The following is a 230686-nucleotide window of genomic DNA, read 5'->3' on the forward strand; positions in this document are numbered from 1 at the left end:
CAGCGATGTATGGAGCGGACCAATACTAATCGGTCGAGGACTTAACCAAATAAATGGTGGAACACATGAATCAAAAAGTAAATTGCGCTTACAATATCCAGTTTTGAGAGAACGAAGTTGTCTCAACTAAATAAGAAGTGTGGTGGCGACAGCGAGAAGGATACACCTGTTCCCATGCCGAACACAGAAGTTAAGCTTCTCAGCGCCGATAGTAGTTAGGGGTTTCCCCTTGTGAGGGTAGGACGTTGCCACGCTTTTTTTATAATTATTCCGCAATAGCTCAGTTGGTAGTAGCGCATGACTGTTAATCATGATGTCGTAGGTTCGAGTCCTACTTGCGGAGTATTTTTTTTTATCCAAATTTTAGGTCGCCGCTTTAGCTCAGTCGGTAGAGCACTTCCATGGTAAGGAAGGGGTCGCCGGTTCAAATCCGGCAAGTGGCTTAATAATTCTATGTTTCTTATAAAAAGGAGCCTATAAGGCTCTTTTTTTGTGCATTATTGGTCAAATTGTATAAATAGTGGTAAACTAATTGTAACAAATAGTAAAGGATGTGTTTACATGGAGTTTGAGAAATCAGAAAATCGCTTTTATAAGAACGACGAGACAGGTAAAATGATTGCAGAAGTTACCTATGTACCAACAGGTGAAAATAAGGTTATTTTAGATCATACTTTTGTAGATCCTTCATTAAGAGGACAGGGAATAGCAAGTCAACTTGTAAAACGCGTAGTTGATGAAATGCGTTCTGAAGGTAAGAAAATTGTTCCTTTGTGTCCGTATGCTAAAGCTGAATTTGAACGTAAGCCTGAATATAAAGACATTGAAGCTTAATTTTTGATAAGCGTCTAAATCAAAAAAGAAGCCATTACTCGTAACTCTAGTAATGGCTTCTTTTTGATTATTCTTTTAAGTGGTAACTATAAATTGAAACGATGATATTTTCTTTTGACATCAGTGCTGCTCGTAAGCGTAAACTAGTTTGATTATGAAGAATGTGTTGCCAAGGTTTTTTAGGAACAAATTGAGGAATTAAGACAGTCGTAGTGTAACCTTGTTTACTAGATTTTTTCTGAACTAATTTTACAAATCTCAAGACTGGAGCAATGATGGTTCTGTATGAAGAATGCAAATTTACTAGACGAACATCGGGGTATTTTTCTCGAAATTCAGTAGCAAATTCTTCTTCCTTTTCAGGGTTTTCATCAAAAGAAACATGCATCGCAATTATGTTGTCACCGATACTTTTGGCATAATTTAGTGCTTCATTGGTTACTTGCGTAACGTTACTGATTAAAACAACAACGGTATTCCCTTTATAAGTGACGGGTACAGACTGTTCAATGCGAAGTTGTAACGCAATTTTTTTGTAATGATCATGAATTTTATAGAAGATATAAAGCATAATAGGCATGATAACGAAAAATGGCCAAATTTCTGATAAACGGTAAAATAATAAAATTGAAAAAATTGAGAAGGAGATTAAAGCTCCAACAATATTTGAAATAGATTTGACCATCCATCCTTTAGGGCGCTCACGATTCCATTTAATGATCATACCAGTTTGTGATAAGGTAAATGGTACAAATACCCCTACTGCATATAAAGGGATTAGACGGGATGTTTCCCCATTAAAAATGGATATCAAGATGATGGAACCAAGTGATAAGGTAATGATTCCATTTGAATAGCCAAGACGATCGCCTTTGGCTAAGTACATATGAGGCATGAATTTATCTTTTGCTAAATTAAAAGCCAGCACTGGAAAAGCAGAAAAACCAGTATTTGCAGCTAAGGCTAAAATAAATGCTGTAGAAAATTGTAATAAATAGAAGAAAATTCCTTGTCCAAAAATTGCCGTTCCAATTTGAGAAAGAACAGTAACTTTTTCTGTTGGAACAATTCCATACCAATAGTTTAAAAATGTAATACCAGCAAAGAAGAATCCTAAGATTCCACCCATTAAAGCTAACGTACCAGCAGCATTTTTTGCTTGAGGAGCTTTAAAAAAAGGAACGGCATTGCTAATGGCTTCAACTCCGGTTAAAGAAGACGAACCCGAAGAAAATGCCCTAAGTAATAGACCTAATGTAACTCCAGGAACAACTGCACCAATCGTTGCAGTTGCATGGAAAGGAGCTAATCCAAGAATAATTTTACCAATACCAACAACAATCAATATTGTAATAACTGCTACGAATAAATAAACAGGAAACATTAGGAAGGAAGCTGATTCTCGCAAACCTCTTAAGTTCATTGCGGTGATTAAAAAGACAATAATAATAGCAATTGGTACTTTGTAATGATAGAGCATTGGCAGAGCGGACGTAATTGCCTCTGTCCCAGCAGATACACTAACAGCAACAGTCAGCATGTAATCTACTAATAAAGAGCCTCCAGCGATTAAGCCAGCGGTTTGTCCTAGATTTTCACTAGAAACCATATAGGCCCCACCACCATGAGGATAAGCATGGATAATTTGTCGATATGAAAGAACAAGTGCTAATAATAAAATTAAAACAAATCCAGCTATTGGAATGGAATACCATATAGCAGCTGTCGAAAGAGCCGCTAAAACCAAAACGATTTGTTCGGTTCCATATGCAATAGAAGACAGTGCATCAGAAGAAAGAAGAGCAAGAGCTTTAAATTTCCCTAACTTTTGATCTCCTTCTTCAGAAGATTTTAAAGGTTTTCCAATTAAATAACGTTTAATCACACTCCACATTTTAGTTAACTCCTTATTGTTTTATTAGATATAAATTTACCCTCACAAACAAGTGATTATATACCTGTTTTTAGCTATTATCAAGTACTAATTTCTAATGAAGAAAAAGAAAATTTTAATAAAAATAAAAATCAGGTTTATTAAGCTAAAATTTCAATAAAAATAGCACATTATATATAAGAATAAGTATCTAAAAGCTAACAAAAATTAATGAAGAAGTCAAAGGATTCAATTAAAATGGAAATAATGAAAAAAGTACTTTACAAATGTGTCATTTCTTTATATAATAAATCTTGTGCTTATGGCCCGTTGGTCAAGCGGTTAAGACACCGCCCTTTCACGGCGGTATCACGGGTTCGATTCCCGTACGGGTCATAAAAAGAGTCAAGTTTATTCTTGACTCTTTTTTTGTTTATTACATGAGGAACCTGACGATCCTATCATATATTTTTTTGGAAAGATTTCTATCTAATAGAGAGAAATCAAGTGAATTAATTTTATGGCCAGTAGTTTATGTATAAATTATCACTTTTTGATGATTAAATTAATTTTAATTCATAAAAACTGCCTAAAAGGTATTGCCAATTTTTCAAATCTATATTATAATAATGAAGTTGTTACGAAATGTGTCAACAAAGAAATCAATCCATTTATCTATTTTGAAAATTGGTGTTGACATGAGATTGTTAATCCTGTTATAATAACTTTCGTTGAGTTAATTGATTAACAAGACTTCTCTAAATGGAGGGGTAGCGAAGTGGCTAAACGCGGCGGACTGTAAATCCGCTCCTTTGGGTTCGGCAGTTCGAATCTGCCCCCCTCCACCATTATTGGGCTATCGCCAAGCGGTAAGGCAACAGACTTTGACTCTGTTATGCGTTGGTTCGAATCCAGCTAGCCCAGTCTCTACAATGTTTATATTTTATGTAATAGATATGTAGAATGAATTAAATAATTTGTGTGGTATCGATAGCAAGAAGGATACACCTGTTCCCATGCCGAACACAGTAGTTAAGTTTCTTTGCGCCGATAGTAGTTAGGGGTTTCCCCTTGTGAGGGTAGGACGTTGCCATGCAGTTATATTGAGTCATTAGCTCAGTTGGTAGAGCATCTGACTTTTAATCAGAGGGTCGTAGGTTCGAATCCTACATGACTCATTAAGCATTTATAACAAATTGTTATAAATGCTTTTTTTTGTATTTTTATACATAGTCAACTACTATTAAGGATTTCTTTAGTAATCCTTAATAAGAACATGGTATAATTAAAATTCCGTTAGTAAAATAATTTTAAAGTTAAGAAACTAAAGAATGGAGTTTTGAAATGTTAATGAAGAAAATGCAACAATTAAATAAAAAACAACTTGTTAGCTTTTTAATGCCGTTGTTCATTTTGGTACCGATTTTTATTAGTAAAGGAATTGTCCCTTTTGGAGATGCCAATTTATTAGTAAGTGACCTTGGGACACAATACGTGCCATTTTTTGCGCAATTAAAAGCAATATTTTTTGGAGAGGGTAGTCTGCTTTATTCTTTTTCTAGTGGTATGGGAGATTCATTTCTACCGTTGGCAGCCTATTATTTAATGAGTCCATTTAATCTTATTTTTTTATTTGTCTCACAAACGTATCTTTCAACAGCAGTTACATATGTTCTTTTCTTGAAAATTGCTTGTATGTCTGGCAGTATGTACTATTATTTACGAAAAACATATCATAGAAATGACTTTTCTCAACTTTTTTTTGCAATGATTTATGCACTCTCTGGTTATGTTGGAATTTATATGTACAATATTATGTGGATGGATGCGCTAATTTTTCTTCCGTTGCTTGCACTGGGAATTCAATGGTTAGTTGATGAAGGAAGAACTGTATTTTATTGTTTAATTCTATTTAGTACGATTTTTACAAATTATTATTTAGGCTATATGACCTGTATTTTTGCATTAATGTATTTTATTTATTGGACAGTCGTTCGAACAAACTATCAATCTTGGAAAGAATATATTTCGATTAATAAATCCAATTGGTTAAAATTTATGGGGTATTCGTTGATTGGAGCAGGGTTAAATGGAGTGATATTAGCTCCAGCCGTTTTTGGTATGTTAAAGACGGGGAAATCTGTGATTGATTGGCATATTTTTCTGCCTACTCCATTATTTGGTTTAGAAATATTTACTCAATTAGGAATTGATCATACAAATTTCCAAACTAGATTAGAACATCTTCCTAGTTTTTTTGTGGGGAGTTTTGTTTTGATCTTAGCAATCGCTTTTTTCTTTTTGAAAAAGGTATCTAAAAAAGATAAATGGGGTAATTTTGCTTTAATAGGCTTTATTTTCTTGAGTTTTTGGTTACAGCTATTTAATACGATTTGGCATATGTTTCAAGAAACAGCAGGTTTTCCTTATCGTAATTCTTATATGTTGAGTTTTTTATTGATTAAACTGGCTTACGAAACGTGGCTTAAACGTGATGAGGTTTCTGCCAGTTTGATTGGGAAAATTTGTTTTTCTTTAATTGTCTTATTGGGAATTGGGTATTTTTATAGCAACTATTTTTCAACTGTTGGAGAAAAGCTGGATAGTAGATTATTTTGGATATCCATTTTATTTATAAGTATCAATGGCTGCTTAATTGGATGGTCAAAATTAAGTGAACGAAAGCAAATTCTACTTTTTTTAATTGTGGCAGTGGAAATAGGTGTTAATTTTGAACAAATGCTAAGAGCAACACCATTTGAAAGTGAGTCTCGTTTTAGGTCAGATATGATAGAATTGACGAATTTAATTGATCCCATAAATGAGAAAGATTCTGACTTATACCGAATGGATAATAGTATACAAGGAATTGATAATGGATATAATAGTAGTTTTTTATACAATTATCATAGTACACCTTACTATAGTTCAACATTAAATGATTCCCTAAGGAAAACACTTGAAAATTTAGGTTTGAATAGTAAAAATGAACGCCGAATTAGCAGTGTTGGGCAAACAGAATTGCTTGATTATCTATTTAATGTTCGATACAAGATTAGCGAAGAGGAATCAGGTAACGCAGTGATTCATAGAATTCATGAAGCTTTCCCGACGAGTTTAGGCTATGTAGTTCCTGAAGAAATTAAATCTGTTCATTTTATGACTAAATCACCCTTTGAAAATCAAAATAAAATTACGGCTAATTTGACAAAAAATGGGGAAGAAATTTTTAAGCCTGCTGTTGTTAAAAAAGAAACTAAAAATGAATATCGTTTTACTGCTGAGAACGATGGTACAGCGTATTTGTATTTGCCAAATAACAAAATGGAAACCATCGAAGTTTATATGAATAATCGATTAATTGCCCCTAAAGTAGAGATTCGTAATCAAGCACTGCTTAATTTAGGAGAACTTAAAAAGGGTGAGTCAGCAAATTTAGTCTTCAAAACAAAGGATGAAATAAGTATTGATTCAACAAATATTCAAATTTTAGATGAAACAGTATTAAATCAGGTTAAAGATCAATTAACAAAGAAACGATTGATGATTACAGATTGGAAGGACAATCATATTAGAGCGACTGTCGACATTAAAGACAATGACAATTTATTGTATATGTCTATTCCGTATGATAAAAATTGGGTAGTTAAAGTTGATGGTAAGAAAATTAAAGCGGATCGCGTATTAGATGACTTTATGGGGATTTCTTTGTCAAAAGGCTCCCATCAAATTGAATTAAGCTTTATTCCAAAAGGCTTCTTATTTGGTAGCGTGATTAGTTTAATGTCTCTCATAAGTTTACTTTCTTTAGAGTTGTTTAAAAAAAGAGAGGGGATAAAAAATTAGGTTTTTTAAGTTGCATCTTCCCTATAAAAATTGTGTTATAATTAAAATTGTTAATAGTAAAGTTAGAAAGTTGGAGGTGTATAGATGACATTTGATTGGTCACAACTCATTACGTGGCGTCATTTATTAAACGTCATTGATATATTAGTTGTTTGGTTTTTTATCTATAAACTGATTTCATTGTTAAAAGGTACAAAAGCTGTCCAACTATTAAAAGGAATGGCTGTAATCGTAGTAATTAAGATGGTTAGCTTCTTCCTTAAATTAGAAACGATTGATTGGATCATGGATTTAATTATTTCATGGGGTGTGTTAGCAACTATCATTGTTTTTCAACCAGAGATTCGCAGAGGTTTAGAACATTTAGGTCGTGGTTCGCTCTTTGGAAGAACCAAAAGACAAGTTAATCCTGGTGAGCAGTTAATCAAAGCACTGGATAAATCCGTTCAATATATGGCTAAAAGAAGAATTGGAGCACTGATTTCTATTCAAATGGAAACAGGCTTAGATGAATATATTGAAACCGGTATACCGCTAGATGCAGATATATCTGGTGAGCTACTGATTAATATTTTTATTCCAAATACGCCATTACATGATGGTGCAGTGATTATTAAGGATTATAAAATTGCAGCAGCAGCAGGGTACTTACCTTTGTCAGAAAGTTCTCTTATTCCTAAAGAGCTTGGTACAAGACACAGAGCGGCAATCGGTTTAAGCGAAGTGACAGATGCGTTAACAATTGTTGTATCTGAAGAAACTGGTGGTGTGAGTGTGACTCGTAATAGTGAGCTTTTACGAGACTTAACACAAGAAGACTTTATTAGATATTTAGAAAAAGAATTAATTGTTGAAGAAGAAACAATTAAAAAAAATCCGGTTCAAGAGTTTATTGAAGGCTTGAGAAAGGATGGTTCTAAATGATTGAGAAGATTTATAATAATCCTTGGTTTTTAAGAATTGTCGCTTTAGTCTTTGCGTTGTTGCTGTTTAGCTATGTGAATTTTGAAAATAATGGTCGTATTAGTACGAGTAATCCCATTGATGGACTCAGTGTAAATAGTTCACAAGTGATTTCAAATGTTCCAATTACGGTTGATGTGGATCAAGATAAGTATTTCGTTTCTGGATTACCTGAAACGGTTTCTGTTAAAATTGAAGGGTCCAAGAATATTATCCAACAAACCATCACTGCACAAAACTTTAAAGTTGTTGCAAAAAACCTGAATAAATTAGGAGTGGGAACTCATAAAATTAATTTAACTCCAGAAGGTTTTAGTGATGAGCTTGCGGTAACTCTTACGCCAAGTGATGCGACTATCATAATTGAAAATAAAAAAATAAAAACATTTAATGTCGATGTTGAATTTAATAAAGCTTTGCTTGCAAGAGGTTATGAAGCGGGAACTCCGACATTAGACTATAACACGGTGCAAATTTCGGGAGCAGAGTCAACAATTGATAAAATCAGTAAAGTCTATGCTACAGTATCCCCTGAAAATGGAGTAACAAAAGATATCAATCAAAAAGTTCCCGTTCAGGTCTTAGATGAAAGTGGCAATAAGCTAGATGTTAATATCAATCCTAAGGAAGTTCAAGTATCAATCCCAGTTAAGTCAGCTAGCAAAGATGTGCCTATTATGCTGAATCAAACGGGAACACCCGTTGCAGGGAAAACCTATAAACTTGGAATTAAAGGAGATCAAACAAAAGTTAATGTTACTGGAGATAAAAACTTTTTAGAAAGTCTAAGTAGTTTCCCTGTTAGTGTTGATGTGACGGGAATTACTGAAACAACGACAAAAGAGATTGCCTTATCACTGCCTGATGGCATTACTTCAGTTAGTCCAATCACTATAAAAGTTGTGATTACCGTTAGCGACACAGTATCTACAAATTCTGGTGGGGAAGTCATTAGTCCTCCAACAAGTGAGAGTATTATTTCGGAATCTACTCCTTCAAGTAGTTCATCAAGCAGTTCCAGTAGTTCCAGTAAAGAAAGTTCAAGTAGCTCAAGTGAAAGTTCAGAATCAAAAGAAGATTCCAGCAATTAATCAAGTTGACTGAGATAGCAGAATGAAATGAATTCATAAAGGAGAAATTTTATCATGGGAAAATATTTTGGTACAGATGGCGTTAGAGGAGTGGCAAATTCAGAATTAACTCCAGAATTAGCGTTTAAATTAGGCCGTTTTGGGGGGCATGTTTTGAATCAACATGCAGAAGGTATTGAGCATCCACGTGTTTTAGTAGGTCGCGATACAAGAATATCAGGACAATTATTAGAAACAGCGTTAATTTCTGGATTGTTATCAGTAGGGATAGAAGTAATGCAATTAGGTGTGATTTCAACACCTGGAGTTTCTTATTTAACAAGAGTACAAGGTGCAGTTGCTGGTGTGATGATTTCGGCTTCTCACAACCCAGCTCAAGATAATGGAATAAAATTCTTTGGAGCAGATGGATTTAAACTTTCAGATGATCAAGAACTGGAAATCGAAGCTTTATTAGATTTAGAAGTAGATAATTTACCTCGTCCAAGTGCAGCTGGTTTAGGAACTGTAGATGAATATTTAGAAGGTGCATTGAAATATACACAATTCTTACAGCAGACAATCCCTGCAGACCTTTCAGGCTTACATGTGTGTCTTGATGGAGCAAATGGAGCAACTGCGCCATTGTTAAATCGCTTGTTTGCTGATTTAGAAACTGATTTTGATGTTATGGGAGATACTCCTAATGGCATTAATATTAATGATAATGTTGGTTCGACTCATCCTGAAAAACTAGCTGAGCTAGTCTTAGAAAAAGGTGCAGATGCAGGTTTAGCATTTGATGGAGATGGCGATCGAATCATTGCAGTTGACGAATTGGGTCAAATTGTTGATGGTGATAAAATTATGTATATTTGTGGAAAATACATGATGGAAAAAGGTCGTTTGAAAAAAGATACAATTGTTGCAACTGTTATGAGTAACTTAGGTTTTCACAAAGCCGTTGAAGCAGCAGGAATGACTGCTCTACAAACACAAGTTGGAGATCGTTATGTTGTGGAAGAAATGCGCAAAAATGGCTATAACTTTGGTGGAGAACAGTCAGGACATATGGTCTTTTTAGATTTCAACACAACGGGTGATGGGATGCTTTCTGGAATTCAATTATTGAATGTGATGAAGCAAACAGGTAAAAAATTATCTGAGTTAGCAGCAGAAGTTTCAACATATCCACAAAAATTAGTGAATATTCGCGTAGCTGATAAAAATGGTGCGATGGAAGTCCCAGCTATTAAAGCGGTAATTGAGGAAGTTGAAACTGAAATGAACGGTGACGGACGTATTTTAGTTCGAGCAAGTGGGACAGAGGCGTTATTACGTGTGATGGGAGAAGCTCCAACAGAAGAAAAAGTGAATCAATATGTTGATCGAATTGCAGATGTTGTTCGTCAAGAAATAGGATTGGCTGAGTAAGCTAATCTCAAAACGTTATCTAAAAAATTCTTCTTTAAGAATCTTTCAGATAACGTTTTTTAATATATACCAATTCTTTTGTTAATATAGATAAATTTGACTATTACATGTATATGTTATAAAATTAGTTGTGTTTCTAGATGTTAAAATGAAATCCAGTGGTATACCAATGGAAGCGCCAGGCCATTTTATCAAAAAAATGGTGACGAGGAGAGAGCTTATCGAAAGATTCGGCGGATGGCTCTAGGCAGTGCAGTCTACAGGCAATTCTAAAAATACAAAGTGATTTGTTAACAAAGAAATTGCCAAGTACCTAGAAACGACAACTATATCAAACAGAAGGTAGGATTTTATTTATGTGTGGAATTGTCGGAGTAGTAGGAAATCAAAATGCAAAAGAAGTGTTATTACAGGGGTTAGAAAAATTAGAATATCGTGGGTACGATTCTGCTGGAATTTATCTTATTAATGATACGAAGCAAGACCATCTATTTAAAGAAAAAGGTCGTATTTTAGCGTTACGTAACATTGTTCGTCAAGATGTTGAAGCAAGCATTGGAATTGGCCATACTAGATGGGCAACACATGGTGTTCCGAGTGTGATAAATGCTCACCCTCATCAATCTCAAAGCGGTCGTTTTACGCTTGTCCATAATGGCGTGATTGAAAATTTTACTAAACTAAAATCAATGTATTTATCAGATGTTGATTTTGTTAGTGACACAGATACAGAAGTGATTGTGCAATTGATTGAAAAATTTTCATTAGAAGGATTAACAACACTTGCCTCTTTTAAAAAAGTAGTAAGTCTTTTGAAGGGATCATATGCCCTTGCATTGATGGATAAAAATGTGTTTGATACAATTTATGTTGCGAAAAATAAAAGTCCATTACTAGTTGGTTTAGGAGAAGGGTTTAATGTAGTTTGTAGTGATGCTATGGCAATGATCCAAGTAACCAATCAATTTGTTGAGTTAATGGATGGTGAGGTAGTAACGGTTACAGCAACAGCTATCAAAATTGAAAATGCAGAAAATAAAGAAATCAATCGATTACCGTATACAGCTGAAATTGATTTAAATGACTTAGAAAAAGGAACTTATCCGTATTATATGTTAAAAGAAATTGATGAACAACCAGCTGTTATGCGTAAAATTTTGCAACACTATCAAGGGGAACAGCAGCAATTAGAAATTGATTCAGCTATTACGGAGACGATGCTAGCAAGTGATCGTATTTATATAGTTGCTTGTGGCACAAGTTACCATGCTGGATGGGTCGGAAAGCAATTATTAGAATCATTGACACATATTCCAACTGAAGTTCATCTATCAAGTGAGTTTGGCTATAATACGCCATTGTTAACTGAAAAGCCGTTCTTTATTTTCTTAACTCAAAGTGGTGAAACAGCAGATAGTCGACAAGTGCTTGTGAAAGTTAATGAATTGAATCATCCAACATTAACCATTACCAATGTTGCCGGCTCTACACTTTCTAGAGAAGCTCAATTTACCTTGTTGCTTCATGCAGGACCAGAAATAGCAGTCGCTTCAACGAAAGCCTATACAGCCCAAATAGCAGTGTTAGCAGTTCTTGCAGATGTTGTTGGAAAAGCTAAAGGGCTGGCTCAAAACTTCGATTTAGTCCACGAGTTGGCGCTTGTTGCAACAGGAATGGAAACGATCATTGATGAAAAAGAGCGATTAGAACAACTAGCTACCGAATATTTAAGCGTCAGCAGAAATGCTTTTTATATTGGTCGTGGAATGGATTATTATGTTGCTATGGAAGCAGCGCTGAAATTAAAAGAAATTTCATATGTTCAAACAGAAGGATTTGCAGCAGGAGAATTAAAACATGGAACAATTGCCTTGATTGAAGAGGGGACTCCAGTTATGGCGATTATTACTGAAGAATCTATTGCTGGACATACACGAGGAAATGTTCAAGAAGTTAAATCTCGTGGCGCTCATAGCATGATTATTGCGATGGAAGACGTAGCAGAAGAGGAAGATCAATTCATTTTACCTCAAGTACATTCGTTGTTAACACCGCTAATTAGTGTGATTCCCACTCAACTTCTTTCTTACTATACAAGTTTGCATCGTGGAAATGATGTGGATAAACCAAGAAATTTAGCAAAAAGTGTAACCGTTGAATAATGAAAAGAAACCAACTTGGAAAATTCCAAGTTGGTTTCTTTTTTTGAAATTAGGTAGAATCACACTGATTTTTTAGTAGATTTTAAATGTTTAATTGTGTTATTTTTTTATTAAGATGTTATACTTTAAATTGATTAAAATAAGCGCTGTTCTTAGTTGCTAAATTTTTGTTCCATTATTGATTACAAGGAGGTAATTATGGATGCTTTTTTATTAGTTGAACCCTACATTACTGGGATCATCTCTATCTTAGGAATCTTTTTTATCGAAGCATTTATTGTTGCTTCATTTAAGTTATATATTAAGCAATTTTTAAGTCAAAGAACGTATCGCATTGTGATTACTCTTATTTCTGGATTGATTATGACACTTTTTTCTATCTATTTTATGATGATGTCCCAAAAAGAAGACTATTACCTGATTTTTGGGAATTTAAGAATGATTATTATTTTAATTCCTATTATTTTTTTAAATCGGAATATTTCACTAGTATCTGTTATTTTGTGTAGTGTTTTTAGACTTTTTTATTATGGTATGACCCTTGTTTCCTTAGGATACATTGCCATTTTTACTTCTTTTTTTCTATTAGTGGTAGTGATTCAGTTGATTGTAAAGCAAAATCAATTGTTGACGTTTATTTATAGTCTGATTTCTGCTTCTATTTTTTGGATTTGGATTTATTTGACTAATTTTGACGGGTATCATTCCTATTACTTTTTTGCAGTTTTTTCTGATTATTTAAATTTTGTTATTTTGAGTATCATTGCCTATGTGAGTGCTTCCTATTTATACCATTTGAACAATTTACTATTTCAAACGATGGAAGAAAGTTTAACGGATGAATTAACTAAATTAAGAAATTTAAAAGACTTTAATGCTAAAATGAATGAAGGTTTTTTTAAAGCTCGGGAAAAGAAAGAAGCCTTCTCGTTAATTATTTTTGATATTGATTATTTTAAAGCTATTAATGATACTTATGGTCACTTAGCTGGCGATATTGTGTTAAAAAATTTAGCTAAAACGATTCAAGAAATTGATGAATTAAAAAAAGTAGATGTGTTTCGTGTAGGTGGAGAAGAATTTACGATTATTCTAAGTAAAAAAAATGGTACAGAAACTGTAGGAATCGCTGAAAAACTGCGTAAAAAGGTAGAATCAACGAATTTTTATTATGAAAATCAGTTGATTCATGTGACGGTATCTGTTGGTGTGACATCATTAGTTAAAGGGCTAAGAAGTGAAATCACACTAAATGGTTTTATGGAACTGGCAGATGAAGCACTGTACCATTCAAAGCATAATGGGAGAAATAAAGTATTTTCAAGTGATGTGCTTACAGGTGAATTCAAGTAAGAATTTAGTTTTTAATAAGATTGGAGAAATAAGATTACTATTTTATGTAAAACATAGTAAACTATATTTGAAGTATTAATTTTAATAAAATAAGATAAATTAAAGGAGATTAGGGATGACTATTTTAGTTTTAGGTGGGGCAGGTTATATCGGATCTCACGGGGTAGATCAATTAATTGAGAAAGGGTATCAGGTAGTAGTCGTAGATAATTTGCAAACAGGCCATAAAGAGGCAATTCATAAGGAGGCTCGTTTTTATCAAGGTGATATTCGGGATAAAGCATTTTTACAAGATATTTTTAAAAAGGAAGACATTGACGGAGTGTTGCATTTTGCAGCCAATAGCTTAGTTGGCGAATCAATGGAACAACCTTTAACCTATTTTAACAATAATGTGTACGGAACTCAGGTTGTTTTAGAAGTGATGGAAGAGTTTGATGTGAAAAAAATTGTCTTTTCTTCTTCAGCAGCTACTTATGGAGAAGCAAAGGTGATGCCGATTGCAGAGTCAGCTCCAACAAATCCAACAAATCCATATGGAGAAACAAAGCTAATGATGGAAAAAATGTTGAAGTGGTGTGATGAAGCGTATCAAATGAACTATGTTGCATTACGTTATTTTAATGTTGCAGGAGCGAAAATTAATGGGCAAATTGGCGAAGATCATACACCAGAAACGCACTTGATTCCTTTGGTACTACAAACGGCTTTAGGACAAAGGGCTGAGCTTTCAATTTTCGGTAATGATTACGACACTCCAGATGGAACGTGTATTCGTGATTATGTTCATGTACAGGATTTAATTGCTGCTCATATTTTAGCTTTGGAGTACTTAGAAGCAGGAAATTCAAGTAATATCTTTAATTTAGGTAGCTCTACCGGATTTTCAGTTCAAGAAATCGTGGAAGCTGCAAGAAAAATTACAGGGAAAGAAATTCCAACAAAAGTGGAGGCAAGACGTGCTGGAGATCCAAGCACATTAGTTGCTGCAAGTCAGAAAGCTCAAGATACGTTAGGATGGAAACCTGAATACACAACAATGGATACGATTATTGAGTCAGCGTGGAACTGGCATGTTAATCATCCAAAAGGTTATACAAAATAAAAGAAAGAGCAAATGCAAAAGCATTTGCTCTTTCTTTTATTTTACTTTATTTTTTTACGTCGCCTAATTTATCTTCAACGGCACCTTTAGCTTTTTGTGCTTTTCCTTCAGCTTCTTTTTTTACGTCATTTGTTACTTTTCCGTAAGTTTCTTTTGCTTCACCCACTACTTTATCTTTTAAACCTTTAGCTTTGTCTTTGAAATCTGTCATTTTAAATTCCTCCTAATAGATTATTAATTAATTGTTTTTATTGAACTCTTCCAGTAGAATCTACTGGTTTTTTTGGTCCATCACTTGGTGCATTTTTTGGTTGTGAATCACTCTTATTGTTTTGTTCATCGAATTCTTTACGAGTCATTACGTCATCCACATGCATGTTGACTTCGATTACGGTTAAACCAGTCATATCTTTAATTTGTCTGCTGACTTTATCAATGGTTGTTTGGAAAATTTCAGGAATATTTTTGCCATACTCTGCAATGACTTTTAAGTCTAAAGCCACTTGTTTTTCGCCAACTTCTGCATCAATGCCTTTTGTGATATCTCCTGAACTACGGAATTTATCAGCAATATCGCTAATGAAGCCGCCACTCATTGACAAAATTCCTGGAATTTCATTTGTTGCAATGCCAGCAATTTTTTTGATGACTTGATCTTCGTAAGTTAATGAATTTTTGTGCTCAGGTGTTGGTGCTACTGGTGGAGTATTTCCATTATTTTGTTTGTTATCATTAAATTCTGCCATTTCTAAATCCCATCCTTTTATTAGTTATTTGTTTATTTATCATTATAAAGTTAGATAAATAGACTATTTCATAAAAAATTGTAACCAAGAAGTGATATCAATCTTACCATCGCGCCAAGCGCCAATAATAAAACCAATGCTTGCCAGTAAAACAATTAATAAGGTATAACCAAATCCAATTGTAATCAATAATAAGGCGATGATTAGCCCAATCAAAAGGCCAATAATACGTCCCCGATATGGATACCATGATTCTGGTGGTTGCATCTTTGTTGACCTCCTTTTAGACTACTCTTGGGGAATGGCTCGATTTTGCTGTACCATTCGTTGCGTGGGCTTCACTAATCTTCACATTAACAGATTTGACTGGAACCTCTAATGCTCTTTGAATGCTTTCTTCAACACGTTGTTGTATCTCTTTTCCTAGAGTAGGTAATTTTTCTGCGTCAACTACTGTTGCTTTAACTGTAATTGTGGCAGTTTTTGCTTTTCTCTTCAATTTTGCATGAACTTCAGGATTTTTCGCATCTGTCAGATCGCTAAAAGATTGTCTAGCGGTGGATTCGATTGTTTTTTTAGAAATATCGATATCGCCCATCCCAGTTTTGATTGTTAAAAATTTATCTGAAGTTGGAACAAAAATTGCGGTTAACAACAAAATTAAAAAGAAAAGTCCTAGTATAATTGAAACAACCACAACAGTATATGAAAACCATAATCCGTTTTGCCATAAATGACTTGCAAAATTAGAGAGATAAGGAACTGGATAAGCCATTGAAGCAAAAGTGGTCATCGAAAGCAATCCAATGATTGAAATGAAAATTAATATAAATCGATTAAATTTATTCATCAAAATCCTCCTTTCCTTTAAGTTGTGTCTGAAATGTGAACCACGTCTATAAGAAAAGCTTAACGGTTTTTTTATTTAAAATCAACTAATTGCACTTATAGAAAAAAGATTAAGTATAAAATAAAAAGCGTTGTATATTGTTAAATAAAAAGTATATAAGGTGAAAAATCACCTAGAAACTTAAGAGTTAACTTAATCTTTAAAACAAACTATGATAAAATAGAAGAACGATTAAAGTAAAATGGAGAGGGGCTAGAAAATGAATATATTAGCAATTGATAGTTCCAATCAAGTGATGAGCGTTGCTGTATTAAATGACAGCAAGATAGTTGGAGAAATCACAACAAATGTGAAACGAAACCATAGTGAGAGCTTAATGCCAGCAATTGATGAAGTTATCAAAATGGCGCATTTAAAGCCAAATGAATTAGATCGAATAGCAGTAGCAATGGGTCCAGGTTCATATACCGGTTTGCGAATTGGTGTAACGATTGCAAAAACACTCGCTTGGACATTAAATAAAGATTTAGTGGGAATCTCTAGCTTAAAAGTATTAGCAGCAAATTGTGAAAACTCTTCTCGCTATCTCGTTCCTATAATGGATGCTAGAAGAGGCAATATTTATACAGGATTGTATCAATGGGTTAATGGTGAATTAGAAGCTGTGGAACCAGAAACACACTGTTCGGCAGAAAAATGGGCAGAGCATTTGGCAACACTACAGGGAGAGTTCGAAATTGTAGGGGAAGATTGGGAGTTGTATCAACAAATCTTTGAAGAAAAATTAGGACATCGAGTAATGGCTGCGCCTTTAAAAGATCGAATACCAAAAGCAAGTGTTCTTGGCCTATTAAGCAGATCTGCTGAAACTAGCGATCCACATACATTCGTTCCTAATTATTTAAAATATGCTGAAGCAGAAGAGAATTGGCGAAAGGCTCATCCAGATCAGCTGGAGGAAAGCTATGTTGAAAAAATTTAAAAATTGGCTATTACAAAATGAACCGCCAATCCAGTTGAATCAACAACGAAAATTAAGTGAACGCGTCACATTAGTTCAAACTGAATTTCGTTTAACATCAACTTCAGATTGCTATACTCTAAAAATAGGAACAAGACAAGACATTTCAGATTTGATAAAAATTGAAAAACTAAGTTATGACGGAAAAGCACCGTGGAGTAAAATTGCTTTCGAACATGAAATGTCGGTTAATCAAAATTCGATTTATTTAATTATAAAAAATGCAGCTCAAGAAGCCGTTGGATTTATTGGCGCCTGGTTTGTGGAAGGGGAAGCTCATATTACAAATGTAGCGGTTCAACCAATCTATCAAAGAAGAGGCATTGGAAGATTGCTAATCACTGAATTGAAAAAAATAGCTATCAGCGAAAAACAAACTAAAATGAGTTTAGAAGTTCGAAAATCAAATAAAAATGCCCAGAGTCTTTATCATCAATTAGGATTTAGCGATGGAAAAATAAAACAATCCTATTACTCAGATGACCACGAAGATGCCTTAGAAATGGCACTTTCTTTAAATGAGTAGAAGTGGAAGGACGTTTCATGAAAAAAATCACTAAAAATGAACTTACATTAAATTCTATTAAAGCAACCCAATTTAATGAATTTGATTTGTACCAATTGGCAGATATCAGTTATGAACACGGTTCACCGTGGCAAATCCATGTGTTTAAAAATGATTTAGTATTAGCCTATGTCGATTATTTAGTCCTACATGACGAACATCAATTAATTGGATTTATCGGATATCGTCAAATTTTTGAAGAAATTGAAGTTACCAATATTGTGATCCATCCTACATTTAAAAAACAAGGCTTAGCACAATTATTGTTAACTTCATTAGTTGAAACCGTTGAAAATGCTGAAATGATTCATCTAGAAGTGCGTATTTCAAATCGTCAAGGGATTCAACTATATGAAAAAAATGGCTTTAAAGAAATTGGAATAAGGCCAAACTATTATCAAAATCCTTATGAAGACGCTAAATTGATGCAATTAGAAATCAATCAAGAAAAGAGTGAAATAAATGTCTAAAGAGAGCAATTTGATCTTAGCAATTGAAACGAGTTGTGATGAAACAAGTGCAGCCGTGATTAAAGATGGAAAAGAGATTTGTTCAAATATAGTCGCTTCTCAAATTAAAAGTCACATGCGTTTTGGCGGAGTTGTTCCTGAAATTGCAAGTAGACATCACGTTGAACAAATTACGCAATGTATTGAAGAAGCCATGAAGGAAGCCAATGTAACCTATGAAGACTTAAGCGGGGTAGCAGTCACAGAAGGTCCTGGTTTAGTAGGTGCCTTGCTTATTGGAGTAAATGCTGCAAAAGCCATCGCCTTTGCGCATCAATTGCCTTTGATACCTGTAAATCATATGGCAGGTCATATCTATGCCAACCGTTTAATTGAACCACTGACTTTTCCACTACTAGCTTTAGTTGTTAGTGGAGGACATACCGAACTTGTGTATATGGAAAAAGATGGAGACTATCAGATAATTGGTGAAACAAGAGATGATGCAAGTGGTGAGGCATATGATAAAGTCGGACGAGTTCTTGGCTTAACCTATCCTGGTGGAAAACGAATTGATGAAATGGCAAAAATGGGATCAGATACCTTCCATTTTCCTCGTGGGATGATTAAAGAAAATAACTATGATTTTAGTTTTAGCGGTCTAAAAAGTGCCTTTATCAATACGGTGCACAATGCCGAACAAAAAGGTGAGACGTTAAATCAGTTTGACTTGGCTGCAAGTTTTCAAGCAAGTGTAATCGATGTATTGGTTAGTAAGACACTTAAAGCAATTCGTGAATATCCAGTGAAACAATTAGTTTTAGCAGGTGGCGTGGCAGCAAACCATGGTCTTAGAGCAGAGCTAACAAATAGAATGAATCAAGAATTCCCATCCATTCGTTTATCGATTCCGCCACTTTCTTTATGTGGCGATAATGCAGCTATGATTGGTGCAGCTGCATATGTAGAATTCAATTCAGGAAATTTTTCAGGATACGATTTAAATGCCAAACCGGGACTTTCTTTTGAAATGATGAAATGAGAATAGAAAAAAGCATGAAAGCCATTTTTTAAATGGCAATTTCATGCTTTTTTTATGGGATTCTGCTTAGTTTCCTAAATCTTCAAGAGCCAGACTTTGTTCTTCCCATTCATTAATAATGGTTTCGTGTTGTTCTTTTAATTGTCCCAATTGTTGATTGATTTCTTGCACTTTTAAATGGTCGCCATAGACTTCAGGTAAAGTTAACTGTGTTTCCAAAGTTTCGATGGTTGCTTCTAAAGTAGCCATCTCATTTTCTAATGTTTCAATACGGCGCGTGAGTTGGCGAATTAGTTTTTGCTCTTCTTTGCCTATTTGATAATGTTCTTTTGTTCCTGAATCAGTCACTTGCTCTTGAATTGGCTGTTTTTTTAAAGCTTCTTCTTCCGCGAGCAAACGCAATTCTTCTTCTTCCGCTTTTTTTTCTAAATAATAATCATAATCCCCTAAATAAAGCTTACTTCCAGTAGTAGAAAGCTCAACAACGGTGGTTGCAATCCGATTAATAAAGTAACGGTCATGGGAAACAAAAAGAATCGTGCCGGGGAAATCTATTAAAGCATTTTCCAAGACTTCTTTGCTATCAATGTCTAAATGGTTGGTTGGTTCATCTAAAACCAAGAAGTTGTCTTGTTCCATAGAAAGTTTAGCTAAAGCTAATCGAGCTTTTTCGCCACCACTTAATGTAGAAACAACTTTTTCGACATCTTCACCTGTAAATAAAAAGCTTCCTAAAATACTGCGGATATCTTTTTCTGGAGTTGTAGGATGTTCATCCCAAAGTTCAGCTAAGACGGTTTTTCCTGAACTAAGGTTCGCTTGTTCTTGGTCATAATACCCAAGAGTCACATTTGCACCAAGATGTTTTGTACCTTGAATTAAAGGCAGTTCATCGACCAATGATTTTAAAAGGGTAGATTTGCCAATTCCATTTGGTCCAACTAAAGCGATAGCGTCTGTTTTTCGAATGTCTAATTGGATTGGACTAGAAATAATGGTTTCTTGATACCCAATTGCTCCATTCTCTAATGATAAGACCACATTGCCACTTTCTTTTTCAGGTTGAAATCTAAAACGAGCTGACTTTTCATCCCCAAGTGGTCGGTCCATCCGTTCCATTTTATTTAATTGTTTGCGTCTACTCTGAGCACGTTTTGTCGTAGAGGCGCGGGCTAAATTCCGACTGACAAAATCTTCTAGTTTTGAGATTTCAACTTGTTGCTTTTCAAACTCTTTCCACTCACGTTCTAAATTTGCTGCCTTTTGAGTGAGGTAATTTGTATAGTTGCCTTTATAGTGGGTCATTTTTTGGCGACTTATTTCATAAACTTCACGAGAAACTTTGTCTAAAAAGTAACGGTCATGAGAAACAATCAAAAGTGCACCTTGATAGGTTTGTAGATAGTTTTCCAACCAACTTAAGGTAGCGATGTCTAAATGGTTGGTGGGTTCATCCAAAATCAGCAAATCTCTTTTTTCTAATAATAATTTAGCTAAAGCTAATCGCGTTTTTTGTCCGCCAGAAAGTTGCGTGATTTTTTTTGAATAGTCCGCTTCAAAAAAATTGAATCCATGTAACACAGAACGAATTTCAGCTTCATAACCAAAGCCGTTTGCTTCATTAAAATCATGCTGCAACTGGTCATAGGAATCTAAAACTTTTTGGTAAGCATCGGCATTTTCTAGTAAGGATGGTTCTCCTAATTGTTCTTCTAAGTGACGCATTTTGGCTTCCATTTGAATGATGGGTTCAAAAACAGTCAACATCTCATCCCAGATACTTTTATCCGAATCTAAGCCTGAGTGTTGAGCCAAATAACCAATTGTAACCGTCTTTCCTTTAGATAAGCGACCAGCATCAGGTTCTTCAATTCCTGCAATTATTTTTAATAAAGTTGATTTTCCAGCACCATTACGACCTACTAAAGCAATTCTGGCATTGTCTTGTATTTCTAATTGAATATTTTCAAAAAGCACATCTGCACCAAAATAACGTGCAACGGATTGTGTTTGTAATAAAATCATTTTCATTCCCTCACTTCATCTTCTACCTTCCTAGTGTAGCACAATTTAGCAGTGTGTTGAAATTGAAATCACAAGAAAAATTAAGTGAATCTAACTAGCGAAATCATTCACAATATAACGCTTGTGAATTCATTTGAATTATCAATCAATAATCCTAACAAATTAAGAAATTATTTGAGCAAAAAAGTAGTATAATATAGAAAAAATGCTATAATGATAATGCTTGGTGATTACTTAATGATTGTGAAGTAAATTCTTTTAAAATAGTTTTGTGAAAAAAAACAATAACTTTTTAAAATCAAGATACTATAAAATGTTGGGGGAAAGAAAGATGCCAAATCAAAAGATACCTAAGGCAACGGCAAAACGTTTGCCTATATATTACCGTTACTTACGTTTCTTACATGACGCTGGAAAAGATCGTGTTTCTTCTACTGAACTGAGCGATGCAGTCAAAGTTGACAGCGCAACAATCAGAAGAGACTTTTCTTATTTTGGTGCATTAGGAAAAAGAGGCTATGGATATGATGTTGAAGATCTATTGAACTTCTTTAGTAAAACATTGAATCAAGATCGTTTGACCAATGTCGCTTTAATTGGAGTAGGGAACTTAGGCCATGCCTTATTAAATTATAATTTCCATCAAAGCAATAACACTAGAATTAGTGCAGCCTTTGATGTAAATGAAGAGATTGTTGGAACGATTGCAAGTGGAGTACCAGTTTATCCAATGAGTGAGATGATTGAGCAATTGAAACTACAACAGATTGAAGTTGTCATTTTAACTGTCCCAGCACCTGTAGCTCAAGAAACTGTGAATGAATTAGTAGATGCTGGTGTAAAAGGCATTATGAACTTCACCCCACTGAGAATCTCAGTTCCAGATCATATTCGCGTTCAAAATGTGGATTTAACAAATGAATTGCAAACATTGATTTATTTCTTAGATCATTATACAGGTAATAATGACATCCTTGATTTAGAAGATTAAAAAAACGTTGAGAAAGAATTCTTTCTCAACGTTTTTTTAGTCTTTATTATGGTTTGTTATTTTCAAAAATAACTGTAACATTTTAGTTCCTCGAACAAAATCATTTGTTGCAATCACTACACAAAGAATTGAAAAGAATCCCCAGCCTGTACTTTTAACAAAATCAATCGTGAACCAAATAAAAACAGCAGCCATTACATAGTTGAAAATGATTTGAGTTAGAAAACTATTTTTACTCATTATTGATTTCCTTTCTATGCTCCTTTGTTAACTAACAACAAAGCAACTTATTTTAGTAGCACCATCTGAGAAATAAATACTAATGTATTCATTAACATATGTGCAATTATCGAAGTAGCAATATTTTTTGTTTTTACATATAGGAAGCAAAAAACAAATCCCATTGCTGAATAAAGCAAGATGTGTCCATCCATATGAATAAAGGCAAAGAGTAATGAGCTAATAACTGCAGCACCAACAACACCGGTTAAATCATAGAAAAAGCCGAAAATAACTTTCCTAAATACAAATTCTTCAAGAATCGGAGCAAAGATAGCGCCAGTAATTAAGAATAAAGGATACTTGTTTATGATTTCAATAATGTATTGTGTATTAGCAGAACCGGGGGGAATTTTTAAAACGGCTTGTTCGATTAAATTTGCAGTTATTTGAACAAAAATAGCTAAAAACATTCCTATAAAGCCCCACGATAAAACTTGTCCCTTTGAAACAGAAGGTTGAATAGTCAAACTATTTTTGATAGGAAACTTCTTATTTAAAAGTATCATAACTAAACTTCCTAGTATAAAGCAAGCGATAGTTGAGTAGATGATGACCGATGTTTTGGCATTACTTGGAACCAAACTCCCTAAAAGAGCGGGCAACGTTTGAGCGATAACATAGGTGACCAAAAGTGTAATTGCTGAGTTTTTCATTTTAAACCTCATTTCTAAAATTCATCTTGTCATAACTATAGGTACCTTGTCATATTAATGTCTGTTGTAACAAAGCCCATTTTTTTGTATAGCGAAAGAGCAACTTCATTATGACCAAATACATGTAAACTAATTTTATCAAAATGTATTGTTTTTATTTCTTTTATAAGTGTCTCTATTGCTTTTGTGCCATAGCCTTTTCCTCTAAAAGGTTCAAAAATAACGAAATCATAAATAAATGCTGATTTTCCAGTTTTATCGTGATGAGCGTGAAACCATAAATAACCAACCTTACTTGAAAGTGAAGGTTCAATTATTGAAAATAAAAACTCGTTTTCAGTATGAATGCCTTTAGGTAGAAGCTCGTTGAAAGTTGTCGTTGCAAGCGCAATAGCCTCATCACCAGACCAGGTTCCAGCTGCTACTTTATCTTTTGCGTAATCCAAAATTGATAAAGAGAGAAAATCATCAAAGTCAGATTGAGTCATTTTTTTTAGGTGCATAATCAAGACTCCTTTATGACGAGAAATAGTGGTTTTATCCGCTGAAAAAACAAATTCAGTATACAGTATACCACACTTGCCATAGTGTATGTTTTGGAAATAAAAAAAACAAAATCAAAATAAAAGAAATCCCAATGATTTGCAAATAGTAAGGAGTGAAAGGAGAAAAAAAGTTAACAAAATACTTGCATTCTATCCAAATTTTGATTAAGATAAAGAAGTGAGTTAGCACTCTTTGTATATGAGTGCTAATAGAAACAAAAAGATAAATAAATGGAGGGATTTACGTGTTAAAACCATTAGGAGATCGTGTCATGATAGAAGTTGCTAAAGAGGAAGAAAAAACTGTTAGTGGGATCGTTTTACCAGGTTCAGCGCAGGAAAAACCTCAAACAGGGACGATTATCGCAGTTGGTGAAGGTCGTATTTTAGAAAATGGTACTAAGGTCGAGATGGCTGTTAAAGTTGGAGACGTTGTACTATTTGAAAAATATGCAGGAACTGAAGTTAAATATGATGGAAAAGAATATTTAGTCTTAAAAGAACACGATTTAGTAGCAATCGTTGGGTAACAATAAAAATAAAAAATTATGAGGTGAAAAATAATGGCTAAAGATATTAAATTTGCAGAAGACGCACGTGGCGCAATGCTTCGTGGAGTAGACATTTTGGCAGACACAGTTAAAGTAACATTAGGACCTAAAGGACGTAACGTTGTTTTAGAAAAATCATTCGGATCACCTTTGATTACAAATGATGGTGTGACGATTGCAAAAGAAATCGAATTAGAAAATCATTTCGAAAATATGGGAGCAAAACTTGTTTCAGAAGTTGCTTCAAAAACAAATGATATTGCTGGTGACGGAACAACAACAGCGACTGTTTTAACACAAGCAATTGTTCGAGAAGGATTAAAAAATGTTACTGCAGGAGCTAACCCAGTCGGTATTCGTCGTGGAATTGAATTGGCAACCAAAGCAGCAGTTGAAGAATTACATGCGATTTCAAAAGTAGTCGATTCAAAAGAAGCGATTGCACAAGTAGCAGCCATTTCTTCTGGTGATGACGAAATCGGTTCGTTAATTGCAGAAGCCATGGAAAAAGTTGGCAATGACGGCGTGATTACAATTGAAGAATCAAAAGGAATCGAGACCGAATTGGACGTTGTTGAAGGAATGCAATTTGACCGTGGGTATTTATCTCAATATATGGTAACAGACAATGATAAAATGGAAGCTGTTTTAGAAAATCCATATGTTTTGATTACAGATAAAAAAATCTCAAATATTCAAGATGTCTTGCCTTTGTTGGAACAAATTCTACAACAAGGTCGTCCATTGTTAATTATTGCGGATGATGTGGATGGTGAAGCCTTACCAACACTTGTTTTAAATAAATTACGCGGTACGTTTAATGTTGTTGCAGTTAAAGCTCCTGGATTTGGTGATCGTCGCAAAGCGATGTTAGAAGACATTGCAATTTTAACTGGTGGTACTGTTATTACAGAAGATCTAGGATTAGAATTGAAAGATACAACAATTGATCAATTAGGTCATGCAGGAAAAGCTGTAGTAACAAAAGATGCGACTACAATTGTTGAAGGAGCCGGAGCAAAAGAAGCCATCCAACAACGTGTAGCTATCATCAAATCACAAGCAGCTGAAACGACTTCAGAATTTGATAAAGAAAAATTACAAGAACGTTTAGCAAAACTTTCAGGAGGGGTAGCTGTTGTTAAAGTTGGAGCAGCTACTGAAACTGAATTAAAAGAACGTAAATTACGCATTGAAGATGCCTTGAATGCAACACGTGCTGCTGTTGAAGAAGGAATCGTAGCAGGTGGTGGAACGGCTTTAGTGAATGTACAAGCTAAAGTGGCTGAAATTGAAGCAGAAGGCGACGTAGCAACAGGAATTAAAATTGTCCTACGTTCGTTAGAAGAACCATTACGTCAAATCGTAACCAATGCTGGACTTGAAGGTTCGGTAATTGTGGATAAATTAAAACATGCTGATTTAGGTATTGGTTTTAATGCAGCGAATGGTGAATGGGTAAACATGGTTGAAGCTGGAATCGTAGATCCAACTAAAGTGACTCGCTCTGCTTTGCAAAATGCAGCAAGTGTAGCAGCATTGTTATTGACAACAGAAGCAGTTGTTGCTGACCAACCAACTCCAGACATGCCACCAATGGCCCCTGGAATGGACCCAAGTATGATGGGCGGCATGATGTAAAAAACTAAAGAAGAAACCTTTAATTAAAGGTTTCTTCTTTTTTATTTCTGAGGGTTTATGATTGCAAACGCATGTTATTAAGTCTATGATTAAATTATTAAAAGAAAGAAGGAATGCTCTATGGAAAAATCAAAAAAAATTCAAATATTAAAAGATATTATTGATATAGAATCAGTTAATGGTAACGAAAAGGCTGTAGCTGATTATTTAGCTGATTTATTCAAAGAATATAAAATTTCAACAAAACAAGTAGCATATGATACAGATAGAAATAATTTAGTAGCTGAGATTGGAAACGGCACATCAAAAGTATTGGCATTTTCAGGACATATGGATGTTGTAGCGCCAGGTAATCTAGCAGACTGGACGACAGATCCTTTTAAAGCAGATGAGCGAGATGGAAAAATTTATGGTCGAGGTTCTTGCGATATGAAGAGTGGGCTAGCTGCAATGATCATCGCAATGATTGAACTGGTGGAAGAAAAAACCGAATTGAATGGTAAAATAAAATTATTAGCTACCGTCGGAGAAGAAGTTGGAGAGCTTGGAGCAGCTCAATTAACAAAAGAAGGTTATGCAGATGATGTAACATCAATGATTATTGGTGAACCATCTGGATACCGTATCATTTACACACATCAAGGTTCAATTAATTTTAGCGTAGCGTCTAAAGGTAAAAGCTCTCATAGTTCAATGCCAAAATTGGGTATTAATGCAATCGATTATTTAGTTGAATTTTACACTAAAGCGAATCATGAATTTAGAAAAACAGTTTATACAAATGATGTACTAGGTGATTTTATTTACAATGTTACGATGATATCTGGCGGAGAACAAATCAATAGTATTCCAGAAAAAGCAACGTTAGAAGGTAATATTCGTACAATTCCTGAATACGATAATCAAAAGACAATAGAAAAATTAAATGAAATAATTGAGGATTTGAATAAGGAAAAAGAATGCAATCTCACTCTAACGATTGAAGCCAACAAATTAGTTGTTAAAAGTGAACGAGATTCAGATATTGCCCACATTGCTCAAAAAATTGCTGAAACAAAGACAGGGCAAAAAGTACCATTACTTGGTATGTCTGGAACGACAGATGCAGCTGAATTTATTAAAGCAAAAAATACTTTCCCAATTATTGTTTTTGGACCAGGAAATGAAACGCCCCATCAAGTGAATGAATATGTGGGTGTAGATAATTACTTGGATATGATTGAGGTTTATAAAGAAGTTAGTATGGTATATTTAAAAAAATAGATTTATTCTTTTCTGGATATAAAAATAAGCCCCCATTCAATATTTTGAACTGGGGCTTATTTTATTGAATAAATTAATCGTCTGAAAGTTTTATAAAGATTGTTTTATCAACTATTTTTATACTATTTTTTGATGGGAAATTAGAGAGTTCTTCTCTTATTGTTGAACCTAAAATAGCATCATTTTCATTAGGCAACTTAAATGGATACCCTAGAGTGTTCATAAAACCAACAGTTCGGATACTGGTTCCATAAGTTGTTCCAATATCCCATGCAAAGAATGAATGACTAAGTGATTCTCCAGGAATAAGTGCGGACGATTTTGGTGTATGTGCACCCAAAATAAGTAATGAATAGTCAGAAGGATTATTTATTCCTAGAGAGTCTAGTTGAGTATTGATACGGTTAGCAAAAGTAACATCTTCATTAAATTTTACATGTTCTGAGTAAAGTAAATTAGCAGTTGTAGTACTTTGTTGGAATGCTATTATGATACTAACGATAAACAGAATTTTTTGAAGAATGTTATTTTTAAAATGCAATAACACATAGTAAAAATTAAAAGCTATCACAAATTGAACAGTCGGCATTTGTGCACGAATAGCTTCCGCATTTCCTATAAATATTGTTAATAAGAATGGAGATAAATATAAAAGAGCTAAACAAAATATTTCAAGGTAAATAAAATGAACCTTTTTGATAATCTTAGAAATTAAAATGGGAACTGTTAATAAAATTGTAAGTAAAAAACTATAATTATAAAAAAGTCCCTTACCTAAGACAGCAATTTTTATTTGAGTAGTAATTCGATCTAAAATATCATCTAGAGGTAATTTCCCCCAAAGTATTTGTTGGCTAAGGTAAGCAGATCCAGCGGTAGTTATCAATTTACTATTTAAATAAATTAAAGCTTTAGCTAAAATTAACGAACCTACAAAGACAATTAAATATTTTAAAATAATAAAACAGTAGTCCATTAATTTAAAATCACTAGTTTCATTTTGCTGGACATGCAAAATAAGTAGTACGCTAGCTATTGCACCTGCAATATAGAATAAAAGTAGAGATTGGTAGGTTAAAAATGCCCATGAAACTAAAATAATAGCAGGTAAAGCGAAGAGTATTTTTTTTGTTTCTATAGAAAAATAAGTTAATAATAAAGCAAGGACAATAAAAAACATTGCAAGTGATACCTCAAAACTTTGAAGTATAAAGTTAAACTGTTCTGCAAAGATTGGATGTGTTAAAAAAATAATTGTTAAACTTAAAAGACCAATTTTATTTGTATATTTTCCTAAAATACGGTAAATAAGGTAACAGAGTAAAAAACAGGTTAAAAATAAAAAGAAATAGGTTAAAAAATTTGCAACAAAAGGATTAAAGAAGTTTTGTGAAAATATTTTTTTTGAAAAAACTAATCCAATACGATCAATTGTACGCCAGGCAGCCATTTGTCCACCAAAATTAGTAATAATTGCTTCCGTATCAATTGAGTAGTCAAGGTAAGCTAATTTTATTCCATAAGTTAAAATGATAAAAAAAAGTGTAACAATGATTAATAGTTTTGACTCTCTTGCAAATCTAAGTAAATGCTGCTTTTCATTCTTAAAAAATTGATTCATAATTCATACCTCTTAATTTATTTATTTCTATACTATTATAATTAGAGCATTTAGAAGCAATAATGTCAATTATTGCGAGTTATTTTACTTGATTTTTCATTGAAATTTCGCTTTATTAATAGTTGTTTTATTGATATACTATTGCTTGATATATATTAGGGGAAATTACTATAGGGGTGTAGTTTTGAAAAATAAAATAAAAATAGTATATGTAGTAGTTTGCACAATGATGGTATTAGTACTTCCGTTTTTTTATCTACTGTTATTACAAGCTTCTCAAAGCGGTTTTGATTTTAAGGAAGCAGGTCAATTTTTTTTAGAGAATATAAATATCTTTTTTATGAGTTACGTCTTAATTCTGACACTGACACTATTCGTTCTAAGTGTAACAGGAAGCTTTATTGTAACTGAGTTTTTTAGTATGATTTTGTTTGCAGGTCTTTCTTTTGCCAATAATCAAAAAATGATAGCTCGAAATGCATCGATATATCCAGAAGATTTATCAATGATTAAAGAATTGAAACTTTTAGTTACGATGATTGATGGAGATGCAGCATTTAAGATTATTGCGTTAATCTTATTTTTAGTTCTACTTTGTGTTGGAAGTTTGATTTTTGTGAAAAAAAGTATTAAATTAAAATTCAATAAAAAAGTGTATTATTTCTCTAGGTTAGGCTTATTGATTTGTAGTTTAACAGTGTTATATTTGATGAGTAATATAAACGAGTCAGACAGCATTGCGAACAATTTGCAAAACAAGCTAGAAATTGAGTTTGTTGAATGGAGTCAACCTGAAAATTACAAGACCAATGGTTTCGTTCTAGCATTCTTAAATAATTCTAAAGTAAAAGCAATGGAAGAGCCAGAAAATTATTCAAAAAAAGAAGTGAATAAAATTGTAGCGAAGTATAAAAATTTGGCTACTAGTATGAACCAAGAGCGGGAAAATCTTTCGGATGTAAATATCATTTATGTCATGAGTGAGTCTTTCATAGATCCAAGCGACACAGACGATTTTTATAGTAAAAGTGAAGATGCTATTCCATTCACACATTCAATAATGGAACAAAATACATCTGGTAGGGCTCTAGTTTCTGATTATGGTGGTGGAACAGCAAATATGGAATTTGAAGCATTGACTAGTTTTTCAAATTACTTTCTTCAAGTAATTGCGTATCAGTCGATTGTGTCAAAATTTGATAAATTCCCTTCTATTGTTTCTTATTTAAAAGATTCAGGCTATGAAACAACTGCGATTCATCCTTATGATGGAAATATGTACAAGCGCGTAGAAGTTTATAAATCGTTAGGATTTGATCAGTTTATTGATGAGGCAACGATTAAATACGATAAGCGTTTATTTCCAGAAGCAGCAATTTCAGATGAAGCAGCATTTGAGGAAGTTCTTGATGTTTTAAACACAGATAGTAAAGCTAAGTTCATTCACTTAGTAACTATGCAAAATCATCAACCTTACGGGACTTTGTATGACGAACAAAAAATTGAAGTTTATCCAGATGATGATTTAACTGAAGACATAAGAGTTAGGATGGAAATTTATTTACAAGGATTACGTTATTCAGATGAAGCGTTGGAAAAATTCATTGATAGTTTAGAAAAAAGTAACAAGAAAACAATGGTTGTCTTCTGGGGGGATCATTATCCGGGACAAGGATTATTTTCTAACATCGACGATGAGTATTTTCAATTAACACATTCAACACCGACGTTTATTTATAGTAACTTTGAAAAAGAAGAAGAGAGTCTTGGAACGCAAAGTTTAAACTATTTAGGTGCAAATGTATTAAATCAAGTAAATGCAAAAGTTACTCCATTTTACGCAATGCTATTGAAATTGAATTCAGAAATTAAAGGGTTAACTAAAGGGGTACAGCTAGATAAAGACAGTGCTGAAATTTCTAATTTTAATGAGGAAAATTATCCCACATTGAAGGAGTATGAAATGATTCAGTATGATCTTATTTCAGGAAATAAGTATAGTATGAAAGAAAAATTTTATAGTCTAGAAAATTAAGAAATGAAGAGGAGTAAAAATGAAAAACAAGAAAATTACACTAAGTATTGTATTTGTTATATTAATGTCAGTTCTGTTTCCAAGTTTAAGCACAGTTGTTTATGCAACAGAAACTAAAGTCAATGATTTAACCACAGAGCAGTCAGCTGGAATAGACAATAATAACTCATCTAAAAAAATAGATAACGAGTTATCAGAAAAAGAGAGTTTAGAGCCAAATACCGAGGAAGTTCAAACAAATCAATCTACAGAAATTAACAAGGAAGCTCTTAAATCACAAGATGACTTGAGAAATGAGACAATGAGCGATGTTATGAAAAAAGCAGCCTCTATTCCAAGTTTTATTGAAGAAATCTCTGGAGCTGCATCAAATTTAGCGAATAGTAATGATTTGTACAGTTCTGTAATGATTGCTCAAGCAATTTTAGAATCAAAGTATGGAACGAGTGAGTTAGGAAGTTCTCCAGTTCATAACCTATTCGGTATTAAGGGAACTTATAATGGTCAATATGTGATGAAAGATACTTTAGAAGTAATTAATGGAGAGACAGTAACAGTTAATGCTCAATTCAGAAAGTATCCAAGCTATACAGAATCATTGCAAGATTATGTAAATAAATTAAAACTAGGTCCTGGTAGTGAAAATGGTTCAAGTTGGAGCCCTAATTATTATTCAGGAGCTTGGAAAAGCAACACACAAAGTTATAAAGATGCAACTAAGTTTTTAACAGGTAAGTATGCGTCAGATTTAAATTATAATACAAAGCTAGATAGTTTAATTCAAACTTATCAATTAACGAGATTTGATAATCCAGGAACCGCAAAAATTATTAGTAATTTGGAGACACCTGAGCCAGATACAATAATTAATGAAGATAAAATATTTGTAAAAGGCTGGGCATTATCAACGGATTCTGTTAAGGATGTATCTGTTAGTCTAAATGGGAAATCTATCGGGACAGCAGAGTATGGAAAAAATCGTCCGGATGTTTACAATGCTTACCCACAATATAATAATCAATCTGCTGGATATGAGTATAATATTAATAGTGAAAATATGGTTGCTGGAACTAATAAGCTTAAAGTAACTGTGTCGACAGATTCAGGACAAACTTCTGAAACGACTTCAACTATCTCAGTTCCCAATGATCTTGTAGTTGTAGATCCTAATCTGCCTAATATATTAACGGTAGATACCTTGACAAATGGGATTATATTAAAAGATAACATGATTATTAAAGGTTGGGGATTGTCTGCAAGTCAAGTGAAAAAAGTTGAGATGTTAGTAGATGGAAAAGCAATCGGTGAAGCACAATTAGGAATCGAGCGCTTAGATGTAGAACATTTTAATCCACAATATAAAAATAAAAATTCAGGCTATAGTTACCAACTAGACTTAAGTCAAGTAAGCGAAGGAAAACACGTTTTCACAGTGAAGATGACGACTGGTAATGGACAAGTAGTTGAGAATAAATACAACGTTGAAAAACCTAAAGTAGATATATTAAGTTCGATTGATAGTCCACAAAGAAATGAATCTATTTCTGGAATCTATAAAATTAGAGGTTGGGCAATCGCAAGTGAAAAAATCTCAACAGTTAAAGTCGCTGTAGATGGAAAAGAAATGGGAGTAGCTACGTATGGACTCCAAAGAGATGACGTATATCACGCCTATCCGTCATTTAATCAAAAAAATGGAGGGTATGAGTACCAATTAGATACCTCAACACTTACTGGTGGTAACCATGAACTAGAGTTGATTACAACAACCATAAGTGGGAAAACATCTACCTACAAGATAACCATTAAAATTCCTGTTTTAAGTAATATTTTAACGGTGGATACCTTAGTAAATGGAACTATTTTAAAAGATGGTTACATTATTAAAGGTTGGGGATTATCTCAAAACGGTGTGAAAAAAGTCGAAATGCTAGTAGATGGGAAAGCAATCGGCGAAGCTCAATTAGGAATTGAGCGTTTAGATGTAGAACATTTTTATCCACAATATAAAAATAAGAATTCAGGTTACAGTTACCAATTAGATTTAGGTAAAGTAAGCGAAGGCAAACATGTCTTTACAGTGAAAATGACAACTGGAGACGGAAAAATAATCGAAAATAAATACAATGTAGAAAAGCCCAAAGTAGATATTTTAAGTTCAATTGATACTCCACAAAGAAATGAAACGATTTCTGGGACATATAAAATCACTGGCTGGGCAATTGCAAGCGAAAAAGTCTCAACGGTTAAGGTAGCAATAGATGGAAAAGAAATGGGAGTAGCTACGTATGGACTTCAAAGAGAAGATGTATACCACGCTTATCCATCGCTGAACCAAAAAAATGGAGGATACGAGTACCTTCTAGATACCTCAAAACTTACTGTTGGCGATCATAAGCTAGAAGTGATTACAACAACAGCTAGTGGGAAAATATCTACCTACCAGATATCTATTAAAATACCTGGATTAACTAATATATTAACGGTAGATACCTTGACAAATGGGACCATATTAAAAGATAACATGATTATTAAAGGTTGGGGACTGTCTGCAAGTCAAGTGAAAAAAGTTGAGATGTTAGTAGATGGAAAAGCAATCGGTGAAGCACAATTAGGAATCGAGCGCTTAGATGTAGAACATTTTTATCCACAATATAAAAATAAAAATTCAGGTTATAGTTATCAATTAGATATAGGTAAAGTAAGCGAAGGAAAACACGTTTTCACAGTGAAGATGACGACTGGTAACGGACAAGTGGTTGAGAATAAATACAACGTTGAAAAACCTAAAGTAGATATATTAAGTTCGATTGATAGTCCACAAAGAAATGAATCTATTTCTGGAATCTATAAAATTAGAGGTTGGGCAATTGCAAATGAAAAAATCTCAACAGTTAAAGTAGCTATAGATGGAAAAGAAATGGGAGTAGCTACGTATGGACTCCAAAGAGATGACGTATATCACGCCTATCCGTCATTTAATCAAAAAAATGGAGGGTATGAGTATCAATTAGATACCTCAAGACTTACTGGTGGCGACCATAAGCTAGAAGTGATTACAACAACCGTAAGTGGAAAAACAGCTACTTATCGCATTGATATGAAGATTTCTATTTTAGATTACAGAAGTCAATTAGATACACCAAAAAGTGGCGGATATATTTCAAAAAATCAATTAATAAAAGGTTGGGTTTTGAATAAAAGTGAAGTGAAATCAATTTCTGCTTCGATAAATGATAATTTTGTAGGAAATGCAACTGTTAAGTTAAGTCGTCCAGATGTAGGAAATGCTTATCCAGAATACAATAATGCAAATAGTGGTTTTGAATTAAAACTTACAAATGCCAACTTAAAAGCTGGACTGAATACGTTAAAACTGAAAATCATGTTTATGGACGGTAGTGAGAAAATAATTTCAACTACAGCAACCTATTCAGAAAATTTGCTTCCTATCACAGGGTCAATTGATGAACCTGGTGCTAATCAAGCGAATAATAGTAATGATATGTTAGTTCGAGGTTGGTTCTTAGCTGAAGAAGGAATTGATCAAGTAGATGTATATGTGGACAATGTCTATCAAGGCAAAGCAAATTATGGTCAACTTAGAACCGATGTATCTAATGCTTATCCGCAATATAAAAATGCAAACTCAGGTTATAATTTATCTGTTTCAACAAAAGGTCTATCAGCTGGTAAACACACTGTAAAAGTCATTGCGACATCAAATGTAAGTGGTACTAAGACTTATGAGCAATCTTTTCTTCGTGGAGGTCTTGCAGGAAGAAAAGTGTTCGTTGATCCAGGACATGGCGGTACTGATCCAGGAGCTATTTCAGGCGGTGTTCAAGAAAAAGATTTAAATTTAAGTGTCTCTCTTAAACTCCAAGCATTATTAGAGTCAAAAGGTGCTGAAGTAATTATGTCGAGAACAGGAGATCAGTTTATTCCATTATCTACGATTTCATCAAAAGCAAATGCATCAAATGCAGATATTTTTGTCAGTGTTCATACAAATTCAGCAGTTGCGAGTGCAAGTGGTATTGAAACCTACTCATATAGCGGAACTTCAAGATCAGTTGGAATGTTTAGTCTTGATTTAGATAAACAAAATGAATCGTTGAGCGAAGGTGGTTTTTCAACTTTTGGTATTGATCGACTAACTAAGAGTGTAAAATTATCTGAATTTGTACAAAAATCGATGATTAATTCAACTGGTGCTGTAGACCGTGGAGCTAAAAAACAAGATTTCCATGTTATTCGTGAAACGAATATGCCTGCAATTTTAACTGAGATTGGATTTGTCACAAATCCAAGCGAACGAGCTAAACTTGTTTCAGATTGGTATCAAAATCAATTAGCGACAGGTATTTTTAATGGCGTAGATAATTATTTTAAAACAAATTAAAAAACAACGAACATTCTAGCTAACTAGAATGTTCGTTGTTTTTTGATTAAATAAGATTATTAATTTCTTGAAAGTACTTTTCCAACTAGTGTATAAAATAATTTGTTTTTAGTAACAAGTAAGAGTGCAAAGTACACGATTCCGCCAATAACAATTTGTAAAATTAATCCCATTGTTCGTGGCCAACCGAACAATGCCGGTAAATAATTAATAGAAAGAAACATAATGAAACCAAAAAACGCGTAGGTGAACATGTTTTTTAAAAAAGAACTAAAATCAATAACTTTATAAACAAAATAGATTTGGATAATTAATCCAATCAATTCAGCAGCAAGTTCGGCATATGATGTAGCAATACTGCCATAACGACCTACAAAAATATAATTGATAATTAGGCTAATGATTGCACCTAAAGTTACTGAAAAAGTGTATTTTTTTGGTTGATTTGTTGCTAATAATAGTTGAACTCCAAAAACATTAGCTAAGCCAACAAGCAATATGGAGGGAGCTAGTATTTTTAATACCGGAATGGAAGGTAAAAATTCAGGACCAAGAAATAGAGCGATAAAGTCATTTCCAATAGCGAATAAACCAAATATAATAGGAAACGATATCAGGCAAACAAAACTTGCGGATACATCCATATATCTTCTTACTTGCACATGGTTTTTATTGTCAAATTCATTTGCAATTCTAGGTAAAAAGACAGCACTTAAAGGCGTGATAAACCCAATAACCATTCGGACAATTTTACTTGCTTGGCTGTAGTAACCAACTTCTGTGGGTCCAGCAAACGTATTTAAAATGATTCTGTTTACATTTAAATAAATTTGAGAAGCTATTAGAGGTAAAAAATACTGAATCATTGGCCAAAAATTATTTTTAAGTTCACTTTTTTGTGGTTTCATAAAAATGATATCTTTTAATGCAAATTTCCATAAAACAATTTGTCCAATAAAGGCAGATAAACTATTGATTAATATATATTTCCATAAATCATCAGGACTTTTAATAAATAAGAAGATACAAATTAAGGTTACCACACGAACCATAATGTTTCTTGTGGTAGTTTTTTTCAATTCCTCTTTTCCATAAAAGTACCAAGAAATATCTAGTAAGGAAGATCCTAGCGTAAATAAATGGATTAAGTAATAAACATGATTCTGTTTGACAGTACTAATAAAAACTAAGTAACAAAGTATCACTGCCACAGATGCTAAAAATTGAATTGTATAAATATTCCAAAAGACTTGAGATGTTTGTTCTTTTGATTTTGTTGTAGCAATTGCTCGGCTTCCATAATTGGCAACATTTAAAATACAAAAAATGGCGAATATTTGAACATAAGCCATAACAGAAGCATCAATTCCAATCATTTTATCGCCCAAAACTCTAGAAGTATAGGGTAAGGTAATAATGGGGATTACTGTAATCAATAGTTGGTAGATCAATGAATACAAATAATTAGAAATCATTTTATTTTTCATAGCGTAGTGTAGCCTCCAGTCCTATAAAGTGAAATATTTTTTTAGTGTATACATAAAAATTTTCTTGTTTTTAATTACAATAGATTGTTTTAACCCTTGTATTAATAAATGCTTTTTATAGGGTTTTAGCAAATTGGGCTTGTAATTTTTATAGAAGGATGATTCAGAGTCTAAGATACTACGGTATCGATTGATATTGATTTGCTCAAAATTTAAGATTGAAAGTTCATGTTGTAATTTTGAATGTGCAACCATAACGGCTTTCTTTTTTTCGTAAATTTTATGGAATAACCAATGATCTAAATAGTCTAATGGAAATTCATCTGTAAAACCTTTAATGTCATTTAAAAAACTGATACGTAAGAAACTTCCTGAATTAATAGCGGTAATTGGATCATTGTGAAGTCCTTCCGCAGGTCGAGATTCGTTTAATGGATACATTGTATTTGTTGCAACTGGTGAGACAATAACATCATTAGAAATTACTTGAGGAACCATTGCTACAACGTTCTCAGAAAAATTTTTGGATGCATTTAAAAATTCATCAATATAGGTTTCTGACAACTCAGTATCATGGTCAAATAACAGTAACCAATCAAACTTATGATCAACTGAATAATGATAAGTATAATTATAAGCCGTTGATAAGCCTAAATTTCGTTCATCATGGATATAGTTAACATTTTCTAAATCAATCAAATCAGCTGATTGATTAGTAGGGCCGTTGTCATAAACTGTTAACATATATTGGTCGAATTTTTCATCAAATTTTGGAAAAAGGTTTAAGATAGATTGAATTGCAATTGAATCAATAGGTTTCAATTGATAAAGAACAATAATAATATTTAATTTCATAAATGTGGATTCCTTTCTAAATAAAGAGATAAAAGTATTAAATCAACTTTCTAAGTATAGCATTTTATTGTTAAGAATATCTAAAAAAAACAACAAATAAAAAACTTTTTTTGCTTAATGTGCTATTATGGAGGTAATTGTTTTTTAAATAAGTCTTGGAGGGAATAATTTGAAAAAAGTACAAATCTTGTTATCTACGTATAATGGTGAAAAATTTGTTGAAGAACAAATTGAGAGCTTACTGAATCAAGATTATCAAAACATTAACATTTTAATACGTGATGATGGATCAAAAGATCAAACTAAATCAATCATTAAACGATATAAAACGAACTATCCAGAAAAAATATCTGTTATGGATGATAGCAATATTGGTGTGAAAAAAAGCTTTATGAAATTGATTGAACAGGCCTCTGAATCGGCTGATTATATTGTTTTTTGTGATCAAGATGATTATTGGGAGCCTAAAAAAATCAGTAGACTAGTTGAAGTAATGGAAAAGGAAGACCAAGAAATTCCATTGATGTATTTCTCAAAGTTAAATATTGTAGATAGCCAATTAAACTATTTGCGACAAAGTCCTGATCCTGAGATGGGAATTGGATTTGAGAATGCTTTGATTCAAAATATTGCAACAGGTTGTACAATGGGAATTAATCAAAGTTTATTGACGCTAGTTAAAAGTAGCATGCCAGATCCGGACTTAATTGTGATGCATGATGCCTGGTTGTATTTGATAGCTTCAGCATTTGGGAAAAACTTATACGACAAAGAGTCATACATTTCTTACCGTCAGCATGAATCAAATGCTGTTGGAATGTCAACGAGTAAATTTAAAAGTATTCAAAAAAGATATCAATACTTTAAAAAAGAAAGAAAAACCAAACCCTACACAGCACAAGCAAATGAATTGTATAAATGTTTTTACAATCAATTAGATTCAGATAAGCAAAAGTTACTATATGCTTTTTTATTCTCAAGAAAGAATATGATGCAGAGAATGAACTTTATCAAGAAAACAAACTTGTATCGTCAAACTGAAATGGATACAAAAATTTATAAAATATGTTACATTAATAATTGGTATTAGTAAGGTTGTGAAAAAATGAAAAAACAAGTAGTTATCAGTATTGTTACTTATAACAGTAGACACATTTTTGAGGTTTTAGATTCATTAAAAAAAGAATTAGCTAATAAACCCAATTATCGAGTGGTCATTTTTGATAATCACTCGGATTCGGATTTTCAAAGCAAATTAAAAAAATACGAAGATAGTGCAACAATCCATTTTAATGATGAAAATAAAGGTTTTGGCTATGGTCACAATGTTAACTTAATGAATGCACCAGAAGATTACTATTTAGTGTTTAATCCAGATATTCTTTTTAAAGAAGAAGAAATTGTAAAATTGGTTCAATTAATGGAAGAAATGCCTCAAGCAGGCATCTGCGTCCCAAAGGTTTTAAATGACGATGGGACGACGCAATATATTGTTCGACAACGCTTTACTTTGTTTGATTATTTGCTTAGATTTGTCCCATTTAATTTTATTAAAAAGTTATTTGATAAACGTTTAAGGTCATATGAATGTAGAGATTTATCAGAAACAGAGATTACAAAAGTAAAAAGTGGCTCGGGATGCTTTATGCTGATTCGTGGAAGTCTTTACAATAAAATTGGCGGTTTTGATGAGCGTTACTTTATGTATTTCGAAGACAACGATATTTGTTTAGAGACTTGGAAAAATGGCTATGAAGTGATTTATACTCCATTTGCGGAAGTGACTCATTTTTATGAAAAGGGTGCACATAAAAGCAAAAAATTGTTTTCAATTTTCATGAAATCGATGAGGCAGTTCTTCAATAAATGGGGATGGAAATTTTTTTAAAAAAAGTATTTGAAAAAGTGAATTTAACAAATTTTAAAAATATGTTATACTAACGTGACGTAAAAAAAAATTAAGGGGTTGTAATAGTGAAGGGAATTATTCTTGCTGGAGGAAGCGGAACACGCTTGTATCCATTAACTAAAGCAGTGTCAAAACAATTAATGCCGATTTACGATAAACCAATGATTTATTATCCAATGTCTACTTTAATGTTAGCGGGGATCAAAGATATTCTAATTATCTCTACACCAACAGATACACCAAGATTTGAACAATTGTTTGGAAATGGAAATGAATTAGGTCTAAACATTGAATATAAAGTACAAGAAAGTCCAGATGGACTAGCACAAGCCTTTATTTTAGGTGAAGAGTTCATCGGAGATGATTCAGTTTGTCTTATTTTAGGTGACAACATCTATTACGGTGGCGGTATGTCTAAAATGTTGCAAAGAGCTGCTGAAAAAGAAAACGGCGCAACTGTTTTTGGGTACCATGTAAATGATCCAGAACGTTTTGGAGTAGTTGAATTTGATGAAAACATGCGTGCAATGTCAATTGAAGAAAAACCAGAAGCTCCAAAAAGCAATTATGCAGTAACAGGATTGTATTTCTATGACAATAAAGTAGTTGAAATTGCGAAAAATATCAAACCATCTGAACGTGGCGAGTTAGAAATTACTGACGTCAATAAAGCCTATTTAGAAGCTGGTGAACTTGAAGTTGAATTAATGGGACGTGGTTTTGCTTGGTTAGATACAGGTACTCATGAATCATTATTGGAAGCATCAACTTTCATTGAAACGATTGAAAAAAGACAAAACTTAAAAGTTGCTTGTCTAGAAGAAATTTCTTACCGTATGGGATACATTAATCGTGAACAATTATTAGAATTAGCGCAACCATTGAAAAAAAATGGTTACGGACAATATCTATTACGTTTGGCAGAAACAAAAATTTAGAAAGCGTGGTTGGATAAAATGAAAGTAATCGATACTAAATTACAAGACGTTAAAATTATTGAAACACCTGTACATGGCGATCACCGTGGTTTCTTTACAGAAAGTTATACTGAAGATAAATTTATTGCAGCCGGTATTCCAAATAAATTTATTCAAGATAACCATTCCTTATCAATGGAACCTGGCGTTATCCGTGGCATGCATTACCAAACAAATCCAAAAGCACAAACAAAATTAGTCCGTGTGACAACTGGAGCAATTTATGATGTATTAGTAGATATGCGTAAAGGTTCACCAACCTACGGACAATGGGAAGGGTATATTCTAAGCGAATACAACCACCGTCAGTTATTAGTTCCTAAAGGTTTTGCGCATGGTTTTTGTACAATTACAGGGAATGTAAATGTTCAATACAAAGTAGATGAATTGTATTCACCTGAAAATGACCGTGGAATCGCATTTGATGATCCAGATATCGGTATTGTTTGGCCAATGAATAATCCAATTATGTCAGAAAAAGATACTAAGCATCCACAATTAAAAGATGCAGATAACAACTTCGTTTGGGAGGAAAAATAATGATGAACGTATTAGTAACAGGTGGAGCAGGTTTTATCGGAAGTAATTTCGTACATTACATGTTAGAAAATCACCCGGATTATAAAATTATCAACTTAGATTTATTAACTTACGCAGGAAATATTCACAACTTAGATGACGTGATGGATAATCCAAATCATGTATTTGTACAAGGAAACATTACAAATCGTGAATTAGTTCGTAACTTAGTGAAAACATATAACATTGATCACTTTGTAAACTTTGCTGCTGAGTCACACGTTGACCGTAGTATTTTAAATCCAGAAATTTTTGTTGAAACAAACATTCAAGGAACATTGGCTTTATTAGATGTTGCTAAAGAAATGAATATTGAAAAATATTTACAAGTTTCAACAGATGAAGTTTATGGTTCTCTTGGAGCAGAAGGCTACTTTACAGAAGAAACTCCGTTAGCACCAAACAGCCCATATTCAGCAAGTAAAACAGGAGCTGATTTATTAGTTCGTGCTTATTACGAAACTTATGGCATGAATGTCAATATTACTCGTTGCTCAAATAACTATGGACCTTACCATTTCCCAGAAAAATTAATTCCATTAATGATTACAAACGGCATGGATGGCGAACAATTGCCAATCTATGGTGACGGCTTAAATATCCGTGACTGGTTACACGTACAAGATCACTGTCAAGCAATCGACTTAGTTTTACACAAAGGTGTTAAAGGCGAAGTCTACAACGTTGGTGGACATAATGAACGTACAAATAACCAAATTGTTGACATTATTATTGAAAAATTAGGTTTGTCTCGTGACTTAATCAAGTATGTTGAAGATCGTTTAGGACACGATAAACGTTACGCAATTGACCCAACTAAATTAGAAACTGAACTAGGTTGGAAACCAAAATATACTTTTGATACTGGAATCGTAGAAACGATTGAATGGTACCAAAACAATGAAGCTTGGTGGAGACCTCTTCAAGAACGTGCAAATTTAAATAAATAAACGATACCTTAGAAGAGTTGTTTTATTTATAAAACAACTCTTCTTTTAATCAAGCTGGAGGCGATGTAAATGTCAGTTTTAATTACTGGAGCAAATGGTCAATTAGGAACAGAATTAAAAAAATTGTTAGATGAACAAGGAGTTTCTTATATTGCAGCAGATTCAAAAGAAATGGATATTACAAATGAAGCCATTGTAAATGAAACGATTTCTAAAATCAAACCAGAAGTCGTTTATCATTGTGCTGCTTATACAGCTGTTGACAAGGCAGAGGATGAAGGCAAAGCCTTAAATCAACTTATTAACGTTGATGGAACTAGAAATGTCGCTAAAGCAGCAGAAGCAAATGGAGCAACTTTGGTTTATATTAGTACAGATTATGTATTTGACGGAACGAGCACAGATGAATATAAAGTGGATGCAACACCAAATCCTAAAAATGAATATGGGCGTACAAAATATGAAGGCGAATTAGAGATTGAAAAGTATATGTCTAAGTATTATATTATTCGTACCTCTTGGGTTTACGGCGAGTTTGGTGGGAATTTTGTGTTTACAATGCAAAAATTAGCAAAAACACATCCAACTTTAACCGTTGTGAACGATCAATTTGGCCGTCCAACATGGACACGTAATTTAGCAGAATTTATGACGTATGTTGTAAAAGAACATGCTGATTATGGTGTGTATCATTTTTCAAATGATGATAGCTGTTCATGGTATGAATTTGCTAAAGAAATTTTAAAAAATACCGATGTTGAAGTAACGCCAGTTGATTCATCAGCATTTCCTCAAAAAGCGATTCGACCAAAACATTCAATTATGGATTTAAGTAAAACGAAAGCACTAGGTTATTCAATTCCGACTTGGCAAGATGCTTTAAAATCAATGTTGAACAATGTAGAGAAATAATAAAAAGCAAAAAGTAAAAGATGAAAATTCTTTTACTTTTTGCTTTTTTTGTGGTTGTTTTTTTCAAATTAAGGTATGATAGTATAAAATGTTTCAAGTTAGGAGAACCAGTCAAAGTGAATAAAACTTATTTAGATGACAGTTGGGCATTACACACTGATCTTTATCAAATAAACATGATGAAAACGTATTGGGAATTAGGTAAAGCAGATAACCATGCTGTTTTTGAATGCTATTTTAGAAACAATCCTTTTGAGAATGGCTATGCAATTTTTGCAGGACTTGAAAGAATTGTAGATTATATCGAAAAATTGAAGTTTACAGATTCAGATATTGATTATTTAAGAGAAGTAGAAGAATATCCTGAAGCTTTCTTGAAATATTTAAAAGAGTTTGAATTTAAAGCAACTATACGCTCTGTAGAAGAAGGCGAACTCGTATTTAGTAATGAACCCTTAGTTCAAGTTGAAGGCTCTCTAGCAGACTGTCAGTTGATTGAAACGGCATTGCTGAATATTGTCAACTATCAAACTTTAATAGCTACTAAAGCAGCTAGAATCAAATCAGTTGTTGAAACAGACCCATTACTTGAATTTGGTACAAGACGTGCACAAGAAATGGATGCGGCAATCTGGGGAACCAGAGCAGCTTATATCGGTGGATGTGATGCAACGAGTAATGTTCGTGCAGGGAAAATTTTTGGTATTCCAGCAAGCGGAACACATGCACACTCTTTAGTACAAGCATATCGTAATGATTATGATGCATTTAAAGCATACGCACTAACACATACGGATTGTGTATTTTTAGTTGACACATATGATACGCTAAAATCAGGTGTACCAAATGCGATTCGGGTAGCAAAAGAATTTGGAGATAAAATTAATTTTTTAGGTGTTCGTTTAGATAGTGGAGATATGGCTTATATTTCAAAGCGTGTGCGCCAACAGTTAGATGCAGCGGGTTTTGAAGATGTCAAAATTTATGCTTCCAATGATTTAGATGAAAAAACGATTCTGAATTTGAAAATGCAAGGAGCTAAAATCGATGTTTGGGGTGTCGGAACCAAGCTAATAACTGCTTATGATCAACCCGCATTGGGAGCTGTATATAAGTTAGTATCGATTGAAGATGAATCTGGAAAAATGGTTGACACTATTAAATTATCTGGAAACGCGGAAAAAGTTTCTACGCCAGGGAAAAAACAAGTGTGGCGAATTACAGCTAACGAAGATGGAAAATCTGAAGGTGACTATATTACATTATGGAATGAACGCCCAGATCAAGCTGAGGAACTGTATATGTTTCACCCTGTTCATACGTACATTAATAAAACAGTTGTGAATTTCGCAGCTCGTCCGTTACTAAAAGACATATTCATTGATGGTCGTTTAATCTATCCATTACCGAATTTATCTGAAGTGAAGGCTTATGCAACTTCTAACTTGGAATCACTGTGGGATGAGTACAAGCGCAATTTAAATCCAGAACCGTACCCTGTTGATTTATCCAAAGTTTGTTGGGATCATAAGATGGCGAATATTGAGTTGGCTAGAGAGCAAGTGAAAATCCAAGAAAAATATTTCGCAAAATAATCATAAAAATGAGAAACTCATGGAAATTTGTTTCTCATTTTTCATTACAATTTATGTTTAGTAGAACTATGATATAATTGTATAGAATTCAATTAGGAGTTGAGATAAGATGTCTAATTTACAAAATCAAATTATAACTGAAATGAAAGTGAAATCAGTAATCGACCCTCAAGAAGAAATACGTATGAGTATTGATTTTTTGAAAAATTATTTAAGGAAATATCCTTTTTTAAAAACGTTCGTGCTTGGTATCAGTGGTGGTCAGGATTCTACTTTGACGGGAAAGCTTGCTCAAATGGCGATTACGGAATTGAGAGAAGAAACTAGAAATTCAGAATATCAGTTTATTGCAGTTCGTTTACCTTATGGTCAACAAGCAGATGAACAAGATGCAATGGATGCTATTGAATTTATGGAGGCAGATAAAATAATACGAGTTGATATTAAGCCTGCTGTAGATGCAAATATGTCTGTTTTAATGGGGGTTGATGTCCCAGTTAGTGATTTTGATAAGGGAAATATTAAAGCCAGAGAACGTATGATTGCCCAATATGCTATTGCTGGAGCTTATCATGGAGCTGTCGTTGGCACGGATCACTCAGCAGAATCAATTACAGGATTTTATACTAAATTTGGCGATGGTGGAACAGATATTAATCCGATTTTTAGATTAAATAAGCGTCAAGGTCGTCAATTGTTAAAAGAGTTGGGAGCTCCTGAGCATTTGTATGCTAAGACTCCAACAGCTGATTTAGAAGACAATAAGCCGGGATTAGCTGATGAAGTTGCTTTAGGTGTTACGTATGATGACATTGACGACTATTTAGAAGGAAAAAAATTAGCTTCAGATGTTTCTGAGAAAATAGAAGGTTGGTATTTGAAAACACAACACAAACGTCACTTGCCTATTACCGTATTTGATGATTTCTGGAAATAACTAATGAAAAAGTAAATAATAGCGAACGACACTCTATCTTAGATAGTAAAAATGATTTGAGATAGAGTTGTTTCTATGCCCGCAGAAAGGAAAAATTAATGAAGCATCTTTTATCAAAATATCAAGAACCAATCAATTACTTAGTTTTTGGCATACTGACAACACTTGTAAATATTGGCGTTTTTTATATTTTTAATTCTATTTTTGGAATAAACTACTTAATTAGTAATGGAATATCGTGGATTGCATCAGTTGTTTTTGCATTTTATACAAATAAATATTTTGTCTTTAAAACACCCAATTACTCTACTAAAGCTTTTTTTAAAGAATTGCTATTATTTATTTGGTTCAGATTATTGTCTGGTGTGATTGATATGTTCTTAATGTATGTTATGGTTAGTTTGATGAGCTTAGATCAAAATATTTCTAAAATCATTGTGCAAGTAATTATTGTCATTTTGAATTATGTATTTAGTAAATTATTTATATTTAAAAAAAGTAAAGGAGAACAATTATGAGTAAAAATGAAATAATTTCTATTGTGGTTCCTTGTTACAATGAACAAGAATCATTACCGTTATTCTATCAGGAATTAGAAAAAGTTCGTAAAGAGTTAGTAAATGCTGATATTGAATATATCTTTGTTAACGATGGTTCAAAGGATAAGACAATAGAAGTTTTACGTGAATTAAACAACGCAGACCCTAAACGAATTAAATATGTTTCTTTTTCTAGAAACTTTGGTAAAGAAGCAGGTTTATATGCAGGGTTAGAGCACGCAACTGGAGATTATGTGGCTGTTATGGATGCAGACTTGCAAGATCCACCTGAAATGTTACCCGCTATGTTAGAAGAACTTCGATCAGGAGACTATGATTGTATAGGTACCAGACGCGTGAGTCGTGATGGAGAACCTCCCATTCGTTCTTTTTTTGCAAGACAATTTTATAGAATTATTAATCGAATTTCAGATACTGAGATAGTAGACGGAGCAAGAGATTATCGTTTAATGACGAGACAAATGGTAGATGCAATCCTATCTTTAAAAGAATACAATAGATTTTCTAAAGGAATTTTTAGCTGGGTTGGATTTGATACAAAGTATTTGGAATACAAAAATCAAGAACGAGTTGCGGGAGAAACTTCTTGGTCTTTTTGGAGCCTATTTAAGTATTCATTAGATGGAATTATTGCTTTTTCTGAAGTTCCATTAGTCATTGCTGCATTCTTAGGGTTCTTTTCCTTTATTGCTGCAATGATTGCTTTATTAGTAATTATTATCAGAGCATTGATTTTCTCAGATTCTGTTTCAGGTTGGCCATCCCTTGTCTGCTTTATACTAGCGCTTGGAGGATTACAATTATTTTGTCTTGGAATATTAGGGAAATATTTAGGTAAAACGTATTTAGAAACTAAAAACAGACCTATTTACATTGTGAAAGAGCAAAGTTTAAATAATGAAGAAGACAAGGCTCGTGATTAATTAAAATAAAGTTTTATATTAGGCTGTGGGTTGTTTAAAAGGTTATTTTATGATATTATCCAATCTGTGAGAGTTTATTGAAATACTAAATAATAATAGTTAGGAAAAAAATGAATGAGTAATAAAAAAAATAGTGTAAGAAAATCATATTTGATTTCAAAAAGAATATTCGACATTTTCTTATCATTGATTGCATTAATTTTGTTTTCACCATTATTTTTGATTGTGTGGATTGTTCAAGTATGTAATAAATCTATAAGTAGTCCTATTTTTAAACAAAAAAGAGTAGGGTATCAAGGTGAATTATTTTGTATTTATAAATTTCAATCAATGGTGGATGATGCTGAAAATGTATTGAAATCAAATCCTGAACTATATGATAAATATAAAAAAAATAATTACAAATTGGAACCCCATGAAGATCCAAGAATTACTCCAATAGGTCGTTTTTTAAGAAAAACAAGTTTAGATGAACTGCCACAATTATTAAATGTTTTAAAGGGGCAGATGTCATTAGTTGGCCCTCGACCAGTTGTGATAGAAGAATTAAATGAATATGGTACTAAAAAAGAAAAATTTTTATCAGTTAAACCAGGTATTACTGGTTATTGGCAAGCTAGCGGAAGAAGTAGCGTAGGCTATCCCGAAAGAGTTGATATAGAATTATATTATGTCGATAATTGTTCTTTCTTTTTTGATTTAAAATTAATTTTTATGACAGCTTTTCAAGTATTAGCTCGTAAAGGTGCCTATTAAAAACATATATCAAATTGATAAGCGTATTAAATTGAAGTTTTCTTCAAATTTAATACGCTTAAATAAATTTTAAATATGCTAGCTTTCATTGAAATTAGTACATTAAAAAGGTAAAATGAAAAATAGAAGAAAATTATGAGGTGAAATTAATGATATCAGTATGCATGGCAACGTATAATGGAGAGAAGTTTATAGAGCGCCAATTAAGTTCTATTTTGCCACAATTGAGTGAATCAGACGAAGTCATTATTGTTGATGATAGTTCTAAAGACAATACAATTAAGTTAGTTGAAGAAATGCAAAAGAAAGACAAGCGAATTAAATTGATTCCAAATAATCCAAACTTAGGTGTTTTAAAATCGTTTAATAAAGCAATGAATCTAGCTCAAGGTGATATTCTTTTTTTATGCGATCAAGATGATTATTGGTATGAAAATAAAGTTGCAACAGTAATGAAGATTTTTAATGAAGATCCAACCGTTTATTTGGTGAGTCATGATGCAGAAGTTAAAGATAATAATCTTAATCTAATTGATGATTCTTGGGATCACTACAACACAAACAAAAAAACAAATAGTATTGTTAAAACGATTATAAAAAATGGCTATACGGGTTGTATGATGGCTTTTAGAAAAGAACTGCGCGATGATACTGTCGACTTTCCTAAAAAAATCCAAATGCATGACCAGTGGTTAGCTTTAGTGGCAATGAAAAATAATTACAAAATTGTTAATTTAGAAAACAAATTAATGGCCTACATTCGACACGGTGACAACGTTACTGGAGCTAGAAGACCAGTAGGCGAAATGATTCAAGGTAGGATAAATATGGCAACTTGCATTTTAAACTATAATAAGCGGATGACTAAGGAGAAGGCATGAATAACAAACTATCTAAAATATACAATTTTTTATTTATTATACTAGTTGCAACAACGATCATTTTACCAACAGGATCAGTCTATGGGATACCGTACAAGAATATTTTGACTATTATTTTAATCGGAATTTATGGGTATTTTTGCTTAACAAAACAATATAAACCCAATCGATTATTCACAATCTTATTACTGTTATTTTTAGTTATTATAGGAAGCTCTGGTTTAATAGGTTTGTTAAAAGGTAATGAATTTAGATTAATTTTAGCTGAAGGCTTTTCTTTTACTAAACCCCTAGCATTGCTACTTTTAGTAGGACCTTTTAAAAATCCTCTTAAGTTAGGAAAAGTATTGATTAATAGTGTTCTTGGGTATTCACTATTTAAACTAATGATGATTTTAGTAGTGATGTTTAGATGGACTACGGTAATTCAACTGGATCAATGGTATCAAAAAATATTTTCCGCTTTTTTTGTGACAATGGATATCTTACCAGAGTTACCGTTGATTAGAATGTACTTAGTGAATGACTTAATGTACGTTGCAATATTGCCACTACTATGGTTGTTATATAAAGACAAAAAAATTCAATTTATGATGTATTATTTTATTTTTTCAATTGGCGTTTATCTTTCATACTCAAGGTTTTTATGGGCAATTTATTTGATTGTTGCTGTAATGGCAGTTATGTATGAGCTTTTAAAAAATAGATTTGATTGGAAAGTAATCCTAAGCAATTTTATTTTAAGTAATGCAATCACGTATGCTGTATATAAAATTTTATTTACTTGGGTTGTGCCTTTTGTAATTGGTAAGTTTGGTTCAAATGTTCCCGAACTAGAAAATAATGGAACGCATTTAATTGTAAATTCTCGATTTAGTGCAGACGAAGTTGCTAAGTCACAAAACACTGCATCTGACAGTGTAAGAACTGAACAATTTAATGCAATTCTTACTTTATTCAAAGAGAATTTATTCTTAGGAGCAGGATTAGGAGCATATTCAAAAGATGTATTGCGTAATAATGTAAAGACTGTTTATGAACTACAAATACCAGCACTAGTAATGAAGTTAGGTATTGTTTTATCCATCATCTTTTCAATAATCGTTCTTTTATATTTGTTTAAAGTACTGAATAATAATATCTACTATATTGCTGTAGCAGCGGTTGTTTTTAGTTCTGGGTTATTTAATCCCTATTTGTTAACGAGTGTTTTTGGAGCGTGTATCTTAACGATTATTATTTGTTCCGATATTGAAAGGGATTCAAAGGAGCAATTTAGCTTTATAAGAAGGAGTCGATAGAATTGTTAAAAATTGGTTTATTTATTCCTACTTATAATGCAGGTGAAGAATTCTCTCAAGTGTTAGATTTGATCAATCAACAATCAGAACAATTAACAGATAAATACATTATCGATTCTTCATCGACAGATAATACAGTTGCTATTGCTAAAGATAAAGGATTCAATGTTGATGTCATTAAGAGCAGTGAATTTACCCATGGAAAAGTTAGAACAGATGCGGCTAAAAAACTAGCACATTGTGATTATCTTATATACATGACTCAAGATGTTTATTTACAGCCTAATGCCATTAATGAATTGATTTATTTTATACAAAAACATGAAACCGTTGGAGTTGCTTACGGTAAACAAGAAGTAGATAAAAAAACTGGAAATATTTTTGAAGAACGAGCACGTCAATTTAATTATGGCGATCAAGAGTTGATTAAAACGATTGATCAAGTGGATGAATATGGTGTGAAAATTTACTTTTCATCAGATGCATTTGCTATTTATAATTGTCAGTTATTAGCTGAGATAAACTTTTTTGATGAAAGTTTGATGTTTGGTGAAGATGCCTATGCAGCAGCTCATTTTATAAAAAAAGGTTATGGAGTAGGATATGTACCTTCTGCAAAGGTCTTTCATACACACAAATTTAGTCTGAAAAATGAATATATAAGATACATTGAAATTGGAAAATTTCATATACAGAATGCTTGGCTGTTAAAAGAATTTGGATCGAATGAATCTGAAGGTATTAAGATGGTCTTGAATGAAACAGGTTTCTTAATTAAATCAGGCAAAATCCTTCTAATACCATATGCTTATTTACGTTATGTAGCGAAGTATCTTGGTTACCGAAAAGGAATGAGACAAGCAACTAAGGAACTTAAAGGGGAGTAGAACATGACGAAATTTGAAAAGATATTGCTAAGTATTTTTTTCTTAGAACTATTTGCTGGTGGTGGTGGAAGGCTAATTAATGTTTCAGTTGGACCACTTTCAATTCGAATGATTTTATTTATAGTTTTAATGCTTGTTTATGGAATCAGGGTGTTGGCGACAAAAAAACTCGTAACGACAGATCACTTATATTTAAAGCAATACAAACTCTCTACCATTTTAATTAGTGGTATTGTATTGTATTGTCTATTATCTACTATTTTAGGAATTGCTTATGGACATCCAAAAGGTATCGTAGTGAATGACTTTTTAAGAGTTGCTTATTTTGTTTCCTTTTTCCCATTAGCTTATTATATTTCAAATGATCGATTTAAAATCAAATGGATTAAATCTATTTTAGATATTGCAGCATTGTTTATGATTGTCTTTACATTATCAATAGATATGGCATCCATTTTTATGAAACAAGAAGTTTATTGGAAATTCTATAGTTGGATTAATGAAGTCATTCCAGGAGAACTTGTTTTTCGTTTAAACACAACAGGGGTCTTTTATAAGGGACATTATTTCTTATTCTTTGCAGTTGTTCTTGCATTGTATAAAATGATTAAAGGGAATTCTACATTAGTAGAAAAAATTATTTTTTTCTTAGGAATGACGTCAATTTATTTTACAAGAGCAAGAGGTCTAGTATTAGCTTTAGTATTTGTTATTATCTTTTTGATAGTCTATTCTTTAATAGAAGCTTTTTTTGTGAGAAAGAAAATTTTTAAAAAGCCAGACTTTATTTTAAGTACAAAAAAATTAAGTCACAAATTAGTTTTAATGCTAATTGTATTAGCTAGTTTTTGTATGATTTATTTTAGCATATCAAGTACCCGAGTGGGGGATGTACAAACAGAAATACCACAAGTTGAAACAAAAAAAACGGATAAAGAAACAAGTAATGAAACGGTAAAAAATGAGAAGCCAAAAACAAATCAATCTACCACTGAAGTTGAAGAAAAACCTTTCACTGGAGATATCAGAGTCTACTTTATCAAAGATTCATTGCATATTCTCAATAGTAGACCAATAAATTGGTTAGTTGGAAATGGTTATGGTACTGAGATTGGTGGCAGATTAACAGGAATTGAGATTTCATTTTTAGATATCTTGGTGGAACAAGGGGTTATTGGGGTTTTATTGTGGTTATTAGTTTCGTTAGCGCCGTTTTACTTTTATTATGGTTTCCAGAGAAAAGGTGAACGTAATTATCTAAATGTAGGATTATTGGCAGGAATTGCAGGAATGTTATTGCTAACCAACACAAATCCATTTATCAATAGCCCAATTGGAATTGGATTTTTAGTGATTGTGCTTGTGATTGGATTTAATAAACCTGTTGATTATTCTATGAGAGGATTGAAAAAATGATTACAGCAATTGTAGTTCTTTATAAAATGAAACCTGAAGAATCAAAAACCTATCAAAATTTGCTTAAGTATACAAAAGAGCAACAAGGGATGATAAAAAATGTTGTGATTTATGATAACAGTCCTACTCGTTGTGAAGAGATTTCTTTGCCAGAAGGCTATATCTATATTCATGATAGTACTAATGACGGTTTAGCAAAAGCTTACAATTATGCCTTTGAAGTTGCCAAAGAAGCACAATCAAAATGGTTATGGTTATTTGATCAAGATACTGATTTAGAGAAAACTTTCCTCAACAAAGCAATTCAAGAAGCTCAGTCAGAAGCTGAGGAAAAAATAGCCTCAATAGTTCCTTACATTCGTTCTAATAATAAAGTCGTGTCTCCAGTATTTGCGGATACAATTCGTCCATTAGTAGAAGAACTACCTAAGATAGGTTTACAAAATAAAAAAGTAATGGCAATCAATTCTGGTTCATTAGTGAGCGTCGAATTTTTAAAAAAAATTAATGGATTTAATTTAGAATTTCCAATTGATTATTTGGATCATTGGTTTTATCATCGAATATTTGAAGAAGGCTATACGGTAGATGTGATTAATTGTACCATTGATCATGAACTATCATTAATGACACCTAAAGAAGTTTCCGATGAACGTTATTTACAAATTTTAACGTATGAAAAAAAATATTATGAAAAATACAATCAAGAGCTTTTCCCAGCTTATAAAAAACATTTGAAAAAACGTTATTTGAAAAATTTGTTGGTTGACCGAAAAAAAGCTAAACTAATTGCTAAAATGATGAAATAGAAAAAAGGAGTGAACTATTTGTTCGCTCCTTTTTTCTATTTCACTACCTCAATTCCCAAAACAGTCAAATGCCCATTCCCAACAAGCTTAATCAATAAATGAGCCATCTGTTCTGGTGGGAAGTCACTATCGCTATTCAACCACCAATGAACCATGCCAATAAAAATTGAACTCATGTATTCAATGATAAAGTCGATTGGAACTTCAACATCATTTTCAGTAATTTTTAATTTTGAAAAAATTTCATAGTAATGTTGTTCTAACAGCCAATTGATTTTTACTTTCATAGAATTAGCAGCTGGGCCATCTGTCAAAATTTGATAGAAGACTCGGTTTTTTTTAATTTCTTTAAAGACTTGTGTAATCATAAGCTCTAATTTTTTTAACTGAACCCGATTGCCATTTTCTAATAATTCTGGATCTAAAACTTTAGTAAAAGCCTCCATTGCATATAAAAAAATTTCATCATATAATGCACTTTTGTCTTTAAAGTGAGCATAAAAAGTTGCTCGATTAATCATTGCTTCAGTTGCGATATCTTGAATAGTGACTGCTTCATACCCTTTTTCTTCAACTAACTGAACAAATGCATTAAAAATTAATTTTTTTGTACGTAAAACACGTAAATCAGTTTTTTTTGGACTAAATTCCATTTTTCCCCCTTCTTTCTAAAATAAAATTAAAAATAACCGACAAAAAGATAATGAGTGTTGCTTATCCACTAAAAATAAGAAAGTTGCTGGTTGATTTAATGAAACAGTAATTTTATAATAAATATTATCTACACTGTATAGCATATCAGACATGTTGTTCTTTATTCAACAAACTGTATGGTTACTTTTAAAGCGACAAGTGAAATAATGAACAAAATATGACAATTGAGAAATAATTGAGAACTGGTTTATTTAAGGGGGACTAAAAATGGAATTACTACGGGCAGGAATAGATGTGGGATCAACAACTGTTAAGCTAGTCATTATGGATTCCAACACTAACGTACTTTTTTCAAAGTATGAGCGCCACTACTCGGATGTTAAGGCAGCTAGCTATCGTATTTTAAAAGAAGCTAGTCAAGCGTTAGGCGAGTATTCTTTAACCATGATGATTACAGGATCAGGTGGCATGGGGCTGTCTGAACTACTAGAAATAGAGTTTGTTCAAGAAGTAATCGCATGTACAAGAACGGTTGAAGAACTGATTCCAGAAACAGATGTGGCAATTGAATTAGGCGGAGAAGATGCTAAAATCACCTTTTTTGACGGTGCCTTAGAACAACGCATGAACGGAAGCTGTGCAGGAGGAACTGGGGCTTTTATCGATCAAATGGCAAGCCTTTTAAAAACAGATGCAAATGGCGTTAATGAGTTGGCTAAAAATTATACAACGATTTACCCCATTGCTTCAAGATGTGGTGTTTTTGCGAAAACCGATGTTCAACCGTTGATTAATGAAGGAGCCAGACCGGAAGATATTTCAGTCAGTATTTATCAAGCGGTAGTCAATCAAACGATAGCAGGACTTGCTTCAGGACGTAAAATTCGTGGGAAAGTAGCTTTTTTAGGTGGACCACTTTTCTTTATGAGCGAGCTTAGAAGACGTTTTATTGAAACGTTAAATTTAAATGAAGCAGATATTATTTTCCCAGAGGACCCTCAATTATTTGTGGCTAAAGGTGCTGCTTTTTATTCAGAAAAAACACAACCCCTTACGCTTAATCATTTGCTCAAGCGCTTTGAAGAAGCGGATGAAGAAAGTATGAAACCAAGTGATACATTGCCAACTTTATTTGAAACAGAAGAAGACTTAGCAGAATTTAGAAAGCGACACAATCAATCGAATGTTGTTGAAAAAAATCTTAGCGAGCATCATGGTGTTGCTTTTTTAGGAATCGATGCAGGGTCAACCACGACCAAAGTCACCTTAATTAATTCTCAAGGAGAGTTACTATTCAAATTTTATGGAAATAATGAAGGTCAACCACTAGAGATGACGATGAAGGTATTAAGCGAACTATACTCAAAATTACCGAATGATGTATTTATTGGAAAAACGGCAATTACGGGTTACGGTGAGCACTTGATTAAGAATGCCTTAAAAGTGGATATTGGTGAAGTTGAAACAGTCGCGCATTACAAAGCAGCCAATCGTTTTCAACCAGGAGTCGACTTTATACTAGATATTGGCGGTCAAGATATGAAGGCTATGACGATTAAAAATGGTGCCCTATCCTCTATTCAATTAAATGAGGCTTGTTCCTCAGGTTGTGGTTCATTTATTGAAACATTTGCGAAATCATTAAACACAAAAGTAGAAGAGTTTGCATTGGCTGCAACGAAATCAAACTATCCCGTTGACCTAGGTTCTCGTTGTACCGTTTTTATGAATTCAAAAGTGAAACAAGTTCAAAAGGAAGGTGCTACAATTGGTGATATTTCTGCAGGACTTTCATATTCAGTAATTAAAAATGCACTATACAAGGTTATTAAAATCAAGCGTCCAGAAGATTTAGGCAAAAAAATCGTTTGCCAAGGTGGAACTTTTTATAACGAAGCCGTGCTTCGTGCATTTGAATTGATTAGTGGCAGAGAAGTGATACGACCAGATATCGCAGGTTTAATGGGTGCGTATGGTTGTTCTATTTTAGCGATGGAAGCTTATGTTGAAGGGGATATTTCGACAATTTTACCATTGGAAGAGCTTAAAGAATTTACTTCAGAAAAAGAATTTACCCATTGTGGTTTATGTGAAAACAATTGCATGCTAACAGTGACTATTTTTAACGATGGCCGTCAATTTGTTACTGGAAACCGCTGTGAACGTGGTGCTAGAATTAAAGTCAAAAAAGAAGATAAGAAAATAAATTTGATTGATTACAAATACAAACGTTTATTTAGCTACAAGTCGTTACGCAAAAAACAAGCAACAAGAGGAACGATTGGTTTACCAAGAGTGCTTAATATGTATGAAAATTATCCTTTGTGGCATACTTTTTTTACCCAACTTGGTTTTCGAGTGGAGCTATCGCCTCGTTCTAACAAACAGCTTTATGAGCAAGGAATGGATACAATTCCAAGTGATACAGTTTGTTACCCAGCAAAATTAACTCACGGTCATATCCAAGCATTAATTGACAAGGGTGTTTCTTTAATCTTTTATCCAGGTATTATTTTTGAACAACAGGAATTTAAAGAAGCAGAAAATCAATTTAATTGTCCTATCGTTCAATCTTATCCAGATGTTATTCGCAATAATGTTGATGAAATTCGTGAAGGTCTTGTAGATTATCGAAATCCATTTTTAAATCTTGGCAATCCTACCTCAATGGCAAAAGTCTTAGCTGAAACATTCAAAGACTTAGGAATTTCAAAAGAAGAGATCGACGAAGCGTTGAAAAATGCGTTCATAGAATTAAAACACTTTAAGCAAGACATTCAAAATAAAGGCGAAGAAACCTTAATGATGCTAAATATGAAAGGTGAAAAAGGCATCGTGATGGCAGGTCGCCCTTATCACCTTGATCCAGAAATTAACCATGGAGTGGCAGATGTGATCACGCAAGAAGGTTTCCATGTCTTAACGGAAGACAGTATTTCTCATTTAGGAGATGTTGCAAACTTACGAGTCGTCAATCAATGGGTTTATCATGCTCGTTTATATGCAGCAGCTCGAGTGGTTGCAAAGTCATCCCAATTAGAAATGATTCAATTGAATTCATTTGGCTGTGGATTAGATGCAGTAACGACTGATCAAGTCGAAGAAATCATGGAACAAGCTGGTAAAATTTATACCGTTCTAAAAATTGATGAAGGAGCTAACTTAGGAGCCATTCGAATTCGAATTCGTTCTTTGAAAGCTGCCGTTAGAGAACGAGGAACCCTTCGCTTAGACAACATTAGCGCTGAATTAACAGAAAAGCCACCTGTTGTTGAAAAAATTCAATTTACAAAAGAGATGAAAGCCAAACATACCTTGCTAATGCCAATGATGAGTCCCATTCATCAAAATGGACTTTTTGATGTTGCATTAAGAGCATCTGGCTATAACGTAGCGTCTCTACCTGCAATGGATAAAGGGGCAGTTGATGAAGGTCTAAAATTTGTAAATAATGATGCTTGTTATCCCGCAATTATTTCGATTGGTCAACTAGTTGAAGCTTTACAGAGTGGCGATTATGATTTAGAAAATGTCAGTGTAATGATGACCCAAACAGGCGGAGGGTGTCGTGCTACAAACTACATTCCATTACTTCGAAAAGCCCTTAAAGATTCCGGATTTCCTGATATTCCAGTAGTTTCCATTTCTATGGGAAATCAAGGAGTGGAAAGTAACCCAGGATTCACCTATGATATCAAGATGCTAAAACGAATTTTAGTCGCAGCTATTTATGGAGACTTATTCGAGCGAGTTGTCTATCGCACAAGACCCTATGAAGTTGAAAAAGGCAGTGTGGATGCCTTACACGAAAAATGGTTAAGGAAAGTTAAAACAAATGTTGAAACGGGTTCAATGAGAGCCTTTAATAAAAATATGAAACAGCTTATTCACGACTTTGATACGATTCCTTTAACCGATGAAATCAAACCACGAGTAGGTGTTGTAGGAGAAATTTTAGTGAAATATTCACCGACTGCTAATAATGATTTGATTCGATTATTAGAACAAGAAGGTGCAGAAGCTGTTGTGCCAGATATTATTGGCTTTATGAATTACAGTTTGTATAATCAAATTTGGCGTTATGAAAATATGGGGATTCCTTATAAAACAAAACTAATTTCTCAAGTTGCTATTAAACTAATTGAAATGTGTGAACAACCGATGGACAAGGCTTTATGCAAATCAGAACGTTTTGACGGCATTCACTCCATTTATGATTTGGCTGAAGGAGCATCGAAAGTTCTATCGATCGGAAATCATACAGGCGAAGGCTGGTTCTTAACAGGAGAAATGATTGAGCTTTTAAAATCAGGTGTCAATAACATTGTGTGTATGCAGCCTTTTGGATGTTTGCCAAACCATGTTGTAGGAAAAGGTGCAATAAAAGAGTTACGCAGACAATACAAAGATGCCAATATTGCTGCAATTGATTACGATCCAGGGGTTTCAATTGTTAATCAACTAAATCGAATCAGATTGATGCTTTCAACAGCAACTAAAAATATTGAAAAAGATCCAGAAGCGTTAAAAAAAATGCAAAAAATAACTTAAACAAAGAACCACTTTAATTTAATTATTAAAGTGGTTCTTTGTTGCAAATTTGGTCTATACCAGTTATAATTGGACTATACCAAATACGAGGTGAAGAAAATGAGTACAAAAGTGTTGAAACATGCAACGATTTATACAGGCGAAGGAAAGATTGAAAACGGATTTGTACGATTCAATAAAGAAATTTTAGCAGTAGGTGAGATGAAAGACTTTACCGACGAGCCAAATGATGAAATTATTGATGCAAAAGGAAAAATCATCGTTCCAGGTTTTATTGATGTTCATAGCCACGGAGGCTACGGCTGGGATGCAATGGACGGAAATGCTGACGAAATTGATGCAATGGTTAAAGACATGCAAAAAGAAGGAATCACGTCTTATTTTGCGACAACAATGACTCAATCACACGAAAATATTTCAAAAGCAATGGTAGCAATCAAAGAAGCAGCTAAACGCAACCCAATTATTCAAGGAATTCATTTAGAAGGTCCTTTCGTATCAAAAGTCTTCAAAGGTGCTCAACCTGAAAAATACATCGAAGTTCCAGATGTAGCAGTTTTTGATGAATGGAATCAACTAAGTGGCAATAGGATTCGCTTAGTAACATACGCACCAGAAAACAGTGATGCTTCTGCATTTGAAGAATACTGTGTTGAACACAATATCGTTCCATCAATTGGCCACAGTAACGCAACTCGTGAACAATTATTGACATCAAAAGCTTCTCATATTACGCATTTATACAATGCGCAACGTGGATTACATCACCGTGAACCAGGTGTTACGGGACATGCTTTCTTAGAAGAAAACATTTATACAGAAGTCATTGCTGATGGATTCCATATTCATCCAGACATGATCAAGCTAGCCTATTTAGTCAAAGGCGCAGATCGTATTGAACTTATTACAGATTCAATGCGCGCTAAAGGAATGCCAGAAGGCGAAAGCGAGCTTGGCGGACAAAAAGTAATCGTGAAAGATAAACAAGCACGTCTTGAAACAGGAAATCTAGCAGGTAGTGTTTTAGAATACCAAGATGCTTTCCGTAACATGATGGAATTTACAGGTTGTTCAATTGAAGATGTTGTAAAAATGACATCAGGCAACCAAGCAAGAGAATTTGGCTTGACACAAAAAGGCGCTATCACTGCTGGTAAAGATGCAGATATGGTAGTCTTTGATAAAGATTTACACATCCAAGAAACAATCAGTTTAGGCAATAGCATTCAAGCTAAATAAAATATAAAAAGTAAAAGGTGGATATTACGTTGGACATTATTATTGTAAAAGATCAAGAAGCAGGCGGAAAAAAAGCATTTGAATTAATCAAAGAGGGAATGGAAAAAGACGCTAGAGTATTAGGCTTAGCAACTGGAAGTACACCTATTTCATTATATAAAGAAATGACAGCAAGTGACGTTGATTTTTCGGATATGATTTCAATCAATTTAGACGAATATGTTGGTTTAAGTGGGGAAGATACACAAAGCTATCGCTATTTCATGAACGAAAACCTATTCAATCAAAAACCATTTAAAGAAATGTACGTTCCAAATGGCATGGCAGATGCTGAAACAGAATGCAAACATTACGATGATATCATTGCTGCTAATCCAGTTGATATTCAAATTTTAGGAATCGGTGGCAATGCTCATATCGGTTTCAATGAGCCAGGAACACCATTTGATTCAACAACACATAAAGTTGCTTTAACAGAATCAACAATCGAAGCAAATACACGCTTCTTTGACAAAGCAGAAGATGTACCGCGTTTTGCTTATTCAATGGGAATCGCATCAATTATGGCTGCTAAAAAAATTATTTTAATTGCTTATGGTGAAGGTAAAGCAGAAGCAATCAAAGCAACGATTGAAGGAAAAGTAACCGAAGAAGTACCAGCAAGTATTTTACAAAACCATAAAAATGTTGTTATAATTATGGATGAGTCAGCAGCGAAATTACTTCAAAAGTAGGAGTGAACTAATTATGGGGGCAAGCACACCTGTTTATATTCAAATTCATAACCAAATTCGCAAAGAAATTGAAGAAGGTAAGTGGGCTGTGGGCGAAAGAATTCCCTCAGAAAGAGAATTATCCACTTTTTTTAATGTCAGTCGAATGACATTACGTCAAGCTATTCAAACGCTTGTAGATGAAGGAATCTTAGAACGAAAGATTGGTTCAGGAACCTTTGTTGCACGTCAAAAAGTTCAAGAGCAAATGTCTGGCATTGATAGTTTTACCGATATTATGCTTTCTCAAGGAAGAAAGCCAACGAGTAAAACTGTTTCTTATCATGTTAAGCCTGCAAGCTTTAGCGAAGCTGAAAAACTTCAATTAGAAGAAGAAACATCTGTTTTAAGAATGGAACGCATTCGGTATGCCGATGGGATTCCAATTTGTTTTGAAGTAGCAACGATACCTTTTCATTTAGTAGAATCCTTAAGTAAACCAGAAGTGACTCGTTCGCTATATAAAACATTGGAACTTGAAAAAGGGTTAGTGATCGGTCGTGCTGAACAGACTGTTTCGGCTATGTTAGCATCAGAAAAGATCTCAGAGTATTTAGATATCAAAAGAGGCGAAGCTGTGCTTAGATTGAAGCAAATCAGCTATTTTGTAGATGGCAAGCCCTTTGAGTATGTACGAACGCAGTATGTAGGGAATCGTTTTGAATTCTATTTAGAAAAAAATAATTAAAAAAAGAGTACAATCCCAATTAATTGGGATTGTACTCTTTTTCGGTTGAATCTATTTGATTACTATTATCATTAGTTATTTCGGAAGATGATGAATCAACCGCTTCGTCTGAACTTGAGTCTACTTCACTATTCGTTGTTTCAAGATTAAGATGAAGTTGCAACTCTTGTTGAATTGAGCTAAGAGACTCATTTGTCGGCTCCCATACGTAAACTTCTTGACCATAAGAAGGAATGTAGTAAAGGTAACTATCTTTTCCTTCTAAATTAAGTGTTTCAATATTTTTTGCAACAGAGCTGTAATTATTGAGTAAATCCCAAAGTTCACTGCCTGTAAAATTTGTTTCTACATTTTTACCAACAGCTTGAAAAATCGAATTAAAATTAGTTAAGCTAGTAATACTCAAACCTTTTTCAACGACTTTTTGAATGACTTCTTTTTGTCTTTCCTGTCTTCCAAAATCACCAGCAGGATCTTGTTTTCGCATACGGGCGTATTGGAGCGCTTGATTTCCATCTAAACTGTAACTTCCTTTATCCAAAGAAACGCCATCTAATTCAAAGGGATATTCATTTACAACATCGATTCCACCAACGGCATCAACTAAATCTACCATGCCTTCCATATTGATTTTTGCATAGTAATGGATTGGAATGCCTAAATATTTTTCTACAGTTTGAACAGCTAAGTTGATACCGCCGTATGCATACGCGGCATTGATTTTGTCTTTTCCTTTATTCTGTGGAAGATTAACAAAGGTATCTCTAGGAAGTGAAATTAGTTTAACACTGTCTAGTTTTGGATTAACAGTAGCAACTAAAATTGAATCACTTCGACCACTATCTTCTGGTCTCTCATCAACTCCTAAGAGCAAGATAGAAAAAGGCTCCTTGTTTTTTAATTTAACGGGAGTGGGTCTTGGACTAGTGGAGGTAGAAGTTAATGACTCTCCTTGGATATCATTTAAAACTTGATTAGTAGCTAGTGCGAAATATGTAAAATACCCAATAATGGCTAGTAGTACACAAGAGAAGATACTAATTAGAATTATTTTTCGTTTCTTTTTTTTTCGTTGTTTTTCGGCTTTATAACGGTCGGCTCTCATTAAATTTCTCCTAAATTTTAATTATTTATTAAGTGTAGATGATTTTTAAAGAAATTGCAATTGTATTATGGATTTTTAATTTGTATAATGAATGTTGAAGCAAGCCGATAATGAAAGTAGGTTTTTTTATGTATAATATGTTCCATATCGTTGTTATGTTAGTAGCTACAATGATTCTATCATTAGTTTTGACTCCATTAGTTAGACAACTAGCTTTTAAAATAGGTGCCACTGATAAACCAGATGCAAGAAGAGTAAATAAAAAAGAAATGCCTACAATAGGTGGATTTGCTATTTATTTGGCCTTCTTTATTTCAATGTTTTTTATGTTGCCAATCCCATTTGATCAAGTATTTCCAATCTTTCTTGGAGGAACGATCATTATTATTACAGGAATGATAGATGATATTAAGGAACTAAGTCCCAAAATGAAATTAATTGGAATTGTTCTCGCATCATTAGTGATTTACTTTTATGCCGGTATAAAAATGGACATGGTAACTTTACCATTTCTTGGAACCTTTAACTTAGGTATATTTAGCTTTCCAGTAACTATTATTTGGATTTTGGCTATTACAAATGCGGTTAATTTAATAGATGGATTAGATGGACTAGCATCAGGAGTTTCTATTATTGCATTAACAACTATGGGAATTATAGGATACTTCTTTTTAACAATTGCAAGTATCAATATTCCAATTATGATATTTGCTTTAGTAGCAGCTTTAATTGGATTCCTTCCCTATAATTTTTACCCAGCAAAAATATTTTTAGGCGATACTGGAGCTTTATTTTTAGGGTTTATGATATCTGTAATGTCTCTTCAAGGTTTAAAAAATGTAACTTTCTTGTCTGTGATCATTCCAGTAGTTATTTTAGGTGTTCCAATTACAGATACAATTTATGCAATGCTTCGTAGGTACTTAAATAATAAGCCGATTTCTAGCGCAGATAAAATGCACTTACATCATCGTTTAATGTCATTAGGTTTAACGCATAGACAGACTGTTTTAGTTATTTATAGCTTAGCTGTTATTTTTTCTTTTACTGCGTTGCTTTATAAAATTTCTACTTTATGGGGATCAATTTTATTGACTATAAGTTTGTTAGTGGGTTTGGAGCTATTTGTAGAATTAATAGGTTTAGTAGGCGAAAAACATCAGCCACTTCTTTCAAGATTTAAAAAATTTGCTAATCGAAATAACGAGGAAGGTAAATAATAGTTACAAAAAGTCCAATAATTTTGCTGTTTAGTTTAGTAATAAAAAAGAAAAAAGCTCCTTGAAATTTCTCAAGGAGTTTTTTTCTAATTGCTTTGATAATAAGTAGGAGAGCTGTCCATTTCAGAGCTATCACTTTCATAATTACCAATACCATTTGTCTTAAATTCATAATTTGAGCTGTCAGTTTCATTTTTACTATCTAGTCCCATAGAAACTCTTAAACGATGACTAATAAAGTCAACACTGTCAGGATACAACTCAACCATACTTGCACCATCTAATGTGAAATCGGTCCAGTCAAACACATAAGAATTAAACTTGTACGTACCATCAATTCCAGTTTGAGCAATAGATAACATTTCATTGAATTTTAAATTAGTTTTCATATTAGAGCCAGCTGCTTTAATTACATTTGAATATTTAGTGATAGAGCCAGCAGACATCGCTTTATCAACAATTGCCTTTAAAATTAGTTGTTGGCGTTCACCGCGTTTTACATCATTATCAATATGCCGAGTCCTAGCTAAAGCAAGTGCTTGTTCACCGTTTAAATGTTGTCTGCCTTTTTCTAAGGTAACTTCACCGTTTCCTAGTGTGTTCGTATCTGTAAAGGATACTGGAACATCGACTTCAATTCCACCAAGAGCATCAACAATTTCTAGGAAAGAGTCAAAGTTAAACGTAACATAATAATTAATAGGAACATTTAAAAGATTTTCAACAGTAGCAATACTAGCTTCTTCCTCACCATAAGTGTAAGCAACGTTGATTTTGTCTTTTCCGTTAAATTTGTTTGATTTTATTTTTGTATAGGTATCACGTGGGATACTTACCATATTGATTTCGTGTGATTTAGGATTGATTGTTAAGTAAATTAAAGCATCCGTTCGTGCACTGCCGAGTTGTCTAGCAGAATCATCGTCAATTCCCATTACCAAAATTGAAATGGTATCTTCAATAGGATTTACTTTTACAGTTTTTCCATTTTTAGTAATCGTATTATTGGTTCCAGATAATTCGTGATAAGAATCATCTACTGTTTTTTTAGCTTCTGCATATAGTTTTGCTCCATAAGTAACGGCAGCCAGAACTAATACTAGTAAAGGAATTAAAATAATTAAGGTTAAGTTTTTTTTCTTTCTCTTCCGCTTTAGAGGGGAAGAAGTTACAGGTTCTAGTTTATTTTTTTTCACAGTCATTCTCCTTGTAAGTGTACTTAGCTAAAAATAGTCTTTATTATTTTATCATGAAAGCCATTGCTGAAAACGTAAGCTTTTATTAAGAAGAGACATCGATTCTTTTTTCACAGTAACTTTTATCTCCTATTTTGAATGATATTTGACCATTTAAGAGATTGGTCAATTCTTCTTTTATTTCAGATATGAATAACTCACTAACAAAAAAGGTTACGATTACTTTTTCTGTGTAGGCAATGTCTTTAATCGTATAATTTTCTTGGTTTAAAAAGTATTCAAGTTTCCCTGAATCAGGATAAGAAATTGTAGCAATAATTTCAGTTTGTAAACTTTTTTCAACGATACCAAGTTCTTGAAGTGCAGTGCTCACAGATTTGCTATAAGCGCGTATCAAACCACCTGCACCAAGTTTTGTACCGCCAAAATAGCGAGTTACAACCACAACAACATTTTTTAACTTCATTTTTTTTAAAACTTCTAGCATTGGAACGCCCGCAGTACCACTTGGTTCGCCATCATCATAAGCTCGTTGATGTTCATCATTATCACCGATTAGATAAGCCGCACAATTGTGGTTTGCTTTCCAGTGTTCTTTTTTGATGGTTTGAATAAATTCAGTAGCCTGTAATTCGTCAGTAACTCTTTTAGCATGGCAAATAAAGCGAGATTTCTTGATTTCAATTTCAATGATGCCATCTTGATAAAGTGTTTGATAGGTTTTCAGCATAGAGAGTTCCTTCCTCTAACATAATCTTAATTTACATTATAAACGAAAAATGTGAGGAATGTTAGTAGATATTGTTAAGAATATCAGTTTTTAATAGGAATAAACAGGGTTCCATTAAATTGAAAATAATTTGTAATGAATGTAACAAAAAGTAAAACTGCATAAATCGTCAACGTAGGGATCCTTTTAAATAAAAAAATCTTATTTTTAATAAGACGGGTGTCGAAAAATGTGCTATAATTAATCCTTGAATATAACAATAACGCTGAAAATGTAACGATACATGAGTAAATAGTGGGGTGGAAAGTTGAAAATTGCAATTGTAACAGATAGCACTGCTTACTTAACACATGAGCAATATAAACAAAATAACATTTATATGTTGCCACTTTCCGTTGTGGTAGGCAATGAAGTTTACCGAGAAGAAGTTGATATTACGAGTGAAGAGTTTTTTGAAAAAGTTCGTACTATGGAAAACTTACCAACCAGTTCTCAACCTACAACAGGAGAAATTGTCACATTGTTTGAACAATTGGCTAAAGATTATGACGCTGTTATTAGTGTTCATTTATCTAGTAAAATAAGTGGAACGTATCAAAATGTTGCAGGTGCTGCTTCAATGGTAGAAGGCATAAAAGTTTTTCCTTATGATTCTGGGATTAGCTGTATGGCCCAAGGGTACTTTGCGTTAGAGGGTGCACGAATGGCTAAGCATGGTGCAACTGTTGAAGAAATTCTAACTGCTTTTGATGAAATGCAAAAAACACTTAGGGCCTATTTCATGGTAGACGATTTGAATCATCTAGTCCGTGGAGGCAGACTATCTAATGGTGCTGCTATTTTAGGCTCAATGTTAAAAATTAAACCTATTTTGCACTTTGAAGACAAAGAAATTGTTGTTTTTGAAAAAATTCGTTCTTCAAAAAAAGCATTAAAACGAATTGAAGGTATGTTGGTAGAAGATAGCGAAAAAGGCTATCCAATCGTTGCCACAATCATTCATGCGAATGCAGAAGAAGAAGCTTTAAAATGGAAGAAACATTTAGAAAAAACCTTGCCAACGGTTCGGTTTGAATTAAGTTATTTTGGTCCAGTAATAGGTACTCATTTAGGTGAGGGAGCGTTAGGCATGGCTTGGATTGAAGATAGAAATAGAAGTCATCCTTATTAAAATTTTTTTTGAATAGCAATTATTTTGAAAGTCGATAGAAAATCTATCGGCTTTTTTTGCGTATAGTTTAATAGAAAGGAGGAATTGTGGTGATAGAATTGCTTTTTGGTAGACACCTCTTAAAAGATGAAATCAATCACCAACTAGACGTGACAATGATTTCAAATCTGATTGTGGAGAATGGGTTTCAAGAAAAAACAGAAAGTCAAATAAGCTGTAATCGTTGTGGAGAAACAAATAAGCAAAAGCGTCAAGTAGCCCCCTGTGTCTGTAAAAGAGAGTGCTATTACTGTACCAACTGTCTTCAAATGGGAAAGGTGAAAAAATGTAGCTCTTTATTTTCAGTAGCTGAACCGAATCGTATGTCATGTAACCAATCCAATCTTCTAACGTGGCGTGGGGTATTGTCTCAACAACAATCAATGGCTTCAAAAACAATCAAAAAAGCTATCGATTTAAATACAACTCATCTGATTTGGGCGGTGGCAGGAGCTGGAAAAACAGAAATGATATTTGCTGGAATTGAGAAGGCATTAAATCAGGGGAAACGCGTATGTATCGCTTCACCTAGAGTGGATGTTTGTTTGGAATTAGCGCCACGTTTAAAAAATGCCTTCGGTCATACGACAGTAGCCTTACTATATGGATCTAGTGAAGAACGTTATCAATATACCTCTTTAGTTGTTGCAACAACTCACCAGTTAATGCGATTTAAAGAAGCTTTTGATGTATTAATTATTGATGAAATTGATGCTTTCCCATTTCATTCAGATAGAGGGCTTCATTTTGCTGTTAATAAAGCTGTAAAAAAAGAAAAAACCTTGATTTATTTAACAGCAACACCAAGTAAAGAAATGCAAAAAGCAATTACTAATAATCAACTAATAGCTACGATTTTACCCGCCAGATATCACGGTTATCCATTGCCTGAACCTACAACCAACTGGGTAGGTGATTGGCGAAAGCAGTTGTCGTTAAATAAAATACCAAAAAAATTAAAACAAATACTAGCAAAACTTATTCATAACGAGCGACGTTTTCTCTTATTTGTCCCGAAAATTGAACTTATGGAAAAACTAGCATACTTGATTCAAGAATGTTTCCCAACTCAATTATTTTTAAGCGTCTATTCTGCTGACGAAAAAAGAAAAGAGAGTGTTTTAAAGATGAGGGCAGAACGGTTGTCAGGTTTATTAACAACCACAATTCTCGAAAGAGGTGTGACATTTAGAGATATCGATGTTCTCGTTTTAGGAGCAGAAGACCAAACTTTCACAGAAGCATCGCTTGTACAAATTGCAGGAAGAGTGGGTAGACACCCTGAATTTCCTAAAGGAGAGGTACTATTTTTACATTATGGACAAACCAAAGCAATGAAAGGTGCGATTAAGCAAATAAAAACAATGAATCAACTTGCTAAAAAGAAAGGGTTGTTAAATGAATGTTAGATTGTCTTTTTTGCGGACAACAAGAAATAAAAAAAATAATGCTAAAAGAAATTTTATTTTTTACCAAAATAACAGAGGGAAAATTATGTAGAAAATGCAAAAAAAATTTAGTAGTGTTAAAAAAATTTGCAACTTGTAGAGGATGTGGTAGGAAACTTAAAGATAGTAAGCTGTGTGAAGATTGCCTAAAATGGCAAGTCAAATACCCAAAAGTTGAATTAAGACATTTGGCTTTATATGAGTACAATCTGTTTATCAAAGAGTGGATGGAAAGATTTAAGTTTCAAGGAGACTATCGCTTAAGAAATCTATTCAATGAAGAAGTGAAAGCCATTTTTAAAACTTATAAAAAAGAGATTGTTATACCAGTTCCAATTAGTCAATTAAGTTACCAAAAAAGAGGTTTTAATCAAGTGACAGCTATTTTGAAAGCAGCAGAGATTCCATATACAGATTGTTTAATTAATGAAAAAAATCAGCTAAAACAATCTAGTAAAACTAGAAAAGAAAGATTACAAATGGAACAGCCATTTCATTTAATAAAGGAAAAAGCAGAATTTATCAAAAATCAATCCCTCGTAATTGTTGATGATGTATATACAACAGGAAGAACAATCCTCTATGCGAAGGACATTTTAATCAAACATGGAGCTAGAAATGTTAGAAGTTTTTCAATTGCTCGATAAAAAAAGAGAATTGTAGCTTATTTTGTTTGTCAATTAAAGCGCTATCCTTTATAATTGAATTAAGGATAACATCGTAGTGAGTGGTCCCTATGATGTTCCACATTCTGGCATATCGTCAGATGAAAGGGGAGAGTGTTTATGTTTAAATATAATGTCCGTGGCGAAAATATTGAAGTGACTGGGGCAATCCGCAGTTACGTTGAAAAAAAAGTAGGAAAATTGGAGAAATATTTTAGTGATACACCTGATGCAACTGCACATGTGAATTTAAAAGTATACTCTGATAAAACTGCTAAAGTAGAGGTAACCATTCCACTACCATATTTGGTTCTACGTGCAGAAGAAACCTCACCTGATTTATACGCGAGTGTGGATTTAGTAGTGGACAAATTAGAAAGACAAATGCGTAAATATAAAACTAAAATCAATCGTAAATCTCGTGAAAAAGGGTTTGATTTTATCGTTCCCGACGAAGCAACGCTTGACTCACAAGGAGAGCTTGATATTGTCCGTACAAAACGAGTGTCACTAAAACCAATGGACAGTGAAGAAGCTGCTCTACAAATGGATATGTTAGGACATAATTTCTTTATCTTTGAAGACGCTGAGACAAACGGTACAAGTATTGTTTATCGTCGTAAAGATGGTAAATATGGCTTGATTGAAACCAATTAAAGGAAACACCCAATCTTTATTTTTAAGATTGGGTGTTTTTTTATGGAAAAATAAAAAATACCTCTAAAGGGCGCTATAAAGAAATTTAGCAAAGTCAATAACGGAAACATAACGATTATATCTAAAAAAAGGTTCCAATTATCAATAACAAGTGATAAAATTAAAAAGATAGCACTTACCAGCTAATAAGGGTATAATTATTTGAGATAAATAGAATTTTAGATAAATCTTAAACTAAACTAATAAAAATAGAATGAACAACAAAGAGGAGAAAGATTGATGGCAAATTTTTTAAAAAATTTAATTGAAAATGACAAAAAAGAAATTAAGAGTCTAGACAGAGTAGCAAATAAAGTAGAAGCATATGCAGACCGCATGGCAGCTTTAACAGATGAAGAATTACAGGCTAAAACACCTGAGTTTAAAAAACGCTATCAAGCAGGCGAAACACTTGATGATTTATTACCAGAAGCTTTTGCAGTTGTTCGTGAAGCAGCCAAACGTGTTTTAGGTCTTTACCCATACCACGTGCAATTAATGGGTGGTATTACTCTTCATAAAGGAAATATTCCAGAGATGAAAACAGGTGAAGGTAAAACGTTAACAGCAACGATGCCCGTTTATTTAAACGCGCTTGCAGGTGAAGGCGTACACGTTGTAACTGTTAATGAATATTTAGCAAGTCGTGATGCAACTGAAATGGGTGAATTGTATGAATTTTTAGGTTTAACTGTAGGGTTGAATTTAAATTCTAAAAGTGCCGAAGAAAAACGTGCAGCTTACGCATGCGATATTACTTATACAACCAATAATGAACTAGGTTTTGATTATTTACGCGATAACATGGTCGTATACCGTGAACAAATGGTACAACGTCCTCTTAGCTATGCCATCGTGGATGAAGTGGATTCAATTTTAATTGACGAAGCTAGAACCCCGTTAATTATTTCAGGACAAGCTGAAAAATCAACTGTTCTGTATACGAAAGCAGATCAATTTGCTAAAGGGTTAAAAGCGGAAGAAGACTATACAATCGATGTTCAATCTAAAACCATTGGATTAACAGAAGAAGGTATGGTGAAAGCAGAACGAGCATTTGGTGTTGAAAACTTATATGACATCGACAATACAGCATTGATTCACCATGTGGATCAAGCATTACGTGCAAACTACATCATGTTATTAGATATCGATTACGTAGTTCAAGAAGGCGAAGTGCTAATTGTTGACCAATTTACTGGTCGTATTATGGATGGTCGTCGTTATTCTGACGGACTTCACCAAGCGATTGAAGCAAAAGAAGGCGTAGAAATTGAAAACGAGTCAAAAACAATGGCTAACGTTACTTTCCAAAATTACTTCCGTATGTATAAAAAATTAGCAGGAATGACTGGTACTGCTAAAACAGAACAAGAAGAATTCCGTGAAATCTACAACATTCAAGTAGTAGAAATCCCAACCAATAAACCAATTATTCGTGATGACCGTCCGGATTTATTATATGCAACATTAACCAGCAAGTTCAATGCTGTTGTAGAAGAAATCAAAGAACGTCATGCAAAAGGTCAACCAATCCTAGTAGGTACAGTTGCTGTTGAAACATCAGAATTACTTTCAAACCTTTTAACAAAAGCGGGTATTCATCATGAAGTTTTAAATGCAAAAAATCACTTTAAAGAAGCTGAAATCATTACAAGTGCTGGTCAAAAAGGTGCTGTAACAATCGCAACCAATATGGCTGGACGTGGTACCGATATTAAACTTGGTGCAGGCGTACTTGAAGTTGGTGGACTATGCGTCATTGGTACAGAACGTCACGAATCTCGTCGTATTGATAATCAATTACGTGGACGTGCAGGACGTCAAGGAGATCCTGGTATCACTCAATTCTATTTATCATTAGAAGATGAATTAATGAAACGTTTTGGTTCAGAACGTATCCAAGCAATCCTTGAGCGTATGAAAGTTCAAGATGAAGATATCTTGATTCAAAGTAAAATGATTTCACGTCAAGTTGAATCGGCTCAAAAACGTGTTGAAGGAAATAACTATGACACGCGTAAAAACGTTTTAGAGTATGATGACGTAATGCGTGAACAACGTGAGATTATTTATGGACAACGTTTAGAAGTCATCATGGCAGAAGAATCATTAAGAAAAATTACAATTCCAATGATTAAACGTACAATTGATCGTATCGTTGATATAAACACACAAGGACCAAAAGAAGAGTGGAACTTACAAGGAATTCATGATTTTGCAACATCTGCAATTGTTCATGAAGACAGTTTAAAAGTAAGTGATTTAGAAAATAAATCTCCTGAAGAAATCAAAGCTTTGTTATTAGAAAAAGCTGAGAAAATTTACCAAGCTAAAGAGCAACAGTTAAATAGTACAGATCAAATTCTTGAATTTGAAAAAGTAGTTGTTTTACGTGTTGTTGATAGCAAATGGACTGACCATATTGATACAATGGATCAATTAAGACAAGGTATTGGCTTAAGAGCATACGCTCAAACAAATCCATTAGTTGAGTACCAAGCAGAAGGCTTCAAATTATTTGAAGAAATGATTGCAGCAATTGATTACGATGTTACTCGTTTACTAATGAAATCTGAAATTAGACAAAACCTTCAAAGAGAACAAGTAGCTCAAGGAACACCTGCTCGTTCATCTGGTGATGGAGATGTTGTTGAAGCAGCAAAATCAAAACCAGTCAAAGTTGAAGATAAAATTGGACGTAATGATCCTTGTCCATGTGGTAGTGGTAAGAAATACAAAAACTGTCACGGAAAAGGTAAAGTTTAAGAACTAAATTAGAGTAAAGAACACGATTTGGTTGCGACCAAGTCGTGTTCTTTGTTAAAATAAATAGGAAATAGCAACACTAAGGAGAGAAAATGATGGAATTAAGTGAAATCAGGAATAATTTAGCTAAAGCAACAGATAAAATTGCAGGCTTTGGGAGGTCTCTTTGACTTAGAGACAATGGAACAAGATATTGCAGAACTTGATAACAGAATGACGGAACCTGGTTTTTGGGACGATGGAACTAAGGCGCAAGGAGTTATCAATGAAGCCAATAGTCTAAAAGAAAAATACAATCAGTTTAAAGAGTTATCTCAAACCAAAGAAGACTTAGAAATCTTGTTAGAAATGGTAAAAGAAGAACCAGATGAAGAATTAGAAAAAGAACTAGAAGAAAATTATCAAGAATTTCAAAAAGATCTAGACAAATATGAATTGGACATGCTTTTAAGTGCTCCCTATGATAAAAACAATGCGATTATTGAATTGCACCCTGGAGCAGGTGGCACAGAGTCACAGGATTGGGGAAGTATGCTTCTTAGAATGTATATGCGTTGGGCCGAAAAAAAAGGTTTCAAAGTAGAAACACTTGATTATCAAGATGGAGAAGAAGCCGGAATCAAAAGTGTAACTCTTTTAATTAAAGGCCACAATGCCTATGGTTATTTAAAAGCTGAAAAAGGAGTTCATCGTTTAGTTCGTATTTCACCATTTGATTCAGCTGGTAGACGTCACACCTCGTTTGTTTCAATTGATGTCATGCCAGAAATTGAAGATGCCGAAACTGTGGCCATTAACAATGATGACTTAAAAGTAGATACCTATCGAGCAAGTGGTGCGGGTGGTCAACATATTAATAAAACTGATTCCGCAGTTCGAATTACTCATATTCCAACAGGGATTGTTGTAGCTAGTCAAGCGCAACGTTCACAATTGAAAAATAGAGATCAAGCAATGGGAATGTTAAAAGCTAAGCTATATCAGCTAGAATTAGAAGAAAAAGAAAAAGAGCTAGCAGAAATTCGCGGTGAACAAAAAGAAATTGGTTGGGGTTCGCAAATTAGATCCTATGTATTCCATCCTTACTCAATGATTAAAGATCACCGAACAAACTATGAAACAGGAAATGTACAAGGAGTTATGGATGGAGATTTAGACCCATTTATAGATGCTTATTTAAAGAGCACAATGTTACTAAATGAATAAAAAAGAAAAAAGTTGCCTTATTTGGCAACTTTTTTCTTTTTTATTGTTACAATAGTAAAAAACGAAACCCAAAAAAGACGATTATGGTGATTTAAAGTGGGGAATAAACTGCAAAAAAACAAGAAAATGAATAATAAAAAGTCATATTTGATTTATCGAAGTGAAATCATCTCTAATAAGACAATTCATTACATTTTTAACTAACATTGAAATATATTTGTAAAGAAAATACAACAGACTTAAATGCATATAATGCTATAATGGATAAGCGTTGGGAAAAGTATAACTAATGAATCCTAATTTAGTAAGAAACACCTGATAATGATAGCAAAACTAGAAAAGTAAGGTGATTATATGATAGAAATGTTGAATGTCTATAAAAAATATCCAAATGGCATCACTGCTGCAAATGGTTTAACCGTTCGTATCGAACAAGGTGAATTTGTTTATGTAGTTGGTCCAAGTGGAGCGGGGAAATCAACCTTTATAAAAATGATGTATCGTGAAGAAAAAGCTTCAAAAGGCAGTATTAAAGTAGGAGACTTTGATCTTGTAACAATGAAAGATCGTGACGTACCATTCTTAAGACGTCATGTTGGCGTTGTTTTCCAAGATTTTAAATTATTACCAAGACTAACTGTTTATGAAAATATTGCATATGCAATGGAAGTTGTTGAAAAAAATCCTAAAATTATCAAAAAACGTGTACTAGAAGTTCTAGATCTAGTTGGATTAAAACATAAAGTTAGAATGTTTCCGACAGAGCTTTCTGGTGGAGAGCAGCAACGTATTGCGATTGCAAGAGCAATTGCAAATATGCCGCGAGTTCTGATTGCAGATGAACCAACTGGTAACCTTGATCCAGATACGTCATGGGAAATCATGAATATCTTAGAAGAAATCAACAATCAAGGAACAACGGTGGTAATGGCAACTCATAATAGCCAAATCGTAAACGTTGTAAAACACCGTGTCCTAGCGGTTGAAAATGGGCGAATTGTCCGAGATCAATTGGAAGGGGATTATGGTTATGAAGGTTAGAACGTTTAAGAGACACGCTATTGAGAGTTTGAAAAGTTTAAAAAGAAACGGATGGATGTCAATTGCAGCAGTTAGTGCTGTAACAGTAACCTTATTATTAGTAGGTTCATTTATCTCAATTCTTTTAAATGTCAATAAATTGGCAACAGATGTTGAAAATGATGTAAGTGTTCGTGTTTACATTGATTTAGCAGCTACTAAAGAACAAAAAGATACCTTGAAAACAGATCTAAAAAAATTATCTAATGTTGATAAAATCGAGTATTCTAGTCGTGAGCAGGAATTAGATAAAGTAGTCGGAAGTTATGGATCAGAATTTAATCTGTTCGGTGGGGATGACAATCCATTATTCGATGTTTATGTCGTAAGTACTGAATCACCAAGAGATACTGAAAAAGTAGCTAAAGCTGCTGAAAAATTAGACAACGTCGCTAAAGTGAATTACGGAGGCGCACAGGCTAAAAAATTATTCAACTTTGTTTCAGCCGTTCGAAATATTGGTGGAGTTATTATTATTGCATTATTATTAGTTGCAATGTTCTTAATTTCAAATACCATTCGAATTACAATTTTATCTCGTCGTACTGAGATTGAAATTATGAAATTAGTTGGTGCAACAAACGGATTTATCAGATGGCCATTCTTCCTAGAAGGAGCTTGGATTGGATTCTTCGGAGCAATCATTCCAATTGCAATCTTAAGTTTTGTTTATGTAGCAGCTTACGATTTTGTAACAAAAGTCTTACAAGGAACGTATTTTGCGCTATTAGCACCGCAGCCATTTTTATACCAAATTGGCGGATTACTATTAGCTCTCGGTGTTTTCATCGGAGCCTTCGGATCATTGCTTTCAATGAGAAGATTCTTAAAAGTATAAATTAATCAAAAAAATAAAAAATCATAAGGGTCAGATAGGAGAACAACTACGTGAATAAGAAAATAATAACTTTAGCAGTCATCGGAACAATTGGTTTAGGAACAATGGTAGCACCATTTAGTGCATCAGCATCAGTTGATGAGGCTATTAACAAGGCATCATCAAAAGTAACTGAAATTTCTGGCAAGCAAGCAGATGCAAAAAAAGAATTAGCTAGCGTAACAGATTCTATTACTGAAAATGAAGCTTCAGCAAAAGAGTTAGTTGCTGAGATGCAATCTACTCAAAATGAATTAAAAACATTAAAAGCTGATATTGATACATTAAATGAAAAAATTGCTGGACGCGAAGATAAATTAAAAGAGCAAGCACGTACAATTCAAGTAAATGGTGACACACAAAACTATCTTGATTTTGTATTATCTGCTGAATCTTTAAGTGATGTTGTTGGACGTGTGGATGTTGTTTCTCAAATGGTTTCAGCTAATCAAACATTAGTAAAAGACCAAAAAGCAGATAAAGAATCAGTTGCTTCTAAACAAAAAGAAACTGAAAAAAAAGCAAATGAGCAAACAATGTTAGCCGCTAAATTAGAAGCTTCTAAAGCTAGCTTAGAACAACAAAAGCTTTCAAAAGAAGCAGTTGTTGCATCTCTTGCTTCAGAACAAGCTTCTGCAGAAAGTGAAAAAGCTACTTTCTTAACTCAAAAATCAGATGCTGAAAAAGCTGCTAAGGCAATTCAAACAGCAAGTGAAGCGAAACCAGTTGCTGCAACATCAAATGTAAGCAACAACGAAACAACAACACCGGTATCTAACGGTTCGGCACCAGTTGCTAAACCAACTGCACCTGCTGCTGGCGGACGATGGGGAACAGTTAGTGCTGCTGCTTATGGCGTTGCAGGAACACCCTACTTATACGGTGGAACAACAACTGCTGGATTTGACTGCTCTGGTTTCACAATGTACGCATTTGCTGCTGCAGGTGTCAGCTTACCACGAGTTGCAAGTGCACAATATGCTGCAACAAGCCGTGTTTCTCAAGCAGAAGCACAACCTGGTGATTTAGTATTCTTTAACCAATCTGGATCAATCGATCATGTTGGGATTTATATTGGTAATGGTCAATTTATCGGTTCTCAAAGTTCTAGTGGTGTGGCTGTAGCTTCAATTTCACCTTATTACTGGGCTAAATACCTAGTTGGTTTCGGACGCGTAAACTAAAAATTTCTTATTATGTATTAAAATAAACCTATCCCTTATGGTTAATACCAATGAACGGCGTAAATATGCACCGTTCATTGGTATTTTTTTGTTTTAAAATAGTTTATTTCAAAATAAAAGATTATTTCGTGATTATCTGTTAAGTATTTGCTAAAATAGGAAGTAAGTGTTGGTAAAAAGGAAGGATGAGGTTTATGGGAGAGTGGATTAAAACGCTATTAATGATTGTGGGATCATTTTTTATACAGCCATTATTTATTGTAGGAGTTATCTGGTCAATTGGTATGAGTCTAAAAAGAATTCGAACAGAAAGAAAAATCTATCGAGTAGCTATCTTTAAAGAATGGTTTGAAGTGAAAGACTTTTTAGTAATGGGATTACTTCCGGGGGTAATTGCTTCTATTTTATTAACAGTCCTTGGAGTGCCTTTGACAATTGAATGGATTGTTTTTTATCAAATATCAACACTTATTCTTTTAGTGCTTTTTGGAACACGTTACATTCATCCAATCATCACATTTCCAGTAACAGCTTTACTCTTAAGTGTAACGAATTGGATACTGGAAACTAATTCATCAAGCAATCTGAATATAATGGGCTATTCTGTCGAGCAGCTGAATTTTTTCAATAACCATTTACTGGTAAATGGATTAGTAGTAATGTTCCTAGTGTTACTCGTAACTATTTTTAGTTTAAGCTTTTATAAAATGAAGCACTTATCTCCTGATTTTCTAAAAACAAGTCGTGGCAAATGGGTTGGAAGTTATTTTTTAAAACCTTTTTGGGTATTGCCATTATTAATAATCGTACCAGGTAATTTATTTACTGCAGTTTTTGATTGGTGGCCAGTCTTTGGGATTGGGAATCAGACCTATACCGTATTATTTTTACCAATTTTATTAGGCTTGCAGTTAAAAGTTCAAGCTCAAATTCCTCAACAGGCTTTAAAACTTGTTGTCAAAGATTTAATGATATTAATGGGTGTATTGGTTGTTTTAATCGGCATTAATATTGTCTGGTCAGCATTCACATGGATTAGCTATTTAATTATGTTTATAGGAGCTATCGCTGTATACTTACGTCATCGAAATAGAGAACATAATTGGTCCTTTTTATATGGAAGCAATGATGAAGGGTTAAAAGTTCTTGGAATTCGCCCAGCAACACCAGCGGCTAAAATGAAGTTGAGTGTTGGGGATACAATCGTGACTTGTAATGATGTACCAATTAAAACAGAAGATGATTTTTACCAAGCACTAAAAATAAATAGTGCATACTGTCATTTAAAGATTAAACAAATTGATGGTGAGTACCGATTAGAGCAAACAGCAATATATGAAGACTCACCACATGAAATTGGTGTAGTGACAATTCCGGAAAAATTAGTTTAATGAAAAGAAACAATTAAGTTGGAGGCTAATCCTATTATGAAAAGAGTTTTAATTGTTGATGATGAAGAGTCTATTTTAACCTTATTAGCATTTAATTTAGAAAAAGCAGGGTATGACGTTCAGACTGCAACAGATGGTTTAGAAGGTTATGAATTAGCACTAAAAAATAAATATGCTTTTATTATTTTAGATTTAATGTTGCCTTCCATGGATGGAATGGAAGTTTGTAAAAAGTTAAGACAAGAAAAAATAGAAACACCAATTATGATCTTAACAGCTAAAGATGATGAGTTAGAAAAAATTATTGGGTTAGAGCTAGGTGCTGATGATTATATGACAAAACCCTTTAGCCCACGAGAAGTTTTAGCACGTATGAAGGCCATTATGCGACGAGTGAATTCAAGAGGAAAAGCGGAAGATGAAAAGGAAAATTCGAAAGAAGAACTAGTTGAAGTTACAATTGGTGAAATTAAAATTTTTCCTGAATTATACGAAGTAATCGTACGAGACAATCCGATAGAAGTAACACCAAAAGAGTTTGAATTGCTTCTATATATGATGAAACGAGTCAATCGTATTTTAAGTCGCGAACAATTACTAGATGCAATTTGGAACTTTGATTATGCAGGAGAAACTCGAATTGTAGATGTTCATATCAGTCACTTAAGAGAAAAAATCGAGTTAGATACAAAAAATCCTGCTTATATTCGAACGGTTCGTGGTTTCGGTTATAAATTTGAGGTTCCTAAATGATGAAAAAATTACAATTTCGTATTTTAGCAATTTTTATTTTAATATTTAGTTTGCTAAGTTTATGTATTGGAATTTTCTCGAGTTCATTATTAAAAGAATATGCTCTTGAAACACAAAGCAGTCAGTTGGTTGAAAATGCTAAAACGATTCGCAGCTTAATTGACCAGAAAAATTTAGATAATCTTGATTTTGGAAAAATAAAAGAACAATTAAAGAATGTAGAAAAAAATGACAAAGAGCGAATTACATTGATAAATATTGACGGTACCGTAGAATATGAATCTGATAATTCTAAAAAAGTAATAGAGAATCACCTAGAAAGGCCTGAAATAAAAGAGGTCCTAAAGGGCAAATCAGAGGCTATTTCAGAACGTTCAAGTACAACCTCTAAAACAACCCTCTATTATGTTGCAGTACCATTGAAGAACGCATCAGGCCAATTAGTGAGTGTCTTACGTTTGTCCAAACCAATTGCTGAAATGACACAACTAAATAAACAAATTAAGTTGTCTTTATTAATTTTTGTTATTGGTGTCATGATTTTAGGAATTGTTTTAACTTTAGTTACAACTAAAAGAATTGTAAAGCCTATTGAAGAAGTGATGAGTGTTGCAACCGATTTATCTGAAAATCGCTATCATAATCGCTACAATGGAAAAGGATACGGTGAAATTGCCGAATTAGGATCCGTTATCAACCATTTAGCGAACAGTCTTGAAGATCAAATGTTTGAGATTGCGCAAAATGACGAGCGAATAAATAGTTTAATCAATCACTTAGTCATTGGAGTTATGCTGTTAGATGACGAGCGTAAAGTTCAATTAATGAATCCTGCAATGGAAGGGATTTTAGGTGAAAAATTAACTGATTTGTTAGGTAAATCCTATGTAGAAGCTACTAAAAGCTATGGTTTAAGTCAAATTATTGAACAAGGCTACAGGCAAAAAAAACCACAAAATAATGAAATTTATTTTTACTATCCAGAAGAACATATTGTAGATGCTAATATTGTGCCAATTACTGGTAAAATTAAAGGTGAATTGAATATGATTGTTTTATTATATGACATTACTGAGATTAGAAAACTGGAGAAAGTTAAAAGTGATTTTGTTACAAATGCTTCCCATGAATTAAGAACACCGGTTACTGCTTTAAAAGGATTTTCTGAAACTTTATTAGATGGTGCTATGGAAGATAAAACTGTATTAAAACAGTTTTTAGAGATTATGTACACAGAGAGCAGTCGCTTGGATCTTTTAGTTAACGATATTTTAGAGCTGTCAAAATTAGAACAAAAACAAGTCCCTTTAAAAATTGAGCGTATCAATATCCAAGAGGCGATTTTATCAAGCTTTAGATTAGTAAAAAAAGAAGCAGAACACAAAAAAATGACCTTAATTTTAACTGATACAGAAATTACCTATTTAAATGGTGATATTAGTCGTTTAAAACAGATTCTTACCAATTTAATTAGTAATGCCATTGCCTATACAGGAATAGGTGGAAAAATTGAAGTGACCGTTACTCAAACTCTAACTGAAGCGATTATTGAAGTTAAAGATAATGGAATGGGCATTCCAGAAGATGAATTGGATCGGATTTTTGAACGTTTTTACAGGGTTGATAAAGCTCGTAGTCGAAATTCAGGTGGAACAGGCTTAGGTTTATCTATTGTAAAATATTTAGTTGAAAATTTTAATGGCACTATTGAAGTAACTAGCAAACTTGGTTTAGGAACTATTTTTACTGTTCGATTGCCATTTCAAGATTGAGAAAAACCCATCAAAATAGTTATCTATTTTGATGGGTTTTTTCTTTATAAAATAACAATAGAATGAAAATATATTTTCAAATAAAATGGAACTAAAAAATTTAGACTTAAAAAAAAAGCCCTTTTCAGTTGATTTAAAGGAACTTCGATAGATTTTTAACAAGATAAATAAAATAATCAATTAAATAATATATTCATGGGGATGGATGGAATATTAAAATAGTATAAAATAACATTTTTTTTAAATAAAAAAGACTTTCTTTTTTAAGAGAGTCTTTTTAAAGGGGAGTTAAATAAATAAGTTACAATAATTGTATAAGTATTTATTTTTTTTTCGATGAATCTTTCTTGTTGTCAGTTTTACTTGAATGATCTGTTGTGTTTTTAGCGTAAAGGGGCGCCTTTTTCACAATCGATTCAATCAACCCATCAACAAAACTTTGATTTTTTTCCATGCTCATGATTCCTCCTTAAGAAAAAGATTAAAGCATCTATCAGTTGTGTAACTTAGAATAACATAAAAAAATTAAAAAAACAAAATAAAAAAGCCAATCATAAATCAATAGAAAAGCAAGATAATAATCACTTTTTATTAATAAAAATGACAAATAAGAAATCACCTTACAAATTGCCTTTACATAAAATTTACAAAAGGAGAGAATAGATTTTACAATGTTAAGGTATGATAGAGATGAATTGTCTGATTATGATAAAAAGGAGGTTTTATTTAGATGAAATTAAAAAAAACTGCCCTTCTAGTATTTCTTTCTTCCCTATTTTTAGTAGCAGCATGTGGAGGAAAAGGTGTTGACCGCGGCGAATCAATTACTGTAGTTGGTTCTTCAGCTTTACAGCCCCTCGTGGAGGCAGCAGGTGAAGAATTTGCAACTGCTCATTTAGGTAAATTTATCAATGTTCAAGGTGGCGGAAGTGGAACAGGCTTAAGTCAGGTTGCAAGTGGTGCGGTAAATATTGGAAACTCAGATGTGTTTGCTGAAGAAAAAGAAGGCATTGACGCGGCTGCACTGGTAGATCATAGAGTAGCGGTTGTTGGGATTACACCAATCGTGAATAAAGGCGTAGGAGTAAAAGAATTAACTAAAAAAGAATTACAAGATATTTTTACTGGAAAAATCAAGAATTGGAAAGAAGTAGGCGGAAAAGATTTAAAAATAGTTATTTTAAATCGTGCAACAGGAAGTGGAACACGCTCTACTTTTGAAAAATGGGCCTTAGACGGGAAAGAAAGTATCCAAGCCCAAGAGCAAGATTCAACAGGAATGGTTCGCCAAATTGTTGGAGATACACCAGGGGCTATCAGTTATGTGGCATTTTCATACGTCAATGATACGGTTAAGGCTCTATCAATTGATGGCGTGGAACCAACAGATAAAAATGTAACAACGAATAAATGGACGATTTGGTCTTACGAGCATATGTATACAAAAGGAGAGCCAACAGGATTAACAAAAGATTTTATTGAATTCATTTTATCACCTGATATTCAAAAAACAGTTGTAAAAAAATTAGGGTATCTACCTTCTGCTGATATGAAAGTAACAAGAACAGTTGATGGAGCCGTTAGTCCAATTGAGTAGCCGTTTCCTTACAAAGCGAAACGAAACTTTACAAAGAGATACACAAAGCTTACACAAAAAGAAATCAAAATTAATATTCAAACCTTAAGATAAAGTTGTGGACGAGAGAAAAATAAAAGACGTCTAACATTGCTTTGGAAAAGGATGGATAATGATGAAAGTTAATAACTTAGCAAAAGTTGTTTTCACGGTAGGTTTAGGTTTAACATTAGTAGCTTGTGGAGGAAATAAAACAGATTCATCAGCAAGCTCACAATCAAGCGAAAAAAGTAGTGCACCAACAGAAACAATTACTGCAGTGGGTTCAACGGCTTTACAACCGCTAGTAGAAGCTGCTGCAGAAGAATATTCAACAGCCAACCCAGGGAACACGATTACCGTTCAAGGTGGCGGAAGTGGAACTGGATTAAGCCAAGTATCAAACGGCTCCGTTACAATTGGAAACTCAGATGTATTTGCTGAAGAAAAAGAAGGCGTAGATGCTAAGGCTCTTGTTGATCATAAGGTTGCCGTTGTAGGCATGGGACCTGTTGTGAATAAGAATGTAGGCGTTAAATCAATCTCTAAACAACAACTGATTGATATCTTTACTGGAAAAATTACCAACTGGAACGAAGTGGGGGGTAAAGATCAAAGTATCGTTGTTTTAAATCGTGCAAGCGGAAGTGGAACACGAGCGTCTTTTGAAAAATGGGCATTAGATGGACAAAAAGCAATCCAAGCCCAAGAGCAAGATTCATCGGGTGCTGTTCGTAAAATTGTTTCTGAAACACCAGGAGCAATCAGTTACTTGGCATTCTCTTATTTTGACGACAGTCTTTTAGCGTTATCCGTTGATAATGTAGAACCAACTGAAAAAAATGTAGCAGACAACTCTTGGACAATTTGGTCTTACGAGCATATGTATACAAAAGGCAAACCATCTAAAGATGTTCAAGCATTCTTAGACTACATGCTAACAGATGAAGTTCAAAAAGGCGTTGTTAAAAAATTAGGTTACCTTCCTATCAGTTCAATGAAAGTTGAACGCAGTCATGATGGAGTAATCAAATAGACTAAGAAATTTAGTTTAATGAGAAAAGGCGGCTGAGGGTTTTAGCAGTCGCCTTTTCCATTGACTAAAAAAGTTTAAAGTCGTAATTTAAAGAGATTTCCAGTATTATTTACTTAAGTGAGAGCCTTAAGGTCAATTAAAAAGGCTGTTTGATAGCAAGACCGTTACGTTGTGAGACATTCAATAAAGGAGGGTTTCTTTTGGAAGAAATTCATGAACGACTGTTAAAAAAATCAAAGAAGTCAAAATTAGAAACAATTGGTAAAAGTATTAGCTTTATCTGTATTGCCTTTATCGTGTTAGTTGTTGCATCGATTTTATATTTTGTAGCAAGTAAGGGAATTGCTACGTTTACTACTAATAAAGTATCACTTTGGGCGTTTCTAACGGGAACCGTTTGGAATCCAAGTGCTAAGGGAGCAGACGGTCAACCACTTGTTGGCGCGTTACCAATGATTACAGGTTCCTTTGTTGTAACATTGCTATCAGCAATTGTGGCAACCCCATTTGCTTTAGGAGCAGCTATTTTTATGACAGAGATTTCTCCAAAGACAGGCAAAAAGGTTTTACAGCCTGTGATTGAATTGTTGGTGGGGATTCCTTCTGTTGTTTATGGTTTTATTGGCTTAACAGTGATCGTTCCATTTGTACGAAATACATTTGGTGGGAGTGGGTTTGGTATTTTAGCAGGAACCTTTGTCTTATTCGTTATGATTTTACCAACGGTAACAAGTATGACTGTGGATGCACTAAATTCAGTTCCAACTCATTATCGAGAAGCATCATTGGCACTAGGTGCTACAAGATGGCAAACGATTTATAAAGTTGTTTTGCGTGCTGCGGTACCCGGTATTTTAACTTCAGTTGTTTTCGGGATGGCCCGCGCTTTTGGTGAAGCCTTAGCCATTCAAATGGTTGTAGGGAATGCAGCCTTAATGCCAAAAGATTTAGTATCACCGGCATCAACTTTAACGAGTATTTTAACAATGGGAATGGGAAATACGGTCATGGGATCATTAGAAAACAATGTCCTATGGTCATTAGCACTTATTTTGTTAGTGATGTCATTGATTTTCAATATTGCCATCCGTATGATTGGTAAAAAAGGAGCTGTTAAATAGATGAATGCCAAAAGAGCAGATAAACTTGCAGTTAGCATTTTATATATTATTTCTGGAATAATTGTATTGATTTTATTCAGTTTATTAGCGTTTATTTTATGGCGCGGAATTCCTCATCTTTCATGGGACTTTTTAACAAAACCAGCAAAAACATTTGAAAAAGGTGGCGGAATAGGGATTCAATTATTCAATTCCTTCTATCTTTTGATTTTAACAATGATGATCAGTATTCCTATCTCATTAGGAGCAGGAATTTATCTCTCAGAATACGCGAAGAAAAATTGGATTACTGATTTTGTTAGAACAGCAATTGAAGTATTAAGTTCACTGCCTTCAATTGTAGTCGGACTTTTTGGTTTTTTAATTTTTGTTGTACAAATGGGGTTTGGTTTTTCAATTTTATCAGGTGCCCTAGCGTTAACATTATTTAATCTTCCACTATTAACTAGAACTGTAGAAGACTCTTTACGTGCGATTCCTTCTACTCAAAGAGAAGCTGGTCTAGCACTTGGTTTATCTCGCTGGGAGACAGTCACGCGCATTATTACGCCTGCAGCGTTGCCTGGTATTTTAACTGGGATGATTTTAGCAGCCGGACGTGTTTTTGGTGAAGCAGCGGCGTTAATTTATACAGCGGGTCAAAGTGCACCAGCATTGGATTTTACAAATTGGAATCCACTATATATTGCAAGTCCATTAAATCCATTGCGTCCAGCAGAAACGTTAGCTGTTCATATTTGGAAAGTAAATAGTGAAGGGATTATGCCTGACGCGGCAGCTGTTTCAGCTGGAGCATCAGCTGTTTTGATTATCGCGGTACTACTATTCAATTTCCTTGCTCGTTTCTTAGGTAAATGGATTCATAAAAAAGCAACATCCGCTTAATAGTTAACTAGAAAAGCTACGATTAAGGAGTGAATAACTTGTTAGAACAACAAAATCAGCTTGAAACCAATATTTTTAAAATGGATCGTGGTCAAGATGTCGCTTTAAAAACCAATGATCTTCATGTATGGTATGGTCAAAATGAAGCCATTAAAGGTGTTTCTTTAGAATTTGAAAAAAATAAAATTGCTTCATTAATTGGTCCAAGTGGCTGTGGGAAATCAACTTACTTACGTGCGTTGAACCGTATGAATGATGAAATTTCGGGTACTAAAGTAACGGGTGAGATCATGTATCAAGGAATTGACGTTAATGCCGATAATATTGATGTGTATGAAATGCGTAAAAATATCGGCATGGTTTTTCAACGTCCCAACCCATTTAGTAAATCAATTTATGAAAATATTACATTTGCATTAAAACGTCATGGCCTGAAAGATAAGCATGAATTAGATGAAATAGTTGAAACCAGTTTAAAACAAGCCGCTTTATGGGACCAAGTTAAAGATAATTTGCATAAAAGTGCGTTAGCGTTATCAGGTGGCCAACAACAACGTTTGTGTATTGCTAGAGCCATTGCAATGAAACCTGATATACTGTTACTAGATGAGCCCGCAAGTGCACTAGATCCAATTTCAACAAGCAAGGTAGAAGATACGTTACTTTCTTTAAAAGAACATTACACAATTGTAATTGTGACGCATAATATGCAACAAGCTGCTCGTATCAGTGACTATACAGCCTTTTTCTATATGGGAAATGTGATTGAATACGATGAAACTAGAAAAGTCTTTACAAGACCTAAGATTCAGTCGACAGAAGACTATGTATCAGGACACTTTGGATAGGAGGAATCAAAGGTGAGTGAAAAAAATTATGTAATTGAGTCACGAAATGTTCATTTATACTATGGAAAAAATGAAGCCCTAAAAGGCATTTCATTAGATTTTGAACCTAAGGGAATTACCGCTTTGATTGGTCCAAGTGGTTGTGGGAAATCAACGTATCTAAGAACTTTGAATCGAATGAATGATTTGATTCCAAACGTTACAATCAATGGAACGGTGCTGTTAAAAGGCGAAGATATTTACGGTCCTAAGATGGATACGGTTAAGTTAAGAAAGCAAGTTGGAATGGTTTTTCAACAGCCAAATCCTTTTCCATTCTCAATTTATGACAATGTTGCCTATGGGTTAAAGATTGCAGGCATGAAGGACAAAGCGAAGATGGATGCTATTGTAGAAGAGAGTTTAAAAAAAGCGGCAGTTTGGGAAGATGTTAAGGATAAGCTGAATAAAAGTGCGCTCTCATTATCTGGTGGACAGCAACAGCGTGTGTGTATTGCAAGAGTATTGGCAGTAGAACCAGAAGTCATTCTATTAGATGAACCAACAAGTGCTTTAGATCCCGTTTCAAGTGGGAAAATCGAAAATATGTTGCTAGAATTGAAAGAATATTATACCATGATAATGGTAACCCACAATATGCAACAAGCGTCACGTATTTCAGATAAGACAGCATTCTTTTTACAAGGAGATTTAATTGAATTTGGAGATACAAGACAAATCTTTACAAATCCACACGAAAAAGAAACCGATGACTATATTTCTGGACGCTTTGGTTAATTAAAAATAATGAGGAGGAATTATCCGTGAGACGAGTTTTTGAAGAGGAATTAAATGACTTACACTTGCGTTTTTCTGAGATGGGCATGATGGTAAATGAAGCCATCTATAAATCGGTTAAAGCTTTTATCAATCACGATAAAGAGTTAGCAAAAGAGGTTATTGCTAATGACCATTTCATTAATGAACGTGAATTAGATTTAGAAAAAAGAAGTTTTGAAATGATAGCTTTACAACAACCGGTTACAACAGATTTGAGAATTATTGTAACGGTAATGAAGGCAAGCTCAGATTTAGAGAGAATGGCGGATCATGCAGTAAGTATTGCGAAATCAACTATTCGAGTAAAAGGAAACAAACGCATCCCTGAAATTGAAGCAGAAATTGCAGATATGGCAGATAAAGTAAAAGTGATGGTGGAGGAAGTTTTAGAAGCTTACGTAAAAAATGATTCTAAGAAAGCCAAAAAAATCGCAAAAATGGATGGAGAAGTTGATTTATACTTCAAGCAAATCTATAAAAGCTGTATTGAAGAAATGAAGGCCAACTCAGAAATCGTTGTGGGAGCTTCAGATTATATGTTAGTTGCAGGTTACTTAGAACGTATTGGTGATTACGTTACCAATATTTGTGAGTGGATTGTTTACCTTTCTACTGGAAAAGTATCTGAATTAAATACAACAAATAAAAAATAAAATGAATGGCAAAAGTTAGCAAGTTTAACTTTTGTCATTTTTTTGTTTTGACTTGAAATAAAAATAAACATATGATAATATAGACATATGAACAACCAAACATTTGAAAAGAGGGAAATAAATGACTTTTGAAAATAAAAAATTAACGAATCAAACGATTCAACGAGTAAGTCAAATTTTCAAAGTATTGAGTGATCCTACTCGAATTTCAATTTTATACTTATTAGAAAAGCAAGAACTTAATGTAGGAGCGATTGCCCAATGTTTAGGAATGGAACAATCAGCTGTTTCACATCAACTTAGAACTCTGAGAACAGCTAATTTGGTCAAATCAAGACGTGAAGGCAAAACAATTTACTACAGTCAAGATGATGAGCACGTATTAGACCTACTAACTCAAGCAGTAAAACATACCAAACATATTCAATAGAAAGGGTGAGGAAGATGAAAAGATATCCAGTCAAAGGATTAGATTGTGCAGATTGCACATTGAGGTTAGAAACCCAGATCAATCGTTTAGAAAATGGGACAGATGCGAAATTAAACTACACAACAAGTACTTTAGTGGCTTCAGAAAACTTAGACTTAAAAGCTGTTGAAAAAATACTAGCAACTGAAAATGCTCGATTAGTAGCACCGGTTAAAAACAATCAAGAAGAAGGAAATCATGGAGATCACGAGCATAATCACGAAGATGGCAACACGAAGATGGTTATCACAAAAGTCATTATTTCAGTTATTCTCCTACTAATTGGAATTTTTGTAGAAGATAATGGGCAAACCTATTTTTCACTAGCTTTGTATTTTGTAGCAACCGTTCTAAGTGGATGGCCAACTTTCAAACAAGGAGCAAAAAACCTCACACGTTTTACCTTTAACATTGATACTTTAATGACCATTGCATTAATTGGTGCGTTTGCTATTGGTGAGTATCGAGAAGGAACCTTGGTTGCAATCCTTTTCGGTGTAAACGAATGGCTTGAAGGATTGGGAATGATGCAAGCTCGAAAATCAATGGAGAGCCTTTTAAATGTTCAACCTAAATTCGCAATGCGAGTAAAAAATGGAATTGAAGAAAAAGTTTCTATCGATCAATTAGCAATTGGAGATGTGGTAAAAGTCATTGCTGGTGAACAAATTCCTTCTGATGGGATTGTCCTTAAAGGGACGAGTTCTGTCAATGAAAGTGCCATTACAGGAGAGTCTGTCCCTGTTGAAAAACAAATCGATGCAACGGTTTTCGGCGGAAGCATTAACAATGATGGAACGTTATTTATTACGTTAACAAAAGCGTATCAAGACTCAGCATTAGCCAAAATTTTAAATTTAGTTTATGAAGCACAGGAAACAAAAACACAAACTGAGCTATTCATTAATAAATTTGCTAAATATTACACACCATTGATTATGCTCCTAGCAGTGCTTGTAATGATTGTTCCACCTTTATTCTTAGGAGCTGAGTGGATGCCATGGTTATATGAAGGCTTGGCAGTTTTAATTATCGGTTGTCCATGTGCACTAGTCCTTTCTTCTCCAATTGCTTTAGTAGCAGGTATTACAAAATCAGCTCGCATTGGTATTTTGATTAAAGGAGGCAATCATTTAGAAACACTTGGTCGCTTAGAAACAATTGCATTTGATAAAACAGGAACTTTAACAGAAGGAAAACTGGCTGTGAGTGATGTCAAAGTATATCGCCCTGAATTTTATCAAATTAGTCGTTTAATGGAACAAGAATCGATGCATCCAATTGCTAAAGCAATTGTTGGATATACTCTGGAAAATCAAATACAACCAGAAGCTGGTTTGTTACAAGTGGAAGACTTGGTAACAGTTGCAGGTAGTGGTTTAACTGGTAAAATTAATGAGAAGCATTATTTCCTGGGAAATGAACGTCAAATACCGGAAGAAATTTTGACTAGTGAAATTAAAAAAGACATTGAATCATTTAAAGAAAATGGTCGTACTTTAGTGATTACAGCCAGTGAAACAGAAGTTTTAGGTATCTTTGGTTTAACCGACAAAATCAGAAATGAAAGTAAAGAAATCATTTTAGAGTTGCATCAATTAGGAATGAAAAAAGTTGTAATGCTCACAGGCGATCACGAAAAAATTGCAGAAAGTGTTGCAAATGAACTAGGAATCGATGAAGTTCATAGTTCATTATTACCAGAACAAAAGCTTGAATTAATTGATGAACTATCAACAAAAGGGATTACAGCAATGGTTGGAGATGGTGTGAATGATTCACCAGCCTTAGTAAAAAGCGATTTAGGAATTGCGATGGGTAAAGGAACAGATAGCGCAATTGAAGTAGCTGATGTTGTTTTGATGCAAGATCATTTAGGGCGCTTGCCAGATGCGATTCGAATTGCAAAATTAGTGAAAAAAATTATTCGAATCAACATTTCGATTGCCTTAGGGTTAAAAGTAATTGCTTTGCTATTAACCATTCCAGGCTGGTTGACACTATGGTTTGCGATTTTAGCTGATATGGGTGCAACAATATTGGTTACGTTAATTAGTTTGACTATTTTATTACCGATGAGAAAACTAGGCAAAAAATAAACAAATTCGATCACTCACTTATTTTAGTGAGTGGTCCTTTTGGTATTTTGTCGATAGACTTGCTATGATAAATAAGTGAAACTATACAGAATCAGTAAAATATGATAGGATAATAAAAATTTACCAAAAAGAAAGGATGATGTGAGAATGGGAATGCATCAATACATTAAAAGTTTAAGCGATTTAGAAAATATAATTCGGTGTCCAGGGAAGTTTAAATACGAAGATCATTCAGTTGCGTCACATTCATTTAAAGTAACCCAAATTGCTCAATTTTTAGGTACTGTAGAAGAGCAAGCAGGGCAAGAAATCAATTGGCGCTCGCTATATGAAAAAGCCTTGAATCATGATTATACCGAGTTGTTTATCGGAGATATTAAGACTCCAGTCAAATATGCAACGCCTGCGTTAAGAGAAATGCTAGCTGACGTAGAAGATTCAATGATGGAGAATTTTGTGAAAAAGGAAATTCCTGAAGAGTTTCAAACTGTCTATTTAGAACGCTTAAAAGAAGGAAAAGACTCCTCATTAGAAGGGCAAATTTTATCTGTTGCAGATAAAGTGGATTTATTATATGAATCATTTGGCGAGATTCAGAAAGGAAATCCAGAAAGTGTATTTACAGAGATTTATGAAGAGTCATTGAAAACAATTTTGGAATTTGACCATTTAGCCAGTGTAAACTATTTCTTAGAAGAAGTACTCCCAGATTTGTTGAGTGGCAATTTTACGAATCAAGAGCAGCTCCAAAAAATATCAAAAAGAATTTTAAATAAAACAAAATTATGAACAAACGTTCCCTAAATGAATTGTTTTGTGATATGATAGAAGTAACTAAAATAGGAAGTCTAATGCTTCCTATTTTTTATGAACAAATTTTTCCAAAAAAACTTAAATAAAAAACAAAGGAAGTAAACAAATGGCAAATGATAAAATTACCGTTCATGGCGCACGTTCTCATAATTTAAAAAACATTGATGTTACGATTCCTCGTGATAAGTTAGTCGTTTTAACTGGACTTTCAGGGTCTGGAAAAAGCTCACTGGCATTTGATACTTTGTATGCAGAAGGACAAAGACGCTATGTTGAAAGCTTATCTGCATATGCACGACAATTTTTAGGCCAAATGGATAAACCAGATGTAGATAGCATTGATGGATTGAGCCCGGCTATTTCAATCGATCAAAAAACCACTAGTCGAAATCCGCGTTCGACTGTTGGAACAGTCACTGAAATCAACGATTATCTTCGTTTACTTTATGCTCGAGTAGGGCATCCGATTTGTCCAAATGATGGAACCGAGATTACTAGTCAAACCGTTGAACAGATGGTTGATCGTGTGTTAGAGCTACCTGAAAAAACAAAGATTCAAATATTAGCTCCTGTTGTTGTAGGAAAAAAAGGACAACATAAAAAAGTATTCGATATGATTAAACGAGAAGGTTATGTTCGTCTTCGTGTCGATAAAGAAATGTATGATATCTCTGATGAAATCGAGCTTGAAAAAACCAAAAAACATGATATTGATATTGTCATTGACCGTATTGTTGTTAAAGAAGGCATTCGTTCACGTTTATTTGATTCATTTGAAGCAGCATTGCGTTTGGCAGAAGGCTACGCCGTTGCAGACGTGATAGGCAAAGAAGAAATTTTATTTAGTGAACACTACGCATGTCCTTATTGTGGCTTTACAGTTGGAGAATTAGAGCCTCGTTTATTCTCTTTTAACGCACCATTTGGAGCTTGCCCAGAATGTGATGGCTTAGGAATGAAATTAGAAGTTGATTTGGATTTGGTTATTCCTGATAAAAAGAAAACACTTAGAGAAGGCGCAATTGCTCCTTGGAATCCAATTAGTTCTAATTACTATCCTCAAATGCTAGAACAGGCCTGTCTTCATTTTAAAATTGATTTAGACACACCTTTTGAAAAATTGCCAGAATCAGCAAAAGAGTTGATTCTGAATGGTTCAGATGGTAAGTTATTTCACTTCCATTATGAAAATGATTTTGGTGGGATTCGTGACGTGGATGTTCCTTTTGAAGGCGTTGTTCGCAATATCTCTCGAAGACATGATGAAACCAATAGTGATTTTACAAGGGAGCAAATGCGTACCTATATGACGGAGTTGCCTTGTCAAACTTGTAACGGTTATCGTTTAAATCGCCAAGCGTTGTCTGTTAAAGTTAATGGAACGGATATCGGACAAGTTTGTGAATACGCAATTGGAGATGCTGTTGAATTCTTTGACCATTTGACATTGTCCAATCAAGAAGAAATGATTGCAAAACCCATCTTGAAAGAAGTTCATTCACGATTAAGATTTCTGGAAAATGTCGGATTAGACTATTTAACGTTAAGTAGAACCGCGGGCACATTATCTGGTGGAGAAGCTCAAAGGATCCGGTTGGCTACACAAATTGGCTCAAATTTGTCAGGTGTTCTTTATATTCTTGATGAACCCTCTATTGGTCTACACCAACGGGACAACGATCGCTTGATTGGTTCCTTGAAAAAAATGCGAGATTTAGGGAATACACTAATTGTTGTAGAACATGATGAAGATACAATGCGTGAGGCAGATTATCTAATTGATATTGGACCTGGTGCAGGAGAACGTGGTGGTGAGATTATGGCTGCCGGGACACCAGCAGAAGTCGAAAAAAATCCCAATTCTTTAACAGGCGAGTATTTATCTGGTAAGAAATTTATTCCAATTCCAGAAAAAAGACGGAAAGAAAATAAAGGGAAAATTCGAGTTACTGGCGCTACGGAAAATAACTTGAAAAACTTAACCGTTGATTTTCCAATTGGACGTTTTGTTGCAGTTACTGGTGTTTCAGGATCAGGAAAAAGTACACTAGTAAATAGTATTTTGAAGAAGGCTTTGTCAAAAGAGCTGACACGAACAAAAGCGAAACCAGGTAAGTTCAAAAAAATAACAGGCTATGAAGAGCTAGAAAAAGTAATTGATATCGATCAAAGTCCAATCGGGCGTACGCCAAGAAGTAATCCAGCGACTTATACAAGTGTATTTGATGATATTCGTGATTTATTTGCACAAACGAATGAAGCTAAAATTCGTGGCTATAAAAAAGGACGTTTTAGTTTCAATGTAAAAGGTGGCCGCTGTGAGGCTTGTCGTGGAGATGGGATTTTAAAAATTGAGATGCATTTTTTACCAGATGTTTACGTTCCTTGTGAGGTTTGTCATGGAACAAGATATAATTCTGAAACATTAGAAGTTCATTATAAAGGTAAGAATATCTCTGAAATTTTAAACATGACAGTTGAAGAAGCCGTAAAATTCTTTGAGCATATTCCAAAAATCCATCGCAAATTAGCAACGATTGTGGATGTTGGATTAGGCTACGTAACACTGGGTCAACCTGCAACAACTCTTTCTGGTGGGGAAGCGCAACGAATGAAATTAGCTAGTGAATTGCATAAAAAATCAAATGGTAAAAGTTTTTATATTTTAGATGAACCAACAACAGGATTGCATACAGATGATATCGCGCGTCTTTTAGTCGTCTTGAACCGCTTAGTTGAATCAGGTAATACGGTGCTTGTAATCGAACATAACTTAGATGTTATTAAAACAGCAGATTACTTGATTGATTTGGGCCCAGAAGGTGGTGCTGGTGGTGGAACATTAGTTGCTAAGGGAACTCCTGAAGAGGTCATTAAAGTAAAAGAAAGCTATACTGGAAAGTATTTAGCAGCAATTTTAGAACGAGACAAAGCTCGTATGAAAAATTAATCAAGAGACTTCTTTAAAGCCTTTGTAGCTTTAAAGAAGTTTTTTTGTTGTATTAAGAGTATTCGCAAATGAACAGTTCTTTCATTTATAAACTGAATTTTTTATTTTTTAAAGGTAAAATGGTAAACTAATTAGTGTAGAAAAGGTTAAATAATAGAAGTTCAGACTATGTGTTGAATGATAAATCGTTCTTAAGTCCTATGACAATTTACCAAAAGAAAGGCATAATATGAGTATAGCAAGACAAATGAATCTTGCATCAGTATTTCAATCGTCCGCAAATGATAAATAGATAGGAAAGAATGAAGGAGGAAATCAACATGAAAGAAAGAGAAAGAATTTTAGAATTAGTGAAACAAGGAATCATCTCAACAGAAGAAGCATTAGTCTTATTGGAAAGTGCAGCTAAAAAAGAAGGCAAAGAAGCGGTGAAAAAAGATCAGTCAAATGTTCAAAAACCAATTCCACCAACTGAACCAGAAGCAAAAATGGAAAATCCTGAACCAGTGTTATCTGATGCAGCTGAATCAGTAGAAGAAGGGCGTGCACGTTTAGAAAAAGAACAAAAGGAAGATCACGAACGATTAGAAGCAATTCTCGAAGAGTTGGCAAATGAAGCCTCTGGATATTCAGTAGAGCTAGATCAAACGAATCAAACAATTAAAGAATTGACCGATCAAATTAAATTGAAAAAAGAAGAAATGATGGTCATAGAAACAAAAGAAGAATTAGAAACATTGACTGAAGCAGATCAAGCAAGAATGACTATCCTCGAAGATGAAATTACAGCATTAGAAGAAGAAGCAACATCACTAGAAGAAGAAAAAACGATTCTTGAAGATAAACTTAAAAATATTAAAAGAAAACAGTGGGGAACACATAAAAAAACAATTACTGACAAATTTGAATTGCCAGATGATTGGAAAGAATCCGCTACTGAAACAATGAATCAAGTAGGTGAAAAAGTAACTGAAGCTAGTACACAATTTGGTAAATTTATGAAAGACACCTTTAATACCGTGATGGAAAATATTGACTGGAAAGACGTGAATATTCGCGTACCAGGAATTGCAGCTACGAAGTTTGATCATGAATTTAACTATCCAGAAAGTGCAGCTTCTATCATTGATGTTAAAGTAGCAAATGGCGATGTAGTCTTTAAAAACTGGGATAGTCAAGACATCAAAGTTGAAGCATCTATTAAAATTTATGGGAAAATGGATGTTGAAAATCCCTTTGAAGCATTCTTAGAAAGAAGCACAATTGAAGTCAATGATGAGAGTTTGCTCTTCCATGTACCAAATAAACGCATTCGTTGTGATTTAGTTTTCTATCTACCAGAAAGAACCTACGATCATACAGCGTTGAAATTATTAAATGGGAATGTAAAGTTTGAAGAATTTGAAGGTAAAGACATCTATGTTAAATGTACAAATGGTAATATTACATTTGATCGTTTGACAGCTACGATGCTTGAAACAGAAGGTGTTAATGGCAATGTTTCTGTAGTTGATAGTAGTGTTCGTGATTTACTAGTACACAGTATCAATGGTGAAATAGTTACGCGCGGAGATGTAAAAAGTGGCAATTTATCAACAGTTAACGGAGCTATCAAAGTAACGTTATCAGGAGAGGAACTAAAACGTCTTGAAGCCAGTTCTGTAAATGGAACAGTTAAAGTTGCTTTGCCAAGAGCAATCAGCATTGAAGGCAATGCGAAGAGCAATTTAGGTTCAATTCAAAATCGTTTAGAAAACGTTGAAGTAATCAAAGAGAAAAAAGATCGCACAAATCAATTGCTAGAATTTAGACGTGTGGCAAATGAAGATACGTTGGTTGTAAAATTATCAACAACTACTGGTAGTATTTTAATTAAAGATACGGACCAGTAAAAGAATTGGGGATTCTCTTCCCCAATTTTTAACTTAAAATTTAAAGAGGGTGGCATAAATGAAAAAATTAACAAAATCAAGACAAGATAGAGTTTTAAGTGGTGTATTAGGTGGGATTGCAGAGTATTTTGGAATTGATGCAACAATTTTAAGAATAATTTTTGTTGTAGCTGCATTCTTTGGCTTTGGTTCCCCAGTGATTTTGTACATCATCTTAGCAATCTGTATTCCTGAACCAAAACGAGATACAACAGATTCTAATTATGGAAATCGGTACTATTCAACGAATTATGAAGACTATAATGGCAAAAAAAAAGCTAAACAAGATAAACGTAAAGAAGCAGAGAAAGTTGAAGATGATGACTGGAGTGATTTCTAATGAAATTTTGGCAGGGTGTTTTGATTAATGCTTTGTTATTCTTAGCATTATCAGGTTTTTTCAGAGCAACATTTTATGTTGAAAGTATTTGGATAGCGTTAGCAGCAAGTTTAGTTTTGGCTGTTTTAAATATGTCGATTAAACCAGTTTTAAGCATTCTATCCTTGCCAATTACTTTTTTAACATTAGGATTCTTTAGTATTGTTATCAATGCATTCATGTTGAAATTAACAGCAGCTATTGTTGGTAGCGGATTTCATTTTGCTACATTTGGCACAGCGATGTGGGTGGCAATTTTATTGTCCCTTGCAAATCTATTTATTTCAAATCGCGTTTCAACAGAATAGAATTACGACTAAAAAGCATCGATTGAATTCGATGCTTTTTTATTGATAATAAAAAATATTTAAAGGTTCATTAAATCAGTATTGATAAACCTTTAAAGAAATTCAATATAATGTTAAAATGGAAGATAGACAGAAACAAGCTTATTTGCGAAGAGGAGAAAAAACTATGACTAGTAGTGTAACGGTAAGAGAATTAGTGGATACACTTCGTTTAGATGTACATAACGGAGAAGAACATTTGGATCGTTTGATTACGACCAGTGATGTTTCACGACCAGGTTTAGAATTAACAGGCTATTTTAATTATTATCCACAAGAACGAGTTCAGTTGTTTGGTAAAACTGAAACGTCTTTTTCTGAACGAATGACTAGTGAAGAACGTTTAATTGTGATGAGAAGAATGTGTCAACCGAATACTCCTGCATTTATTTTGTCAAGAGACTTAGTTCCACCAAAGGAATTGGTTCAAGCGACTACAGAAGCTGGAATTCCTTTGATTATGTCACGATTAACAACAACTCGATTATCCAGTAATGTAACAAATTTCTTAGAAGGTAAGTTAGCTGAACGGATTTCTATGCACGGGGTCTTGATTGATGTTTATGGACTAGGAGTCTTAATTACAGGTGATAGTGGTGTTGGGAAAAGTGAAACGGCATTGGAACTAATTCAACGTGGACATCGTCTTGTAGCAGATGATCGAGTTGAAATTCATCAACAAGATGAACAAACTGTTGTCGGGGAATCACCAGATATTTTACGTCACTTAATTGAAATTCGAGGTATTGGCATTATTGATGTGATGAACTTATTTGGTGCAGGTGCTGTTAGAAGTAGTAAAACGATTCAAGTGATCGTGAATTTAGAAACGTGGACTAAAGAAAAGAAATTTGATCGTCTTGGTGGCGGAGAAGAAATCACACGTATTTTTGACGTAGATGTGCCTAAAATATCGATTCCAGTTAAAACGGGTCGCAATTTAGCGATTATTATTGAAGTAGCAGCAATGAATTTTAGAGCGAAGAGTATGGGCTATGATGCTACGAAAACCTTTGAAAAAAATCTAGAAATTTTGATTGAGAAAAACTCTCAGGACAATTAAGAATGGAGATTAGAGCATGAATCTATTATTAGGTGCAATTAATCCAATTGCCTTTTCACTAGGCGGGTTAGAAGTTCATTGGTATGGTGTTATTATTGCATCGGCTGTCTTATTGGCTATTTTTATGAGCACTCATGAGTCGGAAAAATTAGGGATTAAAGGCGACGACTTGATTGATATGATGTTGTGGGCATTGCCAATTTCGATTATAGGGGCTAGAATCTATTATGTTGCGTTTGAATGGCGTTACTATGTTGCGCATCCTTCAGAAATTATTGCGATTTGGAATGGTGGAATTGCCATTTATGGAGGCTTGATTGCTGGAGGTTTGACGGTTTACTGGTTTACTAAAAAAAGAGGCTTGCCATTTTGGCTAGTATTAGATATTGCAGCACCTAGTGTTTTAATCGCACAAGCAATTGGACGTTGGGGAAACTTCATTAATCAAGAAGCACATGGGGAAGAAACATCAAGAGCTTTTTTAGAAAATCTACATTTACCTATTTTTATTATTAATAATATGAAAATTGACGGAATCTATTATCAACCGACCTTTTTTTATGAATCCTTATGGAATGTGATTGGATTTGTGCTACTATTGATTCTTAGAAGAAGATTCCATTTATTAAAACGTGGAGAAGTAGCTTTGAGCTATGTTCTATGGTATTCATTTGGTCGATTCTTTATCGAAGGTTTGAGAACAGATAGTTTGATGTTGCTGCAAACGATTCGTGTTTCACAGTTATTGTCTGTTGTTTTATTTATAGGTGCTATTGTTATATGGTACTATCGGAGAAAAAAATACCCAGAAAATCCTTATTATTTAGATGGTGTTATTTCGAATTAATAAAAGAAAGTAGTGTTAGATGTGTCAATTGAAACAGTGTTATTTGATTTTGATGGTACCTTAGCGAATACCAATGCTTTGATTAGTCAGTCACATTTGGCAGTCCTAGAAGAGTATTTTCCAGGAGAGTATGACTTAGAAGGTGTTCGAGCGTTTAACGGCCCTACGTTAGAGATGGTATACGGCAAGTTGAATCCTCTTGAGAAAGAGACGATGATTGCTAAGTATAGACAATTTAATGAAGCTCATCATGATGAAATGGTAACGGTGTTTGAAGGCGTTACTGAAAATTTAGAACGTTTAAAGTCAATTGGTATTCGATTAGCAATTGTTTCAAGTAAGCGAAATGATGTTTTATTACGGGGATTGAAACTTTTACATTTGACCGATTATTTTGAAGTGATTATAGGTGGTTTAGACTATCAAAAAGCAAAGCCAGATCCAGAACCTATTTATGTAGCACTTCAACAATTGAAAGTTGATCCAGCAAAGGCCATCATGGTGGGAGATAATTCTCATGATATTGAGTCGGCTAATAACGCTGGAATTATATCGGTTTTTGTCGAATGGTCAGAAAAGACACGAGCAGAAATTGATCCTTTCAAACCAGATGTAATAGTTACATCAATGACTGATTTAACTGATTATGTTATTAGAAATAAATAAGCAAGATTTAAAGGAGTTTGAATATGTCGAAGAAAATTGCTGTACTTGGTGCAGGTTCGTGGGGTACGGCCCTAGCAATGGTATTAGATGAAAATGGTCATGATGTTCGTTTATGGGGAAATAATGTTGAACAAATGAGTGAAATCAATAACGATCATTGCAATGCTCGCTATTTACCGGAAATTCAATTATCAAAAAGCATTAAAGGCTTTACAGATTTAAAATTAGCAGTTGAAGCTGTTGATGTTGTACTTTTCGTGGTTCCAACAAAAGCAATGCGATCAGTTGCACACCAAGTAGCTTCTGTCTTAACTTCACCAGCTGTAATTGCTCATGCTAGTAAAGGGTTGGAACAAGAAACTCATAAACGAATTTCAGAGGTATTAGAAGAGGAAATCCCAGAGGAATTAAGGACAGCAGTTGTTGTTTTATCAGGTCCTAGTCACGCAGAAGAAGTTGCAGTTAAAGACATTACAACTATAACATCAGCATCTACTAATTTGGCGGGTGCAGAATTGATTCAGTCGTTATTTATGAATCGTTATTTTCGAGTATATACCAATGAAGATATTATCGGTGTTGAAATGGGGGCGGCCTTGAAAAATATTATTGCAGTTGGAGCAGGTGCGCTCCATGGCTTAGGTTACGGAGACAATGCAAAAGCGGCTTTAATGACTCGAGGACTTGCCGAAATTAGTCGATTAGGTGTTGCTTTTGGTGCACAGCCTCTAACCTTTATTGGTCTAAGTGGTGTTGGTGATTTGATTGTTACGTGTACGAGTATTCATTCAAGAAACTGGCGTGCCGGTGATTTACTAGGAAAAGGTCATAATTTACAAGAAGTACTAGATAATATGGGCATGATTGTTGAAGGAGTTTCAACAACGAAAGCGGCTTACGAATTAGCAAAACAAAAAAATATTGAGATGCCGATTACGAAAGCAATTTATGATGTTTTATACAATAAAACAGATGTAAAAGAAGTTGTCTCTCATTTAATGACTAGAGATGGAAAAGCAGAAAGTTAAACTGATACGACACTATTATTAGGAGGAAATAAAATGAAAAAAGTAAGAAAAGCTGTCATTCCGGCAGCGGGATTAGGAACACGATTTTTACCAGCAACAAAAGCAATGGCAAAGGAAATGTTGCCAATCGTTGATAAACCAACCATTCAATTTATTGTAGAAGAAGCGATTAATTCAGGGATTGAAGATATTCTAATTGTGACAGGAAAGAGCAAACGTCCAATTGAAGACCATTTTGACTCAAACCCAGAACTAGAAGCGAATTTAAAAGAAAAAGATAAACTTGAACTATTAAAATTAGTAGAAGAAACCACTGGTTTAAACCTTTACTTTGTTCGTCAATCTTATCCAAAAGGCTTAGGACATGCTGTTTTACAAGCGAAGGCATTTGTTGGCAATGAGCCTTTTGTCGTGATGCTAGGTGATGACTTGATGGAGGATACTGTCCCATTAACGAAACAATTAATGGATGGTTACGAAAAAACACATGCTTCAAACATTGCTGTGATGAAAGTTCCTCATGAGGATACTTCAAAATACGGTATTATTGATCCTGAAATGGAAGTAGAAAAAGGTTTATTCCATGTACGTAAATTTGTTGAAAAACCAGACCCAAAAGATGCACCAAGTGATTTAGCTATTATTGGTCGTTATTTATTAACGCCAGAAATTTTTGATATTTTAGAAAACCAAGCTCCTGGAGCGGGAAATGAAATTCAATTAACCGATGCCATTGACACATTAAATAAAACACAACGCGTTTTTGCACATGAATTTAAAGGCACAAGATATGACGTTGGCGATAAATTTGGTTTCTTAAAAACAAGCATCCAATATGGTCTAAAACATCCTGAAGTGAAAAATTCATTACGTGAATACATTATTCAATTAGGTAGCGAATTAGCTAGTGAAGATGCTAAAGAAGCTGATAAAGTAGATAAAGCACCAAAGAAAAAATAATAAACAGAGTTAACTAAAAGAGGACTGGCTAATTTAATCAATTAGCCAGTCCTTTTTTAATCGGATAATTTAAATTTACTTTTCCAAATATCTGATTTCCAACGATAAAGCATCAATAAACTTCGTAAAATTTCATCGATTGCATAGGCTAACCAAACGCCAACAAGACCAAGCCCAAATTTGATAGCTAGTAAATAAGAGAAAGGCAAGCTAATAATCCAGAGGACAATAATACTGCAAATCAATGGATATTTCACGTCGCCACTCGCATTTAAAGCGCCAACCAAAATCATATTGACAGCTCGTCCTGCTTCTAAGAAGATATCGACTAAGAAAACCTGTTTAGCAATCAATAGAACCGTCAGACTGGAAGTGAAAACCCCCATAATTGGTGTAATGAACAACCAAATTAAAAAGGTAATAACAACTGAAAGGATAACGCCGATTTTCACACTACGAATTCCTCGGTGGTACGCACGATCAATTTCGCCAGCTCCAACATGTCGACCAATCATAATCTGGGTTCCCTGGCTCAGTGAAGCAGCAGCAAGTGAAACAAATTGAGTGATTGCATTAACGTAAGATTTCGCTACTAACGCATCTTGTCCTAAGGTCGCAACAATTGTGGTTACAACAACTTGTGCCGCTTGGTAGGAAAGAGCTTCCCCAGAAGATGGGAGACCATAACTTAAAACAGATTTTAAATTTTTAAAAGAAAAATCTTTAAAATTTGTAAATGAAATGCGATAACGGACATGGCGGTGTAGCAAATAAATTGCGATAACTAAACCTACAGAATTCCCAACAATACTGGAAACAGCCATGCCTGCAACACCGAAAACAGGTAAACCAAAAGGGCCATACAAAGCAAAGAAATTTCCAATAACTGCAATAATACTTGCAAATAGAGGGACAAGTAAAGCGGGTTTTGTAAAACCATGACTACGCATAATTGCAATCATAGTAGTTGTCATAGAAGTTAAAAACATTCCTCCACCAAATATTTTTAAATAGTTAGCCCCTATTTCAACTAATTCAGGACTTAGTTGCATCCATTGGAGGAAATAGGTTGAAAAGAAGATAAAAATAGCACTGATTAAAAAACCAAGAACCAAAGCAGCAGTTAAAGACGTAGTAATCACCGATTGGATTCGTTCTCTTCTTTTTGCACCAATTAATTGGGCAATGATAATTTGAGTTCCGACACTTACAAATCCGAAAATAAATACGGTTAAATTCAAGATTTGATTGGATGCACCAACAGCAGCCACAGCACTTTCTGAATATTTTGAAATCATTAGTACGTTAATATTTCCAATAATAACCCTTAAAAAAAGTTCCACAAAAATTGGCCAACTTAAACTAATGAGCTCATTATCTGAATGAAGACGCTTCTTTTTGACCATAGGGACCTCCTTTATGATTTTAATTGACTTGCAGATATAATAGCTGAATTTAAGTAAAATTACGAGTAGAATTACTTTAAAAACAATATTTTTTAAGTGTATGTTAAATGCGAAAAAGAAACAATGGACATTTTTCTTTTTTTCATAAAATAATTTTCTCCATCATGAATACAGGAATCCAAAATAGGAGCTATCCCACCTGAAATGTCTGTGTTATACTTAAAGACAAAGTTCAAAAAAGGAGGCGAAAAGATGTCTGATTCTGAAAATAAGCGAGCACCGATTATTGAGTTTTTCCCATCAAGTGAATATTACTTTAGTTTAGGAATTGCGGCGTTTCAAAAAAACGATATCCTCAAGGCTAAAAAATATTTGAATCGTGCAGCGACACTTTGTAAAACAGAGGAAGAAAAAATTTTTGCTCTTTGCCAACTAGCAATTTGCCATCAGCATGCCGGTGAATTTAATGAATCTATTACTATTTTAGATACATTGATTGAAGAAAGTGGGGACATTTTTAGCGAAGCTTATTATTTTCAAGCAAACAATTATGCTTTTTTAGAGGACTTAGAGGAAGCGTTGGAGTTAGTAAAAATGTATTTAAAAGAAGATCCTACCGGTGATTTTATTGAAGAGGCAACTGAATTAAAACAAACTTTAGAAATGGAATTGAAAGGATACTAATTTTTTGTAAGCAAATTAGTAGACGAATGTCTCCATTCATATTAAAGTAGATAAATAGCACTGAGAATTGAGAAATAAAGGGAGCGAAAACATGGAATCAAATGAAAAAATTTATGATGTTGTCATTATTGGATCAGGTCCAGCAGGAATGACAGCAGCGTTATATGCATCAAGATCAAATTTATCAACCTTAATGCTTGAAAGAGGCGTTCCAGGTGGTCAAATGATTAATACAGCTGAAATTGAAAATTATCCTGGGTTTCTAAGTATTTTAGGTCCTGAATTATCAGACAAAATGTTTGAAGGATCAAAACAATTTGGAGCAGAATATGCGTATGGAGATGTTCAAAAAATAGAGGACGGTAAAGAATATAAAACCATTACAGCAGGTGGTAACGAATATAAAACGCGTGCAATCATTATCGCAACTGGAGCAGAGCATCGTAAATTGGGAGTTGCTGGAGAAAATGAATACAATGGACGTGGTGTGTCTTATTGTGCAGTATGTGATGGCGCCTTCTTTAGAAATAAAGAATTGATTGTAATTGGTGGCGGAGATTCAGCAGTTGAAGAAGGAACGTATTTAACTCAATTTGCTAGTAAAGTAACAATTGTTCATCGTCGCGGTGAGTTACGTGCTCAAAAAATATTACAAGACCGTGCGTTTAAAAATGAAAAAGTTGACTTTATATGGAACGCAACAGTATCAGAAATTCATGGAGATGACATGAAAGTAACGGGAGCGACTTTGGTTGATACAAAAGATGGTTCAACGAAAGAAATTGCCGCTGATGGAGCGTTTATCTATGTAGGTATTTTACCTCAAACGAATTCTTTTAAAGATTTAGGAATTACAGATGAAGAAGGTTGGATTATTACAAATGATGAGATGGAAACAGCAATTCCAGGTATTTTTGCTGTTGGAGATGTTCGTCAAAAAACATTACGTCAAGTTACTACCGCTGTTGGCGATGGCGGTCAAGCAGGACAAGCTGTCTTTAAATACGTAGAAGAATTAAAAGAAAGTCTAGAAAAATAATAATAACGACACAAAGAATCTTTATTTTTATAAAGGTTCTTTTTTGTAACTAAAATATAAGATTTTTGAAATTTATCCAAAATGAGTGAAAGCCTATGCAAGAAGTGATATAATCTAAATGATTAACTGTTATTGAAGGAAATAACTAGAAAATACTAAAAAAGGATGATTTCAGAAATGACTTGGAAGAATACTTATAAAACTTGGAAAAACTATGAAGCATTAGAGGATAAGTTGAAAGCAGAATTAGTTGAATTAGAGAATAATGATACAGTTTTGGAAGATGCTTTTTACGCACCATTAGAATTTGGAACAGCGGGCATGCGAGGTGTTTTAGGAGTAGGAATTAATCGTATGAACATCTATACCATTCGTCAAGCAACGGAAGGTTTGGCTTCATTTATGGACAGCTTAGGTGAGGAGACGAAAAAAAGAGGAGTAGCTATTGCTTATGACTCACGTCATCAATCACCTGAATTTGCAATGGAGGCAGCTAAAACATTAGGCAAGCATGGCATTCCAGCGTTTGTATTTGAAAGCTTACGTCCAACGCCAGAACTTTCTTTTGCAGTTCGTGAATTGAAAACCTATGCGGGAATTATGATTACAGCAAGTCACAATCCTGCTGAATACAATGGGTACAAAGTTTACGGTGAGGACGGGGGGCAAATGCCACCTAAAGAAGCGGATGCTTTAACAACATTTGTTCGTGAAATTGACAATAGCTTAGAAATTGAGGTATTAAGTGAAACAGAGTTGAAAAATTCTGGTTTATTAACCATACTTGGTGAAGACATTGATGCACCTTATCTTGAATTAGTGAAAACAGTGACAGTGAATCCTGAATTAGTAAAAGAAATGAGCAAAGAAATGAAGCTTGTTTTCACTCCGCTTCATGGAACTGGTCAAATGCTAGGAGAGCGTGCACTAAAAAATGCTGGATTTGAAGGCATTACGGTAGTTCCAGAACAAGCGATTCCTGACCCTAGTTTTCCTACCATCAAATCACCAAATCCAGAGGAACATAGTGCCTTTGAATATGCGATTCGCTTAGGTGAAAAAGAAGGGGCAGATGTTTTAGTTGCAACAGATCCAGACGCAGACCGCCTTGGGATTGCAGTGAAAATGCCTGCTGGAAATTATGAAGTGTTATCAGGAAATCAAATTGCGTCATTAATGTTGCACTATTTATTAACAGCTCAAAAAGAAGCCGGAACATTACCTGCTAATGGTGCTGTATTAAAGTCAATCGTTTCAAGTGAGTTAGCAACGAAAATTGCAGAAAGCTTTGAAATTAAAATGATCGATGTTTTAACAGGGTTTAAATTTATTGCAGAAAAAATCAAACAATATGAAGAAGATCATAGTCAAACATTTTTATTTGGATTTGAAGAAAGCTACGGTTATCTAGTAAAACCTTTTGTTCGCGATAAAGATGCCATTCAAGCTTTAGTATTGGTAGCAGAAGTTGCTGCGTTCTATAAAAAACAAGGAAAAACAATGTATGATGGCTTACAAGAGATTTACCAAACATACGGCTATTTCGAGGAAAAAACAATCTCAGTTACAATGGCAGGAATTGAAGGAACAGCTAAAATTCAAGCCTTGATGGCTAAATGTCGGGCAGAAGCACCAAAAGAATTTGCAGGTATTTCAGTTGTGAGTTCTGAGGACTTTGGCAATCAAACGAGAACATTCCAAGACGGAAGAGTAGAGCCGATTGACATGCCGACATCTAACGTTTTAAAATATCAATTAGAAGATGGCAGTTGGATTGCGATTCGTCCATCTGGAACAGAACCGAAAATTAAGTTTTATATTGGTGCAGTAGCAGATACAGCTGAAAAAGTAGCGAATAAGGTAGCAGATTTTGAAGCAAGTATTCAAGCTATTATTGCATAATAAAGAAATACATTAAGAAGCGTAGTCTTTTAAAGACTACGCTTCTTTTAACGAAATGAAAAAACTTCTTAAGTATACGTGATACACCCGGTATGTTATAATAGAAATTAAAGAGTAAACGAGTAATCGTTTTGAAAAGGAGTGACTGATGATGGTAGATAGTCTTCAATTAGTAATTATTACAGGAATGAGTGGCGCAGGTAAAACTGTGGCAATGCAGAGTTTTGAAGACATGGGGTATTTTTGTGTTGACAATATGCCACCCAGTTTATTACCTAAATTTTGGGAATTAGTAAAAGAATCAGGAAAATTAACAAAAATTGCTTTAGTAATTGACCTTCGTTCAAGAGCTTTTTTTGATGAAATTTTAACTGCAATTGGAAGTATGGACAATACGTCCTTTATTACAACGAAAATTTTGTTTTTAGAAGCAGAGGATGCAGTTTTAGTTTCAAGATATAAAGAAACAAGACGCGCTCATCCGTTGGCACGCGATGGTCGAGTTATGGATGGAATTCGTAGTGAGCGAGAGCTACTTAATGAAATTAAAGGTAGAGCGCAGTTAGTGATCGATACATCACATTTAACGCCACGTCAATTACGTGAAGAAATTATTTCAAGTTTTAAAACAGAAGACACCAATTTATTTAGAGTTGAGGTCATTTCATTTGGCTTTAAATATGGGTTACCGATTGATGCCGATGTTGTAATGGATGTCCGTTTCTTACCGAATCCTCACTATATTGACACGCTACGCCCTTTAAATGGTTTAGATAAGCCAGTGTATGATTACGTGATGCAGCAACCAGAAACAGAACAATTTTATCGTAAATTTATCGATTTATTATTGTATGTTTTACCAGGCTATAAAAAAGAAGGTAAAAATAATGTAACGATAGCGATTGGATGTACGGGAGGGCAACACCGTTCCGTTGCTTTAACTGAAAGAGTAGGTCGTCAGCTGATTGCCGATGACTATAAAGTCAATATTACACACCGAGATAAAGATAAACGTAAAGAAAGTATCAATCGTTCATGATGGTCCCTAAACGCAATCGAAGACCTAAAATTGTTGTACTTGGAGGCGGAACGGGCCTACCAGTTATTTTGAAAAATTTAAAAGCGCAATCTGCTGATATCACTGCAATCGTGACAGTTGCTGATGATGGAGGCAGTAGTGGGACGATTAGAGATTATGTGAATGTAGTGCCACCTGGCGATATTCGGAATGTTTTAGTTTCATTGTCTGATTTACCTCGATTGCAAGAAGAAATTTTTCAATATCGTTTTGACAGTGACGATCATTTTTTAGCGGGACATGCGATTGGAAATTTAATTATTGCAGCAATTACAGAGATGAAAGGAAATGTCTTTGAAGCGATTCAACTATTAGCTGAAATGATGCGTGTTGATGGTCAAGTGTATCCAGCCTCAGAGGAGCCGCTAATTTTACATGCGGAGTTTGAAGATGGAACTAGGGTTTCTGGAGAATCTAAAATTGCTCACGATCGTAAAACCATTAATCGAGTATATGTAACACCAACTGAAAATAACCATGATGCTAAAGCTGCTAGACAAGTAATCGATGCAATTTTAGAAGCGGATATGGTGGTACTAGGTCCAGGTAGTTTATTTACGAGTATTTTACCCAATTTAATGATTCAAGATTTAGGTGAAGCGGTTGTAAATACAAAAGCAGAAGTTGTCTACATCTGTAACATTATGACGCAATTAGGAGAAACAGAAAATTTTTCCGATGCGGATCATATCAGGGTATTGCACAAACATTTAGGCAATCAGTTTATTGATACGATTTTAGTAAATACCGAACATGTTCCAGAAGATTATATGGACAAAGAGCGCTATGACGAATACCTCGTTCAAGTCACGCATGATTTTGAAGGCTTGCGAAATGAAAATTGTCGCGTAATTTCGGCTGACTTCTTGAAACTCAGAGATCAGGGAGTCTTTCATGATGGAGAAAAAGTTGTAGAAGAATTACTGCGTCTTGTATTTGGCGCTAAAAATTAAAAGGTCGTTTAAAGAAAGGAGGCTGTCTAGTATGTCCTATGCCTCAGATGTCAAAAAAGAACTAACGACATTAGAAGTTCACAAAGAGCATGCAAAAGCTGAATTGGCAGCATTGATTCGCATGAATGGTGCGGTTAGTTTAGTGAATCAAAAATTTATTTTAAATGTTCAAACTGAAAATGCAGCGATTGCAAGGCGAATTTATGTCTTATTAAAAGATCATTTTGAAGTGGAAAGTGAACTATTGGTTCGCCGCAAAATGAAATTAAAAAAAAATAATGTCTATATTGTGCGCTTAAAGCAAGGAACAAAAAAAGTTTTATCAGACTTAAATATTATGGATGGTCTACTTTTTCATGCTCATATTGCAGATGAAATTATCACAAACCCTCAAAAAATTCGTTCTTATTTAAGGGGTGCATTTCTGGCAGGTGGTTCGGTTAATAATCCTGAAACAAGCCGGTATCATTTAGAAATCTATTCCATCTATGAAGAACACAACAATGATATTTGCCAAATGATGAACTATTTTGAGTTAAATGCGCGAACGTTAGAACGTCGAAATGGATATATCACGTATTTGAAAGAAGCTGAAAAAATAGCAGATTTTCTTGCATTGATTGGTGCAACTACAGGCATGTTAAAGTTTGAAGACGTACGAATTGTTCGAGATATGCGGAATTCTGTTAATCGTTTAGTGAATTGCGAAAATGCAAATTTAAATAAAACAATTGATGCAGCAGGAAAGCAGATTGAAAGTATACGTTTTATTGATGAGATGATGGGATTAGATAAACTTCCAGAAAAATTAAGAGAAATTGCTTTGGTTCGTTTAGAGTATCCAGAAGTAACCTTAAAGGAATTAGGAGAAATGATTCCAAGTGGTGCTATCAGCAAATCGGGTATCAACCATCGATTGCGTAAGTTAAATGAAGTAGCAGAAAATTTAAAAGCAAAAAGCACAGTTAGCAAAGGATAAAAGAAAGGTGGAAATCAATCATGAAGTCACAATTATTAGCGCCCTATACAATAAAATCAGTAGAATTTAAAAACCGAGTAATGATGTCACCGATGTGTATGTATTCTGTTTTTGAACAAGATGGAAAAGTGACTGATTTTCACTTAACTCACTATGGAACAAGAGCTCTTGGTCAAGTAGGGTTAATTATGGTTGAATCAACAGCGATATTGCCGAATGGTCGAATTTCACAGGAGGATTTAGGCATTTGGTCAGATGATCATATTGCAGGTTTAACAAAATTAGTTAATCATGTTCATGAAATGGGTGCAAAAATAGGGATTCAATTAAATCATGCAGGACGAAAAGCAGATGTGCCTGATTCAATTGTAGCACCATCAAGTATTGCCTATAGTGAAGCTTATCAGCAACCAGAAGCATTATCTGAAAATGAAATTACAGAGATTGTAAAAGCCTTTAAAGATGCCGTTATCCGGTGTCAAAAAGCAGGATTTGATGTGATTGAACTTCATGGAGCACATGGTTATTTGATTAATCAATTTTTATCCCCGTTGACGAACAAGCGAACAGATCAGTATGGTGGACCGATTGGCAACCGTTATCGTTTTTTAAGTCAAATCATTGCTGAAGTTCGAGAGTTATGGGAGAAACCTTTATTTGTTCGAATTTCTGCAGAAGATTACCAAGCAGATGGCGCTCACCTTGAAGATTATTTAATGATTGGAAAATGGATGCGAGATGCAGGCGTTGATTTGATCGATGTCTCTACAGGAGGCTTAGTAAATGTTCAACCGACAAACATATTTCCTGGGTATCAAGTGCATTATGCAGAAGAAATTCGTAAAGTAGTTGGCATTGCGACAGGAGCAGTAGGCCTAATTACAAATGGAGCACAAGCAGAAGAAGTAATTGGAAATGGTCGAGCAGATTTGGTGGTTATTGGACGAGAATTATTACGTAATCCTTTTTGGGTTCGAGATGTTGCCATTGAATTGAATGCAAAAGATCAACTCAAAACACCCGTTCAATATTTACGTGGTTGGAGATAAAAAAGAATCAAGCGATTGAGTAATCGCTTGATTCTTTTTTATTTTTTAAGTTCTTCTTCAATTAAATTGGTCAATTCATCCGGTGTGATATGTTCATCAAAAATATGATCCCCCACAATAACCGTTGGAACAAAGAAGATATTTGCTGCTTCAGCTTCAGCAATAATTCCGTTGATTTGAGCTTCATTAGGTTGATTTTTAAGACCTAATTTCTCTTCAACATAAGTTGCGACTTCTTCATTGGTTAGGTCACCCCATTGGTGTTGATGTTCAAAAAGGAAGTCAATATCTTTTAGCGCTTTTTCAGGGTTTTGATAGTCTAAATGATGATGACAAACATTTCCTTTTTGTAAAGAGGGTTTTTCTTTATCAAAATGTTTAATAATTCGTTGAACTTTTCCTTCTTCAACAAATTTTGTTAACACATTTTTTGATTCTTCGTGCCATTTCTTGCAATAAGGACAACGAATATTGATAAATTCGATTACTTTAACTGGAGCTTCTTTTGCTCCAATTTTAAAACCAAACTCGGTTCCAACTTCGCTTGCTTTAATTTTACTGATATCCATAAATAAATTCCTCCTTCAATAGTTCCATAATTTAATTATACCGCGGATGGACACACAAGGGTAGCAAAAAAGCCTGTAAAACAAAATCGTTTTACAAGCCTTGTTAAAAATTATTTTAATGAAGAGCTGTTAACCATAATTTCATCGATTAAGCCATAAGCTTTTGCTTCTTCAGCACTCATAAAGTTATCACGGTCTGTATCGCGTTCGATGACTTCAATTGGTTGACCAGTTTGATCTGCCAAGATTTTATTTAAACGTTCACGAGTTTTTAATATGTGACGCGCAGCAATTTCAATTTCAGTTGCTTGACCTTGAGCACCACCTAGGGGTTGATGAATCATAATTTCTGCATTTGGCAATGCATAACGTTTGCCTTTTGCACCAGCTGTTAACAAGAAGCTTCCCATTGAAGCAGCCATTCCCATTGCGATTGTTTGAACATCTGCTTTGATGAAGTTCATTGTATCGTAAATTGCTAGTCCAGCAGTAACGCTACCACCTGGTGAGTTGACGTAAATGTAAATATCTTTTTCAGAATCTTGTGCATCTAAGAATAACAATTGCGCGATAACTGCATTTGCTACGTTATCATCAATTTGTCCACTTAACATAATGATACGGTCTTTTAATAGACGAGAATAAATATCGTATGCGCGTTCTCCTCTAGATGATTGTTCAATGACTGTAGGTACTAAATTCATATTATATTTCCTCCTTTAAAGGTTTCAAATCATGGTTATTGTAACATAAAAAGTAAAACTGTTACTAGTTGTATTTTACTCTAATGGTCAATTAAGGTCAAATGTTTTGTTCGATTAATTATTAGTTGCTAAAATGAGGTAGAAATCAATTCATTAAAGAAGCTAGATAGTGTTTTAATTCAGTTGGATGATGAAAGGTTAAGATTTTTTCTTTTGGAATCATGGCTAATTGTTTTAGTGTTTCTTTTCGTCTTGTAGGATAATTCCATGCAAATTTTAAGAAGTCTAAATTAAAACGTTCAGGACAACCATCTGCCATGTCAGGTCTTACTTTTCCGTGATAGATAAAGGAGCGTTTTAAAATTCGGCGAATGTAAACAGATCTTGAGAAGTCTAGAAAAATAATAGTATCACTATTGTTGAAACGGATAGGCCAAGTGATTGAGTAGTTGCCTTCAATAATCCAATGCTGATTTGAATGAATAAGAGGTGCTACTTTTTCTAGAAGAGCTCTTTTGCCAATTTCTTGCCAGTTTGGATTAAAATAAAGTGAATCTAAATGAATGACAGGAACCTCATAAAAATCCCCTAGTTGTTTAGCTAAGGTTGATTTCCCCGACCCTGAAGGACCGATAATCGTAATTTTTGTCATAAAACTAGCCTCCTTTACTAAGTAAAATAGCTTATTTAAAGAAAATCCTTTAAATAAGCTATTTATAAATCCTTTAAATTATTGAATAAAAATATTTCCATTTGCATCTTCTGGTTTGAAAGCGGCAAAGATACCTTCAAAAAAAGCAATTATAGCAGGGATACCAGTCCAACAGAAAATTAAAAATGTAATTCCAGCTCCAGATTTTCCAGCATAAAACTTATGAACACCAAATCCACCAAGGAAAATAGCTAAAAGAACATAAATCCATTTATTGACCCATTTCCCAACTTGGTTATATTGTGGAGTTTGTTGAACTTGAGTATGTTGTTGACCCTGCTCTTGAGCTTGGGTTTGCGCTTGAGAAGTTTCATTCACAATGTTGATATTAATACGGTCTTGAACGGTTTCTTTTTTTGGTTCAGGCCTATGTAGAATGACATTTGGACCATCATAATAAATTTCAACTAAGTCCCCAACAGCTGCGTCAAAATCGATTGTTTCTAATGGAACACGAATGGTAGTGCCATCTTCTTTTGCAACGACTAAATAATCAGCTTCTAACTTGATAATTTTATTCATTTTAAAACTCCTTTTTGCTAAATAGTTAATGACACAAAAAAAGAACATGAATCTGTTCTCTGTTTTTATGTCTCCTGGGAACATGAAATAAAGGTGGGTATCGTTGTTGTAATAGCTTTTAATTGTTTGTTAGTGCCAAATATGTGCCAAAAATCAAGCGCTATTCGTAAATTGTTTCTATTACAGATACGATTCTTTCTTTGTTCTGTTTGCGTAACTCGTTGATAACATGAGCATAGACAGAAGACGTAACAGTAATGTCACTGTGGCCAAGACGTTCTGAAAGAACCATTATATCAACTTTCTTATATAAAAGTAAAGAGGCGTGGGTATGCCTTAAGCCATGAAATGTGATAGGGTTATTAATTCCGACTTGAGTTTGTATGTTTTTAAAAGATTTATTAACGGCGTTGTTTGATATAGGACCGTTTAATTCGTTATAAAATATAAGCTTGAACTCATTTTCTAAACCTAGAGCATCCTGATCTATTTTGTACTTTTTTAATAGCTCAAGTGTGTGGCCGTCTGTATCAATTGTACGAATAGAAGCTTCGTTTTTTGTCGGTCCAAAACCTCCACCAGTTTGGTATTGCCATGTTTTATTAATAGTTATAGTTTTGTTGTCAAAATCAATATCATTCCAAGTAAGTCCCAATAACTCCGAAAAGCGCATACCAGTATTCGCTCCTACGATAATCATGTAACGAGAAGCATATTGAGGGTTTAAGTCTTTTTCGGCATAATGTATCACTTTTTTTAATTCATCAAATTGAAGAAATTTATCTTCTTTCTTTTTTTGCTGTACAGAACCGTGTATAAGAGCGTTTCGCGTAAAATCGTTTAATAATACCTTTTCATCAATTGCGTTCAGCACACAAGCTCTGACATGCATATGGAATCTTTTTACAGTGTCTTTAGCGTGTCCGTCAGCATATTTATTTAAATACTTTTGATAGCTATTTTTTGAAAGTTCTTGGAGAGTCACAAAAGGCATAAGATTTTTGATTGTTGCTAAAGTAGTATTGTATCTTCTATAGGTTACTTCGGAAACAGTATTTTTCTTATAAAGTTTCATCCAAGATTCAAAATAATCATACAGTGTCGTTTCTTTAGAATTTACTTTATAGCCTCTAGCCAACTCGTATTCTAAATCTGTTGCAGCAGCTTTTGCATCACTTTTTGTTTTAAATCCAGATTTTCTTATTTTTTTGAATTGTCCGTCATCTGTTTTATGTGAGATTTCATACTGCCAAGATTTACCTCTTTTTACAAAACGTGCCATAGTTCTCATTCTCCTTTCAATATGTATAAAAAGAAAAGCCCGAAGGCTTGTCTTTTTATTTATCTAACCACTTTTCAAAATTTCCTACATCTTTATTATTATAGTAATTTTTAATTATGTGTTTGTAGTTTTTAGTGTAAGCAGTTAGATTTTCTGAAAAATCATTGCTATCTTTATCAGAAATATTGTTGTTGTAATTTGCATTATCAACTAACAAATAATATGAATAGATTGTTTTATCCATAATTTCTAAATTTGAATATATATCTTTCCCTTTTTTTGTACTTTTCAATTTGTTGTTATTGATAAAATCTTCATTATTTGCAATCATTTCTCCTAAATTTGTATTTCCTTGTTTTACTAAATTTGGATCTGTTTCATCTAAAAGCAATGTTAACATGTAGCTAATTTTTTTAAATTGTTTATCTAAAATTTTTAAATTTTTGTTTTTTAATGAGCTGTTATATACGTTAATAGGTATAAGCGTCACTTTTTCTTTTGTATGGGAATTCTCCATAACTACATTATCTTTCTTTTTTTCTATTTTAAATTTGTAATCAACATCATCTAACTTATACGAAATACTTTTATTAAATTTCCCGTATTTAACATTTACATTTTTATTTGTTAAATCAGATAAATTATTCCCTTCTCCATTATCAACTTTTAAAGAATATTGTTCTTCAGAAAATTGAGCAATCATTTTATAAGGATTATCATTTTCTTCTGGGGACATTTGCATTACCCATTTTGTACTAGTTAGTAATTCTTCGGTTCTATTAATGAACTTGTATGTTCCGAATGAAAGTAGTAAAAAAAGTAAAATACTCAGTATAATAACCAGAACTTTGTTTTTAACCATAGTAGATTTAATCTTATCCATATAATTTCTCCTTAATTTTTTTGTTATTTATTCATTCATCTATAAGAAATAACCGTAAATAAAATAGATAAAATTATACAAACGGCAAATATTTATATAAAACAGGCGTTCGAGATTGGATTTCAAACGAATATGAATGATTGGAAATGAGTTAGTAAAAACACATCATAAAACCAATTATAAAAGCTGTCTTTTTTTGACGTTATAGAAATGCTGTTATGTCATTTAAACGTTGATTTAAAGCTTTTTTTAAAGTGTTAGCTATGCTATAATCATTTCAAGATTACTCCTAAACTATTTTAAGTTTAGGAGTAAAACGGTTATTAAATTCCCCAAGGTGTATCACCATACGGAGTTGGAATCATGTGATAACCTCCTTTCGATAAAAATAAGCAATATTAAAATAAAAAATATTGCTATACAAAGTAATGATAAATGTTAATTGATTAATAATCAATAGATACAGGAGCTAAATTATGAATAAATTTAAAGATGATCAAATACCTATATTATTAAATAAAGTAGATAAGTATTGTATGAATTTTGAATACAAAGCTGCTTGGAAACTTTTAAAAAAAATTGATGAAGAAAAAATAGATAATGATGAAGATCTTAAGCGTTACTTGTATTTTTTAGGCTCGATAAATTTAATAGAAATGTCTGAATATAATCAAGGTATTTTATTTTTAGAACGAGCTCTCAATGTAAAAGTTTCAAAAGTAACAAATTTTTTGGATGTTTTAATTATTGATAAATTAGCTGTAGCTCATTATCTATTAACTGAAATTATTGAAGCAGAGTATTTATTCAACCAAGCGATTAAAGTGTTAGAAACTTTGATGATTGAAAATGATAAAGATTTAAGCAAAGCTGTTCTAGTTATTTTTAACTGCGCAAAATTTTATTCAGAAATTAAAAATCACAATAACTCTATAGAATTGTGTGATATGGGAATTTCTATAGCTAAACGTTCGGAGCGAGCAATCCATTTAGATAAGTTATATTACGAAAAAGCCTATAATCTATATCACATAAATCAAAAAGCAGGGGCAACGAAATGTTACTTCTATGCACTAGCTTACGTGGAATTAAGCAGAAATAAAGAATTGAAAAAAATAATAAAGGATAATATAAAAGAGTACAATATCAGTTTTGACGAACAAGTGATATAAAAAGAACCTTTCGAAATTAAATAAAAGGTTCTTTTTTTGTTCGTCAAAAATACATATCAAGGAATTCATCGGGTACACCGTATTCACGTTCTAATTCTTCAAAGTAACGAGGAGGTTCGCCATAAACGTTAGTATAATCAGCAACTGCCAATTGTACAGCGAATCTATTTGCCTCTACCTCTAGCTTTGCATGAGTAACATAATTAGCAATATAGTAACTATGTAATTCTTCATGTATCAAGGCATGGCAAAGTTCGTGTGCACAAACGAAGAAAGACTGTTTTTTATATTTTAAAGTATCATCTAAAAGGATCATTGTGTAATCGAATACCTCGTCACGAACAGTTTGACCAAGAGGTCGGCTGTTTTTGAAGTGGACATATTGAAGTTCAATTCCTAAGTTTTCTACTATTTTAAAAGGATTATAAGTTTTGTGTTTTTTGAACAAATCATCAATTAAACCGTTATTATTCAAATGAATCATCCTTTACTACTTTAATTCTTTTTTTCGTTTTTCTGCCATTTTCTTCCAATAAATTCCCTCCAAAACATTTCTCACAGTGTCTTTTTCTTCTTCAGTAAGATTTTCCCCATTATAACTCATGGTTTTATTACGTTCTAACATCCCATCTAAAGCTATAACCTCATCGGTAGTAGCCCACTCTGGAACATTTCGTCCTAACAAATAATCGGTGGAAACGTTAAAGTAATCAGCTATTTTTTCCAATTTATCCGATCCAGGGTTTTGAGTTTTTAATCTATAAAGAGTGTTTTTTGAGTAACCTAACTCATTTTCCAAATCATTTATTGAAATTTTCCTGTCAGAACATAATTTTTTAATTATTTCAAACGTTGTCATATCAACCATCCTAACAGCTTATGAAAAGAAATTTAAACTTTAAGCATAAAACGTTTGACAATTTTACGCGTATAGTTTAATATTCTGTGTATAAGCTAATTTATTCGCAAATAGAGTCACAAAAAAATAAGCAGTATATATTTCGAAAATCCGTTCCCCAACTGATTTATGTGAAATCATAATGTTTTATGTGCCTTATTTAAGTATGTACTCATATTAAACTATTCGCATAAAAAAGTCAATGGCAATTAGCGTATTTGCGAATTTATTAGCTAATAAATTTAAAGAGGTGATGATATGAGCACTGATCTAGGAGTAATTGTGAGATCAAAATTATTTGAAATGAACATGTCGCAATCAAAACTATCTGAATTAGTTGGTATTTCTCCAGTCTACTTATCAGATATTATACGTGGCAAAACAACTGGTCCCAAAGCACAAGAACACATAAAAAAAATAAAGAAAATATTAGATATTAAAGAATAGAGGTGTGTTGATTGATTAAAACATTAAACATCAATGCCACAATTGACATCCCTCCTGACCATGTGCTTATCACTAAAATTGAATACGAAGAGATGAGAGAGTCGGATCAAATAGGACGATGGTGGACATTAGATAAGGTTTTAGATAGAACGAACAGGAAACGTGATTGGTTCAAGTTAAATATTTTAGATAACCCAAAATATCGAAGAGTAATCGATGTTAATAATGGCGGTTTTGTGAAGTATCCAAAGGGCGGGGGAGACAGCTACTTGTTTCTAGCGACTAAAACAATGCAGTTTCTAGAAGATAATTTTACGAACATCTTAAAAAATCAAGAAGTAGAAAAGGATAAAAAGGAGGAAATAAAAAATGGCGGTAACTAAAGAAGAATTGCAGAAGATTGGTGAAGATTCATTTGAGCCATGGTTTAAGAAATAGGTAAAAAAAGCACGTGTAGAACGTAAATTAAGAGCGGCAGCAAAAGAAGGTTACAACTCAATATCCTTTGTATGCTGTGACAATCCTCATATGCAGAATGATAAATTTGTAGGATATCTTAGAAATGAATTTCCTAGTTTAACTGTTGAACGTGAAAATTATATTTATAAGAAAGAAAAGGTGAAAATTTCATGGCAGAATTAGCTCAAATCGAAAAATCAGTAAGTAATCTATCGGATAATTTAAGCCTAAATAATTTAGATGAAGTCATCGCAAATGCGAAAGACGTTTTAATGTTGGCTTGTATGGCTAAACGCAAACAACCTATTGCGCCACGTTCTGAAACAATGGGCATGAGTGAGATAAGCATTTTTAGAAACCGAATCGCTCAAGCAGTAAAAAGTAAAAACATATCAAATATGCAACGTGTAGCTGATGACTTATTAACAGCTTATCCACAAGACAGCTACGCAAGCATGATGCATCAAGACTTAATGAATCGGATTGAAGAACTATGAGGGGAGGTGAACAGATATGGGTGAACTTGCAGAAATGACTATAAACGGATTGCTATGTCAAGGGTGCGGAGGATATTTAGAAGATTTTGAAGAACCTGGATATCCAAGAACATGTGAAGACTGCTCGGAATATGAAAAAAATAAAAAAAGACCAACTAAGGATACCAGCCCTAGTTAGTCAGCGTAAAAAAAATAAATATTTAACTAATTATACCACAGAAAATGAGAGTGAGTAAATAATGATTAACCCTAATCAAATTAAGTCCTTTGAAACATGGCAAGAAGCTTTTGATAGAATCAAACGATCAGTTGATGAATATCATACGAAATTTTGGGAGGAGTTAGAAAAAATGACAAAAATTGATGAAACGAAACAGTATAAGTTTAGCGAGATTGTAAGAATGGTTGAAGATAAGGAGTTGCCAGAAGGAACATTGTTAAAAAATAGTTATTATCCTTTTGGATATGAAGTTATAAAAACTGACCAAGGATTTTCTATTTTTGAATTTAAAGGTGGTGGGAATGCACCGACATTATGTTCTAGACTATTAAATTTTAAATGGGCTATCAAGCTTCCTAAAGAGGATAAGTTTTATTTGAAAGCGCCAGGAGGCTTTGAGCGCGTGTGTGCGTATTTAAATTATAACAAATGGACAAAAGAATATAGCCTTGAAAGCAAAAGTACACTAAAGGGATTCCGAATTAAATACACTCAATCAGAAATCGATGCGATGCCGTTTGATACAAACTTCTTCGAGAAAATTAAAGTGGAGGATGAGAAATGATTAAAATTCACAAACTTGAAATTGAAAACACGAAACGAGTAAAAGCTGTAAAGATTGAACCGAACGTAAACGGCTTAACGATTATCGGTGGTCCTAATAACCAAGGGAAAACAAGTATCTTAGATTCAATTGCATGGGGGTTAGGTGGCAATAAGTATAAACCTAGCCAAGCACATCGAGAAGGTTCAGTTATACCTCCCCATCTTCATATCGTTATGAGTAATGGGTTAATCGTTGAGAGAAAAGGAAAGAATAGCGATTTAAAAGTAATTGATCCGAATGGTCAAAAAGGCGGACAACAACTATTAAATAGTTTTGTGGAAGAACTAGCCATTGATTTACCGAAGTTTATGGATGCTACGTCTAAGGAAAAAGCAGATATTCTTTTAAAAGTGATTGGTGTAGGCAGTCAATTAATTGAATTAGAGCAAGCTGAAAAAGAAGTATATAATCGTCGCAAGTATTTAGGACAGACTGCAGATCAGAAGAAAAAATTTGCAGAAGAACAAACTTTTTATCCAGAAGCGCCAAAGGAACCTGTATCGGCTAGTGAACTGATTCAACAACAACAAGAGATTTTAGCACGAAATGGTGAAAATCAACGTAAACGAGAGCAGATAACACAAATTCAATACCAAGTAACGCAGGGGGAAGCAAATATTGCCCGTGTCACCCAGCAAATTCAAGAGCTACAAAGTCAATTGCAAACGTTGCAAGGTTTACAAGAAGCAACTCTTAAAGACCTAGAAATAGCTCAAAAATCAGCCTTAGATTTACATGATGAATCAACGGATGAGTTGGAAACGAATATCCAACAAGTGGATGAAATTAATCGCAAAGTTCGTGCCAATCTTGATAAGGATAAGGCAGAAGCAGATGCAGCAGACCTAAGAGCACAGTATGACAAATTAACTGCTGAGTTAACAGATGTAAGGACTAGTAAGTCAGACTTGCTTAAAAATGCTAATTTACCACTTCCAGACTTATCTGTATCAGAAGGTGAATTAATTTATAAGGGTCAAAAATGGGATAACATGAGCGGTTCTGATCAGTTGAAAGTATCGACTGCTATCGTTCGTCAATTGAAGCCTGATTGTGGATTCATTCTGTTAGATAAATTGGAACAAATGGATTTAGGGACATTGGAAGACTTTGGTAAATGGCTTGAACAAGAAGGTCTACAAGCTATTGCAACTCGTGTCAGTACAGGAGAAGAGTGTTCAATCATTATTGAGGATGGTTATGTAGTGGGTCAGGATTTGACTGAAACTAATCAAGAAGTAGAAAAACCTGCAGTTGTGGAACCGACAGGGGTTATTCCTAATAAACCGCAACAGTGGAAGGAAGGAGAATTTTAATGAATATAAGTAAAGGTGTCGTGCAAAGAGCAAAAAAAGTTGTAATTTATGGTCCCGAAGGAATCGGAAAATCAACACTAGCTGCACAATTTCCTGATGTAGTTTTTTCAGATACAGAAGATAGTACGTTGGATATGGATGTAGCCAGACTGGACAAGCCGACAAGTTGGACTATGCTCTTGCAACAAATTGAATTTATTAAAGCAAATAAACCTTGTCAAACGTATGCAGTAGATACAGCAGATTGGGCAGAAAAATTATGTAAAGAGTTCGTGGTTAGCAAAAGCGAGCATGCAAATTCTATTGAAGACTTTGGATATGGGAAAGGCTATACCATGTTAGCAGAGGATTGGGGAAACTTCCTTAATAAATTAAGTGAATTAACAGAAGTCGGTATTAATGTTGTGCTAACGGCTCATTCTCAAATCAAAAAATTTGAGCAACCTGACGAACTAGGGGCTTATGACAGATACGAATTGAAACTTGAAAAGAAAACAGCTCCATTAACAAAAGAGTGGGCAGATATGATTCTTTTCGCCAACTACAGAACGATGGTTGTGAACGTAGATAATCAAGGCGCTGCAAAAGGGAAAAATAAAGCACAAGGCGGTCAGCGTGTTCTATTCACCACTCACCATCCAGCATGGGATGCAAAAAATAGATATGGCTTACCTGATGAGATTCCGATGGATTATAGCCAAATTTCTCATATTATTGTTACCCAGCAAAATGTTGTGGCTCCACCAGTACAACAAGAAGAGCTTCCAGTTGAAATAAAAAATACTGCGCCAGTAACGGAACCAAATTTCCAAAGAGAAGAACCAACCATATCAAAAGACATTCCAAAAGCTTTAGTTGATTTGATGGTAACGAACAACGTTACCGAAGTTGAGATTCAACAAATTGTTAGCCAAAAAGGGTATTACACTTTTGATACACCAATTGCCAATTATGATCCTGGTTTTATTTCAGGTGTGTTGGTAGCAGCATGGAACCAGGTTTATCCAGGAATTGAAGAACTACGAAAAAACAATAACTATTAGGAGGAATATGTAAATGAATAACGAATTAGAAAGAGAATTAGGCTGGGACGATACGATTGAAAAGGAAAATGAATTTATTATCTTACCTGCAGGTGACTATAATTTCACGGTTACAAACTTTGAGCGCGGTCGTCACAATGGTAGTGCTAAATTGCCAGCATGTAATAAAGCTGTAATTGATATCGCAATTGAGGGGCCAAAAGGGAAAAAAATTATTAAGCATAATCTATTCTTGCATACCACTACAGAAGGAATGTTATCGAATTTCTTTACTGGAATTGGACAAAAGAAAAAAGGTGAGCCTTTGAAAATGAATTGGGGTCAAGTTGTTGGAAGCAAAGGGAAATGTAAAGTTAGTATTCATAAATGGATTAGTAACAATACTGGAGAAGAGTTAGAGGACAATCAAATTAAAACGTTCTATGCTTCTGAAAATGCGGGTACTCCACCACAGAACCAAGCACCAGTAAATCAACAACAAACTCAATACCAACAACAACCAGCAAATCAACAAAACCAAGCACCATTTCCAACATCTCCACCACAACAAAACAATGGTGGATATCAACCAGGGGCATTTTAGGAGGACGTAATAATGGATAAAAAAAATAATGACAAAATGATTGATTTAGACCTAAGTAATTTAGCTGATGGTGGTATTCAAGAAAAAGTTGATTTGGAAATGAAAAAAGTATTTGAAAATATTCACGATTTAAATACTGAGCCTAAATCGAAACGCAAAGTAACAATCACATTAGAATTGACTCCCGATGAAAATCGGGAAGTAATTACTATCAGTAGTTCAGTTAAATCAAACTTAGCGCCGTTAACTGATGTTACCACAACGATTTTAACTGGACGTAATGTAAATGGTCGTGTCGAAGCAAAAGAGCTTAAATCGCGAACTAAAGGTCAAACGTATTTTGATGTAGACGATGGAAAATTTAAAGATGATGTCGGAACGCCAATTGAAGAAATAGAATCAAATGACAATTCAGGATTAATTGATTTTCAGAAAAAACAAAAAAATAATGCCTAATAGGCTTGGAGGATATAACAATGACAGACATTAAAGAAAGTTTACAATATGCAGTTGAATTAGCACAAAACGAAGATAAAACCGTAGAAGTGAATGGAAAAACTTACTTTGATAGAAACAATCACAATCTAACAGAATTGGATGGCAAAAAGTATGCCGAAACTCTAACAGTCAGCACTTTACAGGGATTAGTAGATTTTATTAAATCAAAATTTGATCGCGTTGAAGACCGCTTGGTTTTACATGTTAAAAGTCCTGTAGAAGTAAATGTATTATCTCAACTAGATGAAAATGGTCGTCGTGAAAATATTTTAAGTGCAATGGTTGATTTGCCAAAATATCCCTACAAACACTATTTAAAACCTAGTGAATTCATTATCCAATTGCAATCTATTTTTCAAAGAAATGAAGATTCTACAGCTTTATTAGCGTTCACTGGCGCTCTTAGAATCGATAATGGCATTGAATTAAAAGATGATGGGATTAGCCAAGTGACTACAGTTAAGAGTGGAGCTTCGACAGTAGGGACTGCTAAAGTTCCAAGTCCAGCTATCCTTTCACCGTACCGCACATTTTTAGAAGTGCCACAGCCTGAAAGTGCTTTTATTTTCAGACTAAACGATGATGCTGAATGCGCATTATTCGAGGCTGATGGAGGATTATGGAAAAACGAGGCAATTTTAAATATTCGTAAGTATTTTGAAAATGCTTTTGAAGAAGAAATCAAGAATAATCAAATCAATATTATTGCCTAGGAGTGAGCTGATTTGCAATTAAGACCCTACCAAAAAAAATCTCGTGAGGCCATTCAAAACGAATGGTCCAACGGGATAAAAAAAACATTGCTGGTCTTACCTACAGGATGTGGGAAGACAATTGTATTCAGTAAAGTAATTGAAGATAGAGTGAAGATGGGCGAGCGTGTGCTCGTCTTAGCTCATCGAGGAGAATTACTAGATCAAGCAGCTGATAAGTTAGAAAAAGCAACAGGCTTAAAATGTGCAACTGAAAAAGCACAAGAAACATCAATCGGAAGTTTCTTCCGTGTGGTTGTCGGGTCTGTTCAATCCATGCAACGCCCTAAGCGACTAGAGCAATTTAAGAGTGACCACTTTGACACAATTGTTGTAGACGAAGCGCATCATTGTATATCTGATGGATATCAAAGAGTTTTAAATCACTTTGAACATGCGAACGTCTTAGGTGTGACGGCAACACCAGATCGTGGGGATATGAAAAATTTAGGATCATATTTTGATAGTTTGGCTTATGAATATACACTACCAAAAGCAATTAAAGAAGGGTTTTTAAGCCCTATTAGAGCTCTAACTGTTCCGCTTAAATTAGATTTAACTCAGGTTGGCCAACAAGCAGGCGACTTTAAATCAAGTGATTTAGGGACAGCGTTGGATCCCTATTTACATCAAATAGCCGATACGATGATTGAACAATGCGAAAATCGAAAAACAGTGGTATTTCTTCCACTTGTTAAAACGAGCCAGAAATTTACAGAAATATTAAACGAAAAAGGATTTAAGGCTGCAGAAGTGAACGGAGAAAGTAAAGATCGTGCACAGGTTTTAGATGATTTTGAAAATGATAAATACAACGTTTTATGTAATTCCATGTTGCTTACTGAAGGGTGGGATTGTCCTAGCGTGGATTGTATTGTTGTACTAAGACCGACTAAAGTTAGAAGTCTATACTCTCAAATGGTTGGGCGAGGTACCCGACTACATCCAGATAAAGAGTCATTATTATTGTTAGATTTCCTTTGGCATACAGAAAAGCATGAGTTGTGCCATCCTGCTCACTTGATTGCTGAAAATAAAGACGTTGCAAGAGTTATGACTGAGAAAATAGAAGAAGCTGGTTATGCGATGGACCTTGAAGAAGTTGAGGCATCATCGGCAGAGGATGTTGTGGCTCAGAGAGAAGAGGCATTGGCCAACAAACTCGCTGAAATGAAGCGACGTAAGAAAAAATTAGTTGATCCACTTCAATTTGAGATGAGTATTCAGTCCGAAGAGTTATCAAGTTATGTTCCAAGTTTCGGCTGGGAAATGGGACCACCATCAGAAAAACAGATAAAGACATTAGAAAAAATGGGTATTTTACCTGATGAAATTGATAACGCAGGCAAAGCTACTAAAATTTTAGAACGATTAGATAAGCGCCGTGATGAAGGATTAACGACACCTAAGCAAATTCGCTTTTTAGAAAGTCGTGGTTTTGAACATGTAGGTCAATGGGACTTCAACAATGCAAAAAAAATAATTGATCGTATTGCAGCAAATGGTTGGAGAATACCTGCAGGTATAAACCCTAAAGAATATAGTGGCAAATAAAACATTAATGGAGGATTTTAATATGGAGAATAAAAAGAATATCAAGTATTTAGCAGGATTAGTGATTTTGTTAGTAGGTTTAATTATCGGTGGTTTTAGATTCTTTGAAAAAATTGACAATGGATATGTAGGTGTTCGTTACTCAATGAATGGTGGAGTGAAAGATAATGTACTTGGCCAAGGTGTTAAGTTCGTGGGATTAGATAAAGTTACACAGTATCCAATTCGTCTTCAAACTGTAAAAGTTAAGAAATTAAATCTAGCTACACAAGATGGGAAAGCAACGCATGTATCTATCACTTATGCGTATAAAGTTGATCCAACAAAAGTATCGTCAGTATTTAAAGAATTCGGAAATATAAAGATTGAAGACATTGAAGAAAGCTGGTTAAAAGCTCAACTATTGAAGTCTGGTAGAAAAGTAATGTCAGAATACAATTTACTAGATGTCACAGGCAAAAAATCAACAGAGGTTCAAAATAAAATATTAGAAGACTATCAAGCTGCAGTTAAGAAAAAAGGTTTTTTAGTTGAAGATTTAAGTTTTGGTGTCCCTGATGTAGATGCTGAAACAAAGAAATCAATTGATGCAATCATCAAAGCTGGTCAAGATAATGAACGTGCTAAATTAGAAGCTGAAACTACTCTAACAAAAGCTAAAGCAGATGCTGAAGCAGAAGTGACAAGAGCAACTGCAGAAGCGGAAGCGAATAATATTTTGAACAATTCAATCACAGATAACCTAATTAAGATGAAAGAAGCAGATGCTCATATGAAACATGGTTTTGTAACAGTTCAAACAGGAAATGCAATTGTCGATACTACAACGAAATAAGGTGGAAAGTATGGGATATTTCATTTTAAAATTTATGATTGGATTACTAGTGAGTACATTGATTGTTTTAGGTCTCACTATATCTAGAAATAACAAAGAAAAATAAAAAAAGTCGTGGGACCACGTGCTCCACGACGAATAGATAAAACAACAATGTTTCCGCAATGCTGAATTAACTAGTGTGTAACATCATTGCGGAAATATTATATCACAGGCATTTTAGATTTAAAACTATTTACTATAATTTGTTAGTTAAATAACGGAGGAAGAAGAATGACAGATAAAAAATACACGCACAAGATTGTGATGTTTGACGTTAACGGATTGGTTCGAACTGCTCGGTTTGAAAGTGAGAAGCGAGCAGATAATTTTACTAGTTTCACAATGTTGAAAACTCGAGGATTTTTAATCGATGACAGCAGAACAAAGTTCAGTTTAGACAACATCGTACAAATAAATCCAGTTGAGGTGATTGAGGGATGAGTAGACTAGAAGAGATTAACAACTTAGCATTTGACTTAACTAACGAAGAACTAGAACCGCATGAACAATACGAGAAAGCTAAGAAAATATATGAGTTGAGTTTACACATTGAACTTAACGAGAATCAGCAGATTGTACTTGATTGGATGAAAAGAGATCTTCCAAACCGGGGAGTAGATAGCTTGCTTTGCGAATTAACATTTTTAAGTTGCACTGGAGGATGGATGAAAAATGAGGTAACAGCTAGGGCTTATCGCAATCTTACAGATATTGAGCGGTTGCAAGTCCTGCAAGCATTTTCCGAATGGGGGTTAAGTCATGAGAGAAATTAAGTATAGAGCGTGGGATAAAATCACGAAGAAGATGTATAAAGTTTCTTCAATCCACATAGAAGATGAATATGTGGTTTTATTTGAAAAAACCATTTATGAAGGAGAGTTCAAAAGAAAGTTTAGCGAAATAATCCTTATGCAGTATACAGGATTGAAAGATAAAAACGGTGTGGAGATTTACGAGGGTGATATTGTAAATGTAACTTTTGAAGGATCACATTTTTTTAATTCAGAAGTAAAATGGTTCGGTGATAAAGGTTATCCGTCGTTCGATATAGAAGCACCTCGAACTTTCTACTTTGATTCCAATGTTTTATCTTGTATATCGAATGTAAGCGAGTATGAAATCGAAGTCATCGGCAACAAGTTTGATAATCCGGAGCTGTTGGATTAATTGGTAAATTTTGTTAGAACGGAGTAAATAGACTATGGATAATAAACTAGATTTAATTGCCTTACTGGACTACATTAACCCCTCTATGCTGGATTATACAGAATGGGTAAACGTTGGGATGGCATTAAAAGAAGAAGGATATACTGCCGCTGATTGGGACGAATGGAGTCGTAATGACAACCGTTACCAACAGGGTGAATGTTTTAAAAAATGGACCACGTTTCAAGGTTCAGGTGGTAGTCCTGTTACAGGAGCTACTATCACACAATTAGCCAAAGAAAATGGCTGGACCCCGAAAAGATACAATGAAGAATCGCGCGAATTAGGGTGGGAAGATGAGATTGGTGGCAATGACGATCTAGTTATTATTGATAAAAACTGGGTCGAAGGAAAAGAAATCAAAGAGCCGACTCATTTTAATCCTGTTCGTGAGCTAACAAAATATTTAGAAGTATTATTCGAATCAACGGAAAATGTAGGCTATGTTACTGAAACGTGGGAGAAAGATGGGAAATACCTTCCTACTAAAGGAGCTAGTGATCGAACGGCTGGTCAGTTGATTCAAGAATTAAATCAATGTGACGGAGATATGGGTAATGTTTTTGGAGATTACAACCCACAGGCTGGTGCTTGGATTCGATTTAATCCATTAGATGGTAAAGGTGTTAAGAATGAAAATGTTACAGATTTTCGTTATGCCTTAGTTGAATCCGATACGATGGATTTAGCCAAGCAAAATGCCATCATCCGTGAGCTTGAATTGCCAGTAGCATGCTTAGTTTACTCAGGAAAGAAAAGTATTCACGCTATCGTTCGAGTAGATGCAGCTGATTATGGAGAGTATCGAAAGCGTGTAGATTATCTTTACAATGTTTGTAAAAAGAATGGCTTGAACATCGATAGTCAAAATAGAAACCCTTCACGTTTATCAAGAATGCCAGGGATTATCCGAGGTGATAAAAAACAATTTATCATTGATACCAATATAGGAAAAGAAAATTGGGAAGAATGGCACGAATGGATTGAGGGAATCAATGACGATTTACCAGAGCCAGAAAGCTTAACCGAATTTTGGAACGACATGCCAGAACTTGCACCAGTACTAATTGATGGCTTGTTGCGTCAAGGCCATAAAATGTTAATGGCAGGTCCTTCAAAAGCAGGGAAGTCATTTGCTTTGATTGAGCTCTGCATTGCTCTTGCTGAAGGTAGGAAGTGGCTAGGATGGAATTGTAAGAAAGGTAAAGTCCTTTATGTCAATTTAGAACTTGATCGCGCCAGTTGTTTGCATCGATTCAAAGATGTATACGGTGGACTCGGCTGGGAACCAGATAATCTCAATAATATTGATATCTGGAATTTGCGTGGAAAGACAGTTCCAATGGATAAACTAGCACCTAAATTGATTCGTAGAGCAACTAAGAAGAACTACAGCGCAGTTATCATTGACCCCATTTATAAAGTCTTAACGGGTGATGAAAACAGTGCAGATCAGATGGCTCATTTTACTAATCAGTTTGATAAAATTTGTACGGAATTAGGTTCTAGCGTTATTTATTGCCATCATCATTCAAAAGGTGGGCAAGGAAATAAAAAATCAATGGACCGCGCAAGTGGCTCAGGCGTATTCGCTCGTGATCCAGATGCTTTAATTGATTTAGTTGAGTTAGAAATAAGCGATACAATTCAAGCACATCAAGAAAGTAAATCAATTTGCCAAGTCTATGAATTGGCTCTTAAAAAGTACGCACCTGATTATTTTAACGAATACGTGTCACAGGATGACTTAATGAGTGAGTTTCAAATGAATCAACATATTACAACAGCAATAAAATCTAGGCATGATATGGAAGTAGTGGCAATTGCTGCAAACAAGGCAAAACAACAGGCTAAAATTAAAACTGGTTGGCGAGTAGAAGGAACTCTAAGAGAATTTCCTAAATTCGAACCTGTCAACATGTGGTTTAATTATCCAGTCCATTCCGTTGATACGACAGGCATTCTAAGTGATATTAAATTAGACGACGTTCAACCACCATGGAAAAAGAATTTAGATAAGAAGAAAAAAACGCCTGATGAAGCTAAGGCAGAACGCAAAATCGGATTAGAAACGGCCTATGAAGCGTGCTCAATTGAGGATGATATTACTGTAGATTCTCTTGCTGAATATATGGGAATTAGTGATAAAACGGTCAGAAGAAGAGTAAAAGAACATGGCGGTTTTGAAATAAATGAGGGCAAAATTGAGAAAAAATAAGTAGATAGGGACAGGGACAAAGTCGAGGTTTTGTCTGTCTGTCTTTTAGGGACAGACACTGCTTTTTATCGAGAATGTCCCTGTCCTTAGAGAGCATTTCACAAAGTTAAGGACAAAGTCGGGAGTGTCCCTGTCTGACCCTTAGAGAATACTAGTTTCTATAGTTTGTGAAATCAGGTTAGGGACAGGGACAGGGACAACCCTATACTACGTATAGGTAATTGACCCTTGTCCCAATCAGTCCATTATGGGTGACAGGAACAAGGGGAGTTTACACTCTCCCCCTTGATCCCTGACCCCTTAAATAATTGGACAAAGCGCGAGAGAAAAATAATAAAAAAATAAAAAAAGAATCATTACGATTTGGAAAGGTGAAAAAATGAAAATGACATATGCTATGGAGTTGACTAAAAAATATTCTCGTTGTCTAGAATGTGGGAATGACCGTATTGGATGTGGAGAAGGTGGATTGATTATTGGCGAGATTAATTTTGATCGTTGGTGCAAATGTGGATGGAAAGTTCATATTGAATCAAAAGAGGTGGTTTATCGATGTCAGGATTAAGTTTCTTTATGCCTATGGAAAAAGTACCCACTACAACTCATCAGCAGAAGCAAGTACGCGTTGTAAATGGCAAACCGGTATTCTATGAGCCACCAGACTTGGAAGCAGCACGCTCGAAATTAACAGCACATTTGGCTAAACATGTTCCAGATGAAAAATATAAAAAGGGTGTTCGACTTACATCATGGTGGTGCTTCAAAGCTACGGGTGCTCACAAAAACGGTGAATACAAAACAACAAAGCCTGATACAGATAATTTAGTGAAGTTGCTAAAAGATTGCATGACTGATTTAAATTTTTGGGAAGACGATGCTTTAGTTGCTAGTGAAGTCATTGAAAAATATTGGGCAGATTTGCCAGGTATTTATATCAAAATTGAGGTGCTGTAAATGGACTACCAAAAATTTTATGCTGAAGTGGTTGCTTGGATTCATGAAAGCAATCAACAAGCAATTAAACACGGATTGAACAGTGATGTCTTTTGGGATTGGGTTGTGAAATCTAGTGGGGAACTGTGCAATCGATACAACAACGAAATTTTAGTTGTCAAACAAATGAACATGCTGATTGATTGGCTAGAAGGTGTTTGGCAATCACAAAAAGGTGGGGAGGAACATGAAAAGTCCAGAGTTTGAAAAATTATTTGTTTTGCTGAAAGAACATGAAATTGGAACATGTTCAGTAAAAAATTGCGCGGATTGTGAAGAAATAAAAAAATATGGTCGTGAGATTTGGACAGCCTCAAATCCGAATAATCGTAAAGGAAAACAGCTCCTTGATCCAGTTGGTCGGTTAACTAAAAAATATTATTTCGAAGCAAAAAAACGCGGCTATGCTGATTATGAAATTGCCTTAGCTTGTGGGTTGAGTCGCAACGGGATAGGGAAATGGAAAAAAGAAAATAGAATTACTAGGTCAGATTTTAACAAAAGTCGCGATAAAGAAATATTTAAATCGTTCAAAAATGGAACTAGTATGGGCGCGATAGCGAATCATTATGATTTAACGGAAGTAACCGTTGAATCAATTATAAAAAAGGAGATGGGAACTATTGGCTAAAGCAACAGGTTTGACTAAACATCAAATTGAGATCATTACAAAAACTGCAAGCGAAGTGGCAACAAAGCACGTAGATCAAAAAGAAAAACGTAAAAAAATTGAACAACGAGAACGCAATTTACAAAATACAAATTTGTTGCTAAAAAACTATACAAAGCTAAGGGATATGGCAGAAGAGTATCAGTCCGAACTATCTGGATATGACGAATCTGTTCTTGATTTAGAAACGTTGACTCTTGAAACTTTAGAAAAATATCACTTTAAAACAGTAAAAATCATGAGACATGTTGACGCTATGCTCAGAGCGTATGAGCTAGGCGCAGCAAAAGGTTTGCCTGAAGAAAAAAGACGATTCGAAGTATTGAAATATCGTTATCTTGTAGATAATAAACTGACAGTAAAACAATTATGCGAACGATTAGGAGTAGAGCAAGCAACTGTATATAGAGATTCAAGAGAAGCTATTAACGATATGTCTGTAATGCTGTTTGGCGTTGCTGCAATAGGCTTTGTGTAATGATAAAAATTAGATAAAAAATGACACCTTTTTCATGTTACTATGATAGTGTGAAATGAGTAGGTAGGTGTCGCGCCTCCTGAAAGCCTCCTAGGGTTATTCACAAATAAAAACTCCTAAAAGGATTGTGACCGTCATCGTTACGGACTGCCTTTCAGGAGTTTTTTACATAATTTTTTAATAATAAAAAAGGTGGTGGTGATATGCCGTGAATACATTAAGAGAAAAACAAAAACGCTTTGCTGACGAGTATATTCGTTGTGGAAATGCCAATGAAGCTGCTCGATTAGCTGACTACAAACAGCCTCATGTTCAAGGAGCACGTTTGTTAGCTAATGTTAGTGTTAAAGCCTATATAGACAAACAGCTAGCTAAAATGGACGCTAAGAGGGTTATGGATGCCACCGAAGCGATGCAGTTATTGACGTCCATAGCACGTGGGGAAATTGAGGAAACTATTTATATTCCTACACAAGATGGTGTAGCAGAAATAAAAAAGAAATCCGATATTAATCAACGTAAAAGTGCTTTAGATTCATTGTTGAAACGTTATCCAAAAAATGAAGACTTGGACAGACAACTTACTCAAGCTAGAATTGATAAAATTGAACAGGATATTAAGACGAGCGAAAAAGGCAGCGCGAGTGGCGTTACGATTATCGTTAACAATGATTTAGAAGATTAAATAACAAGAATGTGTCGTAAATGTCGACCTAGTTCACATAATACCTACTAACCCAAGTAATAACAGTAGCAAGGCTTTAGCATGTGAATATTGTGATTTTAAATTGGTATAGTTAGTAAGTAGCTGGTATCAAAGGATTTCGAAGGAGGAAAGATTGTGAAAACATGACTACTAAAGAGATAGAAAAACCGAATAATATAACGAAGGAACTCAGTTTGAAGTCGCTTATAGGCGGTGGATATAAGGAGTTCTTTTTTGATAAGCATTTTTACCGTGTCATCAAAGGGAGCCGTGGTTCAAAAAAATCTAAGACAATAGCATTGAATCATATTTACAGATTGCTCATTTATGAATGGTCCAATATTCTTGTTGTTCGGCGTCATAGCAATACTTTGCGCCAGTCATGTTACACCGAATTGAAGTGGGCAATTGCTCAGCTGGGCGTAAATGAGTATTTTAAGTGCAATCCATCATTGCCAGAAATAACGTATATTCCTACTGGTCAAAAGATTTTATTTCGTGGCTTGGATGATCCATTAAAAATTACATCAATTGCAGTGGAAACAGGCATACTTGCATTTGTATGGATTGAGGAATGTTACGAGATAGAAAGTGCAGAAAAGCTTGAGACTTTAGCAGAATCGATTCGTGGGAAATACGATAATCCAGAAGTATTCAGACAAATAACACTTAGTTTTAACCCTTGGTCTGAAAAGCATTGGTTAAAACGTGAATTTTTTGACGAAGAAACCAAGAAAAAGAACGTATCGTCCTACACAACGAATTACCGTGTGAATGAATGGTTAGACCAAGAAACAATTGATCGTTACGAAGACTTGTACCGAACGAATCCTAAGCGTGCTCGTGTTGTATGTGATGGCGATTGGGGAATTGCTGATGGTTTAGTCTTTGAAAACTTTAGAGAAGCTGAAATGACAAATGAAGAATTGTTACAGTATCAACCCATCTTTGGTATTGACTATGGTTGGAGTAATGATCCAACGGCTTTTATCGCAGCGTACGTAAATGAGCGCGATAAAAAGCTATACATTTCAGATGAGTTTTATCAAACGCATTTAAAAACCGAAGAGATTGCAAATTTAATTAAAGAAAAAGGGTATCAAGACGAGTGGATAATTTCAGAAATTGATGGCCGTTTGATTAACGAGTTATACGATTGTGGAATCACGAGAATGGACCAAGTAATTAAGGACCAAGTGGTTGTCGGCATCGTAGAACTCCAAAACTATGAAATAATAATCAATCCTAAATGCGAAAACTTTTTGATTGAAATAAACAATTACACTTGGAAAAAAGAAAAATTAAGTGACCGTTATTTAGGAAAACCAATTGATGATTACAATCACTTAATCGATGCTCTAAGGTATGCGATGACGAGCTTGCATGCGGGAGTGTCACTAAATATCAAAGAGTCGCTGTTGTAGAAAGGAGATAACTAATGAATCAGTACGGAATACCTAGCCAATCAGAAAGAAATTTTACTGTTAATGCAAATGATCCAGTAACATATAAGACTGTCGGAGATTATATTGAAAAACACATGAAACTAATCCCATTCTATGAAAAAATGGAAAAGCTTTATACTGGCGAACATGAAATTTATGACCAAAAAAGTAAAGAGCTTGGAAAGCCAGATCATCGAATAGGAGTTAATTTTGCTAGGTATGTAGTTGATACAGCAACAGGATATTTTGTTGGGAATCCTGTTAAGTGTAACCATACTAACGATGCAATTAAAGATAAAATCGATGATTTCAGAAAAAGAAACTACGAAAGCGATAACGATGCTGAAATTTCAAAGTTATGTGATATGCATGGGTTAGGGTATAAACTGTTATACCAAGATGAAGAGTCTGAAACACGAGTGGCTGTAGTAAATGCTAAACAAGGCTTTCTAGTTTTTTCTAACGATTTGAAAAATAAACCCCAATTTGGTGTTGTCTATTCAGAGTTTGAAGAGGCAAATGGATCAGCTAAAATAAAAGCATATGTATACGGACCTGATGGTGTCTATCAATATGATAATGTAGCCAAAACACTTTCGCTTATCGAAGAATATGTGTTTGCAGACATACCCATGATTGAATTTGTACAAAATACCGAAAAGCAAGGTAGAATTGAATTAATTTGGTCACTAGCAAATGAATATAATAGTGCGCTCTCAGAAAAAGCGAATGATGTCGCTTATTTTGCAGATGCCTACCTGAAAATGATTGGTGTAGCATGGGATGAAAACACAGAACGTAGTTTGAGGGATAGCAGAACCATTATCTCAAGAAAACCCTTAATGACAGGACAAAGTGTTGATATAGGTTTTTTAGAAAAACCCAATGCAGACACTACTCAAGAAAATTTGTTAAAGCGTATTGAAACATTGATTTTTCAGACATCCATGACATTTAATAGTAATGACAAAGAGCTGTTCTCTGCTGCTTCTGGCGTTGCGTTGGAAGTTAAAATGTTAGATATGAAAAATAGCACATTAGCAAAAGAACGTAAATTCCAAAAATCCTTAGCTTTGCAATATAAGCTATTCTTTCAAGTTCAACTTGATGTTGCGGATAAAAATGTTTGGCGTGACATAGAGTACTCGTTTAACTACAATACCCCACGAAATATTAAAGATGAGGCTGAAACAGCTAGAATGTTAGCTGGTACAACATCAAAAGAAACACAATTAAAAGCAATTCCAAGCTTAGTTCCAGATGTAGACCAAGAGCTCGAAAGAATAAAAGCTGAAAGCGATAGTGAAGAAAAAGATAGAATTTCTGCCGAAGAAGTAATAAGGGTAAACAAAGTAGAGGATGACTCATGAGTTATTGGATAGACCGTGAGTTACACCATATTGAATCTCAAGTTGCACAAGACAAGCTAGATAAAAACTCAATCGTTTCACTTTCAAGAAGAGCTATGGCTAATATCGAAAATGAACTTCTAAAATTATTGAGCAAATACTCTAGCATAGAAGGAATATCGATGTCTGATGCAAAAGAACGAGCGGATCGATTAGATATTCGTGATTTTGAAGATAAAGCAAAAGAGTATGTGGAAAATAAGACCATCAATAGTAAAGTTAATGCTGAGATGCGTCTCTATAATCTAAAAATGAATATGAGCCGTTTACAACTTATTAAGAACCAATTAACAATTGAAATGGCTAAGTATCAAACAGACGTAGAAGAATTTGCTAATAAAAGATTGAACGAAGAAGCTTTAAAAGAGGTTCAACGACAAGCAGGTATATTTAAAAGTACTGCTAAATTTTCAGAAAAAGCGATTAAAGAGATTCTTAACGGTAGTTTTAAACAGAATCAGTTTTCTAATATCTGGGCAAAAGATGTTGATTTTATGAAAGCCACATTAGAAAAGACCTTAGATAACGCTTTGAATCGTGGAGAACATCCAACTAAATTAGTTTCAGAGCTAAGGACTGTATTTGAAAAATCTAGCGCTTTTGAAGCTAGACGATTGCTAGTCAATGAAACTGCACATATCCAAACAAGAATTCAATTGAGTTCATTCAACAAAGCTGGATTTGATAAAGTGGAATTTGTCGCGCAACCAAGCGCCTGTGATAAATGTGGTCAGTATAACGGTAAGATATTTAGTATTGATAAGATTGAGTATCAAGGAGCTAAACCACCAATCCATCCACATTGTAGATGTAGTTTAATTCCATCTTATGAGGATAAATTAGGAATATTTAGAAATGAAGTGGGCGGTAGCGGAAGCTGACGTTTTTTGTTATGTCCAAGCATTGAAGACGCTAAACTCTATGGAAGTCTGAGCATTGATGACAAAAAAAGCAATGGAAGGAGAAATGAAAATGAAAAAAAGTAAATTAAAACAATTATTGCCAATGAGGTTGCAGTTTTTTGGAGGAGAACCTACTGATCCAATTGACCCACCAAAAGACCCAGTTGATCCAAAAAATCCAGAAGACCCCAAAACTCCTGAATTAAAATACACTGATGATGACGTCAATCAGATTGTAAATCAAAAATTCGCTAAATGGCAAAAGGATCAAGAGGCAAAACAAGAAGAAGCTGATAAGTTGGCTAAAATGAATGCAGAAGAAAAGGCTCAGCACGTTAAGGAACAACTCGAGAAAGAAAATGCCGAATTGAAAAAGAACCTTGCATTTAACCAACTCTCAAAAGAGGCCATTAAAATGTTTTCTGAGCACGATATTATCGCTAATGATGAATTAACACACTTAGTTGTTAAAAGTACTGCAGAAGAAACAAAACAATGCGTAGAAAGCCTAGTAAGCATTATTCAAGATCAAGCGGAAAAAATCAGTAAAGAAAAATTAAAAGGGACGCCCCCCGTGATTTCTACGACTCATGTCGGAACCAAAGAAACGAAAAATTTTAAAACAGACGTGTTAAATGAACACAGAATAACTAAATAATTGGAGGAAGAATAATATGAAAAAAAATAAAGAAAACTTATTACCAATGCGATTACAATTTTTTGCGAAACCGAGTTTCGATCCAGATACCACAACTATGCAAGATGCAAAGACCGGTAGTATTCCATCAAATACCGCTGAAACAATTTTGACAGATGTAAAAAATGGGTCGGCAGCTATGCGTCTTGCTAAAGCAGTGCCGATGACAAAACCTCAAGAAAATTTCACCTTTATGTCAGGGGTAGGTGCTTACTGGGTAGATGAGGCTGAGCGTATTCAAACAAGCAAGCCGACGTTCACAAAAGCAACAATGAACTCCAAAAAAATGGGAGTAATTATTCCTACGACAAAAGAAAATTTACGTTATAGTATCACAGATTTCTTTGAATTAATGCGAGCGGAAATAGCGGAGGCATTTTATAAGAAGTTTGACTTAGCTGTATTTTCTGGTGAAGACTCTCCCTATAATTGGAACATTTTAAAGTCTGCTACTGATTCAAAAAATGTTTTAGTCGAAACTGAAAATAAATACGATGATCTAAATAATGCTATTGCTCTAATCGAAGAAGAAGACTTAGAACCCAACGGTATTGCAACCATTCGTAAGCAACGTGTCAAATACCGTTCGACTAAAGACAATAACGGAATGCCTATCTTTAATAGCGTAAATTCAGGTGGCGTAGATGATGTTTTAGGCCTGCCTATTGCGTATACTCCAAAATATACTTTTGGTAAAAGTGATATTGCTGAGCTAGTTGGAGATTGGAACTATGCTTACTATGGAATCTTGCAAGGTATTGAATATGAAATCTTAACAGAAGCGACATTAACCACAGTTAAAGACGAACAAGGGAATCCATTAAACTTAGCAGAACGAGATATGGCTGCGATTAAAGCAACATTCGAGTTAGGTTTCATGGTAGTTAAAGATGAAGCATTCTCTTTGGTCAAAGTTTCAGAAGGCACACCTCCTGATAGCAAATCAACTAAAAAAGGCTAAGAATGGGAGTTGAGTGCATTGGATAAAAATCTAAATGAAATCAGAAAACGCCTTGGTCTAAATGAAGAAAAATTTGAAAAAGTTAAAGAACGAGTTGAGTCTTTGGAAACAGATACAAGGTCTCAACTCTCTTTGTTGCTACAAGCAAAGGATGTTCCTATGGAATATGAATTTATAGTCAGAGCTGTAGTTGTAAAAAGATTTAATCGATTTAAAAACGAAGGTATGAAAAGTATAAATCAATCAGAAGAAACTATTACGTACGATTCGGATGATTTTGGAGAATATGAATCTATTATCAATAAATACGTTGATGATAATAAGCCAGATACTGACTCAAGAACGGTTGAATTTATATGAGATACGATGATCTAGCGAAAGCTTATTGTACCGAAAAGGCAAAAGCCAAATACATTGATGATTTGATGGTAAACGTCACAGATTTAGGCACGACATTTGCGTTACAGCAATTTGGATCACTCAAAGAAGAAAACTATATCATTCGGACAACGGATGACCTGGGGAAGAAAATAACCTTTTTTGAAATTGAAGGTGTTGCTTATAACGTATTAAAACGTGTAGGTATGTGCCCTCGCTATAGTTACTATGTTTCGATTGCTAAAGGAGGAATTCCTTTATGAAAATGAGTGTGAGAATGGATGGTGCTCAAGAGTTATTAAATGCTATTAAAAAAAGTCAAGATATGATGGTGTTTGAAGAAGCAGTTAAACTGACTATGTCTTATTTATTTAGGGTTTCCAGTGCGAATACCCCATATCGATTTGGTTTTCTGAATCGTAGTGAGCAAGTTAGTGGTAGCGGACTAGAAATGGAAGTTGGTTATATTGCAAAATATGCCCCATACGTTGAATTCGGGACTAGATGGATGTATGGTCGACGGTATTTATTAAAAGCAATACAACAAACACAACCATTTTTCTATCGCAATATAGAGAAAGCTATGTTGTATACATTGGGAGGCAAATAGAATGAATCCTTATAGTGAAATATTTCGTTATATTTTTACGTTATCTGAGTCATTTGGTTATGACACTTATGATTTTTTGCCACCTGATCTAAATGGAGATGAATATCCATTTATTTTTATTGGAGAGCAAAATAACGAAGACATAAGAACTAAAACGAAGTTGCGTGGGAAAACTAACATAGTGATCCACGCTTTTTCTTTTGAAACCAAAAGACAAGAAGTTGAAGAAATGATTAATAAAATAAACCTTGCTTTAGTTAATATGTCTTACACGAACAATTATTATTGGATCCTCGAAGAAAATAAACAACGATTTTTTCATGAGAACCAGGATAAAGGACAACCTTTAGTTCATGGAGTATTAGAAGTAAGTTTAGAATTTTTAGGAAAAGGAGAATGATAATATGAGTAACTTAACATCGCCGATTGCACAAGCTGAGGCAGAAGGATTAAAACCAATTGCAGGTAAAGATAAGATTTTAATGTTCCGATTAGTGAAAGAGCGCCCGTATAAGAGCGCTGCTGTTCTTTCATTACAAACGACTCACACTTTAAAAATGGAAGCTAAGTCAGAAAGTACACCAACAAAAGACGGTATTATTGTAGGTGCTGGTGAAGTAGAATTCTCAATTGAATTAGAGGCATTATTGTCTGACACTACTGTAGCGAAAATGTTGGAGTATTGTGTTCAAACAGGCTCTACCTTAGAAGTGTGGGAAATTAATTTGGCAAAACAATTAGCTGACAATAAATTTGAAGCTCGTTATGGTACTGGTGTATTAGAAGGTTGGGAATTGCCAGCAGAAGTTGGGAAAAACGCAACTGTAAAAACAACCATGAAATTAAACGGACAGTTTCTTTTAATGCCTGCAGGAGCGACTTTAGATCGTGATAATCAAGATGCGGTAGTAAATTTAGTTTATGATACTGTCAAAGCTTCAACTGGTGAAGTAGGTAAATATGCATATGAGCCAGTGACTGCTGAAGAAGACAAAGACTTAACAGCTAAAAAAAAAGAAGCAACAACAGCCGTTAATGCCTTAGATAAACTAGCATCTGATGAGAAATTAGCATTTGTAAAACGAATTAATGAAGCTAAAACAATTGCTGCAGTAGATGCAATTTTAACAGAAGCTCAAGAAGCAAATACATCTAAAAAATAGTGAAGAGAGCCAACAACGGCTCTCTTTTTTTGTATAAAAAAATTAGGAGGAAAAAGCGATGGTAAAAACAAAACAAAACGCTAAGAAAGATATGTTCGTGAAAATTGGGGACGAAAAATTAAAAATGAATCGTGGAATTGGATTTTTTAAAGAAATTGGTATTCTCCCAAAACAAACGGGCGAAAATTTAGAAGGAATAGGGTTTATTCTAATGTCTTTAGAAATGGGCGAACCTTTTACCGCTTTGGAAGTTTTGAAAGCTGGATTAGCTATTCATGATGTTGAAGAAGCAGATATTGAAAATTATGTCTTTGAAGAAGCAGACATTGAAAATTTATGCCAAGAATTAATGGATTTTTTCGAACAATCAGCTTACAAGAAAATGGTTCTCGAAGCGAAGAAAATTATAGAGAAAACGGGTGGGGTGGAAGGAGTGACACAAGAAGCCATCAATCAATCAGCTATGAACAAATCACAAGAAACTGTTTCAGATACTACCCAAGCCTAACTGTCAAAGAAATAGATTCGATGGGTTTTGATGAATATGTTACCAGGATGAAAGGTGCTGAGCTTCGTAAAATCGATGATTTGGATACTCAAGTTCAAGCGTTATGGTTGAATCGAGCAATTACAAACGTTGATGAAAAAGGCAGGTACACAGTCAAGGATTATAAAGACATCTTAGATACTTCGAAAATTGAATCTCAATTAACAAATGATGGCGAATCTAAACTTTATCAAACTGATATGAAGGTAAGAGTGGACGAACTTGGAAACAATGACATAGCGGTCCAACGTTCAGCCAACGCTTTTATTTTAGAAAGATTAGAAAAGTTGGAAAGGAGGGAGTAAGTGGGAAACGAATACAGTTTAGTAGCTAAATTAAAGGCTCAAGATGCTGGTTTCACGAGCACACTTTCCAAAGCTGGCTCAGCAATGGAAAAGATGAGCGGTAAAACTGAAAGAAGTGGCGCTAAATTTTCGGATACCGTCAAAAGAATTGCCGTATCTACTGGTGTTTTTAGGGCGGTTAGTACTGGAATTAGTATGGCCACTGGTCAAATTAGTGCTGCGTTCACAAGAATGGATACAATGGACAACTTCCAGCGTAACATGACTCGTGTAACGGGTAGTGCTGAAATAGCTAAAGGTGTACTTGAAGAGCTAAAAGGAGCAACTAAAGGAACAGCGTATGGATTGAATGCTGTAGCAAATGCGACTCAATCTTTCGCCAATTCTGCAATACCGTTAGAGAAATCTACTGCATACACAAAAGACTGGATGGATGCAATTAGTGCATATGGCGACGGAACGACTGAAACTTATGATCGTGTAATGCAACAATTAAATCAAATGGCATCAAAAGGAAAAGCCAATTTAGGTGATTTAAAATCTGCTATGGAAGCTGGTGTTCCAGTACTTCAAATATTAGCAGCACAAACTGGGAAAACGACTCAACAAGTAAGTGATGAGCTGTCCGCTGGTAAGTTATCAGCTGAAGAGTTCATGGATGCAATGCACACAGCGTTTACTAATGGAGCAGGTAATTTTAAATCAATAGAGAATGCAGCGAAAGAAGCTGGTAACACTTGGAAAGGCTCTTTTGATAATATGAAAGCAGCTTTAACACGTGGAGTTATTGAGTTTATAACAGCATTTGATACAATATCCAAAACTCTAACTGGTATGGATATGAAAGGCTGGATTTCTGATTTTGGTTCAACAATGGAAAACGGTATGAAATCAATAGGTCAATCGATTAGTTTAGCAATGGAAAAGTTAGTGCCGTTTGTTGAAGTAATGAGAGGGGCCTTTTTTGGTGTTGGTACAGCTATAAAAAATGCGGTTACAGCTGTGATGACATCGCTAAAAAATATGTATGATGGGTTCGGAAACACCGCACAACTTGAAACGTTCAGTGATGTAATGTACGCTGTCGCAAATGCCATAGAAAGAGTGGCAGAATTTATTCAACGTAATAGCGATGCGATTGTAGAATGGATGGCTATTCTAGTAAAAGGAGCATTAGCTTGGAAAGTTTTCCAGATAACCATGGGAATTGGTGCAGGTTTCGTAAAAGGTATTGAAAATATTCAAAAATTAAGTTCAAAAGTCGTTGATTTTGGTGGAGTAGTAGGAAGGATGAATTCCAGTATTGCGCCTGTACTACAGACAGTAGGAGGGGCTTTTGTTAATCTTGGTTCAACTGTCAGCTCAACGTTTACAAATATGAGAGCAGATGGCTTTAACATTATCACTAGTGGTTTACAAGGATTTAGAACAGCAATATTAAATACCTCACCATCTCTAATGCAATTTTCTCAAAATCTTACAAGAACTAAATTGACGATGAGACAAATGGGTGAAGGTAATTTATTCACACGTCCTTTTACTGCCTTAATAAGCACGCTAGAAATGACCAGTCCTAGCATATTAAGATTTAACACCGCAATTAGAATGATGGGAACAAACATGCGTCATCCAATTACAGCAATTCGAGGACTGAAAACAGAAATGGCTTTGTTAAGTGCTACTAGCGGCGGGACCGGTACTGCATTAAACGGAATGGCACTTAAAGTATCACAAGCTTTTAGATTGATGGCCACTGGTGGGATAACAGCAATTAGAAGCTTAACAGCGGCAATGCTGACAAATCCGATTACAGCAATTCTTGTAGCAATAACTGCAGCAGTAGTTGCAGTTGCAGTGGCGTGGCAAACAAACTTTATGAATATGCGAGAAGTTGTAGACAATGTTTTCGGTTCATTTAAACAGTCATTTACCAGTTTAGGGAATATGTTCAAAGGTCTATTACCTTCGCTAGATAGCCTTCAAAAAGCATTTAAATCTTTAGAACCTGTTCTAAAAGTTGTAGTAGGAATACTCGGTGGGGCTTTAGTCATCGCTTTAGGATTAGTAATTGATGCATTAAGATTGATTGTTTTGTCAGTTGCCACCGTAATTCGTGGATTCAAGCTATTAGGTCAAGCAGGAAGCGCCATGGGTAAATTGCTAACTGGTGATATAAAAGGCGCTAAAGATGAAATGAAGAGCATGGGTGATACCTTTAAAGACCAAGCTGATGCTTTTGAAGAATTTGGTAAAAATTCAGCTACTGTAAACGGTGTGAAATCTGCTTATGAAAGTTTCGGTGATACTGCTGAAAAAACAGGAGAGAAAACGAAAGAATCTGCAAATGTTGTTGTTACGTCGCTAGATACCATTCGAGATAGAGCACAACAGACAGCTAGTTCGTTCCAAGAATCGATGCAACTTGTTGAAGAAGCCTTTAAAATTGAGGGTCAGAATGAAACAAACTTGAAATTTATTGACGAGTTGAAAAAAAGTTCTGATGAATACCTTCAAAATAATGAAAAAGTAGCGACTGCCTATGAAAAACAAATGCAAAAAATGAGCGAAATTGACGAAAAAAACACAAAAGGTCGTAAAACGGCTGAACTAAAAGCGCACAATGACCGCTTAAAAGGCATTCAAGAAAATAATGCAGCGATTATATCCCAAGAAAAAGATTTATCAGCAATGCTTGCGGATAATGTCGATAGAAGTGGCGAACAACTAAATGAAACTCAAAGAACTGCTTTGAAGGCACAGCTAGAAACTGTTAGAAATAGCAAAGTCGAAGAAAATCAATTGTATATTGAGTCCGCACAAAGACGTTTAGAATTAGGGCAAAAAGTTTCTGAAAATGAAATTAATCAATTAGTGCAGTCTATTACTCAAAACTATACGACTAGAAAAGCCTTGATTGCTCAAAACGAAGAAGAGATTAAACAACAAGAAGAAATTCGTAACAATGCTCAATCTGAAACTGAAAAACAAAACGCTCAAAATAAAATTAATGCATTGAATGAGAACAACAACAAAATGCGTGAACAAGTTAATGTGGCAGGTGCTCAAATGCTTGAAATTCTAAATCAACAAGGGATTTTGAACACAGAGACTGTTGTAAACGGATTGAAACAAATGGGGGATATGAGTGATCCAGAATTAATTGCTTTTGTTCAGAAGTTCCAACAATTAGGAGTAGATACAGATACGCAGATGTTAGCGTTTGTTGAAATTCTAAGAAATAAAGGTATCGAAGGAGTTGACCAACTAGAAGCTGGTTTTAAATCCAAAGACCTTTCTGGGATGACTGACGAAGCTAGAGGGCAAGTTATTACGGGTATTAGCACTTTACCACCAGAACTCTTTAATGGCGGACAACAAGGAAAAGATAAATACATCGAAGCCATAAAAGGTGGAGACTATAATAGCGCTGGTAAATATATGATGACGAATACATCGGATGGTGTAAAAGTAGGTTCTACAAACTTATCTGAGAGTGCTAAAAGTGCTGCAGATAAAGCGAATAATGAAATGAAAGCAAAATCTGAATTGTTTAAAAATACTGGGAATAACTATTCTGAAAATATTGGAAAAGGTATCAAGGAAAAAGGTAAAGAGGTATCTGATTCAGCTAAGAAAGTAGCCGATGATGCAAAAAGTTCAGCTGGAAAAGTTGACTTTAAACCAGTAGGTGATGCTATTCCTCAAGGAATTGCTGGAGGGATTACTGCTAATTCTTCATTTGCAACAAATGCGTTAGATAGTCTTATGGCAGATTTAAAGACACGTGCAAAAGCTTCTATTGATTCTCATAGCCCTTCTCGTTGGTTTGCTAAACAAGTAGGGGAAACAATCCCTCAAGGAGTCGCAGTTGGAGTCAATAGAGAAGCCAGTGAGGTTCAATCATCTATTGAAAATATGATGGATAGAGCTAAATCAGTTACTACTAATTCGCCTTTAGGTTCACTTTTTGAAAAAGGAGATACAACGATTTCAGTTGATTTCCAAACTTCTTTAGGCAATAAATTAGATGATTTAGTGAATGCATTTAGTAGCATGGCTGTAATTCTTGAAGGAGAACCAGTAGGACGACTGGTTACAGGGCCAGTCAATAATGAGATGGGCTATATTCAACGTTCAAATGGCAGAGGGGTGTGGTAATAATGGTTGCGATAAAAGAAAAATGTACGTTTAATACTTTTGATAGTTCATCACTCGGATTGTATTTAGTAGACCGTGAATTGGAAAGTCCAAAAGAAAAGGCGTCCACCATTGACATCCCTTATACCATGAGCGAAGAAGATTTTAGCATGATTACTGGCGAACGTTTTTTCGAGAATAGATCACTTAAATATAAATTTATGTGTTATGAAACCCAATACAATAAACGTAAAAAATTACAAGATAAATGTAGAAAATTATTGATGACCAATGATTTTTCTAAACTTGTTGATACGCATAATCCTAATTACTATTGGTGGGGTAAGTGCGCTAAAGTAGATTGTTCGGATACCACAAAAACAGGTAAATTTGAGGTAACAATTGAATTTATGGTCTATCCGTTTTTAATTGCGGACTCATCTTTTTACGAACATGATTGGAATCCATTTAGTTTTTCTGATGGAGTTGCTCAATTTTATAAATATAGAATCAAGTGGAATCGTAAATTCCAAATGGTTCACGTTGGTGATAGGGCAGGTTTTTTGAAGATTATCTCTAGCGATAATATGAGTTTAAAACTAAATGGAATCAGTCATTCAATTACAAAGGGAGAACATGAGTATAGGGATATAAGGATGGTTCCTGGGATAAATTCAATAGAGATTGAAGGTAATGGCACTATTGCGCTATATCCACGAACAGAGGTGATGGTTTAATTATGTACCTGGTAAAAATTTATAGTGATGGCAATAGGTCCAATCCGACTGTAATACATGACGGATACTATGAGTGGCCTAAACTAATTAGCGGCAAAATTGTTCATAAAATTAATGAAACCGATAGTTTTACATTTTCTTTAAATATTAATCATCCTGCATTTAATACTTTCGAACCTTTTCTAACACATGTTGAATGTTTTGATTTAAAAACAGGAATATCAATGTTTTATGGTCGAGTGAGAGAACTGTCAAAAAAAATGACAGGATTTGAACAGACTATCGTTTGTGAAGATGTATTGAATTATTTATTTGATAGCTTCCAAGAATTCGAAGAAATGGGCAATGCTTCTATTGATTCTTATTTCAGGAATTTAATTGCTCAGCACAATAAAGTAGTAGAACCCTACAAACGTTTTGATGTTCGTTTAGTGAACGTAACTAATAACACCGATAACGTGTATCGTGGGAAAGGCTGGGCTATCACAGCTGATACAATTAAGGATAAGCTTGTTTCGAGGCTAGGTGGGTATTTGATATCTCACCGCGAAGGTACGAAGATGTCACTTAGTTACTTATCCGATATTGGATCAAAACAAGAAAATCCTACAATCGAGGTAGCAAAAAATTTAATGGACTTAAGTAAAAAATTAAACCCAGATAAAATTTTTAGTCGTTTAATACCCACAGGTGCTGATATAGAGGGAGAGCACGGAGAAGAAGGGAATGAAAACGATTCTGATATTAACCGCCCTAAAATTACAATTAAAGATGTGAACAATGGCGTCCCTTATCTCGATGATACAGAATTGATTAAAAAAATTGGAATTGTTCCTCACTGTGAGTCGTGGTCGAATGTTAATGATCCCAATATATTAAAAACTAAGGCTAGGAAAATGATAGAGGAACAAAAAAAGTTTATCACGTCATGGTCTATTAACATGGCTGATTTATCCTTTACTCATGATGATGTCAATCAAATTAGTGTAGGGAACCATTATAAAATAATCTGTCCACAAATTACTGAAAATGAGTATGTCAGATGCATTGAAAAAGAAATTGATATCATCCATCCTCAGCTAACCAAATTGACTATGGGTGACACGATAAAGTCTTTTACGGATGTACAAAATGACAGAATTCGACAAGAAAAAGAATACCGCGAAAAAATCAATAATTCCGTTGGAACCATTGAATCTCTAAAAAATCAACAAACTGATTTTAAAGACCAACTAGCAAAAGAAAAGCAGTGGAGAGAAGAGCTTGAAAAAAAGGTTAAGGAGCTAGAAGAGCAAATTAAACCACCAGAACCAACGGAGCAAAAAGGAACGGATGTCTCAGAACACAACACAAGCATTGACTGGGCGAAATTAAAAGCTACTGGACATACTTTTGTAATGGTCAGAGGAGGTTATGGTCAGACAACATACGACAAGCTTGCAGATAGCCATACTACAGGAGCAAGCGTTCAAGGATTGAAGCTAGGTTTATATTGGTTCAGTTATGCTAAAAATGTGTTAGAGGCGATTCAAGAAGCGAATAAAGCTTGTGACTTTGCGGATAAATATAAAGGGAAATTTATCTATCCGATTGCTTGGGATTGGGAAAACGATAGTGAACGCTACGTAATATCTCAAGGTGTCACACCTACAAAACAATTAGTATCAGATATGGCAATTGCGTTCTGTAATCGAGTTTCAGAGCGAGGATACAAACCAATGAATTACAGTAACTTAGATTATTACAATAAATATTTTGATGATCGTGTGAAAAAATATGATTGGTGGTTAGCTCGACCAGGAGTTTCTCAGCCTGATGTGCCATGTACGATTTGGCAGAATGAACTTGATGTGGATGGTACAAGCAGAGGAATTAACGGAAAGGCTGATTTTGATATTAGTTTTAAAAATTATTAGTTAAGGAGGAAAACAATGACAAAACAATTCGATACTTTACCAACTGGATTGCCTGATTTTAATGGCGCACCGATTGATGATTTTGATTTACCAGACTATATGTTTAGTGATCCTATTCATTACAGTAAAGAATGGTTTGACTTTATCGAAAATAGTGTTTCTGATGACAGTATTGCTCAAGAATATAAACAGTTAATTACTAATATCATGCAAAAGCAACATGGCGGAGATGTTCGATTATCTTTAGCCATTTTTGTTTACATTATTGCACATGGATTTACTGTAACGTTGGCAGAATTTGATAAGATTTCTAAAGAAATTAGAAGTCGCGTGGAAAATTTAGAAGGAAAGTACAAAGATTTAGTAGAGGAATGGAAGAACACTCTTAACGGTGTGACAGTCGATAGTGAATTAATCAACGCTAGAATCGACTTACACGGAATCGTTTATAAAACGCTTAAAGAGCGCTTAGACGATATGCAATCGAAGATTGAAAACCTAGATGCTACGGAATCTGTTTTTAAACTAACCCACAATCAAAATTGTTATCCGACATTAAGAGTGTTTTATAGCACGTATGGTGCAGCAGTTGTACCATCGGAAGAAGAACCAACGGGAGCTGGAGGGTCAGAAGTTAAGTACGTTCATGCAGAGCCAATCTATCATGATTTAGATTCTCTAACTGTAAAAGTTCCATTTAAGTATAAGATGGTCAACCCTACAATTGAACGAATTTCAGAAAATCAATATTTATTAGTTGAGGACATTCGGACGTTGCTGGTTGAGATAGGTTCTAAGGGTGAAGCGAATGTTGAAACCACGATGGAATTTACATCTACTTTAGATTATAAAAATAAAGTGGCTAACAGTATTGTAGATAATCCTAATATTTTTTATTACGGAGCAGGAGGATGGACAGAATTAAAAAAACCTTATGATTCGTCTTGGGGAGAGTATATTCAAAGGCATGTCGAAGATGTTAGTAAATTAGATAGCAGATTGTTTGAAACACTGCGTTATAACGCAAGTGTTATTGCACAGTCATGGATGAAATTTGATATATTAGAAGAATTTAAACGTAAATTTCCTTTTATTTTTAATAATTTATCTGTATCTGAAAGCATCGTTAAGATTAAAAAAATGACGTCAAAAGCAGGAACTGAAATGTTTGCTAAGGGATCGAATAGCGCTGGAAATCGTGTAACGATGTCAGCTTTTGCGAACAATAAGTATGGTCTTTTGGCAGCACATGCATCTAGCGATATTAAAAAATTGTCATTTTATCACAATGCTTTTATGGATGCTTATTTAGATAATCTAGGAAACGTAAATTTACTTTTAAATGCAGAACCAAGCGATGGGAAAATAGCAAGCTCGCTTTATATTGATTATGTGAAACTTGAATACACGGTAAAAGTACCATTTGCACCAATAAAATAAAGGAGTGATTTAAATGGATTTTAAAAAAATTTTTAAAGGGTTGCCAGATTGGAATAAAATCATTAATGATAATTTTGATTTAGTTAACAAAAAAGTAGAGCAGGACACAGGTTGGATTAAAGCGGCAGTTGCTGGCGATAGTGCCATCTATTACAGAAGAGTAGGAGATATATCTTTTTTAACCGGATTAGGGAATTCTTCGTTACCTAAAAACAGTGGTGGTTTACTTTGGGCTATTCCAGCAGCGATAAAGCCTTCTTTAGCAGCTTCATTACCTATGCAGTTTACTCTAGGTAATGCAGATTCAACCGCGACTAATATTACAATGATAAAAATATATGAAGATCGAATTGAAATTGCTTATAGAAACAATGATAAGAATGTTACGTTTGATGGGGTTTGGTGGAAGACAGATGCTCCGTTTCCAAAATAAAAAAGGAGGAAGTTAAATGAGTTTTATTGAAGTAATCGAAATTAATGAAGAGGGCAGCATTAAAGAATCAAAAGTAGTAAATAAAGAAACATTCGAGGAAACAGAGTTTACAAAGTTCCAATGGGAAGGCTATTTTTTGAAGCCTAAATGGTCCTTTACACTGAACAAGTGGATTGAAACCGCAACGGAAGAAGAGTTAAATCCACCAGAAATTGAAGAGGAATTAACAGAAGTTGAACAGATGGGCCAAAAGATTTCCGAAATGGAACTTGCGGACCTTGAAAAAGAGAACCGAATCAAGCAACTAGAAGCGGAAAACGAAGTTTTAGGAATGCAACAAACGGAAAATGATTTACGACTAATGGAATTGGAGGATAAGTTAAATGGAACATTCTAAAAGATATGAGGACATCAAAGCGCGATACCTTAAAAATTGGGTAACGAAAGAACAGCTTGCGCGTTATGTGGAATTAAAAGCAATCACTGCAGCAGAAATGCAAGAAATCATGGAAGCAAAAGAACAGAAAGAAAAGGGAGAAGCTATTTAAATGAAATAGCTTTTTTATTTTTGGATTAGGTGGTGTTAAAGTGACAATCGAGTTAACTATTTTATTATCAATCGTATCTGTATCAGCTGCGGTTTATTTTGGCTTGTCTGGTGTTCGCCGGGACCAAAAGAATGATGATATGCAGGAAGCTGCACAACTAACAACGGTACTGGTTAAGTTAGAAAATATAAACAATGGAATCAATAAAATTGAATCTAAGATGGATCGTGTTGAAAGTGAGACAAGGGCCAATTCTGAAAAGTTGATTAAAATTGAAGAGTCCACGAAACAGGCTCATAAACGCATTGATGAAATTGTTCAGAAAGGGGTGATTGATAGTGAAAATTAATTGGAAAGTAAGAATTAAATCAAAGGCTTTTTGGTTGGCCATGATTCCAATTTTATTGGTATTAATCCAACAGGTTTTAAGTTGGTTTGGAATCGGATTTGCTAAAGAGCTAATCGAAAACGAAGCAATGCAATTTATTAATACCCTATTTCTATTGCTAGGTATTTTGGGGATTGTAAACGATCCTACGGTGCCAGGTATTAGTGATAGTCAAAAAACTTTAGATAAATGATAGTCCTCAATCGAGGGCTATTTTTTTATAAATAAAAAAATTAGGAGAGTGTAAAATGAAAAAATTAAACAAGAATATCTTTGCAGTGTTGATGGTTATGGTTATGTTAGTGCCAACGATGACGGCAGAAGCAGCACTCAATAAGTACAGTCAAGGTTTACCTAACAAAGACTTTATCGACGTCGCTAGTCATCAAGGATCAATTTCAACAAATGATTATCAAATTATCAAAAATGAAGGTGTAAAAGGAGTATCGGTCAAATTAACTGAAGGTACTAGCTATGTAAATCCGTATGCTCAAACACAGATCAACAATGCTAAAGCAGTCGGATTACAAGTTTCAGCCTATCACTTCTCACGTTATATAAGCGTACAAGATGCAAAAAATGAAGCTAATTTCTTTGTGAATACGGCCAAACGATTTGGTCTATCAACAGATACACTTATGGTTAATGATGCAGAAGCTTCTGAATTTATGCGTGATAAATTGACTAACAATGTATTTAACAAAGCCTTTGACGATCAAATGCGGTCATATGGATTTAAAAATACTGAAATTTATACGATGGGGTCATGGGTAAATACTCGCTTTAACATTAATGATGGGGAGGGCTGGATTGCTAACTATCCTGGTTATCCAACATCAACAATGAACTTGTATTCCAATCGGTCAGCTTGGCAATTTGCTTCTGATTATCAATTTATTGGAATCAATAATACTGGAACGAAAAACTTTGATGTTAGTGTAGATTATAAAGGTAACTTTACTCGTGGGGTAAAAGACCAAAATAAACCAGTACCGACTGATCCAGTAGCACCTGTACCTACAAATGAATATGTAGTTGTAAGTGGAGATACTTTAGGAGGAATTGGTTCTAAATTAAATAAAAATTGGCAAGATATTGCACGTACAAATGATATCTTACCACCTTATACGATTTTCCCTGGTCAAGTTTTGAAGTTAGCAGGAACAAACTCAAATGGTGGAGGAACAAATCAATCTTACTATAAAGTAGTTTCTGGTGACTCGTTAAGTGCAATTGGTAATAAGTTAGGGGTATCATGGCAAGCTATTGCTCAAACAAATGGAAAAGTTAGTCCATATGTAATTTATCCAGGAGAGAACTTAAAAGTCCCTAATAGTTCATCTAATCGTTCGTATACGGTAAAAGCTGGTGACTCATTAAGCAGCATTGCTCAAACTATTGGTGTATCAATTAATGAGTTAGCTTCTAAAAATAGCATTACAAACGTTAATCTCATATTTCCTAATCAAGTCTTAAATTATTAAAAAAAGACCACCTATAAAAACAGGTGGCATACATACAGGTTAATCAAGTATTTTATGCAAGAAGTAGGGTATAACTTTTCTAGTTGATTTAATTTTCGTTTTATTAACATCTCCAAAGCGTCCGTTATAATTTAAAGGTATATCAGCTGAACCATATGGAGTAGATGCTTTTAGTTGGTATTTAGGAATACCTTCACCTTCTAAATACGAAATTTTTAACGTATCTCCAGGTTCTACACTTTTTATTTTTCCAGTACCTTTAAATGAAAGATCACCATCGCTACTTATAGATTCAAATTCCATTACTTCTATTTCTAAAGGTACGTCACTAGCAGTAACAAACACAATTTTATTTGATTGTTCATCAGCAACAAGTTCTTCAGCAAGAGTATTTTTGTAAGTAGTATCTTCTTCAGCTTTACTATAAAATTCTAATGAAATATTTTCATAGTAAGTTTTATTTAATAAAAATCCAAGACATAAAATTGTGATAGCTATAAAAATTTTAAAGAACAAAAGTATAAAATCTATCATATCCTTGTTTGATTTGTATAATTTAAATAGATTGGTCATGTAAGTCTCCTTGTTAAATTATTTTTCATTTTTTATATGTTCTTCAAAATTTAAAAGTTCATCCAATGTTTCCCCGGGCGTTTTGTTGATTGCTTTAGATATAGCGATAATCGTTTTAACTTTAAAGTTGTCAATCGGTTGATTACGTTCAATAGCGCTTGAAATTCCAGTTTGAGAAATATTCCCAATTTTTGATATTGAGTATTTTGTGACATTATATTTTTTAGCAATTGAATCGATAGGATGCAATTAGATCACTTCTTTCTGTAGTTGTTAATAGCGATTATTAAGCCCGCTACGGCTAGTATTAAGATTGCGATGTAAACGAATGTACTCATTTTAAATTCCTCCCTTATCATGTTATAATAAGGATAGAGGGGCTTTCGCCCCATCTATCATTTTTTATTTTTGCGTTTCTTTTTCTTGGACTGTTTCGACGCTGTCAAGAAGTTGAGAATCGCTGTGACTAACAGTACTATTGCTGTTAGTCCTTTTATTATATCGTCTAACACTTTTTCACCTCCCCCTTACTCTTATAATTATACTACTCTACAGAGTAGTAGTCAAGTGTTTAACTCAATTAATTTAATAAAGTTTTCAAAAGATTCTTTTTTACTATTAAAGCGATAGACGATATCAGATTTACAACTTTCTACTATAATAGTACATTTTTCTAACGTGATAATAATTTCCCCATTTGTATACATAAAAACACCTCCTACGGATAATATACGCAGAAGATGAGATTACATATTAATATATTCTAAAAAAGTTTCTTCGCCCAACAAATCAACAGAAGCCTCTGACAATCCCCATAGTCGTTCTTTGAGTTCTTCTAATGTGATAGTTCCATTTTTAAACGCTTCAATGTCACTCATCCAAAGAGCTCCATTTGATCTCATCGTAAAACTCAACGTTTCTGATTTCGTCATAATTAACCTTTGTACCTGAGACCCAAAGGCCTAATTCGTCATGTCCTTGTAGTTTTCCGACTATATCATCCGAGTAGTTGTTATCTGCGTCTACTGATTCTAGTTGTATAGCGATTGATTTATTGTTAACTACTGCAGCATTTAAAACTTCTGATATTTCCTCAAAAGACATTTGCTCTTTTTTTGGCACTGTATGTTTTAGCTCTTTTTGTATTTGATCCATAGATGAATTGTGTTCAGATAAAAACATTCCTTGCCATTTGATGACACCACGGTCTTTATACCGTTCATTAAATCTATTTAGCATATAATCACCTTCTTTTTTACGAATATGACCATTATACGAACGAATGTTCGTTTTGTAAAGAGAAAGATAACACCTACTTATCAAATAGGTGGTATCTATATTATTTTTAAGTTAAAGTGCCAATTTTGTGCCAATTTTTTTCTTATCTGTTATTTATGAATAGTTTGAAATGTTTATATATAGCTGTTTATTCATCTGTTCTTAACTGTTCGTAACTGTTTTTATGTCTCCTGGGGGAATCGAACCCTCATCTCAAGAACCGGAATCTTACGTGATATCCATTACACTAAGGAGACTAAATCAACTACTATAGTTTAGCTGAATTTAGTTGAAAAGACAAGATTTAATTATAAGCACGCTATAAAAAGATGAATTCCTTTTCAATTTCAAAATATGGTATGATAGCAGTGAAGATTTTGAAAGGATATGAAGGAGGAATGATTGTGAATTTTGAACAAAAGTTTAGCCAACAACAAAGACAAGTCCAAAAAATGGCGATGACACAACAATTACAGCAATCCATTCAAATGCTACAATATAATACAGAAGAACTGGCCAGCTTTTTAGAGCAAAAGGCGCTAGAAAATCCTTTAATCGAAGTAACCGTTGAACGGGATTATGAGGCTGAGGCAGCTATTCAACCCGTAAAAAGTACAATGAACTATCAACATAACGAAGAGTTTAATTATTTGAATCAAGTACCAGATACTAGCATTTCCTTATTTGAATTTTTGTTGGAGCAAATTCATCTGACAATGAGAGATGCTTATTTAAGAGAATTGGTTTTCTTTTTAACTGAAAATATTGATGATAATGGCTATTTAAAAATAGAATTATCGGAAGCTGCAAAAACAACGGGGGCACAAGATATCCAAATGCTAGATGCCTTAACGTTATTACAACAATTAGATCCTGCAGGAGTAGGCGCTAGAAATTTACAAGAATGCCTAATGTTGCAAATAGAGCGAGATGATTTTGCTCCTAATATGGCGTATGTGATAGTAGAGGAAGAATTTGAAAATTTTGCAAATCGTAAATGGAAAGAAATTACGAAAAAATTCGATATTAGTTTGGCTGAGATTCAAGAAATTTCAGATTATATTCAGACCTTGAATCCACGCCCAGGCGCTTTATATGACGGTACAAAAGAACAATACATCCGTCCTGACTTAATTATACGTGTCACAAAAGAGAATGAAATCAAAGTATTATCAGCTAAAACAGGCTTGCCAGTCGTTCATTTTCAAAAGGATTATTATCAAGAAATGTCCCAATTTGAAGACAAAGATGTACGACGATTTATGAAGGATAAATTTAATGAGTACGAGTGGATTCAAAAAAGCTTGCAACAAAGAGGAGACACCATTGTTCGAGTTGGGACTGCGATTGTTGAGCGCCAAAAGGAATTTTTCTTAAACCCAGCACATCCAATCAAATCATTAACTTTAAAAGAGATATCCGAAAAACTTGATATTCATGAATCGACAGTAAGTCGCTCCATTAATGGCAAATATTTAGAGACTAGTTTTGGTATTTTCGAATTAAAAAGTTTCTTCACAAATTCATTAAAAACGCAACAATCAAAAATACAAAATTCTGAAGACGAATTGGAAATTTCAGGAGATTCTGTTCGGAAAAGAGTCGCATTTTGTGTAGAAAATGAAGATAAACATAAACCTCTGTCAGATCAAAAAATAGTGGAACAATTAAAAGAAGAAGGAATTGATGTTTCTAGAAGAACGATTGCGAAATATCGGGATATTCTAGGCATTCCTTCTTCATCTAAAAGAAAACGATTTGATTAATAAAAAACCTGTGGATTTTTTATTCTATGTTATAAGAAGAAACAGGTTTTTATTTTAGACTTAATTACAAAACAAGAATTAAGTTATAAAGAAACAAAATAATTTAGTCACAAGATAGACACAAAAATTAATATTTTTTTTAGGAATAGAAAAATAAGCACTTTATAGTTGAAAGATAGCTTGTAAGCTGTTAAAATGATTAGTGTAAGAGATGGAAGCGGTAGGCGAAATACTGCGACAAATGACAACAAACCTACAGACAGTCAAATGAATGTTTTTGTTTCATTAAGGATCTCTTCATTTTTTTAAGCACTCAGGGTCGCGAAACGACTTACATGGTCATTAAACGACCAAGGAAGAAAGAGGCACTCTTATGCAGCAAGATGTATTATCTATTATTGAAAAAGTAGCACCTGATATTATGGAGACTCTTAGAGAACGGTATCAGATTTTGCGCAATATCTATTTGTTGGGGCCAGTCGGTAGACGTGTTTTAGCTGGGAAAATGAATGTAACAGAACGTGTTTTACGTACTGAAACAGATTTTTTAAAAAAGCAAAACATTATTAAAACTTCAAAGGTAGGAATGGAGTTAACCGTTACTGGGGAAGACGTCTATCATGAGTTAGATCAAATGATGGGACAACTTTTAGGAATGCGGGAAAAAGAAAAGGAATTGGCTACTTATTTCCAAATAGAACATTGCATAATTGTCTCAGGCGATAGTGAAGAACAAAGGAAAGTCATGGAAGAATTAGGGCATGCAACATCAGAATCATTGGATTTTCTACTTCCAAGTGGCGACAATATTATTGCCGTTATGGGTGGAACGACAATGGCAAAGGTTGCAGACCAAATGACAAAAGCTTTGTCCAACGATCGTCATCTGATCTTTGTCCCTGCAAGAGGAGGCATTGGAGAAGCTGTGAATATTCAAGCGAATACGATAAGTTCTCAAATGGCTGAAAATACAGGTGGCGAAAATCGAGTTTTATACGTGCCAGAACAAGTCAGTGAAGAAACGTATAAACCATTACTCCAAGAACCAGCTGTTTTCAACACTTTAAAAATGGTCACAAAGGCTAAATGTGTGTTACACAGTATTGGAGATGCCAAACTAATGGCAGAACGCAGAGGAATGAGTGAAGAAGCTCTAGCTCTGATTAAAGAACAAGCTGCAGTTGGTGAAGCTTTTGGATATTTCTTTAACAAGGCTGGTGAAGTGGTCTATAAAATTCCACGCATCGGGTTACAATTGAAAGATTTAGCCAAGATTCCTTGTGTACTGGCAATCGCTGGTGGAAGGTCAAAAGCAACAGCAATAGAAGCTTATATGAAAAACGCACCAAGTCAAACATGGTTGATTACAGACGAAGGTGCAGCTAACCAGATTTTAAAAGGGGTAACCCTTTAAAATAAATAATAAATCAAGAATTCCTAAAGGAGGAAATCTAGTTATGACAGTAAAAGTAGGTATTAATGGTTTTGGACGTATTGGACGTTTAGCTTTCCGTCGCATCCAAGCAGTAGAAGGTATTGAAGTTGTTGCAATCAATGACTTAACAGACGCAAAAATGTTGGCTCATTTATTAAAATATGATACAACTCAAGGACGTTTCGACGGTGACGTTGAAGTTCATGATGGTTATTTCAATGTTAACGGTAAAGAAGTAAAAGTTCTTGCTAACCGTAACCCTGAAGAACTTCCATGGGGCGAACTTGGTGTTGAAATCGTTCTTGAATGTACTGGTTTCTTTACAACTCAAGAAAAAGCTGAATTACACTTAAAAGCTGGCGCTAAACGTGTTGTTATTTCTGCTCCTGCATCAGGCGACATGAAAACAATCGTTTACAACGTAAACCATGAAATCTTAGATGGTTCTGAAACAGTTATCTCAGGTGCTTCATGTACTACTAACTGTTTAGCTCCAATGGCACAAGTATTAGAAGAAAAATTTGGTGTTGTTGAAGGTCTTATGACTACAATTCACGCTTACACAGGTGACCAAATGACTCTTGATGGTCCTCACCCAGGTGGAGATTTCCGTCGTGCACGTGCTGCTGCAGAAAACATCGTTCCTAATACAACTGGTGCTGCTAAAGCAATCGGTTTAGTATTACCTTCATTACAAGGTAAATTAGACGGAGCTGCTCAACGTGTTCCTGTTGCTACTGGTTCATTAACTGAATTAGTAACTGTATTAGACAAAAAAGTTACAGTTGAAGAAGTAAATGCTGCAATGAAAGCTGCTGCAAACGAATCATTCGGTTACAATACTGATGCAATCGTTTCTTCTGATATCGTTGGTATGACTTTCGGTTCATTATTTGACGAAACTCAAACTAAAGTTATGACTGTTGGAGATCACCAATTAGTTAAAACTGTTGCTTGGTATGACAACGAAATGTCATACACTGCACAACTTATCCGTACTTTAGAATACTTTGCAAAATTAGGTTAATTATTTCTTAATTTTAAAATGTGCATATTCTGACATTTTTGAAAAGCGGGGAGCTTCGCGCTTCCCGCTTTTCTTTATGTCTTTAATAAACAATAGGAGGCTTCTCTCATGGCTAAAAAAGTTGTTACTGATTTAGATTTAAAAGATAAAAAAGTACTAGTTCGTGCTGATTTTAACGTACCAATGAAAGATGGCGTTATTACTAACGACAACCGTATCGTTGCTGCACTTCCAACACTTGAATACATTCTTGAACAAAATGGTAAAGTCATTGTTTTCTCTCATTTAGGTAAAGTTAAAACAGAAGAAGACAAAGCAGACAAAACATTGCGTCCAGTTGCAGAACGTCTAAGCGAATTATTAGGAAAACCTGTAACATTCGTTCCTGAAACTCGTGGAGCTGAATTAGAAAAAGCTATTGCTGATATGAAAGATGGCGAAGTGGTTATGTTTGAAAACACTCGCTTTGAAGACATTGATGGCAAGAAAGAAAGTAAAAATGATTCAGAATTAGGTAAATATTGGGCTTCACTAGGCGACGTTTTTGTAAATGACGCATTTGGTACAGCTCACCGCGCTCATGCTTCTAACGTTGGAATTGCTTCTAACTTAGAATCAGCAGCTGGTTTCCTAATGGAAAAAGAAATCAAATTTATCGGTGGCGTTGTTGAAAACCCAGATCGTCCTTTAGTGGCAATTCTTGGTGGCGCAAAAGTTTCTGATAAAATTGGCGTTATCGAAAATCTATTAAAGGTTGCTGACAAAGTTCTTGTTGGTGGAGGAATGACTTATACATTCTACGCTGCTCAAGGAAAAGAAATTGGTAAATCATTAGTAGAAACAGATAAAATCGACTTAGCAAAATCATTATTAGAATCTGCTAACGGCAAATTGATTTTACCAGTTGACTCTGTATGTGCGACAGAATTCAGTAATGATGTTCCAACTGAAATCCACGAAGCAATTCCTGCTAACATGATGGGACTTGACGTAGGACCAAAAACAGTTGAATTATTTACAAAAGAATTACAAGGCGCTAAAACAGTTGTATGGAACGGACCAATGGGCGTATTTGAAATGAGCAACTTTGCTAAAGGTACCATCGGCGTATGTGAAGCAATTGCAAAATTAAAAGACGCAACAACAATCATTGGTGGTGGAGATTCAGCAGCAGCAGCTATGCAATTAGGCTTTGCGGATGACTTTACACACATTTCAACAGGTGGCGGAGCTTCTCTAGAATACCTAGAAGGTAAAGTATTACCTGGCGTGGATTCTATTTCTGATAAATAATCATGATTCTTGGCGCTTCAGCGCCTTAGAAGCATGATTCACATTCGTTCCGAAAGAACGAACTGTGGCTTCCGAAAAGAAGTTTTGATTCTTGGCGCTTCAGCGCCTTAGAAACATGATTCACATTCGGTCTAAAAGAACGAACTGTGGCTTTCGAAACGAAGTTTTGATTCTTGGCGCTTCAGCGCCTTAGAAGCATGATTCACATTCGTTTCGAAAGAACGAACTGTGACTTCCGAAAAGAAGTTTTGATTCTTGGCGCCTCAGCGCTTTAGAAGCATGATTCACATTCGGTCAGAAAGAAGACCTATTGTTGATTTTAAATTAAAATTAAAGGGGCAAACACATTATGCGTAAACCAATTATCGCTGGTAACTGGAAAATGAACAAAACAGCATCAGAAGCTTTAGCTTTTGCAGAAGCTGTTAAAACTAAAATTCCTGCAAATTCAGCTGTTGATTCAGTAATCGGATCACCAACATTGTTTTTACAAGAATTAGTAACTGCAGCAAAAGGAACAGATTTAAAAATTTCAGCACAAAACTGTTATTTTGAAGAATCAGGCGCCTTTACTGGTGAAACAAGTCCAGCTGCATTAAATGATTTAGGTGTTGACTATGTAATCATTGGTCACTCTGAACGTCGTGAGTATTTCCATGAAACAGATGAAGACATCAACAAAAAAGCTCATGCTATTTTCAAAAATGGTATGACACCAATTATTTGTTGTGGCGAAACGTTAGAACAACGTGAAGCTGGCGAAACAAATGCATGGGTTGCTGGACAAATTGAAGGAGCTTTAAAAGGCTTATCGGCTGAACAAGTTTCAGTTTCTGTACTTGCTTACGAACCAATCTGGGCAATCGGAACGGGTAAATCTTCAACTTCAACAGATGCTAACGATACATGTGCAGTTGTTCGTCAAACAGTTGAAAAATTATACTCAAAAGAAGTAGCTGAAGCTGTTCGTATTCAATACGGTGGTTCTGTTAAACCAGAAAACATTGCAGAATACATGGCACAGTCTGATATTGATGGTGCTTTAGTAGGAGGAGCCAGCTTAGAAGCAGAATCTTTCTTAGCATTATTGGAGGCCGTTAAATAATGAGTAAATCACCTGTTGCAATCATTATCCTTGATGGATTTGGGTTGCGTAACGAAACTGTGGGAAATGCCGTTGCTTTAGCGAACAAACCAAACTTTGATCGTTACTGGGAAACTTATCCACATGGTCAACTTAAGGCTGCTGGTCTTGATGTTGGATTACCAGAAGGACAAATGGGAAACTCAGAAGTTGGGCATACCAATATTGGTGCTGGACGTATCGTTTATCAAAGTTTAACTCGTATTGATAAAGCAATTGTTGACGGTGAATTTCAAGAAAATGAAGCGATTAACAGTGCATTTGATCATACAAAAGAAAATAACTCTAGCTTACACTTATTCGGTCTTTTATCTGATGGTGGGGTTCATAGCCACATCAATCATTTAATTTCATTGATCAAAACAGCTAAAGAAAAAGGTGTTAAAAATGTTTACGTTCATGCTTTCTTAGATGGTCGTGACGTAGCACCAGATTCAGCGAAAGGTTATATTCAAACACTACAACATGCAATGAATGACTTGAACTATGGCGAAATCGCTACAGTATCTGGCCGTTTCTATGCAATGGATCGTGACAAACGTTGGGAACGTGTGGAGCAAGCGTATAACGCAATTGCACACGGAACTGGTAAAATGTTCGATTCAGCAGAAGCAGTCATTGAAGACTCTTATGCAGCAGGCAAAATGGATGAATTCGTTGTTCCAGCAATTATTGGAAATGACGGACAACCGGTTGGGAAAATTGAAGACAACGATGCTGTTGTATTCTTTAACTTCCGTCCAGACCGTGCCATTCAATTGTCAAATGCGTTTACAGATCAAGAATGGACATTCTTTGAACGTGGCGCTCGTGCGGAAAACGTTAAATTTGTAACGATGACTTTATACAATCCAAGTATTGTTGCAGACGTAGCATTTCCTCCAATCGAAATGAAAAATGTGATTGGTGAAGTCCTTTCAAACGAAGGTCTTTCTCAATTACGTATCGCTGAAACTGAAAAATATCCACATGTAACGTTCTTTATGAACGGTGGACGTAATGAAGAGTTTCCAGGAGAAAATCGTATTTTAATCAACTCACCTAAAGTTGAAACCTACGATTTACAACCTGAAATGAGTGCTTACGAAGTAACCGATGCTTTAGTAGCTGATATTGAAGCAGATAAGCATGATGCGATTATTTTAAACTTTGCTAACCCAGACATGGTAGGACATTCTGGTATGGTAGAGCCAACGATTAAAGCGATTGAAGCCGTTGATGAAAACTTAGGACGCGTAGTGGATGCAATTACTGCTAAAGGCGGTTATGCAATCATCTTTGCCGATCATGGAAACTCAGAAACAATGACAACGCCAGAAGGCAAACCGCATACAGCTCACACAACTGTACCGGTTCCTGTAATCGTTACTAAAAAAGGTGTTACATTACGTGAAGGCGGCCGCTTAGCAGACGTAGCACCAACAATGTTAGACTTATTAGGCGTTAAAAAACCAGCAGAAATGACTGGCGAAAGCTTAATTCAAAAATAATTGATAAGATTGCCTTGAATTTGACGAAATTCATTGCAACTATTGATAAAATTGACTAAAATGTAGCTAAGGACGAATGCGCCTTGGCACTAAAAAATTATTGAAACTCAAAGGAGAGAAATAAAATGCCATTTATTACAGATATTTTAGCTCGTGAAGTCTTAGACTCACGCGGAAACCCAACAATCGAAGTTGAAGTTTACACAGAAAGCGGTGCTTTTGGACGTGGTATGGTTCCATCAGGTGCTTCTACTGGTGAACACGAAGCGGTTGAATTACGTGACGGAGACAAATCTCGTTACCTAGGCAAAGGTGTTCTTAAAGCAGTTGAAAATGTAAACACAGTTATCTCTGAAGCAATCTTAGGCTTTGACGTTCGCGACCAAATGGCGATTGACAAAACTATGATCGAATTAGATGGTACTCCTAACAAAGGTAAATTAGGCGCAAACGCTATTCTTGGTGTTTCAATCGCTGTAGCTCGTGCTGCTGCTGATTACCTAGATGTTCCTTTATATCAATATTTAGGCGGATTCAATACTAAAGTATTGCCAACTCCAATGATGAACATCATCAATGGTGGATCACATGCTGACAACAAAGTGGATTTCCAAGAATTCATGATTATGCCAGTTGGAGCTCCATCATTTAAAGAAGCTATCCGTATGGGTGCAGAAGTATTCCACAGCTTAGCAGCAGTATTAAAATCAAAAGGTTTAAACACAGCTGTAGGTGACGAAGGTGGTTTCGCTCCTGATTTATCATCAAACGAAGAAGCAATCGTTGTTATCATCGAAGCTATCGAAAAAGCTGGCTACAAAGCTGGTTCTGACGTTAAAATCGCAATGGACGTTGCATCATCAGAATTCTACGACAAAGAAACTGGTCTTTATGACTTAGCTTCTGAAGGACGTAAATTAGATGCTGAAGGTATGGTTAAACTTTATGAAGATTTAGTTTCTAAATACCCAATCATCTCAATCGAAGATGGACTTGACGAAAACGACTGGGAAGGTTTCAAACACTTAACAGAAGTCTTAGGCGAAAAAGTTCAATTAGTTGGTGACGATTTATTCGTTACAAACACTGAAAAACTTGCTCGTGGTATCGAAAACGGTATTGCAAACTCAATCTTAATCAAAGTTAACCAAATTGGTACATTAACAGAAACATTTGATGCTATCGAAATGGCTAAACGTGCTGGTTATACAGCAGTAGTTTCTCACCGTTCTGGTGAAACTGAAGATGCAACAATTGCGGATATCGCTGTTGCAACAAATGCTGGACAAATCAAAACTGGTTCAATGAGCCGTACAGACCGTATTGCTAAATACAACCAATTATTAAGAATTGAAGACCAATTAGGCGACTTAGCTGTTTATCAAGGTTTAGATTCTTTCTACAACTTAAAAAATAAATAATTTTTATTCATTGTAATGAACATTCATTGCAATTTGAAAAGATCCACTTTGTTTAATTAAACAAAGTGGATCTTTTTTTAGCTAAAAAAAGATATTTAAATGATGAGTAGACCTCAAAGTTTACTATAATGTGGGTTGTATTTTAAAACATATTAATTCCCATTATTAGTGTTCTTACCGCGTATAAAAAGATTTTACGAGTAAAGATAATGTTCAACTTATGTCTGTAACTAAAGAAAAAGTAAAAAATAAAAATTAAATTCAATGTGTTATAATTTTCTTTACGAAATGAATTTGTAGACAAAAAATGTCTGTAAAAAATCACTTAATGAAGGAGAATATAATTTTATGAAAAAGCAATATTTAGGGAGTTTAGTTTTATTTAGTGGACTGCTGATAGGGTTAAATATTCCTAATCAAGTAGATGCTGAAGGAGAATCTGGTTCAAATTCAAGTTCATATCCATTACTATATGAAGGTATAGGTGGTAGTGGACTTGATACTTTTGGAGAATGGTTTTTGACAGCTAATGATGGATATTACATGCCGTTTAGTAACGCGATGTTTATAGTAGATCAAGGAAACTCTGTCCAAGTTGATTATAAGGGAGATAATACTGGACCAATGAGTTACGCGATTTATGATGAGCATTTTTCGGTACCAGCTATTTATATAGGAGATTACACAAATAATACAGTAATTGACTTATCTACTTATTCAGATGGTATTTACTATGTTGAGGTATCTATAGAAAAATTTATAGGTGCTCCGGTTAGACCAAATACAACTCTTGTTCAAGTCAACAAAGAATCTATCGACATTAATTTAACCATTAATGGAATTCATGGAAAGTACAACCCAATCTCAGTTGATCATTCCTCAGCGAAAGAAGGAGCAGTTATTGGGTGGGTGATTAAAGGTGAGAATGGCTTCATTTTAGAAGGAACGGGTGATGTAACGCCTGAACAGATGCAAACTTTAGGGGATGGCAAGTATACGATTGAAACAACGGTTACAGGTAAAACCATGCATGGCAATCCTTTAACAAATAAAACCAATGACAATTTTGAGATTCGTCATCCAGAATCAACGACGCTTGTGGATCGACCAATTAATCCAGAATCATTAACTGGGACAAAAAAAATAGAGAATTCAGAGCTAACTTGGACTATCTACGACAAAAATAATCAGCCGATAGCAACGGGTCCAGGTAATGAAGTGCCAATGACAGTTATTAAGGCTTTAGCAGATGGGGAGTATACAGTTAAATTCACTGAAATGAGCCCAGAAGCAATATCAGATACCTCTTCTGGTGAATTTAAAATTCGTCGTCCAGAATCAACTACAACAGTCGATAAGCCAATTAATCCAGAATCACTAACTGGTACTCAAAAATTACCAGACTCAAGCTTAGGTTGGGTCATTTATGATAAGGACGGGAAGCCGATAGCGTCTGGACTAGGAAGCGAAGTCCCATCATCAGAAATGAAAGAGTTAGAAAATGGCGATTATAAAATTGAGTTTACCGAAACAAGTACAGATGGTGATACTCATAGTTCATCTGATACATTTGAAATTCGTCGACCAGAAACAACAACAATAGTTGATAAACCAGTAAATCCAGCATCCGTAACGGGTACACAAAAATTACCGGAATCAAGTCTTGAGTGGGTCATTTATGATAGTGATGGTAAAACAGTAGCATCTGGAGTGGGAAATGAAGTCCCATTATCCGAAATTGAAGGTTTAAAAGATGGCGACTATAAAGTTAAATTTACTGAAACAAGCCCAGAAGGCTTAACGCATTCTTCATCAGACGAATTTAAATTGCGTCATCCAGAAACAACAACGACTGTTGATAAAACAGTCAACCCAGAATCCATAACAGGAACACAAAAACATCCTGAATCAAGCTTAGGCTGGGTGATTTATGATAAAGAAGGCAAACCAGTAGCTTCAGGAACAGGTGGGAAAGTTCCGCAATCAGAAATGGATGCCTTAGCCGATGGTGACTATACGGTTGCGTTTACAGAGACTACTCCAGAAGGCTTAACGGATACTTCCAAAGGTAAATTTTCAATAAATAAAAAAGCAGAGCCTAAACCAGAAGATCCAATGCAACCAGTGGCACCGATTAATCCAACAAAACCAGCGGATCAAGGAACGCCGATAGCAAATCAAAAACCAAATGTTCTTCCAGAGGCAACAACTTCTAAAACAGAAACGCTCCCTCAAACAGGAGAAACTAAGAGCAAGTCTAGTTTTTGGTTGGCAATTAGTTCATTCATTGGGATGATTGGACTAGTAGGAGTTAAAAAGCGTTCATAATAAAATAGATAGAAAGCCTGTCCTGTAAAAGGAAGGCTTTCTTTTTTTATTCTTAAATAATACTCTTTCATAATTAAATATTATAATCAAAATTCCATTTAAATAAAAAAATCCACTATTTTTTTTATTATTTTACAAAAAGTAGTTAAAATCGCTTGTATTATAAATAAATCCATGCTATACTTACTTTAGTGTTTTTGTTAGGTAAAGAAAAGAATTGTTTCAGAACATTCCGATTCATACCGTTAAGCAAGAATAAATTAAGTGCCTATACGGCGCATGAGGAGGAATTTTATTATGGAACAAGGTACAGTAAAATGGTTTAACGCAGAAAAAGGTTTTGGTTTTATCGAACGCGAAAATGGTGACGATGTATTCGTACATTTCTCAGCTATCGGTGGAGACGGATTCAAAACTTTAGAAGAAGGACAAGCAGTTTCTTTCGAAGTTGAAGAAGGTAACCGTGGACCTCAAGCAGCTAACGTTGAAAAAGCGTAAGCTTTAAAACTTAATTGTTCAAAGAGCTTAGTAATTTATTACTAAGCTCTTTTTTTGTACAATTTTTTAAATAACATTAAAAGCTTGCTCATTTATTAAAATTCATCTAAAATAATAACTAGAACAATTGAATGTAGGGGCTGGTGATGAAATGAAACGTAAGGATCGTATTTATCAGTATGTAAAAGATAACACTGAAGACCTCAGTCAAGAAGAGCTTGAATTTGGGGGCGGCTTAACAACTAGTGAGATATCAGAAGCGTTAGAAATTGTTCGGACGAATGTTAGTAAAGAGCTTAATTTACTTGTTCGCGAAGGACACATCATAAAGCTAGAGGGGCGCCCGGTTCGCTATGTTGATAAAGGAACACAACAATGGAAGCCCTTAACTAAGAAAGTAGTATCCTATAAAGAAACCAATTTACTTTCTAAAAACAAAGAAAAGCAAATTTCAACACCAAAATCGTCTAATGATAAAGATCTATTTGACTATATGATTGGCTCTAAGGGGAGTTTGAAAAATCAAGTGGAGCAAGCAAAAGCGGCATTATTTTATCCTCCTAAAGGATTAAATAGTCTAATCATCGGACCAACGGGGTCTGGGAAAACTTTCTTTGCCAATGCTATGTATCAATACTCACAAAATAAGAAAATTATTGAAGAAAATCAAGCTATGATTGTCTTTAACTGTGCAGACTATTCACAAAATCCACAATTGCTAATGTCGCATTTATTTGGTCATGTCAAAGGTGCATTTACAGGTGCAAGTGAAGCTAAAGACGGTCTATTGATGAAAGCAAATAACAACATGCTCTTTCTTGATGAAATCCATCGCTTACCACCAGAAGGTCAAGAAATGCTGTTTTATTTTATGGATAATGGCACTTTTCAAAAAATGGGAGATACTGGTGAAAAAGTATCTTCAAATGTGCGAATTGTTTGCGCAACCACAGAAAATCCTGAATCAGCATTGTTATCCACCTTTGTTAGACGAATTCCAATTACGATTCAATTGCCTGCTTTTAGTGAACGTCCAGCCAAAGAAAAAATTCAGTTATTAAAGCTCTTGCTTTCAATTGAAGCAAAACGGATTAATAAAGAAATTATTATTGATGAAGATGCAGTAAAATCCCTTTTAGGTAGTGTCACTTATGGAAATATTGGGCAATTAAAATCAAATATTCAACTGGCTTGCGCGAAAGGTTTTTTAAATAGCATGGATAATAGTAATGAGATTCATATTACTATGGAAGCTTTGACAGCGAGTATAAAAGAAGGCTTAGTTCATTTAGCTAAAAATCGTACCGAATTAAATGAAATTTCAAAATACCTTGAACCACGTATTAAAATTTTGCCAAAGGATTCGATCTTTGTGAATCATGAAGATGCTTATGAATTGCCTTATAACCTCTATGAAATTATTGGAGATAAAGCTGCCCTGTTGAAGGCTGAAGGCTTAGACAAAGAGCATATTAATAATTTTATTACGACAGATATCAATTTACATTTAAAATCATTCTATAAACAAAATCAAATGTCTTATAATAAAGAAAGCAATTTGACGGATATTGTGGATGACGAGGTGATTACCTTAACAAAAGAAATTCGAAAATTAGCCGAAAAAAAATTAAATTACCAATTTCAAGATAATTTTCTTTATGCTATGAGTCTTCACTTAAGTTCGTTTATTAAACGTGCAAAAGAAGGGGATCTACCTATTAGCAAAAACGATAATTTGGAAGAGCTAATTGTCGAGTATCAAGATGAATATCAAGTGGCATTGATGATTAAAGAACACATTTATCAAAAATATCAAATGGATGTACCCGAGGTAGAGTGTTGGTATTTGACAATGTTATTGGCATCTTTAAAACAAGAGAATACAGCTGGTCGAGTTGGAATTGTCGTTGCTGCCCATGGAAAAAGCACAGCTTCAAGTATGGTACAGGTCGTCTCAAAATTATTAAGTGCAAATAATATCCATTCGGTAGATATGCCACTTGAAATGAATCCTCATACAGCTTTTGATTTAGTTAAGGATCAAGTAATAGCCGTTGATGAAGGAAATGGCGTGATGTTATTAGTCGATATGGGCTCACTTAGCACATTTGGCCCAAGGATTACAGAAGAAACGGGTATACAAGTGCGGACGATTGATATGGTGACTACTCCTGTGGTACTAGAGGCGGCTAGAAAAACATCGTTAATTGATAACGATTTGATCAGTATTTTTGACTCATTGAAACAATTTAGAGGATATAGTACGTTTTTAGATTTTGATCCAGAAGAGCTTCCAGAAAAAGACTTATTGGAATTTAACAAGCCTAAAGCTATTATTACGATTTGTTCAACAGGCGAGGGAACGGCTAAGCAAATTAAAGAAATTATCGAAGCGGCGCTAGAGAGTTTGATGGATGATTCGATTACAGTGATTCCGCTATCGCTAATTGATGTCGATCAGACAATTCAAAACTTAGCCCAAGAATATCAAATTATTGCTACTACTGGAGTGGTGAAACCAACACTGGATGTTCCGTTTATTCCATTGGATGAATTGATTCAAGGGGGAGGTGCAGATCGAATTCGTGATTTGGTGGGAGCCAATCTAGCTTTAGAATCAACACAGGTGGTACCAATATTAACGAAAGAGCTTTGCGAAGATTATATGAAAGGCTACTTCACTTTTATTAATCCACATAAAGTGATTGATGTACTATGGGATTATTGCCAAATTGTAGCAGAGGAAAAAAATCAGACTTTTAGTAATAGCTTTATTATTGGATTGGTCATGCACATTGCGGGTGCAATTGAGCGAACGCTTTTAAATGATACAATGGCGGTGGTTGACGAGATGGACAATCAAGCTTCTGATTATTATGATGCTGTCATAAAAGCCAATCAATCGATTAAAACCAAGTTGAATATTGACATTCCAGAAGCCGAAAATTATTATATTTTACAAATATTTGAAACTGAAAAACAAAAATAAGCAGACTGCTAAATCAAAGGAAACATTCTTTTGATTTAGTAGTTTTTTTGATTAAATGAGAAAAGGTATAGTTTTATCATTCGTGTATTTCGTGTTATAGCTACTTTTTTTATTTAAAAAAACCGTTTAAATTGTTAAAGTATGTAATTAATTATCGTTTTATCGTTTTTTATTCGTATTTTTCTGATATAATGAGAAATATATTCTTTTTGATTAGAAAATAATGAGGATGTAAAAAGGGATAAAGGGGAAGATAAGATGAAGAAAGTGTACAATTTTTCTGCAGGACCGGCTGTTTTACCAAGTTCTGTGTTAAAAAAAGTTCAAGACGAAATGTTGGATTATGCTGGCAGTGGCATGTCCGTGATGGAATTGAGTCATAGATCCTCCCTTTTTCAAGCAATTATTGATGATGCTGAATGTCTTTTACGTGAATTAATGTCAATACCAGATCATTACAGTGTGCTCTTTTTACAAGGTGGAGCGAGCTTGCAGTTTTCAATGATACCGATGAATCTTGCGCAAAATAAAAAAGTAGCGTATGTAAATAGTGGTTCTTGGTCTGAAAAAGCAATCGAAGAAGCACTTAAAATACCTGATTTAACAGTAGATGTGATTGCAAGCTCACAGCAAGATCAATTTAAAAAAGTTCCAACTATTCCAGCAGTAACAGCTGATTATGATTATTTACACATTACAACAAACAATACAATAGAAGGAACGACTTATTTTGAAGTTCCAACAGGGATAGAAATTCCCGTTATTGCGGATATGTCATCCAATATTCTTTCAAGTGAATATGATGTATCTGATTTTGGCCTTATTTATGCAGGAGCTCAAAAAAATATTGGACCTGCTGGTTTAACAGTGGTAATTATTCGAAAGGATTTGATTCGTTTAGTTGACAATCTGCCGGCGATGTTAGATTATTCTGTTCAAGAAAAAAATAATTCAATGTACAATACACCTCCAACTTTTGCGATCTATGTGGCAAAATTAGTGTTCGAATGGCTAAAAGAACTGGGTGGAGTAAAATCAATTGAAGCTATCAACCGAAAAAAAGCGCAGCTTCTTTATGATTACTTAGACCAATCGTCTTTGTTTTCATCACCAGTAGAGCGTGGGTCTCGGTCGTTGACAAATATTCCCTTTGTAACAGGAGATGCTGCCATCGATAAACAATTTGTTGAAGAAGCAGAAAAAGCAGGTTTAGTGAACTTAAAAGGGCATCGCTCAGTCGGTGGAATGAGAGCAAGTTTATACAATGCCTTCCCAATTGAAGGCGTCAAGGCGTTAATTGAATTTATGGATACATTTACTAAAAAAACAGAGGAGGCGCCGCTACATGTTTCAAATTAAAACCTATAATGCGATTGCTAAAGCCGGTTTAAAAAAATTTAATGAGGAGCATTACCAATTAAATCAAAGCGAAACACCAGATGCCTTATTAATTCGCAGTCATAAAATTACGGAAGAAGAGTTGCCAAATAGCGTTCTTGCAATAGGTAGAGCAGGAGCGGGAGTCAATAATGTTCCCGTTGAGGCATGTACTGAAAAAGGAATAGTTGTCTTTAATACGCCAGGAGAGAATGCTAATGCCGTGAAAGAACTGGTTTTAGCTAATTTATTATTAGCTGCTAGACCGATTTTAGAAGGGGCCAATTGGGTGAAAACCGTAACGGGCAGCAATATTGAGGAAATTGTTGAAGGCGAGAAAAAACGATTTGCTGGAACTGAATTGCAAGATAAAAAATTAGGTGTCATCGGTTTAGGTGCGATTGGTGCAATGGTTGCTAATGATGCTTACCGAATTGGAATGAATGTGGTAGGATATGATCCTTATGTTTCTGTGGATACAGCATGGACAATTTCAAGTCGAGTGAAGCGTGCTTTAACAATTGAGGAAGTATTAAGAACCTGTGATTATATTACCATTCATGTTCCTTTGTTGCCTCAAACAAAACAGTTGATTAATCATGAGAAGTTAGCTTTAATGAAAAAAGAGGCTGTTTTATTGAATTTTTCTCGGGGTGAATTAGTAGACAATAAAGCAGTAGCGACGGCATTAGTTGATGGTCATTTGAAGCAATATATTACGGATTTTGCTGACGAGCAGTTTATCGGCAATGAGAAGGTTCTAGTCTTGCCTCATTTGGGAGCATCTACCATTGAAGCTGAAGTGAATTGTGCAAAAATGGCTGCTAGAACGTTGAAGTACTTCTTAGAAACTGGAAATATTAAACGTTCAGTCAATTTCCCAACGGTTGAGATGGATTTTCAAGCACCGATTCGGTTAGCCTTGATTCATTTAAATGTACCGAGTATGGTAGGAACGATGACGATTGAACTGGCTAATCATGGAATTAATATTGTAAATATGATTAATCGAAGCAAGGGAGAACATGCATACACTTTGATTGATTTAGAAGGTACATCAGCGGATCAATTAGAAAAAATTGTAGCTAAACTGAAAACCGTTGAAAATATTATTAAAATTAGAGTATTAGAAAATCAGCAACCCACTTTTTGAAATTAGGAGGAAATTATGGTTAAAATTAAACCGTTTAAAGGGATTCGTCCGAATCCTGATTACGCCAAACAAATTGCTTCGTTGCCTTATGATGTGCTAAACACGGAAGAGGCAAGAGTACTGGCCAGCGAAAATCCTTATTCTTTTTTACACATAGATAAAGCCGAAGTAGATTTGGCAAAAGAAAGCTCTCCCTATGCCGAAGTCGTCTATCAAAAAGCAGCAGCAAATTTAAAAGAATTTATTTCAAAGCAGTGGCTGACACAAGACTCGCAGGAACACTATTACTTGTACCGTCTAACCATGAACGGGCGTAGTCAAACTGGATTAGTGGTGTGTACGTCTATCGATGACTATATAGCTGGGAAAATAAAAAAACATGAATTTACTAGAGAAGAAAAGGAATTAGATCGTATTCGCCATGTTGATGCGTGTGATGCCAATACCAGTCCTATTTTTTTAACGTATCGTGAAAATGAAACGGTAAATGATTTGATTGCCGACTGGCAGCAAAAACATACTCCCATCTATAAATTTGAAAGCTTTCATCAGGTAACTCATGAGGTCTGGGTTATCAACGAAGAAGCTATGATTACTCGTTTGACAGCACTATTTGCTACTGACATCGATGCTTTGTATATTGCTGATGGTCATCACCGTACGGAATCTGCAGTGAAAGTAGGAATCAAACGTCGTGAAGCATTTCCAAATGCAAAAGACGATGCAGAATTTAATTCTTTTTTATCTGTTTTATTTCCGAAGGAGCAATTAGCAATTCTAGACTATAATCGAGTGATAAATGTTCCAATAAAAACTGATTTTATAGAGGAATTGAAAAAATCATTTATCGTGAGTCAAGTTGGTACGGAAGTTTTTAAACCAGCTAAAGAAAAAATAATAGGCATGTATTTGGCAGGGGTTTGGTATCAACTCACTGTGAAGCCTGAAGCAATTCCAACGGATGAGGTGGCTCGTCTTGATGTATCGATTTTACAAAACGAAGTGTTGACGCCGTTATTTGGAATTGAAGATATCCGAACAGATAAGCGGATTGATTTTGTTGGTGGAATCCGAGGCTTAGAGGAGTTAGAATGCTTAGTTGACGCCGGTACTTTTACAGTTGCCTTTGCTATGTTTCCAACGACGATGGAGCAATTGCTTCAAGTTGCGGATAGTGGGAAAATTATGCCACCTAAATCAACTTGGTTTGAACCCAAATTGTTAAGTGGATTATTCATCCATGATTTAGCTAGTCATTAAAAAGATAGGACTTAGATTTTCCCGTCTAAGTCCTATTTTTTTACGAGTAAAAAAAGTTGTTCAAAAAAATAAAGTGGCGTACACTGAGTAATGAAGAATTTTATTGAAAGAAAAGAGGCGTTGTCAGATGAAAAAAGCTTTGATTATTGGTGGAACAGGAACAATTGGTACGGCAGTAGCTAAGGAATTAGAAAAAAATTACGAAGTGTTAATTGCTAGTCGTCATTCGAAAGAATACCCAGTAGATATCAGCTCAGTAGACAGTATTCAGTCGTTGTTTGAAAAAACTGGCAAGATAGATGCTGTGATTGTGACTGCAGGAGCTGCTCATTTTGGACCCTTAAAAGAAATGACAGTTGAAGACAATTTAGTAAGTGTGACAAATAAACTGTTAGGACAAGTAAATATTGTTTTATTAGGAACTGATTTTGTTAAGGATAAAGGCAGTTTTACATTAGTTACTGGAATTATGATGGATGATCCTATTTATCAAGGGGCATCCGCTGCATTAGCCAATGGGGGTGTCAGAGCCTTTGCCAAATCAGCAGCGCTTGAATTGCCAAGAGGAATTCGCATCAACACGGTTAGTCCAAATGTATTGAAAGAATCCTGGGATAAATACCAAGATTTCTTTGTAGGATTCAATCCAGTGAGTGCTGAAAAGGTAGCCAATGCATTTGTTAAAAGTGTACGAGGTTTGCAAACTGGTGAAAGTTACGAAGTTTATTAAAGGAAATTAAAAGAAACTGGCATTCATTAATTTGATAACGTGTCAGTTTCTTTTTTTTAATAATAAAAAAATGTTTGTAATTAAATAATGGTTTTGTTAAAATTAGAATTAGATTAAAATAAGATTAAAAAGAGGTGCTTGGATGAACGTTAAAAAACTGGGAATGGTGTCAAGTACAGTGTTAGTAATGACGATTTTAGTAGCTTGTGGTGGGAATCAAAAAGAAGAGGTCAGCAATCAGTCAACAAAACAAGTGAAAAAGGAAACACTAGCAAAAAAACAGGAGTTAACCATTATTGAAACAGCAGAAATTCCTTCGATGGATACCGCCTTAAATGTTGATGGAGTGAGCTCTGTTGTAATGAATAATGTTTTTGAAGGGCTTTATCGAGCAACTAAAGATGGAGAAGTCGAATTAGGAATGGCTTCAGCAGAGCCAACAATTAGCAAGGACGGGTTAACCTATACATTCAAACTAAAAAAAGAGGCAAAATGGTCTAATGGCGATCCAGTTACAGCTAATGATTTTGTTTATGCTTGGAAAAAAACAGTTGATCCAGCTTCAGGAGCGGCATTTGCTTACTTATTTGAGGGCGTTTTAGCAAATGCAATCGAAATTCAAAAAGGCGAAAAATCGATTGATGAACTCGGTGTTAAAGCGTTAGATGATCAAACGTTAGAAATCCAGTTAGTTGCGAATGTTCCTTATTTTAAAGGATTATTAACAACGCCAACTTTTTTTCCACAAAATCAAAAATACGTTGCTGAAAAAGGAAATCGGTATTCAACAACAAGTGAATCTATGATTTATAATGGTCCTTTTACTTTAACAAAATGGGATGGAACGGGTTTAACGTGGGTCTATCAAAAAAATCAAATGTATTGGGATAAGGAGACTGTTAAATTAGATACAATTAATGTCGATGTTGTCAAAGAAAATTCAGCTCGGATTAATTTATTTGATAGTGATGCTACAGATATCACTACGATTGATGGAGACTATTTAGCTAACTATCAGGAAGATCCTAATCTAAAATCTATTCCAGAATCTTCTGTTTTTTATTTTCAATTCAATCAAGAAAAAGCTGGAAATAAAACACCATTAGCTAATCAAAATATTCGAAAAGCATTGGCTTTGTCTTACGATAAAAAAGCCTATGTGGATACCGTTTTACAAAATGATTCTATTGTAGCGAATGGATTAATACCAGCCGGTTTAGTAAAATCACCAGATGGGAAAATTGATTTTAGAAAATCCAGCGGTGATCTTCAAACGTTTAATAAAAAAGAAGCACAAGCGGCTTGGAAAAAAGGCTTAAAAGAACTAGGAGTAGAGACGTTAACAATAGAGTTACTTTCTGGTGATACAGACAGCGCTAAAAAATCTTCTGAATTTATGCAAGGTCAATGGGAGTCAAACTTAACTGGACTTAAAGTTAGCTTAAAAAATGTTCCATTTAAAGTTCGGTTAGAACTAGATTCAAAACAAGACTACGACATTCAATTATCTGGTTGGAGTGCGGATTATAGTGATCCAATGGCGTATTTAGATATTTTCCAAACAGGTAAAAGTTATAATACAACAAGTTATTCTAACAAGGAGTATGATGCGTTAGTTGATGCAATTGGATCAACTGATTTAGCTCAGCTAGACAAAAGATGGAGTGATATGGAAGAAGCAGAAAAAATTCTGTTAGATGACTATAATATTGCGCCAATTTACCAGCGTTCCCGAGCTGTTTTAGAAAAATCATACGTGAAAGGAATCGTCAGTCACCTTGTTGGAGCGAACTATTCTTATAAATGGGCCTACGTAACAGAGAAATAATAACAGGGTGTAAAAAAATAGCGAACTTTACTAGTAATATTCTGAAAACTATGCTAAAGTTAAGATATATGAAATGTTTAGAACAGACGGGAGGGCAATAAATTTGTATAATGCACTTTTAATTGCTATGTTAGTAGTTTCAGTTTTGTTAATTATTGTCGTTACAATGCAACCAACTAAAACAAACAGCGCGTCCAGTGCTTTAACTGGTGGAGCTGAACAATTATTTGGAAAACAAAAAGCACGCGGTTTTGAAGCCGTATTACAACGTGTGACAGTTGTGTTAGGAATTGTATTTTTCGTTCTTACCATCGCACTTGCCTTTTTAACAGCAAAATAAACAAATTAATGAGCCACCTGTATTTTAAACAGGTGGTTTTCTTTTTAGTAAAAATGAGAAATTTATCGATTTTAAAACAATAATTTTATACAATTAAAGAAAAATACAGTAAAATAGAAGATAGAATGAGTTGAGTAGGAGGAAGTTTCATGCCAAAGATTGTCTTGCCAAAACCTTTTTTCTTTGAAAATGGCCCAAGAGCGGTGCTCTTATTACACGCCTATACAGGCAGTTCAGCAGATATGCGGATGCTAGGTAGAGCGTTAGAAAAAGAAAATTATACGGTGTACGCACCGCACTTTACAGGTCACGGAACGCTTAATCCAGAAGATATTTTAGCAGCAACACCTCTGGATTGGTGGGAAGATACTAAGAAAGCCCTCGCTTTTTTACGCGAAAAAGGCTATCAAGAAATTGCCGTTATGGGGTTGTCGCTAGGTGGTATTTTTGCAACGAAAGCCATAGAAGAAGAACGGGTTCTTGGTGGTGGAACTCTTTGCTCGCCAATATTTATGGGAGACTATTCACTGGTTTTAAAATCATTTTTAAATTATGTTAAAACGGTAAAAAAAATTGCTGGAGAATCAGCTGATGAAATCAATGTAAAATTGCCTACGATTCAAAAAGAAGTCGAACAGCAGCTACAAGAGATTCAAGAATTCACGCGAAGCATCCAACAAAAGCTTTCAACGATTACAGAAGCCTTCTTCATTGCTCAAGCAGGTAAAGATGAATTGATTGATGCAAACGCCGCTTATCAACTAAAAGAAGCTTTAACCAATGCAGCTGTAACATTTCATTGGTATGAAAATAGTAGTCATGTGATAACGGTTGGAAAGGCTCACCACGAACTTGAAAAAGATGTGCTAGCCTTTTTAAACCAGTTATCTTGGAATGAGGGATAAATTAAATGGAAAATAAAAAAACAATCAAGGACACGATTTTAGTCTACCTTGAAAATAGTAAGAAAAAATCTTTTTCAGTCAAAGATATTAGTGAAAGTTTAGGCCTAACGAATGCGGCTGATTTTAAATTGTTAGTAGGAGCCTTAGCTAAAATGGAGCAAGAAGGGGCCGTTGAGTTGAATAAAAAAGGTCATTTTAAGTTGCCAAAAGAAAAACCAGGATTAGAAGGTATCTTTCGTGCAAATGATCGAGGCTTTGGTTTTGTTTCAATTGAAGATGAGGATGACGATGTTTACATTCCACAAGGCCATACCAACTTTGCGTTAGATGGCGATATTGTAAAAATCGACATTAGTCGCGTAGCAGAGCCTTGGCGTGATCGTGGAGCAGAAGGATCCGTTGAAGCGATTATCGAGCGTAAATTTCATCAATTTGTAGGCGAATTTTATGCCTATAGTGAAGAGGGAATTGAAGAAACGGATTTATATGGTTACGTAGTGCCTCAAGATAAAAAGTTAAGCAACTATAAAGTGTTTATTGAAGCAAAAGGTATCAAACCTGTTGATGGTGCGATGGTCTTAGTTGAAATTACCTATTATCCAGACGTTGCTTTTCCAACAAGTATGCAAGGAATTGTAACAAAAACAATCGGGCACAAAAATGACCCAGGTGTAGATATTTTAACGGTTGTTTATAAACATGGTATTCCAACTGAATTTCCAGAAGAAGTATTGAAACAAGCCGATGCAGTTCCTGAGCAGATTTCAGACGAAGACCGCAAAGGACGTACGGATTTAACCCAGGAATTGATTGTAACGATTGATGGCGAGGATGCAAAAGATTTAGATGATGCTGTTACAGTCCGCAAGTTAGCCAACGGAAACTATCATTTAGGCGTGCATATTGCAGATGTGTCTTATTACGTAACTGAAAATAGCCCATTAGATGCGGAAGCTTTTGAACGAGCAACAAGTGTGTATTTAACAGATCGTGTGATTCCTATGTTGCCACACCGTTTATCAAATGGCTTATGTTCACTGAATCCTTTTGAGGATCGTTTGACTATGAGTTGTGAAATGGAAATCAATTCGGCAGGAGAAGTAGTGAATCACAAAATTTTCCCAAGTGTGATTCATTCAAAACGTCGTATGACGTATACTGCAGTCAATCAAATTTTAATGGAGAAAGATCCTGAGATTCGTAAAGAATACGAAGAATTAGTACCAATGTTTGAATTAATGGGAGAACTTCATCAAATCTTAGTCGCAAAACGTAAAGCACGTGGCGCGATTGATTTTGAAGCGCCAGAAGCTCAAATTGTTGTGGATGAGAACGGTCATCCAAAAGAAATTTTGATGCGTGAACGTGGTGTTGGAGAGCGTTTGATCGAATCCTTTATGCTTTCTGCAAATGAAACGGTAGCAGAGCACTATTTCAAATTAAATGTACCTTTTATCTACCGTATCCATGAACAGCCAGATTCAGACCGGATGCAACGTTTTATGGAATTTGTGACGGCTTTTGGAATCGTGGTTAAAGGAACGAGTCAAGATGTATCACCAAAGCAATTGCAAAAAGTATTAGCAGGAGTGAGTGGTGAACCAGAAGAAGCCGTTGTTTCAACGATGTTGTTACGTAGTATGAAACAGGCAAAATACGATATGGATCCACTGGGCCATTTCGGTTTAGGAGCAGAGTTTTATACGCACTTTACTTCCCCAATTCGTCGTTATCCTGATTTAATCGTTCATCGCCTGATTCGTTCTTATGCAGACAATGGCATTGGGGACGAGCAGCAGACTAAATGGGAAAATCTATTGCCAGACATTGCAGAGCAAAGTTCGAAAATGGAACGTCGCGCAGTGGATGCAGAACGTGAAACCGATTCGCTTAAGAAAACAGAATACATGGCGGATAAAGTCGGTGAAATTTATGAAGGTGTGATTAGTTCAGTAACAAAATTTGGAATGTTTATTGAATTGCCAAATACAATTGAAGGCTTAATTCATATGTCGAATATGAAAGAAGATTATTTCAATTTTGTTGAAAGTCATTTAATGCTAGTTGGTGAGCGAACTGGAGTTACGTATAAAATTGGTCAGCCAATCAAAATAAAAGTTGAAAAAGCTGATGTTGAAACAAGAGAAATTGATTTTTCAATTGTTCCAGATCCTAATGCCCCTAAAACAGCCCTTAAAGATCGTCCTGCTAAAGGAAGAGGTCGAGGTGATAGTAAGCGCAGAGGAAGAATCGAAGAGCGCACATCAACAAATAGCGGCTATAAAAAGAAAGAAACTGGTAAGAAAAAGAAAATGAAAGTTTCCTTCAATGACAATCATTCAACTAAAAGTGAAACGAAAGCAAAAAATGGTAAAAAACCATTTTATACAGCTGTGGCCAAAAAGAAAAAGAAAAAATAAAGTTGTTTTAAGGAACCAAAGGAGGCGAAATGCATATGCCAAAAGGCGATGGCAAATTAGTTGCCCAAAATAGAAAAGCGCGTCATGACTATTCGATTATAGATACCGTTGAAGCAGGTATGGTGTTGCAAGGAACAGAAATTAAATCCGTTCGAGGAGCTCGCATCAATTTGAAAGATGGCTATGCCAAAATTCAAAATGGCGAGATATACTTGCACAATGTGCATATCAGTCCTTACGAGCAAGGAAATCAATTTAATCACGATCCCTTGCGTGTTCGTAAATTATTGATGCATAAAAAACAAATTTTGCGTCTATTAAATGAAACTAAAGCAACCGGAAATACATTGATTCCTTTAAAAGTCTATATTAAAGACGGATACGCAAAAGTATTGATTGGTTTAGCTAAAGGTAAGAAAAATTATGATAAGCGTGAAGATTTAAAACGCAAAGACATGAAACGTGAAACGGATCGTATGATGCGAATCAAATAAAAAAATGCTATTCAAGAGCCCTGTGAAGGGATCTTGAATAGCTTTTTTTTATTACAGAATTTTGCTACGCTTAGGTATATTTTCTCTTTTTAAGTAATTATAAACAGTAGGTCTTGAAATTTGATTTAATTTTGCGATTTCTGTAATCGATAAGTCTGTATTCATATATTGATCAATAACAGTCTTTAAATTTTTATTTTCAATCGGTCTTCCTAACGTGATTCCTTTTTCTTTTGCAGCTTCTAGTCCAGACAATACTCGTTCACGAATTAATTCTGCTTCCATTTCTGCAAATGCGCTCATGATAGTAAAGAAAAATTTTCCCATAGAGGTGCTGGTATCAATATTATTTTGAATACTGACAAAGTTGATTTCAGCTTCATTAAAAAACTCCATTAATGAAAGCAAGTGTTTTGTTCCTCGCGACAAACGGTCTAACTTAAAAATGACAAAGGTGTCTCCTTTTTCAAGAGAAGCGATTGCTTTATCTAATTGACGTCGCTTTGTTTTTCTTCCACTTTCTTGTTCCGTAAAAATTTTATCACAGCCATACTTTGTTAAGGCGTTGATTTGTGCATCTAATTGTTGATGACTGGTGCTGATTCTAGCGTAGCCAATTGTTTTCATTTTATTCCTCCGAGGTCTCTTCAACAAAAAGTTCTTCTAATAGTATTTGTTGAATGATCTGAATAAGTTCTTGCCATTGATGGTAATTTTTAAGAGAGCTTAGGAAGAAAATTGATTTGCAACTTGTAGATAATTCAAGAGTATCTGAAATAATTAAGTCTGCTTTTCGAACATCTTCTGTAATCACAACAGTCTCAGCGTTAAACATAGTTGCCAATTGCTCTGTAATAAAAAATTTACCAGTGAAATCTTTTGTTATTTGTAAGTAAATAAAAATTCGAGGTGTTTTTACAATTTGCAATAAAGTATAGATTAAACTGCAAAAATAATCTTTTAAAAGAGGGTGTTTAAGTAATTTATAATGATGCTCTTGAAGTGCTTTTTTTGAAAATTTGTCGTAAAAAACTTTTATCTCATCCATTTTTTGATCGTTGACTGATAAATTATAGTCTGGTTTTGGAAAATGCAATTCTAAAAAATAAGGAATTTTAGAACCCATTAATTGAAAAAATACATATAGCAACGTGAAATAATAGATAAAAAGAAAAGAAGTTTCTTCAGTAAAGTCTCCTTTAAATTGCTGTTTAAGTTCGGTTGTTAGATGAGAGGCAAATGCCGTTGCATCTGCTTCTTTTCTTGAAAAAATTTGACCAAGTGTTAATTTTTTATCATGTAAAATGATATCTGAAAGAAAAATTCTTGTAAAAAAATTAAAATAAAGAATTTCACTTTTATAATCCTTTAGCGAAAGTCCATCAAAAGAATGAGCATTAAAGATTCTGGAGACGTCATGGTTCTTTTGGACGAGATCGAGAATAGTAAATTCCTCTGAGTTTGGTTTTTTCGGAAAAGCTTGATGCTTAATTCGGATCGTTAGGACAGCAAATAGAAAATAGAGTAAATTTTTTTTTGTATCTGAGCGTTTAGCTGAATCTTTTAAGATATCCTGTGGAAGCTGTTGTCGTAATTCTTCTTTCGTAAATTCTTTAAAAGGCCATTCTAGACTTTGAAAAGCATCCCCTAGGAAGAGGAAACTAAAGGTACGAATAGCTAATTCATTGCCAGTTAATAATAGGCAGGAATTTTCCTTAGTAATTTGAAAATCAAAGACGATAAGTTTTTCATTAAGAGTTTTTATAATGCGACTTAAATAGGAAGAAGTTACAAATAATTCATTGGTCGCCTCAGTTACAGTAAGCTGATAATTTGTTGTTAGAAGAACTAGCAAAATAAAATAAGGGGATTTTTTTAAATAATTTAGTTTGAGTTGATAGTAAATAAGCAATTTTTTTTCAGAAAAGGAGGGATTTATTGTATACTCTCCTTTAGAATTTGCTTGAATAAACGTTTGAAAATGAAAGGATTCTTCAATTTCAAGATTTATTTTTTGTAGATAGCTTTTTACTGTTCGACTGGGAATTGTTAAATTTTCAGATAAGGTCTGTAGAGTTTGTTTTTTTTGGATAATGTCATAGAGAACTAATAGCTCATTTTGCCTTGATTCGGATAAAATTTTTGAATACATAGAACGCTCCTTTTTCTTTTTCCTGTCTATTGATGGACAAGAACTCGTCAACACACCTAGTGTTATCCATGTTAGAATATCAAAGTATCATATAATTGTAAACTAATCTAATGATTATTTTACGTTTATACATATTTTGGTTTTATCAGCAAAGAATCCTATTTTGAGTGGGTTCCTTTTTTTTTTACTTCATTTTTTTAGTTATACATAATCTCGTAACAAAACATTAGATTAGTTTACAAATGATAGCAATGATTTGTCTGATAAAAGATAAGTTATTGAGCACTTTCAAGGAAAAGAGTACATGGTGAAAATTAAAAAATAAAGGATGGAGAGCGATTGATAAAAAAGAAACAGTTGATTTGTATTCCTCTTCTAACATTATTATGGAGTACAAGCACGGTTAAAGCTGAAAAAATTGAAAAAATCCCAATCAATCCGTTAACAAACATTTCGACTACTGAGGAGCAAATGATTACTCCTTTTTTATCGACACAATGGGCAGATGTTCCCTCATGGGCAAGAATAGATATAAGTTTGATGTTTGCTAATAAAGGAGATTACATTATAGAACAGTTGCAAAGAAGAATAGCAAATTCTATAGAACATCTAGGATGGCAAAAAGGTTCTAAAATAATGATTGATGTTCCTCAATGGGAAGGGGAAGAAAAAGGACCAGGTGAAAACACTTGGATGAAAGGAACTATAGAGGTGCGAGGTGGTGGTTTAACCTTTGAAACGGATGGAACAATTTCAATTAATACAACAGACGGTGGAAAGCAATTAATAATAGAAAGACTTCAAAATAAATTTACGACAGCTAATGTAAAAATAAAGCGCACAGAAGTTTATATGAGAGACATCCCGGAAAATCAAGCAGCTTATTATAACCCTTGGATACTCTATATTGACGGCGTAATCTCAAATGTAGATTTAACAGAAAAAGTAATCAATCTTTCGAATATTTTAGATTCCCCAGCTTTTATTTATACAACAAGTGAGCCAAGTTCAGTGGAATTAAATTCACCCATTCCAACGCCAAGTAGTTACATCACTTTATCGCAATCTTTGACAAATAATCCAACTTTTACCTATATTAAAAAGCCTGACTTTAGTAAAGCAGGACAAACAGAAGCAATTGTTCGAATAACAGATAGGCTAGATGATTATTATATTGAATCAGATGTTCATTTGAATTATAACGTGGTGGATAATCGACTATTAACTGCAGAAGCGATTTCGCAAGAAGTTGATTTAGGAACGGCTATTGAAAAATGGAACCCAATGGAATTCATTAAAAATGTTAAATTGGGTGAAGAAGTATTAGGAAATACTGACTATTCAGTGAAGGTTAAAACACCAGCAGATACAACAACTATAGGCAATCAAAAAATGATAGCTACAATTACTGGAAAAGGAAAAGCAGTAGATATTGAAGTACCTGTGACGGTGAGATGGGGAAAGAGTATCTATTTAAAAGGAGCCTATGATGATTCGGTTGGAGTGATCACTATGCATGATACGAGTTCAAAAACCTATACATTGACGGATCAAGTAGGGATTAAACGAAAAAATTCAGATTCTAAGGTTAATAATGAATTCGGTGAAGGACTCTATTATTGGATAGGAACGAAAAAACTGGACCAACCAACTCAATTACTTGAAGATGAGTTGAATCCTTCCCAAAGATTAATAAGTGCGACGGGGCAGGACGATGCGTTAAGTAAAATTAAAGAATTTCAACCAATAGAGTTAAATGAGGGGGACTTAATTGACCTTTGGCATGCTGAGCCAAAACGAAATAGCTTGATTGTGAATGAGAATGAATTACAAGAAAATGCAGAATTGAAGAATACCTATTATGAGGTCACAAAATCAGGTTTTCAGCCGTTAAGAATTAATCAATTACAAACGAAAGAAGCCGCCACACTTTTGCGAACAACCCCACAAGAATTAGAAGAAGACTTTATGAACAATATGGCAAAATACATTGATTCTAAAGGATACAACCAAATCAAGCCAGTGAAATTTATCTCCTTTCCAGACACAACAAAACCAGGCAAGCAGCCAGCAAAAGTTCGAGTAGAAGAAACGCTTCAGTCGGGAAAAAAAGTTCAATTTGATTATGATATCCAAGTCAACGTAGAAAATGAATGGGTACATGTTACAATTCCAACTAAAATGCTATTCTTTTCGGACAAGGATCATAAAGAAAAAGTAACATCACAAAAATATAAGATAAAAAACAACTCTGACAATACAACTCTGAATGTTTCAATGGCTTCATTTTTAGTTAATCAAGATTCAGAGGTTGCCTATTTATCAGAACAAGAATCCGATCCAACGGAAGCTACAGCATCCTTAAGGTTGAATCTTAACGTAGATGGCAAGCAAAAAATAACAAGCTTGAATGCAGCTTCTAAGTCAACTAATCTTGTTGATTTGATGCCTAAAAATTCAAGCGAACTTTCTTTTGCAGGAGATTATTTTAATCCTAAATCAAAAAATGCCTTCCATGCAGAAAGTAGTATGGTGTTGAAATTTGCAATCAAGGAATAAAAAGGAGCAATCAATGAAATTAAAAAATAATAAGTTAAAAAAAAGATTTTTTATTATACTCTTACTTCTCTTACTATTGGCAGGAGTAGCTGGGGGCTATTATTGGTATAAAAACAATCAAAATCCAAAAGATTTAATTGCAGGAGAGGCTTTTCCACCGACTAAAGACGCACACAAAATGACGGATAAGGAAATGAAGGCCTTCAAACAAAAGGAAGTTGATGAAACACAATTCACGTTAACAATTTTTCCAGAAGCGACATTCAATCAAGAAACGTTGGAAGGAAATATCTATATTAAAAATGAACCCGTAAATGCTTATCCAATTAATGTCAAAGTGAATTTAGATAGTGATAAAAGTTTGGTATACGAATCGGGGATAATTCAGCCGGGCTATGAAATAACAAAAGCAAAATTAGCAAAAAAAGTAGCTGCAGGAACGTATAAAGCAACGGCATATGTTGACATATACGACAATAAGACGAAACAAAAAAGAGGGACTACTCAAGCAGTAGTGACGATTCAAGTAAATGAATAAATTTAATAGTACAAGCTATTGAATATAAATAAAAAACACTAAGGAGAGAATAAAATGAAAAAAAATGTAGTAGCACCAATGATAGTAGCGGGAATAGTTTTTGGAACGGGGCAAGCAGTTTTTGCAGACGAACAAGTACCAACTGGTTATCAAACAATTAATAATGCAGATGGTGATCAATACGATTCAACAAAAGGTGTTGAAATTCCAGTAAAAGGAACACTTGGTAAGTTAGACAATACAGATCCAGAAGAAAATATTCCTGAAGGAGATGATAGATGGTTGAAAGTAACAATTCCAACAAGTGTTGCATTCAATACAGATCCAGAAAAGGAAAATAAAGAAATTATGGCATATAATTATACGATTAAAAATTTATCAGCACGTCCAATCAATGTGAACTTATCAACCTTTACAGGTTCGGAAGAGCCAGCACTTACTAAATTAAGCTTCACGCCAAAAACAGGTGATGCGATTGATGTTGTAACTAATGGAGTTGTTAAAGAGAATGTTAATCAATTATTAGGGAAATTAGATGCTAAATTAGGCGTATATGAGTTTACTTATAAAGGAACGGTTGATCCTGAGAAGCTAGTAGATGAAAGCACAAAAGTTTCGTATAATATGAATTTGAAATTTGAAGTACTAGATAAAAATGGCGAGTCAGTAACAAAATAATAATGAAGAAAAAACACTTTTCATATTTGTTCCTTTGTTGTACGGTATTTTCGCTGCTACTAATGAATCAATCAGTTTATGGAGAAACAATTGAAATAAATAGAGAGACAAGTATTCCAGTAATAGGAATACTGACAACGCAAACAGAAGATGAAGCAAATGAGCCTTCTGAGAATAATGAAGAAGAAAATACGCTAACAGATCAAGAAACCATCATTAAAGATAATGAAATCCATCATCTTCCGCAAACAAGTGAATTGAGCCAACTTCATTGGACGCTGATAGGAATTGCTAGTATAAGCGTAGTCCTATATCTATTTAATAAGAAGAAAAGATAAAAAAATTGAAGCATAACTAGATAAAATCTAGCCTATGTTTCAATTTTTTATCCATTATTATATAATGAGCGTTATAATAGTTTTAGATAAGGAGTGTTTTTATTGATAAAAGCTTATAAAAACTTATGGAAAAATGGATTTGATTCCAAGGGCAGTACCTCTAGGTTAGAATTTTGGTTGACTCTTTTATGTGATGGAATTATTAATGGGAGTTTGTTTTTGCTTTACATAGCATTAAATGAAACGACAATCATGTTGGGAATATTTTTAATTTATAAAATAGTATCTGCAATTCCTATTCTTAATTTATCCGTTAGACGTTTTCATGAAGCAGGATATTCTACTAGAAGGTTTATTGTGCTAGGAATAGTCTGTCAATTTATTCCGATAGTTGATGTTGTTGGGATGATTTTCTGTTTGGTTGTTTATTTACAACCATCAAAAAAAAGAAATGAAATTATGGATGGATTAACTAAGAAGATTTCCAATGTTCTTGGAAGTCTTTTTTTTTAAAATTTTAAAAGACTAGACATTTAAAGTATAAGTGTGTATAATTCAAGGTGTAAAGGAAATGTAAGCACTTTAAAAATAATAATTAATAGAAATGAGTGAGTCAATTGACAGAATATCAATTTCCAAAAGGCTTTTGGTGGGGATCAGCAGCGAGTGGGCCACAAACAGAAGGCCGTATCGAAAACGATGGCAAAGGCGACAGCATGTGGGATTACTGGTATAAAGAAGCACCAGAAAAATTTTTTAACCAAGTTGGACCTGAAAAAACATCACAAGTTTATCAAAAATACCAAGAAGATATTCAATTAATGAAAGCAACTGGACACACGACTTTTCGAACATCCATTCAATGGAGTCGTTTAATTCCAGATGGTGTGGGAGCGGTAAATCCAAAAGCTGTTGCTTTTTACAATGACTATATTGACGATATGATTGCGAATGGTATTGAACCATTTATGAATCTATATCATTTTGATATGCCGATGGCTTTACAAGAAAAAGGTGGTTGGTTAAATCGTGAAACGGTAGATGCTTATGTAACCTTTACTAAAACGTGTTTCGAATTGTTTGGCGATCGAGTGAAAAAATGGTTTACGCATAATGAACCGATTGTACCGGTTGAAGCAGGGTACTTGTATCAATTTCATTATCCGTTAGAGATTAATTTAAAGCACGCTGTTCAAGTGGGATACCATGAAATGCTAGCTAGCGCTAAGGCGATTGCTGCTTATCATGGGATGAAACTGGGTGGAGAAATTGGGATTATTCTAAACCTGACACCAAGTTATCCGCGGGATGAAACGAATCCAGCTGACGTGAAAGCGGCAGTCATTGCGGATGCGTTCTTTAACCGTTCCTTTTTAGATCCCTCTGTTAAAGGAGAATTCCCAGTCGAATTGGTTGAATTGTTAAAAGAAATTGATCATTTACCTGTATATGAGGAAGAAGACTTAGTTATTATTAAAGAAAATACAGTTGATCTATTAGGTATTAATTATTATCAACCAAGACGCGTCAAAGCCAAAGAAACGCCAATTGATCATACGAATGGACCGATGCCAGAGGATTACTTTGATACCTATGAAATGCCAGGCCGAAAAATGAATCCGTATCGTGGCTGGGAAATTTATGAAAAAGGAATTTACGATATTTTAACCAATGTGCGTGAAAACTATGGCAATATTCGTTGCTATATTTCTGAAAATGGAATGGGCGTTGAAGGCGAAGAACGATTCATTAATGAAAAGGGCGAAATCGAAGATGACTATCGAATTGATTTTGTGAAAGACCATTTAAAATACGTGCACCAAGCTATTACCGAAGGTGCAAACTGTCAAGGTTACCATATGTGGACGTGTATGGATAACTGGTCATGGAACAATGCTTACAAAAATCGTTACGGATTTATTTCAGTAAATCTTGCAGAAGATGGAAAACGTACGATTAAAAAAAGTGGTCATTGGTTTAAACAAATCAGTAGCCAAAATGGCTTTAACGATTAAAAAAGAAAAGGTTGCTCTGTTCATTTGACAGGGCAATTTTTTTTTAAATCGAATTCGTACCCACATGACACAATGTTTGATACAATAAAAGAAACTATTTGTAAAAGAGGGATTGCAATGTCAGTATATCAATTCAATGTGACTCAAATGAACGGCGAAGAAGTTTCTTTAAGTAAATACAAAGGCAAAGTCCTATTAATTGTTAACACAGCAAGCAAATGTGGCTTAACACCTCAATTAGAAGGCTTAGAGGCGATGTATGAACAATTTAAAGAAAAGGATTTTGTAATCTTAGGATTTCCTTGCAATCAATTTATGATGCAAGATCCTAAAAGCAATGATGAGATTATGGAATTTTGTCAATTAAATTATGGTGTGACATTTCCAATGCATCAAAAAATCAAGGTTAAGGGAAAAGATGCTGATCCGTTGTACAAGTATTTAGTTGAACAAACGGATGGGAAAAAAATTGAATGGAATTTTGCCAAATTTTTAATTGGCAGAGATGGGGAATTAATTGAACGCTTTCCTTCAAAAATGCCTCCTTCAGAATTTATCGACCAAGTTGAAAAAGTAGTCATTAATTAAGGCTGTCTAAAAAATTGTAAAAGCAATGAAGTTCATTCGTGTTCTTGATTGCTTTTTTTTTATCAATCTTAACGAAGGGGGAAGAGGCGAATGGCAGAGAAATTTTTGTTACAAGGGGAAGCAAATCCAGAAAATGTCATTCAAGGTCGTTATTATCGATTTACGGTTTTAACAGAGCGCTTGATTCGGATGGAATATTCCGCAAATGGTACCTTTGAAGATCAAAGTACCCAAGTTGTCACCAGACGTGATTTTCCAGCCGTTACATTTTTAGCAACGGAAGAAAAAGGAATTCTAGAAATTTCTACGAACTATTTCCATTTATATTATAAGAAAGGTCCTTTTACGCCACAAAATTTAAGTATTGATTTAAAATTTGATTATGCAAGCTACCACGATCAATGGACCTTTGGTGATGAATTAACCACTTTAAAAGGAACTGCAAGAACCCTTGATAAAGTCAATGGCGCTACAAAGTTGTCGGAAGGCCTGATGGCAAAAAATGGCTACAGTTTATTAGATGATTCCGCGTCATTTTTGATTGATGAGAACTACAATTTTAAAAAGCGGGAGGACAATGGGCAAGATTTTTATTTTTTTGCTTATGGACGGGATTATTTAGCGTCTTTAAAGGATTTCTTTTATCTATCAGGAAGCCCACCTTTACTACCAAGGTTCGCATTGGGCAATTGGTGGAGTCGTTATTGGCAGTATTCAAGCAAGGAATATCAAGAATTGATAAGGAGATTTGCAGTGGAAAAAATTCCGTTTTCAGTTGCAGTAATTGATATGGATTGGCATTTAACGACCATTCCTGATCGTTTTGGAAGTGGCTGGACGGGCTATACTTGGAATCTTGAATTATTTCCACAACCAAAAGAATTTTTATCGTGGTTGCATCAAAAAGGATTGAAAACAACCTTGAATGTTCATCCGGCAGAAGGCATTCGCGCGTATGAGGAACCTTACTTGAGGGTTGCAAAACGCTTAGGTTTAAATTCTGCAGAAGAAGAACCGGCTCCGTTTGATTTGACAGATTCATTGTTTAGGGAAGCTTACTTTGAAGACGTGCATCATCCGCTGGAAGCAACAGGTGTTGATTTTTGGTGGATTGATTGGCAACAGGGAGTTAATAGTCGAATTTTGGGGTTAGATCCTATGTGGTTGTTGAATCATTATCATTATTTAGACAATCAGAAAAATCACTCAGAAGGTTTAATTCTATCTCGCTTTATCGGTCCTGGCAGTCAACGTTATCCAATTGGATTTTCTGGTGACACGGTAATTTCTTGGGAGTCATTAGATTTTCAACCTTATTTCACAGCAACGGCAACAAATATCGGTTATACATGGTGGAGCCACGATATTGGCGGTCATTATCACGGGGTTCATGATGAGGAGCTGACTTTACGTTGGATGCAATTAGGAACGTTTAGTCCAATCAATCGGCTTCATAGTTCGGATAATCCTTTTAACAGCAAAGAGCCTTGGCGTTTTAATGATATGATTTTTAACTCAATGCGCTACTTTTTACAATTAAGACATCGACTCGTTCCTTATTTATATACAATCAATTATTTGACTCATACGGAAGGCTTGCCTTTGGTGATGCCGATGTATTATTTAAATTCGATGGATGAGCTGGCTTATGAAGTGCCCAATCAGTTTTATTTTGGAACAGAATTATTTGTAGCTCCAATTACAACAAAGTCCGATAGTGATTTAAAATTAAGTCAAGTCGTGGTATGGTTTCCTGCTGGCAAGTGGTATGATTTTTTTACTGGAGTTCGTTACCAAGGTGGAACAATGCTTAAAGTTTTTCGCAGTCAAACGGACTATCCTGTTTTTGCCAAAGCAGGAGGGATTGTTCCGATGAATCAAGATGGTTCTAAAAACGGTGAAGACTTACCAACGAATTTAGAAGTGCATATTTTCCCAGGATCTGATAATGAGTTTACCTTGTATGAAGAGATAGAAAATGCTTGTTTAGAGACGACTTTTAAACTTGATTGGAAGCAACAGCAATTGACGATTTCATTAAGGGGTGAATTAGAGATAGTACCTAAAAATCGTCAAATTACTTGTCTTTTTAGAAATGTAGAATTAGATTCAAGTCAGAAATTGGCCAGTTCAATCGAAGTTGATGTGAAAAGTAAAACGGCGATAGTGGAATGGACAAATTTTGCGATAGGTACCACGAAAGTAATTGATTTCAGAGGTATCAGAGAAGTTCAGTGTCAGCAGATTGTAGAAGAGGTATTTTCTAAATTAGATCAAGCGAATATTAGTTATTCACTAAAACGTGAGATTTATCAACATTTTATCACCTTTCAAGAAAGTTTGCCGTTAATTGGAATGATTAATAATTTAACCAATCGAATGTTGGCAGATTGCTTGTTTGAAATGATTTATACGATGGAAAGTTAGCACACAATCAATGGATTGTGTGTTTTTTACTGGATGTGAATCGCAAAAAGACTAGTCTTTTTAAATTAAATGGGTTATGATAAAGAAAAGAAGTAGCAAAGAGGTGGATTTCCAATGGTTAAATACCAACAAATTGCAAAAATTATTAGAAAAAGAATTCAAGAGGGTGTTTATCCGGTAGATTCGTTGATTCCAGATCAGGTAACCTTATCAAAAGAATTTGATGTTAGTCGCATGACAATGAAAAAAGCCTTGGATATCTTAGCGATGGAAGGGTTGATTTATCGTCAAAGAGGTGCGGGGACATTTGTAATGAAAAATGCACTGATTAATCAACTTGATACAAAAGCAGAAGAATATGATGGATTAACAAAACAGTTACCAGACAAAGAAATCACAAGTAAAATTATTTACTTTGATATTGAATTTCCAAGTGAAAAAGTGATGGAACAATTGATGTTAAAAGAAAATCAGCCGGTCTATAAACTAATTCGCTTGCGCTACTTAGAAGGTCAACCTTATGTTCTTGAACATACGTATATGCCGTCAGATATTGTGACAGGATTAACGGAAGATATTTTATTAGGATCAATTTATCGTTATTTAAAAGAGGATTTAGGTTTAGTTTTTGGTGGAGCTTTTAGAAAAATACATGCAGACAAGGCTTCGGAGTATGACATTGATTATTTAGAGTGTGCTCCTCATGACCCGGTACTTGAAGTAGAGCAAGTTGTTTACTTACAAAATGGCAAACCTTTTGAATATTCTAGAAGCCGTCATCGGTATGATAAGCGTAGTTACACAATTTTAGATGTAAATAAAAGCAGCTAAAAAGGAGAGCCGAATGGCTCTCCTTTTTAATTGTAAATATCATAACTAATGACAGCGCTATCCGGTTTTTTAAATTCATGGCGTAAAAAATTTAAATAGGTTCCAGGGGTTAAGATACCATTCATAGACAGCAAATCAATTCCTGAAGGACCAATAATTGAATCGGAAAGTAAACAGCAATTTGTTGTTAAAACAAAGTAGGATTTAAATGGTCCTCGATTAAATTTGTATAACTTACTATTGGCTTGGTAACAAGCTAGACTGGCGTAGTCTTGATACATCGTTTGGTCAACTAGAGGATTTTGGGCAAGAGCTAAACTATAATTAGATTTCCATTCGTAACATTGAGCTTTGATATTTTTAATGGCATTTGCGACATCTTGCTTTTCCTGAGGAGTTAACTGAATGCCAAAACCAAACAATGTTTTTTGACTGTGTTTAATACAAAATGGAATGTAAGAAGCTTTATCTGTGGTTAATAAAACGCCGTCGCCCATAGTATCGAATAAATGATACGAATCTTCATCGTAATTGCCATAAGAAATAATTTCGCCATCAAAACATAAATCCATATGACCAATTGAGCCAAAACTTTTTTCTGTGACATGAATGTAAATTTCTAAATCAGGAACAATATCTGATTTTCGTTCTGAAAAAACGGCTTTTTCACTGACAACTTCACTAGGTTTTAAAATTTTATTTGTTTCAGTTAAAACGCGTTTTGGAACAAAAGCTTCTAAAAAGATTGGAGGCGTAATTTTTATTTTACGTTTCAAACGGTCGATGGTTGAATTTGGAAGGTAACTCATCAGCAACAAATAAAGGTTGCCACATCCTGATAGAATAAAGTAAATGCCAAAAGCAATTAGAATTTGTTCCAAGGATAGAAAAGGTGAGAATATTAACAAAATTCCTGTAGTGGAAAGAAATAGTCCACTTACTAAAAGCGTGAATCTTCCAGATAGTTGATTTATATAATAAGTGCGATAGCTGACTAGCTTTGCAAAACCTTTTAATAACGTATAACAGCCAAAAACAGTAAATAAAAATTGATACGAAATCGTTGAAAAAAAATAAAAACTCAAACCAAGTATAATTTTTATTAGACTATCCTTTAAAACTTTCAAATCTAGTTTGCGTTTTAATAAAAATTGTGAAAAATGCGACAGGCTATCGATTAGCAATGCCAACATCATTAACAAGGTGAAAATAGAAAGCAAGGATGTGTTTATTTTTAAGATAATACTCCCAACGAGAATTAAGGCAAAGCTCGATAAAAAGAGATAAAGCCGGTTTAAATGAGTTGTCGACATAATAAGACCTTTCTTATAAAAAATAATCTACCTAATAGATAAAATAGGATTCAATCGGTTCTAATTTTAACACTTAATAGAAAGAAATCAAAATTTTGTCAAGACGCTCGTTGCTTAACTATCGAGATTAATAAAGGAATGTATCTATTTTTTTGTTTGGTATAGTCGTTTTTATTCTTTAATTGTTTTTAATATAAACTATATTGGATGTGTGTTATAATCATTGGTATACCTATTTAGTGATGAAGGATGGAGGGGGTTGCAAAATGAACAATAATCAAAAATACTTAACTTTATTAGCAAAAGAATTTCCAACAATTGGTGAAACAGCGACTGAAATCATTAATCTGCAAGCTATTTTAAATTTACCAAAAGGTACTGAACATTTCATTAGTGATATACACGGTGAGTATGAAGCTTTTCAACAAGTTCTACGAAACGGTTCAGGAAACATTAAAGAAAAAATCAAGGATATTTTTAGTAATCGTTTGACTCAAAAAGAGATGACTCATTTAGCTACGTTGATTTATTATCCAGAAGAAAAAATGACGTTGACGATTGAAGCTTTAAAAAATCAACAAGAAATTGATGAATGGTACAAAATTACCTTAAATCGCTTAGTAGAGCTGTGCGTTTTTGTAGCGTCAAAATACACACGTTCAAAAGTTAGAAAGGCTCTTCCTAATGAATTTGCGTATATAATAGAAGAATTACTATTTAAGGCGAACGATTCAAATGACAAGGAAGATTATTATAATGAAATTATTCAAAGTATCATTGCGTTAAATCGAGGTTTTCAATTTGTAAGCGCAATCTCTTATTTAATCCAGCGTTTAGTGGTAGATCATTTACATGTAGTGGGAGATATTTACGATCGTGGACCGTTTCCTGATAAAATTATGGATACCTTAATGGACTACCATTCTGTGGATATTCAATGGGGAAACCATGATATTTTATGGATGGGTGCAGCAAGTGGTTCACAAGTTTGTTTAGCAAATGTATTAAGAATTTGCGCGCGATATGATAATTTATCAATTCTTGAAGAAGGCTATGGTATTCCGTTAAGACCGTTATTGACGTTTGCAGAAAGGGTTTATTCAAAAGAAAGCGGAGCCTGTTTTGCACCGAAAATTGATCAAAAAACGACGTCTTATTTAACCGATGAGCTGCAACAAATTACGAAAATCCATCAAGCAATTGCGGTGATTCAATTTAAATTGGAAGGCCCGATTATTAAACGCCATCCAGAATTTCAAATGGAAGATCGTCTACTTTTATCTAAAATAGATTATAACCACCAAACCATTACGATTAAAGGAAAAGTCTATCCCTTAATAAATGCTTACTTTCCAACAATTGATCCATTAGACCCTTATTGTTTAACGGAAGAGGAGCAACAAGTCATTGAAAAATTAAGTGAGGCGTTTCAACACAGTGAAAAATTGCAGCGACATATGTCATTTCTCTATAGCCATGGCAGTATGTATTTAACGTATAATAATAATTTATTGATTCATGGTTGTGTTCCATTAAACGAAGATGGCAGTTTGATGTCATTAAAATTGAAGGGAATCTCCTATCAAGGGAAACAATTGTTAGATCAATTTGAACTGGCGCTAAGAAAAAGTTGGCTATCAAAAGAAACTGATAAAACAGCTGAGTTAGATTTGATTTGGTATTTATGGACAGGTGCGGTTTCTTCATTATTTGGAAAAGATCAGATGACAACTTTTGAACGTTATTTTATTGAGGATAAAGAAACGCATGAGGAAAAAAAAAATGCGTATTATCGTTTGCGAAATACAGAAAAATGTTGTCGTATGATTTTAGAAGAGTTTCATCTGAATCCCACTTGTGGGCACATTATTAATGGGCATACTCCAGTAAAGGAACGCATCGGTGAAAATCCTATTAAAGCAAACGGTAAATTGATTGTTATTGATGGTGGTTTTTCAAAAGCATATCAAAAGACAACGGGCCTTGCAGGTTATACGTTGCTTTACAATTCCTACGGTATGCAATTAGCCTCACATCAACCTTTTACTTCAAGGATGGATGCAATTGAAAATGAGCGAGATATTATTTCAACAAGACGCGTAATTGATTTAGAATTAAAGCGTAAAAAGGTAAGTGAAACGGATACAGGGCAGGAATTAATGAAACAATTAATTGATCTAAAGAAGTTATTAAAAGCCTACCAAGATGGAGTAATTAGTCAAAAATAAGAGTCAGAATAACTGATTCTTATTTTTTATTCTTAAAAAGAAATAAAACAAGTCTTTTTTGAATGAAGCCTGATCCTGTAAAAATAAATAAAGCATCATTGCTAATAAAGTGTTAAAATAAATATTAATATTATTAGTAAAATAAAAAAATAAGCAGACAAGTCTACTTATTTTTTTCTAGTTTATTCTAATGATGGTCATGTTTTTATTAATGAGAAGCTTCCAGTAACCGACAATCTGATTTGCGGACAATTAGTTTGCCGTGGTATTTTTCATCGAATTCTTTGTCTGAATTCAGCGCTATTACTAAGAAGGAATTCTCATAAACTTTTTCGATATATCCTTCAAACTCTTTTTCATTTAATGTGAAGATGATTTGATCAGCGTACCCCATTGGTTTTCGCCTCCAATAAACTTTTTTATTCATGAAAAGTGAATAACATCATTATGCAATAAATGATATAAATTATAAAATGCGAATTCGCATATTTTTTGAAAGTGAGGCACTTTATGGCAAATCTAGGTTCCACCATAAAAAAATTTAGGAAACAGAATAATATGACTCAAAAAACGTTAGCTGAAAAAATCTGCTCCCAAAGTGTCTTGAGCCGCATTGAGAGTGGACTCGAAGTCCCAAATGCTGTAGTATTACATCAATTGTGTGAACGGCTTGGAATCTCTGTGGAAAAAGCTGTTTCTTCTAATGTGAACCATATTTCTTCAAATAAAGATACGTTAAAAAAGATGAGTGATTATTTTGACAATAACCAATATGATCAGCTAAAAGTATTTTTGAAACAAAATAACTGCATCAACGAGTTTCATGAGGATGTGGATTTGCAATTTTATTACTACTGCAAGGGAAGTTGTCGTTATTATGTGGATGGTGATTATAAAGGAGCATTAAATGATTTAACAATGGCCTTAGAGTATACTTATTCTCCTAATAATCATTATTTTACTACTTATGAAGTATTGATTTTAAGTTGTTTAGGAAAAGTTTATATTGATTTAGGAGCAGAGGCAGAGGGGATGAACTATCTGCATGATAGTTTATTGGCTATTAACAGTGTATCCATGAATGAAAAATCATACTTGCTCACAAAGATTTTTTACAACATTGCATCGATTCATCGTAAAAAGAAAGCCTACAGCGACGCTAGGATTTATCTTGAAAAAGGAATTCAGTTTGCTAATGACTTACACAATAGCTACTATTTAGCAGAACTTTTTTATGAGAAAGCCTGTATTTCTTATGTAGAAGGGGATCAAAAAACGGCCTATTTAGAGATGTCAGTTGCTTACGGAATTGCGCAAGGGGTTGAAAATAAGAAAATGGTGTTACTAACAAAAGAAAAATTAATCAAGTGGGACTTTTATCCTGTTATTTGAAAAGCTTATATCATACCTAATTTTAGAAAGTCAACAGAAATTTTGTCCCTAATGGTTGTAAAACTTTTTATAATGATTATAATATAGAGTGAAGTTCAAAAAATTAATATCAAAATTAGTTTTATGAAAATGAACATAAAAAGAGGAGGTTTTTTGTAGTGGGATTAGATATCGTTACACTAGCACGTTTTCAGTTTGCGATGACAACCGTTTTTCATTATTTCTTTGTGCCATTATCAATTGGATTAGCTTTAGCAGTTGCTGTCATGGAAACGATGTATGTTGTGAAGAAAAAAGATGTCTATAAAGACATGGCGAAATTTTGGGGACATATTTTCCTATTAAGTTTTGCTGTTGGAGTAGTGACAGGGATCATTCAAGAGTTTCAATTTGGGATGAACTGGTCAGACTATTCTCGATTCGTAGGAGATATTTTTGGAGCGCCACTTGCGGTAGAAGCGTTATTAGCCTTCTTCCTAGAGTCAACATTTATTGGATTGTGGATTTTTGGCTGGGATAAATTCAGTAAAAAAGTTCATATGGTCTTTATTTGGTTAGTGGTCTTTGGTTCGATGATGTCGGCTTTCTGGATTTTAGTTGCAAATAGCTTTATGCAACATCCAGTAGGATATGAGTTAAACAATGGTCGCGCTGAATTAAATGATTTTGGTGCATTGTTAACAAGTCCTCAAGTATGGTATGAATTTAGTCACGTATTATTTGGTGCGGTAGTTCTTGGTGGCTTTGTGGTTGCTGGTTTATCAGCATTTAAATTACTAGCTAAAAAAGATACATCATTCTTTAAAAAGTCATTAAATATCGGCTTAACACTTGGCTTGATTGGCGCCGTTTGCTCTATTTTAAGTGGAGATTTACAAACAAAAGCTTTAGTACACGATCAACCAATGAAATTTGCTGCAACAGAAGGTTTGTATGAAGATTCTGGCGATCCTGCTTCATGGGCATTACTAGGCATTCATGACGTTGAAAAGAAAGAAACAACTTGGTCATTGGAAATCCCTTATTTATTAAGTATTCTTTCATTTAACAAACCAGAAGGTGCCATTCGAGGCATGCTGTCAATTAATAAAGAATTGATTGAAAAATACGGCAATCAGAATTACTTCCCACCGGTTCGAACTCTTTTCTGGAGTTTCAGAATTATGGCTGGTAGTGGAGTATTCTTATCATTAGTTGCTATTCTTGGTCTATGGTTTAACAATAAGAAGAAAACATTAATGGAAATGAACTGGTTATTACGTGTCATTGCATTTTGTACGTTTGTACCATTTATTGCGAATACAGCAGGTTGGTTGATTACGGAATTGGGTCGTTACCCATGGACGGTATACGGCGTCTTTACGATTGCTGATAGTGTATCACCAAACGTTTCAACAACGTCGCTATTAATCAGTAATATTATTTACTTCTGTTTATTCTCAGGTCTTGGTGCCGTAATGGTTTACCTTGTGAAAAAAGAGATGGACAAAGGTCCTTACCATGAGCTAGAAAGTCAAGATCATGATTCTAAAGCAAATGTAGATCCATTTGAAAAGGGGGCTTTCGGAGATGAGTGATATCAGTAACTTACAGTTTTTGTGGTTTATTTTAATCGGTGTCCTATTCGCAGGCTTCTTCTTCTTAGAAGGATTTGACTTTGGTGTTGGGATGTCTACTCGTATTTTAGCAAAAGACCGCGAAGAGCGTTCACAAATTATTGAGTCAATTGGTCCTGTCTGGGATGGGAACGAAGTTTGGTTGTTAACTGCTGGGGGCGCGATGTTTGCGTCATTCCCATACTGGTATGCTTCTGTATTTAGTGGCTACTATCTGATTTTATTTACAATCTTATTCGGTTTGATTATCCGCGGTGTATCGTTTGAGTTCCGTGGCAAAATGGAAACAGAAAAAGGGCGTAACTTCTGGGATTGGACATTATTCTTTGGAAGCATTATTCCACCATTCTTTTTTGGAGTTCTATTTACCAGTATGGTAAGTGGAATGCCACTAGATGCTGACGGAAATATGACTGCAACGTTTACGTCTTACTTTACACCCTTCTCACTTGTTGGGGGTGTTGCATTAACATTATTATGCTTGTTACATGGCTTTAACTACATCCGTTTAAAAACAATCGGTGAAGTAAGAGATCGTGCAGTAGCTTATGGGAAAAAATTATATTTAGTCTTGTTTGTTGGGTTAGTAGCATTTGCAGGCTTGTTGTATGTTTCAACTGACTTCTTTGATATTCACCCTGTATCAACACTAGCATGGTTAGTAGTGATTGTATTGCTAAGTGTACTAGCAACATACGGAATTTATAAAGACAAAGAATGGTTGTCATTTATCACAAGTGGGTTGACTTTAATTGCTTTAGTCGCATTATTGTTCTTTGGTTTATTCCCACGTGTCATGGTAAGTTCAATCTCACCTGACTTTGATTTAATGATTAAAACAGCTTCAAGTTCTCCGTATACGTTAAAACTAATGACATGGTTATCACTTTCAATCTTGCCATTTGTTATTGCGTATCAAAGCTGGAGTTACTACGTTTTCCGCAAACGAATTACTAAGGAAAAAGCGGTGAAATATTAATTATGATGGATAAACGCTTATTGGGTTTATCTGGCATGAAAAAAATGATGATAATGCTTGCAGGAATTTCTTTTCTGCAAGCTTTTATGATTATTTTTCAAGCTAGGTATTTGGCCCTTTCAATTACAGGATTATGGAACGGTGAAGGATTGTCTCATCAGCTGACCAGAATGCTGTACTTTTTTTTAGCTTTTGGTGGTCGTCATTTATTGACACTAATTAGAGAACATCTTCTAGATAAGTATTCATATGAAAAAGGCAAAGAGTTACGAAAAGCATTATTGAATCAAGTTTTTTCATTAGGGCCTAATATGGTTCAAAAATCAGGAACCGGAAACGTTGTGACAATGGCGTTAGAAGGCATTCGTCAAGCGGAAAATTACATCACCTTATTTTTATCAAAAATGATGAATATGATGATGATACCTTGGATTGTCTTAATTTATGTTTTCACATTAGATGTTGATTCAGGTGTAATCATGATTATTGTTTTTCCAATCATTATTCTTTTTATGATTATTTTAGGCTATGCTGCTAAAGGGAAAGCAGATCGACAATATGAAACGTACCGTATTTTATCAAATCATTTTGTGGATGCCTTACAAGGCTTGGAAACCTTAAAGTTACTAGGTCTAAGTAAGAAATACCGTAAAAATGTACATGATGTGAGTGAAAGCTATCGAAAAGCCACCATCAGTACGTTGAAGATAGCAATTTTATCAACGTTTGCACTAGACTTTTTTACAACCTTATCCATTGCAGTAATCGCATTGTTCTTAGGGTTGCGTTTACTTGAAGGGGCGCTGTTGTTATTGCCAGCTTTGACAGTCTTGATTTTAGCACCTGAATTTTTCTTGCCTTTAAGAGAATTTTCAAGCGACTATCACGCAACTTTAGATGGGAAAAATGCCATGGGGGCTATTTTGGATGTTTTAGCATTAGAAACGCCGACGGATGTTGAGGTTTTATCAGATGAGGCCTCTCTTTGGAATGCTGAAAGTACACTAAAAATCAACAACTTAAAGGTTTCCTACGAAAATAATGATCGTTTAGCCATTGATGAGTTGAATTTTGAATGGAAGGGCTTTGGGAAAATTGGTTTGATCGGAGCCAGTGGTTCTGGAAAATCAACCTTTATTGATACAATTGGTGGTTTTTTACAGCCAATCGATGGAACTCAAATTGAAATAAATGGTACCAAAATCCCTCATTTTGCACAGCGTAATTGGCAAAAAGAAATGGTTTATATTCCACAAAAACCTTATTTGTTCCATGATACGTTAGCAAATAATATTCGTTTTTATCAACCAAAAGCAAGTGATGAAGCGGTTTTAATTGCTGCCCAAAAAGCAGGACTGAAAGAATTTATTGAAGAGCTGCCAGAAGGGATGAATACCTTTGTTGGTGAAAGTGGTCGAATGATGAGCGGGGGGCAAGCCCAAAGAGTCGCGATTGCAAGAGCTTTTCTAGAGACGGAACGTAAAATTTTACTGTTTGATGAGCCAACTGCTCATTTAGACATCGAAACAGAAGTCGCCTTGAAAGAGACAATTCTGCCTTTGATGGAAAATCATTTAGTTTTCTTTGCTACTCATCGTCTGCATTGGACAAATGAAATGGATATGATTTTAGTTTTAGATCAAGGTAAAGTTGTGGATGCAGGCACTCACGAAGAATTACTAGTAAAAAATGGGGCGTATGTCTCCTTGATGAATCAAATGAGAGGAGAGCTACCAAATGAATAAAAAAATGATGCTAAAAATGCGTCAAACGTTTAGCGAAGATAGCTGGGTTAAGCCTTATATGGCAAAATATCGTAAATTATTATACCTTGTTTTATTCTTAGGGTTTATGACGCTATTTTGTGGAAGTGCGTTGATGTTTGTTTCAGGATACTTAATTAGTCGCTCGGCTAGTTTACCTGAAAATATTATGCTGGTTTATGTTCCCATTGTACTAACGAGAGCCTTCGGGATTGGCAGACCAACGTTTCGTTACGTTGAGCGCTTAGTTAGTCATAACTGGGTGTTGAAAATGACCTCTGATTTACGTGTGAAATTGTATCGTTCTTTAGAAAAAGAAGCAATCTTCTTTAAAGGAAAATACAAGACAGGAGATATTTTAGCTATTTTAGCAGAAGATATCGATCACATCCAAAACTTGTATTTACGAACTATTTTTCCAACATTGATTTCATGGGGTATTTATATTTTAGTTGTGATTGGATTGGGCTTCTTTTCAATTCCATTTGCACTGATGATGTTGTTGATGCTAGCTGTTGTTACAATTTTAATGCCATTAGTATCGGTTTTAGTGAACGGTGCAAGAATGTACGCTCAAAAAACCGCTCGTAATGGTTTATACGATCAATTAACAGATGCGGTTTTAGGTGTTGGCGATTGGTTATTTAGTGGCAGAAAGCATGACTTTATCACTAGTTATGAAGCGAGTGAAGCAGAAGTTCGTGATTACGATGAAAAAATCAAACGATTTGATCGTGTTCGTGATTTCTTAGTTCAGCTTTGCTTTGGGTTAATTGCACTAGCTGTTTTAGTTTGGACAAGTACGGTTTTTCAAGGGAATCATGGCGGAGGTGCCAACTGGATTGCCGCTTTTGTGCTAGCCGTTTTTCCATTAATTGATGCTTTTGCACCGATTCCTCAAGCTATTTCTGAATTGCCTATTTATGGTGATTCAGTGGAACGTATGAATGCTTTGCCTAAGATCGATGATTCTGCTGATGAAGCAAGTGAACGCGCCCTAGGATTAACAGAAGAGGTCTTTCAAGAGCTTCAAATCCAGCATGTGTCATTTTCTTATGAAGAAACCAATAAAACGATTATTGATGATTTATCGATTACTTTAGCAAAAGGGGAAAAACTTGCGTTGTTAGGTAAAAGTGGCGCTGGTAAAAGTACGCTTGGGAAAATACTTCGTGGCGATTTAATGCCAACAGCAGGCGAAATAACGATTAATGGTATTCCAACTTATGAATTTGGCGATGGCATTTCAAATTGGATTGGAGTTATTAATCAAAGTCCATATTTATTTGATACGACTGTGTTAAATAATGTCCGCTTAGGAAATATAAAAGCAACGGACGAAGAAGTGATTGCAGCGCTTTATCAAGTGGGTTTAGGTGAAATGATTGCAAGTTTACCAGAAGGCTTTCATACGTTAGTAGAAGAAGCTGGTGGCCGCTTTTCTGGAGGCGAAAGACAACGTTTAGCTTTGGCACGGATTCTATTGCAGAATAACCCAATTGTGCTGTTAGACGAGCCTACAGTAGGCTTAGATCCGATCACAGAACAAAGATTGCTAGATACGTTGTTTGATGTGTTGAAGGATAAAACGATTATCTGGATTACCCATCATTTACAAGGTGTCAATCAAATGGATCAAGTAATTTTTCTTGAAAATGGGAAAATTGAGATTTTTGGCACACCAACAGAGCTTTTAGCTACAAATGAACGTTACCAAACGTTATATCGTTTAGATCGAGGAGAATAAACATAAAAAGAGGATGTTCATTTTAAATGAGCATCCTCTTTTTATGTTTAAATTAATAATTCCGATTAAGCAACTGTTTCGTTAAAGCTAATAAAAGTTGTTTTTCAGGTTGTTCAGGTAAATGATTAATCCCTTTTAAAGCTTTATTTGTGTAGCGTTCTGCTAAATTCTTAGCTTCTTCAACGCCTTGGTATTTTTCGATTAAGGAAAGAACCATCGTGACATCCTCTTGACTCATAGCAGATCCATTTTTTAGATAAGGAGCAAATTCCTTTTGATGGCCACGCATTGCTAGAATCAGTGGCAGAGAGTATACTCCTTGCTTCACATCTTCTAAGACAGGTTTTTTTAAAACTTCACTGTTCTCAGTATAGTCTAAAATATCATCTAGAATTTGAAAGGCAATTCCAATATTATGTCCGATATGATGGCTGCTAGTAATTACTTTTAAATCAGCCTTTCCCATCTGAGCGCCTTCAAAGCAGCTTAATGAAAAAAGTTGAGCTGTTTTACCAGTAACACGTCGTAAGTATTGGCGAAGAGTCACATCTGTGTTGTAGCGTAGATGCATTTGATCTAACTCTCCAATTAAGATGCGTTTCATTGTGAAGGCATTTAATTTTATGGTACTAAAAGAATCCGTTGAATCAGCGATCAAATCAAAATAAACGGTGAAAAGGAAATCTCCCGTATACACGGCAATATCTTTTCCGTATTTTGCTTGTACTGTTGGTGTTCCTCTTCTAGTAGGAGAATCATCAATAATATCGTCATGTATCAATGTTGCCATGTGTAATATTTCAAGTGAAGCGGCAGTATAAATTAATTTTTTATGTTTTTTCTTTGTGTCGCTACCAAAACGTGAAAAAAGAATAAAGTAAGCAGGGCGTAATAATTTCCCACCAGAATGTAGGAGGTCATGAATGGTAGTTTCAACTTCTTTATTACGAATTCGAACTTTTTTTTCCATCACTGCGTAGCTTTCAGCTAAATCGTCTTTGATTGCTGGAAAATTTTCCCACATAGGATGAATTGGCATAGTTGGTTTCCTTTCAAGTAGCACGGATGGCCACTTCTATTTTATCGGTTTTTAAATAGATAGTATCATCCATAAATCTATCGTATTCTCCCGCCTGTGTCAACGATTGTGAATTAAAAAATAAGTTTTTTTGGAGAGAAAAAGGAAAAAAGAAAAATTACTTGACATTAATCGGGGTTCATCGCATATTTAGGTAATAGAAGAATTTAATTTAGGTAAAATCAATTAGGATTGGTTTAGATGAAGGATGGGTTATATGAAATTTAAAACTTTTTTAGAATTAGTTGAAATACAAGCAAAGACTGCAAGCATCTTGCCCTATTTTATGGGCATCATTTATGCATGGTATCATTATCAAGAGCTTCATTTATTGAATCTGCTGCTCTTTTTTATAGCGATGTTTCTATTTAATATGGCAGTGGATGCGATTGACAATTATATGGATTATAAGAAAGCGTCAAAGGAGCACAATTACCGTGAAGAGGTTAATATTATTGGACGTGAAAATATTCCAATTCAATTAGTAGGAACGTTGATTGTCATTATGGTTGTCATTTCAGCAGGGCTAGGCCTTTATCTAGTGAAACAAACGGGTTGGCCGTTACTCTACATGGGATTATATTGTTATTTTATCGGTATTTTTTATTCCTCTGGTCCAAAGCCGATTTCAAGTATGCCTTTAGGAGAAGTTTTTTCAGGTTTCACAATGGGCTTTATGATTTATTTAATCAGTATTTATGTAAATGCGTATAATGTGATGACGTTCGATAGTCAGACATTCTTTATTATACTATTTGCATCGATTCCGAATATGTTTGCAATTGCTAATTTGATGTTAGCCAATAATATTTGTGATTTAGAAGAAGATGTGACGAACAAACGCTTCACATTGCCTTATTATCTAGGAAAAGCCAATGCATTAAAGCTCTTTAAATGGCTGTATATTCTAGCTTTCGTATCATTAATTATTTCAGTTTATGTCGGAATTTATCCAAAAATGATGTTAGTGACATTACTTGCCATTCCGTTTGTTAATAAAAATGTCACCAAATTTTTACATGTACAGGACAAGCGTAAAACTTTTGTCTGTGCCGTTCAAAATCTAGCCTTGATGACCACCTTACAAGTCGTTACATTTTTAATAGGAATATGGGTGAATTTTTAAATTCCCTTTCTCATTATAAAATTAAAAATTAAAAAACATTGAATCTTGTATAAAAGATTGCGATAATGTAAGTAGAAATTTGATTATTAAAAAAGGGGCTATAACTAACATGAACATTTTAAGAGGACAGGTTTCAGTAGATAAATACAATTTTGAATTAGTTGAAGGTGAGCCATCGTTAACTACGAATGTTGAAGTGAAAATTAATGAAGTCGTACCATCAGATGAAGCCGATAAAAATATTTTAGAAAACGGAAAAATTTTCCGTATTGAAGTACCATTTGCACTAGAATTAGATCGTTTTAAAATCGAAGGGTTGATCAGCCAAATTGCTCAAATCGAAGAATTTTTTGGACAACCAAATGAATTGGAAGTAGACACAATGCGTGAACTTTCAAAACCTTTAATCGACTATATCGAACGCCTAACTTATGAAGTAACCGAAATAGCTTTTGATGAACCTGGTGTAACATTAAATTTTGAATCGAATTAAAAAAGATTGAGAAGAACCATTCAAACTTGGATGGTTCTTTTTTGCTGTCAGAATTTAAATATCAAATCCTTAAACGTCAGCTTTCAACTAGATTAAGAAACAATTGTTTGTGAAAAAAATATCCAGTTTTAAAAAGGTTTTTGTTTTATTTTTCACAAACAGGGTTGTTGACGAAAGGACAAGAAAGTTGTAAGCTATTCAATGGATAAACAAATATGAAACGTCATACATAAATGATGTAGAAAGAGTGATAAAAATGGCTAAAACAAAAATCGTTATTTTAGGTGCAGGCTATGCTGGTTTAAGAACTTTAAAGCAAGTTCAAAAAGAACACCTTGATGCGGAAATCACAATTGTAAATAAAAATGAGTACCATTATGAAGCGACTTATTTACATGAAGTTGCAAGTGGAGCAAATCCACCAGAAAAAATCAGCTTTCCAATTATGAGTGTTGTTGATCAAAAACAAACAAACTTTATTCAAGATACTGTTGTCATGGTCAACAAAGATGAAAAAACGGTTGAGCTAGCAAAAAATGGCACAATCGAATTTGACTATCTAGTCTTTGCATTAGGTTTTGAATCTGAATCATTTGGTATTACCGGAGTAGACGAATTTGCTTTACCGATGGTTGATATCCCCACTGCTGTAAAAGTAAGAGAGCATATGCATGCTCAATTTGCAAAATACAATGAAACAAAAGACGAAACACTATTAAGTATCGTTGTATGTGGAGCTGGTTTTACAAGTATTGAATATCTTGGAGAATTAACGCAACAAATGCCAAAATTAGTTAAAGAATACAATTTACCAGCTGATAAAATTTCAATTACGTGTATTGAAGCAATGCCAACCTTATTGCCAATGTTTGTTGAAAAATTATCAACTTATGGCATTCAAAAATTAAAAGACCGTGGCGTTAAATTCTTAGTTGGCACACCAATTAAAGAAGTAACTCCAGAAGCAGTTGTTTATCAAGAAAATGATGAATTAAAAGAAGTAAAAGCAAAAACAATCGTTTGGACAACCGGCGTTAAAGGCAGCAGCCTTGTTGGAAAATCAGGATTTGAAGAACGTCGTGGCCGTGTGATGGTAGCAGAAGATTTAACTGCCCCAGGTTACCCAACTATCTTTATTATTGGCGATTGCTCTGCCGTAATGGATAAAACTTGTGACCGTCCATTCCCAACAACCGCACAAATTGCGTTGAAACAAGCTGATAATGTAGCGAAAAATTTAGCTGCAAAAATAAAGAACCAACCAATTGTACCCTTTACATTTAAATCACAAGGCTCAGTTTGTTCAATCGGGAACAACGAAGCGATTGGTGAAGTAATGGGACATAACTTGAAAGGCTATCCAGCATCAATGATGAAAAAAGTAATTGAAAACAAATCATTAATGACAACTGGCGGCATGAAAGTCATGTTTGAAAAAGGTCGCTTTGATTTATATCATTAAAAAGAATTAAAAAAGTTGAAAAGTGATGTTAAATCAATGATTTAGCATCACTTTTTTTGCTTTTTAGAAATTAAAGCTAGTAAAAAAAAACGAGTTTGTTACAATAGGAGAGTAAGGATGTGTTCATTAGATGACAAAAGTCTTAGGAATTTTAGGAACATCAAATAAGTTCGGCATCACTGCTCAAATGTTACAAGCAGTCCTAGCAGGAGCAAAATCAGATGGTTGTGACGTTGAAATGATTTGCTTAGCGGATTATCCACTAGAAATGAATCCTAGTAAAGAGCACAATCAAATTCTGGATCAATTGCACCACAAGATGCTAGCAAGTGAATGCTTGATTTTTGCAACCCCAACTTATTGGAAAGATGTATCCGGTTTAATGAAGCAGTTTTTAGATTGTATGAGAAGTCGGATGGTGCGTTTTGGAAAAAAAGACGGCGAAATGTTGCCAGATTTGTATGCAAAAAAGAAGTACATTTTATTAACCAACTGCTACACCAAAACACTAGAAAACTGTGTAACAGGAGTAACCGATTCTACCTTTATTGTGATGGATCGAGTATGCACGACGGCTGGAATGGAACTTGTTGGTGAAGCCGTTACAACAAATACTTTCGCTATGAAAGAACTGCCAGATTGGAAACATGCAGAGTGTGTAAAACTCGGAAAAAAAATCCAAATAAGCATTGAAAAGAGGGACTTTACTGTGAAACGTTACATTCAATTATTTTTTATGTTGGCATTCAGTACATTGATTACAATGGGAATTCAATCCCTGATAGAAAACTGGCTTCCAATCACAGGTTTTTGGGGAAATTATGTCACATTTGTCTTAATCTTTTTTATCTTACTTTCTGTAGTCTTACATTACTTTTCAGTAAAAAAACATAAACGCAACTAACTATAAATGAAGAAACCACTTATTGGAGGAGATTTTTTTGGCTAAAGGATGTACATTTTATTTTGTTCGTCATGGGAGAACGTTTTTTAATGAATATATGAGGATGCAAGGGTGGTCAGATACGCCGTTAACTAGAGATGGTATATTTGAAGTTAGACAAAGTGCCAGAGGGTTGTCAGAAGTGAAATTTTCTGCTGCTTACTGCAGTGATTTAAGTCGAACGAAAGAAACAACCGAAATTTTTTTAGAAGAGAATTATCATTCAAGAAAATTACCAATTACAGAAATGGCTGAATTTAGAGAAGCTTTTTACGGTAGTTTTGAAGGATTAGATATTGCGGAATCATGGGAAACCATTGCTCACGAATTAGGGTACAAAACTGCCCATGAAATGCGTGAAAAAGCAACACTTGCGGATCGCATGGATGGAACGAAAAAAGCAGATCCAAGACATGATGCTGAGGATTTCTTAACTTTTTGGTTACGTGTAGAAAAAGGCTTGCTTAAACTAATTGATAAGCATCGTGATACTGGAGACCACGTACTCGTTGTTTCTCATGGCAATACGATTCGGAATATGTTGAATGGAATTGTTCCAGAATTAGATGTTCCAACTTCTTTAGATAATGCTAGCATTTCTGTGGTGAATTATCAAAATGGACAATTTCATTTGGAAAGCTTTAACGATACCAGTCACTTTAGATAAGAAAATTGATTACAAGGGAGCTTTTAATTTGGAACCTAATGCATTAGTATTTTTTGATTTAGATGGAACACTTTTAAACCAACATTCACAAGTAAATCCAGAAGTGGCAAGCGCGATTCATCAATTACGTGAAAATGGCAGTATGCCTATTATAGCAACGGGGCGTACGAATATTGAAGTCGATGAAATTATGGAAATGACTGGAATTAATTCAATCGTATCCATGAATGGGCAACACGTGACTTTTGATGGAGAAGAGGTCTATGCGTCTGTTTTAGAAACAGCAGTCTTAGATCGTTTAAAAGAAGCAACCAATGAACGAAATGAAGGCTTGTCGTTTTATTCAAATCGTTTAATTCGTTGTACGAGACACAACGAATTACTAGAAAAAGCGTACAATATGATTCACAGTCCAATTCCACAAATTGACGAATCGATTTATCATCGAGAAGATATTCATATGGCCCTTGTGCTAGCTGAAGCGGGGGATGAGTATTACCATCGTGAGTTTCCAGAACTTTTCTTTATTCGCAATTCGCCCTTTAGTATGGATACAATTGTGAAAGGTGGGTCAAAAGCAAAAGGGATTGAAGCGTTGATAGAGCGATTAAACTTCCAGCATATTCCAACATTTGCTTTTGGAGACGGACGCAATGATTTGGAAATGTTTGGCGCTGTAAAGCATCCGATTGCGATGGGCAATGCGATATCCGATTTAAAAAATGTCGCAGAATTTGTTACGACGAGTAACGTTGAGGGTGGCATTATTACAGGGCTTAAGAAATATGATTTAATATAAAAGCGGAGAGGGTCTGTGAAATTCAAGCACAGCCCTTTTGTTTTCTCCATTTTCATGTTAAAATAAAAAAAGAGAGTTCAAAAGAAGACTTAGTTTGTAAGTTATTCTCCCGCGTCGCTTTAACCCGATGTTCATTGAAAGCAATTTTCAATTTTACTAGGGGGCGTTACGGATTCGACAGGTGTAGGTCGAGCTTGGATTGCGTTTCGTAGGTTACGACTACGTAAAAACGTTACAGTTAAATATAACTGCTAAAAACAATAATAACTCTTACGCTCTAGCTGCCTAAAAACAGTTGACGTAGATCCTCCCGGCATCGCCCATGTGCTCGGGTAAGGGTCCTATAATAAGTGGGATACGCAAAACTTTTCCGTCTGTAAGGTTTTGAAGAGATGATCAGACTAGCGACACATGATGCCTGTCAGGCGGCTAGTGTTCAGCGAAACCTTAATAGCATGACTATGAACGTAGACGTCTAAGTGCCGATATGCTTGGACAGGGGTTCGACTCCCCTCGTCTCCATATTAAGGTTATTTAGAAGATAACCAAAAATAAAAAACTGATAAAAACGATTATTTAAAAACGTTTTTATCAGTTTTTTTGTTTTATAAATTTTTGAATCATACATAGAATGATACGTTAAAATCAGTTTAAGATAATAAAAAAAATTACATTCAAGGTTTCATTTTCTAAATATAGAGGTTACTATTAATTTTTTTTTAGAGAGTTTCATGAAGTGCTATGAAGTTTATCAAGAAAACTTAGACTGAAAATGAAGTTAATTCACAATAAGAGACAGGACTCTAGGCTATTAATAGCCATATCTAATAGTAGATATGGAAGTCAATTTTTTTAGTTGTTTAGATTGAGAATCTGATAAAGAACCCCCATCATTTCTGACAGCGTTAGAAATGGCTAAGTTCATACGACTTAAAATAAAAGGCACCGAAGTTCTTTTTTGTTTTAGCTCTTCAAGATACTCTTCTAATACTTTTTGTAGAAATTTATTTGCGCAGTCTATTTTTAAATCATTTAATAAATCAGTGATAATGTTTTCAGCTTGTTTTCCTCGTTCGTTACCACCAGAAAACCAATTTAATTTACCCATATAAAATCGCTCCTCAACTAGACATTTTTTAATGATTCTTTTACATTCTATTGAAACTAAACTCTATTTATAGTATAGCATAGTTACTAAATTATAAACTAGATTAATCCGTCAATATGCATAGCAGTATGGTTAGATAGTACAGATAATAGTTGGAAGTATTTTTTAGGTTCTTCTCACATAGGAATTACATTGAATAAACTTTCTGGATATATCCATAGTAGTTAACTTGTTTTTATTATAAAAGTTTAGTTATTTATTGTATAGAGAAAATATAGTAAAGAAAAATTAATTCATATCATTTATGATTTTTAATGTTCAAAAAATGGTTGTTAATTATAAGGTTTTTTTGTTATTTAATCCGTCGGTTTAATCAGGTTGGATAGTTCTTTTAAAGTTACTTATTTCATTTTTAAAGCCAGTTATAGTGGATTTTTTTAGAATAGAGAGATTTATATCAAGAGCTTTCATTTGTTATAAATTAAAGAACTTATATAATTAAAATCAAATTAGATAAATTTACATTTAGTTTTTGATAATTAAAAACGAATAGATTCTTAATGTGATGTTTTGTTTTTTTAATAATAAATAGAAATAATCTCATTGACAATAATCGTTATTTATAGATATAATATTTATGAAAACAATTTAAATTATAATGAAAAAGGGGAGATTTATATGTCAGGAGCAATTTCGGTCACACCCGAGCAACTGAAATCACAAGCAAAGGTTTATCAACAAGCATCATCTCAAATTCAAGATGCCATTCGTAAGGTTAATTCAATGAACCAACAAATCGCTCAAGAATGGAAAGGTCAAGCGTTTCAATCTTATTTGGAACAATACAACCAATTAGAAGGAAACGTTAAGAAAATGGAAGAATTATTGATTAGTATCAATGGTCAATTGACTAAATATGCTGATACAGTAGCTCAACGTGACCAACAAGATGCAGGTTCTTTTGGTTTAAATTAATTTTGACAAAATAGCGTCAGTGCAATTCATTGCGCGGGCGTTTTTTCTATTAAGTGAGGGGAGAAGCGAATTGAAAACGAAACTAAAAAAATATCTTCCTATTGTTTTGATTATTGTGAGTAGTGTATTGTTCTTATTTATTCTTTCCTATATAGGTTTTAAAAGTGACAGTATCCAGCAAACGTCTAATGAAAAAGTCACGAAAATGCAATATGTACTCGTAAATGAAGATAAAGGAACACTTTTTGAAGGGAAAAAATATTCTTTAGGAACAGACTTTGTCACATTGATTAATCAAGATACGACAAATCGTTGGGAAACAACAACTAGAGATATTGCGAGTCGAGGAGTTTTGGATGGACAATTTGATGCACAAATTATTATTCCACAAGATTTTTCTGAACGAATCCTTTCGCTACAAAGTATAAATCCTGAAAAAGCTTTAGTAGAGTACCAAGTACGAGAAGGTCAAAATGAGATAACTAACCAAGCAATTCAAGTGAAAGTAAACGATATACTTAAAGATTTCAACCAACGAATTGTTCAAATGTATTTTTCAAGTATTGTAGGCAACCTGTCAGAGGCTCAACAAAATGTTAACCAAATTGTCGGAGTAGAAACGAATCATAAAAATAACTTAGAGAAAAAAGTTTATTTACCTTTTAAAGAGGTTCCAACCAATTTTTCTAGTGTTATTGACACTGCTAGTATCCTAGATGAAGAAAATAAACTATTTACATCAGAACAGGAAGCATTTGTTCTATCTGTGAAACAGTTAATGGAAACCAATAGTGCTGGTTTAGAAGATAATAGCAAATCAACAGGAGAAGTCCAAAAAGCTGTGAACGATTATGCTGATGAGGGGAATGAAAAATTAGAACTCTCTCTCAAACAGTTTAATGAGCAATTTGAGTTACAAAAAGAACAATTAGAAAAGCAATGGCAAAATGATTCAAAAGGTTACAAAAATCAATATGACGGTTTTGATGATCGGATAAAAGATCAGTTGGATTTATTTTTTGCTAAGGGACATGAAGGGTCTGATGATTCAGGTGTCTATGCTAATTTTTTAACAAATGCTTATTCGTTTAAAAAATCACAGAGTAAGAGAATTACAGAATTAACAAACGAAATAGCAGATTTAGAAGAACAAGTAAAAACTTTATCAACTTTAAAAGGAGATATCGCGGAAAAATATTACAATGATAGAGAGGCTAATCCAGATACAGCAACAGAAGATGGAATAAAGCTAGCTATTTCAAAATTACTAACACCTGGAGATAAAAAATCAGAGATAAAAGAAGATGGAGATTATTTAAAGGCTGTCAATAATGAACTTCAACAATTACAAAATGTTGCCTTGCCATCAGCTACTGATTTCCCGATTTTATTACAAACACTTGTGAATAAAGGACTCGTAACACCAAAAGTAAGTGATAAGCTAAGTGCTTCCTACGCTATTGTTACTCAATATGCTCCTGATTTGACTGGTAATGGCAATCAATTTAATTTGTTATCAACTGCTGAAAAAGATGATCTGTCATCAGAGTTTCGTGTAATGAATACAGTAGATGTGAGCTTAAAGCCCGGAAAAAATCAAAAATTACAATTCAAACACACTTTTGATGCTGTGAGTAGTGGGACAGTTGAAGTGACTAATTTAGAAGAGATCAGAGGAAAACTAGAAAAATTAATGAACAAAAATTTATCTGATTCCGATTATACAGCTACGGTAACGATTGAAGGAACTCAATTAAATATAGCCATCATACTTAAGGAAATCGATGAAGAAAATGGTGCTAAAGAAACGCCAAAAGCACCAGCGAATGACCATATTTCTTATCCCTTTGAATCGAAAATAAAATGGGTCTACCCTAATGACAATAGTACTACCGAATATTTTCAATGTAATTATTCTTGGACCTTAGATAAATTTATAACAACGGGACAGTTGGCTGGTTACATCGATAAAGATCAACCTTTAAAACAAGACTTACCTGAAATCTTTAGTCTTTTTACGCTCTTAACATCAACGGCTGATAAATTAACAACCATTTATGCGGATCCAACAAACTTAGATATCGTTCATTTTTCTGAGTACGTTACAAGTCATCCAGATAAATCATTTAATGAGCTAGCTACTCCAAATTCTGTTTATTGGCTTTATAATAACGTAACGGATTCTAAAATGATCTCACAAATTTCAGACTCCCTTTATGAGAAGTATAAGTCAAATGGTAATGAGTTATACACCGATGTTGAAGAACAAATTAAGCAATTAAAAGCGACAATTGGTACGCAAGACGATAAAAATGAAAACGAAACCGCTACTTTATACGGTACGTTAAATCTTATGACGGTTCCAGAAATGATGTTACAGGAAGCCTCTTTATTAGGTTCTTGGTTTGATACGGCGAATAAAGAAATCGACGCAGCTTACAATTCGTGGACTGAAACTGAAAAAGTAGCAGCAGAATCCGTTATCACTGACACGAACGCACATCCTGAAAAAAACGATACTACTGGAATAAACGCTGAGACAGAAAATTTAGTGAAAAGCATTCAAGCATTAGCCAATAGTTCAAAAGAAACGGCTACAACTACAGGAGAGTCAGCTGCAAAAGTTAAAGATGTAGGACCTATTATCCAGTCATTAAAAGAATCTACAAACAAGGTTCAGACTAATGCAAACACTATTTTAACTAGTTTAGATAAGACCGTTGTTGAAGTACACGAAACAACAAAAGAGAACAATAAGTATGCGGAATCTTTTGATAAAGTTCTTTCTAATACTAGAGATGGAGGAACAGACAATTCAACCGTGTTCAACTTTCTTTCAAACCCGATTCAAGAAAAAGGCGATTTTGGAAAAACAAGGCAAAATTCGTTAATCCCATATTATGCAACGCTTATAGCTTCTTTTATTATTATCTTAGTGGCGATTGCAATGCAAAAATACATGAGAAGAAGAATTGCTACTAAGACTGATTTACTAATAAATCCTTCAAGAGCTTGGTACAATACGTCGAATATGGTTGTGATCTTGCTTAGTAGTGTTGCTCTATCATTTACATTTGCACTTAATTTAAGTCTCGTTGTTGGAATAGACTCAAAAATAGCATGGTTTAGTTATGCCTTCTTAGTTTTATTTGCAGGTCTATTGATTACACTTGGCTGTATGAGACAGTTCCGATTACTGACCCTTTATCTATGCGGTGGACTATTAGGTTTATTTTTAATGCTGACTCCGTTACTAGGAGTTGTAACGAAAACAGGTTCCTTTACAAATATAGTGTACCGACTTTCACCATTGCAAAACATTCAAAATGGATTCACAGCGCTATTAAATGGAGGAAGTATTGGTTGGGTAAGTTATATGATTCTAGCGATAGTAGCAATTGTTGGAATTCTATTAAATTTTTGGGTGAAACCAGATGATAGAAAAATGAGTGCATGATTCTTTCTATTATTGATATGAGGAGAAAAGAGATGCAAAGTAGACAAATTATTGATTTTAAAACTATTTTAAAAGGGATGATGTTCCTTGCCTTGTTTATGTTCTTACAAAGCGTCCCTAGCTATGCAGCTGCGGGAGATCTAAAAATAAATAATCAAGTGATTTATGAAAAAAATGCAGAAAGCCAAAAAAATGCTGCTACTTTTACAATTAATCAATTGTTTATGACGGATATGTCGAAAAAAGATCAGCAATTAAACAAAGAACAAACAGAAATAATTGCAAGTGCTCAAAAAGAATTGTTTTTAAAAAAGACACCAAAAGAACAGACGATTGAACAACACGTAACGCCTATCCTTTTTTCAAAAGATTATACCTTAAACGATCATCTTGATTCTGATGAATTGAAAATAGGAAAAGAAAATCATGTTGTTTTTATTCTAGGTGGTATTGTGGGCGGATGCGTTGTTCTTGGCTTAGGAATCTTATTAGGTCGCTCATTTCCATCATGGGTAAAAAAAGGATAGAAAGGCGGAAATTTTATGAGAAAAGACACCTCTATTAGTATTGGACTACATGTGGGCAAACAAATTATCGATTTACAAATTCCGATAAAAGTATCTGTAAATCGTTTAAAAGAATTATTGAAGGAATCACTGGAGTTGGCAAATATTTTTTTGCCGGATTCATTTGAGTTAGAAATAATAAATAAATCCATTCAATTAAAAGAAGAAGTCATCCTTGCTAATTATGCACTAGGTGACGGAGATCAATTGCTTGTTAAAGAAACTATGGGAAAGTAAAGGGGCGTAAAACGTGAGTGAAGTAAAAGATATATCGGAAAAAATAGACATTCAAATTCAAAAAGATAAGGTACTTGTTACATTACAAGCCAATCAATACCGCTTGTCAGAGCTGGATCAATTTCAGCATGTTCTTCAAAAAAAGAATACTCTTTTGGCAGGAGAAATTATAGAGAAAACAGAGGAACAATTAATTCTTTCTTATAAAAAAGATCCATATGCAGTCACTATTGAAGAAACAGTAAAAAAATTGACGCCAGTTAATCGATTGCTCTTAGCACAAAAAATACGTTTTATAGAGTCCTTTAATCAGACAACTATCCAACCGTTTATTCATCCAAGCAATATTTTTCTTTTTGGTGAAGAGCTACTGATTGCTCATCGAGGATTTATGAATAGTGTTGTGCCACACGTAACAACTGAAGAAGGTTTTTTAAAACAGTATCGGGCTCTAATTCTTTTTATTCTTCACCCTAAATTAGATTATGAACGACTGATTGAAGGCGCTGGAACGTTACAAGATCCACTTTCTAAATCAATTCAATCTGCCCTTTCGATAGAAGAAATTGATCAAAAGATTAGCGAGCAAGTAGTTATTCAAAAAATGAAACAAGATCACTTAAACAAAATGGTCAATAAAAAAAGCTATTCTTTATTTAAATGGGGAAGTCTGGTTTTATTTGTAGCAACGCTTATTTTAGGCTTTTTTGTGGGAGATTTTGCATTGAAAAAAGTTCCCACCCAAGAACGAATTATTACAGCAGAATCTAATTATATTGCGAACGATTATGCAGAAGTATTAAACACTCTTAAGGAGGATACACCTGAAACACTGCCTAAAAGTGCCCAATATGTTTACGCAGTAAGTTCGATACAATTAGATAACTTATCCAATGAACAAAAAGAGATGATTTTAAACAATGTGTCTCAAAAATCAAATGAAAATACATTGCTCTATTGGATCTATATCGGCAAAGGTTCATTTGAAAAAGCTCTTGATATTGCACAAAATGTGGGAGACAACCAATTTATTTTACACGCATACACTAAATTGTATGAAGCAACAAAACTAGACACAAAAATGAACGGTGAAAAGAAACAAGAATTACTGACTAAATATGAAGAAGCGATTGCTAAGTATATGAAACTATTAGGAGGAACACCGGATGATTCTGAAAACGAATAACATAGTGAATGATTCAATTGTTCCTATTGATGATCAAATGAAGGCTAATCCAACTACGCTTTTTGAGGTGTTTTATTTTGGAGAGAGGTTTTCTCATTATCAGCTAACAACAGCTAACCCGGAATTAGTGATTGATGGACATGTAGTCGTTTATGACGGTCAGGAAATTTTAATTGACGATCAACCGTATGAAAAAACAAATGACAACTTTATTGTAATGAAGCCAAACGAGTATCAAACGATTGTTACAAATAAACCTAAAAAAGATTTTACAATTTCTTCGATGTCTTCATCAGCGATAAGCTTAGAAACTGCAGCCTTTGTTTCGGTCACAGTTAAAAATAAAATGCCGCAATACAATGTAGCGATATACGCAAATAAGGAAAAAATCTATTTTAATGGAAAGTTAGTTGAAAAAGGATCCTTTGACTTTGTTACTGGAAATCAGTTAGTAATGGATAAACTAATTATAGAAGTTCGGGAAAATCAATTAAAGCTAACAACTTTAGGAACGGAGTTCACATTGAATCCCTTTGAACTCATTGAACAAAGCTACAAACCTGAATACCCATCTGAATTTCCATTATTCAGACGAAGCCCTCGCATCCACTTAAAAGAACCAAAAATGGATGTAGAGGTAATGTCTCCTACCCCAAAAGAAAAAGAAGGAAAAAATGAATTAGTAAGAACCCTTGTCCCTCCTTTGGGAATGGTGGTTTTAAGTGGCGCTACAAGCTTTTTAAGTGGTGGGAATCCAATTATGATGCTAAGTATGGGGGGAGCTAGTTTATTAACGGCAGGTTTTTCGGTATCTAGCTATTTTACCAATAAGAAAGAAACAAAAGAGAAAAACCAACAAAGCGAAAGCTCTTATAAACAGTATCTCATCCAGAAGAAGGGCGATGTTTCCCTTTTACAGCAAGAGCAAGAGCACGCACTTACGTATATGTACCCATCAATGAATGACCTTGCCTTAATGGCTAAAGATTATGAAGCACGAATTTATGAACGAATGACAACCAACGAAGATTTTTTAAAAGTTCATGTTGGAACTGGAGAAATTCAATCAAGCTTTGCTGTAAAGTATCAACCAAATGAAGAGAGTGAATTGAGTTCGCTAGCAGAAAAAGAACTCGTTTGGCCGTACCAACAATTAGAATCAGCTCCGATTGTGATCCCTTTAATGGATCAAACAGTTGGGCTAGCAGGAAATTATCCAGTATTACGAACAGCGATCCAAACGCTATTATTTCAAATTTCAATGCTGCATTCGTATCGAGATGTTGAATTTGTGACATTGGTTCCAGAAAATGATTATGATCTTAACTGGCATGCTTGGAGATGGTTACCGCATCTGAAAATTCGCAGCTTAAATTTAAGAGGAATTATCCATAACGCTCAAACCCGAGATATGGTGCTCAACTCCTTTTACCAAATTTTAACAAAAAGAAGACAAGAACTAAAAGAAGCTGGCAATGAAAAGGTACGGTTCCAGCCTCATTATGTGTTCTCTATTTTAGAAGAAAGCTGGTTATCAGGACATGGACTAAATGAATTTTTAGCAGAAGATATGAGTCCATATGGTGTGACGGTGATTTGGGGGAAAGATGCGTTACCAATGCTCCCAGAAACAACGACAACTTTAATTGATTATCAAAGCAGTGAATCAGCAATTTTGATTAACCAAAACAATGAATATGTGAATCAATCCTTTGTACCGACCCATTTACCTACCGCTTATCCAATTGAAGAAGCACTGCAGCGGTTAGCGAATTTACATCATGTTGAGGTAGAAAAAAATGCTGTTCCTGAAAGTCTAGATTTATTAGAACAGTATGAAGTGAAAAGAATTGAAGAATTAAAGATTAAAAATCGTTGGTTAGATGCTGAACCAAACAAATCTATTCGCTCATTAATTGGATGGCGAGGGAAATCAGATTTTGTATATTGGGATCTACATGAACGAGCGCATGGACCACATGCATTAGTTGGAGGAACAACAGGTTCAGGGAAATCAGAATTTTTAACAACTTATCTAATTGGTTTAGCAATTAATTTTTCACCAGAAGATATTGGAATGTTGATTATTGACTGGAAAGGTGGCGGAATTGCCAATACCTTAGATAAATTACCGCATTTTATGGGGGCAATCACAAATTTAGATGGCGCAGGAACTGCTAGAGCTTTAGCGAGTATCAAGGCAGAATTAAATAAAAGACAAAGAGAGTTTGCTAAATATGGTGTGAATAATATCAATGGTTATATGAGTTTATACAAGCAAAGAAATACACCAAAACCAGATGTCGTTTATCCTAATAAACCACTCCCACATTTAATTTTAGTCTCAGATGAATTTGCGGAATTAAAGGCGAATGTTCCAGAATTCTTAGATGAATTAACATCTGTTGCTCGGATTGGTCGTTCCTTAGGTGTTCATTTAATTTTGGCTACCCAAAAACCATCGGGTGTGGTTAACGATCAAATTGAAGCAAATAGTACTAGTAAAATTGCACTAAAAATGGCAAGTGTTCAAGATTCTAATGAGCTTTTAAAAACACCAGATGCTGCTCAAATTACGAATCCTGGTAGAGGGTATCTTAAAGTTGGAGAAAATGAAGTATATGAACTTTTCCAAAGTGGTTATGCAGGGGTTCTTTATGATCCAGATCAGACTATGGAAGAAGTTGTAGATGAACGTATTTTTAAAATTAATGATTTAGGTCAAACAGAGTTACTTTATGATCCAGATGAAGATATTGTGCAAGGAAAAGATACAAGTGATTTGCCAACACAATTAGAAGCTGTGATTGAAACGATAGAACAAATTTTTGAACAATCAGAGTTTACCATTCCTGATAAACCTTGGCTACCTAATCTTAGTGAACAAATAGCAACACCGACTATTGAAGAAGCAGAACAAAGAAATGTAACGATTCCACTTGGTTTGTTAGATATCCCATCTGAACAAGCGCAAAAAATTTACCATTATAATTTAGAAAAAGCAAGTCATACCGCTATATTTTCAAGTCCTGGTTATGGTAAATCAACACTGTTACAAACATTAATCATGAATTTAGCACATCAAAATACACCAGAACAAGTCCAATTAAACTTATTGGATTTTGGGAACAACGGATTGTTGCCATTAAAAGATTTACCACATGTAGCAGATATTGTCACGCTAGAAGAAGATGAAAAACTACAAAAAATGTTAGATAGAATTTCTGGATTGTTGGCTGAACGAAAAGGTTCCTTTAAAAAAAATGGTGTTGCTAGTATTATGCAGTATGAAGCAAAAACGGATTCGAAGTTACCAATCATTGTGAATGTTTTAGATGGGTATGATGGATTGAGCTTAGAAGATAATCGAAAAGATAAAATTGACGAAGTGTTACTTCAATTATTAAGAGATGGTGCAAGCTTAGGCGTTTATTTAATTTTAACTGCTAGCCGTTCAGGTAGTATTCGTATGAATATGATGAGTAACATTGCAACTAAAATTGCGCTATACTTAAATGATGAAACGGAGTTAAGCACATTACTGGGGAGAGAGACTCTTGCTCCACAGGCAATTAATGGTCGAGGACAAGTCATGTTGGATACGCCAACAGCAGTTCAATTCTATTTACCGATTCAAGGAGAAGACAGTTCTGATCTATTGGAAAATCTTGAAAAAGAAGTCACTCGAATGAATAATGATTGGACTGGGAAACGTCCTGAGAAGATACCGATGGTTCCAGAAGAATTAACCATTCAAAATTTTAATTCATTTGTAAAAGAAATAGATGCCGATAATTTATACCTTGGATTAAATAAATTATCTTCATTAGTAGAAAAGTTTCCACTATTCCAAGGAAAGAGTTTAGGTATATTTACCGCATCGAATAAACAATTTAGGTTGATGATGCCATGGTTTATGCAACTAATCAGTGCTTGGAAAGAAGAGAATGACGTCATTTTAATTGACGCAGCCGGAACATTAGAGGAAAATTCAACGAATGTATCAACTTATATTGATCGAATGAAAGTCACGCAAAAAAACTTTGAACTGAAAGAATCGTTAGAAGTAATGTTGTTAAATAATTCAAGCCCAAGAGTCGTAATAATAAATGGTGTTGCAGAATTAGTTGATAAGCTTTTCTTAAATCCAGAGGAAGTCGCTTTTCTTTTAAATGGTGGCAATGATCATTTGCAACTTATATTTATAGATAGCTTATCCAAAGTTGGGAATACCTATGGTGGCTTGACGAATATGGTGAAAGAAAGTGTGTATCAAATTCTATTTGGTGGTAGCTTACAAAATCAACTATTTATAGAGAATTTACCGTATACGCAAAAAAATGTAGTGGTTCCTCGAAATGTTCTTCATAGTTTGAAGGATGACGTTTTTGAAGATATTGTTGTACCAATGGAGGTAGGAGAATGAAAGAAAAAATAAACACTCCCTTTTTGCCTCTAGGGAGTATTTTACAATTAGAAGAACCTGAAGATAGCCAAATGCTTTATTTAGTAGTTGCCAGAGCAATTGCCAAAAATGAAATGGATGAAATTTTTTCAAGATATAAAGTTGCGCCTCATCCATTTGGTGACGTACCTAGTCAAGAAGTATTCACGATTAGCGCTGACCAAATTGCTGAAGTTATTTTTGAAGGATATTCCGATCAAAAAGATCAAGAATTTTTAGATGATTTGTTACTAAAAATGGCTAATGGTCCTATAGTTGTTCCAGAAGCACCAGAGCCAGAAGAGATTCAAGAACCTGAACCAATCATTGATGAAACTGAACAATTACAAAAAGATCCATTTTATAAATTCAGAGAGTAAGGAGAGAGAGTATGGAGAAGGTAGCATCGAATCAAGGAGCGGCCCAAGATGCAGTTTCTGGAATTAGTAAAGTATCTGTTAAAAGCGGAGAGCCATGTTCCATAGGAAGAAGTAACATTTCTAGTATGAAACAGGGAGCCAAAGTAAGTAATCAGATTTTATCCGATTTATCGAAATTAGTCAGCTGTGTGAATGAACAAGCCAATAAATTTCCTAAACTTGCGGCAGTTATTGCGTCTCGTGACAGTCAGACTAGATTTAAGTAGAGAGGAGAACTTATGGCACAAGATAAAAATGAGAAGTTAAGATCTGAGTACACTCAAAAAATTGTTGAGAAAGAACGTCAAATTGACGATTTAAATAGAGATAAACGTCAGATTCAAGAAGTAGTTGAATCATTAGAAACGGAGCTAACTCGAAACTTTAGACAGCTACAAGAATTAAATGAAGAATTAATAAAAGAGGGAAGTTCTTCTGCTCGCTGGGAACAAGAAGAACTTAACGGAAAGAAAAAGCATTTCGGACAATTTTTTAAAGAACAAAAGCAAGAATTGACTGAAATGTATACAAAAACAGCAGAACAGCTAAATGAAGAACGCTCAAAAATCCAGAAAGAAAGGAATGAAGTCTCATGGGATTAGTCTATTCAAGCGGAGACTCTTCGAATTTACTGAGTTCGTTATCTAGTAATTTAGGGACGGCGAAGAGTACGGTGAATGAATTAAAATCAGGCAGTCAACGGTTGACTGCCGCAGTGGATGGACGTACACTGTCAGGTGCAGCGTACAATGCAGGGAAAGGGTTATTTTCAGAACTCATTCTTCCAACCATTAATCGTGTAACTGCATCTATGGATGGGATACAAAATGATTTAGTAAAATACGAAGGAGCAAATAAAGAGATTTCAAAAGAAGGTTATCTGAATGAAGATAATTTAAAGTTACAAATTCAACTCATGAAAGCCTCTAAATCAGCCTTAACGGCATCAGCGGATACATTCAAAAACCTAGCAACAGTGAGTCCAATACCAGGATTGAAGGATATGTTAAACCATGCTCAAGAACGGTTGAATCGGATGGCCAATAGTATGCAAGATGACATTGACAAGTTACAGAAAAAAATCAAAAAGTTACATGATTTTTCTAGTCAGACGAATGGACTTTTTAGTAATAGTTTAAATGAGTTGAGTATTGCGATGCAAGGAGTTCTTGTGTTGAGCGGAACCGTTGTAAATAGTGATGGCTCGTATTCATTACCAAGTGGAACGGATAAAAGTTGGTTTACGAGTAAAAAAAATGAGTCGGCAATGAAAAACTCACCAACCTATGCTGTAGCAAATATGCCAAAAAATATGACGCCAAAAGAGACAGAAAACTGGTTGACCGAGAACCTTAAAAAATTTGGACCAGATTTTTTAGATTATTTAAAAGATGGGCATGAGCTTGCAGAAGCTGGTATAAGCTTTAGAAATGGACGGACATTTTTAAACGGAATAGCAATCTCACAAGACGCACTAGGGCGTTTGAAATGGGGAGATAGATTCCTTTTCAAACCAACACAAAATGGTGGTCATACTTATAATTGGGGGAAAAATCTGAAGAATAAGTCAGGAATCGATTTGGCAGATTTTCATTATTCTAGACTACCCAATGGAGGAATTAATTATGCAGAACTAAAAGCAGCGGGGGTTAAAGGATTCAAAGATGCAGTTAATCCCGCCAATGATTTTAAAGGTTGGGGGGATGCTTCAAAAGTTAGTAAGTTTGGAAAAGGGCTGGGAATTCTTGGAACAGGATTAACGATAGGAAATAATTTTGCGGATAATATAGATTTATCTGATGGACTTGGAGTAGGAGAAACAATAGACTTTGTGACAGATACTGCGATTGATATTGGATCGGGTGCGGGAGCTTCCGCAGTTGGTGCTGCAGTTGGTTCATTTTTCTTGCCCCCATTGGGTACAGTAATAGGTGCAGCGACAGGTGTGTTTATTAACGAACGGCTAAATAATTGGAAATATGGTAATCCGCCAAAAAGCACTGTAGACCATGTTAAGGATGGAGTTAAGAAAATTACCAAAGGACTTGGAGATATGTTTAGTGGTCTTAATTGGGGATTGGGAGGTTAATTATATGAAAGTAAATAATAAAAATAAATCTCCAAAGGAAATGAATAAAGAATACTTTAAATCATTTGTAGCTACTAGAGGAAGTATCAGCTCGCTATATATATCTTGGGCGGGGTTAGTCATTGCTCTTCTTTGTTTGATTATAACTTGGAATATTGCAGTATGGAGTTATCAAATAAGTCCAATGAAAAGTATAATGAATATTATAATTTTATGTATAGTAATTTTCATGGGATTAACGCTTTTCATGGTTAGTTTTAGAGTTACAAGAAGATTTTTGGTTCTGCATCAGGACTTTGCAGCTATATGGCTTACAATTTTTTCAATTATGCTTACATTTATTTTAATGTTCTTAGGTTATACTATGACACAAGGGAGTAATGGAAATGAATTTAGATATGAATCTAAATTATCATTGATTGTTCTGTTACTATTTGTCCTAACATATTTAAGTTCTCTCTTTTATAATTTTTATTGGTTAAAAAAACAATTAAAAATTGGCTTTTCAGAGACACGTACAACTGCTAATTATTTTGCACAATCTAAGGTTTACGAATCAAAATCACTATGGATAATCTTTGGATTTTCAATGCTAGGAGCCCTTTTTACGGGGAATTTAGCGCGAGTATTTGGGTTGGTATTTGGTATGTTTTTAGGAACTGTTTTTTCTAGACTAACGATAGAACTTGCTTACTCTGCATTTCTACTAATTACAGACAAAGAATATTGGGTTAATTATATTGATAAACCAGAAAAACCATGGAAAGAAATCGTAAAGATTCGTTTAAAAAAGACATCAACATACGTGGTTTTAGGTGTTCTACTGATGATTGCTATGGTTGAGGTAGAAGATAGATACAAGTTGCCTAAAGGCCTGCAGATTACGTTCTCATATGTTCTTATGGTAATCCTAATCTTTTATGTGGTGGCTTTCGTAATTTGGATTATAAAAAAAGTGAGGGGAAAGCGCGATAGAAAATAGAAATAGTCCAGAATCATTAAATAAAAAATACTTTATTTCTTTAGCGAATACCAGGGGTTCAGTAGGAATGTTGCGTATACAATCAATGTGTTTATTTGTTTTATCAATTATAGGATTGATACCAGGAATGGAAATTCACTCCTGGTATCACAACATAATAAGTACGATATTATATAGAATGTTGAAATTTTATGTAGTTTACGCTACGGTACTGAACTTATGCCTTTTTCTAGTTCCTCAAAAAAGTATATATAAGCATCAGATAGTGACTTCTATATTATTATTTTTTACTTTATTAACTGAGTTAATTATTTTGGTAGCACTCTCGTTTATGATTAGTAATGGAACATCGACTGGTTATAAGTCGAATATTACTGATTTTAACGCAATTTATTCAACTATTTATTTAATTATAATTGGAATAGTTGTTCTATTAACTACTTGTTATAATATTTTTTGGATCAAAAAGGAAATAAGTGAAGGTTTTTCTAAACAAAGAGCTGATGCTAATTATTTTGCTTTTTCTAAAGCATTTAACTCTAATTCAATTTGGATTATTTTTGGAGTAGTCAGTGTTGTTGGAATAATTTTTACGAATTCTTTATTTGTTTTAGGGCTCGTACTTGGCTTGATTTTTGTACTAGCCTTTCCAAGATTACTTATAGAGAGTGGCTACCTAATTTATTTGAAAATTATAGATAAGGATTATTGGGAAGAAAATAGAGAACAAAAGTCCATTTCTTTCAATGGTCAAAAAAAAATCAATGTATGTTTTAATAGGTTTTTTTATAATAATAGTTATGGTTCAAATAGATGAGAAATATAAACTGTCTAGAACAACAAAAAATATATTTGGAGTTATTGTAAGCATAATTTTAATTGGATTTACAGTAATTTTTATACAGTGGATTATAAAAAAAGTGAAGAATAAAAAAACTGGAGGAATAAAAAAATGAAGCTAAAGACAAAACAACTTAGCTTAAATAATGTTATTGGATTCAATGCAATACTTGATTCTGATAAGGATATATTTGACCAGGTTGCCAAAATGGGTAAACAGTTCAAAGATTTATTAATTCAAAATGGATACTATTCAGATGTACCTATTATCTTTGAGTATAATCCATTCGACAAGGAGAAAGACATAACCATTTTGTCAGCTGTTGGTAATAAAATAAATATTGTTGGTGAAAATAAGTCACAGTTCTTTTATAAGGAACATTTAGATTTTACTACAAATTATTTTTATCGTCATTATGACCAAGAAATAGCCATACCTTATGACAAACTCAAGGGAAAAGTTGAAGAGGATGAAGGTATTTTATTAACAATTTATCATGTTCTTCTTGATCTAGATGGTGACATTGTTATTGATCTATATTGTGAGGTAGACAAACTATGAAGTTGTTACCGAAAGTTTTTACAGAGGAAAAAATCGGCTTTCAAAATGTTGTAAGTAAGCGGAGCACATTTTATTATTCTGAAATGGAAAAGAATTATCAAGATTTTGTCTCAGGTATTACTGCTGAAGGCTATAGTTTGAAAGGACCATATTTTTATAGTATTAATAATGTTCCAACAGATGAAATGGTAGATATCGAAATGTTTTTTCCGATTATTGAAGATACCTTTGAGATCAAGGATTATCAATTTTCTTCGTATTTTGAAATCAACCAATTAGTAAAAACAATAATTGTTGAAGATTTTGATATTAAAACAGAACAAGCTTATGCAGAATTATTAGCTACTTTAGAAGGAAATAATTTAAATGTCGCAACACCGTTTTATCATGTGTTTCCTAAAAATGGAAGCGAATATGTTAACCTGTATCTCGGTTATTATACAGATTCAAATTACTAATAGATAAATGAAGTCAATAAATAAAGATGCTAGTCAGACATTTCTTAGTATCTTTATTTAATTTAGTTTAAACCATAGAACAATTAAATGAAGAACGCTCAGAAATCCAGAAAGAAAGGAATGAAGTCTCATGGGATTAGTCTATTCAAGCGGAGACTCTTCGAATTTACTGAGTTCGTTATCTAGTAATTTAGGGACGGCGAAGAGTACGGTGAATGAATTAAAATCAGGCAGTCAACGGTTGACTGCCGCAGTGGATGGACGTACACTGTCAGGTGCAGCGTACAATGCAGGGAAAGGGTTATTTTCAGAACTCATTCTTCCAACCATTAATCGTGTAACTGCATCTATGGATGGGATACAAAATGATTTAGTAAAATACGAAGGAGCAAATAAAGAGATTTCAAAAGAAGGTTATCTGAATGAAGACAATTTAAAGTTACAAATTCAACTCATGAAAGCCTCTAAATCAGCCTTAACTGCATCAGCGGATACATTCAAAAATCTAGCAACAGTGAGTCCAATACCGGGATTGAAGGATATGTTAAATCATGCTCAAGAACGGTTGAATCGGATGGCCAATAGTATGCAAGATGACATTGACAAGTTACAGAAAAAAATCAAAAAGTTACACGATTTCTCAAATCAGACGAATGGACTGTTTAGCAATAGTTTAAATGAGTTGAGTATTGCGATGCAAGGAGTTCTTGTGTTGAGCGGAACCGTTGTAAATAGTGATGGCTCGTATTCATTGCCAAGTGGAACGGATAAAAGTTGGTTTTCAAAAATGCATCCAAATTCAAATAAGATTCTCGGACAATCATCTACTAACGCTTATTTAGAATTGTATAAACAAACAGAAGCTTTGTTAAAACCAGTTAAAGGAGGTAAGACCGATAATATAAAACGATTTGAAATGTTGTTAAAACTTTATCCGGCCTCTGTAGTAAAAAAATTGCTTGCAAACGATGAATTTTGGATGCTAGCAAATAAACTTCCTTCTGGGTGGCAAACCAAACTAATTAATGGACTAGCTAAGTATGAAACTTTTGGGCAAGCGGTAATACAAGGAAAGTGGATTCCTAAAGTAGATACATTAGGAAAAGCCTTTGAGAACTTTAATAAATTTACAAATCCAATTAAAACTTGGGTGGGTGAGAGTTTAAAAAATTCCCAATTTGTTCAAGGAGCAAAACAGTGGGGTGTAGCAAAAGGATTAGGAAAAGCAGCAACAGTAGCAACCTACGCCCAGCTAGGAGTTACTTTCGTATCTAGTGGAGTAGATAATTATGGGAAGACAGGGAGTATTGGAAAGGGAGCTATCGGTGGAGCGATAGATACTCTGAAGAGTGTTGGGCCCCTTGAAGGAATGACTATAGGTGTTGCTGCAGGTGGACCAGTGGGGGCAGTTGTAGGTGGTGTAGGAGGACTAATTAATGTTGGCGTTCAATTTATTTGGCCTAATGCTTATGATAATTTAAAAGATGGTGCTTACAAACTTTATGATAAGGGCGTAGAAGCTGTTGGTAAGGGTGTGAGTCAAGGGGTAGAAAGTGTTAAAAATGTTTGTAAAAATGTTGAAAATGCAGGTAAATCAATAGGAAAGGTGTTATCTTCTGTTAAATTACCAGAGATTAATTTTGGGTGGTAAATGTGAGTAAATTTAAATTAATGAATGCAAATTTTGAGGAGAGCCTTAATCTCTCGGACGATTCCTTAATATCTTTTATGGAAAATGATACTAATAATCGAGGTATTTATAATGGTAAGAATAAAATTGGTATCACAATAATTGCGATAATAATGTTTGGCTTCAATTTTTTTATTTCGATGATTGTTCAGATAGGAATAGAGGGGAAATTGGGTGAAAGTACTTTGTCACAACCCAATATAAATTTTTTACCTATGTGGGTGCCTATCGGACTATTTATTGTTTGGTTAGTAATTTGGTTGTTATTGAAAAAAAACAATTATTATAGTATAAGTGTATATAGGAGAATGCTTACCGTTAATAATTATTTGGTTTGGCTAATACTGGAAGCAAATTTGTTTTTTTTAACTTTCTTTTTAACGACATTAACTTTTTTGGGAGCTCTAACGATATTTTGTTTCCTAGGCCTGACAAGTTATATTATTTTTAGAAGTAAGTCTAGGTCTCTAGAAAATAATTTATTTGGTGGGAAGTCAAAACTAGATAAAATTGATAATTTTATTCAAAAGCTAATTAATTTTTTATTCAAATATGGATGGATCATAGTAATTGTAGTAATTCTATGGAAATTCATTTTTTCCAATACAACAGGTGTACGTACAGATATTGTAGGTTTAGTAGGCATTATTGCGATGTGGCTTATTGTTGATATTGCTTTTATCTTCGCAGAAGCGTATTTATTTCTACCATATTTATTATACGGATACTATAAATACAAATATCCAGAAGAATACAGAGAATGGGAAGGAAAGACCCAATTAGAATGGTATGGAGAAAAATATTTCAATAAACATATTAAAGGAACAGAGAAAGAGGAGAAAAAAAATGACGGAAACTAAAAAATTATTGCCCCTAGGAAGTATTGTGTTACTGGAAGAAGGACTTCAAAAACTGTTGATTGTAGGTCGTGGAGCAATCTATACTGACCAAACTACAGGAAACGATACTTTTGCAGATTATATGTCCGTATTATATCCAACGGGTCTTAATCCCGAAACGACTATTTTCTTTAATCATAAAAATATAGACAAATTAGTATTTAAAGGATATTCAGATGAAGAGGAAGACCGTTTTATGGAAGTTTATTCAGAGTGGAAAGATAGGCTAGATGAACAAAAGAAAGAAACAAGCAATGCAAATGAATCAATTGGATTCTAAAAAAATATGAGTTTAAATGATTAGACTCTCTCAAATAAAGAAGCTAACTCCATAGCAACTGACCTAAAATAATGGGACAGAAACAAAAAAGTATATTAGGCTGCTGATAATCGATAGTCAATCGGTGTTTGGTAGCCTAATTTTTGTTGAATTCGTTCTTTATTACAATAGAATTAACTCTTGGTGAACCATTTTGTGGTTCTTGATAGAACGTTTCACACTTTAGAGATGCATGAAGCATTATCAGCGGGTGTTTCTTTTCGGGACATACTCTTGGTAATGCCTTTATTTTTGATTGCTGTTTGATAATGATAGGAAGTATAAAATGAGCCTTAGTAACTATGAAGAAGTGTACTTTTAGGTATCACAGGTAATTGAGGCAAAGTATTTAACACTAAACTAAAGAAAGGTCTTGTTTATCAGAGATTGAGTAAGTCATGATTTATTTCTCTGTTTTACAACTCCATAATAGAGAGAGAAAGCATCTTACTTCCAAATGGTAGGTAAGCGATAGCCATGACTAATTTTTGAGACGGTCTAGTTGAATTAAAATCACGATTTAGTTCATTTGAAACCACTCTATTTGGTATCCTTTTTTTTCATCTTTTCACGACACTGTGAATTGAATTTCTGCATGATTTGTTGAACGGTGTTAACATTTACCTTTAGTGTTTGATTTACAATAATCGTCATTTTTCGATATCAGCTCCACCATGTTTCTACCTGTGTTTTATTTTTAATTCCTACATAATGACGTTAACTGGTATTTTGTCAATTTTTATTTGAATAGCATTTTTTAATTTCAATTGGATACAGTACTTTTTTTAACATGCTAAAAAGCATCTCACTTTTCTAGGTAAGTTGCCTTGTATTAAGAATTTTTTTGTCAAAAATAAAAACAGAACTAACTAAATATCGGTACACGTTGGGAGAAGGCAGATACTTCTAAGTCTCTAGCGGTTCCACTAGGAGTACGTGGGAAAAATGATATGGTTTATCTGAATCTTCATGAAAGGGCACATGGCCCACATGGTTTAGTTGCTGGTACGACAGGATCTGGTAAGTCAGAGATTGTTCAAAGTTATATATTATCATTAGCTGTTAACTTCGCACCAGAAGATGTTGGTTTTTTACCAATTGATTTTAAAGGTGGCGGAATGGCTAATTTATTTGCAAATTTGACACATTTACTAGGCTCTATTACAAATTTAGATAGAGCTAGTTCTGCAAGAGCTTTACAAAGTATTCGTGCTGAATTACAAAAAAGACAACGTAAATTTAGTCAGTTTGGTGTCAATCATATTAACGGATACACAAAACTATATAAACAAGGAAAAACCATTACAGATGTAGAAGAAAAGAAAAAGTATCCAAGCGATCCACTTCCCCATTTGTTCTTAATTAGTGATGAATTTTCTGAACTTAAAGCCAATGAACCTGACTTTATGGCGGAACTAGTTTCAACAGCCAGAATTGGGCGTTCTTTAGGTGTCCACTTGATTTTAGCTACTCAAAAACCTAGTGGTGTAGTCGATGACCAAATTTGGTCGAACTCTCGTTTTAAATTAGCGCTTAAAGTAGCAGATGCAAACGACTCTAATGAAATTATTAAAACACCAGATGCAGCAACAATTACGCAACCAGGACGTGCCTATTTACAAGTAGGAAATAATGAAATTTACGAACTCTTCCAATCTGCTTGGAGTGGTGCAAATTATGATCCTTTTGTCTCTCGAGAAGAGAAAGTCGATGAACGTATTTA

At 34.3% G+C, this 230686-nt stretch carries 216 protein-coding genes, 7 tRNA genes, 2 rRNA genes, 1 other RNA gene and 1 pseudogene; 189 read left to right on the top strand and 38 right to left on the bottom strand.

The window, feature by feature from the left end:
• The first annotated feature begins 138 nt into the window (after positions 1-138).
• From rrf (AC07SW_RS03285) to AC07SW_RS03300, 4 genes are all read left to right on the top strand, one after another.
• Positions 139-254, top strand: a 5S ribosomal RNA gene (gene rrf / locus AC07SW_RS03285).
• A 15-nt stretch (positions 255-269) separates the two neighbouring features.
• Positions 270-343, top strand: a tRNA-Asn gene (locus AC07SW_RS03290).
• A gap of 27 nt (positions 344-370) precedes the next feature.
• Positions 371-443, top strand: a tRNA-Thr gene (locus AC07SW_RS03295).
• Between the two features lie 118 nt (positions 444-561).
• A complete protein-coding gene (locus tag AC07SW_RS03300) occupies positions 562-834 on the top strand; it encodes a GNAT family N-acetyltransferase (protein WP_034571568.1) in 273 nt (90 codons plus the stop codon).
• A 67-nt stretch (positions 835-901) separates the two neighbouring features.
• On the opposite strand, the gene AC07SW_RS03305 is transcribed toward AC07SW_RS03300, so the two are convergent.
• The gene (locus tag AC07SW_RS03305; RefSeq protein ID WP_494632230.1) at positions 902-2728 is read right to left on the bottom strand and encodes an APC family permease; all 1827 of its coding nucleotides are present in this window, start codon (positions 2726-2728) and stop codon (positions 902-904) included.
• 303 nt (positions 2729-3031) lie between these two features.
• Here AC07SW_RS03305 and AC07SW_RS03310 point away from each other — a divergent pair.
• The 12 genes from AC07SW_RS03310 (at position 3032) to galE (ending at position 14640) form a co-directional block, all read left to right on the top strand.
• Positions 3032-3103, top strand: a tRNA-Glu gene (locus tag AC07SW_RS03310).
• A gap of 368 nt (positions 3104-3471) precedes the next feature.
• Positions 3472-3555: transfer RNA gene (locus AC07SW_RS03315), tRNA-Tyr, on the top strand.
• 4 nt (positions 3556-3559) lie between these two features.
• Positions 3560-3631, top strand: a tRNA-Gln gene (locus AC07SW_RS03320).
• A 56-nt stretch (positions 3632-3687) separates the two neighbouring features.
• Positions 3688-3803, top strand: a 5S ribosomal RNA gene (gene rrf / locus AC07SW_RS03325).
• A gap of 9 nt (positions 3804-3812) precedes the next feature.
• Positions 3813-3885, top strand: a tRNA-Lys gene (locus AC07SW_RS03330).
• A 166-nt stretch (positions 3886-4051) separates the two neighbouring features.
• A complete protein-coding gene (locus AC07SW_RS03335; RefSeq protein WP_494632231.1) occupies positions 4052-6553 on the top strand; it encodes a YfhO family protein in 2502 nt (833 codons plus the stop codon).
• Positions 6554-6637: 84 nt separating this feature from the next.
• The gene (cdaA, locus tag AC07SW_RS03340) at positions 6638-7477 is read left to right on the top strand and encodes a diadenylate cyclase CdaA (protein ID WP_119907584.1); all 840 of its coding nucleotides are present in this window, start codon (positions 6638-6640) and stop codon (positions 7475-7477) included.
• Entirely contained in the window at positions 7474-8607 is a 1134-nt protein-coding gene (locus AC07SW_RS03345; RefSeq protein WP_034571554.1) for a CdaR family protein, read from the top strand. Before cdaA ends, AC07SW_RS03345 begins: the two co-directional genes overlap by 4 nt.
• Before the next feature lie 54 nt (positions 8608-8661).
• Positions 8662-10020: a phosphoglucosamine mutase gene (gene glmM / locus AC07SW_RS03350; RefSeq protein ID WP_119907585.1), complete on the top strand. Its 1359-nt coding sequence runs from the start codon at positions 8662-8664 to the stop codon at positions 10018-10020.
• A 356-nt stretch (positions 10021-10376) separates the two neighbouring features.
• A complete protein-coding gene (gene glmS, locus AC07SW_RS03355) occupies positions 10377-12182 on the top strand; it encodes a glutamine--fructose-6-phosphate transaminase (isomerizing) (protein ID WP_135022418.1) in 1806 nt (601 codons plus the stop codon).
• A gap of 198 nt (positions 12183-12380) precedes the next feature.
• Entirely contained in the window at positions 12381-13535 is a 1155-nt protein-coding gene (locus tag AC07SW_RS03360) for a GGDEF domain-containing protein (protein ID WP_034571546.1), read from the top strand.
• 115 nt (positions 13536-13650) lie between these two features.
• Entirely contained in the window at positions 13651-14640 is a 990-nt protein-coding gene (gene galE, locus AC07SW_RS03365) for a UDP-glucose 4-epimerase GalE (protein WP_135022419.1), read from the top strand.
• 46 nt (positions 14641-14686) lie between these two features.
• Here galE and AC07SW_RS03370 read toward each other — a convergent pair whose 3' ends face one another.
• The 4 genes from AC07SW_RS03370 to amaP all read right to left on the bottom strand — a co-directional run bounded on the left by AC07SW_RS03370 (position 14687) and on the right by amaP (position 16236).
• Positions 14687-14851 (bottom strand): CsbD family protein, encoded by a 165-nt coding sequence (locus AC07SW_RS03370; RefSeq protein ID WP_034571540.1) that lies wholly within the window; start codon positions 14849-14851, stop codon positions 14687-14689.
• 37 nt (positions 14852-14888) lie between these two features.
• Positions 14889-15386, bottom strand: coding sequence for an Asp23/Gls24 family envelope stress response protein (locus AC07SW_RS03375; RefSeq protein WP_051915682.1), 498 nt, complete (start codon positions 15384-15386; stop codon positions 14889-14891).
• Between the two features lie 63 nt (positions 15387-15449).
• A complete protein-coding gene (locus tag AC07SW_RS03380) occupies positions 15450-15653 on the bottom strand; it encodes a DUF2273 domain-containing protein (protein ID WP_034571537.1) in 204 nt (67 codons plus the stop codon).
• Between the two features lie 16 nt (positions 15654-15669).
• The gene (gene amaP / locus AC07SW_RS03385; protein WP_051915681.1) at positions 15670-16236 is read right to left on the bottom strand and encodes an alkaline shock response membrane anchor protein AmaP; all 567 of its coding nucleotides are present in this window, start codon (positions 16234-16236) and stop codon (positions 15670-15672) included.
• Between the two features lie 259 nt (positions 16237-16495).
• On the opposite strand from amaP, the gene tsaB reads away from it, so the two are divergent.
• The 4 genes from tsaB to tsaD are packed head-to-tail and all read left to right on the top strand — an operon-like array spanning position 16496 to position 19313.
• Positions 16496-17218 (top strand): tRNA (adenosine(37)-N6)-threonylcarbamoyltransferase complex dimerization subunit type 1 TsaB, encoded by a 723-nt coding sequence (tsaB, locus tag AC07SW_RS03390; RefSeq protein WP_311780471.1) that lies wholly within the window; start codon positions 16496-16498, stop codon positions 17216-17218.
• Complete coding sequence (gene rimI / locus AC07SW_RS03395; RefSeq protein WP_034571532.1) at positions 17202-17783, top strand: ribosomal protein S18-alanine N-acetyltransferase; 582 nt, start codon at positions 17202-17204, stop codon at positions 17781-17783. The genes tsaB and rimI (AC07SW_RS03395) overlap by 17 nt, the downstream gene beginning before the upstream one ends.
• A 17-nt stretch (positions 17784-17800) precedes the next feature.
• Positions 17801-18292, top strand: a complete 492-nt coding sequence (gene rimI, locus AC07SW_RS03400) for a ribosomal protein S18-alanine N-acetyltransferase (protein WP_135022422.1) — start codon at positions 17801-17803, stop codon at positions 18290-18292.
• On the top strand, positions 18285-19313 hold the full coding sequence (gene tsaD, locus AC07SW_RS03405; protein ID WP_311780472.1) for a tRNA (adenosine(37)-N6)-threonylcarbamoyltransferase complex transferase subunit TsaD: 1029 nt from the start codon (positions 18285-18287) through the stop codon (positions 19311-19313). The genes rimI (AC07SW_RS03400) and tsaD overlap by 8 nt, the downstream gene beginning before the upstream one ends.
• A gap of 66 nt (positions 19314-19379) precedes the next feature.
• Here the strand turns inward: tsaD and AC07SW_RS03410 are convergent, their stop codons facing one another.
• Positions 19380-21338 (bottom strand): ABC-F family ATP-binding cassette domain-containing protein, encoded by a 1959-nt coding sequence (locus tag AC07SW_RS03410; protein WP_135022423.1) that lies wholly within the window; start codon positions 21336-21338, stop codon positions 19380-19382.
• 331 nt (positions 21339-21669) lie between these two features.
• On the opposite strand from AC07SW_RS03410, the gene AC07SW_RS03415 reads away from it, so the two are divergent.
• Positions 21670-22329 (top strand): redox-sensing transcriptional repressor Rex, encoded by a 660-nt coding sequence (locus tag AC07SW_RS03415; RefSeq protein ID WP_034571520.1) that lies wholly within the window; start codon positions 21670-21672, stop codon positions 22327-22329.
• Positions 22330-22365: 36 nt separating this feature from the next.
• On the opposite strand, the gene AC07SW_RS03420 is transcribed toward AC07SW_RS03415, so the two are convergent.
• From AC07SW_RS03420 to AC07SW_RS03430, 3 genes are read right to left on the bottom strand one after another with little or no spacing between them, the layout of a single operon-like run.
• Complete coding sequence (locus AC07SW_RS03420; protein ID WP_034571517.1) at positions 22366-22569, bottom strand: YdiK family protein; 204 nt, start codon at positions 22567-22569, stop codon at positions 22366-22368.
• Between the two features lie 47 nt (positions 22570-22616).
• Positions 22617-23264: a CPBP family intramembrane glutamic endopeptidase gene (locus AC07SW_RS03425; RefSeq protein WP_238328629.1), complete on the bottom strand. Its 648-nt coding sequence runs from the start codon at positions 23262-23264 to the stop codon at positions 22617-22619.
• Positions 23265-23299: 35 nt separating this feature from the next.
• Positions 23300-23767 carry a GNAT family N-acetyltransferase gene (locus tag AC07SW_RS03430; protein WP_463685458.1) on the bottom strand — a complete coding sequence of 156 codons (468 nt, stop codon included), beginning with the start codon at positions 23765-23767 and terminating at the stop codon, positions 23300-23302.
• Positions 23768-24054: 287 nt separating this feature from the next.
• Here AC07SW_RS03430 and groES point away from each other — a divergent pair, with 287 nt between their 5' ends.
• The 3 genes from groES to AC07SW_RS03445 all read left to right on the top strand — a co-directional run bounded on the left by groES (position 24055) and on the right by AC07SW_RS03445 (position 27264).
• A complete protein-coding gene (groES, locus tag AC07SW_RS03435) occupies positions 24055-24339 on the top strand; it encodes a co-chaperone GroES (RefSeq protein ID WP_034571511.1) in 285 nt (94 codons plus the stop codon).
• 33 nt (positions 24340-24372) lie between these two features.
• Positions 24373-26001, top strand: a complete 1629-nt coding sequence (gene groL / locus AC07SW_RS03440; RefSeq protein WP_034571508.1) for a chaperonin GroEL — start codon at positions 24373-24375, stop codon at positions 25999-26001.
• 120 nt (positions 26002-26121) lie between these two features.
• Positions 26122-27264, top strand: coding sequence for an ArgE/DapE family deacylase (locus tag AC07SW_RS03445; protein WP_135022426.1), 1143 nt, complete (start codon positions 26122-26124; stop codon positions 27262-27264).
• A 73-nt stretch (positions 27265-27337) separates the two neighbouring features.
• Here the strand turns inward: AC07SW_RS03445 and AC07SW_RS03450 are convergent, their stop codons facing one another.
• Positions 27338-28885 carry a glucosyltransferase domain-containing protein gene (locus AC07SW_RS03450; protein ID WP_135022427.1) on the bottom strand — a complete coding sequence of 516 codons (1548 nt, stop codon included), beginning with the start codon at positions 28883-28885 and terminating at the stop codon, positions 27338-27340.
• Positions 28886-29111: 226 nt separating this feature from the next.
• Here AC07SW_RS03450 and AC07SW_RS03455 point away from each other — a divergent pair, with 226 nt between their 5' ends.
• Complete coding sequence (locus AC07SW_RS03455; RefSeq protein ID WP_463688622.1) at positions 29112-30920, top strand: LTA synthase family protein; 1809 nt, start codon at positions 29112-29114, stop codon at positions 30918-30920.
• Positions 30921-30939: 19 nt separating this feature from the next.
• Positions 30940-35325 carry an N-acetylmuramoyl-L-alanine amidase gene (locus AC07SW_RS03460; RefSeq protein WP_494632235.1) on the top strand — a complete coding sequence of 1462 codons (4386 nt, stop codon included), beginning with the start codon at positions 30940-30942 and terminating at the stop codon, positions 35323-35325.
• 59 nt (positions 35326-35384) lie between these two features.
• On the opposite strand, the gene AC07SW_RS03465 is transcribed toward AC07SW_RS03460, so the two are convergent.
• Positions 35385-36812, bottom strand: a complete 1428-nt coding sequence (locus tag AC07SW_RS03465; RefSeq protein ID WP_135022430.1) for a flippase — start codon at positions 36810-36812, stop codon at positions 35385-35387.
• Positions 36813-36833: 21 nt separating this feature from the next.
• Positions 36834-37667 (bottom strand): glycosyltransferase, encoded by an 834-nt coding sequence (locus AC07SW_RS03470; protein WP_135022431.1) that lies wholly within the window; start codon positions 37665-37667, stop codon positions 36834-36836.
• Positions 37668-37836: 169 nt separating this feature from the next.
• Between AC07SW_RS03470 and AC07SW_RS03475 the strand changes: the two genes are divergently transcribed.
• From AC07SW_RS03475 to AC07SW_RS03550, 16 genes are all read left to right on the top strand, one after another.
• On the top strand, positions 37837-38757 hold the full coding sequence (locus AC07SW_RS03475; protein WP_494632237.1) for a glycosyltransferase family 2 protein: 921 nt from the start codon (positions 37837-37839) through the stop codon (positions 38755-38757).
• Between the two features lie 15 nt (positions 38758-38772).
• On the top strand, positions 38773-39555 hold the full coding sequence (locus tag AC07SW_RS03480) for a glycosyltransferase family 2 protein (protein WP_494632239.1): 783 nt from the start codon (positions 38773-38775) through the stop codon (positions 39553-39555).
• Positions 39556-39641: 86 nt separating this feature from the next.
• Positions 39642-40514, top strand: a complete 873-nt coding sequence (gene rfbA / locus AC07SW_RS03485; RefSeq protein WP_074401346.1) for a glucose-1-phosphate thymidylyltransferase RfbA — start codon at positions 39642-39644, stop codon at positions 40512-40514.
• An 18-nt stretch (positions 40515-40532) separates the two neighbouring features.
• Positions 40533-41093, top strand: a complete 561-nt coding sequence (gene rfbC / locus AC07SW_RS03490) for a dTDP-4-dehydrorhamnose 3,5-epimerase (RefSeq protein ID WP_074401449.1) — start codon at positions 40533-40535, stop codon at positions 41091-41093.
• Positions 41094-41095: 2 nt separating this feature from the next.
• Positions 41096-42082, top strand: a complete 987-nt coding sequence (rfbB, locus tag AC07SW_RS03495; protein WP_074401448.1) for a dTDP-glucose 4,6-dehydratase — start codon at positions 41096-41098, stop codon at positions 42080-42082.
• 69 nt (positions 42083-42151) lie between these two features.
• The gene (gene rfbD, locus AC07SW_RS03500) at positions 42152-42994 is read left to right on the top strand and encodes a dTDP-4-dehydrorhamnose reductase (protein ID WP_494632241.1); all 843 of its coding nucleotides are present in this window, start codon (positions 42152-42154) and stop codon (positions 42992-42994) included.
• A gap of 116 nt (positions 42995-43110) precedes the next feature.
• The gene (locus AC07SW_RS03505) at positions 43111-44589 is read left to right on the top strand and encodes a nicotinate phosphoribosyltransferase (protein WP_119907602.1); all 1479 of its coding nucleotides are present in this window, start codon (positions 43111-43113) and stop codon (positions 44587-44589) included.
• 109 nt (positions 44590-44698) lie between these two features.
• The gene (gene nadE, locus AC07SW_RS03510) at positions 44699-45526 is read left to right on the top strand and encodes an NAD(+) synthase (protein WP_494632242.1); all 828 of its coding nucleotides are present in this window, start codon (positions 44699-44701) and stop codon (positions 45524-45526) included.
• Between the two features lie 98 nt (positions 45527-45624).
• Complete coding sequence (locus tag AC07SW_RS03515) at positions 45625-46044, top strand: GtrA family protein (RefSeq protein WP_135022436.1); 420 nt, start codon at positions 45625-45627, stop codon at positions 46042-46044.
• Between the two features lie 11 nt (positions 46045-46055).
• Positions 46056-47009 carry a glycosyltransferase family 2 protein gene (locus tag AC07SW_RS03520; RefSeq protein WP_193553829.1) on the top strand — a complete coding sequence of 318 codons (954 nt, stop codon included), beginning with the start codon at positions 46056-46058 and terminating at the stop codon, positions 47007-47009.
• Positions 47010-47123: 114 nt separating this feature from the next.
• Positions 47124-47765, top strand: a complete 642-nt coding sequence (locus AC07SW_RS03525) for a sugar transferase (RefSeq protein WP_463685381.1) — start codon at positions 47124-47126, stop codon at positions 47763-47765.
• Between the two features lie 149 nt (positions 47766-47914).
• On the top strand, positions 47915-48646 hold the full coding sequence (locus tag AC07SW_RS03530; RefSeq protein WP_135022439.1) for a glycosyltransferase family 2 protein: 732 nt from the start codon (positions 47915-47917) through the stop codon (positions 48644-48646).
• Complete coding sequence (locus tag AC07SW_RS03535; protein ID WP_135022440.1) at positions 48643-49947, top strand: hypothetical protein; 1305 nt, start codon at positions 48643-48645, stop codon at positions 49945-49947. The genes AC07SW_RS03530 and AC07SW_RS03535 overlap by 4 nt, the downstream gene beginning before the upstream one ends.
• 2 nt (positions 49948-49949) lie before the next feature.
• Complete coding sequence (locus AC07SW_RS03540) at positions 49950-50834, top strand: glycosyltransferase family 2 protein (RefSeq protein WP_167736599.1); 885 nt, start codon at positions 49950-49952, stop codon at positions 50832-50834.
• 3 nt (positions 50835-50837) lie between these two features.
• Positions 50838-52250: an O-antigen ligase family protein gene (locus AC07SW_RS03545; RefSeq protein WP_135022442.1), complete on the top strand. Its 1413-nt coding sequence runs from the start codon at positions 50838-50840 to the stop codon at positions 52248-52250.
• Positions 52247-53059, top strand: a complete 813-nt coding sequence (locus AC07SW_RS03550) for a glycosyltransferase (protein ID WP_135017614.1) — start codon at positions 52247-52249, stop codon at positions 53057-53059. Before AC07SW_RS03545 ends, AC07SW_RS03550 begins: the two co-directional genes overlap by 4 nt.
• A gap of 35 nt (positions 53060-53094) precedes the next feature.
• Here the strand turns inward: AC07SW_RS03550 and AC07SW_RS03555 are convergent, their stop codons facing one another.
• Positions 53095-53712, bottom strand: a complete 618-nt coding sequence (locus AC07SW_RS03555) for a TetR/AcrR family transcriptional regulator (protein WP_034571469.1) — start codon at positions 53710-53712, stop codon at positions 53095-53097.
• A 268-nt stretch (positions 53713-53980) separates the two neighbouring features.
• Between AC07SW_RS03555 and AC07SW_RS03560 the strand changes: the two genes are divergently transcribed.
• From AC07SW_RS03560 to AC07SW_RS03575, 4 genes are all read left to right on the top strand, one after another.
• Positions 53981-58264, top strand: coding sequence for an acyl-CoA dehydratase activase-related protein (locus AC07SW_RS03560; protein ID WP_494632246.1), 4284 nt, complete (start codon positions 53981-53983; stop codon positions 58262-58264).
• A gap of 99 nt (positions 58265-58363) precedes the next feature.
• Positions 58364-59503 carry an N-acetylglucosamine-6-phosphate deacetylase gene (gene nagA / locus AC07SW_RS03565; protein WP_463685384.1) on the top strand — a complete coding sequence of 380 codons (1140 nt, stop codon included), beginning with the start codon at positions 58364-58366 and terminating at the stop codon, positions 59501-59503.
• Between the two features lie 29 nt (positions 59504-59532).
• Positions 59533-60237 (top strand): glucosamine-6-phosphate deaminase, encoded by a 705-nt coding sequence (locus AC07SW_RS03570; RefSeq protein ID WP_311908288.1) that lies wholly within the window; start codon positions 59533-59535, stop codon positions 60235-60237.
• A gap of 13 nt (positions 60238-60250) precedes the next feature.
• Positions 60251-60964: a GntR family transcriptional regulator gene (locus AC07SW_RS03575; RefSeq protein ID WP_034571456.1), complete on the top strand. Its 714-nt coding sequence runs from the start codon at positions 60251-60253 to the stop codon at positions 60962-60964.
• A 19-nt stretch (positions 60965-60983) separates the two neighbouring features.
• On the opposite strand, the gene AC07SW_RS03580 is transcribed toward AC07SW_RS03575, so the two are convergent.
• A complete protein-coding gene (locus tag AC07SW_RS03580; RefSeq protein WP_135017618.1) occupies positions 60984-62069 on the bottom strand; it encodes an LCP family glycopolymer transferase in 1086 nt (361 codons plus the stop codon).
• A 137-nt stretch (positions 62070-62206) separates the two neighbouring features.
• On the opposite strand from AC07SW_RS03580, the gene AC07SW_RS03585 reads away from it, so the two are divergent.
• The gene (locus tag AC07SW_RS03585) at positions 62207-63289 is read left to right on the top strand and encodes a glycosyltransferase family 4 protein (RefSeq protein WP_463685396.1); all 1083 of its coding nucleotides are present in this window, start codon (positions 62207-62209) and stop codon (positions 63287-63289) included.
• 86 nt (positions 63290-63375) lie between these two features.
• Here AC07SW_RS03585 and AC07SW_RS03590 read toward each other — a convergent pair whose 3' ends face one another.
• Positions 63376-64485 (bottom strand): LCP family protein, encoded by a 1110-nt coding sequence (locus tag AC07SW_RS03590; protein WP_463685387.1) that lies wholly within the window; start codon positions 64483-64485, stop codon positions 63376-63378.
• Between the two features lie 85 nt (positions 64486-64570).
• Positions 64571-65215, bottom strand: coding sequence for a YigZ family protein (locus tag AC07SW_RS03595; protein ID WP_494632248.1), 645 nt, complete (start codon positions 65213-65215; stop codon positions 64571-64573).
• A gap of 307 nt (positions 65216-65522) precedes the next feature.
• On the opposite strand from AC07SW_RS03595, the gene AC07SW_RS03600 reads away from it, so the two are divergent.
• From AC07SW_RS03600 to pnpS, 12 genes are all read left to right on the top strand, one after another.
• Positions 65523-66386 (top strand): DegV family protein, encoded by an 864-nt coding sequence (locus AC07SW_RS03600; protein ID WP_119907619.1) that lies wholly within the window; start codon positions 65523-65525, stop codon positions 66384-66386.
• 89 nt (positions 66387-66475) lie between these two features.
• Positions 66476-67834 (top strand): ATP-dependent helicase ComFA, encoded by a 1359-nt coding sequence (locus AC07SW_RS03605; protein WP_494632249.1) that lies wholly within the window; start codon positions 66476-66478, stop codon positions 67832-67834.
• Positions 67828-68520, top strand: coding sequence for a ComF family protein (locus AC07SW_RS03610; protein WP_135017621.1), 693 nt, complete (start codon positions 67828-67830; stop codon positions 68518-68520). The genes AC07SW_RS03605 and AC07SW_RS03610 overlap by 7 nt, the downstream gene beginning before the upstream one ends.
• A 138-nt stretch (positions 68521-68658) precedes the next feature.
• A complete protein-coding gene (gene hpf / locus AC07SW_RS03615) occupies positions 68659-69195 on the top strand; it encodes a ribosome hibernation-promoting factor, HPF/YfiA family (RefSeq protein WP_034571442.1) in 537 nt (178 codons plus the stop codon).
• A 279-nt stretch (positions 69196-69474) separates the two neighbouring features.
• Positions 69475-72003, top strand: coding sequence for a preprotein translocase subunit SecA (gene secA / locus AC07SW_RS03620; RefSeq protein WP_135022448.1), 2529 nt, complete (start codon positions 69475-69477; stop codon positions 72001-72003).
• A gap of 95 nt (positions 72004-72098) precedes the next feature.
• Positions 72099-73209 (top strand): peptide chain release factor 2 gene (prfB, locus tag AC07SW_RS03625; protein ID WP_115588660.1). Its coding sequence is split into 2 segments (ribosomal slippage): positions 72099-72170 and positions 72172-73209, totalling 1110 coding nucleotides; the frame shifts between segments, so codons are not numbered across the junction.
• Positions 73210-73563: 354 nt separating this feature from the next.
• Positions 73564-74250, top strand: coding sequence for a cell division ATP-binding protein FtsE (gene ftsE / locus AC07SW_RS03630; protein WP_034571436.1), 687 nt, complete (start codon positions 73564-73566; stop codon positions 74248-74250).
• Positions 74240-75127, top strand: a complete 888-nt coding sequence (gene ftsX / locus AC07SW_RS03635; RefSeq protein ID WP_119907623.1) for a permease-like cell division protein FtsX — start codon at positions 74240-74242, stop codon at positions 75125-75127. The genes ftsE and ftsX overlap by 11 nt, the downstream gene beginning before the upstream one ends.
• 50 nt (positions 75128-75177) lie before the next feature.
• On the top strand, positions 75178-76350 hold the full coding sequence (locus AC07SW_RS03640) for a C40 family peptidase (RefSeq protein WP_494632251.1): 1173 nt from the start codon (positions 75178-75180) through the stop codon (positions 76348-76350).
• Positions 76351-76544: 194 nt separating this feature from the next.
• Positions 76545-77741 (top strand): hypothetical protein, encoded by a 1197-nt coding sequence (locus AC07SW_RS03645; protein WP_311908275.1) that lies wholly within the window; start codon positions 76545-76547, stop codon positions 77739-77741.
• Between the two features lie 36 nt (positions 77742-77777).
• Complete coding sequence (locus AC07SW_RS03650) at positions 77778-78494, top strand: response regulator transcription factor (RefSeq protein WP_311780499.1); 717 nt, start codon at positions 77778-77780, stop codon at positions 78492-78494.
• On the top strand, positions 78491-80266 hold the full coding sequence (gene pnpS, locus AC07SW_RS03655; RefSeq protein WP_490264046.1) for a two-component system histidine kinase PnpS: 1776 nt from the start codon (positions 78491-78493) through the stop codon (positions 80264-80266). The genes AC07SW_RS03650 and pnpS overlap by 4 nt, the downstream gene beginning before the upstream one ends.
• A 322-nt stretch (positions 80267-80588) precedes the next feature.
• Here the strand turns inward: pnpS and AC07SW_RS03660 are convergent, their stop codons facing one another.
• Complete coding sequence (locus tag AC07SW_RS03660; protein WP_255309860.1) at positions 80589-80720, bottom strand: hypothetical protein; 132 nt, start codon at positions 80718-80720, stop codon at positions 80589-80591.
• A 276-nt stretch (positions 80721-80996) separates the two neighbouring features.
• On the opposite strand from AC07SW_RS03660, the gene AC07SW_RS03665 reads away from it, so the two are divergent.
• The 19 genes from AC07SW_RS03665 (at position 80997) to galU (ending at position 100795) form a co-directional block, all read left to right on the top strand.
• Positions 80997-81863 (top strand): phosphate ABC transporter substrate-binding protein PstS family protein, encoded by an 867-nt coding sequence (locus AC07SW_RS03665; RefSeq protein ID WP_119907626.1) that lies wholly within the window; start codon positions 80997-80999, stop codon positions 81861-81863.
• Between the two features lie 154 nt (positions 81864-82017).
• Positions 82018-82917 carry a phosphate ABC transporter substrate-binding protein PstS family protein gene (locus AC07SW_RS03670; protein ID WP_494632252.1) on the top strand — a complete coding sequence of 300 codons (900 nt, stop codon included), beginning with the start codon at positions 82018-82020 and terminating at the stop codon, positions 82915-82917.
• Positions 82918-83117: 200 nt separating this feature from the next.
• On the top strand, positions 83118-84038 hold the full coding sequence (pstC, locus tag AC07SW_RS03675; protein ID WP_034571423.1) for a phosphate ABC transporter permease subunit PstC: 921 nt from the start codon (positions 83118-83120) through the stop codon (positions 84036-84038).
• Positions 84039-84923, top strand: a complete 885-nt coding sequence (gene pstA / locus AC07SW_RS03680) for a phosphate ABC transporter permease PstA (protein WP_311780500.1) — start codon at positions 84039-84041, stop codon at positions 84921-84923.
• An 80-nt stretch (positions 84924-85003) separates the two neighbouring features.
• Positions 85004-85771, top strand: a complete 768-nt coding sequence (gene pstB, locus AC07SW_RS03685) for a phosphate ABC transporter ATP-binding protein PstB (protein ID WP_135022658.1) — start codon at positions 85004-85006, stop codon at positions 85769-85771.
• A 12-nt stretch (positions 85772-85783) separates the two neighbouring features.
• Positions 85784-86548, top strand: a complete 765-nt coding sequence (gene pstB / locus AC07SW_RS03690) for a phosphate ABC transporter ATP-binding protein PstB (RefSeq protein WP_034571417.1) — start codon at positions 85784-85786, stop codon at positions 86546-86548.
• Positions 86549-86574: 26 nt separating this feature from the next.
• Entirely contained in the window at positions 86575-87243 is a 669-nt protein-coding gene (gene phoU / locus AC07SW_RS03695; protein ID WP_034571415.1) for a phosphate signaling complex protein PhoU, read from the top strand.
• 121 nt (positions 87244-87364) lie between these two features.
• The gene (locus tag AC07SW_RS03700; protein WP_311908274.1) at positions 87365-87673 is read left to right on the top strand and encodes an ArsR/SmtB family transcription factor; all 309 of its coding nucleotides are present in this window, start codon (positions 87365-87367) and stop codon (positions 87671-87673) included.
• Between the two features lie 14 nt (positions 87674-87687).
• On the top strand, positions 87688-89811 hold the full coding sequence (locus AC07SW_RS03705) for a heavy metal translocating P-type ATPase (protein ID WP_494632254.1): 2124 nt from the start codon (positions 87688-87690) through the stop codon (positions 89809-89811).
• 147 nt (positions 89812-89958) lie between these two features.
• Complete coding sequence (locus AC07SW_RS03710; protein WP_034571406.1) at positions 89959-90600, top strand: HD domain-containing protein; 642 nt, start codon at positions 89959-89961, stop codon at positions 90598-90600.
• A gap of 130 nt (positions 90601-90730) precedes the next feature.
• Complete coding sequence (uvrA, locus tag AC07SW_RS03715) at positions 90731-93574, top strand: excinuclease ABC subunit UvrA (RefSeq protein WP_485401414.1); 2844 nt, start codon at positions 90731-90733, stop codon at positions 93572-93574.
• A gap of 320 nt (positions 93575-93894) precedes the next feature.
• Positions 93895-95466 carry a daptomycin-sensing surface protein LiaX gene (gene liaX / locus AC07SW_RS03720; RefSeq protein WP_494632255.1) on the top strand — a complete coding sequence of 524 codons (1572 nt, stop codon included), beginning with the start codon at positions 93895-93897 and terminating at the stop codon, positions 95464-95466.
• A gap of 58 nt (positions 95467-95524) precedes the next feature.
• On the top strand, positions 95525-95845 hold the full coding sequence (locus AC07SW_RS03725) for a PspC domain-containing protein (protein ID WP_034571397.1): 321 nt from the start codon (positions 95525-95527) through the stop codon (positions 95843-95845).
• Positions 95845-96192 carry a phage holin family protein gene (locus AC07SW_RS03730; RefSeq protein ID WP_034571394.1) on the top strand — a complete coding sequence of 116 codons (348 nt, stop codon included), beginning with the start codon at positions 95845-95847 and terminating at the stop codon, positions 96190-96192. Before AC07SW_RS03725 ends, AC07SW_RS03730 begins: the two co-directional genes overlap by 1 nt.
• A gap of 166 nt (positions 96193-96358) precedes the next feature.
• Positions 96359-97294, top strand: coding sequence for an HPr(Ser) kinase/phosphatase (gene hprK / locus AC07SW_RS03735; protein WP_034571391.1), 936 nt, complete (start codon positions 96359-96361; stop codon positions 97292-97294).
• 16 nt (positions 97295-97310) lie between these two features.
• Positions 97311-98141: a prolipoprotein diacylglyceryl transferase gene (lgt, locus tag AC07SW_RS03740; RefSeq protein WP_119907632.1), complete on the top strand. Its 831-nt coding sequence runs from the start codon at positions 97311-97313 to the stop codon at positions 98139-98141.
• Between the two features lie 21 nt (positions 98142-98162).
• Positions 98163-98807, top strand: a complete 645-nt coding sequence (gene ppaX / locus AC07SW_RS03745) for a pyrophosphatase PpaX (protein WP_119907633.1) — start codon at positions 98163-98165, stop codon at positions 98805-98807.
• Positions 98808-98830: 23 nt separating this feature from the next.
• A complete protein-coding gene (locus AC07SW_RS03750) occupies positions 98831-99835 on the top strand; it encodes an NAD(P)H-dependent glycerol-3-phosphate dehydrogenase (RefSeq protein ID WP_119907634.1) in 1005 nt (334 codons plus the stop codon).
• A 33-nt stretch (positions 99836-99868) separates the two neighbouring features.
• Positions 99869-100795, top strand: coding sequence for a UTP--glucose-1-phosphate uridylyltransferase GalU (gene galU / locus AC07SW_RS03755; RefSeq protein ID WP_119907635.1), 927 nt, complete (start codon positions 99869-99871; stop codon positions 100793-100795).
• A gap of 56 nt (positions 100796-100851) precedes the next feature.
• Here galU and AC07SW_RS03760 read toward each other — a convergent pair whose 3' ends face one another.
• The gene (locus tag AC07SW_RS03760) at positions 100852-102201 is read right to left on the bottom strand and encodes an MATE family efflux transporter (protein WP_119907636.1); all 1350 of its coding nucleotides are present in this window, start codon (positions 102199-102201) and stop codon (positions 100852-100854) included.
• A gap of 252 nt (positions 102202-102453) precedes the next feature.
• Between AC07SW_RS03760 and AC07SW_RS03765 the strand changes: the two genes are divergently transcribed.
• The 7 genes from AC07SW_RS03765 (at position 102454) to namA (ending at position 109885) form a co-directional block, all read left to right on the top strand.
• On the top strand, positions 102454-102885 hold the full coding sequence (locus tag AC07SW_RS03765) for a tetratricopeptide repeat protein (RefSeq protein ID WP_034571373.1): 432 nt from the start codon (positions 102454-102456) through the stop codon (positions 102883-102885).
• A gap of 91 nt (positions 102886-102976) precedes the next feature.
• Complete coding sequence (gene trxB / locus AC07SW_RS03770) at positions 102977-103924, top strand: thioredoxin-disulfide reductase (protein ID WP_135017626.1); 948 nt, start codon at positions 102977-102979, stop codon at positions 103922-103924.
• A gap of 177 nt (positions 103925-104101) precedes the next feature.
• On the top strand, positions 104102-105826 hold the full coding sequence (locus AC07SW_RS03775; RefSeq protein ID WP_463685314.1) for a phospho-sugar mutase: 1725 nt from the start codon (positions 104102-104104) through the stop codon (positions 105824-105826).
• 151 nt (positions 105827-105977) lie between these two features.
• Positions 105978-106865 (top strand): RNase adapter RapZ, encoded by an 888-nt coding sequence (gene rapZ, locus AC07SW_RS03780; protein WP_119907639.1) that lies wholly within the window; start codon positions 105978-105980, stop codon positions 106863-106865.
• Positions 106862-107857 (top strand): gluconeogenesis factor YvcK family protein, encoded by a 996-nt coding sequence (locus AC07SW_RS03785; RefSeq protein WP_119907640.1) that lies wholly within the window; start codon positions 106862-106864, stop codon positions 107855-107857. Before rapZ ends, AC07SW_RS03785 begins: the two co-directional genes overlap by 4 nt.
• Positions 107858-107888: 31 nt before the next feature.
• Positions 107889-108836 (top strand): DNA-binding protein WhiA, encoded by a 948-nt coding sequence (whiA, locus tag AC07SW_RS03790; protein ID WP_119907641.1) that lies wholly within the window; start codon positions 107889-107891, stop codon positions 108834-108836.
• Between the two features lie 20 nt (positions 108837-108856).
• Complete coding sequence (gene namA / locus AC07SW_RS03795; RefSeq protein ID WP_494632257.1) at positions 108857-109885, top strand: NADPH dehydrogenase NamA; 1029 nt, start codon at positions 108857-108859, stop codon at positions 109883-109885.
• A gap of 38 nt (positions 109886-109923) precedes the next feature.
• Here namA and AC07SW_RS03800 read toward each other — a convergent pair whose 3' ends face one another.
• The 6 genes from AC07SW_RS03800 to AC07SW_RS03825 form a co-directional block, all read right to left on the bottom strand.
• Complete coding sequence (locus AC07SW_RS03800; protein ID WP_311780507.1) at positions 109924-110454, bottom strand: DsbA family protein; 531 nt, start codon at positions 110452-110454, stop codon at positions 109924-109926.
• Between the two features lie 110 nt (positions 110455-110564).
• Positions 110565-111158 carry an ATP-dependent Clp endopeptidase proteolytic subunit ClpP gene (clpP, locus tag AC07SW_RS03805; RefSeq protein ID WP_034571350.1) on the bottom strand — a complete coding sequence of 198 codons (594 nt, stop codon included), beginning with the start codon at positions 111156-111158 and terminating at the stop codon, positions 110565-110567.
• 145 nt (positions 111159-111303) lie between these two features.
• A complete protein-coding gene (locus tag AC07SW_RS03810; protein ID WP_034571347.1) occupies positions 111304-111810 on the bottom strand; it encodes a P-loop NTPase family protein in 507 nt (168 codons plus the stop codon).
• Between the two features lie 78 nt (positions 111811-111888).
• Complete coding sequence (locus AC07SW_RS03815) at positions 111889-112392, bottom strand: TM2 domain-containing protein (protein WP_494632259.1); 504 nt, start codon at positions 112390-112392, stop codon at positions 111889-111891.
• A gap of 160 nt (positions 112393-112552) precedes the next feature.
• Positions 112553-113674 (bottom strand): site-specific integrase, encoded by a 1122-nt coding sequence (locus AC07SW_RS03820; RefSeq protein ID WP_494632260.1) that lies wholly within the window; start codon positions 113672-113674, stop codon positions 112553-112555.
• 55 nt (positions 113675-113729) lie between these two features.
• A complete protein-coding gene (locus tag AC07SW_RS03825) occupies positions 113730-114557 on the bottom strand; it encodes a hypothetical protein (protein ID WP_494632261.1) in 828 nt (275 codons plus the stop codon).
• A gap of 476 nt (positions 114558-115033) precedes the next feature.
• Between AC07SW_RS03825 and AC07SW_RS03830 the strand changes: the two genes are divergently transcribed.
• Positions 115034-115729 (top strand): hypothetical protein, encoded by a 696-nt coding sequence (locus tag AC07SW_RS03830; protein ID WP_494632263.1) that lies wholly within the window; start codon positions 115034-115036, stop codon positions 115727-115729.
• Between the two features lie 43 nt (positions 115730-115772).
• On the opposite strand, the gene AC07SW_RS03835 is transcribed toward AC07SW_RS03830, so the two are convergent.
• Together AC07SW_RS03835 and AC07SW_RS03840 are read right to left on the bottom strand one after the other, a co-directional pair.
• Positions 115773-116204 (bottom strand): ImmA/IrrE family metallo-endopeptidase, encoded by a 432-nt coding sequence (locus tag AC07SW_RS03835; RefSeq protein ID WP_494632264.1) that lies wholly within the window; start codon positions 116202-116204, stop codon positions 115773-115775.
• 15 nt (positions 116205-116219) lie between these two features.
• The gene (locus AC07SW_RS03840; RefSeq protein ID WP_494632265.1) at positions 116220-116588 is read right to left on the bottom strand and encodes a helix-turn-helix domain-containing protein; all 369 of its coding nucleotides are present in this window, start codon (positions 116586-116588) and stop codon (positions 116220-116222) included.
• A gap of 297 nt (positions 116589-116885) precedes the next feature.
• Between AC07SW_RS03840 and AC07SW_RS03845 the strand changes: the two genes are divergently transcribed.
• The 44 genes from AC07SW_RS03845 to AC07SW_RS04060 all read left to right on the top strand — a co-directional run bounded on the left by AC07SW_RS03845 (position 116886) and on the right by AC07SW_RS04060 (position 151251).
• The gene (locus AC07SW_RS03845) at positions 116886-117074 is read left to right on the top strand and encodes a helix-turn-helix domain-containing protein (protein WP_494632266.1); all 189 of its coding nucleotides are present in this window, start codon (positions 116886-116888) and stop codon (positions 117072-117074) included.
• Positions 117075-117085: 11 nt separating this feature from the next.
• Positions 117086-117457: a DUF771 domain-containing protein gene (locus AC07SW_RS03850; RefSeq protein ID WP_494632267.1), complete on the top strand. Its 372-nt coding sequence runs from the start codon at positions 117086-117088 to the stop codon at positions 117455-117457.
• A gap of 246 nt (positions 117458-117703) precedes the next feature.
• Positions 117704-118030, top strand: coding sequence for a hypothetical protein (locus tag AC07SW_RS03855; protein WP_494632269.1), 327 nt, complete (start codon positions 117704-117706; stop codon positions 118028-118030).
• A gap of 16 nt (positions 118031-118046) precedes the next feature.
• Entirely contained in the window at positions 118047-118208 is a 162-nt protein-coding gene (locus AC07SW_RS03860) for a hypothetical protein (protein WP_494632270.1), read from the top strand.
• A gap of 172 nt (positions 118209-118380) precedes the next feature.
• Entirely contained in the window at positions 118381-118815 is a 435-nt protein-coding gene (locus tag AC07SW_RS03865) for a hypothetical protein (protein WP_494632271.1), read from the top strand.
• Positions 118812-120173, top strand: a complete 1362-nt coding sequence (locus tag AC07SW_RS03870) for an AAA family ATPase (RefSeq protein ID WP_494632272.1) — start codon at positions 118812-118814, stop codon at positions 120171-120173. The genes AC07SW_RS03865 and AC07SW_RS03870 overlap by 4 nt, the downstream gene beginning before the upstream one ends.
• Complete coding sequence (locus AC07SW_RS03875; protein ID WP_494632273.1) at positions 120173-121216, top strand: ATP-binding protein; 1044 nt, start codon at positions 120173-120175, stop codon at positions 121214-121216. Before AC07SW_RS03870 ends, AC07SW_RS03875 begins: the two co-directional genes overlap by 1 nt.
• A gap of 13 nt (positions 121217-121229) precedes the next feature.
• Positions 121230-121799 carry a hypothetical protein gene (locus AC07SW_RS03880; protein WP_494632274.1) on the top strand — a complete coding sequence of 190 codons (570 nt, stop codon included), beginning with the start codon at positions 121230-121232 and terminating at the stop codon, positions 121797-121799.
• Positions 121800-121811: 12 nt separating this feature from the next.
• Positions 121812-122255: a replication terminator protein gene (locus AC07SW_RS03885; RefSeq protein WP_135081775.1), complete on the top strand. Its 444-nt coding sequence runs from the start codon at positions 121812-121814 to the stop codon at positions 122253-122255.
• A gap of 20 nt (positions 122256-122275) precedes the next feature.
• A complete protein-coding gene (locus AC07SW_RS03890; protein ID WP_494632276.1) occupies positions 122276-123010 on the top strand; it encodes a hypothetical protein in 735 nt (244 codons plus the stop codon).
• Positions 123011-123022: 12 nt separating this feature from the next.
• Positions 123023-124603 (top strand): DEAD/DEAH box helicase, encoded by a 1581-nt coding sequence (locus AC07SW_RS03895; RefSeq protein WP_494632277.1) that lies wholly within the window; start codon positions 123023-123025, stop codon positions 124601-124603.
• A 22-nt stretch (positions 124604-124625) separates the two neighbouring features.
• Complete coding sequence (locus AC07SW_RS03900) at positions 124626-125438, top strand: prohibitin family protein (RefSeq protein WP_494632278.1); 813 nt, start codon at positions 124626-124628, stop codon at positions 125436-125438.
• Between the two features lie 273 nt (positions 125439-125711).
• Positions 125712-125921, top strand: coding sequence for a hypothetical protein (locus AC07SW_RS03905; RefSeq protein ID WP_311907634.1), 210 nt, complete (start codon positions 125712-125714; stop codon positions 125919-125921).
• Positions 125918-126253, top strand: coding sequence for a hypothetical protein (locus AC07SW_RS03910; RefSeq protein ID WP_494632280.1), 336 nt, complete (start codon positions 125918-125920; stop codon positions 126251-126253). Before AC07SW_RS03905 ends, AC07SW_RS03910 begins: the two co-directional genes overlap by 4 nt.
• Positions 126240-126647, top strand: a complete 408-nt coding sequence (locus tag AC07SW_RS03915; RefSeq protein ID WP_494632281.1) for a YopX family protein — start codon at positions 126240-126242, stop codon at positions 126645-126647. Before AC07SW_RS03910 ends, AC07SW_RS03915 begins: the two co-directional genes overlap by 14 nt.
• 34 nt (positions 126648-126681) lie before the next feature.
• The gene (locus AC07SW_RS03920; RefSeq protein ID WP_494632282.1) at positions 126682-128904 is read left to right on the top strand and encodes an AAA family ATPase; all 2223 of its coding nucleotides are present in this window, start codon (positions 126682-126684) and stop codon (positions 128902-128904) included.
• A gap of 379 nt (positions 128905-129283) precedes the next feature.
• Positions 129284-129469 carry a DUF3797 domain-containing protein gene (locus tag AC07SW_RS03925; protein WP_494632283.1) on the top strand — a complete coding sequence of 62 codons (186 nt, stop codon included), beginning with the start codon at positions 129284-129286 and terminating at the stop codon, positions 129467-129469.
• On the top strand, positions 129457-129858 hold the full coding sequence (locus AC07SW_RS03930; protein WP_494632285.1) for a RusA family crossover junction endodeoxyribonuclease: 402 nt from the start codon (positions 129457-129459) through the stop codon (positions 129856-129858). Before AC07SW_RS03925 ends, AC07SW_RS03930 begins: the two co-directional genes overlap by 13 nt.
• On the top strand, positions 129859-130104 hold the full coding sequence (locus tag AC07SW_RS03935) for a hypothetical protein (RefSeq protein ID WP_494632286.1): 246 nt from the start codon (positions 129859-129861) through the stop codon (positions 130102-130104).
• A complete protein-coding gene (locus AC07SW_RS03940; RefSeq protein ID WP_494632287.1) occupies positions 130085-130528 on the top strand; it encodes a hypothetical protein in 444 nt (147 codons plus the stop codon). Before AC07SW_RS03935 ends, AC07SW_RS03940 begins: the two co-directional genes overlap by 20 nt.
• A complete protein-coding gene (locus AC07SW_RS03945) occupies positions 130521-131045 on the top strand; it encodes a helix-turn-helix domain-containing protein (protein WP_135081759.1) in 525 nt (174 codons plus the stop codon). The genes AC07SW_RS03940 and AC07SW_RS03945 overlap by 8 nt, the downstream gene beginning before the upstream one ends.
• Positions 131046-131253: 208 nt before the next feature.
• A complete protein-coding gene (locus tag AC07SW_RS03950; RefSeq protein ID WP_311778238.1) occupies positions 131254-131730 on the top strand; it encodes a terminase small subunit in 477 nt (158 codons plus the stop codon).
• A 215-nt stretch (positions 131731-131945) separates the two neighbouring features.
• Positions 131946-133175 carry a PBSX family phage terminase large subunit gene (locus AC07SW_RS03955; protein ID WP_494632288.1) on the top strand — a complete coding sequence of 410 codons (1230 nt, stop codon included), beginning with the start codon at positions 131946-131948 and terminating at the stop codon, positions 133173-133175.
• 14 nt (positions 133176-133189) lie between these two features.
• Positions 133190-134566: a phage portal protein gene (locus tag AC07SW_RS03960; protein WP_494632290.1), complete on the top strand. Its 1377-nt coding sequence runs from the start codon at positions 133190-133192 to the stop codon at positions 134564-134566.
• Positions 134563-135486, top strand: a complete 924-nt coding sequence (locus AC07SW_RS03965; RefSeq protein ID WP_494632291.1) for a minor capsid protein — start codon at positions 134563-134565, stop codon at positions 135484-135486. The genes AC07SW_RS03960 and AC07SW_RS03965 overlap by 4 nt, the downstream gene beginning before the upstream one ends.
• A 58-nt stretch (positions 135487-135544) precedes the next feature.
• Complete coding sequence (locus AC07SW_RS03970) at positions 135545-136165, top strand: DUF4355 domain-containing protein (protein ID WP_494632292.1); 621 nt, start codon at positions 135545-135547, stop codon at positions 136163-136165.
• Positions 136166-136181: 16 nt separating this feature from the next.
• Positions 136182-137165, top strand: a complete 984-nt coding sequence (locus AC07SW_RS03975; RefSeq protein WP_494632293.1) for a phage major capsid protein — start codon at positions 136182-136184, stop codon at positions 137163-137165.
• Positions 137166-137183: 18 nt separating this feature from the next.
• Positions 137184-137525, top strand: a complete 342-nt coding sequence (locus AC07SW_RS03980; protein ID WP_494632295.1) for a phage head-tail connector protein — start codon at positions 137184-137186, stop codon at positions 137523-137525.
• On the top strand, positions 137522-137806 hold the full coding sequence (locus tag AC07SW_RS03985; protein WP_311778231.1) for a hypothetical protein: 285 nt from the start codon (positions 137522-137524) through the stop codon (positions 137804-137806). The genes AC07SW_RS03980 and AC07SW_RS03985 overlap by 4 nt, the downstream gene beginning before the upstream one ends.
• Complete coding sequence (locus AC07SW_RS03990; protein ID WP_494632296.1) at positions 137803-138153, top strand: HK97-gp10 family putative phage morphogenesis protein; 351 nt, start codon at positions 137803-137805, stop codon at positions 138151-138153. The genes AC07SW_RS03985 and AC07SW_RS03990 overlap by 4 nt, the downstream gene beginning before the upstream one ends.
• Position 138154: 1 nt before the next feature.
• A complete protein-coding gene (locus tag AC07SW_RS03995; protein ID WP_494632297.1) occupies positions 138155-138553 on the top strand; it encodes a hypothetical protein in 399 nt (132 codons plus the stop codon).
• Between the two features lie 4 nt (positions 138554-138557).
• Positions 138558-139316, top strand: a complete 759-nt coding sequence (locus AC07SW_RS04000; protein ID WP_494632298.1) for a phage major tail protein, TP901-1 family — start codon at positions 138558-138560, stop codon at positions 139314-139316.
• Positions 139317-139374: 58 nt separating this feature from the next.
• Complete coding sequence (locus AC07SW_RS04005; protein WP_494632300.1) at positions 139375-139824, top strand: hypothetical protein; 450 nt, start codon at positions 139375-139377, stop codon at positions 139822-139824.
• 20 nt (positions 139825-139844) lie between these two features.
• Positions 139845-140168 carry a hypothetical protein gene (locus AC07SW_RS04010; protein WP_485403068.1) on the top strand — a complete coding sequence of 108 codons (324 nt, stop codon included), beginning with the start codon at positions 139845-139847 and terminating at the stop codon, positions 140166-140168.
• Positions 140169-144326 (top strand): tape measure protein, encoded by a 4158-nt coding sequence (locus AC07SW_RS04015; RefSeq protein WP_494632301.1) that lies wholly within the window; start codon positions 140169-140171, stop codon positions 144324-144326.
• Positions 144327-144328: 2 nt separating this feature from the next.
• A complete protein-coding gene (locus tag AC07SW_RS04020) occupies positions 144329-145042 on the top strand; it encodes a hypothetical protein (RefSeq protein WP_494632303.1) in 714 nt (237 codons plus the stop codon).
• A 2-nt stretch (positions 145043-145044) separates the two neighbouring features.
• A complete protein-coding gene (locus AC07SW_RS04025) occupies positions 145045-146958 on the top strand; it encodes a GH25 family lysozyme (protein ID WP_494632304.1) in 1914 nt (637 codons plus the stop codon).
• A gap of 15 nt (positions 146959-146973) precedes the next feature.
• Positions 146974-148398 (top strand): hypothetical protein, encoded by a 1425-nt coding sequence (locus AC07SW_RS04030; RefSeq protein WP_494632305.1) that lies wholly within the window; start codon positions 146974-146976, stop codon positions 148396-148398.
• A 13-nt stretch (positions 148399-148411) separates the two neighbouring features.
• Complete coding sequence (locus AC07SW_RS04035; RefSeq protein WP_494632307.1) at positions 148412-148831, top strand: hypothetical protein; 420 nt, start codon at positions 148412-148414, stop codon at positions 148829-148831.
• Positions 148832-148847: 16 nt separating this feature from the next.
• A complete protein-coding gene (locus AC07SW_RS04040; RefSeq protein ID WP_494632308.1) occupies positions 148848-149228 on the top strand; it encodes a YomQ N-terminal domain-containing protein in 381 nt (126 codons plus the stop codon).
• On the top strand, positions 149215-149379 hold the full coding sequence (locus AC07SW_RS04045; RefSeq protein WP_135026470.1) for an XkdX family protein: 165 nt from the start codon (positions 149215-149217) through the stop codon (positions 149377-149379). Before AC07SW_RS04040 ends, AC07SW_RS04045 begins: the two co-directional genes overlap by 14 nt.
• Before the next feature lie 40 nt (positions 149380-149419).
• The gene (locus AC07SW_RS04050) at positions 149420-149728 is read left to right on the top strand and encodes a hypothetical protein (RefSeq protein ID WP_414735092.1); all 309 of its coding nucleotides are present in this window, start codon (positions 149420-149422) and stop codon (positions 149726-149728) included.
• The gene (locus tag AC07SW_RS04055; protein WP_414735091.1) at positions 149718-149960 is read left to right on the top strand and encodes a phage holin; all 243 of its coding nucleotides are present in this window, start codon (positions 149718-149720) and stop codon (positions 149958-149960) included. The genes AC07SW_RS04050 and AC07SW_RS04055 overlap by 11 nt, the downstream gene beginning before the upstream one ends.
• Before the next feature lie 55 nt (positions 149961-150015).
• A complete protein-coding gene (locus AC07SW_RS04060; protein ID WP_414735090.1) occupies positions 150016-151251 on the top strand; it encodes a GH25 family lysozyme in 1236 nt (411 codons plus the stop codon).
• A 39-nt stretch (positions 151252-151290) separates the two neighbouring features.
• Here AC07SW_RS04060 and AC07SW_RS04065 read toward each other — a convergent pair whose 3' ends face one another.
• From AC07SW_RS04065 to AC07SW_RS04090, 6 genes are all read right to left on the bottom strand, one after another.
• Entirely contained in the window at positions 151291-151824 is a 534-nt protein-coding gene (locus AC07SW_RS04065) for a hypothetical protein (RefSeq protein WP_494632310.1), read from the bottom strand.
• 18 nt (positions 151825-151842) lie between these two features.
• Positions 151843-152073 carry a hypothetical protein gene (locus tag AC07SW_RS04070; RefSeq protein ID WP_494632311.1) on the bottom strand — a complete coding sequence of 77 codons (231 nt, stop codon included), beginning with the start codon at positions 152071-152073 and terminating at the stop codon, positions 151843-151845.
• 314 nt (positions 152074-152387) lie between these two features.
• Complete coding sequence (locus tag AC07SW_RS04075; RefSeq protein WP_494632312.1) at positions 152388-152531, bottom strand: hypothetical protein; 144 nt, start codon at positions 152529-152531, stop codon at positions 152388-152390.
• A 39-nt stretch (positions 152532-152570) separates the two neighbouring features.
• Complete coding sequence (locus AC07SW_RS04080; protein ID WP_272947665.1) at positions 152571-152702, bottom strand: hypothetical protein; 132 nt, start codon at positions 152700-152702, stop codon at positions 152571-152573.
• A complete protein-coding gene (locus tag AC07SW_RS04085) occupies positions 152695-153063 on the bottom strand; it encodes a hypothetical protein (RefSeq protein ID WP_494632314.1) in 369 nt (122 codons plus the stop codon). The genes AC07SW_RS04080 and AC07SW_RS04085 overlap by 8 nt, the downstream gene beginning before the upstream one ends.
• Positions 153064-153287: 224 nt before the next feature.
• Positions 153288-153359, bottom strand: a tRNA-Arg gene (locus AC07SW_RS04090).
• 147 nt (positions 153360-153506) lie between these two features.
• Here AC07SW_RS04090 and rpoN point away from each other — a divergent pair.
• The 19 genes from rpoN to smpB all read left to right on the top strand — a co-directional run bounded on the left by rpoN (position 153507) and on the right by smpB (position 179000).
• A complete protein-coding gene (gene rpoN, locus AC07SW_RS04095) occupies positions 153507-154868 on the top strand; it encodes an RNA polymerase factor sigma-54 (RefSeq protein ID WP_494632315.1) in 1362 nt (453 codons plus the stop codon).
• A 373-nt stretch (positions 154869-155241) separates the two neighbouring features.
• The gene (locus tag AC07SW_RS04100) at positions 155242-156282 is read left to right on the top strand and encodes a sugar-binding transcriptional regulator (RefSeq protein WP_034571339.1); all 1041 of its coding nucleotides are present in this window, start codon (positions 155242-155244) and stop codon (positions 156280-156282) included.
• Positions 156283-156325: 43 nt separating this feature from the next.
• Positions 156326-157330, top strand: coding sequence for a type I glyceraldehyde-3-phosphate dehydrogenase (gene gap, locus AC07SW_RS04105; protein ID WP_034571336.1), 1005 nt, complete (start codon positions 156326-156328; stop codon positions 157328-157330).
• A gap of 108 nt (positions 157331-157438) precedes the next feature.
• A complete protein-coding gene (locus AC07SW_RS04110; protein WP_119907646.1) occupies positions 157439-158623 on the top strand; it encodes a phosphoglycerate kinase in 1185 nt (394 codons plus the stop codon).
• A 349-nt stretch (positions 158624-158972) separates the two neighbouring features.
• Positions 158973-159728, top strand: coding sequence for a triose-phosphate isomerase (tpiA, locus tag AC07SW_RS04115; protein ID WP_034571330.1), 756 nt, complete (start codon positions 158973-158975; stop codon positions 159726-159728).
• Complete coding sequence (gene gpmI, locus AC07SW_RS04120) at positions 159728-161257, top strand: 2,3-bisphosphoglycerate-independent phosphoglycerate mutase (RefSeq protein WP_494632317.1); 1530 nt, start codon at positions 159728-159730, stop codon at positions 161255-161257. Before tpiA ends, gpmI begins: the two co-directional genes overlap by 1 nt.
• A gap of 125 nt (positions 161258-161382) precedes the next feature.
• Complete coding sequence (eno, locus tag AC07SW_RS04125) at positions 161383-162678, top strand: phosphopyruvate hydratase (RefSeq protein WP_034571324.1); 1296 nt, start codon at positions 161383-161385, stop codon at positions 162676-162678.
• A 348-nt stretch (positions 162679-163026) separates the two neighbouring features.
• Positions 163027-165006: an LPXTG cell wall anchor domain-containing protein gene (locus AC07SW_RS04130; RefSeq protein ID WP_494632318.1), complete on the top strand. Its 1980-nt coding sequence runs from the start codon at positions 163027-163029 to the stop codon at positions 165004-165006.
• Between the two features lie 297 nt (positions 165007-165303).
• Entirely contained in the window at positions 165304-165504 is a 201-nt protein-coding gene (locus AC07SW_RS04135) for a cold-shock protein (RefSeq protein ID WP_034571318.1), read from the top strand.
• A gap of 151 nt (positions 165505-165655) precedes the next feature.
• The gene (locus AC07SW_RS04140; protein ID WP_119907649.1) at positions 165656-168493 is read left to right on the top strand and encodes a sigma-54-dependent transcriptional regulator; all 2838 of its coding nucleotides are present in this window, start codon (positions 165656-165658) and stop codon (positions 168491-168493) included.
• 258 nt (positions 168494-168751) lie between these two features.
• A complete protein-coding gene (gene serC, locus AC07SW_RS04145) occupies positions 168752-169852 on the top strand; it encodes a 3-phosphoserine/phosphohydroxythreonine transaminase (protein WP_119907650.1) in 1101 nt (366 codons plus the stop codon).
• The gene (locus AC07SW_RS04150; RefSeq protein WP_494632321.1) at positions 169839-171023 is read left to right on the top strand and encodes a 3-phosphoglycerate dehydrogenase family protein; all 1185 of its coding nucleotides are present in this window, start codon (positions 169839-169841) and stop codon (positions 171021-171023) included. The genes serC and AC07SW_RS04150 overlap by 14 nt, the downstream gene beginning before the upstream one ends.
• Before the next feature lie 15 nt (positions 171024-171038).
• A complete protein-coding gene (locus AC07SW_RS04155; protein WP_494632322.1) occupies positions 171039-172283 on the top strand; it encodes a DUF1015 domain-containing protein in 1245 nt (414 codons plus the stop codon).
• A gap of 127 nt (positions 172284-172410) precedes the next feature.
• A complete protein-coding gene (locus AC07SW_RS04160) occupies positions 172411-173013 on the top strand; it encodes a short chain dehydrogenase (RefSeq protein WP_135022471.1) in 603 nt (200 codons plus the stop codon).
• A gap of 142 nt (positions 173014-173155) precedes the next feature.
• The gene (locus AC07SW_RS04165) at positions 173156-174841 is read left to right on the top strand and encodes a peptide ABC transporter substrate-binding protein (protein ID WP_119907653.1); all 1686 of its coding nucleotides are present in this window, start codon (positions 173156-173158) and stop codon (positions 174839-174841) included.
• A gap of 103 nt (positions 174842-174944) precedes the next feature.
• Complete coding sequence (gene secG / locus AC07SW_RS04170; protein ID WP_034571298.1) at positions 174945-175181, top strand: preprotein translocase subunit SecG; 237 nt, start codon at positions 174945-174947, stop codon at positions 175179-175181.
• A 149-nt stretch (positions 175182-175330) separates the two neighbouring features.
• Positions 175331-176086 carry an alpha/beta hydrolase gene (locus tag AC07SW_RS04175; protein ID WP_034571295.1) on the top strand — a complete coding sequence of 252 codons (756 nt, stop codon included), beginning with the start codon at positions 175331-175333 and terminating at the stop codon, positions 176084-176086.
• Positions 176087-176091: 5 nt separating this feature from the next.
• The gene (gene rnr / locus AC07SW_RS04180) at positions 176092-178506 is read left to right on the top strand and encodes a ribonuclease R (protein WP_135022473.1); all 2415 of its coding nucleotides are present in this window, start codon (positions 176092-176094) and stop codon (positions 178504-178506) included.
• Positions 178507-178541: 35 nt separating this feature from the next.
• Complete coding sequence (smpB, locus tag AC07SW_RS04185) at positions 178542-179000, top strand: SsrA-binding protein SmpB (protein ID WP_034571289.1); 459 nt, start codon at positions 178542-178544, stop codon at positions 178998-179000.
• Positions 179001-179051: 51 nt separating this feature from the next.
• Here smpB and AC07SW_RS04190 read toward each other — a convergent pair whose 3' ends face one another.
• Both AC07SW_RS04190 and AC07SW_RS04195 read right to left on the bottom strand, forming a co-directional pair.
• Positions 179052-179627, bottom strand: coding sequence for a recombinase family protein (locus AC07SW_RS04190; protein ID WP_034571287.1), 576 nt, complete (start codon positions 179625-179627; stop codon positions 179052-179054).
• Between the two features lies 1 nt (position 179628).
• Positions 179629-181152, bottom strand: coding sequence for a helix-turn-helix domain-containing protein (locus AC07SW_RS04195; protein ID WP_494632324.1), 1524 nt, complete (start codon positions 181150-181152; stop codon positions 179629-179631).
• A 339-nt stretch (positions 181153-181491) separates the two neighbouring features.
• Here AC07SW_RS04195 and AC07SW_RS04200 point away from each other — a divergent pair, with 339 nt between their 5' ends.
• The 9 genes from AC07SW_RS04200 to AC07SW_RS04240 all read left to right on the top strand — a co-directional run bounded on the left by AC07SW_RS04200 (position 181492) and on the right by AC07SW_RS04240 (position 191126).
• Positions 181492-183711, top strand: coding sequence for a hypothetical protein (locus tag AC07SW_RS04200; RefSeq protein WP_494632326.1), 2220 nt, complete (start codon positions 181492-181494; stop codon positions 183709-183711).
• A gap of 13 nt (positions 183712-183724) precedes the next feature.
• The gene (locus AC07SW_RS04205) at positions 183725-184249 is read left to right on the top strand and encodes a hypothetical protein (RefSeq protein ID WP_119907658.1); all 525 of its coding nucleotides are present in this window, start codon (positions 183725-183727) and stop codon (positions 184247-184249) included.
• A 54-nt stretch (positions 184250-184303) separates the two neighbouring features.
• Positions 184304-184927 carry a hypothetical protein gene (locus AC07SW_RS04210; RefSeq protein ID WP_051915674.1) on the top strand — a complete coding sequence of 208 codons (624 nt, stop codon included), beginning with the start codon at positions 184304-184306 and terminating at the stop codon, positions 184925-184927.
• A 2-nt stretch (positions 184928-184929) separates the two neighbouring features.
• Positions 184930-185265, top strand: coding sequence for an LPXTG cell wall anchor domain-containing protein (locus tag AC07SW_RS04215; RefSeq protein WP_494632327.1), 336 nt, complete (start codon positions 184930-184932; stop codon positions 185263-185265).
• A 102-nt stretch (positions 185266-185367) separates the two neighbouring features.
• Positions 185368-185778, top strand: coding sequence for a DUF805 domain-containing protein (locus AC07SW_RS04220; protein WP_494632328.1), 411 nt, complete (start codon positions 185368-185370; stop codon positions 185776-185778).
• A gap of 104 nt (positions 185779-185882) precedes the next feature.
• On the top strand, positions 185883-187280 hold the full coding sequence (locus tag AC07SW_RS04225; protein WP_119907661.1) for a glycoside hydrolase family 1 protein: 1398 nt from the start codon (positions 185883-185885) through the stop codon (positions 187278-187280).
• Between the two features lie 117 nt (positions 187281-187397).
• On the top strand, positions 187398-187868 hold the full coding sequence (locus AC07SW_RS04230; protein WP_034571264.1) for a glutathione peroxidase: 471 nt from the start codon (positions 187398-187400) through the stop codon (positions 187866-187868).
• 90 nt (positions 187869-187958) lie between these two features.
• Positions 187959-190295, top strand: a complete 2337-nt coding sequence (locus AC07SW_RS04235; protein WP_485401435.1) for a glycoside hydrolase family 31 protein — start codon at positions 187959-187961, stop codon at positions 190293-190295.
• A 114-nt stretch (positions 190296-190409) separates the two neighbouring features.
• Complete coding sequence (locus AC07SW_RS04240) at positions 190410-191126, top strand: GntR family transcriptional regulator (protein WP_135017650.1); 717 nt, start codon at positions 190410-190412, stop codon at positions 191124-191126.
• Positions 191127-191152: 26 nt separating this feature from the next.
• Here AC07SW_RS04240 and AC07SW_RS04245 read toward each other — a convergent pair whose 3' ends face one another.
• Positions 191153-192439 carry an HdeD family acid-resistance protein gene (locus AC07SW_RS04245; protein ID WP_034571256.1) on the bottom strand — a complete coding sequence of 429 codons (1287 nt, stop codon included), beginning with the start codon at positions 192437-192439 and terminating at the stop codon, positions 191153-191155.
• Between the two features lie 266 nt (positions 192440-192705).
• On the opposite strand from AC07SW_RS04245, the gene AC07SW_RS04250 reads away from it, so the two are divergent.
• Positions 192706-194667, top strand: coding sequence for a fructose-1,6-bisphosphatase (locus tag AC07SW_RS04250; RefSeq protein WP_135017652.1), 1962 nt, complete (start codon positions 192706-192708; stop codon positions 194665-194667).
• 208 nt (positions 194668-194875) lie between these two features.
• Here AC07SW_RS04250 and AC07SW_RS04255 read toward each other — a convergent pair whose 3' ends face one another.
• Complete coding sequence (locus AC07SW_RS04255) at positions 194876-195061, bottom strand: hypothetical protein (protein ID WP_034571251.1); 186 nt, start codon at positions 195059-195061, stop codon at positions 194876-194878.
• A 116-nt stretch (positions 195062-195177) separates the two neighbouring features.
• On the opposite strand from AC07SW_RS04255, the gene AC07SW_RS04260 reads away from it, so the two are divergent.
• The 5 genes from AC07SW_RS04260 to cydC all read left to right on the top strand — a co-directional run bounded on the left by AC07SW_RS04260 (position 195178) and on the right by cydC (position 202164).
• On the top strand, positions 195178-196059 hold the full coding sequence (locus tag AC07SW_RS04260) for a helix-turn-helix domain-containing protein (protein ID WP_051915672.1): 882 nt from the start codon (positions 195178-195180) through the stop codon (positions 196057-196059).
• A gap of 158 nt (positions 196060-196217) precedes the next feature.
• Entirely contained in the window at positions 196218-197636 is a 1419-nt protein-coding gene (locus tag AC07SW_RS04265) for a cytochrome ubiquinol oxidase subunit I (RefSeq protein WP_034571245.1), read from the top strand.
• Position 197637: 1 nt separating this feature from the next.
• On the top strand, positions 197638-198654 hold the full coding sequence (gene cydB, locus AC07SW_RS04270; RefSeq protein ID WP_034573695.1) for a cytochrome d ubiquinol oxidase subunit II: 1017 nt from the start codon (positions 197638-197640) through the stop codon (positions 198652-198654).
• A gap of 2 nt (positions 198655-198656) precedes the next feature.
• Positions 198657-200399, top strand: coding sequence for a thiol reductant ABC exporter subunit CydD (gene cydD, locus AC07SW_RS04275; protein WP_135025050.1), 1743 nt, complete (start codon positions 198657-198659; stop codon positions 200397-200399).
• The gene (gene cydC / locus AC07SW_RS04280; RefSeq protein ID WP_119907667.1) at positions 200392-202164 is read left to right on the top strand and encodes a thiol reductant ABC exporter subunit CydC; all 1773 of its coding nucleotides are present in this window, start codon (positions 200392-200394) and stop codon (positions 202162-202164) included. The genes cydD and cydC overlap by 8 nt, the downstream gene beginning before the upstream one ends.
• 52 nt (positions 202165-202216) lie before the next feature.
• Here cydC and AC07SW_RS04285 read toward each other — a convergent pair whose 3' ends face one another.
• Complete coding sequence (locus tag AC07SW_RS04285) at positions 202217-203203, bottom strand: polyprenyl synthetase family protein (protein WP_485441964.1); 987 nt, start codon at positions 203201-203203, stop codon at positions 202217-202219.
• Positions 203204-203459: 256 nt separating this feature from the next.
• Between AC07SW_RS04285 and AC07SW_RS04290 the strand changes: the two genes are divergently transcribed.
• From AC07SW_RS04290 to ssrA, 7 genes are all read left to right on the top strand, one after another.
• On the top strand, positions 203460-204368 hold the full coding sequence (locus tag AC07SW_RS04290; RefSeq protein WP_034571234.1) for a prenyltransferase: 909 nt from the start codon (positions 203460-203462) through the stop codon (positions 204366-204368).
• Positions 204369-204477: 109 nt separating this feature from the next.
• The gene (locus tag AC07SW_RS04295) at positions 204478-204861 is read left to right on the top strand and encodes a DUF1149 family protein (protein WP_034571232.1); all 384 of its coding nucleotides are present in this window, start codon (positions 204478-204480) and stop codon (positions 204859-204861) included.
• 256 nt (positions 204862-205117) lie between these two features.
• The gene (locus AC07SW_RS04300; protein WP_034571230.1) at positions 205118-206323 is read left to right on the top strand and encodes an NAD(P)/FAD-dependent oxidoreductase; all 1206 of its coding nucleotides are present in this window, start codon (positions 205118-205120) and stop codon (positions 206321-206323) included.
• A gap of 130 nt (positions 206324-206453) precedes the next feature.
• Positions 206454-207227: a flavodoxin family protein gene (locus tag AC07SW_RS04305; protein WP_135022483.1), complete on the top strand. Its 774-nt coding sequence runs from the start codon at positions 206454-206456 to the stop codon at positions 207225-207227.
• A gap of 37 nt (positions 207228-207264) precedes the next feature.
• Complete coding sequence (locus tag AC07SW_RS04310; RefSeq protein ID WP_034571224.1) at positions 207265-207933, top strand: histidine phosphatase family protein; 669 nt, start codon at positions 207265-207267, stop codon at positions 207931-207933.
• The gene (locus AC07SW_RS04315) at positions 207884-208732 is read left to right on the top strand and encodes a Cof-type HAD-IIB family hydrolase (RefSeq protein WP_238328259.1); all 849 of its coding nucleotides are present in this window, start codon (positions 207884-207886) and stop codon (positions 208730-208732) included. The genes AC07SW_RS04310 and AC07SW_RS04315 overlap by 50 nt, the downstream gene beginning before the upstream one ends.
• A gap of 159 nt (positions 208733-208891) precedes the next feature.
• Positions 208892-209257: a transfer-messenger RNA gene (gene ssrA, locus AC07SW_RS04320) on the top strand.
• Between the two features lie 286 nt (positions 209258-209543).
• Here the strand turns inward: ssrA and AC07SW_RS04325 are convergent.
• Positions 209544-209840, bottom strand: a complete 297-nt coding sequence (locus tag AC07SW_RS04325; protein ID WP_135022534.1) for a bacteriocin immunity protein — start codon at positions 209838-209840, stop codon at positions 209544-209546.
• 678 nt (positions 209841-210518) lie between these two features.
• Between AC07SW_RS04325 and AC07SW_RS04330 the strand changes: the two genes are divergently transcribed.
• The 18 genes and pseudogenes from AC07SW_RS04330 to AC07SW_RS04415 all read left to right on the top strand — a co-directional run.
• Positions 210519-210815 (top strand): WXG100 family type VII secretion target, encoded by a 297-nt coding sequence (locus AC07SW_RS04330; RefSeq protein WP_135022535.1) that lies wholly within the window; start codon positions 210519-210521, stop codon positions 210813-210815.
• A gap of 70 nt (positions 210816-210885) precedes the next feature.
• Positions 210886-214272: a type VII secretion protein EsaA gene (gene esaA / locus AC07SW_RS04335; protein WP_463685158.1), complete on the top strand. Its 3387-nt coding sequence runs from the start codon at positions 210886-210888 to the stop codon at positions 214270-214272.
• A 32-nt stretch (positions 214273-214304) separates the two neighbouring features.
• Entirely contained in the window at positions 214305-214799 is a 495-nt protein-coding gene (gene essA, locus AC07SW_RS04340; protein WP_135022537.1) for a type VII secretion protein EssA, read from the top strand.
• Between the two features lie 15 nt (positions 214800-214814).
• Complete coding sequence (locus AC07SW_RS04345) at positions 214815-215075, top strand: type VII secretion protein, YukD family (protein ID WP_135022538.1); 261 nt, start codon at positions 214815-214817, stop codon at positions 215073-215075.
• Between the two features lie 13 nt (positions 215076-215088).
• Entirely contained in the window at positions 215089-216261 is a 1173-nt protein-coding gene (gene essB, locus AC07SW_RS04350; RefSeq protein WP_135022539.1) for a type VII secretion protein EssB, read from the top strand.
• On the top strand, positions 216242-220687 hold the full coding sequence (gene essC, locus AC07SW_RS04355) for a type VII secretion protein EssC (RefSeq protein WP_463685159.1): 4446 nt from the start codon (positions 216242-216244) through the stop codon (positions 220685-220687). Before essB ends, essC begins: the two co-directional genes overlap by 20 nt.
• Positions 220684-221085, top strand: a complete 402-nt coding sequence (locus AC07SW_RS04360) for a DUF4176 domain-containing protein (protein ID WP_135022541.1) — start codon at positions 220684-220686, stop codon at positions 221083-221085. Before essC ends, AC07SW_RS04360 begins: the two co-directional genes overlap by 4 nt.
• Before the next feature lie 11 nt (positions 221086-221096).
• On the top strand, positions 221097-221351 hold the full coding sequence (locus AC07SW_RS04365) for a hypothetical protein (protein WP_311908186.1): 255 nt from the start codon (positions 221097-221099) through the stop codon (positions 221349-221351).
• A gap of 12 nt (positions 221352-221363) precedes the next feature.
• The gene (locus AC07SW_RS04370; RefSeq protein WP_135022543.1) at positions 221364-221726 is read left to right on the top strand and encodes a hypothetical protein; all 363 of its coding nucleotides are present in this window, start codon (positions 221364-221366) and stop codon (positions 221724-221726) included.
• A complete protein-coding gene (locus AC07SW_RS04375; RefSeq protein WP_463685160.1) occupies positions 221717-223213 on the top strand; it encodes a T7SS effector LXG polymorphic toxin in 1497 nt (498 codons plus the stop codon). The genes AC07SW_RS04370 and AC07SW_RS04375 overlap by 10 nt, the downstream gene beginning before the upstream one ends.
• A 4-nt stretch (positions 223214-223217) precedes the next feature.
• Entirely contained in the window at positions 223218-224195 is a 978-nt protein-coding gene (locus AC07SW_RS04380; RefSeq protein ID WP_463685161.1) for a hypothetical protein, read from the top strand.
• Positions 224196-224526: 331 nt separating this feature from the next.
• On the top strand, positions 224527-225012 hold the full coding sequence (locus tag AC07SW_RS04385; RefSeq protein WP_463685162.1) for a hypothetical protein: 486 nt from the start codon (positions 224527-224529) through the stop codon (positions 225010-225012).
• A gap of 135 nt (positions 225013-225147) precedes the next feature.
• Positions 225148-225597, top strand: coding sequence for a hypothetical protein (locus tag AC07SW_RS04390; protein WP_463685163.1), 450 nt, complete (start codon positions 225148-225150; stop codon positions 225595-225597).
• On the top strand, positions 225594-226055 hold the full coding sequence (locus tag AC07SW_RS04395) for a DUF5085 family protein (protein WP_463685164.1): 462 nt from the start codon (positions 225594-225596) through the stop codon (positions 226053-226055). Before AC07SW_RS04390 ends, AC07SW_RS04395 begins: the two co-directional genes overlap by 4 nt.
• Positions 226056-226185: 130 nt before the next feature.
• Entirely contained in the window at positions 226186-227706 is a 1521-nt protein-coding gene (locus AC07SW_RS04400; protein WP_494632334.1) for a T7SS effector LXG polymorphic toxin, read from the top strand.
• Between the two features lie 2 nt (positions 227707-227708).
• Entirely contained in the window at positions 227709-228605 is an 897-nt protein-coding gene (locus AC07SW_RS04405) for a hypothetical protein (RefSeq protein ID WP_135022544.1), read from the top strand.
• Positions 228592-228924 (top strand): DUF4176 domain-containing protein, encoded by a 333-nt coding sequence (locus AC07SW_RS04410; protein WP_463685169.1) that lies wholly within the window; start codon positions 228592-228594, stop codon positions 228922-228924. The genes AC07SW_RS04405 and AC07SW_RS04410 overlap by 14 nt, the downstream gene beginning before the upstream one ends.
• 908 nt (positions 228925-229832) lie before the next feature.
• Positions 229833-230684, top strand: a pseudogene (locus tag AC07SW_RS04415) (FtsK/SpoIIIE domain-containing protein); the annotation flags it as partial.
• Between the last annotated feature and the right edge of the window lie 2 nt (positions 230685-230686).

The organism is Carnobacterium sp. GW821-FHT04C06, from assembly GCF_059420345.1.

What these genes read in the sequence shown, in the direction of transcription:
- AC07SW_RS03550 (WP_135017614.1), top strand. Translation starts at nt 52,247, where the DNA reads ATGATTACAGCAATTGTAGTTCTTTATAAAATGAAACCTGAAGAATCA.
- liaX (WP_494632255.1), top strand. Translation starts at nt 93,895, where the DNA reads ATGAAAGAAAGAGAAAGAATTTTAGAATTAGTGAAACAAGGAATCATC.
- AC07SW_RS03480 (WP_494632239.1), top strand. Translation starts at nt 38,773, where the DNA reads ATGAAAAAACAAGTAGTTATCAGTATTGTTACTTATAACAGTAGACAC.
- AC07SW_RS03970 (WP_494632292.1), top strand. Translation starts at nt 135,545, where the DNA reads ATGACAAAAAAAGCAATGGAAGGAGAAATGAAAATGAAAAAAAGTAAA.
- AC07SW_RS03670 (WP_494632252.1), top strand. Translation starts at nt 82,018, where the DNA reads ATGAAAGTTAATAACTTAGCAAAAGTTGTTTTCACGGTAGGTTTAGGT.
- AC07SW_RS03810 (WP_034571347.1), bottom strand. Translation starts at nt 111,810, where the DNA reads ATGACAAAAATTACGATTATCGGTCCTTCAGGGTCGGGGAAATCAACC.
- AC07SW_RS04285 (WP_485441964.1), bottom strand. Translation starts at nt 203,203, where the DNA reads ATGCCAATTCATCCTATGTGGGAAAATTTTCCAGCAATCAAAGACGAT.
- AC07SW_RS03830 (WP_494632263.1), top strand. Translation starts at nt 115,034, where the DNA reads ATGAATAAATTTAAAGATGATCAAATACCTATATTATTAAATAAAGTA.
- AC07SW_RS03380 (WP_034571537.1), bottom strand. Translation starts at nt 15,653, where the DNA reads ATGCAACCACCAGAATCATGGTATCCATATCGGGGACGTATTATTGGC.
- pstB (WP_135022658.1), top strand. Translation starts at nt 85,004, where the DNA reads ATGGATCGTGGTCAAGATGTCGCTTTAAAAACCAATGATCTTCATGTA.
- tsaB (WP_311780471.1), top strand. Translation starts at nt 16,496, where the DNA reads ATGAATATATTAGCAATTGATAGTTCCAATCAAGTGATGAGCGTTGCT.
- AC07SW_RS04290 (WP_034571234.1), top strand. Translation starts at nt 203,460, where the DNA reads ATGAAATTTAAAACTTTTTTAGAATTAGTTGAAATACAAGCAAAGACT.
- AC07SW_RS03960 (WP_494632290.1), top strand. Translation starts at nt 133,190, where the DNA reads ATGAATCAGTACGGAATACCTAGCCAATCAGAAAGAAATTTTACTGTT.
- AC07SW_RS04040 (WP_494632308.1), top strand. Translation starts at nt 148,848, where the DNA reads ATGAGTTTTATTGAAGTAATCGAAATTAATGAAGAGGGCAGCATTAAA.
- AC07SW_RS03595 (WP_494632248.1), bottom strand. Translation starts at nt 65,215, where the DNA reads ATGCTGAAAACCTATCAAACACTTTATCAAGATGGCATCATTGAAATT.
- AC07SW_RS04255 (WP_034571251.1), bottom strand. Translation starts at nt 195,061, where the DNA reads ATGGGGTACGCTGATCAAATCATCTTCACATTAAATGAAAAAGAGTTT.
- AC07SW_RS04295 (WP_034571232.1), top strand. Translation starts at nt 204,478, where the DNA reads ATGAACATTTTAAGAGGACAGGTTTCAGTAGATAAATACAATTTTGAA.
- AC07SW_RS04245 (WP_034571256.1), bottom strand. Translation starts at nt 192,439, where the DNA reads ATGTCGACAACTCATTTAAACCGGCTTTATCTCTTTTTATCGAGCTTT.
- AC07SW_RS04205 (WP_119907658.1), top strand. Translation starts at nt 183,725, where the DNA reads ATGAAATTAAAAAATAATAAGTTAAAAAAAAGATTTTTTATTATACTC.
- AC07SW_RS03880 (WP_494632274.1), top strand. Translation starts at nt 121,230, where the DNA reads ATGAATAACGAATTAGAAAGAGAATTAGGCTGGGACGATACGATTGAA.
- rapZ (WP_119907639.1), top strand. Translation starts at nt 105,978, where the DNA reads ATGGTAGATAGTCTTCAATTAGTAATTATTACAGGAATGAGTGGCGCA.
- AC07SW_RS03875 (WP_494632273.1), top strand. Translation starts at nt 120,173, where the DNA reads ATGAATATAAGTAAAGGTGTCGTGCAAAGAGCAAAAAAAGTTGTAATT.
- AC07SW_RS04045 (WP_135026470.1), top strand. Translation starts at nt 149,215, where the DNA reads ATGGAACATTCTAAAAGATATGAGGACATCAAAGCGCGATACCTTAAA.
- pstA (WP_311780500.1), top strand. Translation starts at nt 84,039, where the DNA reads ATGAATGCCAAAAGAGCAGATAAACTTGCAGTTAGCATTTTATATATT.
- AC07SW_RS03345 (WP_034571554.1), top strand. Translation starts at nt 7,474, where the DNA reads ATGATTGAGAAGATTTATAATAATCCTTGGTTTTTAAGAATTGTCGCT.
- AC07SW_RS04075 (WP_494632312.1), bottom strand. Translation starts at nt 152,531, where the DNA reads ATGTATACAAATGGGGAAATTATTATCACGTTAGAAAAATGTACTATT.
- AC07SW_RS03760 (WP_119907636.1), bottom strand. Translation starts at nt 102,201, where the DNA reads ATGGTCAAAAAGAAGCGTCTTCATTCAGATAATGAGCTCATTAGTTTA.
- AC07SW_RS03575 (WP_034571456.1), top strand. Translation starts at nt 60,251, where the DNA reads ATGGGGGCAAGCACACCTGTTTATATTCAAATTCATAACCAAATTCGC.
- nadE (WP_494632242.1), top strand. Translation starts at nt 44,699, where the DNA reads ATGTCTAATTTACAAAATCAAATTATAACTGAAATGAAAGTGAAATCA.
- essC (WP_463685159.1), top strand. Translation starts at nt 216,242, where the DNA reads ATGATTCTGAAAACGAATAACATAGTGAATGATTCAATTGTTCCTATT.
- hprK (WP_034571391.1), top strand. Translation starts at nt 96,359, where the DNA reads ATGACTAGTAGTGTAACGGTAAGAGAATTAGTGGATACACTTCGTTTA.
- AC07SW_RS03925 (WP_494632283.1), top strand. Translation starts at nt 129,284, where the DNA reads ATGAAAATGACATATGCTATGGAGTTGACTAAAAAATATTCTCGTTGT.
- AC07SW_RS04305 (WP_135022483.1), top strand. Translation starts at nt 206,454, where the DNA reads ATGACAAAAGTCTTAGGAATTTTAGGAACATCAAATAAGTTCGGCATC.
- AC07SW_RS04390 (WP_463685163.1), top strand. Translation starts at nt 225,148, where the DNA reads ATGAAGCTAAAGACAAAACAACTTAGCTTAAATAATGTTATTGGATTC.
- cydD (WP_135025050.1), top strand. Translation starts at nt 198,657, where the DNA reads ATGATGGATAAACGCTTATTGGGTTTATCTGGCATGAAAAAAATGATG.
- AC07SW_RS04130 (WP_494632318.1), top strand. Translation starts at nt 163,027, where the DNA reads ATGAAAAAGCAATATTTAGGGAGTTTAGTTTTATTTAGTGGACTGCTG.
- AC07SW_RS03725 (WP_034571397.1), top strand. Translation starts at nt 95,525, where the DNA reads ATGAAAAAATTAACAAAATCAAGACAAGATAGAGTTTTAAGTGGTGTA.
- AC07SW_RS03825 (WP_494632261.1), bottom strand. Translation starts at nt 114,557, where the DNA reads ATGGATAAGATTAAATCTACTATGGTTAAAAACAAAGTTCTGGTTATT.
- rnr (WP_135022473.1), top strand. Translation starts at nt 176,092, where the DNA reads ATGGAAAATAAAAAAACAATCAAGGACACGATTTTAGTCTACCTTGAA.
- AC07SW_RS04260 (WP_051915672.1), top strand. Translation starts at nt 195,178, where the DNA reads ATGGCAAATCTAGGTTCCACCATAAAAAAATTTAGGAAACAGAATAAT.
- AC07SW_RS03375 (WP_051915682.1), bottom strand. Translation starts at nt 15,386, where the DNA reads ATGGCAGAATTTAATGATAACAAACAAAATAATGGAAATACTCCACCA.
- AC07SW_RS04010 (WP_485403068.1), top strand. Translation starts at nt 139,845, where the DNA reads ATGGGTTTTGATGAATATGTTACCAGGATGAAAGGTGCTGAGCTTCGT.
- AC07SW_RS03560 (WP_494632246.1), top strand. Translation starts at nt 53,981, where the DNA reads ATGGAATTACTACGGGCAGGAATAGATGTGGGATCAACAACTGTTAAG.
- AC07SW_RS03975 (WP_494632293.1), top strand. Translation starts at nt 136,182, where the DNA reads ATGAAAAAAAATAAAGAAAACTTATTACCAATGCGATTACAATTTTTT.
- AC07SW_RS04155 (WP_494632322.1), top strand. Translation starts at nt 171,039, where the DNA reads ATGGTTAAAATTAAACCGTTTAAAGGGATTCGTCCGAATCCTGATTAC.
- AC07SW_RS03580 (WP_135017618.1), bottom strand. Translation starts at nt 62,069, where the DNA reads ATGAGAGCCGACCGTTATAAAGCCGAAAAACAACGAAAAAAAAAGAAA.
- AC07SW_RS03305 (WP_494632230.1), bottom strand. Translation starts at nt 2,728, where the DNA reads ATGTGGAGTGTGATTAAACGTTATTTAATTGGAAAACCTTTAAAATCT.
- nagA (WP_463685384.1), top strand. Translation starts at nt 58,364, where the DNA reads ATGAGTACAAAAGTGTTGAAACATGCAACGATTTATACAGGCGAAGGA.
- ftsX (WP_119907623.1), top strand. Translation starts at nt 74,240, where the DNA reads ATGAAGGTTAGAACGTTTAAGAGACACGCTATTGAGAGTTTGAAAAGT.
- pnpS (WP_490264046.1), top strand. Translation starts at nt 78,491, where the DNA reads ATGATGAAAAAATTACAATTTCGTATTTTAGCAATTTTTATTTTAATA.
- AC07SW_RS03885 (WP_135081775.1), top strand. Translation starts at nt 121,812, where the DNA reads ATGGATAAAAAAAATAATGACAAAATGATTGATTTAGACCTAAGTAAT.
- AC07SW_RS04030 (WP_494632305.1), top strand. Translation starts at nt 146,974, where the DNA reads ATGACAAAACAATTCGATACTTTACCAACTGGATTGCCTGATTTTAAT.
- AC07SW_RS03515 (WP_135022436.1), top strand. Translation starts at nt 45,625, where the DNA reads ATGAAGCATCTTTTATCAAAATATCAAGAACCAATCAATTACTTAGTT.
- AC07SW_RS03840 (WP_494632265.1), bottom strand. Translation starts at nt 116,588, where the DNA reads ATGACAACGTTTGAAATAATTAAAAAATTATGTTCTGACAGGAAAATT.
- rimI (WP_135022422.1), top strand. Translation starts at nt 17,801, where the DNA reads ATGAAAAAAATCACTAAAAATGAACTTACATTAAATTCTATTAAAGCA.
- tpiA (WP_034571330.1), top strand. Translation starts at nt 158,973, where the DNA reads ATGCGTAAACCAATTATCGCTGGTAACTGGAAAATGAACAAAACAGCA.
- AC07SW_RS03995 (WP_494632297.1), top strand. Translation starts at nt 138,155, where the DNA reads ATGAATCCTTATAGTGAAATATTTCGTTATATTTTTACGTTATCTGAG.
- namA (WP_494632257.1), top strand. Translation starts at nt 108,857, where the DNA reads ATGAAGTCACAATTATTAGCGCCCTATACAATAAAATCAGTAGAATTT.
- AC07SW_RS03905 (WP_311907634.1), top strand. Translation starts at nt 125,712, where the DNA reads ATGACAGATAAAAAATACACGCACAAGATTGTGATGTTTGACGTTAAC.
- AC07SW_RS03915 (WP_494632281.1), top strand. Translation starts at nt 126,240, where the DNA reads ATGAGAGAAATTAAGTATAGAGCGTGGGATAAAATCACGAAGAAGATG.
- AC07SW_RS04140 (WP_119907649.1), top strand. Translation starts at nt 165,656, where the DNA reads ATGAAACGTAAGGATCGTATTTATCAGTATGTAAAAGATAACACTGAA.
- AC07SW_RS04100 (WP_034571339.1), top strand. Translation starts at nt 155,242, where the DNA reads ATGCAGCAAGATGTATTATCTATTATTGAAAAAGTAGCACCTGATATT.
- AC07SW_RS04150 (WP_494632321.1), top strand. Translation starts at nt 169,839, where the DNA reads ATGTTTCAAATTAAAACCTATAATGCGATTGCTAAAGCCGGTTTAAAA.
- gap (WP_034571336.1), top strand. Translation starts at nt 156,326, where the DNA reads ATGACAGTAAAAGTAGGTATTAATGGTTTTGGACGTATTGGACGTTTA.
- AC07SW_RS04110 (WP_119907646.1), top strand. Translation starts at nt 157,439, where the DNA reads ATGGCTAAAAAAGTTGTTACTGATTTAGATTTAAAAGATAAAAAAGTA.
- AC07SW_RS03555 (WP_034571469.1), bottom strand. Translation starts at nt 53,712, where the DNA reads ATGGAATTTAGTCCAAAAAAAACTGATTTACGTGTTTTACGTACAAAA.
- AC07SW_RS03820 (WP_494632260.1), bottom strand. Translation starts at nt 113,674, where the DNA reads ATGGCACGTTTTGTAAAAAGAGGTAAATCTTGGCAGTATGAAATCTCA.
- essA (WP_135022537.1), top strand. Translation starts at nt 214,305, where the DNA reads ATGCAAAGTAGACAAATTATTGATTTTAAAACTATTTTAAAAGGGATG.
- AC07SW_RS03415 (WP_034571520.1), top strand. Translation starts at nt 21,670, where the DNA reads ATGCCAAATCAAAAGATACCTAAGGCAACGGCAAAACGTTTGCCTATA.
- secA (WP_135022448.1), top strand. Translation starts at nt 69,475, where the DNA reads ATGGCAAATTTTTTAAAAAATTTAATTGAAAATGACAAAAAAGAAATT.
- AC07SW_RS04385 (WP_463685162.1), top strand. Translation starts at nt 224,527, where the DNA reads ATGATTAGTAATGGAACATCGACTGGTTATAAGTCGAATATTACTGAT.
- ftsE (WP_034571436.1), top strand. Translation starts at nt 73,564, where the DNA reads ATGATAGAAATGTTGAATGTCTATAAAAAATATCCAAATGGCATCACT.
- AC07SW_RS04345 (WP_135022538.1), top strand. Translation starts at nt 214,815, where the DNA reads ATGAGAAAAGACACCTCTATTAGTATTGGACTACATGTGGGCAAACAA.
- AC07SW_RS03765 (WP_034571373.1), top strand. Translation starts at nt 102,454, where the DNA reads ATGTCTGATTCTGAAAATAAGCGAGCACCGATTATTGAGTTTTTCCCA.
- AC07SW_RS03660 (WP_255309860.1), bottom strand. Translation starts at nt 80,720, where the DNA reads ATGGAAAAAAATCAAAGTTTTGTTGATGGGTTGATTGAATCGATTGTG.
- AC07SW_RS04365 (WP_311908186.1), top strand. Translation starts at nt 221,097, where the DNA reads ATGGAGAAGGTAGCATCGAATCAAGGAGCGGCCCAAGATGCAGTTTCT.
- AC07SW_RS03425 (WP_238328629.1), bottom strand. Translation starts at nt 23,264, where the DNA reads ATGAAAAACTCAGCAATTACACTTTTGGTCACCTATGTTATCGCTCAA.
- galU (WP_119907635.1), top strand. Translation starts at nt 99,869, where the DNA reads ATGAAAAAAGTAAGAAAAGCTGTCATTCCGGCAGCGGGATTAGGAACA.
- AC07SW_RS04035 (WP_494632307.1), top strand. Translation starts at nt 148,412, where the DNA reads ATGGATTTTAAAAAAATTTTTAAAGGGTTGCCAGATTGGAATAAAATC.
- AC07SW_RS03965 (WP_494632291.1), top strand. Translation starts at nt 134,563, where the DNA reads ATGAGTTATTGGATAGACCGTGAGTTACACCATATTGAATCTCAAGTT.
- AC07SW_RS03910 (WP_494632280.1), top strand. Translation starts at nt 125,918, where the DNA reads ATGAGTAGACTAGAAGAGATTAACAACTTAGCATTTGACTTAACTAAC.
- amaP (WP_051915681.1), bottom strand. Translation starts at nt 16,236, where the DNA reads ATGAATAAATTTAATCGATTTATATTAATTTTCATTTCAATCATTGGA.
- AC07SW_RS03920 (WP_494632282.1), top strand. Translation starts at nt 126,682, where the DNA reads ATGGATAATAAACTAGATTTAATTGCCTTACTGGACTACATTAACCCC.
- AC07SW_RS04215 (WP_494632327.1), top strand. Translation starts at nt 184,930, where the DNA reads ATGAAGAAAAAACACTTTTCATATTTGTTCCTTTGTTGTACGGTATTT.
- AC07SW_RS04165 (WP_119907653.1), top strand. Translation starts at nt 173,156, where the DNA reads ATGAACGTTAAAAAACTGGGAATGGTGTCAAGTACAGTGTTAGTAATG.
- AC07SW_RS03750 (WP_119907634.1), top strand. Translation starts at nt 98,831, where the DNA reads ATGTCGAAGAAAATTGCTGTACTTGGTGCAGGTTCGTGGGGTACGGCC.
- smpB (WP_034571289.1), top strand. Translation starts at nt 178,542, where the DNA reads ATGCCAAAAGGCGATGGCAAATTAGTTGCCCAAAATAGAAAAGCGCGT.
- serC (WP_119907650.1), top strand. Translation starts at nt 168,752, where the DNA reads ATGAAGAAAGTGTACAATTTTTCTGCAGGACCGGCTGTTTTACCAAGT.
- rimI (WP_034571532.1), top strand. Translation starts at nt 17,202, where the DNA reads ATGTTGAAAAAATTTAAAAATTGGCTATTACAAAATGAACCGCCAATC.
- rfbD (WP_494632241.1), top strand. Translation starts at nt 42,152, where the DNA reads ATGTCAGTTTTAATTACTGGAGCAAATGGTCAATTAGGAACAGAATTA.
- AC07SW_RS03370 (WP_034571540.1), bottom strand. Translation starts at nt 14,851, where the DNA reads ATGACAGATTTCAAAGACAAAGCTAAAGGTTTAAAAGATAAAGTAGTG.
- AC07SW_RS04000 (WP_494632298.1), top strand. Translation starts at nt 138,558, where the DNA reads ATGAGTAACTTAACATCGCCGATTGCACAAGCTGAGGCAGAAGGATTA.
- AC07SW_RS04330 (WP_135022535.1), top strand. Translation starts at nt 210,519, where the DNA reads ATGTCAGGAGCAATTTCGGTCACACCCGAGCAACTGAAATCACAAGCA.
- AC07SW_RS03705 (WP_494632254.1), top strand. Translation starts at nt 87,688, where the DNA reads ATGAAAAGATATCCAGTCAAAGGATTAGATTGTGCAGATTGCACATTG.
- cydC (WP_119907667.1), top strand. Translation starts at nt 200,392, where the DNA reads ATGAATAAAAAAATGATGCTAAAAATGCGTCAAACGTTTAGCGAAGAT.
- AC07SW_RS04065 (WP_494632310.1), bottom strand. Translation starts at nt 151,824, where the DNA reads ATGACCAATCTATTTAAATTATACAAATCAAACAAGGATATGATAGAT.
- AC07SW_RS04375 (WP_463685160.1), top strand. Translation starts at nt 221,717, where the DNA reads ATGGGATTAGTCTATTCAAGCGGAGACTCTTCGAATTTACTGAGTTCG.
- AC07SW_RS03860 (WP_494632270.1), top strand. Translation starts at nt 118,047, where the DNA reads ATGGGTGAACTTGCAGAAATGACTATAAACGGATTGCTATGTCAAGGG.
- AC07SW_RS03815 (WP_494632259.1), bottom strand. Translation starts at nt 112,392, where the DNA reads ATGAATAAAATTATCAAGTTAGAAGCTGATTATTTAGTCGTTGCAAAA.
- AC07SW_RS04020 (WP_494632303.1), top strand. Translation starts at nt 144,329, where the DNA reads ATGGTTGCGATAAAAGAAAAATGTACGTTTAATACTTTTGATAGTTCA.
- AC07SW_RS03800 (WP_311780507.1), bottom strand. Translation starts at nt 110,454, where the DNA reads ATGGATATCAGTAAAATTAAAGCAAGCGAAGTTGGAACCGAGTTTGGT.
- whiA (WP_119907641.1), top strand. Translation starts at nt 107,889, where the DNA reads ATGTCCTATGCCTCAGATGTCAAAAAAGAACTAACGACATTAGAAGTT.
- AC07SW_RS04210 (WP_051915674.1), top strand. Translation starts at nt 184,304, where the DNA reads ATGAAAAAAAATGTAGTAGCACCAATGATAGTAGCGGGAATAGTTTTT.
- glmM (WP_119907585.1), top strand. Translation starts at nt 8,662, where the DNA reads ATGGGAAAATATTTTGGTACAGATGGCGTTAGAGGAGTGGCAAATTCA.
- clpP (WP_034571350.1), bottom strand. Translation starts at nt 111,158, where the DNA reads ATGAATTTAGTACCTACAGTCATTGAACAATCATCTAGAGGAGAACGC.
- AC07SW_RS04395 (WP_463685164.1), top strand. Translation starts at nt 225,594, where the DNA reads ATGAAGTTGTTACCGAAAGTTTTTACAGAGGAAAAAATCGGCTTTCAA.
- AC07SW_RS03665 (WP_119907626.1), top strand. Translation starts at nt 80,997, where the DNA reads ATGAAATTAAAAAAAACTGCCCTTCTAGTATTTCTTTCTTCCCTATTT.
- AC07SW_RS04370 (WP_135022543.1), top strand. Translation starts at nt 221,364, where the DNA reads ATGGCACAAGATAAAAATGAGAAGTTAAGATCTGAGTACACTCAAAAA.
- AC07SW_RS03545 (WP_135022442.1), top strand. Translation starts at nt 50,838, where the DNA reads ATGACGAAATTTGAAAAGATATTGCTAAGTATTTTTTTCTTAGAACTA.
- AC07SW_RS03610 (WP_135017621.1), top strand. Translation starts at nt 67,828, where the DNA reads ATGTTAGATTGTCTTTTTTGCGGACAACAAGAAATAAAAAAAATAATG.
- AC07SW_RS04400 (WP_494632334.1), top strand. Translation starts at nt 226,186, where the DNA reads ATGGGATTAGTCTATTCAAGCGGAGACTCTTCGAATTTACTGAGTTCG.
- AC07SW_RS03445 (WP_135022426.1), top strand. Translation starts at nt 26,122, where the DNA reads ATGGAAAAATCAAAAAAAATTCAAATATTAAAAGATATTATTGATATA.
- AC07SW_RS04080 (WP_272947665.1), bottom strand. Translation starts at nt 152,702, where the DNA reads ATGAGTGACATTGAAGCGTTTAAAAATGGAACTATCACATTAGAAGAA.
- AC07SW_RS04410 (WP_463685169.1), top strand. Translation starts at nt 228,592, where the DNA reads ATGACGGAAACTAAAAAATTATTGCCCCTAGGAAGTATTGTGTTACTG.
- AC07SW_RS03455 (WP_463688622.1), top strand. Translation starts at nt 29,112, where the DNA reads ATGATGGTATTAGTACTTCCGTTTTTTTATCTACTGTTATTACAAGCT.
- uvrA (WP_485401414.1), top strand. Translation starts at nt 90,731, where the DNA reads ATGGCAAATGATAAAATTACCGTTCATGGCGCACGTTCTCATAATTTA.
- glmS (WP_135022418.1), top strand. Translation starts at nt 10,377, where the DNA reads ATGTGTGGAATTGTCGGAGTAGTAGGAAATCAAAATGCAAAAGAAGTG.
- AC07SW_RS03300 (WP_034571568.1), top strand. Translation starts at nt 562, where the DNA reads ATGGAGTTTGAGAAATCAGAAAATCGCTTTTATAAGAACGACGAGACA.
- AC07SW_RS04060 (WP_414735090.1), top strand. Translation starts at nt 150,016, where the DNA reads ATGAAAAAATTAAACAAGAATATCTTTGCAGTGTTGATGGTTATGGTT.
- AC07SW_RS03420 (WP_034571517.1), bottom strand. Translation starts at nt 22,569, where the DNA reads ATGAGTAAAAATAGTTTTCTAACTCAAATCATTTTCAACTATGTAATG.
- AC07SW_RS04240 (WP_135017650.1), top strand. Translation starts at nt 190,410, where the DNA reads ATGGTTAAATACCAACAAATTGCAAAAATTATTAGAAAAAGAATTCAA.
- AC07SW_RS03465 (WP_135022430.1), bottom strand. Translation starts at nt 36,812, where the DNA reads ATGAAAAATAAAATGATTTCTAATTATTTGTATTCATTGATCTACCAA.
- AC07SW_RS04190 (WP_034571287.1), bottom strand. Translation starts at nt 179,627, where the DNA reads ATGAAAACAATTGGCTACGCTAGAATCAGCACCAGTCATCAACAATTA.
- AC07SW_RS03360 (WP_034571546.1), top strand. Translation starts at nt 12,381, where the DNA reads ATGGATGCTTTTTTATTAGTTGAACCCTACATTACTGGGATCATCTCT.
- AC07SW_RS04250 (WP_135017652.1), top strand. Translation starts at nt 192,706, where the DNA reads ATGAACAATAATCAAAAATACTTAACTTTATTAGCAAAAGAATTTCCA.
- AC07SW_RS03900 (WP_494632278.1), top strand. Translation starts at nt 124,626, where the DNA reads ATGGAGAATAAAAAGAATATCAAGTATTTAGCAGGATTAGTGATTTTG.
- AC07SW_RS03730 (WP_034571394.1), top strand. Translation starts at nt 95,845, where the DNA reads ATGAAATTTTGGCAGGGTGTTTTGATTAATGCTTTGTTATTCTTAGCA.
- AC07SW_RS03865 (WP_494632271.1), top strand. Translation starts at nt 118,381, where the DNA reads ATGACAAAAATTGATGAAACGAAACAGTATAAGTTTAGCGAGATTGTA.
- AC07SW_RS03855 (WP_494632269.1), top strand. Translation starts at nt 117,704, where the DNA reads ATGGCAGAATTAGCTCAAATCGAAAAATCAGTAAGTAATCTATCGGAT.
- AC07SW_RS04175 (WP_034571295.1), top strand. Translation starts at nt 175,331, where the DNA reads ATGCCAAAGATTGTCTTGCCAAAACCTTTTTTCTTTGAAAATGGCCCA.
- AC07SW_RS04160 (WP_135022471.1), top strand. Translation starts at nt 172,411, where the DNA reads ATGAAAAAAGCTTTGATTATTGGTGGAACAGGAACAATTGGTACGGCA.
- AC07SW_RS03530 (WP_135022439.1), top strand. Translation starts at nt 47,915, where the DNA reads ATGATATCAGTATGCATGGCAACGTATAATGGAGAGAAGTTTATAGAG.
- AC07SW_RS03700 (WP_311908274.1), top strand. Translation starts at nt 87,365, where the DNA reads ATGACTTTTGAAAATAAAAAATTAACGAATCAAACGATTCAACGAGTA.
- AC07SW_RS03845 (WP_494632266.1), top strand. Translation starts at nt 116,886, where the DNA reads ATGAGCACTGATCTAGGAGTAATTGTGAGATCAAAATTATTTGAAATG.
- AC07SW_RS04135 (WP_034571318.1), top strand. Translation starts at nt 165,304, where the DNA reads ATGGAACAAGGTACAGTAAAATGGTTTAACGCAGAAAAAGGTTTTGGT.
- AC07SW_RS04325 (WP_135022534.1), bottom strand. Translation starts at nt 209,840, where the DNA reads ATGGGTAAATTAAATTGGTTTTCTGGTGGTAACGAACGAGGAAAACAA.
- AC07SW_RS04360 (WP_135022541.1), top strand. Translation starts at nt 220,684, where the DNA reads ATGAAAGAAAAAATAAACACTCCCTTTTTGCCTCTAGGGAGTATTTTA.
- AC07SW_RS04300 (WP_034571230.1), top strand. Translation starts at nt 205,118, where the DNA reads ATGGCTAAAACAAAAATCGTTATTTTAGGTGCAGGCTATGCTGGTTTA.
- groL (WP_034571508.1), top strand. Translation starts at nt 24,373, where the DNA reads ATGGCTAAAGATATTAAATTTGCAGAAGACGCACGTGGCGCAATGCTT.
- trxB (WP_135017626.1), top strand. Translation starts at nt 102,977, where the DNA reads ATGGAATCAAATGAAAAAATTTATGATGTTGTCATTATTGGATCAGGT.
- AC07SW_RS03535 (WP_135022440.1), top strand. Translation starts at nt 48,643, where the DNA reads ATGAATAACAAACTATCTAAAATATACAATTTTTTATTTATTATACTA.
- hpf (WP_034571442.1), top strand. Translation starts at nt 68,659, where the DNA reads ATGTTTAAATATAATGTCCGTGGCGAAAATATTGAAGTGACTGGGGCA.
- AC07SW_RS03870 (WP_494632272.1), top strand. Translation starts at nt 118,812, where the DNA reads ATGATTAAAATTCACAAACTTGAAATTGAAAACACGAAACGAGTAAAA.
- AC07SW_RS03470 (WP_135022431.1), bottom strand. Translation starts at nt 37,667, where the DNA reads ATGAAATTAAATATTATTATTGTTCTTTATCAATTGAAACCTATTGAT.
- tsaD (WP_311780472.1), top strand. Translation starts at nt 18,285, where the DNA reads ATGTCTAAAGAGAGCAATTTGATCTTAGCAATTGAAACGAGTTGTGAT.
- galE (WP_135022419.1), top strand. Translation starts at nt 13,651, where the DNA reads ATGACTATTTTAGTTTTAGGTGGGGCAGGTTATATCGGATCTCACGGG.
- rfbB (WP_074401448.1), top strand. Translation starts at nt 41,096, where the DNA reads ATGAACGTATTAGTAACAGGTGGAGCAGGTTTTATCGGAAGTAATTTC.
- lgt (WP_119907632.1), top strand. Translation starts at nt 97,311, where the DNA reads ATGAATCTATTATTAGGTGCAATTAATCCAATTGCCTTTTCACTAGGC.
- AC07SW_RS03645 (WP_311908275.1), top strand. Translation starts at nt 76,545, where the DNA reads ATGGGAGAGTGGATTAAAACGCTATTAATGATTGTGGGATCATTTTTT.
- AC07SW_RS03450 (WP_135022427.1), bottom strand. Translation starts at nt 28,885, where the DNA reads ATGAATCAATTTTTTAAGAATGAAAAGCAGCATTTACTTAGATTTGCA.
- AC07SW_RS03930 (WP_494632285.1), top strand. Translation starts at nt 129,457, where the DNA reads ATGTCAGGATTAAGTTTCTTTATGCCTATGGAAAAAGTACCCACTACA.
- AC07SW_RS03650 (WP_311780499.1), top strand. Translation starts at nt 77,778, where the DNA reads ATGAAAAGAGTTTTAATTGTTGATGATGAAGAGTCTATTTTAACCTTA.
- AC07SW_RS03585 (WP_463685396.1), top strand. Translation starts at nt 62,207, where the DNA reads ATGTTCCATATCGTTGTTATGTTAGTAGCTACAATGATTCTATCATTA.
- AC07SW_RS03775 (WP_463685314.1), top strand. Translation starts at nt 104,102, where the DNA reads ATGACTTGGAAGAATACTTATAAAACTTGGAAAAACTATGAAGCATTA.
- AC07SW_RS04235 (WP_485401435.1), top strand. Translation starts at nt 187,959, where the DNA reads ATGGCAGAGAAATTTTTGTTACAAGGGGAAGCAAATCCAGAAAATGTC.
- AC07SW_RS03990 (WP_494632296.1), top strand. Translation starts at nt 137,803, where the DNA reads ATGAAAATGAGTGTGAGAATGGATGGTGCTCAAGAGTTATTAAATGCT.
- AC07SW_RS03410 (WP_135022423.1), bottom strand. Translation starts at nt 21,338, where the DNA reads ATGATTTTATTACAAACACAATCCGTTGCACGTTATTTTGGTGCAGAT.
- AC07SW_RS04025 (WP_494632304.1), top strand. Translation starts at nt 145,045, where the DNA reads ATGTACCTGGTAAAAATTTATAGTGATGGCAATAGGTCCAATCCGACT.
- AC07SW_RS03430 (WP_463685458.1), bottom strand. Translation starts at nt 23,767, where the DNA reads ATGCACCTAAAAAAAATGACTCAATCTGACTTTGATGATTTTCTCTCT.
- AC07SW_RS04380 (WP_463685161.1), top strand. Translation starts at nt 223,218, where the DNA reads ATGAAAGTAAATAATAAAAATAAATCTCCAAAGGAAATGAATAAAGAA.
- AC07SW_RS03710 (WP_034571406.1), top strand. Translation starts at nt 89,959, where the DNA reads ATGGGAATGCATCAATACATTAAAAGTTTAAGCGATTTAGAAAATATA.
- AC07SW_RS03940 (WP_494632287.1), top strand. Translation starts at nt 130,085, where the DNA reads ATGAAAAGTCCAGAGTTTGAAAAATTATTTGTTTTGCTGAAAGAACAT.
- AC07SW_RS03460 (WP_494632235.1), top strand. Translation starts at nt 30,940, where the DNA reads ATGAAAAACAAGAAAATTACACTAAGTATTGTATTTGTTATATTAATG.
- AC07SW_RS04315 (WP_238328259.1), top strand. Translation starts at nt 207,884, where the DNA reads ATGGACAATTTCATTTGGAAAGCTTTAACGATACCAGTCACTTTAGAT.
- eno (WP_034571324.1), top strand. Translation starts at nt 161,383, where the DNA reads ATGCCATTTATTACAGATATTTTAGCTCGTGAAGTCTTAGACTCACGC.
- AC07SW_RS04085 (WP_494632314.1), bottom strand. Translation starts at nt 153,063, where the DNA reads ATGCTAAATAGATTTAATGAACGGTATAAAGACCGTGGTGTCATCAAA.
- AC07SW_RS03935 (WP_494632286.1), top strand. Translation starts at nt 129,859, where the DNA reads ATGGACTACCAAAAATTTTATGCTGAAGTGGTTGCTTGGATTCATGAA.
- AC07SW_RS03335 (WP_494632231.1), top strand. Translation starts at nt 4,052, where the DNA reads ATGTTAATGAAGAAAATGCAACAATTAAATAAAAAACAACTTGTTAGC.
- AC07SW_RS04195 (WP_494632324.1), bottom strand. Translation starts at nt 181,152, where the DNA reads ATGTATTCAAAAATTTTATCCGAATCAAGGCAAAATGAGCTATTAGTT.
- AC07SW_RS03785 (WP_119907640.1), top strand. Translation starts at nt 106,862, where the DNA reads ATGATGGTCCCTAAACGCAATCGAAGACCTAAAATTGTTGTACTTGGA.
- AC07SW_RS03890 (WP_494632276.1), top strand. Translation starts at nt 122,276, where the DNA reads ATGACAGACATTAAAGAAAGTTTACAATATGCAGTTGAATTAGCACAA.
- AC07SW_RS03525 (WP_463685381.1), top strand. Translation starts at nt 47,124, where the DNA reads ATGAGTAATAAAAAAAATAGTGTAAGAAAATCATATTTGATTTCAAAA.
- cdaA (WP_119907584.1), top strand. Translation starts at nt 6,638, where the DNA reads ATGACATTTGATTGGTCACAACTCATTACGTGGCGTCATTTATTAAAC.
- AC07SW_RS04230 (WP_034571264.1), top strand. Translation starts at nt 187,398, where the DNA reads ATGTCAGTATATCAATTCAATGTGACTCAAATGAACGGCGAAGAAGTT.
- gpmI (WP_494632317.1), top strand. Translation starts at nt 159,728, where the DNA reads ATGAGTAAATCACCTGTTGCAATCATTATCCTTGATGGATTTGGGTTG.
- AC07SW_RS04005 (WP_494632300.1), top strand. Translation starts at nt 139,375, where the DNA reads ATGGTAAAAACAAAACAAAACGCTAAGAAAGATATGTTCGTGAAAATT.
- rfbC (WP_074401449.1), top strand. Translation starts at nt 40,533, where the DNA reads ATGAAAGTAATCGATACTAAATTACAAGACGTTAAAATTATTGAAACA.
- AC07SW_RS03985 (WP_311778231.1), top strand. Translation starts at nt 137,522, where the DNA reads ATGAGATACGATGATCTAGCGAAAGCTTATTGTACCGAAAAGGCAAAA.